The organism is Rhodococcus ruitaii (assembly GCF_055230935.1).
In genome coordinates, this window is the sequence record NZ_JBUYWC010000004.1 from 286,511 (window position 1) to 453,660 (window position 167,150).

Annotated in this window: 141 protein-coding genes and 6 pseudogenes (1 of these 147 cut by a window edge); 58 read left to right on the forward strand and 89 right to left on the reverse strand. The window is 65.3% G+C overall.

All coding sequences use genetic code 11. The features are described 5' to 3' along the window. From ACZI8W_RS07180 to ACZI8W_RS07215, 8 genes are all read right to left on the reverse strand, one after another. Positions 1–245, reverse strand: the beginning of a protein-coding gene (locus tag ACZI8W_RS07180; protein ID WP_463367797.1) for an FAD binding domain-containing protein. The gene continues 610 nt to the left of window position 1, outside the view; the window shows 245 of its 855 coding nt (coding positions 1–245); the start codon lies at positions 243–245; its stop codon lies off the left edge, out of view. Further along, entirely contained in the window at positions 242–2,635 is a 2,394-nt protein-coding gene (locus ACZI8W_RS07185) for a xanthine dehydrogenase family protein molybdopterin-binding subunit (protein ID WP_463367798.1), read from the reverse strand. The genes ACZI8W_RS07180 and ACZI8W_RS07185 overlap by 4 nt, the downstream gene beginning before the upstream one ends. After that, positions 2,632–3,117: a (2Fe-2S)-binding protein gene (locus ACZI8W_RS07190; RefSeq protein ID WP_463367799.1), complete on the reverse strand. Its 486-nt coding sequence runs from the start codon at positions 3,115–3,117 to the stop codon at positions 2,632–2,634. Before ACZI8W_RS07190 ends, ACZI8W_RS07185 begins: the two co-directional genes overlap by 4 nt. A gap of 141 nt (positions 3,118–3,258) precedes the next feature. Then, positions 3,259–4,401 carry an XdhC family protein gene (locus ACZI8W_RS07195; RefSeq protein ID WP_463367800.1) on the reverse strand — a complete coding sequence of 381 codons (1,143 nt, stop codon included), beginning with the start codon at positions 4,399–4,401 and terminating at the stop codon, positions 3,259–3,261. Then, positions 4,394–5,497: a vWA domain-containing protein gene (locus ACZI8W_RS07200; RefSeq protein WP_463367801.1), complete on the reverse strand. Its 1,104-nt coding sequence runs from the start codon at positions 5,495–5,497 to the stop codon at positions 4,394–4,396. Before ACZI8W_RS07200 ends, ACZI8W_RS07195 begins: the two co-directional genes overlap by 8 nt. Before the next feature lie 5 nt (positions 5,498–5,502). Next, positions 5,503–6,393 carry an AAA family ATPase gene (locus tag ACZI8W_RS07205; protein WP_463367802.1) on the reverse strand — a complete coding sequence of 297 codons (891 nt, stop codon included), beginning with the start codon at positions 6,391–6,393 and terminating at the stop codon, positions 5,503–5,505. Positions 6,394–6,517: 124 nt separating this feature from the next. Continuing rightward, positions 6,518–7,291 carry a thioesterase family protein gene (locus ACZI8W_RS07210; RefSeq protein WP_463367939.1) on the reverse strand — a complete coding sequence of 258 codons (774 nt, stop codon included), beginning with the start codon at positions 7,289–7,291 and terminating at the stop codon, positions 6,518–6,520. A gap of 22 nt (positions 7,292–7,313) precedes the next feature. Then, positions 7,314–7,931, reverse strand: coding sequence for an SACE_7040 family transcriptional regulator (locus tag ACZI8W_RS07215; protein WP_463367803.1), 618 nt, complete (start codon positions 7,929–7,931; stop codon positions 7,314–7,316). Between the two features lie 101 nt (positions 7,932–8,032). Between ACZI8W_RS07215 and ACZI8W_RS07220 the strand changes: the two genes are divergently transcribed. From ACZI8W_RS07220 to ACZI8W_RS07240, 5 genes are read left to right on the forward strand one after another with little or no spacing between them, the layout of a single operon-like run. Continuing rightward, complete coding sequence (locus ACZI8W_RS07220) at positions 8,033–9,619, forward strand: carboxyl transferase domain-containing protein (protein WP_463367804.1); 1,587 nt, start codon at positions 8,033–8,035, stop codon at positions 9,617–9,619. Between the two features lie 5 nt (positions 9,620–9,624). Beyond that, entirely contained in the window at positions 9,625–11,631 is a 2,007-nt protein-coding gene (locus ACZI8W_RS07225) for an acetyl/propionyl/methylcrotonyl-CoA carboxylase subunit alpha (protein WP_463367805.1), read from the forward strand. Next, positions 11,628–12,800, forward strand: coding sequence for an acyl-CoA dehydrogenase family protein (locus tag ACZI8W_RS07230; protein WP_463367806.1), 1,173 nt, complete (start codon positions 11,628–11,630; stop codon positions 12,798–12,800). Before ACZI8W_RS07225 ends, ACZI8W_RS07230 begins: the two co-directional genes overlap by 4 nt. After that, complete coding sequence (locus ACZI8W_RS07235; RefSeq protein ID WP_169688945.1) at positions 12,797–13,279, forward strand: MaoC/PaaZ C-terminal domain-containing protein; 483 nt, start codon at positions 12,797–12,799, stop codon at positions 13,277–13,279. The genes ACZI8W_RS07230 and ACZI8W_RS07235 overlap by 4 nt, the downstream gene beginning before the upstream one ends. Further along, positions 13,276–14,097 carry an HpcH/HpaI aldolase/citrate lyase family protein gene (locus ACZI8W_RS07240; protein ID WP_463367807.1) on the forward strand — a complete coding sequence of 274 codons (822 nt, stop codon included), beginning with the start codon at positions 13,276–13,278 and terminating at the stop codon, positions 14,095–14,097. Before ACZI8W_RS07235 ends, ACZI8W_RS07240 begins: the two co-directional genes overlap by 4 nt. A gap of 62 nt (positions 14,098–14,159) precedes the next feature. Here the strand turns inward: ACZI8W_RS07240 and ACZI8W_RS07245 are convergent, their stop codons facing one another. Beyond that, positions 14,160–14,942 carry an IclR family transcriptional regulator gene (locus tag ACZI8W_RS07245; protein WP_463367808.1) on the reverse strand — a complete coding sequence of 261 codons (783 nt, stop codon included), beginning with the start codon at positions 14,940–14,942 and terminating at the stop codon, positions 14,160–14,162. A gap of 201 nt (positions 14,943–15,143) precedes the next feature. On the opposite strand from ACZI8W_RS07245, the gene ACZI8W_RS07250 reads away from it, so the two are divergent. Together ACZI8W_RS07250 and ACZI8W_RS07255 are read left to right on the forward strand one after the other, a co-directional pair. Beyond that, a complete protein-coding gene (locus tag ACZI8W_RS07250) occupies positions 15,144–15,905 on the forward strand; it encodes a CoA transferase subunit A (protein WP_463367809.1) in 762 nt (253 codons plus the stop codon). Between the two features lie 2 nt (positions 15,906–15,907). Beyond that, positions 15,908–16,564, forward strand: coding sequence for a CoA transferase subunit B (locus ACZI8W_RS07255; protein ID WP_463367810.1), 657 nt, complete (start codon positions 15,908–15,910; stop codon positions 16,562–16,564). A 32-nt stretch (positions 16,565–16,596) separates the two neighbouring features. Here ACZI8W_RS07255 and ACZI8W_RS07260 read toward each other — a convergent pair whose 3' ends face one another. Further along, positions 16,597–17,094, reverse strand: coding sequence for a DnaJ family domain-containing protein (locus ACZI8W_RS07260; RefSeq protein ID WP_463367811.1), 498 nt, complete (start codon positions 17,092–17,094; stop codon positions 16,597–16,599). Positions 17,095–17,235: 141 nt separating this feature from the next. Here ACZI8W_RS07260 and ACZI8W_RS07265 point away from each other — a divergent pair, with 141 nt between their 5' ends. Together ACZI8W_RS07265 and ACZI8W_RS07270 are read left to right on the forward strand one after the other, a co-directional pair. After that, positions 17,236–17,433, forward strand: coding sequence for an antitoxin Phd (locus tag ACZI8W_RS07265; protein WP_463367812.1), 198 nt, complete (start codon positions 17,236–17,238; stop codon positions 17,431–17,433). After that, a pseudogene (locus ACZI8W_RS07270) lies at positions 17,430–17,856 on the forward strand (type II toxin-antitoxin system death-on-curing family toxin). Before ACZI8W_RS07265 ends, ACZI8W_RS07270 begins: the two are co-directional and overlap by 4 nt. A 22-nt stretch (positions 17,857–17,878) precedes the next feature. On the opposite strand, the gene ACZI8W_RS07275 reads toward ACZI8W_RS07270, so the two are convergent. From ACZI8W_RS07275 to ACZI8W_RS07305, 7 genes are all read right to left on the reverse strand, one after another. Next, the gene (locus tag ACZI8W_RS07275; RefSeq protein WP_463367813.1) at positions 17,879–18,265 is read right to left on the reverse strand and encodes a VOC family protein; all 387 of its coding nucleotides are present in this window, start codon (positions 18,263–18,265) and stop codon (positions 17,879–17,881) included. A gap of 142 nt (positions 18,266–18,407) precedes the next feature. Next, positions 18,408–18,884 (reverse strand): bacterioferritin, encoded by a 477-nt coding sequence (gene bfr / locus ACZI8W_RS07280; protein WP_054718582.1) that lies wholly within the window; start codon positions 18,882–18,884, stop codon positions 18,408–18,410. Between the two features lie 49 nt (positions 18,885–18,933). Further along, on the reverse strand, positions 18,934–19,131 hold the full coding sequence (locus ACZI8W_RS07285) for a (2Fe-2S)-binding protein (RefSeq protein ID WP_463367814.1): 198 nt from the start codon (positions 19,129–19,131) through the stop codon (positions 18,934–18,936). 147 nt (positions 19,132–19,278) lie between these two features. Next, the gene (locus tag ACZI8W_RS07290) at positions 19,279–20,028 is read right to left on the reverse strand and encodes an AIM24 family protein (protein WP_463367815.1); all 750 of its coding nucleotides are present in this window, start codon (positions 20,026–20,028) and stop codon (positions 19,279–19,281) included. Further along, positions 20,025–20,726 (reverse strand): AIM24 family protein, encoded by a 702-nt coding sequence (locus ACZI8W_RS07295; protein ID WP_463367816.1) that lies wholly within the window; start codon positions 20,724–20,726, stop codon positions 20,025–20,027. Before ACZI8W_RS07295 ends, ACZI8W_RS07290 begins: the two co-directional genes overlap by 4 nt. A gap of 10 nt (positions 20,727–20,736) precedes the next feature. Next, positions 20,737–21,357 carry an AIM24 family protein gene (locus ACZI8W_RS07300; RefSeq protein WP_463367817.1) on the reverse strand — a complete coding sequence of 207 codons (621 nt, stop codon included), beginning with the start codon at positions 21,355–21,357 and terminating at the stop codon, positions 20,737–20,739. 69 nt (positions 21,358–21,426) lie between these two features. Further along, entirely contained in the window at positions 21,427–21,879 is a 453-nt protein-coding gene (locus tag ACZI8W_RS07305; RefSeq protein ID WP_463367818.1) for an Lrp/AsnC family transcriptional regulator, read from the reverse strand. A gap of 123 nt (positions 21,880–22,002) precedes the next feature. Between ACZI8W_RS07305 and ACZI8W_RS07310 the strand changes: the two genes are divergently transcribed. Next, positions 22,003–22,620, forward strand: coding sequence for a LysE family translocator (locus ACZI8W_RS07310; RefSeq protein WP_463367819.1), 618 nt, complete (start codon positions 22,003–22,005; stop codon positions 22,618–22,620). An 82-nt stretch (positions 22,621–22,702) separates the two neighbouring features. Here the strand turns inward: ACZI8W_RS07310 and ACZI8W_RS07315 are convergent, their stop codons facing one another. Both ACZI8W_RS07315 and ACZI8W_RS07320 read right to left on the reverse strand, forming a co-directional pair. After that, the gene (locus ACZI8W_RS07315; RefSeq protein WP_463367940.1) at positions 22,703–23,665 is read right to left on the reverse strand and encodes a zinc-binding dehydrogenase; all 963 of its coding nucleotides are present in this window, start codon (positions 23,663–23,665) and stop codon (positions 22,703–22,705) included. Then, positions 23,662–24,282, reverse strand: coding sequence for a TetR/AcrR family transcriptional regulator (locus tag ACZI8W_RS07320; RefSeq protein WP_463367820.1), 621 nt, complete (start codon positions 24,280–24,282; stop codon positions 23,662–23,664). Before ACZI8W_RS07320 ends, ACZI8W_RS07315 begins: the two co-directional genes overlap by 4 nt. A gap of 163 nt (positions 24,283–24,445) precedes the next feature. Between ACZI8W_RS07320 and ACZI8W_RS07325 the strand changes: the two genes are divergently transcribed. Continuing rightward, positions 24,446–25,294 (forward strand): SDR family oxidoreductase, encoded by an 849-nt coding sequence (locus ACZI8W_RS07325; RefSeq protein ID WP_463367821.1) that lies wholly within the window; start codon positions 24,446–24,448, stop codon positions 25,292–25,294. 120 nt (positions 25,295–25,414) lie between these two features. On the opposite strand, the gene ACZI8W_RS07330 is transcribed toward ACZI8W_RS07325, so the two are convergent. Both ACZI8W_RS07330 and ACZI8W_RS07335 read right to left on the reverse strand, forming a co-directional pair. Next, positions 25,415–26,608: an acyl-CoA dehydrogenase family protein gene (locus ACZI8W_RS07330; protein ID WP_463367822.1), complete on the reverse strand. Its 1,194-nt coding sequence runs from the start codon at positions 26,606–26,608 to the stop codon at positions 25,415–25,417. Then, a complete protein-coding gene (locus ACZI8W_RS07335; RefSeq protein WP_463367823.1) occupies positions 26,605–27,849 on the reverse strand; it encodes a CoA transferase in 1,245 nt (414 codons plus the stop codon). Before ACZI8W_RS07335 ends, ACZI8W_RS07330 begins: the two co-directional genes overlap by 4 nt. A gap of 244 nt (positions 27,850–28,093) precedes the next feature. On the opposite strand from ACZI8W_RS07335, the pseudogene ACZI8W_RS07340 reads away from it, so the two are divergent. Together ACZI8W_RS07340 and ACZI8W_RS07345 are read left to right on the forward strand one after the other, a co-directional pair. Further along, a pseudogene (locus tag ACZI8W_RS07340) lies at positions 28,094–28,893 on the forward strand (MFS transporter); the annotation flags it as partial. A 124-nt stretch (positions 28,894–29,017) separates the two neighbouring features. Continuing rightward, positions 29,018–29,365 (forward strand): annotated as a pseudogene (locus ACZI8W_RS07345) (AMP-binding protein); the annotation flags it as partial. Between the two features lie 88 nt (positions 29,366–29,453). Here the strand turns inward: ACZI8W_RS07345 and ACZI8W_RS07350 are convergent. Next, positions 29,454–30,635 (reverse strand): acyl-CoA dehydrogenase family protein, encoded by a 1,182-nt coding sequence (locus ACZI8W_RS07350; protein ID WP_463367824.1) that lies wholly within the window; start codon positions 30,633–30,635, stop codon positions 29,454–29,456. A 167-nt stretch (positions 30,636–30,802) separates the two neighbouring features. Here ACZI8W_RS07350 and fabG point away from each other — a divergent pair, with 167 nt between their 5' ends. The 3 genes from fabG (at position 30,803) to ACZI8W_RS07365 (ending at position 34,613) form a co-directional block, all read left to right on the forward strand. Continuing rightward, positions 30,803–31,543: a 3-oxoacyl-ACP reductase FabG gene (gene fabG, locus ACZI8W_RS07355; RefSeq protein ID WP_463367825.1), complete on the forward strand. Its 741-nt coding sequence runs from the start codon at positions 30,803–30,805 to the stop codon at positions 31,541–31,543. A 34-nt stretch (positions 31,544–31,577) separates the two neighbouring features. After that, entirely contained in the window at positions 31,578–32,789 is a 1,212-nt protein-coding gene (locus tag ACZI8W_RS07360; RefSeq protein WP_463367826.1) for an acetyl-CoA C-acetyltransferase, read from the forward strand. A gap of 198 nt (positions 32,790–32,987) precedes the next feature. Then, positions 32,988–34,613 (forward strand): acyl-CoA synthetase, encoded by a 1,626-nt coding sequence (locus tag ACZI8W_RS07365; protein WP_463367827.1) that lies wholly within the window; start codon positions 32,988–32,990, stop codon positions 34,611–34,613. Positions 34,614–34,726: 113 nt separating this feature from the next. Here the strand turns inward: ACZI8W_RS07365 and ACZI8W_RS07370 are convergent, their stop codons facing one another. The 13 genes from ACZI8W_RS07370 to ACZI8W_RS07430 all read right to left on the reverse strand — a co-directional run bounded on the left by ACZI8W_RS07370 (position 34,727) and on the right by ACZI8W_RS07430 (position 70,891). After that, positions 34,727–35,833, reverse strand: coding sequence for a class I SAM-dependent methyltransferase (locus tag ACZI8W_RS07370; RefSeq protein WP_463367828.1), 1,107 nt, complete (start codon positions 35,831–35,833; stop codon positions 34,727–34,729). Between the two features lie 92 nt (positions 35,834–35,925). Beyond that, a complete protein-coding gene (locus tag ACZI8W_RS07375) occupies positions 35,926–36,810 on the reverse strand; it encodes a LysR family transcriptional regulator (RefSeq protein WP_463367829.1) in 885 nt (294 codons plus the stop codon). Between the two features lie 3 nt (positions 36,811–36,813). Further along, entirely contained in the window at positions 36,814–37,683 is an 870-nt protein-coding gene (locus ACZI8W_RS07380; protein WP_463367830.1) for a LysR family transcriptional regulator, read from the reverse strand. Positions 37,684–37,745: 62 nt separating this feature from the next. Continuing rightward, entirely contained in the window at positions 37,746–38,726 is a 981-nt protein-coding gene (locus ACZI8W_RS07385; protein ID WP_463367831.1) for an ABC transporter substrate-binding protein, read from the reverse strand. A 95-nt stretch (positions 38,727–38,821) separates the two neighbouring features. Further along, complete coding sequence (locus ACZI8W_RS07390) at positions 38,822–41,920, reverse strand: type I polyketide synthase (protein ID WP_463367832.1); 3,099 nt, start codon at positions 41,918–41,920, stop codon at positions 38,822–38,824. Further along, positions 41,907–43,598, reverse strand: coding sequence for a condensation domain-containing protein (locus tag ACZI8W_RS07395; protein ID WP_463367833.1), 1,692 nt, complete (start codon positions 43,596–43,598; stop codon positions 41,907–41,909). Before ACZI8W_RS07395 ends, ACZI8W_RS07390 begins: the two co-directional genes overlap by 14 nt. Continuing rightward, positions 43,595–47,971, reverse strand: coding sequence for a non-ribosomal peptide synthetase (locus ACZI8W_RS07400; RefSeq protein ID WP_463367834.1), 4,377 nt, complete (start codon positions 47,969–47,971; stop codon positions 43,595–43,597). Before ACZI8W_RS07400 ends, ACZI8W_RS07395 begins: the two co-directional genes overlap by 4 nt. Further along, positions 47,968–53,292 carry an SDR family NAD(P)-dependent oxidoreductase gene (locus tag ACZI8W_RS07405; protein ID WP_463367835.1) on the reverse strand — a complete coding sequence of 1,775 codons (5,325 nt, stop codon included), beginning with the start codon at positions 53,290–53,292 and terminating at the stop codon, positions 47,968–47,970. The genes ACZI8W_RS07400 and ACZI8W_RS07405 overlap by 4 nt, the downstream gene beginning before the upstream one ends. Then, positions 53,289–57,785 (reverse strand): type I polyketide synthase, encoded by a 4,497-nt coding sequence (locus tag ACZI8W_RS07410; RefSeq protein WP_463367836.1) that lies wholly within the window; start codon positions 57,783–57,785, stop codon positions 53,289–53,291. The genes ACZI8W_RS07405 and ACZI8W_RS07410 overlap by 4 nt, the downstream gene beginning before the upstream one ends. Next, positions 57,782–61,156, reverse strand: a complete 3,375-nt coding sequence (locus tag ACZI8W_RS07415) for a non-ribosomal peptide synthetase (RefSeq protein WP_463367837.1) — start codon at positions 61,154–61,156, stop codon at positions 57,782–57,784. The genes ACZI8W_RS07410 and ACZI8W_RS07415 overlap by 4 nt, the downstream gene beginning before the upstream one ends. A gap of 2 nt (positions 61,157–61,158) precedes the next feature. Next, a complete protein-coding gene (locus tag ACZI8W_RS07420; protein ID WP_463367838.1) occupies positions 61,159–68,880 on the reverse strand; it encodes an amino acid adenylation domain-containing protein in 7,722 nt (2,573 codons plus the stop codon). After that, entirely contained in the window at positions 68,877–69,647 is a 771-nt protein-coding gene (locus tag ACZI8W_RS07425) for a thioesterase II family protein (protein WP_463367839.1), read from the reverse strand. The genes ACZI8W_RS07420 and ACZI8W_RS07425 overlap by 4 nt, the downstream gene beginning before the upstream one ends. Positions 69,648–69,673: 26 nt before the next feature. Continuing rightward, positions 69,674–70,891 carry an MFS transporter gene (locus tag ACZI8W_RS07430; protein WP_463367840.1) on the reverse strand — a complete coding sequence of 406 codons (1,218 nt, stop codon included), beginning with the start codon at positions 70,889–70,891 and terminating at the stop codon, positions 69,674–69,676. 261 nt (positions 70,892–71,152) lie between these two features. Between ACZI8W_RS07430 and ACZI8W_RS07435 the strand changes: the two genes are divergently transcribed. Next, complete coding sequence (locus ACZI8W_RS07435; protein WP_463367841.1) at positions 71,153–74,665, forward strand: ABC transporter ATP-binding protein; 3,513 nt, start codon at positions 71,153–71,155, stop codon at positions 74,663–74,665. Between the two features lie 87 nt (positions 74,666–74,752). On the opposite strand, the gene ACZI8W_RS07440 is transcribed toward ACZI8W_RS07435, so the two are convergent. From ACZI8W_RS07440 to ACZI8W_RS07450, 3 genes are read right to left on the reverse strand one after another with little or no spacing between them, the layout of a single operon-like run. After that, complete coding sequence (locus tag ACZI8W_RS07440; RefSeq protein WP_463367842.1) at positions 74,753–75,514, reverse strand: crotonase/enoyl-CoA hydratase family protein; 762 nt, start codon at positions 75,512–75,514, stop codon at positions 74,753–74,755. A 16-nt stretch (positions 75,515–75,530) separates the two neighbouring features. Then, the gene (locus ACZI8W_RS07445; protein ID WP_463367843.1) at positions 75,531–76,589 is read right to left on the reverse strand and encodes an MBL fold metallo-hydrolase; all 1,059 of its coding nucleotides are present in this window, start codon (positions 76,587–76,589) and stop codon (positions 75,531–75,533) included. Beyond that, positions 76,586–78,145, reverse strand: a complete 1,560-nt coding sequence (locus ACZI8W_RS07450; protein WP_463367844.1) for a long-chain-fatty-acid--CoA ligase — start codon at positions 78,143–78,145, stop codon at positions 76,586–76,588. Before ACZI8W_RS07450 ends, ACZI8W_RS07445 begins: the two co-directional genes overlap by 4 nt. 262 nt (positions 78,146–78,407) lie before the next feature. Here ACZI8W_RS07450 and ACZI8W_RS07455 point away from each other — a divergent pair, with 262 nt between their 5' ends. The 4 genes from ACZI8W_RS07455 (at position 78,408) to ACZI8W_RS07470 (ending at position 80,471) form a co-directional block, all read left to right on the forward strand. Then, positions 78,408–78,692 carry an IclR family transcriptional regulator domain-containing protein gene (locus ACZI8W_RS07455; RefSeq protein ID WP_463367845.1) on the forward strand — a complete coding sequence of 95 codons (285 nt, stop codon included), beginning with the start codon at positions 78,408–78,410 and terminating at the stop codon, positions 78,690–78,692. Positions 78,693–78,725: 33 nt separating this feature from the next. Then, positions 78,726–78,953 carry a hypothetical protein gene (locus tag ACZI8W_RS07460; RefSeq protein WP_463367846.1) on the forward strand — a complete coding sequence of 76 codons (228 nt, stop codon included), beginning with the start codon at positions 78,726–78,728 and terminating at the stop codon, positions 78,951–78,953. 205 nt (positions 78,954–79,158) lie between these two features. Then, positions 79,159–79,767: a helix-turn-helix domain-containing protein gene (locus ACZI8W_RS07465; RefSeq protein ID WP_463367847.1), complete on the forward strand. Its 609-nt coding sequence runs from the start codon at positions 79,159–79,161 to the stop codon at positions 79,765–79,767. Continuing rightward, on the forward strand, positions 79,767–80,471 hold the full coding sequence (locus ACZI8W_RS07470) for an RES family NAD+ phosphorylase (RefSeq protein WP_463367848.1): 705 nt from the start codon (positions 79,767–79,769) through the stop codon (positions 80,469–80,471). Before ACZI8W_RS07465 ends, ACZI8W_RS07470 begins: the two co-directional genes overlap by 1 nt. A 214-nt stretch (positions 80,472–80,685) precedes the next feature. Here the strand turns inward: ACZI8W_RS07470 and ACZI8W_RS07475 are convergent. Then, positions 80,686–80,802 (reverse strand): annotated as a pseudogene (locus ACZI8W_RS07475) (phosphatidylserine/phosphatidylglycerophosphate/cardiolipin synthase family protein); the annotation flags it as partial. 13 nt (positions 80,803–80,815) lie between these two features. On the opposite strand from ACZI8W_RS07475, the gene ACZI8W_RS07480 reads away from it, so the two are divergent. The 8 genes and pseudogenes from ACZI8W_RS07480 (at position 80,816) to ACZI8W_RS07515 (ending at position 86,032) form a co-directional block, all read left to right on the forward strand. Further along, a complete protein-coding gene (locus ACZI8W_RS07480) occupies positions 80,816–81,004 on the forward strand; it encodes a hypothetical protein (protein ID WP_463367849.1) in 189 nt (62 codons plus the stop codon). Positions 81,005–81,143: 139 nt separating this feature from the next. Continuing rightward, on the forward strand, positions 81,144–81,524 hold the full coding sequence (locus tag ACZI8W_RS07485; protein WP_463367948.1) for an HAD family hydrolase: 381 nt from the start codon (positions 81,144–81,146) through the stop codon (positions 81,522–81,524). Beyond that, entirely contained in the window at positions 81,431–81,790 is a 360-nt protein-coding gene (locus ACZI8W_RS07490; protein ID WP_463367850.1) for an HAD-IA family hydrolase, read from the forward strand. The genes ACZI8W_RS07485 and ACZI8W_RS07490 overlap by 94 nt, the downstream gene beginning before the upstream one ends. Positions 81,791–81,897: 107 nt before the next feature. Continuing rightward, a pseudogene (locus ACZI8W_RS07495) lies at positions 81,898–82,349 on the forward strand (SOS response-associated peptidase family protein); the annotation flags it as partial. A 17-nt stretch (positions 82,350–82,366) separates the two neighbouring features. Further along, positions 82,367–83,017: a hypothetical protein gene (locus ACZI8W_RS07500; protein ID WP_463367851.1), complete on the forward strand. Its 651-nt coding sequence runs from the start codon at positions 82,367–82,369 to the stop codon at positions 83,015–83,017. Between the two features lie 4 nt (positions 83,018–83,021). After that, a complete protein-coding gene (locus ACZI8W_RS07505; protein ID WP_463367852.1) occupies positions 83,022–83,711 on the forward strand; it encodes a hypothetical protein in 690 nt (229 codons plus the stop codon). 711 nt (positions 83,712–84,422) lie between these two features. Beyond that, on the forward strand, positions 84,423–85,415 hold the full coding sequence (locus tag ACZI8W_RS07510) for an alpha/beta hydrolase (protein WP_463367853.1): 993 nt from the start codon (positions 84,423–84,425) through the stop codon (positions 85,413–85,415). 23 nt (positions 85,416–85,438) lie between these two features. After that, the gene (locus ACZI8W_RS07515; protein ID WP_463367854.1) at positions 85,439–86,032 is read left to right on the forward strand and encodes a DUF732 domain-containing protein; all 594 of its coding nucleotides are present in this window, start codon (positions 85,439–85,441) and stop codon (positions 86,030–86,032) included. Between the two features lie 143 nt (positions 86,033–86,175). On the opposite strand, the gene ACZI8W_RS07520 is transcribed toward ACZI8W_RS07515, so the two are convergent. The 3 genes from ACZI8W_RS07520 to ACZI8W_RS07530 form a co-directional block, all read right to left on the reverse strand. Further along, positions 86,176–87,309 (reverse strand): MBL fold metallo-hydrolase, encoded by a 1,134-nt coding sequence (locus ACZI8W_RS07520; RefSeq protein ID WP_463367855.1) that lies wholly within the window; start codon positions 87,307–87,309, stop codon positions 86,176–86,178. Between the two features lie 122 nt (positions 87,310–87,431). Next, positions 87,432–88,289: an SDR family oxidoreductase gene (locus ACZI8W_RS07525; RefSeq protein ID WP_463367856.1), complete on the reverse strand. Its 858-nt coding sequence runs from the start codon at positions 88,287–88,289 to the stop codon at positions 87,432–87,434. A gap of 103 nt (positions 88,290–88,392) precedes the next feature. Continuing rightward, entirely contained in the window at positions 88,393–89,049 is a 657-nt protein-coding gene (locus tag ACZI8W_RS07530; RefSeq protein WP_463367857.1) for a TetR/AcrR family transcriptional regulator, read from the reverse strand. 110 nt (positions 89,050–89,159) lie between these two features. Between ACZI8W_RS07530 and ACZI8W_RS07535 the strand changes: the two genes are divergently transcribed. Further along, positions 89,160–90,164, forward strand: coding sequence for an alpha/beta hydrolase (locus tag ACZI8W_RS07535; RefSeq protein ID WP_463367858.1), 1,005 nt, complete (start codon positions 89,160–89,162; stop codon positions 90,162–90,164). Between the two features lie 18 nt (positions 90,165–90,182). Here ACZI8W_RS07535 and ACZI8W_RS07540 read toward each other — a convergent pair whose 3' ends face one another. The 7 genes from ACZI8W_RS07540 to ACZI8W_RS07570 are packed head-to-tail and all read right to left on the reverse strand — an operon-like array spanning position 90,183 to position 98,602. Then, the gene (locus ACZI8W_RS07540; protein ID WP_463367859.1) at positions 90,183–91,700 is read right to left on the reverse strand and encodes a TerD family protein; all 1,518 of its coding nucleotides are present in this window, start codon (positions 91,698–91,700) and stop codon (positions 90,183–90,185) included. Beyond that, complete coding sequence (locus ACZI8W_RS07545; RefSeq protein WP_463367860.1) at positions 91,697–92,998, reverse strand: TerD family protein; 1,302 nt, start codon at positions 92,996–92,998, stop codon at positions 91,697–91,699. The genes ACZI8W_RS07540 and ACZI8W_RS07545 overlap by 4 nt, the downstream gene beginning before the upstream one ends. 52 nt (positions 92,999–93,050) lie before the next feature. After that, entirely contained in the window at positions 93,051–93,848 is a 798-nt protein-coding gene (locus ACZI8W_RS07550) for an HAD family hydrolase (RefSeq protein ID WP_463367941.1), read from the reverse strand. 35 nt (positions 93,849–93,883) lie between these two features. Next, positions 93,884–94,990 (reverse strand): cysteine protease StiP family protein, encoded by a 1,107-nt coding sequence (locus ACZI8W_RS07555; protein ID WP_463367861.1) that lies wholly within the window; start codon positions 94,988–94,990, stop codon positions 93,884–93,886. Then, complete coding sequence (locus tag ACZI8W_RS07560; RefSeq protein WP_463367862.1) at positions 94,987–96,276, reverse strand: phosphoribosyltransferase family protein; 1,290 nt, start codon at positions 96,274–96,276, stop codon at positions 94,987–94,989. The genes ACZI8W_RS07555 and ACZI8W_RS07560 overlap by 4 nt, the downstream gene beginning before the upstream one ends. Positions 96,277–96,293: 17 nt before the next feature. Continuing rightward, positions 96,294–97,484: an HpcH/HpaI aldolase/citrate lyase family protein gene (locus tag ACZI8W_RS07565; RefSeq protein WP_463367863.1), complete on the reverse strand. Its 1,191-nt coding sequence runs from the start codon at positions 97,482–97,484 to the stop codon at positions 96,294–96,296. Beyond that, positions 97,481–98,602 (reverse strand): hypothetical protein, encoded by a 1,122-nt coding sequence (locus tag ACZI8W_RS07570; RefSeq protein ID WP_463367942.1) that lies wholly within the window; start codon positions 98,600–98,602, stop codon positions 97,481–97,483. Before ACZI8W_RS07570 ends, ACZI8W_RS07565 begins: the two co-directional genes overlap by 4 nt. Before the next feature lie 240 nt (positions 98,603–98,842). Between ACZI8W_RS07570 and ACZI8W_RS07575 the strand changes: the two genes are divergently transcribed. The 4 genes from ACZI8W_RS07575 to ACZI8W_RS07590 all read left to right on the forward strand — a co-directional run bounded on the left by ACZI8W_RS07575 (position 98,843) and on the right by ACZI8W_RS07590 (position 102,313). Then, the gene (locus tag ACZI8W_RS07575) at positions 98,843–99,418 is read left to right on the forward strand and encodes a TerD family protein (protein ID WP_463367864.1); all 576 of its coding nucleotides are present in this window, start codon (positions 98,843–98,845) and stop codon (positions 99,416–99,418) included. A 117-nt stretch (positions 99,419–99,535) separates the two neighbouring features. Continuing rightward, entirely contained in the window at positions 99,536–100,621 is a 1,086-nt protein-coding gene (locus ACZI8W_RS07580; RefSeq protein ID WP_463367865.1) for a DUF475 domain-containing protein, read from the forward strand. Between the two features lie 90 nt (positions 100,622–100,711). After that, positions 100,712–101,371: a TerD family protein gene (locus ACZI8W_RS07585; protein ID WP_463367866.1), complete on the forward strand. Its 660-nt coding sequence runs from the start codon at positions 100,712–100,714 to the stop codon at positions 101,369–101,371. A 213-nt stretch (positions 101,372–101,584) separates the two neighbouring features. Next, positions 101,585–102,313: a PIG-L deacetylase family protein gene (locus ACZI8W_RS07590; RefSeq protein ID WP_463367867.1), complete on the forward strand. Its 729-nt coding sequence runs from the start codon at positions 101,585–101,587 to the stop codon at positions 102,311–102,313. 68 nt (positions 102,314–102,381) lie between these two features. Here the strand turns inward: ACZI8W_RS07590 and ACZI8W_RS07595 are convergent, their stop codons facing one another. Continuing rightward, positions 102,382–102,720, reverse strand: a complete 339-nt coding sequence (locus ACZI8W_RS07595; RefSeq protein WP_463367868.1) for an ArsR/SmtB family transcription factor — start codon at positions 102,718–102,720, stop codon at positions 102,382–102,384. After that, complete coding sequence (locus ACZI8W_RS07600; RefSeq protein WP_463367869.1) at positions 102,698–103,165, reverse strand: SRPBCC domain-containing protein; 468 nt, start codon at positions 103,163–103,165, stop codon at positions 102,698–102,700. The genes ACZI8W_RS07595 and ACZI8W_RS07600 overlap by 23 nt, the downstream gene beginning before the upstream one ends. 151 nt (positions 103,166–103,316) lie before the next feature. Between ACZI8W_RS07600 and ACZI8W_RS07605 the strand changes: the two genes are divergently transcribed. After that, complete coding sequence (locus ACZI8W_RS07605) at positions 103,317–103,499, forward strand: hypothetical protein (RefSeq protein WP_463367943.1); 183 nt, start codon at positions 103,317–103,319, stop codon at positions 103,497–103,499. Between the two features lie 59 nt (positions 103,500–103,558). Next, on the forward strand, positions 103,559–104,089 hold the full coding sequence (locus ACZI8W_RS07610; RefSeq protein WP_463367870.1) for a DinB family protein: 531 nt from the start codon (positions 103,559–103,561) through the stop codon (positions 104,087–104,089). 66 nt (positions 104,090–104,155) lie between these two features. Here the strand turns inward: ACZI8W_RS07610 and ACZI8W_RS07615 are convergent, their stop codons facing one another. The 4 genes from ACZI8W_RS07615 to hisD all read right to left on the reverse strand — a co-directional run bounded on the left by ACZI8W_RS07615 (position 104,156) and on the right by hisD (position 108,363). Continuing rightward, positions 104,156–105,070, reverse strand: a complete 915-nt coding sequence (locus ACZI8W_RS07615; protein ID WP_463367871.1) for an arginase family protein — start codon at positions 105,068–105,070, stop codon at positions 104,156–104,158. 133 nt (positions 105,071–105,203) lie between these two features. Further along, positions 105,204–105,524, reverse strand: a complete 321-nt coding sequence (locus ACZI8W_RS07620) for a GYD domain-containing protein (protein ID WP_463367872.1) — start codon at positions 105,522–105,524, stop codon at positions 105,204–105,206. 122 nt (positions 105,525–105,646) lie between these two features. Further along, positions 105,647–107,041 carry an aspartate ammonia-lyase gene (locus ACZI8W_RS07625; RefSeq protein ID WP_463367873.1) on the reverse strand — a complete coding sequence of 465 codons (1,395 nt, stop codon included), beginning with the start codon at positions 107,039–107,041 and terminating at the stop codon, positions 105,647–105,649. After that, positions 107,038–108,363: a histidinol dehydrogenase gene (gene hisD / locus ACZI8W_RS07630; protein WP_463367874.1), complete on the reverse strand. Its 1,326-nt coding sequence runs from the start codon at positions 108,361–108,363 to the stop codon at positions 107,038–107,040. Before hisD ends, ACZI8W_RS07625 begins: the two co-directional genes overlap by 4 nt. Before the next feature lie 124 nt (positions 108,364–108,487). On the opposite strand from hisD, the gene ACZI8W_RS07635 reads away from it, so the two are divergent. Beyond that, positions 108,488–110,023: a PucR family transcriptional regulator gene (locus tag ACZI8W_RS07635; protein WP_463367875.1), complete on the forward strand. Its 1,536-nt coding sequence runs from the start codon at positions 108,488–108,490 to the stop codon at positions 110,021–110,023. Between the two features lie 234 nt (positions 110,024–110,257). Then, positions 110,258–111,538 carry an MFS transporter gene (locus ACZI8W_RS07640; protein WP_463367876.1) on the forward strand — a complete coding sequence of 427 codons (1,281 nt, stop codon included), beginning with the start codon at positions 110,258–110,260 and terminating at the stop codon, positions 111,536–111,538. 74 nt (positions 111,539–111,612) lie between these two features. Here the strand turns inward: ACZI8W_RS07640 and ACZI8W_RS07645 are convergent, their stop codons facing one another. Then, positions 111,613–112,671 (reverse strand): LacI family DNA-binding transcriptional regulator, encoded by a 1,059-nt coding sequence (locus ACZI8W_RS07645; protein WP_463367877.1) that lies wholly within the window; start codon positions 112,669–112,671, stop codon positions 111,613–111,615. Between the two features lie 153 nt (positions 112,672–112,824). Here ACZI8W_RS07645 and ACZI8W_RS07650 point away from each other — a divergent pair, with 153 nt between their 5' ends. The 3 genes from ACZI8W_RS07650 to ACZI8W_RS07660 all read left to right on the forward strand — a co-directional run bounded on the left by ACZI8W_RS07650 (position 112,825) and on the right by ACZI8W_RS07660 (position 117,198). Next, positions 112,825–113,490: a ThuA domain-containing protein gene (locus tag ACZI8W_RS07650; RefSeq protein ID WP_463367878.1), complete on the forward strand. Its 666-nt coding sequence runs from the start codon at positions 112,825–112,827 to the stop codon at positions 113,488–113,490. A 26-nt stretch (positions 113,491–113,516) separates the two neighbouring features. Beyond that, positions 113,517–115,133, forward strand: coding sequence for a GMC oxidoreductase (locus ACZI8W_RS07655; RefSeq protein ID WP_463367879.1), 1,617 nt, complete (start codon positions 113,517–113,519; stop codon positions 115,131–115,133). Positions 115,134–115,410: 277 nt separating this feature from the next. Next, on the forward strand, positions 115,411–117,198 hold the full coding sequence (locus tag ACZI8W_RS07660; RefSeq protein WP_463367880.1) for a thiamine pyrophosphate-binding protein: 1,788 nt from the start codon (positions 115,411–115,413) through the stop codon (positions 117,196–117,198). A 73-nt stretch (positions 117,199–117,271) separates the two neighbouring features. On the opposite strand, the gene ACZI8W_RS07665 is transcribed toward ACZI8W_RS07660, so the two are convergent. Continuing rightward, positions 117,272–117,859: an HdeD family acid-resistance protein gene (locus ACZI8W_RS07665; RefSeq protein ID WP_463367881.1), complete on the reverse strand. Its 588-nt coding sequence runs from the start codon at positions 117,857–117,859 to the stop codon at positions 117,272–117,274. A 121-nt stretch (positions 117,860–117,980) separates the two neighbouring features. On the opposite strand from ACZI8W_RS07665, the pseudogene ACZI8W_RS07670 reads away from it, so the two are divergent. Further along, positions 117,981–118,069 (forward strand): annotated as a pseudogene (locus ACZI8W_RS07670) (DUF72 domain-containing protein); the annotation flags it as partial. Positions 118,070–118,125: 56 nt separating this feature from the next. After that, positions 118,126–118,599, forward strand: a complete 474-nt coding sequence (locus ACZI8W_RS07675) for a hypothetical protein (RefSeq protein ID WP_463367882.1) — start codon at positions 118,126–118,128, stop codon at positions 118,597–118,599. Between the two features lie 96 nt (positions 118,600–118,695). On the opposite strand, the gene ACZI8W_RS07680 is transcribed toward ACZI8W_RS07675, so the two are convergent. Beyond that, positions 118,696–119,208, reverse strand: a complete 513-nt coding sequence (locus ACZI8W_RS07680; protein WP_463367883.1) for a MarR family winged helix-turn-helix transcriptional regulator — start codon at positions 119,206–119,208, stop codon at positions 118,696–118,698. Between the two features lie 70 nt (positions 119,209–119,278). Between ACZI8W_RS07680 and ACZI8W_RS07685 the strand changes: the two genes are divergently transcribed. Continuing rightward, positions 119,279–120,769, forward strand: coding sequence for an FUSC family protein (locus tag ACZI8W_RS07685; protein WP_463367884.1), 1,491 nt, complete (start codon positions 119,279–119,281; stop codon positions 120,767–120,769). Here ACZI8W_RS07685 and ACZI8W_RS07690 read toward each other — a convergent pair. The 3 genes from ACZI8W_RS07690 to ACZI8W_RS07700 form a co-directional block, all read right to left on the reverse strand. Then, positions 120,708–121,109, reverse strand: a complete 402-nt coding sequence (locus ACZI8W_RS07690; RefSeq protein ID WP_463367885.1) for a histone-like nucleoid-structuring protein Lsr2 — start codon at positions 121,107–121,109, stop codon at positions 120,708–120,710. The two genes, ACZI8W_RS07685 and ACZI8W_RS07690, sit on opposite strands and share 62 nt — an antisense overlap. Before the next feature lie 34 nt (positions 121,110–121,143). Further along, positions 121,144–122,232, reverse strand: a complete 1,089-nt coding sequence (locus ACZI8W_RS07695) for a nucleoside hydrolase (RefSeq protein ID WP_463367886.1) — start codon at positions 122,230–122,232, stop codon at positions 121,144–121,146. Positions 122,233–122,395: 163 nt separating this feature from the next. Further along, positions 122,396–123,598, reverse strand: coding sequence for a CaiB/BaiF CoA transferase family protein (locus ACZI8W_RS07700; protein WP_463367887.1), 1,203 nt, complete (start codon positions 123,596–123,598; stop codon positions 122,396–122,398). Positions 123,599–123,945: 347 nt separating this feature from the next. Between ACZI8W_RS07700 and ACZI8W_RS07705 the strand changes: the two genes are divergently transcribed. Next, positions 123,946–124,647 carry a helix-turn-helix domain-containing protein gene (locus tag ACZI8W_RS07705; RefSeq protein WP_463367944.1) on the forward strand — a complete coding sequence of 234 codons (702 nt, stop codon included), beginning with the start codon at positions 123,946–123,948 and terminating at the stop codon, positions 124,645–124,647. An 89-nt stretch (positions 124,648–124,736) separates the two neighbouring features. Here ACZI8W_RS07705 and ACZI8W_RS07710 read toward each other — a convergent pair whose 3' ends face one another. The 8 genes from ACZI8W_RS07710 to ACZI8W_RS07745 form a co-directional block, all read right to left on the reverse strand. Then, complete coding sequence (locus ACZI8W_RS07710; RefSeq protein WP_463367888.1) at positions 124,737–126,020, reverse strand: TRAP transporter large permease; 1,284 nt, start codon at positions 126,018–126,020, stop codon at positions 124,737–124,739. Position 126,021: 1 nt separating this feature from the next. Beyond that, on the reverse strand, positions 126,022–126,666 hold the full coding sequence (locus ACZI8W_RS07715; RefSeq protein ID WP_463367889.1) for a TRAP transporter small permease: 645 nt from the start codon (positions 126,664–126,666) through the stop codon (positions 126,022–126,024). Continuing rightward, positions 126,663–127,721: a TRAP transporter substrate-binding protein DctP gene (gene dctP, locus ACZI8W_RS07720; protein ID WP_463367890.1), complete on the reverse strand. Its 1,059-nt coding sequence runs from the start codon at positions 127,719–127,721 to the stop codon at positions 126,663–126,665. The genes ACZI8W_RS07715 and dctP overlap by 4 nt, the downstream gene beginning before the upstream one ends. 347 nt (positions 127,722–128,068) lie before the next feature. Further along, the gene (locus ACZI8W_RS07725; RefSeq protein WP_463367891.1) at positions 128,069–128,833 is read right to left on the reverse strand and encodes an enoyl-CoA hydratase/isomerase family protein; all 765 of its coding nucleotides are present in this window, start codon (positions 128,831–128,833) and stop codon (positions 128,069–128,071) included. 87 nt (positions 128,834–128,920) lie between these two features. Beyond that, positions 128,921–129,700, reverse strand: coding sequence for an enoyl-CoA hydratase/isomerase family protein (locus ACZI8W_RS07730; protein ID WP_463367892.1), 780 nt, complete (start codon positions 129,698–129,700; stop codon positions 128,921–128,923). 103 nt (positions 129,701–129,803) lie between these two features. Further along, entirely contained in the window at positions 129,804–130,832 is a 1,029-nt protein-coding gene (locus ACZI8W_RS07735; protein WP_463367893.1) for an acyl-CoA dehydrogenase family protein, read from the reverse strand. Then, the gene (locus ACZI8W_RS07740; RefSeq protein WP_463367894.1) at positions 130,832–131,983 is read right to left on the reverse strand and encodes an acyl-CoA dehydrogenase family protein; all 1,152 of its coding nucleotides are present in this window, start codon (positions 131,981–131,983) and stop codon (positions 130,832–130,834) included. Before ACZI8W_RS07740 ends, ACZI8W_RS07735 begins: the two co-directional genes overlap by 1 nt. 12 nt (positions 131,984–131,995) lie before the next feature. Then, positions 131,996–133,219: a CaiB/BaiF CoA transferase family protein gene (locus tag ACZI8W_RS07745; RefSeq protein ID WP_463367895.1), complete on the reverse strand. Its 1,224-nt coding sequence runs from the start codon at positions 133,217–133,219 to the stop codon at positions 131,996–131,998. A 167-nt stretch (positions 133,220–133,386) separates the two neighbouring features. Here ACZI8W_RS07745 and ACZI8W_RS07750 point away from each other — a divergent pair, with 167 nt between their 5' ends. Continuing rightward, complete coding sequence (locus ACZI8W_RS07750) at positions 133,387–134,010, forward strand: DJ-1/PfpI family protein (RefSeq protein WP_463367896.1); 624 nt, start codon at positions 133,387–133,389, stop codon at positions 134,008–134,010. A gap of 40 nt (positions 134,011–134,050) precedes the next feature. Here ACZI8W_RS07750 and ACZI8W_RS07755 read toward each other — a convergent pair whose 3' ends face one another. After that, on the reverse strand, positions 134,051–134,809 hold the full coding sequence (locus ACZI8W_RS07755) for a M50 family metallopeptidase (RefSeq protein WP_463367897.1): 759 nt from the start codon (positions 134,807–134,809) through the stop codon (positions 134,051–134,053). Between the two features lie 58 nt (positions 134,810–134,867). Between ACZI8W_RS07755 and ACZI8W_RS07760 the strand changes: the two genes are divergently transcribed. Together ACZI8W_RS07760 and ACZI8W_RS07765 are read left to right on the forward strand one after the other, a co-directional pair. Then, positions 134,868–135,566 (forward strand): AzlC family ABC transporter permease, encoded by a 699-nt coding sequence (locus ACZI8W_RS07760; protein ID WP_463367898.1) that lies wholly within the window; start codon positions 134,868–134,870, stop codon positions 135,564–135,566. Then, entirely contained in the window at positions 135,559–135,888 is a 330-nt protein-coding gene (locus ACZI8W_RS07765; protein WP_463367899.1) for a branched-chain amino acid transporter permease, read from the forward strand. The genes ACZI8W_RS07760 and ACZI8W_RS07765 overlap by 8 nt, the downstream gene beginning before the upstream one ends. On the opposite strand, the gene ACZI8W_RS07770 is transcribed toward ACZI8W_RS07765, so the two are convergent. Then, complete coding sequence (locus tag ACZI8W_RS07770) at positions 135,858–137,096, reverse strand: glycosyltransferase family 87 protein (protein ID WP_463367900.1); 1,239 nt, start codon at positions 137,094–137,096, stop codon at positions 135,858–135,860. The genes ACZI8W_RS07765 and ACZI8W_RS07770 overlap by 31 nt on opposite strands. A 263-nt stretch (positions 137,097–137,359) precedes the next feature. After that, a complete protein-coding gene (locus ACZI8W_RS07775) occupies positions 137,360–138,577 on the reverse strand; it encodes a sigma-54-dependent transcriptional regulator family protein (protein ID WP_463367945.1) in 1,218 nt (405 codons plus the stop codon). Positions 138,578–138,790: 213 nt separating this feature from the next. On the opposite strand from ACZI8W_RS07775, the gene ACZI8W_RS07780 reads away from it, so the two are divergent. Both ACZI8W_RS07780 and ACZI8W_RS07785 read left to right on the forward strand, forming a co-directional pair. After that, entirely contained in the window at positions 138,791–140,611 is a 1,821-nt protein-coding gene (locus ACZI8W_RS07780; RefSeq protein WP_463367901.1) for an NAD(P)/FAD-dependent oxidoreductase, read from the forward strand. Between the two features lie 37 nt (positions 140,612–140,648). Next, complete coding sequence (locus tag ACZI8W_RS07785) at positions 140,649–140,822, forward strand: hypothetical protein (protein WP_463367902.1); 174 nt, start codon at positions 140,649–140,651, stop codon at positions 140,820–140,822. 239 nt (positions 140,823–141,061) lie between these two features. Here the strand turns inward: ACZI8W_RS07785 and ACZI8W_RS07790 are convergent, their stop codons facing one another. Together ACZI8W_RS07790 and aztD are read right to left on the reverse strand one after the other, a co-directional pair. Beyond that, complete coding sequence (locus tag ACZI8W_RS07790; RefSeq protein WP_463367903.1) at positions 141,062–141,436, reverse strand: hypothetical protein; 375 nt, start codon at positions 141,434–141,436, stop codon at positions 141,062–141,064. 169 nt (positions 141,437–141,605) lie between these two features. Further along, a complete protein-coding gene (aztD, locus tag ACZI8W_RS07795) occupies positions 141,606–142,829 on the reverse strand; it encodes a zinc metallochaperone AztD (RefSeq protein WP_463367904.1) in 1,224 nt (407 codons plus the stop codon). A 126-nt stretch (positions 142,830–142,955) separates the two neighbouring features. On the opposite strand from aztD, the gene ACZI8W_RS07800 reads away from it, so the two are divergent. Beyond that, entirely contained in the window at positions 142,956–144,143 is a 1,188-nt protein-coding gene (locus ACZI8W_RS07800; protein ID WP_463367905.1) for an AAA family ATPase, read from the forward strand. Here the strand turns inward: ACZI8W_RS07800 and ACZI8W_RS07805 are convergent. Continuing rightward, complete coding sequence (locus ACZI8W_RS07805) at positions 144,097–144,681, reverse strand: sigma-70 family RNA polymerase sigma factor (protein ID WP_463367906.1); 585 nt, start codon at positions 144,679–144,681, stop codon at positions 144,097–144,099. The genes ACZI8W_RS07800 and ACZI8W_RS07805 overlap by 47 nt on opposite strands. Before the next feature lie 81 nt (positions 144,682–144,762). Next, entirely contained in the window at positions 144,763–145,440 is a 678-nt protein-coding gene (locus tag ACZI8W_RS07810) for a nitroreductase (RefSeq protein ID WP_463367907.1), read from the reverse strand. Positions 145,441–145,613: 173 nt separating this feature from the next. Here ACZI8W_RS07810 and ACZI8W_RS07815 point away from each other — a divergent pair, with 173 nt between their 5' ends. Continuing rightward, entirely contained in the window at positions 145,614–145,883 is a 270-nt protein-coding gene (locus ACZI8W_RS07815) for an arylamine N-acetyltransferase family protein (RefSeq protein ID WP_463367908.1), read from the forward strand. 10 nt (positions 145,884–145,893) lie between these two features. Here the strand turns inward: ACZI8W_RS07815 and ACZI8W_RS07820 are convergent, their stop codons facing one another. Continuing rightward, entirely contained in the window at positions 145,894–146,901 is a 1,008-nt protein-coding gene (locus ACZI8W_RS07820; RefSeq protein ID WP_463367909.1) for an NAD(P)H-dependent glycerol-3-phosphate dehydrogenase, read from the reverse strand. Between the two features lie 184 nt (positions 146,902–147,085). Here ACZI8W_RS07820 and ACZI8W_RS07825 point away from each other — a divergent pair, with 184 nt between their 5' ends. Continuing rightward, positions 147,086–147,811 carry a hypothetical protein gene (locus ACZI8W_RS07825; protein ID WP_463367910.1) on the forward strand — a complete coding sequence of 242 codons (726 nt, stop codon included), beginning with the start codon at positions 147,086–147,088 and terminating at the stop codon, positions 147,809–147,811. A 132-nt stretch (positions 147,812–147,943) separates the two neighbouring features. On the opposite strand, the gene ACZI8W_RS07830 is transcribed toward ACZI8W_RS07825, so the two are convergent. The 10 genes from ACZI8W_RS07830 to ACZI8W_RS07875 form a co-directional block, all read right to left on the reverse strand. Then, positions 147,944–149,206 (reverse strand): benzoate/H(+) symporter BenE family transporter, encoded by a 1,263-nt coding sequence (locus ACZI8W_RS07830; RefSeq protein ID WP_463367911.1) that lies wholly within the window; start codon positions 149,204–149,206, stop codon positions 147,944–147,946. A gap of 15 nt (positions 149,207–149,221) precedes the next feature. Further along, complete coding sequence (locus ACZI8W_RS07835; RefSeq protein WP_463367946.1) at positions 149,222–151,909, reverse strand: helix-turn-helix transcriptional regulator; 2,688 nt, start codon at positions 151,907–151,909, stop codon at positions 149,222–149,224. Between the two features lie 11 nt (positions 151,910–151,920). Continuing rightward, a complete protein-coding gene (locus ACZI8W_RS07840) occupies positions 151,921–153,264 on the reverse strand; it encodes an MFS transporter (RefSeq protein ID WP_463367912.1) in 1,344 nt (447 codons plus the stop codon). A 99-nt stretch (positions 153,265–153,363) separates the two neighbouring features. After that, the gene (locus ACZI8W_RS07845; RefSeq protein WP_463367913.1) at positions 153,364–154,161 is read right to left on the reverse strand and encodes a 1,6-dihydroxycyclohexa-2,4-diene-1-carboxylate dehydrogenase; all 798 of its coding nucleotides are present in this window, start codon (positions 154,159–154,161) and stop codon (positions 153,364–153,366) included. Continuing rightward, positions 154,158–155,777 carry a benzoate 1,2-dioxygenase electron transfer component BenC gene (gene benC / locus ACZI8W_RS07850; RefSeq protein ID WP_463367914.1) on the reverse strand — a complete coding sequence of 540 codons (1,620 nt, stop codon included), beginning with the start codon at positions 155,775–155,777 and terminating at the stop codon, positions 154,158–154,160. Before benC ends, ACZI8W_RS07845 begins: the two co-directional genes overlap by 4 nt. A gap of 29 nt (positions 155,778–155,806) precedes the next feature. Next, on the reverse strand, positions 155,807–156,310 hold the full coding sequence (benB, locus tag ACZI8W_RS07855) for a benzoate 1,2-dioxygenase small subunit (RefSeq protein ID WP_463367915.1): 504 nt from the start codon (positions 156,308–156,310) through the stop codon (positions 155,807–155,809). 14 nt (positions 156,311–156,324) lie between these two features. After that, positions 156,325–157,707, reverse strand: a complete 1,383-nt coding sequence (gene benA, locus ACZI8W_RS07860; protein ID WP_463367916.1) for a benzoate 1,2-dioxygenase large subunit — start codon at positions 157,705–157,707, stop codon at positions 156,325–156,327. 248 nt (positions 157,708–157,955) lie between these two features. Beyond that, complete coding sequence (locus ACZI8W_RS07865) at positions 157,956–158,267, reverse strand: ferredoxin reductase domain-containing protein (protein ID WP_463367917.1); 312 nt, start codon at positions 158,265–158,267, stop codon at positions 157,956–157,958. 381 nt (positions 158,268–158,648) lie between these two features. Beyond that, the gene (locus ACZI8W_RS07870; RefSeq protein ID WP_463367918.1) at positions 158,649–160,265 is read right to left on the reverse strand and encodes a 4-hydroxyphenylacetate 3-hydroxylase family protein; all 1,617 of its coding nucleotides are present in this window, start codon (positions 160,263–160,265) and stop codon (positions 158,649–158,651) included. 49 nt (positions 160,266–160,314) lie between these two features. Next, a complete protein-coding gene (locus tag ACZI8W_RS07875; RefSeq protein WP_463367919.1) occupies positions 160,315–160,878 on the reverse strand; it encodes a flavin reductase family protein in 564 nt (187 codons plus the stop codon). Positions 160,879–161,076: 198 nt separating this feature from the next. Here ACZI8W_RS07875 and ACZI8W_RS07880 point away from each other — a divergent pair, with 198 nt between their 5' ends. Beyond that, positions 161,077–162,012, forward strand: coding sequence for an AraC family transcriptional regulator (locus ACZI8W_RS07880; protein WP_463367920.1), 936 nt, complete (start codon positions 161,077–161,079; stop codon positions 162,010–162,012). Positions 162,013–162,052: 40 nt separating this feature from the next. On the opposite strand, the gene ACZI8W_RS07885 is transcribed toward ACZI8W_RS07880, so the two are convergent. Continuing rightward, on the reverse strand, positions 162,053–162,850 hold the full coding sequence (locus tag ACZI8W_RS07885) for an IclR family transcriptional regulator domain-containing protein (RefSeq protein WP_463367921.1): 798 nt from the start codon (positions 162,848–162,850) through the stop codon (positions 162,053–162,055). 191 nt (positions 162,851–163,041) lie between these two features. Here ACZI8W_RS07885 and catA point away from each other — a divergent pair, with 191 nt between their 5' ends. From catA to catC, 3 genes are all read left to right on the forward strand, one after another. After that, positions 163,042–163,893, forward strand: a complete 852-nt coding sequence (gene catA / locus ACZI8W_RS07890; protein ID WP_463367922.1) for a catechol 1,2-dioxygenase — start codon at positions 163,042–163,044, stop codon at positions 163,891–163,893. A gap of 111 nt (positions 163,894–164,004) precedes the next feature. Further along, the gene (locus ACZI8W_RS07895) at positions 164,005–165,132 is read left to right on the forward strand and encodes a muconate/chloromuconate family cycloisomerase (protein ID WP_463367923.1); all 1,128 of its coding nucleotides are present in this window, start codon (positions 164,005–164,007) and stop codon (positions 165,130–165,132) included. A 42-nt stretch (positions 165,133–165,174) separates the two neighbouring features. Continuing rightward, entirely contained in the window at positions 165,175–165,456 is a 282-nt protein-coding gene (gene catC, locus ACZI8W_RS07900) for a muconolactone Delta-isomerase (RefSeq protein WP_463367924.1), read from the forward strand. Between the two features lie 364 nt (positions 165,457–165,820). On the opposite strand, the gene ACZI8W_RS07905 is transcribed toward catC, so the two are convergent. Then, positions 165,821–166,771: a LysR family transcriptional regulator gene (locus ACZI8W_RS07905; protein WP_463367925.1), complete on the reverse strand. Its 951-nt coding sequence runs from the start codon at positions 166,769–166,771 to the stop codon at positions 165,821–165,823. 126 nt (positions 166,772–166,897) lie between these two features. Between ACZI8W_RS07905 and ACZI8W_RS07910 the strand changes: the two genes are divergently transcribed. After that, positions 166,898–167,150, forward strand: a 253-nt coding sequence (locus tag ACZI8W_RS07910) for a PHP domain-containing protein (RefSeq protein WP_463367926.1), incomplete at its 3' end; no start/stop codon positions are given.

Genomic DNA, 167,150 nt, shown 5'->3' on the forward strand with positions numbered 1-167,150 from the left:
AGCACCTCGTAGTGCGTGGTGGTTGCCCCGATCACCAGTGTGTCGCCGTCTTCGCGGATACCGCGCAGGTCAGGAACCCGACCGAGATCGACGACGGTGGTCGGGGCCGCCATGCGGAGCCGAAGCACCGGCATCAGGCTCTGCCCTCCCGCCAGCACCTTGGCGTCCTCACCGGCGTTGTTCAGCGCGGTGACGGCCTCGTCGAGTGTGGTCGGGGCGGCGTACTCGAATTCGGCGGGGATCATCGGTTTTCCTCCTGGGCGGAACGGATCGCGTGCCAGACCCGCATGGGTGTGCACGGCATGTCGATGGCCCGGACTCCGAGCGGACGGAGCGCATCGAGCACGGAGTTGACCACGGCGGGTGTCGAGGCAATCGTTCCGGCCTCGCCGACCCCCTTGACTCCGAGGGGATTCCCGGGGGCCGGGGTTTCGGTGCGATCGGTGGTGAAGTGCGGTAGGTCCACCGCCGTCGGCAGCAGATATTCGGCGAACGAGCCGCTGAGCAGTGTTCCGGTTTCGTCGTGGACGGCCTCCTCGTACAGTGCCTGAGCGATGCCCTGCGCCAGACCGCCATGTACTTGACCCTCCACGATCAGTGGATTCACCACGTGCCCGATGTCATCGACGCACACGTACTTGCGGATGCGCACGTACCCCGTCTCGGTATCGACCTCGACGGCGCACAGGTGCGTACCATGCGGGTACGAGAAATTGTCGGGGTCGTACGTCGCCTCGGAATCGAGATTCGGTTCGACTCCGTCGGGCAGGTCGTGGGCGGCGAACACCGCGAGCGCGACGTCGGTGAGCGCAACCGCCTTCTCGGTACCCTTCACCGTGAATCGGCCTGCGGCGAACTTGAGATCGTCCTCGGAACATTCCATCAGGTGGGCCGCGATCGGCCGGGCCTTTGCCACCACCTTCTCGGCGGCCTTGACCACGGCGATGCCACCGACTGCCAGCGAACGCGACCCGTACGTGTCGAGTCCGCGGGGCGACGATTGAGTATCTCCATGCAGGATTTCGATGTCGTCGAACGGAATTCCCAGCTGGTCGGCGACGATCTGACTCCACGCCGTCTCGTGCCCTTGGCCGTGCGCCGACGACCCGGTGACCACTTCGACCTTGCCGGTCGGCAGCATGCGGACGGACGCGTGTTCCCAACCGCCTGCCCCGTACGACAACGACCCGAGCACTCGCGACGGGGCGAGACCGCACATTTCGGTGAACGTCGAGACCCCGATGCCGAGTTGCACGGGATCCTTCGCTTCGCGCCGCTGCGCCTGCTCACGACGCAGGCCGTCGTAATCGAACAGTTCGAGGGCCTTCGCGGTGGCCGCTTCGTAATTGCCCGAGTCGTATGTCAGCCCCGCCACCGAAGCGAACGGGAACTCCTCGTGCTTGATCCAGTTCTTCTCACGGACTTCGATCGGATCCATGGACAGCTCGGCAGCGAGTTCGTCCATCATGCGTTCGATCGCGAATGTCGCCTCGGGACGTCCGGCCCCGCGGTATGCGTCGGTAGGCACCTTGTTGGTGAACACGTTGGTGCAGGTGAAGTGGTAGGAGTCGAACTTGTAGATGCCGCTGAACATGAACGCCCCGAGGATCGGCACCCCGGGAGTGACGAGACGCAGGTAAGCGCCCATGTCGGCGAGCAGTTCGACCTTGAACCCGGTGACAGTGCCGTCGCGCCGGGCCGCGAGCGTGAGCTTCTGGATCTGGTCGCGCCCGTGATGCGCGGCGACCATCGATTCACTGCGGGACTCGGTGTACTTGACGGGCTTGTGGAGCCGGCGTGCGATGAGCAGCGTGAGAACTTCCTCCGGCGTCACCTGCAGTTTGCCGCCGAACCCGCCACCGACGTCGGGCGCGATCACCCGCAGCTTGTGCTCGGGGATGCCGAGCGACATCGCCAGCATCAGCTTCAGGACATGCGGCACCTGGGTGGCCGACCACATGGTGATCTGGGTGGCGGTCGGATCGACCACCACCGACCGGGGTTCCATGAAGGCGGGTATCAGGCGTTGCTGGCGGAAGGTGCGTTCGATGAGCACTTCCGCATCGCGAATCGCGTCCTCGACATTACCTCCGCTACCGGCCTCGGCGGAGTCGAATGTCCAGGTGGCGCTGCGGTTGGAGCCGAGATCGGGATGGACCAGTTCGGTGTCGGCGGCGGCGTCGGCGAGGTCGAGGACCACCGGCAGATCCTCGTAGTCGACGTCGATGACGTCGAGCGCGTCGTGCGCCTCGTAGGCGGTGCGGGCTACCACGACAGCAACCGCCTCACCGGCGAAGTTGACCGTGTCGACGGCCAGTGACGGGGCGGGCGGAGCTTTCTGGTCTTCGGTGATCGGCCACGCGCACGGGAGGCTTCCCTGCTCGTCTGCGAGGTCGGCGCCGGTGTACACGGCAATGACACCCGGGAGCTTCTTCGCTTCGTCCACGTCGATGCCCGTGATGCGGGCGTGCGAGAAGGGGCTGCGCAGGATCGCGGTGTGCAGCATGCCGGGGAGCACGATGTTGTCGGTCCACCGGGTCCGGCCGGTGATGAGGTGTTCGTCCTCCTTGCGGCGGCGCGACTGCCCGATCTCGAGGTCGTTCGAGCTGGCGGTGCGTGATTCGGTGGTGGTCATCGCGCTTCCTCCGCTCGGGTTCCCTGCATGCGCCGGGCCGCGTCCTGTGCGGCAGCGACGATGTTCTGATACCCCGTGCAGCGACAGAGATTCCCTTCGAGCCCGTGGCGAACCTGCTCTTCGTCGGGGTCGGGGTTCTCGTTCAACAGATCGACGGTCGCCATGATCATGCCGGGTGTGCAGTAGCCGCACTGCAAGGCGTGGGTCTCGCGGAATGCCTCCTGGACGGGGTGTAGCGCGCCGTCCTTGGAGAGCCCCTCGACCGTCGTGACGGCCCTGTCGTCGGCCTGCACAGCGAGCACCGAGCAGGATTTGACGCTCTTGCCGTCCAGCAGGACGGTGCACGCTCCGCAGTTGCTGGTGTCGCACCCGACGACGGTGCCCACTTTCCCGAGTCGTTCCCTCAGGTAGTGGACGAGAAGGAGTCGGGGTTCGACGTCGTCGGTGTAGACCGCTCCGTCGACCGTGACAACGATGCGCATCGGACCTCCCAGTGCTTCGCACAGTCCCGTGTGGGCGCCTCAGTGATATGGATCACTTTCAGCTTCCTGCATTCCATGCGTAGAAAGGAGGTGATTGACGGAATCTCTCGGCCACATCGGCGCCCAGTACTACTGATCTGCTCAGCGGGGCGGGTGCGGCGACAACTCCTCGTGTGTGTGGATCGGACCCTGCCGGTCCGCGAGACGTTGTCCGCCCCCGCCCCAGCGTGCCGCGATGATCTCGGCGCCGATCGACACCGCGGTCTCCTCGGGGGTGCGGGCACCGAGGTCGAGTCCGATCGGTGAGCTCAGCTTCGCGAGTTCGCCCTCGGTCATGCCGATTTCGCGCAGGCGGGCAAGCCGGTCGTCGTGCGTGCGGCGCGAGCCCATCGCTCCCACATAGGCGACCTCGATCCGCAACGCCACCTCGAGGAGCGGCACGTCGAACTTGGGGTCGTGGGTGAGCACCGCGATCACCGTGCGTCGGTCGACCCGGCCGGCCTCGTGCTCGGCGGCGAGGTAGCGGTGCGGCCAGTCGACGACCACGTCGTCGGCTCCCGGGAATCGTGCCGGGGTCGCGAACACAGCGCGGGCGTCGCACACCGTCACCCGGTAGCCGAGGAACGCACCGAGCGTGGCCATCGCGGCCGCGAAATCGATCGCGCCGAACACCAGGAGACGCGGTCGCGGCTGGAATGCGTTGATGAACACCGACATGCCCTCGCCGCGGCGCTGACCGTCCGGTCCGTAGTGCAGGGTTCCCGAGCGGCCCACGTCGAGCAGCCCGCGGGCGTCGTCGGTGACCGCGTCCGTCATGCGGGTGGAGGGAAGCGCGCCGTCGGTCCGGTCGGGCCACACCGCCATGCGTCGTCCGACCACTGTGGGATCAGGATGTTCGGTGACCGTGGCAACCGCGACGGGTTCACCTGCGTGAACCGAGTCGATGACGTCACCGAGCGCGGTGAACTCAGCGGGGGCGATGCGTTCGACGAAGACATCGATGATGCCGCCGCACGTCAGGCCGACCGCGAATGCGTCGTCGTCGGAAACCCCGTACCGCTGCAGGACTGCGTTGCCGTCGGCGATGACCTCCTGGCCCAGTTCGTAGACCGCACCCTCGACGCATCCGCCGGACACACTGCCGGTGACGGTGCCGTCGCCGGCGACGAGCATCGAGGCGCCCGCTTCGCGTGGCGCAGACCGGAATGTCGAGACGACGGTGCCCAGCGCGACGGTCTCACCGGCACGGTACCGGCGTTCGAGTTCGTCGAGAACATCACGCACGGTGGACCTCCTTCAACAGTTCTTCCAACGTCGCCAGGCTGTGCCCGGCGAGCAACCGGTCCAGATACGGGAACGCCGCCGCGATCCCGGACTGGATGGGTTGGTAGCCGTCGGCACCAGCGTGGGGGTTGACCCACAGTACGGCGTGGGCGAGCCTGCGCAACTGTGCCATCTGTTCGGCCAGCAGCGATGTGTCGCCGCGTTCCCAGCCGTCCGAGAAGATGACGACCACGGCGCCGCGGGCGACCCCCCGCCGACCCCAGCGGTCGAGGAAGGCACGCAAGGTGTCGCCGAGACGGGTACCACCGGCCCAGTCGGGGACGGTGTTCGATGCCGCGGCGAGCGCGTGTTCGGGGTCGCGGGCGCGCAGAGCACGCGACAGGCGGGTCATCCGTGTGCCCAGGGAGAACACTTCGGTGCCCGCCGGGTTGCTGCGGGTGACGACGTGCGCGAAGCGCAGCAGTGCGTCGGCGTAGGGGCTCATGGACCCGGACACGTCGATGAGCAGCACCACTCGACGTGGACGGGTGGTGCGACGGTGCCGTGCCGGCCGGACAGTTTCGCCCCCCGCCGCGAGCATGGCACGCAGGGTGCGTCGCGGGTCGACGGTGCCGCGTCGTGACGGGCGAAGTCGTGCCGCGGGTCGCCTCGGTGGCCAGGGTTTCAGCAGCGTGAGCATTTCGTCGAGGTGGGCACGTTCGGCGGGAGTCAGTTCGGCGATGTCGCGGTGCCGCAAGATCTCGGTGTCGTCGGCCGCGACCTGGAGTCGCGGCGAGTCGTCGCCTCCGGTGTCGGATCCGGTCGGCGAGGTGAGCGCGGCGACCGTCGCGGTGCGTTGCTGCTGTCTTGTGGTGCGGCCGACTGCAGGTAGTTCGCCGCCGAACCAGGCTTCGAACGCGAGGTCGTAGCGGGGAATGTCGTCGGGGTCGCGGCAGAGGGTTGCCCGGCCCGCCCAATACACCTGCGTGGGGTCGCTCGTGTCCACTTCGCGGAGGGCTCGGACGTAGGTGTGGGTGGAGTCGAGCGCTACCGGAAGCCCCGCGTCGGCGAGGGCCCGCGCGAACCCTGCGATGCCGACGAGTGTCCCGTCACTCATGTACCTCAGCCTGCCAGCAGTCGGTCCAGACCGGCACGTGCCACGCGCTCGAGGTCTTCGCGGTACTTGAGGACGGCGCCGAGTGTCGCGGCTGCGGTCGCGGCATCGAGCACCGTGCGGTCGAGTTCGAGCAGCGCTCTGGCCCAATCGAGTGATTCGGCGACACCCGGAGGTTTGAGCAGGTCCGCGTCGCGGAGAGCGTGGACGGCGCGGGCGATCTGTTCGGCGAGCGCAGCATCGATGCCGGGGAGTCGGCGGCGCAGGATCGCGATCTCCCGGTCGAGTCCGGGGTGTTCGACCCAGTGGTAGAGGCAGCGTCGTTTGAGGGCGTCGTGCACTTCGCGGGTGCGGTTGGATGTGAGGATGACCAGGGGCGGAGTACTCGCCCGGATCTCCCCGAGTTCGGGGATGGTCACGGAATGCTCGTCGAGAATCTGCAGCAGGAACGCCTCGAACTCGTCGTCGGCGCGGTCGATCTCGTCGACGAGCAGCACACACGGGGCGTCGGTCAGTGCCTGCAGCAGCGGTCGGGTGAGCAGGAATCGTTCGGTGTAGAGGGAACGTTCGGCGGTATCGGCGTCGAAACTGCCCTCGCTCGCGGCTTCGAGGGTGCGCAGGTGCAGCAGCTGACGGGGAAAATCCCAGTCGTAGAGCGCTTGCGACGCGTCGATGCCCTCGTGGCACTGGAGCCTGATCAACGGCAGATCCAATGCTTCGGCGAGCGCGACGGCCAGCGATGTCTTTCCCGTGCCGGGCTCCCCCTCGCAGAACAGAGGCCGGTCCATGCGCAGCGCGAGGAACGCTGCCATCGCGATGCCCTCGTCGGCGAGGTACCCGGTCGATTCGAGTGATCGTGCCAGGTCTTGCGGGGATCGCACGTGCACTGCCGCTGCCATGCGCCGAGCTTAGGCCGTGATCGGGGCGTTGTACCCGCGACGGCACCTGACAACCGCGAACACGGCAGACAGATACACGCTGTCGACCCGGTGAATTTGTCCGCGGAGCGCGCGTACGCCGTTGTCAGGTTCCGGGACGCACCGTGAGGATCTGCGACATCGTGCCGGCCGGGCCGTGTAGGTCGTGTAGGACGCTGCTGGTCAGGCCGATGCCGTCGGATCCGAACGACACCGTAGTGTCGAAGCCGACCCAGTCGCCGCGGGGCTGTCTGAACAGGTGTGCGGTGAGATCGAGATTGGGGAAGGCGACGGTCTTCGGGTCGGCGCGCACGGTCATGCCGTTGGAGATGTCGAAGAGCCGGACGGCGTGGGCCAGGTCGCTGATCTTCTCGTCGGCGAGTAGCGGAATCGGGGAGCGTACCCAGAACGAGGCCCGTCCCGGCTCGAGCTGGTCGCGCCGAATCTCGGCGGATTCGATGAAACCGCCCGGCCACACCTCGGAGGCGTCCCAGGGCTTCATCTCGTCCGGCGGTGCGATCCGGGGTAGCGCTGTGCCGTCGAGTGCGTCGGTGGCGCCCGGAGTCATGAGCCACGCCCGCAGTCGCACGGCGGCACGCCCGCCGTGGCTGAGCACTGCTTCGACGAGTTCGATGGTGCGACCGGGACGCAGAACCGTCACCTCGACCTCCATGTCGCCGATGGGCAGGACCCCGAGGATGTCGTAGGACAGCCGACCGATCACCAGGCCATCGCCTCGCCGCGTGTCGCGGTCGCATTCGACGACGTGCGCGAGCAGCCCGAATGCGGGTGCGATGTGCTGTTCTTCGACGTTCCACGCGCCACCTACATGCTCGGTCGCGCGGAACGAGTTCGGTCCGGTCCGTTCGAAGTACGCCATTGCCATGTTGCCTCCTCCTGTCCTACTCGGCGTGTGCGGAATCGAGTGCTGCAAGGGCCATGCGCCGCAGCACGGTGCGGGTGCTGCCCGGTGAGCGAGGATCGGCGCTGTGTGGTGTGGAGTTGATGAGCCCGAACGTCGCGTGCGCCATGGTGCGGGCGTCGGATTCGGCCAGTGCCGGATTGACGCGGCACAGCACACCCACCCAGATCTCGACGTAGCGGCGCTGCAGTGTGCGGACCTGGCGGCGTCCCTCTTCGGTGAGTGAGTGCAGTTCGCGATCCTGGACACGGATGAGGTCTTGTTCCCCGAGTGCGAAGTCGAGGTGGAAGTCGACGAGGCCTTCGAGTGTGTCGTGGGGGTCGGAGGTGTTCTTCTCGACCGCGGTGCCGCCGGCGAACAGGCGTCGGCTGATGTCGACGAGGATCTCGGCCAGCAGTGCGTCCTTGTTGGGGAAGTGCCGGTAGACGGCGGGCCCGCTGATGCCGACGGCGGCACCGAGGTCTTCGAGGCGTACACCGGTGAAGCCGCGCTCGGCGATCAGCCTTGCTGCGGCCACCAGGAGCTGTCGCCGCCGCTCGGCTTTGGCCTGCGACCGCGGCGTGAGTGTAGCCGGATCCGCTTGGGCGGCCTGGTTCATGGCGCAACTCCACTCGTCTTGGTCTGGACAACTCGGTTAATCGTAACTAACCTAGAATCTCAGTTAATGGTGATTAGGTCAATCTACCGAGGACGGTGACCGTGACAACCGCTCACGCTCTCTCGAAAACCAGCCGTGACCAGCACGAACAATTGGTCGGAGACCTCCGGGAGAAGCTTGCTGCCGCATCTCTCGGAGGAAGTGAAAAATCCCGCGAACGACACGTCGCACGAGGCAAACTCCTCCCCCGCGACCGCGTCGACGAACTTCTCGACACCGGAAGCCCGTTCCTCGAGCTGTCCCCGCTCGCCGCGAACGGCATGTACGACGACGAGTGCCCCGGCGCCGGCGTCATCACCGGTATCGGCCGTGTCGCCGGTCGCGAGTGCGTGATCGTCGCGAACGACGCCACCGTCAAGGGCGGTACCTACTACCCGATCACCGTCAAGAAGCATCTGCGCGCGCAGGAAGTCGCGCTGCAGAACAAGCTGCCGTGCATCTACCTCGTCGACTCCGGAGGCGCATTCCTTCCGCGGCAGGACGAGGTCTTCCCCGACCGCGAACACTTCGGCCGCATCTTCTACAACCAGGCGACGATGAGCGCGCAGGGGATCCCGCAGATCGCTGCCGTGCTCGGCTCGTGCACCGCCGGCGGCGCCTACGTGCCCGCGATGAGCGACGAGGCCGTGATCGTCCGCAACCAGGGGACCATCTTCCTCGGCGGACCACCCCTGGTGAAGGCCGCGACCGGCGAGGTCGTTACCGCCGAAGAGCTCGGGGGCGGCGATCTGCATTCGAAGGTCTCCGGCGTCACCGACCACCTCGCCGAAGACGACCGCGACGCCCTGCGCATCGTGCGCAACATCATCTCGACCCTCGGACCGCGTACCCCGCGCCCGTGGGAGATCGCACCGACCGTCGAACCCGACGCCGACCCCGCCGAGCTCTACGACGTCGTCCCCACCGATTCGCGCACTCCGTACGACGTGCGGGAGGTCATCTCGCGGGTGGTCGACGGCTCCTCGTTCCACGAGTTCAAGGCCGAATACGGCAAGACTCTGGTCACCGGGTTCGCGCGCATCCACGGCCATCCCGTCGGCATCGTCGCCAACAACGGTGTGCTGTTCGGTGAATCCGCGCTCAAGGGAGCGCATTTCATCGAACTGTGCGACAAACGTTCCATCCCGCTGCTGTTCCTGCAGAACATCTCCGGGTTCATGGTCGGCCGCGACTACGAGGCCGGCGGTATCGCCAAGCACGGCGCGAAGATGGTCACCGCCGTCGCCTGCGCGCGCGTCCCGAAGCTCACCGTCGTCGTCGGCGGCTCGTACGGCGCCGGCAACTACTCGATGTGCGGGCGCGCGTATTCGCCGCGCTTCCTGTGGATGTGGCCCAATGCCCGCATCTCGGTGATGGGCGGCGAGCAGGCCGCATCCGTCCTCGCGACGGTACGGTCGGATCAACTCGACGCCTCCGGTAAACCGTGGTCGGCCGAAGACGAAGAAGCGTTCAAGGCCCCGATCCGCGAGCAGTACGAAGACCAGGGCAACCCCTACTACTCCACCGCGCGGTTGTGGGACGACGGCATCATCGACCCCGCCGACACCAGAAAAGTTCTCGGACTGGCACTCTCGACGTGCGCGAACGCGCCGCTCGAGCCGGTCTCCTACGGCGTCTTCCGGATGTGAGCGAGATGAGTGACAACAAACGCATCGATACAGTACTGGTAGCCAACCGCGGAGAGATCGCCGTCCGCGTCATCCGCACCCTGCGGTCGATGGGTATCCGCTCCGTCGCGGTATTCAGTGAGGCCGACCGCGACGCCCGGCACGTGCGCGAAGCCGACACCGCCGTGCTTCTCGGCCCCGCCGCGGCCCGCGAAAGCTACCTCGTGATCGACAAGGTCATCGCCGCGGCAATCTCGACCGGCGCGCAGGGCATCCATCCCGGTTACGGATTCCTGTCGGAGAACTCGGCTTTCGCGGCCGCGTGCGCCACGGCCGGTATCGCGTTCCTCGGCCCGTCCGCGCATGCGATCGAGACCATGGGCGACAAGATCACCGCGAAGGCCGCGGTCTCGGAGTTCGATGTTCCCGTCGTTCCGGGGATCTCGCGACCGGGCCTGACCGACGACGAGTTGATCGCCGGGGCGGCCGAAGTCGGCTATCCGGTGTTGGTCAAGCCGTCCGCCGGTGGTGGCGGCAAGGGCATGCGGCTGGTGCACGATCCCGCAGATCTGCCCGACGCTCTGGTCTCGGCCCGTCGTGAGGCCGCGTCGTCGTTCGGTGACGACACCCTGTTTCTCGAACGGTTCGTGTTGCGACCGCGCCACATCGAGGTGCAGGTCCTCGCCGACACCCACGGCAACGTCGTCCACCTCGGCGAACGTGAATGCAGTCTGCAGCGTCGCCACCAGAAAGTCATCGAGGAAGCGCCGTCGCCGCTGCTCGATGCGGCCACCCGCGCCCGTATCGGCGCCGCGGCCTGCAACACCGCGCGCAGCGTCGACTACACCGGCGCCGGCACCGTCGAGTTCATCGTCTCCGCCGACGCCCCGGATGAGTTCTTCTTCATGGAGATGAACACCCGACTGCAGGTGGAGCATCCCGTCACCGAGATGGTCACCGGCCTCGACCTCGTCGAATGGCAGGTGCGGATCGCCGCGGGCGAACCGCTCGGTTTCACCCAGGACGACATCACGTTGACCGGCCACGCCATCGAGGCTCGCGTGTACGCCGAAGATCCCGGTCGCGGGTTCCTGCCCACCGGCGGCACCGTCGCCGATGTGGTCGAAGCGAGCGGCACCGGGGTCCGTGTCGACTCCGGTCTGCAGCCGGGCACCGTGGTCGGCAGTGACTACGACCCGATGCTCGCGAAGGTCATCGCGCACGCCGACGACCGGGCCGGCGCACTGCGGCGCCTCGACCGCGCGCTCGCCGACACCGCAGTGCTCGGTGTGGTCACCAACATCGACTTCGCGCGGTTCCTGATCGCTGATCCCGAGGTGGTGGCCGGTGCGCTCGACACCGGTCTGCTCGATCGGCGCGTCGGTGACTACACCGCACCGCAGACGTCCGACGCCGCGCTCGTCGCGGCGGCGGTGCTGCGTTGGCTGCAGCATTGGCCCGACGATACGTCCGATCCGTGGGATGTTCCCGATGGATGGCGTGTGGGTCCGCACCTGCCGACCAGCTACCGGCTCGCGTCGGGTGACCGCACCGCACACGTGCGTCTCGTCGGCACTCCCGATTCCGGCACCGTCAATGTCGAAGACGGCAGAGAGTATTCGCTGTCCGCTGCCCTGGGCGGCTCGGTTCTCGCGGTGGTGCTCGACGGTCGTCGTCACGTGTTCCGCGTTGCGGAGGCCGATGAGGTGATCTGGCTTGCCGACGGACACGGGAGTGTCGCGGTGCGGGAGGTCCGCGAGGCCAGCGTGCGCGGTGGCGACATCCACACCGGCGACGCCGACATCACCAGCCCGATGCCGGGTGCCGTCATCGCCGTCTCCGTCGAGTCGGGCACCGAGGTCACTGCGGGCCAGACGATCGCGATCGTCGAAGCCATGAAGATGGAACACGCGCTGACCGCCCCGATCGACGGCGTCGTCGAACTGTTCGCTTCCGCAGGTGAACAGGTCAAGGTCGATCACCTGCTCGCACGCATCACTCCGCACGCCGACACGAAAGAAGAAGTGGCATGACCGAGGCACCGTCGTACCTGGCCACCGGCCAACTCCCCGACGAATACGAACAGCTGAAGAAGTCCGTCGCCGACTTCGCGCGCACCGTCGTCGCGCCGGTCGCGGCCAAACACGACGCCGAGCATTCGTTTCCCTACGAAGTGGTGCAGGGAATGGCGGAGATGGGTCTGTTCGGCTTGCCCTTTCCCGAGGAGTACGGCGGAATGGGCGGCGACTATTTCGCCCTCTGCCTCGCGCTCGAGGAACTCGGCAAGGTCGACCAGTCGGTCGCCATCACCCTCGAAGCCGGAGTGTCGCTGGGAGCGATGCCGGTCTACCGCTTCGGCACCGACGAACAGAAACAGGAGTGGCTGCCGCAGCTCACCAGCGGTCGTAACCTCGCGGCGTTCGGCCTGACCGAGCCCGGTGCCGGTAGCGACGCGGGCGGCACCAAGACCACCGCGAAGCTCGAGGACGGGCAGTGGGTGATCAACGGCAACAAGCAGTTCATCACCAACTCGGGCACCGACATCACCTCTCTCGTCACGGTCACCGCCGTCACCGGGGTCGATACGAACGGAAAGAAGGAGATCTCGACGATCCTCGTTCCTTCCGACACCCCCGGCTTCGTCGCCGAGCCCGCCTACAACAAGGTCGGCTGGAACGCCTCCGACACCCATCCGCTGACCTTCGCTGACGTGCGCGTTCCCGAAGCGAACCTTCTCGGGCAGCGCGGACGCGGATACGCGAACTTCCTGCGGATCCTCGACGAGGGACGCATCGCGATCGCGGCACTGTCGGTCGGCGCCGCGCAGGGTTGCGTCGACGAATCGATCAAGTACGCCAAGGAACGCGAAGCGTTCGGTACCGCGATCGGCAACAACCAGGCCATCGCATTCAAGATCGCGCGGATGGAAGCGCGTGCCCATACCGCTCGCACCGCCTACTACGACGCCGCGGCAGCCATGCTCGCCGGGAAACCGTTCAAGAAGCAGGCCTCGATCGCGAAGCTCGTGGCCTCCGAAGCAGCCATGGACAACGCACGCGACGCCACCCAGATCCACGGCGGCTACGGGTTCATGAACGAATACGCCGTCGCGCGGCACTACCGAGACAGCAAGATCCTGGAGATCGGTGAGGGCACCACCGAAGTCCAGCTCATGCTCATCGCACGGGGGTTGGGACTGTGAGCGAGACCGAAAAACGAATTACTCAGCGTGGGCTGTGGTTCGAAGAATACGAGCTCGGCGCGATCTACGAGCACCGGCCCGGCCGTACCATCACCGAGGCCGACAACACGCTGTTCACGACGCAGACGATGAACACCCAGGCTCTGCACCTCGACGCCGCGTACGCGGCCGGGACGAGCTTCGGTGAGCGACTGGTGAACTCGATGTTCACCCTGTCCACGATGATCGGGCTGTCCGTCGCGCAGCTCACGCAGGGCACGATCGTCGCGAATCTCGGATTCTCCGAAGTGTCGTTCCCGAAGCCGCTGTTCCACGGCGACACCCTCTACGTCGAAACGAAGATCCTCGACAAGCGCGAATCGAAGAGCCGGCCCGGCGAGGGTATCGTCACGCTCGAGCACACAGGGCGTAACCAGCACGGCGACGTCGTCGGCATCGCGGTCCGCAAAACCCTCGTACAGAAGAGGCCGACCTCATGACATGGCAATTGCCCGGTCCTGCATGGCTGTTCGTCCCAGCAGACCGTCCCGAACGCTACGCCAAAGCGGCCGATCGCTCCGACGTCGTCATCATCGACCTCGAGGACGCGGTATCGGCCGACGACAAGCAGACGGCACGCGACGCACTCGTCGCGACCCCACTGGATCCGGAACGCACCGTCGTGCGAGTCAATCCGGTGGGCACCGCCGATCACGATCTCGACCTCGAAGCGCTGCGCCGTACCTCCTATACCCGTGTGATGCTCCCGAAATGTGAAAGCGCCGACGAGGTGCGCTCACTTGAGCTGCTCGAGGTGGTCGCTCTGATCGAGTCGCCGCTGGGGGTGCTCGCCGTCGAGGAGATCGCGAAGGCGGACAACACGATCGGTGTCATGTGGGGCGCCGAGGACCTGGTCGCGGGTCTCGGCGGCAACTCGAGCAGACGCGCCGACGGCACCTACCGGGCTGTCGCGCAGCATGCGCGGTCGGTGTCGCTGCTCGCCGCGAAAGGCCATGCCTGCTGGGCTCTGGACTCGGTGTACCTCGACATCAAGGACACCGACGGGCTGTACGACGAGTGCCTCGACACGGTTGCCGTGGGTTTCGATATCAAGGTCGCGATTCACCCCGCCCAGATCGAGGTGATCCGCCGAGCGTTCGCACCTACGGAAGAGGAAGCCGACTGGGCGCGGCGCGTGCTTGCCGCTGCGCAAACACAGCGGGGCGTCTTCGATTTCGAGGGCAAGATGGTCGACGGGCCGATTCTGAAGCACGCCGAGCGACTGCTTCAGCGAGCCGAGGCGGGCGCGAAGCCCTGATTGTCGCGTACCGAGGGGGAGGTTATGGGTGAGAACGCTGCCGATCACGCACATAACCTCCCTCAATTTCTCGATTGGGGGCGTCGCCGTAGAAGCTGTGTGAGTCGGTGTGCGTGGTCCAGGAGTGACTCGCCGAGCTCGTCGCGGCGGTTGTCGCGGAAGCGGCTTTCGACGCCGGTGATGCTGAGCGCCCACGTCGGGGCGTCGCGTTGATCGAACACCGCCGCGCCCATGCCCCAGCTGCCTTCGACGATGAGGGCGGGATTGACGGAGAATCCGGCCAGGCGGGTGGCGGCGATACGTTCTTCGATGTCGGAGCGCGCGTGGTCGAGTCCCCACTCGGCCACCAGATCGGTCCTCGACAGATACTCGTCGACGTCTCGATCGGGTAGGTGCGAAAGAATCGCGAGTCCGGCCGACGCCACCCCCAGGGGAAACCGGATGCCGATGTGCAGCACATGGGAGCGCAATGGGAAGCTTCCTTCCTCGACGGCCAGGCATACCGTCTCATCGCCGCGCCGAGCGGACAGATACGCGCTCTCGCCGGTGTCGCGCGCGAGGTCGCGCAGGATGTTCCCGGCGAGTTCGGTGATGTCGTATCGAGTTGCGGCGAGCGAACCAAGCAGGTAGAGCTCGGGCCCCAAGGTCCATCTTCCGGTGTCACGATGCCGGTCGACGAGACCTTCGTCGGCGAGCGTGGACAGCAGCCGGTGGACTGTGGGACGGGCCAGGTCGGTCTCGCGCGCAAGCTCGGACGTCGATGCCCCGCGGGGTTCGTGCGCGGAAACGGCCCGCAGTAGCTCGGCAACCCTGCCTACCAGCTGTCCCTGTGCACTCGACGCCATGGTTCGACGATACGTCCACTGAGTGAACGCGTGTGCGGTGTGTGTTCGTTCAGCGACCAATCTTCTCCTACGTTCTGCCGCATCCTTGAAATATGACTACCCGGCCTATTAATTGGGATAGAGAAATGTGACGTGTTCACCCAGCGGACGCATCCCCCTGCACAGGGCGATGCGACCCACGGACCGGAGAGGTATTGGACTTTGGCTTCCAAGGTATTCGAGACGCCCCAGGCGGCCGTTGCGGACATTCCGTCGGGTGCGTTGCTCGCCGTCGGCGGATTCGGCTTGTGCGGCATCCCCGACGAGTTGATCGCTGCGATCGCCGCGGGCAACGCCACCGGCTTCGAGGTGTTCTCCAACAACTGCGGTGTCGACGGGCACGGACTGGGGATCCTGCTCGGTGAGAAGCGGATCAGCAGGGTCACCGCGTCGTACGTCGGTGAGAACAAGGAATTTGCACGTCAGTATCTTTCCGGCGAACTCGAGGTGGAGCTGACGCCGCAGGGCACCCTCGCGGAGAAGCTTCGCGCCGGCGGCGCGGGTATTCCGGCGTTCTTCACGCCCGCCGGGGTCGGTACCCCGATTTCCGAGGGTGGACTGCCGTGGCGCTACGCCGCCGATGGTTCGGTCGAGATCGCGTCTCCGGCGAAGGAGATCCGTGAGTTCCGCGGTAAGCGGTATGTGCTCGAGGAGTCGATCAACGCCGACTATTCGCTGGTGCACGCGCTCAAGGGCGACACCGAGGGCAATCTGGTGTTCAACAGGGCCGCGATGAACTTCAACCCGCTTGCAGCGATGGCAGGCAAGGTCTGCATCGTGCAGGTCGAGGAACTCGTCGAGCCCGGCGAGATCGACCCGGCCCAGGTGCACCTGCCCGGCGTCTTCGTGGATCGCATCGTGCACACCGGGGTACAGGACAAGCAGATCGAGAAGCGCACCGTCAGCGCTGCGAAGGGAGCCTGAGCATGAGCACGAGTGTGGACACCGCCGAAGTTGTCGGCTGGTCGCGTACCGAGATGGCTGCCCGTGCGGCGCAGGAGCTGTCGCCCGGGGAGTACGTGAACCTCGGGATCGGTTTGCCGACTCTCATTCCGAACTACCTGCCCGAGGGCGTGCGGGTGACGTTGCACAGCGAGAACGGGATCCTGGGTACCGGACGGTATCCGACGGAGGAGGAGATCGATCCGGATCTGATCAATGCGGGCAAGGAAACCGTGACGGTCAATCCTGGTGCGGCGTTCTTCGATTCGGCGTTGAGCTTCGGAATGATCCGCGGCGGCCACATCGATACTGCGGTGCTCGGTGGCATGGAAGTCTCCCAGACCGGCGATCTCGCGAACTGGATGGTTCCGGGCAAGATGGTCAAGGGTATGGGCGGTGCGATGGATCTCGTGCACGGTGCCCGGAAGGTGATCGTGTTGATGGAGCACACCGACAAGTCGGGTAATCCGAAGATCGTGGAGAAGTGTTCGCTTCCGCTGACCGGTGAGGGTGTGGTGCAGCGCATCGTCACCAACCTCGCCGTTGTCGATGTCACCGACGGCGGTCTGAAACTCGTCGAGACCGCGCCGGGTGTGACCGAAGAGCAGGTCCGGCAGGCAACCGGAGCCCCCCTGGCATAGTGCAGCAAGCTGCCCGTGCGTGGTTCTGGTAGCTATCGCGACCAGAACCACGCACGGGCACTCTTGCTGCGCTTTCGGGTGTGTTGCCGCGCCGGTGGTGTGGCCAGTGCGTCCTTTGCCAGAGTGCGCCGTCGCTCTCGCTCGATCCGCCAGGTTTCGAGCACGTCGTCGACGTCGACCTTGTGCAGCGGAACGGGCAGCCGGTCCGGTGAGAGCATGCACGCGGCGATACGGCGATTCAGATCGGCAACGACCTGCCGCACGTCCTTCTCTGTCGGTATCGTCCGCACCGACTCGGGTAGCCGCTCGATCTCCTTGCGCAACTGCAGTTCCGGTGGTAGCAATGCCTCCCCCGACAGACCCTCGCGCTCGAGATAGGTCTTGAGCCACCACATCTCGTCGTTCCCGTGGTTCGGGATGGGTTTGCCTGCGCCGGGAAGATTGTCGAAGTCACCACGGTCCTGCGCGACGCGGATCTGTCGTTCGATCCACGTCTCGAAACTCACGTCCGGACGCTTACGCTCAGTCACGTTCACCAGGGTGCCACTGCGAGCGGTCCGATGCGAGGGCACCTCGTCCGCGGTTAGTGGCGAACTATGAGGATCTACGCAAGGCCGCCGAGGGAAAGAACGGCCCACTCGAGCTTGTACCTGTTAGGTACCGTGGGTCTTGTGCCCGCCCTCGACATCACCTTCACCGACGACGAGATGGACGCAGTCCGCGAAGCCGCCGCCAGCGCCAACACCACCCTCGAGGCGTACGTCCACGACCTGATCATCGACGCGACCAACGGGCACCGTCGCCGTGTCCTCGACGCTGCCGCGCTCGTCGCCGAGCGCTCCGCTGAACTGAACCGTCGGCTCGCGTGAGCGAATACCTCAACCGCGAGGATGTTCTCGCGGCCGGGGGGTCGCCGTGGGCCAGATTCTCGAGGTGGGGGACTACGGGCTTCTGGATGCCGCGATCGCGCGCCCCCAGGCCACTGTGTTCGGTGTCGATGCCTACCCTGACCTGTTTGCCAAGGCCGCGGCGCTGATGCGTCCCTTGCCCGCAACCACGCCCTCATCGACGGGAACAAGCGCACCGCGTGGGCCGCAGCCTGGACGTTCCTGACCATCAACGGGGTACGTCCCGCGCTCGACTATGACGTCGATGCCGCCGAGCAGTTCGTCTACGACGTCGCCAATGGAGTCGTCGCCGACGTTTCCGACATCGCCGCAGGTCTGCGCGCATTCAAGGAGAATCACCGATGCTCGACTGGATCACCGTCACCCCTGATCACCGCGGTCTGACGCGAGTGCTTTCGGTCCGCGGTCAGGACATCGCGGCCTTCGCTTCGTCGCTCAGCTCGACGAGTTGTACGTAGTTGCCGTCGGGGTCGATCGCGGTCGCGAACATGCTGCCGTCGCGGTCCTCGAGCGGCGAATGCCACCTCGTGCCGAGTTCGTCGAGTCGTGCAGCGATGTCGCGCGCACCGGTCACTTCGAGGTTGATGATCAGTCGTCCGGGCTCGGGATTGTGCGCGCCGATATCGGCGCGACGATCGAGCATGATGTAGAAGCCGTCGAAATCGAGGACGTCGTACCCGGGCTCGCCGGGGGTGCGCTCGGACTTCACCGAGAATGCGTTGACGTACCAGTCGCGTAGGCGTTCGGGGTTTGCGCTCGACAGAAGCATGCTGCCGAGGGAGGGGGCGGCCATGAGGTCTCCTTCCGGTGTGGGCGCGGCGGTGTGCCGTGCCTATCCGCCAAGAACAGACCGCCGGATCATCCGGAACTCATCGCAGACACAGGTGAGGGCGACCCCGATGGGATCGCCCTCACCTGTTCTTGCCGCTACGCCCTCATTCTTCCGGAGTCACATGCTTGGCCAGGTAGAGCGGCTCACCGAGCTGCTCCAGCAGGTCGAGCTGGGTTTCCAGATAGTCGATGTGCTCTTCTTCGTCGGCGAGGATCGCCTCGAAGATGTTCGCCGACGTGATGTCGCTGACCGAACGCATGTACTCGGATCCTTTGCGGAGCCGATCACGTGCCTCGACCTCGACGATCAGATCCGATTCGAGCATCTCCTTGACGGTCTGACCCAGTCGCAGCGACCCGAGCCGCTGATAGTTGGGGAGTCCGTCGAGGTACAGGATCCTGTCGGTGAGCTTCTCTGCGTGCCGCATCTCGTCGAACGACTCGGCGCGCGTGTGCGAGGCGAGTTTCGTCCAGCCGCGATCTTCCTGCATCTTCGAGTGCAGAAAATACTGGTTGATCGCGGTGAGCTCGGCGGTGAGCTGCTCGTTGAGTAGTTCGATTACCTTCTTGTCGCCCTTCATGGCACCTCCCGGGGTGAACCATCGGGTTTCACCGCCGGGCAGGGGCTGGCTACACGGCGGTCTCGAGTTCGATGATCTCACTCTGAGAGCGCGCGTGCCGGATGATCGCCGAGATGTTACGGACGCAGTTGCCGCAATCGGTGCCTGCGCGGCACGCCGCACTCACTTCGCGGGTGCAGCGCGCACCTGCGGCAACCTCCGCCTCGATGTGATGATGCGTGAGTGCGTGGCAACTGCAGACGATCATGAGCCACCATTCCTGGACCGACGATTCAAACTAAGGTTGCCCAAACCTTACATCCGGTTAGGCTACCCTAGTGTGTGATCGTAATCACAGTTCGATGGGGACTTCTCCGTGCTGTGCCCAGTCTTGACTCAGGGAGTGTTAGCGCTGTTACTGCTGTTGAAGCTGCTGCGACACCACCTGGTTGATGCGCTGCAACCCACTCGCCGACAGCCCGGGAAGCTGTCCCTCGATGGAGCGCACGATCGACGAATCGTGGATCACCTTCTCACTCGACTGGATCAGGACGGTGCCCGCGCCCGTGAAATCGAACTGGCGTTCCTCCCCCGACTGCACACCGAATCGTCGCGCCCCGGCTGCCAGATGGCTGGTGATCCACGACTCGTCGAAGTGGTGGCTCGGAGAAGGGCAGTCGGCCCAGCCGACGAGAGCTTCCGGATCAACCCGAAGCGGCGGCTCGGCGAACATCACCGGCCCGTTCGATGACGCCAGGAACTTGCCGGTGCCGATCAACGTGAGGAACCCGGGCACAATCGACTGATTCAACGACAGCCCCGGCTCGAACGCGAGCAGATTCGCCTGCCGGATCGTGAGGTTGCCGTCGTCGAGATCGTACGAATTGATGTCGTATCCACGGTCGCCGAGGATCAGCTTCCCGTGGCCGCTTGCCACCACGTAATCACCCAGGTGCATCGGCGCCGAGAACTTCCGCGCCACCGTCTGCAACAGCTGTCCGCTCAGATCGTGCGTGAGGGCGTTGAACTGCATCTGCCCGTAGTACGCAATCATCGCACCCTTCGACAGGAACCAGGGCGCCTGCAGGTCGATGCTGAACGCGTAATTGTTGCCGGGAACGTTGTCGCTGCCCACCAGGTGCGACGGATTCAGGATGGTGCTCACAACTTCTCCTCCGATGCCTGCACGTAGACGATGCCCTGGCCGGTGCACTCGAGTTGCATCGACTCACCGCCGGTCCGGCCGACGTTGCGCCAACTCGTCGAGGATTTGAGTTCGGTACGCACGGGGCCGTAGGAGGCGACGAATGCCTGCGGGTCGACGACCACCGGAGCCGGGCCGCCCACCTGCAACTCGAGGACCCCGCCGTGCGCGAGCAGCACTGCCGCACCATAGCCGGACAACTGTGTGGTGAACATGCCCTGGCCCGTCACCACACCGGTCGCGGCGCCGCGTAACGCGCCGAACAGCCCGCCGCCACCGCCTCCAGACGGCGTTGCATTGGCCGATACCACGGAGCTCTGCAGGCCGGCGGTGTGGGCGAGCAGCCGTGACGCTTCCACTCGGAGCTCCCCTCCGGCCGACATGTCGACGATGTGGGTCTCGATGCCTTTGAAGCCGTAGTGAACGGTGCCCTTGCCCTGCGCGACCATTGTTGCTTCGTGTTCGCCCTGCATCATCCGGCCGGCCATCCCGGCGATGCCGCCGAGTCCCGGTGCGCCGCCGACACCCCCCGGAGTGCCGTGCGGAGCGAACTGCACGTCACCGGTGTAGAAGAGCATTGCGCCACGTCGCGCGATGACAGGTCCCGACTGAATCAGGTCGACCCGCACAACCTTGTTGTTGATCTTGGTGAACGCCATGTCCTGCTCCTTACCGTTCCGCCGGCTGAATGGACACGACGCCGGTGCCTTCCCATCTGAGGGAGAACGCTTCGCCGCTGCCCTGGCCGATCGCCGACCGCCACGACACATCGGTGACGAAGGATTGCGTCAGCATCCCTTTCGCGCACACGAACGCGTCGGGGTCGACGACGAGCGGGTATTGCGGCGACACCTCGAGATGAATGAGCGGGCCGCCCGACGAGAGCAGGGCCACCTGCCCGGATCCCGACACCGTGGTCGTGAACAGGCCCTGCCCGCTCATTCCGCCGCGTACCCCGGCGAATGTGACGTTGGTGCTGAGGTTCCCGTTCAGTGCAAGCAGTTGCTCGGACTCGACCTGCAAGGTCTCGTTGTTCAACTCGAGTACCGTCGTGTTCTGTGCTTGATGCGCGAGATACACGACACCGGAGCCCGTGCATTCCATGAGTGACAGGCCTTCGCCTGCCGCGCGCTGGCGCAGCCCCGCGAGCACACCGTCGCCGCCGCCGAACCCCGCAGATTTGAAGGTGATCTGCCCTTCGTACGCCACCATCGACCCCGACAACGCGCGGATGGTTGAGTTGTTCAACTGGGCTTCGATCACCCGTTTCGATTTCTCGAGCAGTCGCATGGCGCGAAGAGTAGCGGCCCTCGATGACCGTGTCCTTTCGGGTCCCCCACCGCTCGACGACGGAACCGTTCACAGAGGCAGGGGTCGATTCTCCACGACACGTTTCATGACGAGCGTCGAGCTCAATCGTTGGACGCCGGGGAGCGCAGAGAGCTGTTCGTCGTAGAGCGCCTGGTAGGCCGACAGGTCGCGGGTGAGGACGCGTAGGAGGTAGTCCGGGTCGCCGAACAAGCGTTGCGCCTGAATCACGTTGGGAATCGTCGCCACGGCCGTCTCGAATGCGTCGAGAGTGATGCGTTCCGCAGTGTGCATCGTGACGAACACCAGCGATTCGAAGGTGAGGCCGAGAGCATATGCGTCGAGCTGTGCGTGGTATCCGCTGATCGCTCCGTCGCGTTCCAGTGCGCGTAGGCGACGGTGGCAGGGCGAGATGCTCAGACGCACTCGGTCAGCGAGCTCGGTAATGGTGAGTCGACCGTCTTTCTGAAGCTCCGCAAGAATTTCCCTGTCGATTGCGTCCATATCGAAGATCTTCCCCCAAAGTGCGCCTCGCGGGGAAGTACTTGCAAACACATTCCGCGGAGGAGTTCCTAATCTTTCCCTGGGGCTCGTCGCCGGGTCCGATTCATGGAAACGAGGTGACCAATGGCTACCGGTGTCGTGGCTGCGTTCTGGATGGTGTCCGTACTGTTCGTGCTCACGCCGGGCGCGGACTGGGCTTACGCGATCACCGCTGGACTGCGGTATCGGAGTGTCGTTCCTGCTGTCAGCGGGATGCTGCTCGGGCACCTCGCGATGACCGCGGTCGTCGCCGCCGGCGTCGCGGCTGTGCTCGCGCAGTCGCCGGTGTTGCTCGCGGTCCTGTCGATCGTCGGCGCTGCGTACCTGATGTGGCTCGGGGTGGGAATGCTCACGAGTCCGTCGACCCCGGTGGAAGGTGGGCTCGGTGGCACCGACTCGTGGACGCGGCAGACGATCAAAGGTGTGGGGGTCAGTGGCCTCAACCCGAAGGTGTTCCTGTTGCTCCTGGCGCTGCTTCCTCAGTTCACCGATCCGGCCGAACCGTGGCCGCTCGCCGCGCAGATCGCGATGCTCGGTGTGGTGCACGTGATCACGTGTGCTGTGGTGTACCTGGGTGTCGGAGCGGGGGCGAAGCGCGTGCTCCGCGCCCGCCCGGCGGTAGCAACGATTGTGAGCCGGGTGTCGGGCGCGGTGATGATCGTGCTGGGTACGGTGCTGGTGATGGATCAGGTGTTCCTCTAGTCGGTAAAACTTTGTGCCACAAATTTTTTCGTGACTTCAGGGTCTTGCGCGTGCCGTAGTTGTCGCAGACCGATCGGTACCTTCAGGGTGTCAGAACTGCGCGGAACCGGACTTCGCCGTCGAGCAGACGCTGCCGAGCGAATGCGGCATCGTCAAGGAGATACGTCTCCGTGACTGCCGTGACTTCGCCGGTAGCTGCGATCTCGAGCGCCTCATAGAGATGCTCAGGATTGTTGTGCTGGCTGCCAACTACGCGAAGTCGCTTCACGACAAGTTCGCCGACGTTCAGGGTGAGAGGTTCGGCACCCATACCCATTACGACCAATCGTCCCTCTGGTCTCAGCGCCTCGATTGCGTCGCTTTGGGTACGCATGTCATTGCTGGTCGCGAGTACGACGTCGGCCCCGCCCACGCTCGCGAGTTCTGCAGCATCGGAGAAGAACTCGTCAGCGCCGAGGCGGTGAGCAATGTCCTCCTTATCGGCCGATCCGGAGATCGCGAACGTTTGGAATCCCATAGCTTTGGCGTACTGAATCGCCAGATGCCCGAGCCCGCCGATTCCGACTACGGCGATGCGATCACCAGGTTGTGGATCAGCTGCCCGAAGTCCTGCATAGGCGGTATACCCGGCACACAGAATCGGCGCTGCGTGCTCGAAGGGCAGCGTGTCAGGCAGCAAGACGGTGGACTCTGCATCCGCGAGCAGGAACTCAGCGTGGCCGCCGGCGCGATGAATGCTTGTTCCGATTCTGTTGGTGCAGTACAGCGGTCGCTGGCGCCGACACCATTCGCAACGACCACACGCGGACTGCCATAGTGTCACGCCCACGCGATCTCCGACTTGCCGGTTTGTCACACCGTCGCCGAGTTCCACGACCTCGCCTGCGACTTCGTGGCCCGGTGTCCCTACTGCTTGGCTGAGATCGTTGCGACACACGCTGCTCGCGCGACTGCGAATTCGTACCTGGCCCGCGCCTGGTACAGGCATGGGAAGATCCTGAATCAACCAGGACCGCTTTGGTCCAGTCACCACTACTGCTCTCATCGCCACGCCCGTCTCGTTGTCGATACCGAGTTCTTCCGCTGCGGACGTGATGACAGGACAGCCAGCATGATCTCGGCCAACGCGCCGGTTGCTTCGGCGCGGCTGAGTAAGTCGTGATGAGCGTCGCGGGCGAGAGCCTCAGCAGAACCGACCAGCGCGCTGAGCACACCTCGCCCCGGAGTGCCTTCGAGGTTGATGAACGGAGAGAAGACCTGGTGGTACTCCTCGATGAAACGATTGCGCGACTCCTGCAGGAAATCTTTCGTCTCCTCGTAGGCCAACAGCGCCGCGCAGATCTCCTCGTATTCCGGTCCGGTCGAAAGCGCACAGTCCATGTACCCCGCGGCCGCGATTCTGGTGGTCTCCTCGAGTGAATCGCCGCCACTGGCGAGAGCGGCACGCATGCGCTCGATCTGTTGCTCATCGAAGTAGCGGAACAGACCAGCCAGTAGTCCGGCGCGAGTACCGAAGTGATCATAGGCGATCGGTTTACTGACGCCGGCGCTCTCGGCGAGTCGCGCCAGTGTCAGCGAATCGGTTCCATCGCTCTTGATGATCTCGTATGCGACATCGAGAAGCTGCGCCCTGCGGGCATTCTTAGGAAGCCGTCGTCCCATTTTCCGGTCCTCCGTCTCGCCGTACCCCTGCATCCTGAATCTACCGAGCGTAACCGCGTAGTCGGATCGTGGATGATCCGCGCGATCAAGCCGGCTGACGTGTGACCCCCTCGGCTCGATCAGCAAGGAAGCCTCGAACCACGCGGGATTCTTCGTCGAATAGTTGCCAGTTCGCATCATGCGACTTAAGCTACCATCCGTAAGTTACGGATGGAAGGTTAGGCTCGTGAACAGAACCAGCAGCGAAGTGCACAAGCAAAGCGTCGACCATGAGTGCCGGCGGGCCCTGATCATCGGTGGAACCCACGGAGTCGGGCTGGCGATCGCCGAACAGCTGGTGGCCAGCGGCGCTCGAGTTGTCGTCACCGGCCGCAACGCCGACAACGTGCAATCTGCGGCAGGGGTACTCGGCCAGAGGGGTACGGCGATAGTCAGCGACGTCACGGACAGGGACCACATCGATGAGCTGGCGGATCACGTGGGTGAAATGTTCGGTTCCTTGGATGCACTGTTCATCAATGTCGGTGTCGCGGAATTTCAGCCGTACACCGAGGTGACCGAAGCGTCGTGGGATCGGCATTTCGATGTCAACGCGAAGGGCTCCTTCTTCGTCTCCCAGCGATTGATCCCGCTGGTCAAGCCCGGCGGCGGGGTCGTGTTCACCACCGTTACCGCAGGTAGTGCGTCACGTGGCATGGCTGTTTACGCCGCTACCAAGGCCGCCGTTCGAGCCTTCGCTCACACCATGGCCGCCGAGTTGGTCACGCAGAACATCCGGGTGAACACGATCGCACCAGGATTCGTCGATACGCCGACCCTCGGTATCGCCAGCGCCACGCCCGAAGAACGGGCTGCGATCCGTCAGATCGGTGATCAGGTCACCCCGATGAAGCGACACGGCACGCCCGACGAGATTGCTCGAGCCGCGCTTTTCCTCGCTTTCGATGCCACCTTCACCACCGGAACCGAGCTCCAAGTTGATGGCGGAGTATCAGGAATTGAAGTGCCGTAGACCGGGACGACTTCCTTCGCGATGAAGGTGCGAACCGGTCTCCCGACGCTCGTTACCCCCGTTGAACATCGTATGCTGCAAAGCTATTCCTTCTGGTATGCGTGACAGCGGATTGCCGGACTACAGCGCGTACTCGCGGAGGATGCCCTTGCTGATAATCGTCTTCTGGATCTCGCTGGTGCCCTCACCGATGAGCAGGAACGGCGCCTCACGCATGAGCCGCTCGATCTCGTACTCCTTGGAGTAGCCGTAGCCACCGTGGATGCGGAAACTCGCCTGTGTCACCTCGGAGCAGTATTCGCTCGTCAGGTATTTGGCCATGCCGGCCGCGACGTCGTTGCGCTCACCCGAATCCTTCAGGCGTGCAGAGTTGACCATCATCAGGTGCGCGGCCTCGACCTTGGTCGCCATCTCGGCGAGGGAGAACGCGATCGCCTGATGCTGTGCGATCGGCTTGCCGAACGTGGTGCGCTGTTGCGAATACCGTGCTGCGAGCTCGAATGCGCGGATCGCGACACCGCACGCGCGGGCGGAGACATTGACGCGACCGACCTCGACGCCGTCCATCATCTGGAAGAAGCCACGACCGGGAGCGCCGCCGAGGATGGTGTCGGCGGAGGCGTGATAGTCGTCGAAGACCAGTTCGGTCGTGTCGATGCCCTTGTAGCCCATCTTGTCGATCTTGCCGGGGATGGTCAGCCCGGGTGCCACCTCGCCGAAGCCGGCAGGCTTCTCGACGAGGAACGTGGTGAGGTTCTGGTGTGGCTTGTCGGCTCCCTCTTCGGTACGGACGAGCGCGGCGACGAGGGTGGAGCTACCGCCGTTGGTCAGCCACATCTTCTGGCCGTTGAGGACGTAGTTGCCGTCGGCATCGAGCTTGGCCTTCATGCGGATCGCAGCGACGTCGGAGCCGAGTTCGGGCTCGGACATCGAGAACGCCCCGCGCACCTCGCCGGTCGCCATGCGAGGCAGGAAGTGCTGCTTCTGCGCCTCGGTTCCGTGCTGGCGGATCATGTACGCGACGATGAAGTGCGTGTTGATGACGCCGGAGACGCTCATCCAGCCCCGCGCGAGTTCCTCGACGCACAGGGCGTAGGTGAGCAGTGACTCGCCGAGTCCGCCGTACTCCTCGGGGATCATCAGACCGAACAGACCCATCTCGCGCATCTGATCGACGATCGCCTGCGGGTAGGTGTCGGAGTGCTCGAGTTCCTGTGCGCTCGGGATGATCTCACGGTCGACGAAGCGTCGCACGTTGTCAAGGATCTCGGTCTGGAACTCTGTCAGGCCGATCGTCTGGGCGAGGCGGGTCATGCGTTGTCCTTCTGTTTGGTGCGGACAGAGCCGGCGGCGGCGAGTGCGTCGATCTCGTCGTCGGTGAGGCCGAGATGTTCGGCGAGGATCCCGGCGGTGTCGTCGCCGTTGGCGGGGGCGATGCGCACGGGAGGGTGCTCACCGTCGAACGACATCGGTGTGCTCGGTGCGAGATGCGTGCCGATGCGCGGCTGGTCGATCTTCTGGAACATCGGATTGTTCGTCACGCGTGGGTCGGTGGCGAGTTCGGCGAACGTGCGGTAGCGCTCGTGCAGGATGGAGGTGCCGTCGAGCGCTGCCTCTGCCTCGGCAACGGTGTGTTCACGGAACCATTTGGCGACCAAGCCGTTCAGCACCTCGCGGTGTTCGAAACGGACACCTTCGTCGCGGAAGTCGACGCCGAGCGCGGCCTCGAGAGCAGCTGCGGCCGAGGTGGTTCCGGTGAGCTCGGTCAGGTCGCGGAAGTGTCGCGGGGTCAGGGCGACGATCATGATGCGAGCGCCGTCTGAGGTGGTGAAGTCGGAGCCGTAGGTGCCGTAGACGGCGTTGCCGAAGCGGCCGCGTCCGGGAAGGCCGAGCTGCGCTTCGGCAAGATAGCCGAGGTTGCCTGCGGTGGCGAAGGCGACATCCTCGAGCGGCAGCACGATCTTGGTTCCGGCGCCGGTGATCTCGCGTCGGTAGACAGCCGACGCGACCGAGAGTGCCGCGTAGAGGCCGCAAGAGACGTCCCATGCGGGGAGTACGTGGTTGACGGGGCCATCGAGATTCTCGGGTCCGGTCACCTGTGGGAATCCGGCGGCGGCGTTGACGGTGTAGTCGACGGCGCCGGTGCCGTCGGCCCGTCCGAGGACCTGGACGTGGATCAGATCGGGCCGGATCGCGGCGAGTTCGTCGTAGTCGAGCCAGTCGCGTCCGGCCGCGTTGGTGACGAGTACACCGGCGTCGATGATGAGATCTCGAATGATATTGCGTGCCTGAGTGTCACGGAAGTCGGCGGCGAATGATCGTTTGCCTTTGTTCAGGCCGGCCCAGTAGATGGACTCGTCGTCTTCGGTCAGGGGCCATCGGTGGTAGTCGGCTGCTCCGCCGATCGGGTCTACGCGGATGACGTCGGCGCCGAGGTGCGCCAGCGTCATGCCGCACAGGGGCGCGGCGACGAAACTCGACACTTCGACTACGCGCACACCCGCAAGTGGGGCGGTGGACGAGGGCAACTGGTCTGTGGAGGCGGTGGAGTTCATGGCGTCACTGTCCTCGTCCGTCACGTGTGTTCGGGCACGCGTGACCCGAATCGGTTCCCAGCCAGCATGCAACAGGTTTCCGGGGTAGACCAGCGCCGATCGGCTATCGGTCGGTTAGCGCAGATCAATATCCCGCCTCGGTTGTGACGGGTCATAGGTTCTGATGATCGTTCGGATCGCGTAGAACTCTTTGTGTTCGGTGAGCTCCGTCACGTTGAATGAAGTCCAACGTCAGGCGTGATAATCCGCACTCGGCATCATCGCTCAGCCGCTTGCTCGCGAGTTCGGCATGGACGCCTCGCAGATCGGCCTGGTCGGCTCGCTGTTCTTCGTGACCTTCACGGTCGGCGGCTTCCTCGCCAGACCGCTCGAGAAGAAGCTGACCCTCGAGTGGGCGCTGCTCGCGCTCGCACCGATCCTGGCCTTCATCACCGTCGAGTACGGCTAGCGGATGGCCATCGTTGCGCTGTCAGTTCTCGGCCTCGTGTGGATCGTCTTCTGGGTTCCCTCTTCAAGGAAGGCCCCTACACCACCAAAACGGTCAAGAGCGCCGATACCGCGGTGGCGTCCGTGCCGACCGAACCGTCCGTGCGGTGGCGCAAGATCTTCCTCACTCGCACCTTCGTGACCTGCGTAATTCTGATTGTGGTCGTCTACGGGCTCACCACCGTAGTGCTCACCTGATTGCCGTCCTACTTCGAAGTGGGCCTCGGCTACAGCGCTCTGCAGGCCGGTTCGATGTTCGCCCTGCCGTCCATCGTCGTGCTCTTCCTGATGATCTCGTCGGGCACCGTCACCGGCCGCATGCGTGGATGCGGCCATACCTCCCGCGTGGTCCGCATCATTGTTCCCGCCGTCGGTGTGCTCATCTGCGGCACGATTCTGGTCTTCCTGCCGTCGATCGGCACCCCGGCCCTCGCGGTTGCGGTCGTCTCCATCGGCTACGGCTTCGGTGCCATCGCCGCGGTGCTTGTGCTGGTGTTCGCCAATCCCGAACGCGACCGCAAGATCATCCGGGGCGAGGTGCTGGCGAAGTCGGCATAGTCGCAGTTTGCCGGTGTCCATTCCACCGGATTGCAGACCAGACCGATTTGTTCGCTGTCACAAAAGGACCGATCCACATGCGCGATGCCGTGATCGTGGATGCCGTCCGTACTCCATCGGATGCCTGGGCAACTGCGCCGATTTTCACATCGCCTACTACGGCGCATTGCGTGCCGGTGCCACGTTGACCCTCGTCAATCCGCTTCAGCCAGGGCGGGGTCTGCGACGCCAGATCGAGGAGACGGGAGCTGTCGCTGCCGTCACGGCACCCGCGCTGCTGGCGCGTCACTCCATCGAGTTCGAGCCCGCGCAGGTGCGCGGCGACGACGTCGCGCATATCGCGTACACCGGTGGTACCACCGGGGTGTCGAAGGGCGTGCGTGTGCTGCATCGCAATGTTGTCGGCAATGTGACGCAGCTGTGCGGATGGCGTGCCGGACACCAGACCGTAGTGAAGGGCACCGATCTGCGCGCCGCGTATTTCATGGAATCATAGTTCCGCGCGCGAAGGAGGCAGCCACACCCCGTCGACGGGATGTGGCTGCCCCTGTGTGAAGCGGTTACGGCGAGCGCTGGGCCTGTTTGACGAGTCCGCCGCCGATGATCAGGCGCTGGATCTCGCTGGTGCCCTCGTACAGCCGCAGCAGCCGCACGTCGCGGTAGATGCGCTCGACCGGAACCTCACGCATGTAACCGGTACCGCCGTGGATCTGCACCGCGAGATCGGCGACCTTGCCGACCATCTCGGTGCAGTACAACTTCGCGACCGACGGAGCGATTCGGCGGTCGGTTTCCTCGACCCACGCGCGCGCGGCGTCGCGCACCAGGGCGCGGCCGGCCATGACACCGGTCTGCTGGTCGGCGAGCATCGCCTGCACGAGCTGGAAGTTGCCGATCGGGTTGCCGCCCTGCGTGGCGGTGGCGGCGTATTCGACGGACTCGTCGAGGGCCCGTTGTGCCTGGCCGACCGACAGCGCGGCGATGTGCACGCGACCGCGCGCGAGGGAGACCATCGCAGCCTTGTATCCGACGTCTTCGCTGCCGCCGACGAGCGCGGAGTTCGGCACGCGGACATCGTCCAAATGCACATCCGCGGTCCAGGCGCCTTCCTGGCCCATCTTGGCGTCCTTGTTTCCGACCTGCACGCCGTCGGTGTCGGCGGGGACGAGGAACACCGCGATGCCGGTTCCGTTCTCGTCGGCCGGGCGGGTGCGGGCGAACACGATGAACAGATCGGCGAGCGGCGCGTTGGTGATGAAGCGCTTCGCGCCGGTGATGATCCAGTCGTCGCCGTCGCGGATGGCCTTGGTGCGCAGGCCCGACGGGTTGGAGCCGGCGCCGGGCTCGGTGAGTGCGAATGAGGCGACGACGTCGCCCGAGGCGATACCTTCGAGCCACTGCTTTTTCTGCTCGTCCGTCCCGAAATTGACGATGACCTGGCCGGCAATACCGTTGTTGGTGCCGAACATCGACCGCAATGCCAGAGTGGTGTAGCCGAGTTCCATTGCGAGTTCGGCGTCCTGCTGGAGGTTCAGGCCGAGACCGCCCCACGCCTGCGGGACGGCGTAGCCGAACAGACCCATGTTCTTGGCAGCCTGACGGATGTCGTCGGGAATCGCGTTGGTGTCGGCGATCTCCTGCTCGCGGGGGAGCACGACGTTGCGCACGAACGCGCGGGTCTGGGCGAGGATCTCGCGGAAGTCGTCTTCGTCGACCTCGGGGGTCGGAGTCGCAAGTGTCATGGCTACCACTTTCGAGGCACACTCGGACCCTGTCCAATACGAATGGCGCCATTCCCGTATAGGCAGTCTCGATGGATTCGGGAAGGTATTTCGTGCGGTCACGCGGATATATTCGGGGGCATCGACCCGTTCCGGGGACAACTCAGTTCCCCTCGAAAGGATTCCAGATGTCGCTTTTGGAGAACCGTACCGCCGTGATCACAGGTGGCGCCCAGGGTATCGGCTTCGCGATCGCCCAGAACTTCGTCGATGCCGGTGCTCGCGTCGTCATCGGCGACCTCGACCTCGACGCCGCTACCGCAGCAGCGGAGAAACTCGGCGGTCGAGACGTCGCGCGTGCGGTGAAGGCGGACGTCGTCGAATCCGCAGACTGGAACACCCTCCTTGCAGAGGCGGTCGACGGCTTCGGTTCTCTCGACGTCGTGGTCAACAACGCCGGTATCACCCGCGACGCGACGATGCGCACGATGACCGAGGAAGATTTCGATCTCGTCATCTCGGTGCATCTCAAGGGCACGTGGCACGGCACCCGTAAGGCTGCCGCGATCATGCGTGATGCCAAGCGCGGCGCGATCGTCAACATCTCGTCGCTGTCCGGCAAGGTGGGCATGGTCGGCCAGACCAACTACTCCGCCGCGAAGGCCGGCATCGTCGGTCTCACCAAAGCCGCCGCGAAGGAAATGGCGCACCACGGTGTGCGTGTCAACGCCATCGCGCCCGGCCTGATCCGTTCGGCGATGACCGAGGCCATGCCGCAGAAAGCGTGGGACCAGAAGATGGCGGAGATCCCGATGGGCCGTCCGGGCGAGGTCGACGAAATCGCTTCGGTGGCACTGTTCCTCGCCTCCGACATGTCGTCCTATATGACAGGCACGGTTCTCGAGGTCACCGGCGGCCGCTTCATGTGACGGTTCCCGCCACTCTCATTCCAGAAAGGTCATCATGCGCGAAGTTGTCATCTGCGAGCCGGTCCGTACCCCCATCGGCCGCTACGGCGGGATGTTCCAGTCCCTGACCGCGGTCGATCTCGGTGTCACGGCTCTGAAGGGTCTGCTCGAGCGGACGGGTGTGTCTCCCGACGAGGTCGGCGACGTCATCCTCGGCCACTGCAACGCCAACAGTGAGGCCCCGGCCATCGGTCGTGTCGTCGCTCTCGACGCGGGTCTTCCGGTCAGCGTGCCCGGCATGCACATCGACCGTCGCTGCGGCTCCGGACTGCAGGCTGTGATCCAGGCCGCGCTTCAGGTCGGCACCGGTGACAACGAGCTGGTCGTGGCCGGTGGCGCCGAGTCGATGAGCAACGCGGCGTTCTACTCGACGGACATCCGCTGGGGCGGTGCACGCACCGGTGTGCAGATGCACGACGGTCTCGTCCGGGCGCGCTCGACCGCGGGCGGCAAGCACTACCCCGTCCCCGGCGGCATGATCGAGACCGCCGAGAACCTGCGCGCCGAGTACGGCATCACCCGTCAGGAGCAGGATGAGCTCGCCGCGGAGTCGCACCGCCGCGCGGTGGCCGCTCAGCAGGCCGGCATCCTCGCCGAGGAGATCATCCCGGTCACCGTGCCCTCGCGTAAGGGCGACCAGATCATCGACACCGACGAGCATCCCCGAGCCGACACCACCGTCGAGACTCTCTCGGCGCTGCGTCCGATCATGGGCAAGCAGGATCCGGACGCCACCGTCACTGCCGGCAACGCCAGCGGGCAGAACGATGCCGCGTCGATGGCGATCGTGACAACCCCGGAGAAGGCTGCGGAGCTGGGCCTGACCCCGCTCGTGCGTCTGGTGTGCTGGGGTGTGGCCGGTGTCGCGCCCAAGGTCATGGGTATCGGCCCCGTTCCCGCCACGGAGATCGCTCTTGCCAAGGCCGGTATCGGCCTCGCCGACGTCGACGTCATCGAACTCAACGAGGCGTTCGCGGCGCAGGCGTTGGCAGTGACCCGCGAGTGGAAGTTCGGTGCCGCAGACTTCGAGCGCACCAACATCCACGGCTCCGGAATTTCGCTCGGACATCCGGTCGGCGCGACCGGCGGCCGCATGCTCGCGACACTCGCCCGCGAACTACACCGTCGTGAGGGCCGCTACGGACTCGAGACCATGTGCATCGGCGGCGGCCAGGGCCTCGCGGCGCTGTTCGAACGCGTGTCCTGATCCGACTGCGCACTGAGTGGCGCCGACGACGGTCGGCGGGCGTCTGCCCGCCGACCGTTCCATGTTTCCGCTGGTCGGACACCCCCGTTGAAGCCAGAACTGATATGTGTTCTACTTTTTATCCAGAGTGGCGTACGGCACATTTCGGACAGGGGTGTGAGCGGCGCCGTCGCAGGACTGATCGGAAGGAACCGTCCCATGTCTCTGAATCTGGCCGACCTCACCGAAGCCGTGGTCGACGCGATTCCCGATCGCACAGCCCTCGTCTGCGGCGAGCGATCACACACCTACGCGCAGTACGACGCCGCCGCCAACCGGATCGGGCATCACCTCGCCGCCGCAGGTGTCGAACCTGGAAACCATGTCGGGCTGCACATGCGGAACAGCCTCGAATACCTCGACACTATGCTCGGCGCCCTGAAAGTCAGGGCCGTTCCGATCAATATCAACTTCCGCTACGTAGGTGCCGAACTCGAGTACCTCTACAACAATGCCGAACTCGTCGCGCTCATCGTGGACGCAGACCTGACCGACGTCGTCGCCGAGGTCCTGCCCAAGTGCCCGAATCTGCGTCACATCGTGGTCGTCGGCGATGCCCCCACACCGGCGCTCGACGACGCGGCTGCGCGTGCCGAGATCACCGTCGTGCGGTACGACGACGCCGTCGCGGGCGCGTCAGACAAGCGGGACTTCCCGCCGCGCAGCAACGACGACCTCTACATCATCTACACGGGCGGCACCACCGGCATGCCCAAGGGCGTGATGTGGCGACACGAGGATTTCTACTTCGCAGCGCTCGGCGGTGGCAACGCGTACGGCGACCCGCACGACAGCCCCGAGTCGCTCGCCGCCGCGGCTGCGGCCAATGAACACCCGTTGACGTATGTCGTCACCGCTCCGCTCATGCACGGTGCTGCCATGTACGCCGTGTTCATGGGGCTGTTCATGGGCTTCCCGCAGGTGATCATGCGGAACTTCGAACCCGCGGAGGCGCTCCGCCAGATCGACGAGCACAAGGCCGCCGTGCTCATGGTCGTCGGAGATGCGATCAGCCGGCCCATCGCCGATGTCCTCGCGGAGCGTCGCGACGAGTTCGACCTCAGCTCGCTGATCGTCATCGGTTCGGGGGGTGCGTTGTGGTCGGTCAGTGTGCGCAACCGCTTGAAGGAACTGCTCCCCAACGTCATGTTGCTCAACTCCTTCGGCTCGTCCGAATCGGGAGCCAATGGCGCTCTCACTCCCGGCGAGGACGGGAAGCAGCGCCTCCCGGCCTCCCCGAAGGTGCGCGTCGTCGACACCGACTACACGACGATCGAGCCGGGGTCCGACGTCATCGGCTACCTTGCGCGGGTCGGTCACGTACCGGTCGGCTACTACAACGACCCCGAGAAGACCGCTGCCACCTTCCCCGTCGTGGACGGAACGCGAATGTCTCTGCTCGGTGACCTCGCCACGGTGGAGGCCGACGGCTCGATCGTCGTGCTCGGACGAGGCTCGGCCTGTATCAACAGCGGCGGCGAGAAGATCTACGCCGAAGAGGTCGAAGAAGCCGTCAAGGGGCACCCCGCTGTGGAGGATGCGCTCGTCACCGGCGTGCCGGATCCACGTCTGGGGGAGACGGTCTCCGTGGTCGTGCAGTTGCGCGCAGGTGCACCGGAGCCGACGCAAGAGGAACTCGCCGAGCACTGCCGGACCGTCATCGCCGGGTACAAGGTGCCCCGGCACGTGGTAGTCGTCCCGGAGATCCTGCGCTCCCCCGCGGGCAAAGCCGACTACCGCTGGGCGAAATCGACACTCGAGCAGTCGGTCGGCGCGACCGCCTGACCAGGAATCGAATCGTCGTCCGGGGGCCTCGGTATGTGCAGGGAAGCGCACACACCGAGGCCCCCGGATCCACGACACACGCTGCGCCGGTGTCGAGAGGATGCTGCGACGGATCACCCGTTCGACAGTCGGTAGAACCGGAAGAAACTGAAGTCCTCGATCGGGAGGACGTCCATCCGGGTGAAGCCCGCCTCCTGCGCGTACTTCCGCAGAGTTGCGGGGCGCATGACAGTGCCCGTCCCCACGCTCGGCTGATGACTCATCCCGTCGGGGAGGCAGACCGTCAGACTGTATCCGTACATGAGCCGTTCGACGTCGTCGCCCGGCGCGGTGAACTCCTCCCCGACGGCCTCATCCATCACGACCACCGCGCCACCCGGCACGAGTGCGCGACGTGCTGCCGCGAGCACCTGTACCGGCTGCGGCATGTCGTGGATGCACTCGAATGCGAACACCATTCGGAAAGACGACTCGGGCAGGCCGGATGCGTCCGCTTCGGTGATCGTGATCCTTTGTGCTACATCGGGTTCAGACGACACATTCGAGCGAGCGAGTTCGACCGTGTCGGTGTCGATGTCGAATCCGTGCAACGTAGCGTTCGGATAAGCCCGAGCAAGGGCGATAGTGGACCATCCACCGCCGCAACCGATATCGGCGATCGCAGCGCCCGGGGTCTGGAGCAGTCCGTCGACCTCCGGCACCGATTGCAGGGCCCCGGGCAGCGCCAACTCGAACCACGGGCGGTTCACGTCGGACTGCGACTCGCGTGCATCTCTACCGTAGCGCGCCCAACCGACGCCACCGCCCGTGCGGTACGCCTCGAGCAGGGCTGGGATCTGCATGGCGCCGCTGGTGAGGAGGCGCGGCAGCGGAGTCAGATACGCCAGACTGCGCTCATCGGTGAGTACTTCCGCTCCGGCGGGCGACAGTGTGAAATGCGGGGGTTCGTCGTGGTCGACGCAGAGCAGCCCGGTTACTGCCTGCTGTTCGAGCCACTCGCGCGCATACCGCGGGTGGGTTCCGGTGCGGGCGGCGAGTTCGTCGGCCGTGGCCGGGCCGTCGGACGCGAGACTGCGGTACCAGCCGAGTCGGTCGCCGAGAAAGATGGCGAACACGTCGATCGCGCCGAGGGCGGCGTCGATGATGCGCTGTGCGTAGGTGTCGATCGCGTCAATGTCGGCGACAGGAGGAGACGATTGTTCAGGGGTGGATGTGGACATGATTGTCATCTCGGTCCAGGAGAGGGAATGGTACCTACCATCGTGATCCCCGACCCGGCCGGTGTCACCGATCGTTCGTCGTTCGAATCATCTCAGGGCTGATCGGTCGAAGACTTCACGAGGTCGACGAATGCGCGACCGGCCTTCGACAGCGTCGCGGGGTCGTACGCAAGGGCAACCGTGCGGGTGAAGGTTGGCTCGCACGGTCGCACCACGGCGATGTCGCGGACCGATTCCGCGATCGAACGCTCCAGCAGCGACCCGCCGAGCCCTGCCAACACCATCGGGGGTCGTGCTTCCCGGTGATCGGTGACCGCGGCGATGCGCGGCGCGGCATCGTTCCGGTTCATCTCGCGGTCCATCGCGTCGCTCAGGATGCCACCTCCGCGCGGCACAAACACCATGGGGATCGGGGGCAGCGAGGACAGGGCTACCGGTCCGGGTGGGAGTTCGGTTCCCGGCGGATACGCAAGCCAGTATTCCTGCTCGTCCAGTTCGATCACCTCGAGTCCGAAGCCGTTCTCGAGCGGTAGGTGCGCGACCACGAACTCGCAGTGCCCGTCGCGGATCACCGATGCAGAGTCACCCTCGTTGCGGAGATCGCCGAAGCGCACCGTCGCTTTGGGGTGGGTGCGCCGGAACCGAGCCACCAGATCGATGATCGGGCCGGTGGCGAGGGCGGGGAACACCATCAGGTCGAGACGGCCGGTGACCTCGGCGGAATGCGAGGTCAACAGCTCCTCCACCCCCGCGACGTCACGCAGAATCTGGCGGCTCGGTCCGATGAGGGTGTGTCCGGCAGCGGTGAGAACCATGCCGCGGCCGATGCGGTGGAACAGCTGCACGCTCAGCTCGCGTTCCAGGCTGCGCAGCGCCTGTGACACCGTCGGCTGCGCGACTCCGAGCGCGGCGGCTGCGCCGTTGATGCCATCGTTCTCGACGACCGCAAGGAAGTATTCGATCTGGCGGAATTCCATCGTCTACGCTCCCGGTTTCGTGCCGGTTGCGGCCGCGATGAAGGCAGCCGCTGCCGGTGACGGTTCCCCGGCTCGCAGGACGAGTCCGACGGGACGGTGCAGCGGCGGGTCGAGCCGCAGGACGGTGGCGCCGGGTATCTGCTTCTCGGCGACCTGCCGGGGCATCACGGTTGCTCCGGTACCACGCATCACGAACTCCCAGATGGCGGTGGGGTGAGCGCAGTCGACGACGACGTTGTCGAAGCCCAGCAGCTCCCCGGATTTCGCAGCGTCGGCGGGTGATCCCAGGTCGATGACCAGGGGAACCGTGCGGACGACCTCGCGCGGGACCGGGTCGGGAAGCTCGGCCGCGAGGTCGGGATGCAGGGCGAGGACCATCTCCTGTTCGAGGAGGGGAACGGTGATCATGCCGGCATGCTCGGCCGACAGGTCGGTCAGTCCGATCTCGGCCTCGCCGCGTCGGAGTGCGGAGTGCACACCGGCCGGGCCGTCGGAGTCGGAGATCGCCACCATGACGCCGGGATGACGGTCCCGGAACCGTCGGACGAGTTCGACGACGGGATGGATGGAGAACGCGGAGTAGGTCACGATCTGGATGCGACCGGTTTCGAGCTCGCGGACCGCGGCGACCTTGCTCTTCGCGCGTTCGACGTCGGCGAGAATACGACGTGCCGCGACTTCGAGGGTGCGGCCGTCCTCGGTCAAGGTGAGGCGCCGGCCGGTCCGGTCGAAGAGGGTGGTGCCCAACCGGCGCTCGAAGTTCCGAATGGCCTGCGACAGTGATGGCTGTGAAATATACAGAGCCTGGGATGCTTTCGTGATTCCACCGTGGTCGATGACGGCCACGAAGTAAGTCACGAGATGCAGGTCCACGCGTTCATCCTAGGTGGCCGAGCGCTCGACGGCGCCACTTGGGGCTCGGCACTCACGAGTGCTCATCGGGCTGCCACCGTCTCGAGCTTCGGCTGCAGCTGATCGGCGACCCACGGCACCGCCAGCACCGTCGGCGAACGTAGGGCCATGGCGACCGTCATGTCCGTCACCCAGGTGCGTCCGTCGACGACGGCCGACACCGCCGAGAAGGTAGGCGACCCGAGGAGCTGAGAGCTCGCCTCGTCCGATCCGGCCGCGACGATCACGAGATCCGCGTCGAGCACCCCGTAATTCTCCTCGGAGACCACCGCAGTCCCCGGATTCTGGACGTTGTCTTCGAGCGCAAGTACCTCCGGGGAGATCTCCATGCCGTAGCGGGCGAAGAACTGGGACATCGGGTCGCCCGCATTGTTGATCACATTGACCAGTCCCGGTGCCGGAGCAGCGAGGAACAGCCAGGTCTTCCCGTCCAGGCCGTCCGGAGCGCCGGAGGCGGATTCGACGGATGCAACGAGTTCGTCGCCCGCCTCTTCTTCGCCGAGGATCGTTGCGACGTCTTGGGTGACGGTCTGCCAGGAATCGCCGAACGCGGTCTCGTGGAACGGGATCACGGGGACCACGTCACCGAGTTCGTCGTAGATCGCCTCCGCGTTGCCGGCCTCCTGCGCGAGCACAAGGTCGGGGTCGAGCGCGAGGATTTGCTCGTAGTCGTATCCGCCGACCTGATCCATCTGCAGCAGCGTGGTCGATGCCGGATCCAGCAGGCCCTCCTGCCACGGTGAGATTCCGCTGGCGCTGACGGGGCTGGCGGCCGCTCCCACCAGCGTGCCTCCCAACGCCAGTGCAGCGTCGGTCGCGGTGACCCCCAACGCGACGATCCTCTGGGGCTCGGACTCGACAACCGTCTCACCGAACGCGTGTGTCACGGTGATGGATTCGGTGACGGTACCCGCCTCCTCGTTTTCCCCGGATTCTTGCGAGCATCCCACAAGAAGTGCTGCTGTTCCGATGAGACCGACCATGCCGGTGATTCGCCGTTTCATACGTTTCTCCTGAATTCGCACTGCACGAGGCCGATAGCGCGTGTACGCCATCGGAAAATGTGGATCAATCATTCCCTGGTCGGTTCACGCTCGCTTCACGCCGGATCCGCGAGCGCGGAGAGCATCTGCGCGACTTCTTCTTCGCTCAGGTTCTCCACGGCATCGGTAAGTAACACAGTGAGGCGGTCGGCGATCCCGCTCGGCGTCGCCGGCGACGCCATGACATCCGCCAACGTGACCGTCACCGGATAGGTCTCGGAGAGTCGTGCCGCGGCAGTCGTTGCCGTCACCGAGTCGCCGCCGAATGCGAACAGGTCGTCGTGAGCACCGAGACGTTCGAGACCCAGTGCTTCCGCGACGGTCTCTGCGATGGTGCTCTCGAGGCCGCTTCGGGGTGCCACGAACTCCGTTCCCGTCTCCGGGCGCTCCGCGCGAGCGAGAGTGACCGGTCCGGTGGTGGATGCCGTCGGCATGTGGTTCGACCGCCCGATTCGATGCCGCTGCCGCTCGAACGGGTACGTGGGTAGCGGCACCCGACGTCCGGAACCCGCGAAGCTCGGGTGATCCGGTTGCGCGCCCGCGCACCACAGACGTCCAGCAAGGTCTGCGCCGGCCGTGCCTGCAGGCCACGTCGACTCGGGTCTGCCGATCGTTGCCACGACATCGGTATCGACACCGCATGACCTGACGAGGGAACCGAGAGCGGTTCCCGGCCCGACTTCCACCCACACGGCATCCGGATGGGCTCGGTCGACCACCCCGACCGAGTCCGCGAACCGCACCGGGGTCCGCAGTTGGGAGCTCCAGGTGCCGGCGTCCATCGCGGTGGCCGTGTCGAGCATCGTGGCAGTCGACGTACGGATCATCGGGAACCGTGGTGCGCGCAATCCGAGGGTCCGGATCACGTCGTCGAACGGGCTCACCACCTCGTCGACCAGCGGCGAGTGGAAGGCCCGGTCTGTCGGGAGCAGCGTGACGCTCCGGTTGTCGTCCCGCAGACGCTCGACGACCGTCGCGATGTCGCTCGGCGTTCCGCTCACCACCACCTGACGTGGACCGTTGACTGCGGCGACGCACGCGCCGGTCTCGGAGAGCGCGGATCGGACGGCGTCCTCGGGGCACCGGACGACGGCTGTAGCCCCCGACGTGGTCGAGGCCATGAGCCTGCCGCGTGCGGCGACGGCGGTGACCGCGTCGTCGAGCTCGAAGATCCCCGCCGTCACGGCAGCTGCGAATTCGCCGATCGAGTGCCCGAGCAGCACCGTCGGGGTGATGCCCAGATCCCGCAGTGCCATGACGGTGGCGTACTCGACGGTGAACAGTGCGGGCTGGGTCAGGTTCGTGCGCGCAAGTTGTCGGGTGAGATCGCCCGTTTTGTCAGCGTCGTCGCTGTCGGTTGTGTCGACGGTGAGGAACTGCCGCAGGTCGATGCCGATCAGCGGTGCGAACTTCTCGGCGCAGCGATCGACCGCGGCGGCGTATGCGGGGACGTCCCGATACAGTTCCGAGCCCATTCCCGGGAACTGGCTGCCCTGCCCCGGGAAGACGAAGACCACGTCTTCACCTCCTGCCGCGCGCACTGCCGGTCTCGACAACGACGCCCGCACGGAATCGGCTGCTTGTGCACCGGCTGAGACGATCACGTGACGTCGGAAAGCGAGTTCGGCCCTGCCGAGCTTCAGCGTGGTGGCGGCGTCCGCGAGGTCGATGTGGGTTCCGTCGAACGCGTCTGCGAGCCGATTCGTGAGCGTGTTCAACGCGGTCGGCGTCGCAGCGGACAACGGCAGCGCACACTGTTCCGGGGCGGCCCTTCGACGACTGGGGGGAGTGGCGGGGGGTTCCTCGACGACGACGTGCGCGTTCGTGCCACCGATACTGAACGCGCTGATGCCGGCACGCCGGGGGCGTCCGGGCGTGCGTGGCCAGGAAGTAGCGGTGTCGTTGACCCGGCACACCGACGACTCGAAGTCGATCGCCGGATCCGCTTCACGGAAATCGGGGACCGGTGGGAGTGTCTCGTGCTTCAGCGCGAGCAGTACCTTGATCAGGGCGCTGACTCCCGCAGCGGTGTCGGTGTGGCCGATCACCGGTTTGAGTGCACCGAGCAGGCAGGATGCCGGTGCTGCGCCGCCGAGTGCTTCCTCGAGTGCCTCCACCTCGATGGCGTCCCCGACCCTGGTCGCCGTCCCGTGCGTTTCGACATACGAGATGGTGCTCGGGTCGACCTCTCCCACCGCGAGCGCCTCGGCGATCACTGCGGCCTGTCCTCGGGGGCTGGGTGCGGTGAACCCGACCTTGTCGGCGCCGTCGTTGTTGACGGCGCTGCCCTTGATCACCGCATGGATCGTATCGCCGTCCTCGCGCGCGTCGGTATACCGTTTGAGCAGCACCGCTGCCACAGCATCTCCGGTCACCGTGCCTTGCGCGTCGGCAGAGAACGGGCGGCACCGCCCGTCCGGAGAGACGATCCCGCCGGGCTGGTACCAGTACCCCCCGTGCTCCGGGAAGAACACTGTGGCGCCCCCTGCGAGAGCGAGGTCGCACTCGCCACTCACGAGGCTCTGCACGCCGAGATGCACCGCGACGAGGGACGTCGCGCATCCGGAGAGCACCGTCAGTGCAGGTCCGGTAAGCCCGAGACGGTAGGCGACGCGAGGAGCGATGAAGTCTCGCTCGTTGCCGACGACCCGGGCGAAATGCAGTGCCGGATCCGTGGGGTCGAGCGCCGGGATCACCTCCGAATGCAGATAGGTGTCCGGGCCCCCTCCCGCGAAAACACCTGCTGCACCGTCGAAACGGTGAGGATCGTAGCCTGCGTGCTCGAAGGTCTCCCACGCTGTTTCGAGGAAGAGGCGTTGTTGTGGATCGCACGCGGCGGCATCGCGAGCCGAGAATCCGAAGAATTGGGCGTCGAACAGGTCGGGATCCGGCAGGGACGGGCGCCGTCGTACCAGTGCCGGGTCGGACAGCCGATCCGCGGGAATGCCGGCGGCGAGTAATTCGTCATCCGTCGCGATGTGGTGCAGTTCCTCGCCTGCGAGTAGTGCGGGCCACAATGATTCGGCAGTCAGTCCGCCGGGGAACCGCCCGGCGAATCCGATCACCGCGATGTCGGTATCTGTGGTATCGGTATCTGCGATGTCGGAATCGGGGAGTGCAGAGGTGTCGTCGGGGAGGGAGTCAGGAGCGTGCATGATGTCCTTTCACGGGGTGAGCCCCTGCCGGCGGCACGGTCGTGAGGCGGGCCGCTTCGAGAGCCAGTTCCGCGACGGTGTCGATGTGGGGTGTGCGGGTACGCAGCAGTGCACCCAGTTTCTCGATCGTTCCGCTACCGAGCACGTCCCTGCGCCGCACGTCGGTTCCGGGAAGCGCGGTGGCGATCTCGGTAGCGACGGTGCCCGCACGTTCGAGGCCGACACCGAGATCGGTGATGACGTCGTCGATACCGAGGGGGAAGAATCCGGTGACCGATTCGATGCACTCGACGAGAACGGTATCGAGGGCAGTGACAGGACGGACGCACGGCCGCCAGACCGCATGTGCGGTGGCCGACGATGCCGGCCGGTCCCACAGGGCCGCCCCGTCGAGGGTACGTCGGGCGGTGTCGACCAGCTCGTCCACCAGGGTCCGGGCGTCGTCGTGACCGAATAGGTCGTCGACGGTGTCGACGTCGAGCCGCACACCACCGTCGTCATCGAACAGGCGTACGTCCATATAGATCTGTGCCGTCTGCGATGACGTGTAGCGCGGCCCTCCCAGGCCCGGGGCGGCCGGCAGCGGGAGACCGAGTGTGCTGGTGAAGACCACGGGCAGCAGCGCGCGTCCACCGGCACCGTGCATCTTCGCCAGCTCGGCAACGAGTTCCGGCCCTGCTCCGGGGTGATTCGCGACGGAGCGCCACAGAGTGTGTTGCAATGTACCCGCGCGGTCGTGGAATGACCCTGCCGACCAGTCGATTCCGACGGGGACGAACGTCGAGAACGGACCCATCACCCGATGCAGGTCGGGGTACAGCGGAACGCGCCTCGTGCACGGAACCGTGATGGTGAATCGGTTTCCACAGGTTCGGGCCGCCAAGACCTCCGACAGGATCGCTCCCCAGAGCGCGGTCGGGGTCAGTCTGTGGCGGCGCGCCGTGGTTTTCATCGCCTCCCACATGGTCGCGTCGATGTGCCGACTGCGGGTGTGGAACCGGGGTGGTCCCACGTCCGACGGTCGTGTGCGGAGCGGAAAGCGCGGGGGTGGAGGAAGCGTCGGCAGTTCATCCGCCCAGAACGCGACCGCCTTCGCGCGGTCCGTCTTCCATCGCTCGTCGAGCGCGTGACTCGTCTCCAGGACGCCGGGAGTGGGTGCGGGAATCTCCTCGGTAGCATCGATGTCCTCGGGAGCATCGTGGGCCCGGACGATCGCGCGCTGGAGCAGGAGCACACTCTGGAGATCCAGTGTCAGTCCGTCGACGTCGAGGCACATCAAGGATTCGGTCTCGCGGAACTGGATGAGAGTGATGCCGAACGGGGGCGCTGCATCTGCCGGGCGGACGAGGTGGGAGAACTCGCGGCGCACTTCGTCGACCACCTGTGCGACGTCGTCTGCCGGAAGATCTCGGGTATCGACGACCCGAAGGGGAACCGATCCCGGATCGGCGGTGATGTGCTGGGTTCCGCGGCGGGTGTCGATCACCAGCCGCAACGCGTCGTGTCGGGTGATCACCAGTGCCAGCGCCCTACGCAGTCGATCGGCGTCGAAATGTCCGTCGAACTCAGCATAGGTGTGCGTGCTGACGCCCCCGAGCTCGAAGGACGCGTCACGACCGGCCAGCAGTGCTCGCTGCACGGCCGTCAACGGGCGGGATGCTGTTGTATCCGTGGTCATCTGTGTCCTTCCTCGGATGTTCCGGCCGAGGCGAGCCGGCCGCGCAGCTCGGTGTCGTCGAGATCGTCGATCTCGAGCCACACCGACGCGACCGTGTCGAGGAGTGCGGCGTCGCCGCAGCGATCGGTAGCGAGACGTGCGAGTGCCGCGATTCTGGGATGTGTGAACATGTCCCGCAACGAAATATCGACGCCGGGAAGTTCGGCCCGGATGCGTGCCGAGAGCCGGGCGGCGACGAGCGAGTCGCCGCCGAGCCGGAAGAAGTCGGCGTCGCGTCCGGCAGGTTCCGGAAGCGAGAGCGCCCGTGTCCACTGCCGCGCCAGCGCCGTCTCGAGCTGGCCACGAGCCGGCTCCGATTGTTCGTCCGTCGCGATCTCGGGCGTTGCCAGGGCAGACCTGTCGAGCTTTCCGTTCGCGTTGAGTGGCAGCGCGTCCAGTTCGATCACCACCGAGGGGATCATGTGGGACGGGCACCGACCCCGCACCGCATCGAGGATCTCCTCGGAATCGACACTGAAACCGGGCTGAGCCACGACGTATGCGGCCAATGCGCGGTATCCGGGCCGGTCGGCATACGGGATGCCGGTGACCACGCATGCCGACACAGATCGGTGCTCGAGCAGAGCAGCTTCAACCTCCCCGGCTTCGATGCGGTGCCCGCGGACCTTGATCTGGAAATCCGACCGGCCCACGAACTCGATCAATCCGTCGGAGCGGAAGCTGCCGAGATCCCCTGTCCGATAGAGATGTTCTCCGGTATCCGGATGGCGGATGAAAGACTGTTCGGTGCGGGCAGGGTCTTCCCAATAGCCTCGGGCGAGTGACACACCGGAGCAGTACATTTCGCCAACAGCGTGATCGGGGCGGTCTCTCATGCGTTCGTCCAGCACGCGATAACGGGTATTGCGAATCGCCCTGCCGTACGGAATGGTCGCCGCCTCGGTGTCCGAGCGAGAGATCCGATGCCAGATGTTCCAGACCGTCGTCTCGGTCGGTCCGCCGATGCTGCGCACGTGGACACTCGGCGACACGTCGAGGAGTCTCCGCGCCATGGGCGGATGCACCCGGTCGCCGCCGAGGATCACGGTGCGCAAGGATGCGAGATCCTCCGGCGCGGCCTGTTCGAGCAACATCTCCATCATGGTCGGTACCGACACCCACCCGGTGACGCGGTGTCGGCGGACCGCCGTCGCCCACGCGTGGGCATCGCGACGGTCGGCGGTGTCGGGCAGTACGAGGGTGGCGCCACTGCCGAGCACACCGAATAGGTCGAACACCGACATATCGTGGTGCAGAGCGCTTACCGCGAGGAAGCGGTGACCGGGACCGGTGCCGAAAATCTCGATCGTCGCCTCCACACAATTGACGACACTGCGATGCGAGACCATCACACCTTTCGGAACGCCGGTCGACCCCGAGGTGAACAGCACGTACGCCAGCAGGTCCCCGTTCACCGGCAGCGGGAGGAACCGCGCGGTATCCAACTCGGCCGAGGTGTCGTCACCGAGGACGATCGCCGTACGGCCGGTGAGCCAGGACGCGCCGACATGGTGCCGGTCGACGAGTACCACTTGGGCATCGAGGTGATCGAGAATTGCGGTGATACGCGAAACCGGGGCGTGGGAGTCGAGAGGCACGTACGCGCCGGACGCGGCGAGGACCCCGAACACCGCCGCGATCCGGTCCGCACCGGGATCGGCGATCACCGCGACCGGAAAATCCGGACCCACACCGTGACCGCGCAGAACCGCACCGTAACTCAGAGCCGCGTCGGCGAGATCGCCATAGGAGACGACCCCATCCGCGGTGATCAGCGCGGGATCGTGCGGGCACCGTCTCGCGTACTCGAAGAATCGCTCGTGGGCAGCACGGTCGGGTACCGACATCGCCGGGCCACCTGCGGCGTCGTGCCTCGCGATCTGCTGGGCGGGACGGGCATCGAACGCGGCCGCACTCCACGCGGCAGGGTCGGTCAGTCCCCTGAGTTGCCGCTCGAACGCGGCCGCCATCGCGTCCATCGTCCCGTCGGGGAACAGGCCCTCGAGGCTGTCCCAGTTCACCAGCAGCGCCCCGTCGCGTTGTTCGAGGATCAGATCGATCCACACCTGCGGTGTCTGCGCCACCCTGAACACGCGCTCGAGTGAATCGTCGAGCAGCCGGGACGGGTCTCCCGCCAATGCCGTCGTGGACGTGAACACGTACGGCATCGTCGCCCGCCCGAAACCTCCGCGTCGCCGGACGAGTTCGCGGAGCACCTCGACCCCTGTGACGTGCGGGTGGTCGAGGTCGCTCCAGATCTGCCGTTGAACTCGGGAGGCGAACGCCTCGAATGGTTCTCGGCGTGACGCATCCACCTCGACCAGGATCAGGGACGCGAACTCGCCGACGGCACGGCCGATGTCCGGGTGTAGTGGAAGGCGGTTGAAACACGGCACGTTGATCGCGAATCGCGACGTCGTGCTCCACGCCGCCAGGGCCTCCGCGTAACACGCCGCGGCGACACCCGACGACGTCACGCCGCGCTCCGCGGCGAGCGCGCACACACGGGTCCAGACCTCGGCTTCCACCACTGACGGCCGTGGAACGAATCTCGGTGACGTCAGATTCTCCGGGGCGACGGCGAGCGGAAGTTCCGGCGGGCCCGAGAACCGATCGAGCCGATCCCACCAGTAGCGTCGGCTCTTCTCGTGTTCAGGAGTCCCGACGGCTCGGCGTTCGGCAAGGACGTAGTCGCGGAAGGTGAGATCGAGTGATGGCAGGTGCCGATCGGGATCCTCGTAGAAGTGTCCGAGTTCGCTGTACAGGATCCCGGTTCCGGCAAGATCGGCGACGAGCCCGTCCAGACCGATGCACACCCGGTGATGTCCGCCGGGGAGCCGGACCACGACAACGTCGTACAGCGGCGGGTCGGTCAGATCGGCCACCCGATGCGACAGGCGTTCGCGGATCGCCTCGAGTGCGTGCTGAATCCGGTCCGCGGGCAGATCGCGCAGGTCCTCCACCGTGACCGGTGGCCGAGACGAAGCGGGTACGACTCGCTGGGTCAGTGCATCCGGATCGATCGTCAGCCGCAGTGCGTCGTGGCGATCGACCAGCCGCTCCCACGCGCGAGCGAACCGCCCGACGTCGAACGGTGCCGCGGCTCCGGCTCGCTCGACGGTGTCGAACTCCATGTAGGTGTGGCACGCGATACTGCCCGACGAGAAGTGGTCGGCGCGGCCGATCACATACGCCTGCTGCTGATCGGTGAGCGGGAACGGCTCGAATCGTTCGCGAGGCTCCGGGGTGACCACCGGCAGCGAGCTACCGGACGGGCGCGTGGCCGTCCGGGTCGCGAGATCATCTGCGACTGTGGCGAAGTCCGACTCTGTGAACAGCGACAGGGCGTGCGCGAGATCGAGGTCGACACCCAGCTCGTCGCGGATCCTGCCGGTGACCCGCATCGCGCTCAGTGAGTCGCCGCCCAGACCGAAGAACGTGTCGTGGTCGGCAACCATCGCTGCCCGCAGTTCGTCCCGCCAGATGCGGGAGAGAAGGTTCCGGCGACCGAGCACGGTGGAGCCTCGGATGTGCAGCCGCCAGGCACTCGGCTCGTGTCCCGGAGTGAGCTGCGCTCGCACCGCTTCGGTGAGGTCGGCGATATCTGCTTCGTGGTCGCCGAACGCCACATCGACCGACGCACCGGTATCCGAGACTTGTACGACGATGCTCTCGACGGCGCCACCACACTCAGCAGCAACGATCTCGTCGATGAGGGCCGGCGAGATCCGGTGGCCCGCGACACGAACTTCATCGTGTACCGGGAGAGCCAGTGGTACCAGAGGATCACTGTCCGTTCCCGACTCCACGATCCGGTGGACGGCGGCAACGAGCCGGTCTGCGGTGTCGGGAGCGCACGCCGGGACGGCGACCCACCAACGAAGACGCACAGACATCGGTGCGACCTCCGCGACACAGTGCACCGCGGAAGGGCCAGGGAGCGTGTCGATGTCTGCGAGCGTGATCAGAACGGCCCCGGCCGACGCGTCGGCGTCGGTGCGACCGACGACGGCGTGCAGCACCCGGCTCTCGGTGGGATGCGCGTCCGGCAGCGTCAGTGAGGTGGTTCTCCCGGCTGCGGTGACGGCAACGGTGAAGGGCGGTGGCCCGACTGCGGCGGCGAGAGCACCCGCTGCGAGCCATACCGCGACATCGGTGTCGTCGGAGTCCGGAATGTGGTGTCGAACGCGGGACCGGAGAGCTGCAAGGGTGGCCCCGGCGAGCACCGCATCCGCGCACACTCGGTGCGGCACCGTGCCCGCGGGGAACCGGCGCGGCGGAGGTGTAAGCGGATCTACATCGAGGGGTGTTCGGGTGCACTGTGTTGCGGTCATGATGTCCTTCGGCGACGGCGGGCGGCCGCACGCTCCCGGCCGCGGCGTGCGGCCGGAGTGTCGGGTCGGGCGGGTGCCGTCTCGCGTTCGTTCCGGGCGAGGTGCGACGCGAGGGTTGCAATGGTGTGGTGGCGGAACAGATCGGTCAACGCGAGTTCGCGTTCGAGTCGACGCTGCAACCTGTCGTGCACCCGGCTCAGGTGCAGCGAGGCACCGCCCAGATCGAAGAAGCTGGTGTTGCGGTCGACCTCATCGAGGCCGAGGACGGCGCACCATTGCTCGGCGACGAGTGCCTCGAGGGGGCCGCGCAATGATCCCGTACTCGCGGTGTCGTCCGCTTCGTCGGGAGGCGTGCCGGTACAGACGAAGAGGATGGTGTTGCCGAAGGCGTCGACCGGTCCGGTGACAGGGCCTGCCCCGGATGTGCCCGACACCGACAGCGTCCGAACCGGTCCGGTGGATGTCACACAGCGTGAGCGGACGAACGGTGCGGAGCGGTCGACACCCGCGAACAGGTGTTGCTCGGGGGAGGCCAGGACGAGCGGCCACATGCGGGCCGCGAGATCGGGTGGGAGTACCGCAGTCCCTTTCGCAGCTGTGCGATCGATCTGCGTGAAATCCCGGCTGGCACCGGTCGATTCCCACATGCTCCATGCGACAGACCGGCACGCGACGGTCGAGTGCTCCGCCGCCCACGCGGCGAGACCGTCGAGGAAGGAGTTGGCGGCCGAGTAGGCGGCGGCGTGCGGGGCGCCGAGATACCCGCTGACCGACGAGCACAACAGCAGGTGGCTCCCGGGCCGCTGCGCGAGCACGTCGTGCACGACACCTGCCCCCACTATCTTCGCGCGTGCGACCGCGGACAAGGCGTCGTCGTCGAGAGCGGCGAACGGCCCATCGACGAACCGGCCCGCCAGGTGTACTGCACCCGATACGTACTTGCCCGCATGACGTTCGAAGGCGTGGACGGCATCGCGGATCGCGCTCGGGTCGGTGACATCGGCGGTCGCGATCCGGACGCGCTGTTCACCGAACTCGGCGACCAGGCGGGCCACCTCGGACGCTCGTTCCGGCGTAAGCGACGGGTCGGTCGAACCGATCAGCAGGACCGAGCATCCTCGCTCGCCGAGCAGATGCTCGGCGAGAGTGATCCCGAGTGCTCCGGTCCCGCCGGTCAGAACCACGGCGTCGCCTCGATCGGGCCACTCGCAGGAACTCGCCGTACGCGGAAGGGAATCCAGTCGACGCACCCACCGCGACTCGGCGGCGAGCGCGACCTCGTCGTCGTGCCCGTACAGCAGTTCGGCGGCGAGGTCGTCGACCGTGGTACCCGGTCCTGCGTCGATCGAGCGGGTGCGGAGCCCGAGGGACTCCGCTGCGACGCTGCGTAACAGGCCTCCCAGAACCTGCCCGGGAAGGTGTGTGGGGCCCTCATTCTCCGGGGCGTGCAGTCCGGAGGTGAGTACCGCCAACGTGCGCTCGGTGTCGGGTTCGTCGAGGATGCGGACCAAGTTGCGGTAGGCGCCGACGACCGCGACGGAGATCTCGGCGGCCTCGGTCGCCGACTTCCGCGTTTCACCGGTCTCGTCGACGAGCACCACGAGGTCGGGACGATCGATCATCGCGTCGGCGAGTCCGTTGATGTCGGTGAGTGTCCGAACCTCGACGCTGTGGCGCTCGAGTCGCTCGGCGATCCCGGAGACGCTTCCGAGTGACGGCGTGGCGAGCAGGACCCGACGCACGCGTGACGTGCTCGCGCGACGTGTTCTCCGAAGCCAGCGTGGTACGGCGAACAGATCGGGCACAGTCGTCGGCTCGGCTCCGCGGGGGAAGAAGAGATCCGCATGCAGTGTTCGCGCGCGGTACGCGGCCTGGAGAACATTCCGCTGGATCTTCCCGATGCCGGTACGCGGCAGCGAGTCCCACTCGGCGAAACCGACAATGGGGGCATGCCCGGTGACCGACCGGGTGGCCGCGCGCACCCGAGACGCGAGCGCGGCTCGGTCCGCGGCGGCGATACCGGCGGCCGGAACGGTGATCACTACCACGTGTTCGCTGCCGGTCGCTGCATCGGGGACGGCGATCGCCGCAGTCGACGAGTCGCGTACTGCGCACCCTCGTTCGACCGCTTGCTCGATGTCTTCGCACGCGAAGTTCCTGCCGTTGACGATCACGACGTCCTTGACCCGGCCGGTCAGGGTGAGTCGCCCGTCGTCGAGGACGGCGAGATCGCCGGTGTCGAACCAGCCGTCGTCGGTCATGGCTTCGGCCGTCCGTACGGGATCGTTCCAGTAACCGGGGGTCACTGCGTCCCCGTACACCTGCAGCCGACCGATGACGCCTTCGTCCACCACGGCACATGTCTCGTCGACGATGCGGACGGAGAATCCGGGGTAGGGTCTGCCCACATCCACCGGTCCACCGCCCGCACGCAGGTGTTCGATAGTGCACCTGTCGGAATCGGTTTCACCGGAGCATGTTTCGGACATGCCCCAGCTCGGTCGAACCGCATCGGGTCGCAACCCGAGTGGGACGAGGGCCTCGAGGAACGCTGACACGGTCGCGCGGCGCACCGCCTCACCACCGTTGAGAATGTGATGGACCTGCGCCAGCGTCACCTTCCGGCCCGCGAGGCGTGGTGCTGCGTCGGCGACCAGGCCGAATGCGAAGTTCGGTGCCCACGTGTTGGACACGTCGTACTCACCGAGGAGATCGATCCAACGCAGAGGGTCTGCGAGGATCCACGTCGTCGCCACCTGAAGTTGTTCGGCACCGAGGACGACATCGCGCATGTGGTACATCACCACACCGCCGACGTGGTCGAGCGGCATCCAGTTGAGCGACACGTCGTCGGGCCCCACCCCGCACATCGCCGCCGCGCCGGCCGAGCGGGTGAGGATCATCCGGTGGGTCACCCGTACCGCCTTGGATGTTCCGGTCGATCCCGAGGTCAGCAACAACAGGACAGTGTCGTCCAGACGAGCGTCGGGCAGCGTCGGCTCCCCGCCGAGGGAATCGCTCGTCGCGGATGCCGTGGGTTCGGCGAGTTCGGCGAAACCGATGATGTCTGCGCCCGCCGACACGAGGCTCTCGTGCAGGCTCGTTTCGGCGACGATCAGAGGTTCACCGAGCGTGGTTCGTACCGAGGCGAGCCGTTCCCTCAGCTCGTCGGGTCTGGCCGGCGGCACCCACGGCACCGCGACCACTCCCGCGAGAACACAACCCCACAGCACCGGCAGAAACTCGCGGTTGCTCCGGAAGGCAACGAGTACCGGCGTGTCCGCCGACTGCACCCGTGCGCGCAGCGACGCGGCGACGCGATGCGCCGAAGCCTCGAGCTCCCGGTAGCCGACCCGCTCACGGCGTCCAGACTCGGAGATGACGACAATGCCGTGGTCTGTGCGGGCGGCACTGCGTAGGGCCTCGGCCATCGATGCGTGTGGCAGAGCGGGGGTAGGCCCACCGTCGCATTGTGCGGGAACACCGGACCTCGTGAGCCGAACGGGATGGTGGGCCGTGTGGGCGATGATGCTGGAGGGGACGGGCGGGATGTCGACGGTGCCGGCTTCCGGCTCGGGGATATCTGTGACCGCGACGTTGACGCGGGCGTCGTGGCGGCGCAGGTCGAGCTGCCAGCGCTCGGCTGCGCCGGCGTCGATGACGGGGGCGGCAGAGAAGGCGGCGACATCCACGGAGCCGTCGGTGCGGCGCGGAATAGAACCGATCAGAACGACTCCGTCGATCCGATGACCCGTGTTTCGTGCGGCAGCGACGATGCGCTCTTCCGTCACCGGGGCTTCTGCGGACACGTACGCGACCGCGCGATCCGTGCCATCGGTTGCGGTCTGGCGCAGGACGACGGAATCTGCGATCCCCGGTAGCGCGCGGAGGGCGCCTTCGACTGCGTCTCGTTCTGCGTTCGGACGATCCGCGGCCCCCACCGGCAGGGCGACGGTCGCGGTCGACGCGCAGACCGGTTGCTCCGGTGCCGCGCAGGTGTGCCGCAACAGCTCGCAGAACGCTGCGACCAGTGCCGTTGCGGTCTCGTCGTCGAACAACGACGTCCGGTGGACGAGCATCCCCCGAAGGCACGGCTCGTCCCAGAGGTTCATCTCGAGGTCGTAGCGGGTCCAGGACGTGCGTACCTCGTAGGGGGTACTGCGGGTTCCTGCGAGATAGAGGGCGACATCGCTGGTGTTCTGGCCGGTGAACAGCACGTCGAACAGAGGCGTGCGACCGGGCGATCGGGCGGGGGCCACCGCGGCCACGATGTCGTCGAGCGGTGCGTCCTGCATGTCGAGCGTGTCGGTGGTGCGCGCAGCGACGTGCCGCACGAGATCGGTGAACGGGGCGACGCTCTGTACGCCGAGCCGCAGCGGGAGCGTATTGACGAACAATCCGACCATGTCCTGCGTATCGGCATGTGTCCGGCCCGCAACCGGCAGGCCCAACACCAGGTCGTCGGTGCCGCTCCAGTGGCCGAGCAGGGCTGCGAACGCTCCGAGTGCGACGGAGACCGGGGTTGTACCGCACCGGCGTGCCACCGAACGTACGAGATCCGAGGATTCGGCATCGAGCGAGAACTCGTGACGGCCTGCCTCCGGGTGAACGGCAGTGGTTCGTACGCGATCGAGTGGAAGGTCCGATCCGGTGAGCGGCGGGTTCGTCAGCACCTCTCGCCACCGGTCGAGCAGCCGCGCACAATGTTGCTGCCGATCCGATTCGGCCCACCATTCACACACATCCCCGTACTCGATCTCGGGAACCGTCCATTGCGGTGCGCGTCCGGCGCATCGCTGCGCATACGCGTCGGCAATATCGCGACACAACAGCTCCAACGACCACCCGTCGACGACGATGTGGTGAAACGTCACGAGCAGGACATGATCGGAGGGGGCCGCGGAGAACAGGACGGTGCGCATCAACGGACCGTCGGTGAGGTCGAACGGTGCGGTCGCCGCGTCCGCGACCGCCCGGTCGAATTCGTCCGAGCCGGTGTCCCGCACCAGTTTCCGATCCAACGGTACGTTGCCGTGTGCAGCGACGAGTTGGTGGAGTTCGTCGTCGATCGCGCGGAAGGTGGTCCGCAGGACCTCGTGCCTGGCTACCACGTCGCCGATCGCGGTCTCGAGGGCGACGTCGTCCACTCGCCCTTCGATCCGGGCGGCGAGGAAGACGTTGTAGAGCGGGGAGACCGGATCGCTGCGGTGGGCGAACCACATCCGGTCCTGGGCGGGCGAGGTTCGATAGAGGGTCACCCGCCGGGCACCGGCGCCAAGGGCTCCGGTATCAGGGGTGGAGACATCGGGGGTGGGGTTCATGGGAGGGTCTCCTCGGTCATGATGAGTGAACCGTCGCCGTCGAGCACGGCGGTGCGTCCCCGACGGCGGAGAGGCGAGGCATCGGTCGTAGCGGATGGAAGGGACCGGTCGAGTTGTTCGACGAAGACGGCCACTGCGGCCACGGTGGGACGATCGAAGATCGTGCGGGCCGGCATCTCCACGGAGAAATCGCGCCGCAGGGCATTGAGAATTCGCATCGCGAGGAGCGATTCACCGCCGAGTTCGAAGAAATCGTCGTCGACACCCACACGGTCGAGGCCGAGAGCTTCCGCCCATCGGGTCGCAACGAGTTCCTCCACGTTGCCACTGGGTTCGCGATAGGGCGTTGTCAGGGCTGGGCGTCCGTCCAGCGTCGATAGTTCGCGTCGCAAGGAGGAACTCGAGACGGGCGGATCGGCGGGCGCGGTCGGGAACGCGGTGGGTGCTGTGGCAGCAGTGAGTTCAGTGACAGCAGTGAGTTCAGTGACAGCAGGCGTCTCGGTAAGGGTAAGAGGGACGGTCACTCCCGGTGCTCTGATGCACTCGACCCGGGCCCCGGTTGCCCGCAGTGTCGCGAGCCGCTGCTCGGCAGGTTCGGCACCGCGCCGTCCCACGATCAGCGAGTGAGTTCCGCCCGCGCCGTCGGGATTCGCGACCGTTGTCAGAGTGCATCCGGCACGGACCAACTCGGATTCCCACACCTCGGGCGCCACGATCGGCAAGCGGTCGCGTAGAGCGTCGGTGTGGTGCCACATTCCCTCGAACAATCCAGCGGTGAGAATTCCGTGTCGCGGCAGCCGGGCAAGTTCGAGCACGATGGCCGTACCACCCGGGGCGAGCAGGGAGACCGCGTGATCGACAGCTGCGGGCAGGTTCTCGACGGCATGCAGCACGTTGAACGCCACCACTACGTCGACACTGCCTGGATCGAATCCTTGTGCCGCCGGGTCGAGCCCTGCATCGAGAACATCGAATCGTAGGAAGTCCAGGCCGCGTCGGCCGGCTTCCTCACGGGCGTCGAGTACGAGTGACCGTCCGATGTCGGTGACGAAGTACTCGATGCCCTCGCGTCCGCGGAGCGCGTCGGCGATCGGCCAGGTGACGAACCCTCGACCCGCACCGAGTTCGAGGATGCGCAGCGGCCGACCCTCGGCCGCTGCGGCGATCCGCACTATCGCCTCGACGACCGCGTCGCGGGATGGGGCGAGCAGGGTGTCTGCTCGGGCATCCTCCGCGGCGTGATGCACTGCGGATGCCTCGGATGCGAACATCGCTTCGACGCCCGACTCGCGTCCCCCGACGACCGCCACGAGATGATTCGCACAGTGCGTGATCGAATCGAGTTCTGCGGCAAGATCGGGTCTTTCGTTGATAACTCGTTGGCGAAGTGCCATCGGATCATTGCCCGCGTCGTTGTCGAGCACGCATCGGTCGGTCGACCCCGTCGCGAGCCCGCTCGCAATCAACAGCTCGACCAGTTCGGCGACGAGACGATCGTACGGGCGCCGCACAGTGAGCGAACGCAGGAGTTCGGGCGTGCAGAGAGTGTCCCCGGGTGCGATACCGATGCCCGTGCTACCGAATGCGCGTAGGACGGACAAAGCAGCGAACCGATCGAGCAGGGCCACACCCAGGCTGTCGGGATCGGGTGGGCTCGGTGTACCGGCGTCGGAGACCACGAGTTCGGCCGGCGCGGGTGCCGGCGGCGCCGCAGCGAGAATGGTGCCCGGGTGCCCGAGCAGGAGGTATCGGCCGGGACGAGCAAGCGCCCGTGCGGTCTCGAATCGGGCGCCGAGACCGTCCGGGACGAGGTGACCGAGTGGTGGATCTCCGTCGAATCGGGTTGTGGAGGGAGTGATCCAGTGTCGTGTCCGTTCGAATGGATACACCGGCAATGGTTCTCGTCGACGCTCGCGGTCTCGATGGACGGCAAGCAGATCGACCTCGCCGCCGTGGACCCATAGGTGCCCGAGTGCTCCGGCGAGTATCTCGGTGTCGTGCCGCGTGTCGTCGGAGGTCCGCATCGTGTGGGTGGCGTCGGCTCCGATCGTGCGTGCGGCCGTTGTGAGGCCACGACCGGGCCCCACCTCGAGCAGCAGGGGGTCGCTGAATTCCTTCGCGACCAGGCGCACCGACTCGGCGAACTGTACCGGTCGGCGTGTCTGCTCGACCCAGTAGTCGGTTGTCGTGGCGGTCGCATCGTCGAGGACGACGGCGTGCGCCGCGCCGATGAGTGGGATCGTCGGCGGATGGAACTCGAGTCGGCGCAGCACGTCGCGGTACTCGTCGAGTACCGGATCGAGCAGCCGCGAGTGGACCGCTGTGGAGACCCGCAGTGCCCGCACAGGGACACCGACCGCGTCGAGGTGGTCGGTGAGTGCGGAGATCGCATCGGTAGGTCCGGAAAACAGGCAGGACTCGGACGAGTTGACTGCGGCGAGATCGATGTCGGGATATGCGGTGAGCACGTCGGTGAGGGACGCGGCATCTGCGGCGACCACGACCGACGAGCCACCCGCGCGAGTCAGGAGTGAGCCGCGGGCGATGACCGCGGTGAGAGCGTCTTCGAGAGTCAGCACGCTCGCGGTCACTGCCGCGGAGTACTCACCCAGGCTGTGCCCGAGAACCGCGCAGGGTGTGATCCCCCACGACATCAGGAGGGAGGCGAGCGCACATTCGACTGCGATGACGGCGCAGAATCCAGCTCCCGTCACCGCAGTGGGGTCCGCCGGATCCACTCCGCTGAGGACGGCCTCGAGATCGATACCTGCTGTGGCGCAGTGTCGGACAGCACGGTCAATGGTGGAATCGAACACGGGGTGCCACCGCCGTAGATCTGCCGCGAGGCCCGGATAGTGGCTTCCCCCGCCGGGGAACAGCCACGCGACCGGGCGGGAACCGGATGCTGCCGAGCCGGTCTCGCCGGCACCGGCCACCAATCGAGCTGCGAGATCGTCGAGATCTGCTGCCGCGAGTGCCCACCGGTGGGGATGTTCGGGGCGTCCGGTCTGCAACGTGAAGGCGATGTCGGCGAGGCGCGGCCGGTCGGGGGCGGGAGCACTCTTTCGCACGTGATCGGCGAGATCCGACACAGCTCTGTCGAGTGCCCCCGGGCTGGTGGCGGAGAGCACGACCACCGACGGCTCGTCGGGTCCGGGCGGAGCCGCCACGGCTGGTGGCTCCGTGACGATCACGTGGGCGTTGGTGCCTCCGATGCCGAAGGCGCTGACGCCCGCACGGCGAACTCCGGGGTGGTTCCATTCGGTGGTGCGCTCTACAATACGGAACGGCGAACCGTCCAGTCCCAAATCAGGGTTGGGTGTGCGGAAATGTATCGATGCGGGAATCGTAGCGCGCTCGACACACAGGACGGCCTTGATCAGGCCGATCACCCCTGCGGCGGTGTCGGTGTGGCCCAGGTTGGACTTGACGGAGCCCACCAGGCACGGATGCTCCCGAGGCGAGGAACCGAACACCCGCTTCAACGAGGCGATCTCGATGGGATCACCGACCGGGGTGCCGGTGCCGTGTGCTTCGACGTAGCCGATGTCGGAGGCTTCGACACCGGCCGAGGCGAGGGCGTCGGCGATCACCTCGGCCTGCCCTTCGACGCTCGGCGCAGTGAATCCCACCTTGCGGTTGCCGTCGTTGTTGACGGCGCTGCCCGAGATCACCGCGCGGATCCGGTCACCATCACGGAGCGCGTCCGACAGCCGCTTGAGCACCACGACCGCGGCTCCGTCGCCGCCCGCCATCCCGGCGGCGTCGGCATCGAACGGCCGGCACCGGCCATCAGGAGACAACAGTCCTCCGGGTTCGTAGCGATACCCGACTCCCGGAGTGGGGTTCAGCGTGACACCACCCGCGAGAGCCAGGTCGCTGCGCAAGGTCAGCAGGTCCTGGCACGCGGTATGGACCGCCACCAGGGACGACGAGCACGCGGTCTGCACGGCGAGTGCGGGACCGGTCAACCCCAGTAGATATGCCACACGAGTGGGCAGCGAGCTGACCAGATTCGAGATGGCCGCAGAGAACATCTCGACGGATTCGGGTCCGTCACGCAATGTGGGCAACACCTGGCGCATCAGATAGTCGCCCTGCCCGGACGCTGCGTAGACCCCGATCCGGCCTGTCCATCGTCGGGGGTCGTAGCCTGCGGAATCCAGCGCATGACGGCACAGTTCGACGAAGACCCGCTGCTGCGGATCGATCAGTGCGGCCTGCGTGGCCGGAATGCCGAAGTGTGCGGCATCGAAGCGGTCGATTCCCTCGACGACCGCTTCCCTGAGAACCTGATCGGGGTCGGCGTTGCCGGTGCCCTCGGACGCGGGAATCTCGCTGGTGAGGTCCTGTCCTTCGAGCAGGGCCTCCCAGAGTGCTTCGACGTCGGTGGCTCCGGGGAAGCGCCCTTCCATTGCGATGACCGCTATGTCCAAATCCGGGTCGTATGCCTCGCCCGGTTCTGGTGCCGGATCGGCGATGGCTTCGGTCACGGTGTCGTCCTTCCTCGTGCCCGGCCTGCGCGTGTCCGCAGCAGCGCCTTTCGTCGTTCGGTGTGGGGATGGTGGTCGGCAGGGGTGTCCGCGACGCCGCCGCGGGCGAGGTGATCCGCGATCGTGCGGATCGTCGGGTGGGCATACAGATCGGTGATCGGCACATCACGACCCAGTCGCTCGGAGAGCCGGGTTCGGACCTGTGCGAGCAGCAGTGAGTGACCGCCGAGATCGAAGAAGTTGTCATCCGGTCCGATTGCGTCGGTACCCAGCACCTCATGCCAGATCGTGGCCATCTCACGTTGAGAGGCGTCGGTGATCCGAACCGTAGTTGCGGCGGACAGGCGTCGCCCGCGCACCGATCCGATGCGCGCGCGGTCGAGCTTCCCATTGGAGGTCAACGGCAGATCGTCGTGGCGGTAGAACACCGACGGAACCATTTGTGCCGGAAGGAAACGCGCGCAGTGCTGACGCAGGTCCGGCACATCCGGGTCTGGGCCGTCCAGGCGCACCACGTGCGCCTCGAGCCGATCTCCGTCGGCGGTCACGGCGGCCAGATCCACGTCGATGTGTGCCACGAGCACGGCTTCGACCTCGGCGGGCTCGACGCGGTGGCCTCGCACCTCGAGTTGGGTGTCGGCACGGCCACGGTATTCGAGTGTGCCGTCGGTGCGGCGGAGCACGAGATCGCCGGAGCGGTAGAACCGGACGTCGCGGGCCGCACCGTGGCCCTGTACGAACCGTTCGGCGGTGCGCACCGGATCGGCGAAATATCCGGTGGCCACGCCGGACCCACCGACCCACAACTCTCCGACCACGCCGTCGGGTACCGGCCGGCCGACGGGGTCGGTGACGACGAGTGCGAGGTCGGGCAGCGGATCGCCGAGGGGACTGCCCGGTTCGTCGGTGGCGTCATCCACCGTGAGCCGCCGGTGCGTGACGTGCACAGTGGTCTCGGTGATGCCGTACATGTTCACCAGTTCCGGCGACGCGTCACCGTAGCGATCGAACCAGGTGCTCAGCCTCGACGGGAACAATGCTTCACCGCCGAACACTATGCGGCGCAGCGGAAGTGGACACTGATCTGCTGTGGCGACGGCCGCGAACGGAAAGAAGGCAGAGGGAGTCGTGCTCAGTATGGTCACCTGTTCGCGACACACGAGCTTCAGCAACGCCTCGGGGGTGCGAGTGGTGTCGCGGTCGGCGATCACCAGACGGCCACCGTGCAGGAGAGCGCCCCACATCTCCCACACGGAGAAGTCGAATGCACTCGAATGGATCATCGTCCACACGTCGGTCTCGTCGCTGGGCAGGATCTCGTCGGTGCTGCCGAACAGCCGGGTGACGTTGCTGTGCGACACGACGACGCCCTTGGGTGTTCCGGTGGACCCGGAGGTGTACAGCACATAGGCGGCATCGCCCGGGGCGACGGTGACGTCGAGAGCCTGACCGTCCTGTTCGTTTCTGCCGCTCGCATCGACCCTGGTCACGTCGATGCTGGTCACGTCGATGCTGGTCACGTCGATGTAAGGGACGCCATCGGGTAGCTCGTCGGTACCCTCGGGACCGCACACGAGGAGCGACGCCGCGCTGTCGTGCACGATCTGCCCGATTCTCTCCCGTGGATATGCCGGATCCACAGGAACATAGGCCGCTCCCGTCCGTGTCACCGCGACGAGTGCTGCCACGAGCGCGGGCCCGGGTGGGAGCGCAACGAGAACTCGATCTCCGGGGCGCACGCCGCCGTGCACGAATATTCGCGCGAGCGCCGCGGACCACACGTCGAGTCGGCCGTAGGTCACCGCCTCGTCACCGTGGGTCACCGCGATGCGGTCACGGTGCTCGGCGACGGCGCGTGCGAATACGGCAGGGAGGGTCGACTCGGGATACGTCGAATGCTTCGCAGCACGTTCCCAGACCGAATTCACCTGTTCGTCGTCTGCAAGAGGCAGGGTGGCGATCGGGCTGGCCGGCTCGGTGGAGACGATCTGCACGACCCGCGCTACGACATCGAGCAGTCCCCGCACAGCGTCGGGCTCGAACAATGCCCGACGATAGAGCGCTACGAGCTCTGTCTGCTCGGACCGCCGGGACAAGGCGACAGTGAGGTCGAACTGCGAGGTTCCGTTGTGGATCGGTATCTCGGTGGCAACGAGCCCGGAAGGAGAGACCGCGTCGAAGACACCGGCCTGGTCCAGGAACATCACGTCGAAAAGCGGAGTGCGGCCGACGGATCTGGGTGGCCGGAGGTCGGCCACCACCTGATCGAACGGAGTTTCCTGGTGGGCGTATGCGGCCACCGCCACCTCGCGGACGTGGTCCACGAGCGAGTCGAAGGTCATACCATCGGTGATGGTGAACCGCAGTGCCAGGGTGTTCTGGAAATTGCCGGCCATCGAGGCCGTCTCGTCATCGCGCAGGACGGCGGGTGTCCCGACGGTGAGGTCGGTCGACCCGGTGATCCGATGCAGCGCGGCGACGAAGACCGCGAGCACCGTCATGAACGGCGTGGCACCGTGTGTGCGTCCGAACTGGACGAGGCGCTCCGTTGCCGACCGATCCACCAGAACCGAGGTGTCGGCACCGTCGTCTCCGGTCTGTTCACCGCGAGAACGGTCGACGGGCAACGGCAGCGGTGGGGGTGGTGGTGTGAGGACCGACCGCCAATATCCGAGATCGGTGTGCACGCGTTCGTCGGTCAGCCTGCTGCGCTGCCACACGGCGAAATCCGCGTAGTGGTGTGGATGCGGATCAGGAAGCTCCGCACCGTTCACACGGCTGTCGTAATGCCGGAAAAGGGGCGGGAACAGCACCGCCCAGGTGCCGTCGTCGGCGGCGATGTGGTGGACAACTGCGATGAGCACCGACTCCGCGGGTCCGAGATGCACGACGGATACCCGAATCGGGGGTTCGCTGTGCAGGTCGAACGGTATGCGAGCCGCGTCCTTCGCCCATGCGCGTGCGGAGGCGAGCCGATCGGGCCCGTCTGTGCTCAGGTGGACTTGCTGAATCGGCACTGCGAGGTTCTCTCGGATGCATTGTACCGGGCGTCCGCCGCGGTCTTCGTAGACTGTGCGCAGGATCGACTGTTCGGCGACGACGTGTGCCAGAGCGGTGGTGAGCGCCTCGATGTCCAGAACTCCGGCGAGGTGGACGGCGCAAGTGAGATTGTGAACGGCGTCGTCGGGATGCAGGCTCCGGTGGAACCACACGCGTTCCTGTGCCGGAGAGAGCGGTGCCTCCTCGGTCTGCGCGACCGCGACAGGCCGCGATTCCTGTACTGCCGGAGCGATTCCTCGCTCGGCGAGCATGCGCTGCAACAATTGCCGTCGCAGAGTGTCCGGGTCGTCCCCGAATACTGGTCCGGGCATGGTCATCTCCGATCTCGCGGCGGCAGAACGCCGGTGTCGATCAATTGGTCGAAGTAGCGGTCGAGGAGTGTCGCGTCGATCTCGGGGCATTCGATACCCGACCCCGCCAGGTCGGCATCGAGATTGCGGCGGTCGACGGTGTATCCGTCGAGTGTGGGAAGGTCGGCCGACGCGCTGCGCATCGCGGAGGACGAGCGCACGGCACCGCCCGCGCCGTCTCGGGCCGCATGCAGGGTGACTCGGTCGGACCACTCGTCGACGGTCGATTCATCCAGCGGGTAACCGCGCTCGCGTAGTCGATCACCGAACACCTTCAGCGGTACAGGATTCGGATGGACGACATGGTAGGTACGTCCGGTGCCGGTCACACGCGGTAGGAGGGCGACCACGACCTGGGCAACGTAGTCTGCGGGCACGAGATCGGTGTCGTTAGCGCCGTCCGCATCGTCGAGCGCATCGGCCATTGCACCGACTTCCACCGAGGCACGGAGGAATGTCACCAGCGCGTCGTTCGGATTGCACTCGCCCGTTGTCGTCGGGCCCCAGACCCGGGACAGGCGGTACATGTTCACAGGAATCCCACGTTCGCGAGCCGACAGCGCGAGACGTTCCGCGACCCATTTGCTTGTCACGTAGCCGGTGGGCAGTACCGCGTCGGCCGGGATCGGCGCATCCTCAGTGAGTACATCGGCATCTGCGGCCATACCCAGAACGACCGATGTTGTCGATATATGATGCACCGCAGCCCCTCCCGCGACCGCGGCCAGGCGTAAGACCTCTGTGGTCCCGACGACGTTCGTCGCACGCATCTGCCGGTACGAGGCGAGGAGATTCACGTCGGCGCCACAATGCACGACGGCATCGATCCGTTCCGCTACGCCACCGAAGCGTTGCTCGTCCCAACCGAACCGCTCGAGACCCAGGTCTCCGGCGTAGGCGTGGATGCGGGCGGTGTCGGTTTCACGGAGGAGACCCCGTTCGGCGAGCGTCGCGTGCATCCGTCGTTCCGCTGCCGAGTCGTCACGGGCACGGACCAATACATGGACGTTCGCGATGGTGCTGTCGAGGAGTTCACGCAGGATATGTGCGCCCGCGAAACCTGTGGCTCCGGTGAGGAATACGTCGTGCAGATCCGAGGAGCGTGTGGTGCGCCGGTGACCGCCGGGCACCGGGACGACGTCGGTGCCGAGTACCGCATCCGCCTCGATGTCGGCGGCGTCCACCACCGGCGCTGTGCCCCGTATCGCCAGGGCCAGACGTCCGATCGTCGGATGCTCGAACACGTCCTGCACATTGACCCGGTGCCCGCGATCGCGCAGCCGGAACGCCACCTCCGCGGCGCGCAGCGAATGACCACCGAGCTCGAAGAAGTCTGCTTCCTGTGAAGCAATCGCACACCCGAGCACGTCTTCCCACACCGTGCGCACGTCGTGTTCGACGCCTCCCCCGTCGATCACGACACGTTCGGGTGCGGACGAGCGGTCTCGACGGGTCCACACCTCTGTGGGCACTGCTGTACCGAACCGGTCGGTCATCGCGACGTGCGTGAGTGCACGTGCGATCCGGGGTGCGTCGGCGGGGTCGTCGACGATCACGCACACGGCGGCAGGGCCGGCGAAGGAGCCCGGGGACGAGGCTGATGCGGTGGCCTGCGACCGCAGCTCCGCGCGGTCGATCTTGCCGTTGACGTTGAGCGGCAGCGAGCTCACAGCGTAGACGCGATCCGGGACCATCGCGGTCGGCAGCTTCCGGGCGAGCCGGCTCCTGAGCTCGGCGGGGTCGGTCGACGTCACTGCGAACGCAACGAGTTCCGGTCGGCCGGAACGATCGGCTACCGCCACGACCGCGGCCGTGGCGACTTCGGGGTCGGCGGTGAGCGCGTCCTCGACTTCGGCCGGCTCGACTCGCGTACCGCGAATCTGTATCTGGGTGTCGGAGCGGCCCAGGAACACGAACTCGTCGTTGCTGCGCCGCACCAGGTCCCCGGTGCGGTACATCCGCGAACCGGGAGGCCCGAACGGGCATGCGATGAAACGTTCCGCGGTCGTCGCCGGCGCCCCGTGATAGCCCAGGGCAACCGATGGGCCGGCGACGTAGAGTTCGCCGTCGGTGTTGTCGGGCACCGACTGCAAGCGTTCGTCGAGAACATCGACGCCGAGTCCCACGGTCGGCGCGCCGATGGACGGGTTCCCGCGTCCGTCGAGCGGTCGGCTCATCGTGGTCATCACCGTGGCCTCGGACGGCCCGTACGCATTGAAGATCCGGCGCACAGCGCCCCAGCGTGCTGCGACCGCGGGCGGAAGGGCCTCACCTGCCAGGACCACGGTGGTCGCGGGCGGGACACCGTCCTCGGGCATCACGGCCAGAGCCGAGGGAGGCAGCGTGATGTGGCTGATCCTCTTGTCGGCGAGTGTCGCGGCGAGTTCGGGACCGGGCCGCAGTGCGTTCGGATTCGTGACGACGAGGGTGCCGCCGCTCAGGATGGACATGGCCAGTTCGAAGATCAGCGCATCGAAGCCGACCGCCGCGAACTGCAGAACCCGGATATCGGAAGGATCGTCACCGAAACGATCGGCCAGGGTTTCCCGGACCAGGATTACGCCGTGGTGTGCGAGCAGCACCTGCTTGGGCCTACCCGTGGAGCCGGAGGTGAACACCGAATAGGCGGGTAGGTCGGCGGTCAGAGCGCATCCGCGCTCGTCGTCACCGACACGTTCGGTCGAGGTTGCCGCGCGTTCGCCGGCCACTGCCGCGTCGTCCAGGACGAGCAGGGGGCCGTCGTAGAGCAGTTCCTCGTTCCGGTGTGAGGTGACCAGTAGAGCGGGGCGCGCCCGATCGAGGAGCTCGGAGCGACGATCGACCGGCAGCGCCGGATCGACCACGAGGTGGGCGGCACCGGTCTTCGCTACGGCGAGGAGAGTGACGACGAGATCGGCGCTCCGCGGCAGCGAGACCGCCACGATCCTTCCTGCCCGCGCGCCGCGTACGAGCAACATACGGGCGAGGGCGTTCGCTTCGGCGTCGAGGCGGATGTAGCTGCGTGCGCCCGTGTCGTCCTCGAGTGCCGTCCGGGTGGGGACAGCATCGGCAACGTCCTCGAACATCCGGGCCATCGGCCGAGATCCGGGTATTCGGTCGTGACCCGCCGCGGTGGATGTTCCTGCGGATGCGACGGAGGGCTTGTGGGCGGTGAGTGCGGCGCGGTCGATCTTGCCGTTGGGGGTGATCGGCAGAGTATCGGTCAGGACGAACGCCGACGGCACCATGTACCCGGGCAGTGTGGCAGTGATGTGACCGCGCAACTCCGGTACGACCAGCCCGGCATAGTGGGCCCGACCGGGGTCGTCCGAACGCCACTCGGGTACATGCGGTTCGGGTGGAAGGGGTCCGGGTCGGCGGACGTCGACGGCGGCGTCGTGGGCGACGATGTCGAGCGTGCCGGGCGCGACTCCGGGAAAGAACCGCGCGACCCGACCCGTCGACACGATCCGATCGCTCAGCTGCGCTCGGGTGGGGGCGTCTGCGACCACGGTGATCTCCCGCACCGCATCCGCGACAGATGCGCCGTTGCGATCGGAATCCACGGCGGCACGGATCCGGTGTGCCAGCGCATCGGGGACGGATCGCAGCGCGACCGGGCCGGCCTGCGCTATCGCGGTCTCCAATGCGCCGGGGAGCTCGAGTCGGGCCGACCAGGTCACCTCGTGTGTGATGGGTACGTACTCGTCATCGAGGGTGTGCAGCACGACGTCGTACCGTCCAGCAGTCCCGGGCCGATCGGTCGGATCGAGCGTGATCTCCGCGTGGGACAGCGTGGGATTCTTGTCCACCAATCGATCCCACAGTGACGGTGCCACCGTGAGTTCCTGTGCCGGATACCCCGATGCGGGTGCCGCAGAGAGCACGTCTGCGGTCGCTGCGTCCGCGTCGGCTCGCAGGAGAGACCGCGCAGCGGCGGTGTCCGCGGCTCCGCGGGGGTCGAGGACTCCGCTCAGCGCGATCCGGCCACCCGCAACCAGGCAGCGGGCAGCGGCATCGATGAACGCTGTCAGGGTCGTGATGTCGGGCATCAGTCCGACGACGCGGTCGCCCCGTACGAGATCGACGTCGCGAGCGCTGCGCAGGTGATCGAACATCCCGTTGTCGATGCGAACCGAGCGGAGTTGGTCGACGGCGCTGGTGCGTGACGAGATAAGCTGCAGCGAAAGCGAATCGGATGCTCCGGCGGTCTCATCTCCGTCGCCGAGGCCCGTCAGTGCGGACAGATGCTGCTCGGCGCGGGCGGCTGCGTCTGCGGTCGGCACGACGAAGGCGGTCAGCGATGTGGTGCTGCCGAGGCCCGATGCGGCGGTCACGACGGCACGTGCCACCGCAGGGTGCTGTTCGAGGATCTGCTCGATCTCGCCCGGTTCGAGCCGGTATCCGCGGATCTTGATCTGGTTGTCGACTCGGCCGAGGCACACCAATCGGCCATCGGGGGTCAATCGGGCGCGGTCCCCTGTCCGGTACATCCGCTCGTTCGGGACCCACGGACACGCGATGAACCGTGCCGCGGTCTCGGCGGGACGATCGAGATATCCGGACGCGAGTCCCGCACCGAACAGATACAGTTCGCCGTCGCGCCCCTCTGCGACAGGTTGACATGCGTCGTCGAGGATGATCGATCCCGTACCGGGGAGCGGGGTGCCGATCGGAACGAGGTCTGCGTCGGCGTCGAGTGGCGCGCAGGTGGACCACACCGTTGTCTCGGTGGGACCGTACAGGTTGAAGGCTGTCGCTTCACCCCCCGCGAGATCCCGAGCGACGGACAGCGGTACCGGTTCGGCCCCGACCAGGCGGCGCACGTGTGGTGGAACGCGGCCGGTATCGAGCAGTGCGCGCCACAGTGTCGGTGTCGCCTGCACTGCGGTGACGCGATCGCGAACGAGGAGGTCCACGAATTCGTCGGGGGACCGGGAGATTTCCGGTGGTGCGACGACGACACATGCGCCGGTGGTCAACGGTAGGAACAACTCCGGCACCGACATGTCGAAACTCGGGGTCGTGATCCAGGTCATCGCGTCGTCCGGGCCGAGGGGAACGACCGTGGCCAGTGCGGATAGCAAGGTCGACAGGCTTCGATGCGTGACGATCACGCCCTTGGGATGTCCTGTCGATCCGGACGTGAAGAGCACGTATGCGGGAGAGTCCGGGAAGACCGATGCCGGCGGAATCTCGTCGACGTCGGAGACGGCCGTGTGCGGGATCTCGTCGAGAGTCAGCACCGGTTCCGGCCGGTCCGCGAGCGACGGTGCCATTGCCCTGCTCGACACGATCATCGCGGGTCGGAACCCGCCGAGCACATGGGCGCGTCGGGTCGGTGGATGAGCAGCATCGAGGCACGTGTACACCCCGCCGAGCGAGACGATGGCGAGCAACGTCGCGATCACCTCGGCGGTGTGGGGGAGCAGAACCGCAACGTGCGACCCCGATTCGATCCCGTTGTTCTGGAGGGCAGTTCGGATCGACGCGGTTCGGCCGACCAGATCGCGGTAGGTCCACGTGGTGTCCCCGTCTCGGAGGGCGGGGGCGCTGGGATCGATGCGGGCTCGGCCGCACACGATATCGGGGAGCGCGACCCAGGGTTCCAGGGCTACGTCGCTGTGGAGCAGCGCACCGCCGACGTCCGCGTGTGCCGCAGTAGTGCCGTCGTCGGACAGATCCGGGCCGGAGCGGACTCGCACGTCGAGTCCGTCCCCGTACTGTGCCAGCGTTGTCCGCCAGCGTGCGAGGGTCTCGTCGTCGACGATCGGGGGTTGCGTGCCGAGCGCCGGCGCTGCGATCACCACGCCTCGGGCGCTGTCGCCCAGCGGCTCGAGTACGGGCAGGAGAGCAGCGGTCAGGGAGCCGCGATCGTGCCCTGCAGACGGAGTCGCGGCGACAATCAGGGACGGTGTACCCGAATCCGAGACAACCGGCCACAACTCGACCCTCTCGGCGACCGGTGCGAGGGCAACACGGATCTCACGAAGGTCCACGCTTGCACCGTCGACGTCAGCGGTGCCGGGCCGTGTCTCGGGGCGGACCGTGCCGTCTGCGAGCAGCCGTCCGTGGCCGCCGAGTCGTTGTGCGTCGTCGCCGAGACGGTGGCCGAGCACGGAACGAACGGGAACGCGGAAGAGCTCTCCGGCCACACCGACGGGACACACCATGCCCGTCGGTTCGGCGACGACGAGTCGGAAATCCGCGGTGACGCAGACATGTTCGTCGGCGATCGCAGGCGGTCGCGACACGGGGTCGGTGAGGTCCCGGATGCGGTCGAGGTCGACGTCGTCGATGATGACGAGTTCGGACAGTGGGGTTCCGGGATTGCGCACGGCATTCGTGAGGAGGTTCGACAGGTGTCGCGCGATATCGACCGCGGCGGAACGGTCGAGAATCGATCCGTCCGCGACCAGGGTCACGGCGCCCTGATCCACGCCGCCTACCCAGTGGACGACGAGGTCGAATTGGGCGGGAGATGTCCCCAGCTCGACGGGATGCGCCGTCACGTCGCCGAATCGCACCGAGTGAGGCGTCTTCTGGCGTACGAGGTACACGTTGCACAGGGGCGTGCGAACTCCGTCGCGGGCCGGTGCCACCGCTGCGACGACCGACTCGAAAGGCAGATCGGAGTGGCGGAGTGCGTCGGTGTGGGCGCGGGTCGTGGCTGCGACGTGGTCGATGAACGAGCTGTCCGGGGTGATGTCGGGGCGTACGAGCACGGTGTTGACGAAGTACCCGACCACGTGTTCGTAGGCGGACCCACCGCGCCCGTCCACTGCGGTGCCGACGGTGACGCTGTCGGGACTGCCGTAGCGGCACAGCAACGCCTGTAGTGCCGCCATGACCACGGTGAACGGGGTGGTGTGCGCGGAACGCGCGAATTCTTCGACGAGATCCGCGGTGCCTGAAGGCAGGTCCCACGTCACGGCATGCGATCCCCCGACCTTCTGGGGATCGATATTTCCGGTGTCGGGAAGTGGGGTTGCGCCGGAGTGGATCGGGGTCAGGTGATCCTGCCACCATCGGCGTTGGCGCGCTTCCAGCCCGGAGGACAATCGCTGGCTCAGCTCTCGACTGAAATCGGTGAATGTCAGTGCAGGTGCCACCGGAACGCTGCCGGACTGTGCCGTCAGATAGGTGTAGTGTTGCGCGATCTCGTTCAGGAGGATGCCGAACGATCTGCCGTCGCCCACCACGTGGTGCACCACCAGGGACAGCACGTGCGTGGAGTCGGGGAGCCGCCACAGACCGACTCGGACCAGGGGGCCTGCCTCGAGATCGAACGGTGTGAGTGCGTGTGTCGTTACGAATCCGAGATCCTCGGTGTCGGCGTCCGCGCAGGTCCACGGAAGCGTGACGTGGTCGTGGACCACCTGGTGGAGGTGTCCGTCGAGGACGCTGAACGACGTGCGTAGAGCCGGATGACGTTCGACGAGTGCCTGCACGCACGCGCGCAATGCGCCGACGTCCAGCGGACCGTCCAGCCGCAGCGTCATCGTCATGTTGTAGCGGGGTGACTCGTCCAGTTGCTCGACGAACCACAGGGCCTCCTGCGCACCGGATGCGGGTACCGGCCCGGTGATCGGAATGTGTCGAGGTCCGTCGGTTCGGGCCGTGGGAACAGGTGTGGACGAGGAGAGCAACCGGGCGAGCAGTGCCTGCCGGTCGGCCCTGGCGGATGTCACAGCATCGTTCGTCATGAATCTGCCCCGCTGGGGCTCATGGCGCGGTCGAGTGCCGTGTGGAAGGCACCGGCGTTCTCGGCGGGGAAGAAGTGTCCGCCCGGTAACACCTCGGATCGGTATCGTCCCCGGGTCATCTTCTGCCACGCACGGACGGCGGCGGGGGTGACCGTGGGATCCTCGGCGCCGGCGAAGGTCGTGATGTCGGCGGCGAGCAACGGAGCGGATTCGAGGCGGTGGGTTTCCACCAATCGGTAGTCGTCGCGGATCGGTCCGAGGAGCATCGCACGGATCTCCGCGTCGTCCAGCAGTCCCGCGGGAGTGGCGCCGAGGTCCTCGATGGTCCGAACCAGTTCGTCATCCGACGACCGGTGGACGGTGGACGACGGTGGTTGCGGACCTCGGCCGGACAGGACGACGTGATGTGGTGCGGATGCCGGACGCCCGTCGCTCTCGAGCCGCCGCGCGACTTCGAAGGCGACCAGCGCGCCCATGCTGTGTCCGAACAGGATCGGAGCGTCCACCTCGGTGTCCGAGATCTCACGGGCGATCGAATTGGCAAGTGCAATGAGAGAATCCGGCGGTGAATCGTCGAGTCGGTCTTCCCTGCCCGGGTACTGGACAACGATGACGTCCACATCCGCAGCGATCCCGCTCGCGAGTCGCCGGTAGTACGATGCCCCGCCACCCGCGTGCGGCAGCATCACCAGCCGGTGCTTGGCGGAGGATGCGCTGCGGACCGTCCGGAGTGATGGTGACGTGGTGTTTCCGACGTTGTGCAACATGTGACTGATCCTTGGAAGGTGAGTGGTCATGGGATCTCGGATGGCACGGCCGCAAGCACGGGGGTGATTCCTCTGCCGACCACCACGACACCGATGGCAGCGAGCAGTGCGGCGAAGACCGTGACGGGAACGAACCCTGCTGAACCGGCGGCGGCGATACCGAGTCCGCCGGCAACTGCCATCGCGATTCCCGAGACGGTCGTGAAGAGTGTGAAGTCGGTTCCGGCGGACTCGTGCCGCGCCAGGTCCATCGAGATCGTGTAGACGATCGCGCCCGATGCGGCGAAGCCGATGTTCGACAATGCCACGATGAGAATCACTGCGGCGCGGCCGTCGGATCCGAGCGCGAGCGCGACCGTGCCCAGGCAGGCCGCCACCTGGGTCAGGCCCAGCGCGACCAGCGACAGTCGACGTCCGAGCCGACGGATGAACATTCCCGCGGCGACACCCGACACGATGCCGAAGGCGCTGCCGGCGATCACGACGACGGTGCCGATCTCGGATTCGGACCACCCGGCATCGACGAGCATCGGGCGTACCAGGTTGTAGGAGATCGTCCCGCCTGCTGTGTACACGGGTAACAGGAACAATGCCCACCGGGTGACCCCTGGGCGTGTGAAGAACTGTGTGATCGTCTTGCGGGTGACGCGGGGTCGTGGCTGTGCTGCGGTGGTCGCCTTCTCGTTCCAGGCCAGGACGAACGGCAACGGAAGGGCACTCCACGCGGCGAGAACAAGGGCTGCGGCGGCCCAGCCCGCAGCGCCGTACACGAGAAGAACGAGCCCGCCGCCGACGATCTGGGCGACGCAGCTGCCAGCGGATTGGAAGCCGTTGCCGAGCCCGCGGTCGGACAGCGTGAGCAGTCGCGTCGTGGCGGCGTCGGCGGCAACGTCCTGGGTACCGGCCACGATGAACAACGCGGCGAAGACGACCAGTGCGAGGGAGAAATTCTCCGCGGGGTCGAGGAGGGCGAGCGATGCGGTGCCGACGGCGAGCAGTGATTGTGTCGCGAGCAGCCAGCCGCGGTAGTGACCCAACCGTGACGAGCCGTATCGGTCGATGAGTGGCGCCCAGAGAAATTTGAGAACGAGGAGAGTCGCGAGCCCGGTCGCAGCGCCGATGGTCGCTAGGGAGACACCGTTTGCCTGCGCGATGGTGAGGAATGCGTAGGTGAACATGCCCAGCGAAAGGTTCTGTGTGCAGTACAGCAGCGCGACGAGCGTCAGGCGCTGCGATCTGGACATTGGTGCCGAAGGCGGGTCCGAGGCGGGGTCGGTGACAGGAAGAGGTGAGGTGGACATCGGTCTCCGGGCGTCAGAACGCAATGCGAACGTCGGTGGCAATTACGGGGAATCGACGTGGATTCCCATTTGAGGTGAGCCTAAGCTATCTTATTGATCATGAACAGTCGTACGACAGTCGAGCCGCCGCTCGAATCCGGACGGCGCGGGCCTACGGTGTCCGAAATTCTTTTACGCCGAAGGGTTTCGCTGATCGTCAGCGCGGTGGCCGCCATTCTGGGTGCGCTCGCGGGCCTTGTTCCCTTCGTGGTGGTCTACCTGGTTGCAGTTGATCTTTTCGTCTCCGAGACGCCGCGCACCGACCGCATCACGAGCCTGGTGGTCCTGGCTGCAGTGGGAGTGGCCGCGAAAGTTGTTCTGCGGGCGATCGCGAATTGGTTGTCGCATGTGACCGCGTACCGTGCGCTGGCCGACCTGCGGCTCGAACTCGCCGACCGAATCGATCGGATGCCATTGGCAAGAGCTAGATCCCGAAGTGCTGGTGAACTCAAGAAGGTTGTACAGGACGATGTCGAGCAGCTCGAGCTCGGCTTGTCGCACGCGATCCCGGACATTGCATCTTCCGTCGCCGTTCCCCTCGCCACGTTGGGCGTGATGTTCTGGATCGACTGGCGAATGGGCCTCGCGGCGATCGCGATCGTGGTGTGTGTCGTCGCGTGTATTGCCTGGGCTGTGGGACGCAGCGCCGATCTCGCTCCCCGTGAATCCGAGATCGGCACCGCCCTGAATGTATCGGTTGTCTCATTTGTCCGAGGGATCCGGGTGATCCGCGGGTTCGTCCGTCCCGCGAGTTCGTTCGTCGATGTCGAGCGGGCGGTGGCCGACAGCGAGGCGATCGAGAACCTCAAGACGTCCCGGGGCCGGGTCGGTGCGGTCTCGGCGACCGCGTTCGCGTCGGTCAGCGTGCTGTTCCTGCTTCCGCTCGGGCTCTATTTCGTGCACACCGGGTCGCTCGACGTCGCCGAACTCGTGTTCTTCCTGCTGGTCGGTGTGGGATTCGCGCAGCCTTTGATGAGCCTGACGCTCAGTGTGGCCGTCCTGCAGTACCAGGTGGAAGCAGGACTGAAGAACATCGGAGCGATTCTCGCGGAGGAGGATCTGCCACGAGCCACGGATCCGCGCTCCCCGGACGGAAGCCGGATCGAACTCGTCGACGTCCGCTTCGCATACGGTGACAACACGGTTCTCGACGGGATCGATCTCACGATCGACCCCGGAACTTCGGTCGCACTTGTGGGTGGCAGCGGTGCCGGTAAGACGACGCTCCTGCGGTTGCTGGCCCGTTTCGCCGACGTGACCGGTGGGGCAGTCCGTCTCGGTGGTGTCGACCTGAGAGATATCGACCCGATCGAATTGGCCGGACTCGTGGCATTCGTCCAGCAGGACGACTACGTCTTCGACGACACCGTGACCGAGAACATCCGATTGGCCAGGCCGGGTGCCACCGACGACGAAGTGCGTGAGGCTGCCCGACGCGCACGCGTCACGGAGTTTCTTCCCGACCTCGACGACGGCTGGGACACGCGTCTCGGCGCCGGTGGAGGCCGGCTTTCCGGTGGTCAGCGGCAACGTATTTCGATCGCCCGCGCATTTCTGAAGGACGCTCCGGTGGTCCTTCTCGACGAGGCCACCGCGTTCCTCGATGCGGAGAACGAACAGGCCGTCGTCTGTGCTCTGGCGGACCTCGCCGAAGGTCGTACAGTCGTCACCGTCGCGCACCGCCTCGGGTCGATCACCGGATACGACCGCATCCTCCTGCTCGACGCGGGGCGCATCGCGGCAGCCGGCACGCACACGGAACTGCTTGCTTCGAGCGAGGACTACCTGTCGCTGTGGGAGGACTATCGCGCCGTCGATGGATGGCGGCTGGAGCCGGCCGGCAATGCAACCGACGCGACGACACCTTCGTCCCGATCTGCCGTGCCGGCTGCTGATGCAGAGGAGGCGGGCTCCAGCGGTATGGACCGCACTCCCGCTGTCGCGGATCTTGCGTCGAAAGGTCCGGTGACGCAATGGTTCGCAATGCTCGGCCAGCACCGCTCGACCTTCTTCCGTCAGGGTCTCTGGCGGGTGCTTCTCGAAGGTGCGCTCACGACCGCCCCGATGCTCGTGGTGTTCATCGCGTTGTTCACCGCGCTCGACGGACCGGTGGAGGCCTCCGACGTCCTCACCCTCAGCGGTGCACTGTTCGTTCTGTTCGTCGCACGCGTGGTCATCGGTGTGGATGTCGCCCGGGTCTGGTGGCCGGTGACCCAGCGCGCAATCGCCGACTTGCGGCGATCGGTCCTGCACCGGCTGCGTCGCGTGCCGCTCGGGGCCTTCGACCGCATGGATGCGGGCCGTACCTCGACCCTGGTCGTCTCCGATCTCGCCCTCGTCGATTTCGTCAACCTGCCGGGCAAACTTGTGGTCGCCGTCGTGCAACCGGTGCTCGCAACGATCGTGCTTGCCATTCTCGACTGGAGACTCGCCGTGGCCGCACTGATCGGGGTCCCGGTGTTCCTCGGGCTACTCGTGGTCGCAGACCGGGCTCAGACGGCAATCAGCACCGACGTCACCGATGCCCGCCGGGAGGCAAACACCGCACTGCTCGAATTCGTGCGCGGCGCTGCGGTCCTTCGCGCGTTCCCCGACGCACCCCAGGCCATCCGTTACCGCACCGCAGTCGAGCGACTACGTCGTTCGAGCGTAGGAATGGCCGTGCGAACCAGCCCGCTGACCGCGGTGGCGACAGTGGTGCTCGAACTCGGCTTCGTCGCCCTCCTGTGGCTCGGGAGTACCTTGTTCCTCGGTGGTGACGTTGCCGCGACGACGCTGTTGCTCTTCCTGGTGATCGCCCTTAACCTGTACCGGCCGCTGCAGGAACTCCTGGAGCTGAGTACGTACCGGCACCAGCAGGACCGCATCGCCGAGCAGCTCGGTGGTGTGTGGGACATCGACGAACTTCCCGAACCCACCGATCCGGCGCTCATGTCCGGCACCGACGTCGAATTCCGCGACGTGCGATTCTCCTACAACCACGACGAAGCTCTGACAGGTGTGTCGTTTCGGGCCGAATCCGGGAAGGTCACCGCTCTGGTCGGGCCGTCCGGCGCAGGCAAGTCCACGGTCGCGGACCTCGTCGCGCGGTTCTGGGACGTCGATTCGGGTTCGATCCGCATCGGCGGAGCTGATCTGCGTGAGGTGACCGAGGACGATCTACGTCGCACCGTGACGACCGTGTACCAAGACGTCTATCTGTTCCCCGACACCATCCGGTCCAACCTCACGATCGGGGCGCCCGGCGCGACGGACGAGCAAGTGTGGGCGGCTCTCGAATCCGCGCAGGCCGCCGACTTCGTCCGAGTACTACCCGACGGGTTGGACGCGGTGCTGGCGGAAGCCGGCGACGATCTGTCCGGCGGGCAGCGGCAACGGCTCTCGATTGCTCGCGCGCTCCTGCGTGATCCCGATGTCCTCTTGCTCGACGAAGCAGTCGCCTCGATCGACCCGGCCACCGAACGTCGTATCCAGCTCGCGTTGTCGCACCTCGTTGCGGGACGCACGGTGCTTGTCGTCGCGCATCGGCTCGACACCATTCGCGGCGCCGACCGCATCGTCGTTCTCGACAACGGTGGCGTCGATGGAGTGGGCACGCACGACGAACTACTCGAGTCGAGCGCGGTGTATCGGCGTCTGTGGGATGCCCACGAGGTCGCCCACGCGATCACCGGCTGATGAACGACGGTGTCCACCGGCTGAGGTGAACGACGGTGTCCACCGGCTGAGGTGAACGACGGTGGACACCGTTGTGTTCGGAGTCGGTTACGCACCGGTCCAGAGGGGAGGCCGCTTCTCAGCGAATGCCTTGGCGCCCTCCTGAGCGTCGTTCGACGCGAACACCGGGTCGATGAACTTGCGCTGCGCGACGAACGCGTCGGGGTCGGTGTACTTCGCGGACATCGCCACGACCTGCTTGGTGGCCTTCACCGCGAGCGGTCCGTTGGCAGCGACGCGTGCAGCGAGTTCCTTCGCGACGGTCAATGCTTCGCCGGGTTCGGTGACCCGGTTGACGAGACCGTGCTGGAAGGCGACCTCGGCGGTGAGGGGGTCGCCGGTGATGGCCATCTCCATTGCCAGCGGGTACGGGAGGATCTTCGGCAGCCGCAGCAGACCGCCGGCTGCAGCAGCGAGGCCACGCTTGACCTCGGGAATTCCGAACTTCGCTTCGCGCGACGCGACGATCAGGTCGGCGGACAGTGCGAGTTCGCAACCGCCGGCGAGTGCCCAGCCCTCGACCGCGGCGATCAGCGGCTTCGTGGGCGGAGCTTCGGTGATGCCGCCGAACCCGCGACCAGGGATCGACGGGCGCTCACCGCGCGAGAACGCCTTGAGATCCATGCCGGCGCAGAAAGTTCCACCGGCACCGGTGAGGATGCCGATGGTCAGGTCGGGGCGTGCCTCGAATTCGTCCATCGCGGCGGCGAGGGCCTCGGATACCTCGAGCGTGACGGCGTTCTTGGCCTCGGGGCGATTGAGAGTGAAGACGGCAATGCCGTCGGCGAACTCGGTGAGAACAACACTCATATCAGCTTTTCCTTCGTTACTGGTCGGCGACGGGTGTGGCGAGACTCCAACGGGAAGGAGTCCCTCCATCAGAGAGAATGACATTTCGGTCGGCCAGAACGATGAGGTGGGCCTGCGTCTCGCGGACGGCGAGGCGGAGCAGCCTCGGGTCCATTGCGTGGATCGGCCGCGACCACGTGATGCGTGTGGTGAGCTCCCACGCTGTCGACTCGGGGTGTACGTCGATGGCACAGCGGATCTCTTCGAGGCGGTCGTCGTGGTGTGCCATCAGTTCTCGTGCCCGGTCGGTGACGCCTCGGAATCGGTACTCGTGTGCGGGGAGCACCTCGCAGTCCGGCAGCGCGGTGGTCGCATGAAGCGACAACAGATAGCGATGCAGCGGGGAGTCGAGTTCACCCGGGCCCGACGAGATGTTGGGGCTGATGCGCGGGAGCATGTGGTCGCCGCTGAACAGCAGGTCGTTGTCGCGGTCGACGAACGCGAGATGGCCCGGTGTGTGCCCGGGGGTCCACACCGCTTCGATGTTCCATCCGGGCAGATCGAGGCGGTCGCCGCCCTCGAGGACGACGTCGGCGGAGGTGCCGGGAGGGAAGCGGACGAGGTCGAAGCGGGGTGCCTCGACGACCTCGGGCGGCGCGCCGAGGCCTGTCAGATCCACCCGCCACGCCTCGACGTCGGCTGCGGCGTCCGCCGGGGTGAAATGCCCGAGCGCGGTCGCCTCGGCGACGTGCATTGCGATCGCGGCGCCCGTGGTCTCCCGCAGCCGCGGGACAAGACCGAAGTGGTCGGGGTGCAGATGGGTGATGGCCGCGTACCGCACATCGGTGATGTCGTGGCTCGTCGACGAGATCCCGTCGACGAGCGCCTGCCAGGACTCCTCGGTGTCCATGCCGGGATCGATCAGCGCCAGCCCGGTGTCCAGAGCGAGCGCGTAGCAGAGCACGTAGCGCAGGGGGACGTGCGGCATCGGGACGGGAATCGACCACAGCCCGGGCCGGACCTCCTCGACGGGAGGTAGTCGGTTCGCTGCCCATGCTTCTCGCTGGACGATGCCGATGTCTTCGGTGATGATCATGGTGTCGAGTCCTCCCGATGCCCGAGGGTGTCCCGCAGGGTGCGCTTCAGGATCTTGCCGCTCGCGTTGCGTGGCAGTTCCGCGACGATGTGGATGCGTTGCGGCTTCTTGTACGATGCGAGCCGCTCGGTGGTGAACGCGACGAGTTCGCGTTCCGTCGGCGCTTCGACGCCGTCGACGAGGCGTACGACGGCGGTGACCGCCTCACCCCAGCGTTCGTCGGGCAGACCGACCACGGCGACCTCCGCGACGGCGGGGTGTTCGGCGAGTGCGGCCTCGACCTCGACGGGGTACACGTTCTCCCCGCCGGTGATGATCATGTCTTTCACGCGGTCGGTGACGAACAGGTAGCCGTTCTCGTCGATGTGCCCGGCGTCGCCGGTGCGCAGAAATCCGTCGTCGGTGTACAACGCGGCAGTCTCTGCGTCGCGTTGCCAGTACCCCGTGACGTTGTTGCGCGACCGCGACACGATTTCGCCTGTCTCACCTTGCGGCAGTACCTCTCCGGTGACGATGTTGCGGATCTGCACCTCGGTACCCGGAAGTGGTGTCCCCGCAGACCGCAGCAGATGGGTCCGCGGCCCACGCGGGTCATGGTCGTCGGCACGCAGAGCGGTGAGTGCCCCCATCGTCTCGGTCATTCCGTAGCGCTGCACGAGCCTGCAATGGAAGGTCTCCATGGTCTGCTCGAGCAGCGCCGGAGTGATCGGGGAAGCTCCGTAGGCGATGATTTCGAGACTGGACAGGTCGTACTCGTCGAGGTCGGGGAGTTCGAGGAGCATCCCGATCGCGGAGGGCACGAGGAAGGCGTGGGTGACTCCGTACTCGGCGATGGCCGCGGCCACCTGTGCGGGGCGCATCTCGCCGAGCAGGATCACATGCAGCCCGGCCGACAGGGACGTACCGAGCCATCCGCTGCCGGCGATGTGGAACAGGGGCAGCGCATCCAGCGACACCGACTCGTTCCCGAACTCGTAGAGCTCGAGGACTTCGGGGGTGGTGTAGATGTTGCGATGAACAGCCACAACACCTTTCGGCTTGCCGGTGGTGCCGGAGGTGTAGAGCTGGAGGAGTGCGGTCTCGGGGTCGTCCCCCAGGCCCGGATCGGTGTCGGTGCCCGAGGCGACGAGCTGACCCCATGTAGTGGCGCCGTCCGGAGGCGAATCACCGACGACGATGATGCGCACCTCCGGTAGTGCTGCCGCTACAGCCCGAGCGGCGTCGGCGAAGTCCGCCTCGACGATGAGCACGCCGATCTGTGCGTCCGTTGCGATCCATACGATCTCGTCAGGGGTGAGTCGCCAGTTGATGGGGGTGAAGACGAGCCCGGCCTTCGTGCAACCGACGAGTGCTGCCGCGCCGGGCAGACCCATTCGGAGTAGCGCGCCGATCCGACCAGACGGCGGCGCCAGTGCGGCCAGCGCCGTGGCCACTTTGTTGGTGTACGAGTCGAACTCCGCGTAGGTGAGGGTCGTGCCTTCTGCCGTGACGGCAGGTGCCGAGGGCTGGGAGGTCGCCAGCTGCCGGATGCGGTTGGGAAGGTGCAGTTTGCTCACGAGGCACTCCTGATCGACGTCTGTCCGCGCGGACTACCGGTCCGGGGAATCCCAGTCGATCACGGGTGTGACGACGGCGACAAAGTCCTGCGGCCGCATCCAGCGATAGGGCAAACCTATGAGCGTCGGTCGGTGGTGGGGGTACCGATGACAGACGCGACGAGGCTGTGCACAGCGTGGGCGAGCCGTTCGGTCTGACCCGGACGTGTTGCAGGAGCACATCGGGGTTGAGGACGCCGACGAGCGAATTGGACCACCGGTCATGTTATCGGGTGAGACCGGTGGACGAATCGACCGTCGATGCGTTCCGCGGAAACTCGAGCAAACCCGCCGATGCGGATGGTCCCAGGACGCACGAGAATTCGACCCGTCGAGCTGCTGCTGCGGTGCCGCGATCTCCGACCACACCGGCCAGCCCATCGCCGCGATCAGCGTCGCCGGTGTAGCCGAGCGCATGGAAGGCGTCCTCCCGGACGTCGGACCCCTCGTCAAGAGCACCGCCACGTCCATCTCCGCTGCCCTCGGCTACGTCCCCGCGTGCACGTAGTCCTCGCGTACACGTAACGCTCGTAGGTATGAGGTGGCGGATCAGCTGTTACATCGAAAACGAGCTGGCCGCCGAGCCGGACCACGTGCGGTCGACGAGGTGTTCGGCGCCGAGCCGTTGCCTGATCGGGCGCCTGCGTTGCGGGAGTTCACTGCGGCGACGATCAATGCCGTGGTCGCCGCCGCGCCGGGAAGGTGGCTCACCTACACGGTCTATGACCGTGACAAGCGCAAGGCGGCCGGTGTCGCCCGCCGTGACTGACGCATCGGGGAAGCCGGCGTCGCTGCCCGTGACCTGCGCATCGGAAGTAGGACTGGGCGGTCGTGCGGATCCGCATCCGGTGTGCAGTGCACAACGATGGGGACATGAGCGCAGGTCACACTCCTGTGATGACCCCCGCGAGAGCCAGTGCCGCGTATCCTGCGTATCCCGCGTATCCTGGTGGCGGGATCAGGAGGTGAGTTCCGTGACGACACGACCAGAGGGGATGTCGACAGAGGCGCAGGCGCGGGTGTCGAAGACCCTCGACGAGTTGGCCACCGAGTTCGAAACGTTGCTCGGCAAGGATGCTCCGGCGTTGCGTGCGATCCGGCACCTGGCCGCCAGCTTTCCGACCTCGAGAGCTGATGCCGCGACCGAGGTCGGCGGTGTCGAGGACGGCTGGGGGCAGGTTATGTCTGCTGAGGAGGCCGCCGAGCTCGAACAGGCCAACCTGCAGTTGCAGGTCGAGCAGCGGCGCGAGCAGTTGACTGTGTCGTTCTCTCGGGCGCAGGCGGCGGATGTGCTGGGGATTTCTCCGCAGACGGTGTCGGAGTGGGTTGCCCAGCATCGCCTCGTCGGGTTGAAGGACGGGCGTGAGTGGCGGTTCCCGGCGTGGCAGTTCACCCCGGACAATGCGGAGCCGATGCTGCCGGATCTGAGCCGGCTCGTCGATGCCTTCCCTGGTGGGGTGGTGAGCTTGTCGCGGTGGATGAGCCGGCCGAACGACAACTTCGGCGGTCGCACGCCCGCGCAGGAGATGGTCCGCGACAGTGACCACGTGTTCGCGATCGTTGAAACGTTGGCAGCCGCCTGATGGCCAAGCCTCTCGAGGCACCGGGGCGGCCGTTGCCCGCTGCAGATCATCGGTGGGCATGGACGCCGGCCGACGGCGCGGCAGCGCCGTGGTACCGGATCTACCACCACGATCAGTTCACCCCGAACGGGTCGACGTTCCGGCTGTTCGGGCCGCTCGCCCGGTTCGATCACCACACCCCGTCTTTCGCGGCGCCGGCGGTCGACGCGGATGGGCGGTCGGTGATCTACCTGGCGGTCGATCTCGCAACGTCCGCGTGTGAGGTGTTCGGCGAAGCTGGGGTCGCGCCGCTGTGCTCGAACTGGCGCGTTGCCCGGTTGCGTCCGCTGCGCGAGATCGACACCTACAACCTGGACCGGCCGGGTGCGGCGATGGCGATCGGTGCGTTGCCCGCGCTCGCGTCCGGCAACGAGAATCGCGTGCTGACTCAGCAGTGGGCCCGCGCGATATATGAGGATCAGCCTGCCGCGGCGAAGGTCGAGGGCATTCACTACCGGGCTGCGTACCACGGCGGTCGGGCGTTGGCGCTGTGGGACTGCCCGGATGCTGTCGAGGTGGTCACCGATCGGCGTGGGCTGCCGCTGGATCTTCCGCTTGATCATGGTCGGGGGCGCCGGTTGCTTCTGAAGGCATTGCAGGGGACCGGTATTCCGGTCACGCCGGTCCCGGATGCGGACTGCGTCAAGTGCCGTAATTCGTTGTAGGATGGAACATTACGAGTTAATGTGATGTGCGCAGTGGCTGGCACAGTCATCATCCCTATGGGGGACGTGTCATTACCACTGTTCACACGGTTTTCGGTCGCACTCCACTGGCAGGGTCAGTCCCGGTCAGCGCCATCCCTATAACCCCTATGGGGGCTATGGGCCTGTCGCTGCGATGTGTCCTCTGCCCGGAGGTGATGGCCGCCGCCGCTGGTCACAGCTTCCACAGGCGCAGCAGCGCCGCGCGCAGACCCGGGGAGATGACGCGATGGTCATGGTGCAGGCGCGGGTTGGGGTGACCTTCCTCGGCGAGGATGCGTGCGGCGTCGGCTGAGGTAGCCCGGATGCAGATAGACAGTATGGAAGCGCGGTACGGTCACCGTTGGTGGACGGTGACCGAACTGGCAGGCACCGGTGAGACTGTGCGGCCGAAGGGGATGGCGGATTTGCTGCCCGACGTTCTCGATGGCGACGGCAGAAGTAGTGTGGCTGTGCATCTGGGTGACTTCAACGAGGACACCGATCCCGGATAGCACCGGCTGGCGCCGATTCACTCCATCGGCTTCTGGATCGACAGCCGCAAGGCTGTCCCGCCATCTTGCCACTGGGTCGGGGAGGTATCGCAGTGATGAGGACGGTGATAGTGCCGTCGACGACGGTTACCATCCTCGAGTGCGAGCCGTACTGTTCGATGTTGATGGCGTCCTGATCGATTCCTATGGCGGCTACCGGCAGGTGTGGTATCGCTGGTGCGCTATGCGCTCGGTTCCCTTCGAAGCTGTCTGGTCAGCAACTCATGGGCGACGGCCTGTCGAAACGATCGCCGAAGTCGCGCCGCATCTCGACCCGGTCCATGAATATGCGGTGCTCAGGCAACTGATGCACAACATCGGGGATCAGTTCCCCGCATTTCCTGCCGCCGCCCCGCTGCTTGCTTCATTGCCGCAGGAGCGTTGGGGGTGGTCACGAGCGGACGGCGGGCAACAGTACTGTCGCGGTTCAGGGCAGCAAGGATTCCTGAACCTGTGGTCCTCGTCGATGGAACGGAGGTGACCGCGGGAAAGCCCTGTCTGGAAGGGTATTTGCGTGCGGCAGAGCTTCTTGGTGTCGTGCCTGCTGATGTGCTGGTTGTCGAGGACGCTCCGGCGGGGGTCGCTGCCGGTCGGTCGGCCGGGATGCGGGTGCTCGCGATCGGCAGTACACACACGTTCACTGATTTGGCCTTGGCGGATGACAAGGCCGAATCATTGGTGGCCGCATCGGGGTTCATTCGTGAGTGGCTCCATGTCGTAGCCCGCGCTGCAGACCACGTAACATGAGTCCGCGATTTCCCCTGCACGTTCGGGCACTCTGCCTTGGTAGTCCGCGCAACCCGGCGGGGACGTGTCATCAGTGCAGCTCAGGGTCTTATTTCCGTCCCGGATTACCGGACGCGTCGGTGGCCGCGGCGCGCCGACGCTGCGTGGTGCCGGCTGATGGTTACTTCGAGTGGATGAAGGGCGAGGACGGCAAGATCCCGTGCTTCCTGCACGGTGACGGGCCGGTGTCGATGGCCGGCCTGTACGAGTTGTGCCGAATCTGGATCTGCCCGAAGATGATCCGGATCGGTGGTTGTGGACGTGCACTGTGCTCACGCGGCCGGCGACCGACGCGGCCGCCCGGATCCATGACCGGTCGCCGGTGATCCTGCCGGATACCTTCGTCGGGCCGTGACTCGACGCTTCGCTGACCGATCGCGACGATGTGGACGCGTTGCTGAACTCGGTTCCGACGCGTCGCACTGTTGAGCCGGCGGGACGCCGGGTGTGGCGGGCCTCGAACCGAGAGGGGGCTGTCCACCGAAATGTACGTGGAGTACGATTGTATATACGCACTTGACGTATCGGAGGTGTGGGATGCCCGAGAATCGAACACGGCGGAAAGTGATCAAGGCGCCGACCTCGAAAAGCGGGGGTGCATCGCGCGTGGTCGCGGGACGGGGCCACCGGTTCAGTGGCGCGCACGCGGGCGAGAGCCGTGGCGTGGACGTGGCCGGCGGGTTCGTGGAGTACGTGACCCGGAATGCGCCGCGACAGGAGTGGGCGCTGATCGCGAAGCTGCTTCTCGATGAGGCGTTCGCCGAACCGGCGGCCCGAGCCGAGGACCGGACGGCGGCGGCCGAGCGGCGGCAGTCGTTGCTCGACAAGGTGGACACCCTCAAGGCAGGGGAGGCCAGCCGGGTGCTGGCACCGCGGGCGGGAGAATCGCGGACCCTGGTGAAAAAGTTACGTGACGAGGGCGTGTTGCTCGGCCTACCGCTGGGGCGCCGCCCCGACTATCACTACCCAGCGTTCCAGTTCGACACGGTGCACCACCGGGTGTGGCCGGTCGTGGCGTACGCCAACAGCAGGCTGGGGGCCGCCGAGGACCCGTGGGGGGTCACATCCTGGTGGCGCACCCCGTCCGACATCCTCGACGGCCGCACCCCGTTGCAGGAACTCGAGGACGGCGATCTGACCGAGGTCGCCGTCGACAACATGATCAGCATGGCCGAGCGGGGAATGTAGGGGAGTGGGGGCCTACAACGGCAATCCGGCGAACACCGACACCATCGCGGCGGGAACACCGGTATGGCGGGTGCACTGGACGTCGTCGGCATATCCTCCGAACGCCTTCAACCGCAGCAACATCGCGCCCTGGGTTGATGCACGCACCCTCGACGTCCGCACGACGGTCATCCCGACACAGGGGCGTTTCGAGCCGGTTCACGACCCGGCCGTGTGCCCGGGTGGTTCCGCGCTGGGCGGTTACCTGTATCTCGGATTGTCCGTGGGTGCGGTGGTCGCCGAAGGCGTCCTGCGTGGTCAGGACATCCCACCGGACTTGATCATCCGAAAGCGGCTCATGGCCGGCAAGTCCTTGACGCAACTCGTGCTGGACGACGACCTCGACATCGCAGTGCTGGACGGGCAGCGGAACCTGATCCGGCTCGGCCAGGATGCCTCCCTGACGGCGTGCACCTGGCGGGACTACGGGCAGACTCGTCGAACCGCGACCGATATTCTGACCAACACCCCCGCGGCGCAGGGGCTTCGATATGAGTGTCGGCACGGACGAAACGAACTCGCGCTCATGCTGATCGACGGACGAACGGTGCCGGCTCTGACGGTGGTGCGCTCGGCACCGCTCGACGCCGATGGATGGGCACGCGAGGCGATGGCCGTTTCGCTGCTCGATGACTTCGATCTGACGGTGGGATGAACGGCAGTGCTGCGGTCGCATGTGAGGTGCGGACCTCACATGGAGTGGCGACGATCGGGCCTGGTCGCGATGACGTTTGTTGTTTGGTGCAGGTCTCGTCGACAGCCGAGGTTCATGATCGGGAGGGAGCTGTTCCCCACGTCGGGTCTGCTGGCCGTGTTCTGGCTCTTTTGTCAGGCAGCGGCCGGCCACGAAGTTCGTCGAAGGAGCGGCCGGGTTCATCGAAGTGTCGGGTCGGCCCCGGTGAATCTCGACGCTGTGGGGCTGATGAACGAAGTGGTCAAGGCGGTGGAGAACATCTCCAGGATCCGGCGGATCGTCGGCTCGCCGTCATGGAGGCGGGCAGCGCATCCGGAAAGCTGGTGGTCATCCCCTGAGCTGACTCCGTCGCAGAAATGTCGACGAGAGCACTGGTCTGCGATCGGGATGCTCCTCGCGCTTCCCGGCCTCGCATCGACAGGTTTTCGGCGCCGGGCGCATGCTTCGGCTCGATCTAGCACAATATTTCATGAAACCGGCTGTGACCTGGAAACTCTCATGAAATTCTCATAATTCGTGAGTCGAGATATTGGCCACATGATGCCTTCGCTAACGACCTGGCTTCGCGCTTCGATAACACCCGAGATCGTTTGATTTTCTGAATCGCACCGACGCTGACGGCGAATGTTGTCCGGCGCGGCGCGGTGAGTTGTGGGCAAGGGAGTAGTCTCGATGCAGATCGCCCGAGAGCGAAAGAATGGGCACCGGAACCCGGTCGCGGCCGTTCTGGTGATGGCCGTGCTGATGGTGAGTTCCCTGTTCGCCGTTCCGGCGGCGTCGGCCGACGTCGGAACGTCCCGGACGGTGAGCCACCGGGGATACGATGAGCTCTGGGTGCCATCGTCGATGGGCAACATCAAGGTGCAGGTACAGTGGGCAGCACGTGGTGGCAGCGCATCGTTGTATCTGTTGGACGGGTTGCGTGCCCGTGACGACCGCAACGCATGGAGTTTCGAAACCAACGCGATGGAACAGTTTGCTCTCGACAACATCACCCTGGTGATGCCGGTCGGGGGCGAGTCGAGCTTCTACACCGATTGGTACTTTCCGAGCAATTTCAACATGCAACCGTTCACCTATCGGTGGGAAACCTTTCTGACCCGCGAATTGCCCGATTATCTAGCCGGTTTCGGTGTCGACAGGACGAACACCGGCATTCTGGGGATCTCGATGGGTGGCACGGCAGCGATGACACTGGCCGCATATCATCGTGATCAGTTCCGCTTCGCGGGTTCACTGTCCGGGTATCTCAATACCACCGCCCCCGGGATGCGGGAGGCCATCCGACTTGCCATGCTCGATGCCGGGGGGTACAACGCCGACTCGATGTGGGGATTCCCCTGGGATCCGGCATGGCTGCGTAACGACCCGTTCGTGTCCGCCCCGCAGCTGGCCGGCATGTCGCTCTATGTCTCAGCGGGAAACGGGATTCCCGGGGTGTACGACCGTCCGTCGGATGCGATCGGATACTGGAACACTGCGATGGGTATGGGGCTGGAGTTTCTCTCGATGCTCACGACCCGCGCATTCGAGGTTCGTCTCGCCACTCTCGGTCAGGCTGCGGAGTTCAGGTTCCACGGAACGGGAACCCATTCGTGGCCGTACTGGTCGGCAGAGCTGTGGCAGGCGCGACCGCAAATCCTCGGAGCCCTCAACGCACGGTGACCGTACCGAACCGGAGGAGGCGTATGTCGAATCAGCGATGCCACCGTTTTCCGTTGTCTCCCACTGGAGCTGTTGGCCTGCTTGCGGTAGCGAGTGCTGCGCTCGTCGCGTGTTCCGGTGACCCGGCAGCAACCGATGCATCGCCCGACACGGCCACGTCGCGTGCCCCGATCACGTCGTCGGCCACCGACACGGTGACGGCCACGCCGCCGCCAGAAGTGTCTCCTCCGGAAGCGAACGCAACACCGTCTTCGTCGACTCCTCCAGTAGCAGAATCGATCCCGGATAGCCTGTCACCGCACAGCCCGGTGGAGACCAGCGCGCCGTTTCCGAGTGATCCTCCTGCGGCCACTGCTTCGCGAGCGCAGCTGTTTCTGGACGCATTGAGAAATGAGGGAATCGTGCCGCCGGCCGACGGCACGATGGCACTCTCGACGGCTGACTACATCTGTGCGGCAACCGGGCTGGGCAGTACCCCCGAGGAGACGCTGACATTCGTGACCGCTGCCGTCGGTATCGAGGCGAGCGCAGCGGATCAGCATCTGGATGTAACGCAGGCGGGAGGCATCGCGCAGACCTATATCCGCATCGCCGAGGCCGTGTATTGCACCGTTTAGCAACAGGTGTCAAACCTTCATCGGAGATTCCGCCCGATCGTCGAGCGTGCTCGCACACCAGCCGGTGCGCGAGCACGCGTCGCGAACAATGTGCGGGTCATGGATCGGATCGAATCGGCGAACCTGCTCGAGCGTGAACCCGGCTACGGCGTGGCCCGATCCGGACCGACGATGGTGCCGTAATCGAGTCCACCGTGGGTGTGGGTCGGTACAACGGGCCACTGACGCTTCCACGCGGCGCATTCCGACGACGGGATGATCTGGAGCCACCGCGGGTCGCGCGGCGACCTCGAGGCCATCGTCTTTTCCTTGACCATCGAGTCGTACTGATCGAGGGAGTCTTCGAGAGTATTGCCGTTGAGCACGACCTCACGGCCGTAGAACGCGGCCTGTTGCTTGACTCCGGGGATCTTCGACAGCTCGGGCTGCCAGCTGTCGGCCGCCATGCCGTTCTCCGACGAGACCCACACCCCGTCCGGGGTGTTGACCACCAGCGAGTGATTTCCGTCGGTGTGCCCCGGGGTCCACAACAGGCTGACGCCGACACCGAGTTCGACGTCCCCGTCGAAGACCTCGAGGCGATCCTGCGGCACGCCGTTCATCCCGCCGTCGACGTACCAGGCCCACTGCATCGGGTGCATGGATTCGAAGGTGCCGAGTTCGCGGCGATGCACGAGCAGTTTTGCATTGGGGAACAGTGGCTTTCGCGGTTCACGTTCACCCTCGATGGGTTCGGTGCTGCCCATGATCATCCGCACGTCCTGCACGTGCAGGTGGTCGAAGCTGACGTAGTCGACGTCGTCGTTCGTCAATCCGAGACTCGGCAGGACCGCATCGGGATCGTTGTAGTACTTGACGAAGACCTTCTCGGCGTAGAGCTTCTGGGAGAACTGCTGCAGCTTGTGGTAGAAGGGAGCCTCGGCCGAGCCTGCCGCGACGGTGGGCTCCCAGACGAGCGTCTTGAGTTTGCCGTCGAACCCCTCGAACTGGATCACGAACATCCGGTTGATGATCGAGATCATCGGGTTCACGTTCAGTGAGTAGCCCTGGAATGCGAATCGGGCGGGATAAGGCGCGGCGGCGATGTCGATGCTCTTGATCGCGGTGACCTGCCCCTGGCTGAGGAACCGCTCCCGATAGCGGGCGGCCGCGTCGCGAACGGCCTCGAGCCTGTCGCCGCGAGGCCAGATGTCGTGGACGCCGTCGAATTCGGGAATGGGCCGCACCGAGCCTGAGGTACCGCTGTCCTGATGAGGATCGTTGAGTTCGGTTGTCATCTGATGTTCGGCGCGGATACGCCCTCATTCACGAGGGAGAGACAGGCGCCGTTCTCCTTCCGATAGATGGGTAGCGTCACGAGAGCGTGCCGAGTCGAGCGACGGTGTCGGTGGACGGGAGGTCACGAAGAGGTTCCCGGATTGTCGCCATGGGTGAGCGCTGCGCCCTCGTACTTCTCACGTGCGGAACGGTTGTCGCCGAGTGTGACGACTTGATCCGGCACCATGCGGCGGTACAACGCGACCCGTAGCGGGTCGGGCAGGGCGGCGATCACGCGAGCAAGCGGGCTGACGAACCCCGGGACGGACACCTCGAATCGTGGTCGTGCGATCACGCGCGACACCGCCTTGGCGACGTCGTCGGGGGTCAGCATGTTGACCGATCCCGACGAGGTTCCGGCAGCGAGTTCGGTATCCACCACGGTCGGCATCACGACCGAGAGATCGACACCGCTGCCGCGCAATTCGGTGCGGACCGCGCTCAGATAGCCGAGTACCCCGTGCTTGGTGGCGGCGTAGGTGGCCTCGCCCGCCGGTGCCAGCCGCGAGGCGGCCGACGCAACTGTCACGATATGACCGCGTCCGCGGGCGCGCATCCGCGGCGCGGTCAGACGTACCCCGCGGATGACGCCGTGGAGGTTCACCTCGAGTTGGCGACGGGTGGCCTTCTCGGGCTCCTCGTCGAAGCGCCCGACCCACATCACACCGGCATTGTTGACGAGGACATCGATCGGGCCCCACTTCGCTTCGACGGCGTCGAGGAAGCGGGTGAACGAGGCGGTGTCGGTGACGTCGAGCGCAAATCCGGCGGCCTCACCGGGGAGCTCCGCGGCAGCCGCGGACGCCTGCTGTGCGTCGAGGTCGCCGATTGCAACCCGAGCGCCTTCCGTTGCGAGGTGACGGGCGATGGACAGACCGATTCCGCGCGCGGCGCCGGTCACCGCGATCACGCGCGTTACCGGTCGGTTCTTTGAGGGCACAGGGCCTCCTCGGGTGGCAGTCGCAACGATATGTGACATGTCGGCGTGTCACATTGTGTGTCGAGTATGACACAGCTCAGGGGCTGTGTGAACCTTCGTGCGGCTACTTCGGCAGGTCGGGCGTGACGAGACCTGTCAGTGCGGAGACGAAGAGTGTCGTGCACACGTCGACCAGCACCTCCGGCTCCTGACGTCGTCCGGTCATCATCCAGTCCACGAGCAAGTTGTTGACTGCTCCGGAGAGGGCGATCGCGGTCAGTTTCGTGGGTTCGGCAGCAGAGTCGAACCCGGACTGCGTCGACCACACCGAGCTGGTCAGATCCGCGAATCCGCGCAGCACGCCGTGCCGCAGCTCCTCGAGTTCGGGGGAGACGCCGACAATCTCGATGAGCACGACGCGCGCGCGGCGCGGGTCATCGGTCAGATAGCCCACGAACGCCGTCAGGCCAGATCGAATCCTGGTCTCGATGCCGTCGTTCGCGGCGGTGATCGCACTCGTCGTTGCGGCCTGCAGCTCGGCTACGAGCATCCCGTAGACACCGGCCAGGGCCGCCTGTCGGTCCTGGAACGACTCGTAGAAGTACCGCTCGGTGAGTGCCGCCGTGCTGCAGATCTGTTTGACCGAGGTCGTCGCATACCCGCGCGTGCCGAACAGCTCCAGGGCCGCTTCGAGGATCGCTGCTCGACGAGCTTGCGCGCGCTCGTCGGCGTCCAATCCGGAATAGCGGCGTCCGGTGCTTCGTTTTCGTGCAGATGCCATTGTTCGGCTCGGTCCCTTCGACGATTGTTCCGTGACATACTGTGCCAGTCCTTGATCTGACACACATCAGTGTCAGATCGTGTCCGGCCAGTTGACCCGAGGGAGCCGCCGTGGCCACCGACACCGCACCCGGCAGTCCGGGCCACCGTGCCCCGCTGCAGGTGGAACCGATCCTGCACGACGACGCGAGCCTGCGGGCGGGCCTCGTCTACGTCCTCGCGCGGGGGGTCGGCAAGCAGTGCTATCGGACCTGGCCTCTCGGCGATACCGGCATCAGCGCGCTGGCCACGATCGACTCGGCGATAGGCCGACTTCCGGTGCTGCGCGACGTCGAACACTCGGTCACCGAGTTGGGAGCGGTGCCGACCGAGTGTTACCTGCCGCACACCTCGTCCACCGACGAACTGGCCGGAGCGAGCGTGCTGTACCTGCACGGCGGCGGATTCACATTCTGCGGTGCCGGCACCCACCGCAGGGTGGCCAGCAGGATTGCGCAGGTCCTGTCGGTTCCGGTGTACTCCCCGATCTACCGGAAGCTTCCGCACGCCGGGGTGGGTTCCGCGGTGCACGACGCCTGCACGGCGTATCGGCATCTCCTGGAGATCTGCCCCGACCCGACCAAGGTCGTCGTTGCTGGAGATTCGTCGGGCGGATACCTTGCCGCCAAGATATGCGAATTGGCGGACCTCGACGAAGTGCAGCCCCCCGCTGCGTACGTCGGCTTCTCGCCGCACCTGAATCTCGATGCAGATCTGCGCGATCACGACCTCATTCGGCGCGATGCGCTCATGCCGGTGTCGGCCTATCGGCGGGTCAAGCGGAAGTGGACCCGCGGACCGGTCGAACTGCGCGGGCAACGTTCGATCCTGGGTGTCGACCCCGCGGTGTTCCCTCCCGCCTTCCTCACCGCGGGCGCGGCAGAGATGTTCGAGCACGACATCCTCGACCTCACCGATCGGCTGGGTAATGTCGGTGGCACCGTCGAAACGCACGTGTGGCGACGTCAAGTACACGCCTTCCCCGTACTCGACGGCCTGCTTCCCGAAAGCCTCGAAACAATCCGATTGACCGCAGAGTTCCTGCGCAAGAAGGCTTTCGGGAACTCCGTTCACTGACGGCGTACGGAGTCCGCGTCAGACGGCCCCGAGGGTGGCGATCACACGCTGCAGCAGGACGGCGTCGGCGGGAAGCTCGTCAGGAGTGAAGGTCCAGTCGTTCCGCGTCCACGGGTCGGCGAAATGCCCCGCGTCCGTCGTGGGTAGATGCTGGGATTGCTCGAACAGAATCTGCAGGGCCGGATCATCGATCACTGTGTCGGCGGCGCCGGCGATCACGATCGAGATGTGCTGCGCACCGGGTAGTTGGGTGAGCCTGACGACGTGGACGAGGTCGTCGCCACTGAAACCGTGCGGAATGCCGGCGAGCACGAGGACACGTGGTTCCAGGTGTGCCGTCGCAGGGTCGGCGGACATCGCGAGGGTTGCCAGGTCGGCGCTGTCGGCCAGACCCTTCAGTTTGGCTGCCACGCCACCGATGTCGAGCACCGGCGGTCCGGCGAGCAAGGGCCCGGTCAATTCCCGAAGTTCGACGAGCGCTCCCCCGGGATCGACGATGTCGATACGTGCACCGGGCTGTGCAGCGAGCAGACGCAATGCGAGTGCGGTGACGACGTGCTGTGCCGCCGAGGCGTCACCATCGATCCACAGTGGCCGCCGCATCGGTAGCGGCACGCACAGTGGCACGCGGAGCGTCGCGCGCGGGGAGCAGAGATCGCCCACCCGAATTCCGTCGCTCGGCGAGCAGGATCCACTCCAGGAGGCGGACGTCCACGTGGCCAACGATGCGGGCAACAGGCTGTCGATGGTGTTCAGCTCGTCGGTGAGTCGCGACGTATCCTCCCGATAGCGTTGCTCCGCAGCAGAGTTGAGTTCTTCGCATCGTCGGTGCGCATGCGCGCGTGCGGCATCGGCCGCAGGGCCGGTGCGGGTCGCCGGATCGGCCACGGCGGCGGAGAGTTCGTCGTCGAGGCGGCGCTGCGCGTACTCGCGGGCAGACACGTAGGCCGCGGTTGCGCGCGCGGCGTCCTCGAAGATCTTCCACAGCCACTCGAACGACGGTGTGACGTCACCCGGGGCCGGGGCCCAAGGCTGAGATTGCGGCGGTTGCGCGGCCGGCACGGGAGCGTCGTCGACTTCGACGCCGTGCGCAGTGAACATCTCGCCGAGGCCGCCCGCATAGCCCTGGCCGAGGGCTCGAAGTTTCCAGCCGCCGTTGTGCGGGTAGAGCTCCCAGCACAACAGGGCGGTTTCGGTGCCGGACGGATCCAACTCGAACGACGCGAGGGGAGCACCGGAAAAATCTGCCAGCGACGTGACAACAGCAGCGTCGGGATCCGTACTCGCCGCACACAGCACACGAGCACCCGCACGCAGCGCACCCAACTCGACGACGATCGCGTCCCCATCGAGTCGAATGCCCTGCGTTCGGGGCTGGTTGTAGAACACCACGTCATCCGACGATGCGACCTGTAGACGGTCGTCGACCACGAACGCGCACAGGTCGACCGGAACGGTGGCGGAGACCGAGAAACGAACAGTCCGGGCCGTCAACGGAGCGTTCTGCCCCGGAGTGAACACTCCGTTCACGGTCACGACACCAGGAAGCGGCCGAGCTGCGGTGCAGCCTCACCCGGATGCTTCGCCTGGATGCCTTCACCGATGGCCTGCAGCTTCCACTCGCTGCCCTGGCGGTACACCTTCGCCATGACCATGCCTGTGAAGGGCATACCACCCTGCAACGTGTAGCGGGCGAGCTCGTCGTTGGTGGTGCCGTCGACGAGGCGGCAGAACGCGTTCTGCACCTGCTCGAACGTGTGGCCCTTGTACGACGTGACGATGAACATCACCGTGTTGATGTGCGGGGGGACCCGGGTGAGGTCCACCAGGATCACCTCGTCGTCGCCGGCGCCTTCCCCGGTCAGGTTGTCGCCCTGATGCTGGATCGAGCCGTCCTTCGCCGTGAGCTGCCCGTAGTAGACGACATCGATGATGTTCTGATCGGCGAACATCACTGCTGTCGCATCGAGGTCGATGTTCGGAGCGCGGTTGCCGAACAGCCCACGCTTCTCGATGGGATCCCAGCCGAGACCCATCCGCAGGAAGGTGAGCGCGACGCCGCCGTCCTTGCGGAGCGTGACCTTCTGGCCCTTGACGAGACTCACCGGACGACTCTTCGTCAGGCTCACCTCGGGCGGACCCCCAGGGGCCGGAGGTGCCTGGTTGTACTGCGCCTGCGCGGGCGCCTGGTTGTACTGCGCTTGGTTGAACGGCTGTGTGGGTGGCGCCTGGTTGAACGGCTGCGCGGGCGGCGGCGGGGCAACGGGCCGAGCGGGGGCCGGCGGTGCGGCAGGTGCAGCCGGTGCGGCAGGAGCAGCCGGTGCAGGCGCATCGTCGACGGAGACGCCGTGGTCGGTCACCAGCGCCGCGAACCCGCCGGCGTATCCCTGCCCAACGGCGCGGACCTTCCAAGCGCCCTGGCGACGGTACAGCTCGAGGGCGATCACAATGGATTCGCTGCTCAGACCCTCGATCCGGTATTCGTACAGCACGGTGCCGTTCGTGTCGGACACCCGCGCTGTGGGCGGAGCGAAGCGCCCGAAATTGCTCGACGCATCGTCGAGGGTGATCACCGCGCGAACCTGCTCGATGTCGGCCGGCACCGCACCGAGCGACACTGCCAGAGATGCGGCCTGTCCGGGCGCGCCCGGCACGAGGTTCACACCGGGGCCCGCGGGCTGGTTGAAGAACACGAAATCAGCGTCGGACCGGACCTTGCCATCGGCTGTGACCAGCAACGCAGAGAGGTCTGCCGGCGTCGTCAGTTCCAGGGAAACGACGACGTCGTGTGCGCTGAGGGGGCCGTTCTGGCCTTTGGCGAGCGAGCTGGACAAATCGAAGTCCTCACTGTGTCTGCGGTAGATGGACGGTCGGTCGGTGTCAACTCTACGAAGCGACCGGCACGCCGGCCGACCGGGTGAACCAGTCGAGGATTTCCTCACCGGCGGTGATCCCCTCGTGCTCGGTGATCGTGAGGGTCGGATGCTGCCAGTTCAGGGATTCGAGCTCGCCGTGTCGCGGGCGGATCGCCGCATCGGCGGCGGCAAGCATCTCGGCATCGAGAGCGCCGTCGCCGGCCGCCAGCACTGCCGAGTCGGGAGCGAGCAGCCCCGCCTCGGTCAATCGTCGGCGCACCTCAGCGACCGCGCGACTCTTGCACACCGGATTGGGCATGGTGTAGATCTTGCGGCCCTGTTGCGAGACGTTCCAGCCGTGCTCGGTGCACCACACGCTCCAGTGGTCCAGGAAATCGTCAGGTTGGGCGTCGGTGTCGACGACGAGATAGCAGAACAACTCCTCGGCGATCCGGAACTTCGACACCCACTCGGATGAGATGCGACGTTGCAGCTCGGTGGTGACCTCGCCGAGGTATGCGGACGACGACCGCACCATGGCGTCGATGCTGCGACGCCAACTCACATCGGCTCGGCCCTCGACGAGAATCGCTCCCCCGTTGCTGGTGATGGCGTAGGGCCACGGCCCGCCGGGGAGGTCGATCCGGTGGAACTGTTCGGGTGTGCGGGTGGTGGTCGGTACCACGGGATGCGACGCGGCGAGATCGCGGAGCCTGGTGGCGGCGCCCTCGGACACGTACGACAGCGGGGCCCCCTCGTAGTACTCGACACACAGCAACCCGCCCTCTGCGAATCGTCTCTCGCCCATCGCGCCGCGCGAGTAGATCATCGTGCGGTCGAGATCGGTCGCGATGAGTGCGGGAGTCACGGCAGGTCCTTGATCAGGCCCATGCACGAATAGGCGAGTTCGGGTACTTCCTCGACAGGAACATCGCGAGCCGCAGCGAGCATCCTGATGTGAGCGTGTTCGTCGGCGTGGCTGTCGCGCACGAGCACCTTCCACGGTACCCGGCGCAGCAGCACCCGGGTGGTTTCGCCTACGCCGGGCTTGACGAAGTTGACGCTCGAGATACCGAACTGGGTACGGATCCGTTCGACGGATTCCCAACCTGCCCAGGTGGGTTCGCGGTCGGAGTCGAGAATCATCCGGGCCTGTGCGACGGCGGCTCCGCGATCGTCGAACTCGGCGGCCACGGTGTCGAGAAGGATTCCGGAGACGTCGTCGTCAGCGAGTTCGGCGTAGAACTTGGCACCGTGGAACTCGCCCGGTGCGATGAAATCGTCGTTGAGTACGGTGCGCGACACGAGCCCGGATACGGTCGAGTTCAGGCAGGCCGATGCGATGAGGAAATCGTCACGGGTACCGAACGTGCGTACGCAGTGCCCCGGGTCGGCGAGTACCGCAAGATCACTCGACAGGGTGTGTCCACCGGAGGCGCTGTACTCGGCGAGCGCTGCGGCAAGTTCCCGCGCGATGGCGCCCTTGCCGGTCCAGCCGTCGACGAACACCACAGATTTCGGATGGTGATGCGCCGCTATGTAATCGAGGGCAGTCCTGTCGATTCCGCGTCCGCGGACGATCGAGACCGCGTAGTGCGGGAGATCGAGACCGTGGTGCTGGTTGGCCCAGCGTCGGATCAGGATTCCGATCGGAGTGCCGGCTCGGGCGAGCGACACGAGCGTGAGATCGGTGCCGCGTTCGGCGATCAGTAGTTCGGTGACGGTGCCGACGGCCTGCGCGAGACGGGGCGCGGTAGCGGCGAGGGCCTTGTCGAACAGTTCCCGGTAGGCGGCGTCGGGTTGGTACTCGACGGGGAGCGATTCGGCGTAGTGCGCGAGACCGGCCTGGATCCGGGCTTCGCGTTCGGCGATGCCACCCTCGAGGTCGAGGTGCGAGAGATCTTTGAGGAGCCAGCGCACTTCGTCGGCTCCGTACGACCCGAAATCGGGTCCGGTCAACGGTGTGGTCACGTGTTCTCCTTTCTGGTGCGGCCTGCCCTGGCTTCCCGCAATGTCAGCGGGTCCGTGGAGGGCACGACGGCGACCAACACGTCTTCACCCGCGGCCGTGAGCACGTCGAGGAGGCCGCCGGGTGCGCGCAAGCGGTCGGTATCGGCCGGGCCGTCGATCACCAGGATCAGTTCGGAACGTGAGTGGGCGCCGGGCCACCGCGCGTTGTACAGGAACCGAGGCGCCTCGGGCTCGAGGTTTTCCGAGATGTATTCCGGTGCAGAAAAAGTGAATCCGCGTCGAAGAGGGTAGCCGGGGACATCGAGGACATACGCCGGCGACCGGGTCGTCGTCTGGAACCTCGCAGGTGTTCCGCGCGCGGCGAGCGCATCTGCGAGCCGTAGCGGCAGGTACATCAACTCTTCGTGCCCGATCACGATCGCCGGTCGCGCAGCATCGCGTGCGTCTGCAAGTGTGTCGGTGGCGGCCTCGACGGCGGCGTCGAAGCTCGCGCCGTCGGAGTCCAGTACCCCGTGGCGGCCGCCGTCGGGAACGTGATTCGGCCACGGCAGTGTCACGAAGCGGTGTTCTCCCCGTTGCGGAGCAATCGGATTCAGTTCCGGATCCGGGAGCGTCGTCACTCGCGCAGTCAGCCCGTCGGGAATCTCCGCGTGTCCAGCGGCAAGGCTCACGTGATCGATGCGGGTACCGAGCTCGGCGGCGGCAGCGGTGGTGAGCCCTCGGTGCTCATCCGAGCGCATATCGACGAGCGACGCCACGACGTAACGTGTCCGTGGTTGCTGCCGGTGCAGTGCCCGGATCGCGTCGAGCGCGGTGGCGCCGGTGGAGATCTCGTCGTCGACGAGCACCAGCGGTGCCGGGTTCGCGAAGAGCTCGGGCGACGTGGGCTGTAGCAGATGTGACGTCGCGTGCGAGTGGCCTTCCTCGAATCCGGCGAAGACGTCGGCACCCGGAACGTGGCGACGCGTGGAGTGCAGATAGCATGCGGCTCCGATGGTGTCGGCGACGCAGTGTCCGAGACCCGTTGCGGTTTCAGCGAATCCGAGGACAACCGCGTCGCCGGCATCCGGTCCGAGCGCCTCTGCGGCAAGCCGACCCAGCCGTCGACCCGCAGCCAGCACCGTCGTGGGATCGGTGGGAAGGTGCTTGCCGAGCACGGTCGAGACCAGCAGGTGCGCGCGTCGCGGATTCCGGCGCAGGCCCGGTTCGATCAGCTCGGGCACGGTGTACCCCGTCGACGTAGTGCCGTGGTGCAACACCAGCCCGAATTCCTCTGTTGCCCACATGGGTTGAAGTGTGTTGGTCACCGGTCCACCAGTGCTGTCAGCAGGTCCACGAACGTGACCCCCTTCTTGGTGATGCCGAACACCGACGCGCGCAGCACAGTCTGCTGTGCCCAGGTGCGGTGCGGTCGTCGTTCGTTCATCTTGTTGCCGTACCCCGACGCGCGCACCCCGCCGGTATTCGCGTCGAGAATGTCGAGGGCGTCGTGATACTCCTCGTGGGTCACCGCGGACAGTGCATGCACTGCGGCGACGTGCGACGGATGGATGACGGTCTTGCCCTGGATACCGTTGGCGCGGTCGAGTGCGATCTCGCGAAGCAGCCCGTCCAGGTCGCGGCTGACGAGTTGCTGCCGGAACAGCACGGCGTCCTGCTCTTCGAACGGGGTGGCGCGCAGCATCGGGCGGAACATGCGTTCGTGGTCGGCGAAGTACTCCCAGACCGGGCCGGTGATGACGAATCCGGTGCCGTCGGTGCGGCCCAGATAGTTGACGATGGCGGCGATCACGTCGACAACGACGCGCACGTCGTAGATGGTCAGATCGCGGTCGCGCCGGATGCCGAAGGTCGCGCACATGTCGGTCGCGCCGACGCGCACCGCCAGCACCTGGGTCCGGTACTCGGCGAGCAGCTGCGAGATGGCGCGCAGTTCGTCGTCGCGAGTCTCGCGGTGCACGACCGAGGAGGATTCGATGACCGGCATCGCGTACAGATGCTTGCCGAGCTGTTCGGATGCGCAGGTCACTGCATCGAGGAATTCGCGGCCACTGGCGGAGGTGAACTTGGGTAGCACGAATCCGGCGAAAACTCGCACGCCGTCACCGAGGGTGGCGGCGATGCGGTCGATACCGGCGGGTGTGCGGACGCGGACGAACAGGAGCATCGGGGCGTCTCCCCGGGCGGCGAGCTCGCCGAGCGTGGCGACGGCGTTGCTCATACCCCGCTCGACTTCGTCGTCGGCGACGGCGTCTTCGAGGTCGAGGACCATCGACGTGACGCCTTCGTCGGCTCGGCGCAGGATCGTCGAGGTCAGGTCGTCGCGTGTCGCGGGCACGTACAGCGTCGCACCCAGTGCGACCGCGAGACGGGCGCGGTCGTCGCCGTCACCGAACGGCTGCGGTACCTGGAAGAACAACCTGTCGAGGGTTGCTCCATCCAGATGACGGAAATGGCGCATCGTCTGCGCCGCGGTGAAGGTTGCCCCCGTCATTGCCTGTCGGCCCGTCCTCTCAGTCGATCCACCACTCCGGCGATGAAATCCGATACCGCGTCGAGATCGCGGACGTAGGCCCAATAGTCCGGATGGACTCCGGTGAGCGCGTCGACGGCTCTGTCGATTCGGTTCAATTGGGCATCGAGAACCGACCCCCACTCTTCTGTCAGGTCGCGTTGTACGGCGAGAAGCTGCGCATCGCGCAGCCGGAACCGGACTTCGTCGACCTTGGCCTCCGGATTCTTCCGGACCGCACGCAATGTCGCCAGTCGGCCGGTCACCGCATCGACCAGTTGCTCGGCGGCAGCAAGATCGACGCGCACCTCGTTCGCGAGATCGAGTGCGAGCTCGGGCCGGGCATCGTCCACTGCCCTGCGTGCGTCGTCGAGGTGCGTGCCCGCGTGCTCGAGGAGCGTCTCGGCTTGCTGCTCGTTACCCGACAGATCGGCCGAGCTCGCGGCGTTGAACTCACGAAGCAACGACGAAAACGCAGGTGGCAGGCCCTCGATTCGGGTACGAACCGCGTTCATCCGGGTCGTGACCGACGCCACAGTGTTGCGCGCTTCACTCTGCCGTCCGGGTGCGTCGGTCAGGGCCTGCCGTAGAGCTTTCGTTGCTTCCTCGACCTCGTGAGCTCTCGTGCGCAGGGCGCCGGTGCCGGCAGCGGAGTCCAGGGAGCGCAGCGCAGCCTCGAGCGATTCGGCGGCGGTGCGGATCGATCGATAGTGCGCGAACTGTGCTCGCTCAGGGGCCAGTAGAGATTCGAAAGCGACCTGAGCTTCGGCCCGAACCCGATGTGCGAGTTGAGGAACTGTCTGCGCGAGTGCAGCCATGTGTTCGAGATGTCCGCGGTTGTTCTCGTAGAATTCATCGAGAATTCTTGTTGCGTCACCTATCTGACGAATGGCGTGGTCGTAGTCGGCAACGGGCGCCAAATCCTGCTCGGGCTCGGTGCGTGCGAGTCGCAGATACCCTTCGGCCGCGAGATAGCAGGTCTGCCGGATCGGCTCCCACTGCCGGAGTAGGTTTCGTTCGGGCGCGAGCTCGTGTGATTCGGCAACGCCCGCCTCGGCGACCGATTGACGTCGATCCATGTCGAGGAATGCGGCCACCATCGCGTCATGGGCACGACGAGCCGCGGGGTCTTCGGAGTGCTCGCCGCCGAAGAGGCGGCGCGTCCATCGGCTCGCCACAAGACCGAATGGTACTGGTCGCGCGGTCGCGGACACCGTGGGCCGCGGACACTGGGCATAGTGGGCAGGAGCGTACTTCATTCCCACCTATTACTGTGGTGTGACACGCGCTGAATCGGACGTACCTTCCGGTGCGTCGACGACCGATCGAAAGGACCCCGCATGGGCGTCAGCTTGACCAAGGGCGGCAACGTCTCCCTCACGAAGGAAGCACCGAACCTGACGGCAGTCGCTGTCGGCCTCGGCTGGGACGTGCGCACCACCACCGGCACCGACTTCGACCTCGACGCCAGCGCAATCGCCACGGGCGCCGACAAGAAGGTCGTCTCCGACCAGCACTTCATCTTCTTCAACAACATGAAGTCGCCCGACGGCGCTATCGAGCACACCGGCGACAACCGCACCGGTGAAGGCGACGGCGACGACGAGGTCATCAACGTCGACCTGGCTGCTGTTCCGGCGAACATCGAGTCCATCTTCTTCCCGGTGTCGATCTACGACGGCGACGCACGCAGCCAGTCGTTCGGGCAGGTTCGCAACGCTTACATCCGCGTCGTCGACCGCGCCAACGGCAACGAGCTGGCTCGCTACGACCTCAGTGAGGACGCCTCCACCGAGACCGCGATGGTGTTCGGCGAGCTCTACCGCAACGGCGCCGAGTGGAAGTTCCGCGCGATCGGCCAGGGCTACGCCTCGGGTCTGTCGGGCATCGCCCGCGACTACGGCGTCAACGTCTAAGTATCCTCCGGATCGGATCCGGTCCCGGGCCGTGGAGCCGGGGGCCGGATCCGCATCTGTCGTATTGCAGTAACCACCCTGCAAAGCCCTGACTTCGAAAAAGAAAGGCCACGCTTCGTGGTTCTGCGAATATTCGGTGCGTCATTCGCCGTCACCGTAGCGGCGCTGGTCGTCGCGTTCCTCTACGGCGGTCCCCAAGCTCTTTTCCTCTGCGTGATCCTCGGCATCCTCGAGGTATCGCTCTCGTTCGACAACGCGGTCATCAACGCGACCGTGCTGCGGCGGATGAGCGAGTTCTGGCAGAAGATCTTCCTCACCATCGGTATCCTCATCGCCGTCTTCGGCATGCGCCTGGTGTTCCCCTTGCTCATCGTCTGGGTCGCATCAGGTCTCGGTCCGGTCGCCGCGCTCGATCTGGCGCTCAATCCTCCACCCGACGGCGCGCCGTACTTCGCGAACGGTGATCCCAGCTACGAAACACTGATCACCGACGCGCATCCGCAGATCGCGGCGTTCGGTGGAATGTTCCTGCTGATGCTGTTCCTGCACTTCATTTTGGAAGACCGTGAGATCAAGTGGCTGCAGTGGATCGAACGCCCGCTGGCGAAGGCAGGCAAACTCGATCAGCTCGAGGTCGTCATCGCGACGGGTCTGCTCCTCGTCACCGCCACGGTGATTGCACCGGACGACGCAGTCTCGACGGTGATGATCGCCGGTGCACTCGGCATGATCACGTACATCGCCGTCAACGGTCTCGGCGAGATGTTCCACATCCCCGAGGAAGGTGAGGAGCCGACCGGTGGGCCGAGCGGCCTGGCGAAAGCCACGGGTAAGGCAGGTTTCTTCCTGTTCCTCTACCTCGAGGTCCTCGACGCCTCGTTCTCGTTCGACGGTGTCATCGGCGCATTCGCGATCACGTCCGACCCGATCATCATCGCGCTGGGTCTCGGCTTCATCGGTGCCATGTTCGTCCGTTCGATAACCATCTTCCTGGTTCGGAAGGGCACGCTCAACGAGTACGTCTACCTCGAGCATGGCGCCCACTGGGCGATCGGTGCACTCGCACTGATCCTGCTGTACTCGATCGGCACGCACGTTCCCGAGCTCATCACCGGAATGGTCGGCATCGTCCTGATCGGTGCGGCGTTCGGATCGAGCATCTACCGCAACCGCAAGGAAGCCAAGGCGGAAGTAGCAGCCTGATCGAGCTCGACCGATGGGAGCCTTCGACCTGTTCTCGGGCAGGAGGCTCCCATCTCCATATCCCGGCATCACGTCACGAAAGGCACGTACATGGCCATCGACTACAACAAGAAGCCCGAGCAGGGATCCGGGGGAGTCAACCTCAGCAAGATCAACCTCACCAAGGAATCTCCCACCGTCAGCCTCAGCAAAGGCGGCGCAGGTCAGGGCATGACCCGGGTCAATCTCAACTGGTCGCGCGGTGAACAGAAGAAGGGATTCCTCGCCAAACTCACCGGAGCCGCCGGCGGAGTCGACCTGGACCTCGGCTGCCTGTACGAGCTGACCGACGGCTCGAAGGGTGTCATCCAGGCGCTCGGGAACAGCTTCGGGTCGTTGAATACGCCGCCGTACATTCACCTCGACGGCGACGACCGCACCGGTTCCGCTCAGGGTGGCGAGAACATGCACATCAACCTCGAACGCCCCGAGCTGTTCAAGCGGGTGCTGATCTTCGCCATGATCTACGAGGGTGCCGCCAACTGGGCTGCCGTCGACGGTGTCGTCACCCTCACCCAGCCGTCGGGACCGGAAATCGAGGTGCGCCTCGATTCGCCGAACAACGGCGCCCGCATCTGCGCTATCGCGATGCTGCAGAGCACCGGGCAGGGTGTGACCGTCCAGCGTCTCGTCGAGTACGTCAACGGCAGCCAGTCCGACCTCGACCGCCAGTACGGATGGGGTATGCAGTGGCAGGCGGGTCGCAAGTAGGTGCGTTGACCCGTTCTCCCGCCCATGGTGGGTGAGTACCCGGTCTGACGAGTGCTTGTGCCCGAAATGATGGTTGGTGTATCGAAATATCGGCCGCCAACCATCATTTCGGACACCAACGGTCGCGTCACGGAGCGTAAAGCGCGGGTCGCACGGAACACCGGAGGATCGACGGACGCCTCCAGTACTTCGGGAGGGCGGTAGGTTGGCGGTATGACCGATATGACCCTGGAGTTGTTCGACGGCGCCGACATCCGTCGCGTCCTGTGTGTCGTCGCGCATCCTGACGATATGGAGTACGGCGCGTCCGCAGCTGTCGCCGAGTGGACAGCGCACGGTGTAGAAGTTGCATACCTGTTGCTGACGGCTGGGGAAGCGGGGATTCGGGATCGTGATCCGGCAGAGGTCGGGCCGCTTCGGGCAGAAGAACAGCGGCGATCCTGCGCACTCGTGGGTGTAACGGACCTGAGCATCCTCGATCTACCCGACGGGTTGCTGCAAGCAGACGTCGACACCCGCCGTCACATCGCTCGCCGGATCCGCCAGTTCCGCCCGGATGCGGTCATGTGCACAACCTGGGACCTCGAAGTGCCGTGGGGTCTCAACCACGCGGATCATCGCGCAACCGGGCTCGCGACGGTCGACGCGATCCGCGACGCCGACAATCCCTGGCTCTACCGAGAATTGTTCACCGACGAGGGCCTCGAGGCATGGTCGACTCGGTGGTTGTTCGTCACGGGCGCGGTCGATACACATGCGATCGCGCTGCGCGCCGAGTCGGTGGAGAAGGGCATCGCCTCATTGGAGGCACACGAGGTCTACTTGGCGGCGCTACCCGACCACATCCCTCCGCGTGAAATGATCACCCAGATCACCACGGACGCCGGCTCCGCCGCGGGGGTGCCCTGGGCGCTCGGTGTGCGCGCGATCCCCATGGGATAGTGCGAAACTTGTGGGAGAGTGAGTTGTTCGATGCCGGCAAGTTCCGGCTCGTCACGTTGCTGCTGAGTTCAGCGAGGGTATTCCGCGGCCCTCTTGATAGCGTCGAGCCTGCGGTCCCAACCTGAGCCCACGGCGTCCAATGTCCGGCCCACCGCGCTCAATCGTGAACCGGCGGCAGCGAACCGGAGTTCACGACCGATGCGTTCGGATGTGACGAGTCCACATTCCTGCAGTACCGCCAGGTGTTTGGCAATGGCCTGGCGCGACACCGTGAACTCGGATGCGAGGCCCGACGCCGAAGCGGGCGATCGTCCGAGGCGTTGAAGGATCTGCCACCGCGTGTCGTCGGCAAGGGCAGCGAACACGCGTGTGGTATCGGACGTCTCATTGGGCTCGCTGTGCGGCAACTGTTTCTCCCTTCTCGAGGTGAACCCTGGCGAGATCCAGCTCGATGGTCCAGCCTTCGGTATTCTCCTCGTACTTGGCACGACGCTCGGCGGCATCACCTGGGAGCGACTCGAATCCGGTTTCCGTCACATGTAGGACAGTCGAAGTGTCGGAGACGGCCTGGATCCGGAACTCGACGAGGGTGGACGGGCTGTCGGGGTCTGTGTGGTCGGACAGCCAGCGGAATGCCGCGTAGTCGGGTTCGTCCAGGGTGACGGTGCGGAATGCGAAGGCGCCGTGGATCGGGTCGTGGACGACAGTGAGTTCGCCGTTCCGTTCGAGTCGGTGTTCGGTGATTTCGCTCTCGTTGATGTACCACCCGGGTTCCGAGACAAGTTCCCACACTCGTGCCGCCGGGGCATTGATGGTGATCTGTCGGTTGATGCGGTCGAGTTCGACGGCCATGGTTCCTCCTCGCTAGGTGCAACTCTAGGGTTGCATCCCAGCGTCCTCGCTGCAACCCCAAGGTTGCATGACGCAGATTCTGATTGTGTGGCCGAGGTGGTTCGGGTCAACCGGTGATGTCGCCGGGGTGGGTATGCGGGAAGATGGGGGCATGCTCGAAACACCCGTGATCATCGGCATCGGCTCGATCTGCGTTGGATTCGTGTTCTTTCTCGCCGCCGCAAGTGGAGCGAGAGCCAAGTGGGACAGGAAACTGACGATCACGCTGTTCGTCGTCGCGATCGTATTCATGACGATTGTCCCGGTGATCGGCGCGGTGGGTTTCGCGGCCTGATTTCGGCACTGTATTAATTGCGGACCGAAGGTGTCCTCAATCGCTTATACCTTGAGCACATGACCGAAAACATGACCGTCGAAGCCACCGACATTCTGGCCATGCTCGCGGAACAACGAGACATGCTTCTCATCACCGTGCGCGAACTCGACGACGCGGGCGCTCGCGCCCGAAGCACCGCCAGCGACCTCACCCTGGGCGGACTCATCAAGCACGTATCGGCCACCGAGAGCGGCTGGATCGACAGGATTCGTGAACTGGACGAGAACGCCGTCTTCGACATGGACTCGGCGATGGTGTCGTATTACATGAGCGACGACGACACCCTCACCGGCTTGCTCGACGAGTACGCGAAGGTGGCAGCTGCGACCGAGGCTTTCGTCGCGGGCCTCGACCTCGACCTGCAGGTTCCGCTCCCGACCGCACCGTGGGCGCCGGAGCGGGAATGGTGGAGTGCGCGAAAGGTGTTGCTGCACATTATCCGCGAAACTGCTCACCACAGCGGGCATGCCGACATCATCCGAGAGGCGCTGGATGGTGCGAACACCACCATGCAACGAGGCGCCGACGCCGGCATGACCTTCGACTGATCGCCGATTCGCCTCGGCGCGGGTAGCGCACCGGCGGGGTCCTCGGTTCCAGAAGACAGCCCGACGTCAGCTCTCCGGCGTTGCGATCAGCGGAAAGTCGTCGACAATTCGTTGGAGGCGCATCACCTGACGGGGAATGAACTCCGCGATCGTGGTGCCGACGACGTCTGCAGCGTTGCTGATGTCGTTGGCGATGCGGCTGATCTCGGTGCTCGTGAGCCCGCCCGGCTCGATCCCGAGACCCAGGACGACTTCGTTGCTGTCGACGGCATCGACGTCGAAGTGGATGGCGACGTGTGAGCAGCCGGTAGCGGCGAGCCAGTCGAGCAGAGGCGCGCTGGTTGTGCGGAGGTCGTCCGGACCGAAGGTTCGGATTCCCCATGCGGCCACGTTCGGGAAGTCGTCGTCGGTCCAGGAGTGCAGGCCTACCAGGGCTGCTCGGTCGGGGGAGACGGTCGCAGAGAGTAGATTCTGGATATCGGGGTCGCCGTGCCCGGTGACATTGGCCAAGGCCATTGCGTGATAGCCGGGATACTCGCTCTCAGGAGTGCCGATATCGGGGTGTGAGTCGATCCAGATCACCGCGAGGTCGTGTCCGTAGCGGTTGGCGAGCTCAGTGAATGGTGCCACGCTCACTGAGCACTCGCCTCCCAGGGTCGTGATACGTGCTGGATTGTGTCGGCGGATCGAATCCAGCGCGTCCCTGAGCTGTCTGAGGACGATTTCTTTGGCTTCGACCCCGTCTTGCTCATCCAGACCTCTGTCCGACATCGTGACCGGCACTGTCACCGCCGGTCCGTTATGAGGTGGGAGAACCGCTTCGAGGACTGCCGTGCCCACCGCATACCCGCGACGGGCGACATCGAGGGGGAACTCAGGCGCGAACGATTGGACACTGGAGATGCCGGCACCCTGCCATTGAGGCCACACGACGCGGAGATGATCGGCGTCGCCGACCGGTGACGCGTTGGAGAGGCCCATAGCGCGGCTCCTTGTTCGTGATTAGGATTTTCTGCTCAGACGCTACCTGCCGGTATGAGAAGGCAGCTGAGCCTGAAGGCTGGTGCGGACGGGGACCGGCATGACAGCCACGAGCGCCTGCTGGTCCCTCGACTCAGCTACCGGGCGCTCGGTAGGAGGCGTCCCGCCGAGCGGCTTCGTCGACCTGTTCCGGGGTGAGCAGCGCGATCGGCCTCGATCGCGCGGCACCCGACGCGATGGTGCGGAGTTCGAGGGTGGCGGCGGCGATCTCGTCGGGCACCTCACCGAGCACATACAGGTCGTGCCCGCCCAGGGCGAAGTGCACGGACTCGACGGTACCGCCGACGCTTTCGACCATCGCGACGATCGCGTCCCGACGGGCACTGCCGCCGTCGCTCAGGAGTCCTTTCGCGCCCTCTGCGGTGTAGGTGACCTGCCACAGGTATTTCGGCATGGTTCCTGCTTTCCTCGACCGGCGTTGTTGTCGCCTTCCATGGTCGGACACCGAGGGCAAGACAGGCGGTGCTTTCGGTCAAACGTATCGAACTCGGCATCGAGCGGCCGGGTCGATGTAGCTCAGCGTGTTACGGACCGTGTGAGCCGGTTTGGATTCAGCACATCGTCGAGTTCGTCGCGGCTCAGGAGGCCACGCTCGAGGACGAGGGCTGCCACGCTCCGCCCCGATTCGAGTGCCTCTGCCGCGACCGACGTGGCGGCCGCGTAGCCGATGTAGGGGTTCAGTGCGGTCACCACACCGATGGACGACTCCACCGTTGCCCGCAGGTGCTCGACATTGGCGCCGATGCCTACGACACAGCGCTCACGAAGAACCGTGCAGCCTCGGGTTAGGAGTTCGATCGTTTCGAACAGGCTGTGCGCGATGATCGGCTCGAAGGCGTTGAGCTGGAGCTGACCGCCCTCTGCAGCCATGGTCACTGTCAGGTCGTTCCCGATGGCGCGGAACGCGATCTGGTTGACGACCTCAGGGATCACCGGGTTCACCTTGCCGGGCATGATCGACGAACCTGCCTGTACCGACGGAAGCGTGATCTCACCGAATCCAGCACGGGGACCCGACGAGAGCAGTCGGAGATCATTGCAGATCTTCGACAGTTTGACCGCGGTACGTTTGAGGACACCCGACAATTGCACGAACGCGCCCACATCCTGGGTGGCCTCGACGAGGTCCGGCGAGGTGATCACGTCGAGACCACTGATCGAGGCAAGATGATCGCGCACGAGCGCTGCGTACTCGGGGTGGGTGTTGAGTCCGGTCCCGATCGCTGTGCCACCCAGGTTGATCTCCGCGATCAACAGGCCGGCTTCACTCAATCGTTGTGCGTCCTCACCCAGCATCAACGCGAACGCCCCGACTTCCTGTCCGAGAGTCATCGGGACAGCGTCCTGCAGCTGGGTCCGGCCGATCTTCAAGATGCCGGCGAACTCGGCGGATTTGAGCGCGAAGGCTTCGGCGAGGTCGGTCACCGCCGCCCGCAGCCGCACCAACGCCACCTGCAGGCCGATCTTGATCGCGGTCGGGTACACGTCGTTCGTGCTCTGGCCGAGGTTGACGTGCTCGAGCGGATGAAGATGATCGTATTCGCCTCGGGAGTGGCCCAGCAGTTCCAGTGCCCGATTCGCGATCACCTCGTTCGCGTTCATGTTCGTCGACGTGCCGGCGCCGCCCTGGATGACATCCACGACGAAGTGATCGTGTAATCCGCCGATGCGGATCTCCTCACACGCGGTACCGATGACTCGGCCCAACTCCGGATCGAGTAGATCGAGATCGGTGTTCGCTTGTGCTGCAGCCTGCTTGACCATAGCCAGGGCATCGACGAGGTCGGTGTGATGGGACAGAGGAATTCCGGTGATCGGGAAGTTCTCGACCGCTCGCAAGGTATGGACGCCATAGTAGGCGTCACCGGGAACCTCCCGATCACCCAGGAGATCGTGCTCGATACGGGTCATCGGTCCGATGCCACCCGGGTCGGAATGTCGCCCCACGGTAGCGGCGCGCCACTGAACTTGGCTGCGCGAAGATCACCCGACCGGGCATGTCCTTCGAAGCGCTCCAGCCGCGCCACCCGGCCGCAGATCTCGCCCAGCTGCGCGCTGGTCTCCGGGTTGCGAACCTCCTGGTAGGTGAGGGTCTTCAGGAATTTTCCCACCCAGAGTCCGCCGGTGTACCGACCGGCGCCGAGGGTCGGAAGTACATGGTTGGTTCCGATCAACTTGTCGCCGTAGGGAACGCAGGTTCCTTCTCCGAGGAACAGGGCGCCGTAGTTGCGCATTGCGGTGAGTGCTTTGCGTGGCTCCTCGGTGAGGATCTGCACGTGTTCGGACGCGAAGCTGTCGGCGAGTCGGTACGCCTCGGCGACGGTGTCGACGACGTGCACCTCACCGTGATCACGCCAGGCTGGGCCGGCGATCGCGTTTGTCACGAGCCCGGGTAGCAGCGCGTCGATGTGGTCGAGGGCTGCCTGCCCCACGGCCTCGGAAGTGGTGATCAGTATGCACGGTGAATCCGGACCGTGCTCGGCCTGACTCAGCAGGTCGACCGCGATGGTGAACGGGTCGGCGTGATCGTCCGCCACGATCAGCGTTTCGGTCGGCCCGGCAAACAGATCGATACCCACTTCGCCGAACAGTTGCCGTTTGGCTTCGGCCACGTACGCGTTGCCGGGGCCGGTCAGGATGGAGACGGGATCGATCGTCTCGGTGCCGAGGGCGAGCGCTGCGATCGCCTGGACGCCGCCCAATACGAAGATCTCGTCGGCGCCGGCCAGGTGCATCGCAGCGACGCTGATCGGAGGTGCCTCACCGGCATTCGGTGGTGTCGTCGCGGCGACACGCTCGACTCCGGCTACCTTCGCGGTCAGGACGGTCATGTGCGCCGAAGCGGTCAGCGGGTACCGTCCGCCGGGAACGTACGCCGCTGCAGCGTCGATCGGCACATTGCGGTGCCCGAGGAAGACACCCGGGAGGGTTTCGATCTCAATGTCGTGGATCGAGTCCCGCTGAGCCTGAGCGAAGTTGCGGATCTGGCGCTGCGCGAATCTCAGATCGTCGAGGACGGTGTCCGGCACGGAGGAGACGATCGAACGGACCTGGTCCTTCGTGAGCCGGAACGACTCCGGCGACCAGTTGTCGAACTTCTCGGAGTATTTTCGAACGGCGGACTCGCCATTCGCGCGGATATCGTCGATCACGTTCGCCACCGTGTCCACGACTGCGGGGTTGCCGGATCGCTGCGCCGGTTTCCCGGTCGCCGCCTTGAGTACGAATGCCATGAGTGCTCCCTTGAGGCCTGGGCGATGATGCTGCAATCAAGCATCGCGACGCCGGAGCCCCGACAACAGAAGCAACTCGGGAACAGTTTGCCGAGATGACTACACATTGTGTGTATCGTGGGGTGTGGTCTTCACAGTCGCCGACGCACTCGAAATCGACCTCCTGAAGAGGGCGGGTGCCAGAGTTCTGACCGGCGCCGACAACCTCGACAGTGAGGTGCGCTGGGTCCATTCGTCCGAGATATCCGATATCGCGCGCTTTCTTCGCGGTGGCGAAATGCTGCTGACCGCGGGACTCGGAATGGGACGAACCGCCGCTCTGCAACAGGTCTTCGTTCGTGCCGTGGCCCGGGCGGGTGCGGCAGCGCTCGTCATCGAGGAATCCGGCCGGATGTTCGATCGCGTGCCGGACGCTGTCGTCACGGAAGGAAGTGCATGCGGTCTGCCGGTCGTGGCACTGGCTCAGGAGGTGCCGTTCGCAGGTGTGTCGGCCCGAGTCCACGAGATCCTGACGGATATCCGTCTCCGTGCATTGACTCGGGAGCGGGAGATCGAGTCGACCTTCTCGGATCTCCTGCTGACGGGAGCGGACGCGTTGTCCATCGTGCAAACTCTCTCGCGGCTGACGGAAAAGCCGGTGATCCTGGAAAACATCGTGCACCGGGTGACTGCAGTCGCCGGTGAATTCGACAGTGTGGTCTTCGAGGAGTGGGAAGGCCACGCGCGCAGCCTCCACAACGACGACGATCAGGACTGCGTCCGGCGCACCGTTCTGATGCGCGGGCAACCCTGGGGCTGGATTCACGTCCTCGGCATCAGCAACGGAGATCGCGACGCAATCGTGTTCGCGGCGGAGCGTGCAGCAGCGGCAGTTGCGATCTCACTGCTGAGCGACCGCAGCCGTGAGGCGCGAGACGACCAACGCAGCACCTCGCTTATCACGCGATTGCTTCTGGGTGACCTCGCCGGCGTCGAATTCGTCGAGCAGGCCGCGCGGCTCGGGTACCAGCTCGGTTCGAGCCGCTACGTCGTCGCAGTGGCGAACAAGGCGCGTCGTGACGACACCGCACCGTCGCGTCCACACCGCCATGACGATGCCGCGGTGATCAGTGCCGACATGGGTGACTACATCGTTGTGGTCGCGTCGGAGCGTACGAAGCGCAGCGCCCTGCTCGGTGTCCTCGGTACCGGACACCACGGGGTCGGTATCAGCCGCGCTGTGTCTGCGCAGGCTCTCCCGGTGGCGGTCACCCAGGCGAACAGCGCAGCGGCGGTGGCTCGGACGCTGAGCGGCTCGCCCGTGTTGCACTTCGACGAATTGGGCATCGAACGACTGTTGGTGACGCTTGCGCAGGGCCCCGAACTGGCCGCCTATGTCGAAGATGAGATCGGACCGCTTCTCGCGAAGGATGCGAAGTCGTCCGCGCCGCTTCTTCCGACGTTGCGGACCTTTCTGGAAGTCGACGGCCGCAAGACCGAGGCGGCGGAGGCATTGTTCATTCAGCGCAGAACTCTGTACAACCGGCTCGACCGGATCTCGTCGATCCTCGGTAAGTCGCTCGATGACGCCCCCACTCGGCAGAGCCTGCTGGTGGCAGTGAAGGGGCTGGATCTGCTCGAAGGTTCTTCGGTCATCGCACGTCATATTCGCCGGAAATAGAAGAATTCGTCGGTAGCCGAGACCTGCAAGTACACGATACGTGCAGGACAGCCGGCGAAGCTGCACAGTCTGTCACTTCAGTGTCGAGCGCGAGGTTCGTAATGTGATGCACACGACTTCAGCGTCCGTGTGACGTTCACGCAACATTCACGCACGTGACGGCTTCCGGGCCGCGCTCTCCACCGCGCATCACCGAGCCCAAGCCCAGTGCATTACCCGAGGACACGACAGACTATGGCAACACATGAACCCGCGACCGTCCGTCCGGCTGATCATCTTCGGGTGAGGAAGGCGCGTATCGCCACATTCTTCGCCTTCTTCCAACTCGGCGCCGTCATGCTGATGTGGTCGACGAGCACATCGTCGCTGCGCGTCAGCAACGGGTGGGAAGGCGCAGCAGGCGACACCGAGTTCGGGATTCTCGCACTCGCGATCGGTATCGGCGCATCGGTGGGATGCTTCGCTATCGGTCCGCTGCTCGACCGGTACGGACCTCGGAGGACAGCCACACCGACCTTGATCCTCTATCCGCTTTGCTACCTTCCTCTCGCCTTCATGGACGGACTCGTCGGTGCTGTGTTCATCGGAGTGCTGATCGGGTTGCTGCGTGGTGCCGCCGACACCGCCTTCAACGTGCACGGGGTACAGGTCGAGCGGTACTACGGTCGCCCGATCATGTCTGCATTCCACGCGGCCTATCCCGCGGGAGGATTCATCCTGGGTCTCGTCGGCAGCGCATTTGCCCGCCAGTTCACGGACAGTCCGGCTGTCGCCTACCTGACGTTGGGGGGGACGATGGCTGTGCTCGGGCTCGTATTCGGTCGGTGGCTGCTCAACAAGGACGAATTGCTCCCTGCAGACAAGGAAGACACGTCCTGCGTGGGCTCGACGGGGAAGCGCCACGCCACCACAGCGACACTGCTGATCATGATCGGTTTCGGTGTCCTACTGCTCGCGTCGATGCTCAGCGAGAACGCGATCCTGGACTGGGGGCAGGAATACGTTCGGCGCGCGGTGGGAACGTCGGCTGGTCTTGCGGCAACCGCTGTCACCGTCTACTCGGGTGCTCAGTTCGTCGGTCGACTCTTCGGCGACAAGTTGGCCGAACGGTTCGGTGCCCGGTTCATCGTGGCAGCCAGCGGCATCATCGGCTCGATCGGAGCGATGGTCGCAGTTTTCGCAGGTTCGGCCGCAGTCGCGCTCGTCGGGTTCGGCCTTCTCGGACTCGGCCTGGCCTCCATGGCCCCTCTGATGCTGTCTGCCGCGGGGCGTCGTGATCCGGAGAATGCCGGACGCAATATCGGACTCGTCAACGCGATCGGATACCTCGGAATGCTTGTCGGTCCCGCATCGGTCACCCTCATCGTCGACCGGGTGGGTATCGGGTGGATGCCGGTGCTGCCGGCAGTGTTGCTCGTCCTCATCGCGGCCGGAGGTCCCGTGCTGATGCGGTTGGTTCCTCGGTACCACGAGCCCACCCTGAACTCTCCGCGACAGAGCGTTTCGGCTGGCTGATCCGGAAAGGCAAGAACGGCACTGCGGCCGGACTCGTGACGAGTCCGGCCGCAGTGCACTTCTCCGGATAGGTGTCATTCACGTGGTGGTGCTGTGCTGTTGCGAACCACGAAGGACGTTCGGAACAGTGAACGTTGTCGGGTTCCTCCGGAGATACGATCGAGCAGGATACTTGCTGCGGCACGTCCCTTCTCGACGATCGGCTGCGCCACGGTGGTCAACCCCACCAGTGCTGCGGCGGGGGAATCGTCAAATCCCACAACTGAAATATCTTGTGGAGCAGTCAATCCCCGCTCTCGAAGTGCGTGGAGTGCGCCCAATGCATGTACGTCCGACATTGCAACCACCGCGGTGAGTTCGGCGGCGTCCAGAAGGAGGTGTGCCGCCGCGGTTCCGGAAGTTTCGTCGACATCGCCCGCGACGGCCACCACCACGTCGGACGTCGACAGGCCGTAGTCTTCGGCGGCACCGAGATATCCCGCGAGGCGCTCTCGGGCGTTGTGTTCGGTGACGCTGCGGAGGTCTTTCGCAGTCGCCAACCCGCATACCGAACCGGCGGTGAGTCTGTCGACAATGATTCCGATTCGTCGGTGCCCCAAGGACAACAGGTGGGTCATTGCCGTCCGGGCACCGTTCTGATCGTCGATCGCCACGTACGGCAACCCCGAGCCTCTCGGGGAGTCCACGACTACGGCTGGGATGCGCCGGGCCATCACCGCTTCCACGAGTGGATGTGCTTCGGGGACATTGTGTATCACGACGCCGTCGACCAATCCGCGCAATACGAGAGAGTTCACCGGCCGGCCGGTGGCTCCTTCTCGGGATGCCGGGAAAAGGGTGAGGGCGATGTCCGCATCGTTCCCGATCTCGGCGATGCCCTTCATCAGCAGGGTTACCGAGGGATCCTCCAGTGCATGCACGGGGGAATCCGCGACCACGACGCCGACCGCACCGATGCGTCCTGAGCGCAAGCTGCTGCCGGCCACCTGCGGACCGGCATATCCGAGCTGATTTGCCACGGAATAGATATGGACGCGTTGCGAATCCGATACTTTCGGTGAATTGCTGTACGCATACGACACAGATGCGACCGATACCCCCGCCGCCTTGGCGACGTCTTTCATCGTGACCACGTCCGGCTCCTTCCGCGTACTCGTCGACGAGAGCCGCGCCCACGATCGTAAGGGTGCAGCATGTCGATGAGTCTCACCGACCTTGACGTCCCCGAGTGTGGTGATACGATTCACCTTAGAAGGTTAATCGTTTCACTTCGCGGAGGAGAAGGCATGGCGAACGTTCTGTACCTCTACGGTGGCTGGCCCGGCCACTTTCCCTACGACATCGCCGCCTGGTCGCGCGAATTGTTCGACGAACTCGGCTTCGATGTGGAGGAGTCCCAGGACATCTTCACTCTCGACCGTGATCTGAGCGGATATGACCTCATCGTATTCGGCTGGAACAATGCGCTGACTACCGAAGATCTCAGCGATTCGCAGGAGAAGAACCTGCTCGACGCCGTCGCTGCGGGCACCGGGGTGGCGGCGTGGCACGGCGCCGGTGCGGCGTTTCGCGCGAGCCTGAAATACCATTTCCTTCTCGGTGGCGACTTCATCGAGCATCCCGGTGGGGAGGCATACCCTCAGCCGTATCGCGTCACCATCACCGACAGGGACCACGAGGTCGCAGCAGAGGTCGAGGACTTCGACGTGGCATCCGAGCAGTACTACATGCACGTCGACCCGAACAATCACGTACTCGCCGAGACGGAGTTCACCGGCGAGCACCTTCCGTGGCTCGACGGCCTGCGCAGTCCGGTGGCGTGGGTGCGTAACTGGGGTTCCGGCAGGGTCTTCTACCACTCCATCGGGCACACGCCCGCCGACCTGGCGAACCCCAGCATCCGCCGACTCACCAAGCAGGGTCTTCGTTACGCGGTCCGTTCGGCCGACTGACGTCGCATCGAGACAGGAGCACAGACATGGCACAGCGCAACGGGTTGCGGTTCGGCACACGGGTGTACGGCCACGACACGATCGACCCCTACCAGCCCCTGCGCCAGGGTGCCGTGGTGGAGATCGGCGACGCCGACACCATCACCGCAGATGTCGTCGTCGTCGGATCCGGCATGGGAGGATCGACACTCGCCTGGGCGCTGCGCGACAGTGGCCTGGACGTCCTGGTGGTCGAGCGGGGCGGCTTCCTGCCTCGCGAAGTGCAGAATTCGCAGGCCGCGGAGATGTTCCTCGCCGGCCGGTACAAGACCGCGGAGCCCTGGTACGACGGGAGCACCGGAAAGACGTTCCAACCCGGTGTCTACTACTGGGTCGGCGGCAACACGAAATTCTACGGCGCGAGCCTGCCTCGGTTCCGCGAGTCCGACTTCGAGCAGACGCAGCACTACGACGGCATCTCGCCCCGGTGGCCGTTCCGCTATTCCGATCTCGAGCCCTTCTACGGGGAAGCCGAGCGCATCTACCAGGTGCACGGCAGCGTGGACGAAGACCCTACGGAGCCGCCGCACTCCACCCCGTATCCATCGCCCCCGCTGCCGCACGAACCGACCATCGAACGCTTCGCGGCATCGCTCCGCAAACAAGGTCTGCATCCATTCCACACACCCAACGGAATGAACCTGACGACCCAGGAACAGCGCCGCCAGTCGACAGCGTCGGACGGCACCCCGTCCCAGACCGACCACAAGAGCGAAGCCGAGAACCGAACCCTCCGGCCTGCGCTGGAATCCGAGAACGTGCGTCTACTGACCCAGGCGAAGGTGACTCGTCTGATCACCGATCCGGGCGGAGCGCGGATCACCGCAGCAGAGGCGGACTACCGCGGTCGTACGATTCGGATCGTCGCGAATCAGTTCGTCGTCTCTGCCGGTGCCGTGAACACCGCGGCCCTGCTTCTGCGCTCTGCATCCGACAAGAGCCCCACGGGACTCGGCAACTCGTCGGGTCTGCTCGGGCGCAACTACATGGTCCACAACAGCACGTTCTTCGTCGGCGTCGATCCCCGCCGGAAGAATACGACCGCGTGGCAGAAGACTCTCGGGGTCAACGACTGGTACGAGACCGGACCGGAGAACGAGTATCCGCTCGGCAACCTCCAGATGCTCGGCAAGTTGCAGGCCGTACACGCAAAGGGAGTGCGCTCATGGGCACCGTTGTGGGCGCTGGAGATTTTCACCGATCGCAGTCTCGACATCTACTTGACGACAGAGGACCTTCCCGCTTTCACCAACAGGGTTCGGGTCGACGGCGAGAAGATCATCGTCGACTGGACACCCAACAACGTCGAGCCGCACAGTGAACTGGTGCGACGGGTGTCGTCGGCCGTGAGGAAAGCGGGCTATCCGATCATCCTCACCGAACGGATGGGAATCGCCACGAACTCCCACATGTGTGGCACGGCTGTGGCCGGCAGTGATCCGGCGGCGAGTGTTCTCGATCCGTTCTGCCGAAGCCACGACATCGGCAACCTCTGGGTTGTCGACGGATCGTTCTTCCCGTCGTCCGCGGCTCTCAACCCGGCGTTGACCATCGCCGCAAACGCGTTGCGAGTGGCGCCCGAGATAATGAAATCCGCACGGTAACAGTTCTCCCCGAATCGAACGACGGCCGAGGCGACCCGAGCGGACATCGTGATGCGGTACGTGTGGCGAACGCGACGGGAAGGGAAGCGGGCTGATTACGCACACCTTGAACCTTCAGCTGGGGGAGTGCACGGGGAACAATTATCTGTGACGGCGGTCATGACCTGTGGATTCGGAAGATGACCGGGGTGCTCCGGAGTGAAGTCGGATGATCGCCGCGCACGTCGCAACCGTGCCGTCCGCTGACGGCACGGACAAACCATCGAAAGGGAATGCAATGCCAAGGCTCAACGGCGGGCAGGTCATCGGCAGGATCCTGAAGCAATACGGTGTGCCCTATGTGGCCGGCATCCCCGGCCACGGAATATGGGGCCTGATGGACGCCTTCAACGAGGACGAGTCGAAGATCCCCTTCATCCAGACCTATCACGAGCAGAGTGCTGTACACCTGGCCGACGGGTTCTACCGCGTGTCCGGACAGCCGATGGCTGCCGTGACCTCGATCGGTGCCGGTGCATCGAACACGGTGCTCGGTCTTGCCACCGCGTACAGCGACTCGACCAGTGTCCTGGTCATCACCGGTGGGCCACCGCGACATATGCGTGGCCGGGGAGTCCTGCAGGAACTCGATCGGCAGAAGGACAACGGTTTTCCGCAAGTCGCAGAGGCGGTCTCGAAGCGGAGCTGGGTTGCCAACAGCATCGAGGACCTCCCGTTCATCATGCACCGCGCATTCAGTGCGATGCTGACGGGACGACGCGGCCCCGCGCACATCGAGGTGCCGTGGGACCTGCACGCGGAAACCGCCGAGGTATCTTTCCACGACCTCGAACGACGTCTCCCGGTCGGCCTCCAGTATCCGGATCCGGAGGCGGTCAGCAGGGCGTCCACTCTCCTCTCCGGATCGGAACGGCCGGTGATCATCGTCGGCGGTGGTGTCATCAGTGCGAATGCGACGGACGAGGTTCTCGCGCTTGCCGAGGCGCAGAACATCCCGGTTGCCACCACCTGGAACGGCAAGAGCGCCTTCCCGGAAGACCACCCGCTCTTTGTCGGCAGTGTCGGCCAGACGGGGACGATTCACGGCAACTACCTCGCAGCGAACGCGGACGTGGTCATTTCCATCGGTTGTCGCTTCACCGACTGGTCCGCTTCCAGCTACAGCCGAGGAAAGTCATTCTCCTTCCCGCCCGCCAAGCTCATCCATATCGACATCGATCCCCACGAGATCGGCAAGATCTATCCGGCCGAGGTCGGTATCGCCGCAGACGCAAAGCCCACTGTGGCCGCGATCGTGGACAGCCTGCCGTCCATCACTCCCGCTCGCTCCGAGTACATTGCGGAGATCGTCGAACGCAAGGCCGAATGGGAGGAAGCACTGTCCGCCCGGCGTGATTCGGACCGGTTCCCGCTCACACTGCAACGGCCGCTCGGGGCCCTCCGCAACGTCATGGATCGCGACGGAATTGTCCTCGCCGGATCCGGCAACACCCAAGGTGCGGTGAAGCAGACTTTCCCGGTCTACGAGCCCCGCACACATCTGACCACCGGTGGTTTCTCGGCGATGGGCTGGCCTGTCCCGGCAGCACTCGGTGCGAAGTTGGCCGCACCCGATCGTCAGGTCGCCTGCATTACCGGTGACGGCGACTTCCTGATGACGGCCCAGGAGATCGGCGTGGCCGTCCAGCACGACATCCCCGTCGTGTTCGTGGTGCAGGACAATTCCGGCTACATCTCGATTCGTGGCGGGCAACGCAATGCGACGGATCGGATCATCGGTACCGAGTTCAACCGGCCCGATGGCTCGCCCTACAGCCCGAGCTTCAAGGATCTCGGCAAGTCGTTCGGGCTCGAGTCGTTCCGAGTCGATTCTCCCGCCGACCTGGAGCCCACCTTCAAGCGCGCATTCGATGCCAAGGCCCCGGTGCTGGTCGAGGTTCCGACAGATCGCGAGCTTGCGAGCCCGTTCGTGCCGGGTTGGCTGGACTTCCCACCGCTCCCGCACGTCACCGACGAGCGTCAGGACGAGTATCGCGAGGCGCGTGCCAACGAGCAGCATCAGTGATCGGGGCGCCGCCGCAGGACCGATGTCCTGCGGCGGTGTACTTCGTTGCGAGGGACTGTGCAGGTCCGACTGCTCACATGATGCCGGCCTTCTTCGCCGCGCCACGCACCTGGAACGACACGATGATCAGCAGGACACCGAACAGGATCGCGTAGATGCCGAGCAGGACGATCAGGCCGAGGATGCCCGAGCCGGGGAAGATCAGCAGGATTACACCGAAGACGACCGCGATGACCCCCGCCACCAGCGACCACACCCACCCCGAATCCGGAACCTTGCGGAAACGCAGGGCACCGACGACACCGATGATGCCGAACAGGATGGCGTAGAACGCGATCAGGTACAGCAGCACCAGTGCGGTGATCCCGGGCCAGAAGAGTGCGACCAGGCCGGCAAGCACGGAGACGATACCCATCGCCAGCCACAGCCCCCAGCCGTCCATGCGTGCGCGATCTCGTATGGAATGCCAGACGAGCACGGCACCGTCGACGATGGCGTACACCGCGAACACGATGACGAGTGCCCACACCGTGATTCCGGGCCACAACAGGGCGATGATGCCGAAGAGGACTGCGAGGATGCCGCGGATCAGCACCACCCACCAGACTGTCTTGAACAACGAGCGGAACGGGTCGACCGAGGGCTCCCGATTCGCGGACATAGCGGCTCCTTGCGTATGACTTCGCGATCTTGACGGCATTCACAGGATAGGACCGGTTACGTTGATTCGCGCGGGAATCAATGTCACTCGCCCGTAGGTGGGTGAGTCGTACGCTCGGAACGTGGCATCGGCACGGATCGGTATCTCCGGTTGGCGGTATCCAGGTTGGCGGGGCGAGACTTCTATCCGAAAGGCCTCGCACAGCGTCGCTTGTGACTGCTGTACCGAGAACTACTGCTGTACCGAGAACTACGAGGGAGCCTTCCGTGTGGCCCGAACACTGGCCGACGATCACCCGACAGATCGCCACCCACACCGACACCGCGTTGTCGGCGGTCCGAAGCGAGACAGTGCCGGCGTTCGACGAAGCACTCGCGGAGCTGAACAGTCTGCCGTATGAGCAGGTCACCGCGGTGCACGCGGGCATGGTGCGCGAGTTGCTCGAGGAATTACACCCCGAGGGATTGACGGGTGAAGATGTGCAGAGCGTGCTCGAGAACACCCTTCGGGACGGGATGCGCTGGTTGCCGTCGCTGCAGCCCGACGCAGTGGTCGCCGTGCTCACCGGCACTCTGGGAGTGCACGATGACGAGGCTCCGAAGGCGCGACCGGGCGACTACTCGACCGCGGGAGTGCTGGTGCTGGCCGAGCTGCTTGCTGCGCGCAAAGCCGCTCCCGGTCCGTATCTGCGACGTGCTGTCGCCGAGATCGAGCGGGCAGAAACGGTCGAGATGCCCTGAGGCAGCGTACTGAACTTCCCTCGACTCCTGCGGTTTTCCTCGGATCGACGACCCACGGAAACCCGTAGAGGTGGGGGAAACCCACCGTGACCGTCGTCAGTGCAGTGTCTGGTCTTCGACGTTGCGGGCGATGCGTTGGAGTAGTCCGGTGAGGACGTCGAGTTCGTCGTCGCTGAGTCCGTCGAGCATCTGCTTTTCGCTTTCGAGGCGCCGCGGCAGTTCTCTCTCGACGAGTTCGCGCCCCGCGATGGTGAGGGAGAGCAGCACCACGCGTCCGTCACGTTCGAGACGCTGACGTTCGACAAGGCCGATCTTCACGAGCCGCTCGGTGTGCTTGGTGGTCGAGGCGCCGGAGGTGCCGGTGACGGAGGTGACTTCGCTCGCGCGCAGCGGGTAGTCGCTGCGCGCGAGGGCGCTGAGCACCTCGAACTCGGTGCGGCCGACGCCACTGGACTCGAGTTCCCGGTCGAGCCGGTTCAGGGCGAGCGAGCCGATGCGGGTGATGCGACCGATTACATCGATGGGGCGAACATCGAGTTCGGGGAAGCGCGTCGCCCATGCGTGACGGATGTGTTCGACGTAGTCGGAGCGCGCGGGGGGCGTGGACATGTGTGCATTCTAACGGCCAGAGGTCAACTACTTAATAGATAATTTACCTGCAAAGTAATAGCATCGAAGGATGCTTCGACCGCGCCGACCTGCCGACCACAACCGCCTGCGTTCCTCGGGCAGCGCGTTGGCGCACTCGCTGTCGGCCGCCGCGTGGCGCGACTCCCTCGAGATGCGTCGGGCCGAGCCCACCATTGCGGTGGCGCTTCGGGTTGGACTGGCAACCCTGATCGCGCTGGTCGGAGGCGGCCTCCTCGGCTACCCGGAGGCCGCGGGATTCGTCGCTCTCGGCGCGTTGTCGTCAGCGTTCCTGCGCTACGAGCCGTTCTCGTGGCGTGCGACGAAGCTGGCGTGTATCGGGCTCGGTGTGACTGCATTCGCGGCGTTCGGCGCCCTACTCGGTGCCGTCGGGGTGACGACGTGGCTGCAGATCTTCCTGCTCTCCATCGGGGCCGGGATGTCGTTCTGGCTGTTCACCGCTTTCGAGATCACCGGGCCGGGCCCCGTCATTCTTGTTTTTGCCGCCGCCGGTGCGGCCGGCTTCGCCGACAGCGCGGCCGACGTGGGTCTCGTCGCCGCGTCCGCCTTCATCGGATCTGTCATCGGCTGGAGCGTTGCGATGCTTCCCGTGCTGTCTCATCCACAGAGTCCGGCGCGCATCGCAGTTGCCCGCGCACTGGCCTCCGTCGCTGCGGTCGAATCGCACGGCGCTGGGGGCGTGGCTACTGCCCGGCAGAACATCACCCGTGCTCGCGAGGTCATCGCACTCGGTGGGGATCGCCGGATGCGGCATCACAGCCACGAACTCGTCGCGCTGCTCGATGCTGCGGAGAAGGTCGTCGACGGTGGTGCGCACGATACGGTTCGTGCGCACCGTACCGACTTTCTGCGCTTCGAAGCGGAACTGCGTAAGGTGCGGCGCGACATCGATATTCCCCGATCCGAAGCATTGCCCGATGCCACTCGGAGTGTGGGGGTGGCCGACAGGTACTTCGGCTTCGTCGGTGACGGTGTGCAACGGTTGGCCGACCACAGCATCGTGATCGGCGTCGCACGGGTTGTGGTGGCATCGCTGCTTGCGGGGTGGATTGCGGCGGCACTCGGTATGGCGCATCCGCTCTGGGCCACGATGGGGGCGGTGGCGACGCTACAGGGTGCGAACTACCGGCATACTGTTCAGCGCGCGATTCAGCGTCTGATCGGCAATGCGCTCGGGGCGGTGCTCGCGGCAGTACTGCTGGTCCTCGACCCTGGCTATTGGCCGCTGGTCGTCGCGATCGTAGTGTTGCAGATCGCCACGGAAATGGTCGTCACTCGCAATTATGCTGTCGCGTCTGTCTTCGTTACCGCCATGGCATTGATGCTCACGGGGCTCGGTAGCAGTATCGGGCCGGATGTGGCGGCCAGTCGTGTCGTCGACACTCTCATCGGTGTGGTGGTCGGTGTGGTCGTTGCCGCGCTGAGCATTCAGCGCGGCGACCGCGCTCACCTGATCGAGGTCACGCGTGAGCTGCCTCGAAACTCTCGAGAATGTGCGACGGAATGCGTCCGCGCGAGCTGACGTCGAATCCTTGTCCTCGCGCCCAGTGGCGAACCGCAGCGAGCTGCTCTGGTGAACGACCGGGAATTACCTTGCGGTTGCGGGTCTTTCGCGTCCGAACCGGAACGGGGGTGACCGTATGTGCTGTCGGGGGGATGCTCGGCAGCTTCGGTGTCCGGTTGCGCTTCGATTCGTCCAGCCACGGCTGCAGGACCGCCCAGAACTTGTCCGCGTTGGAGGGGCGAAGATCGATCTCGTACTCGATATCGTCGACGGTGATCCTGAACGATTGCGCCAGGCCGTCGGTGATCGGCTCACCGTCGATGTCGTCGTAGTACTCGACACGCACCTGCTGTGCCACGCTGTCTCCTTGTCCCCGAACTTTCAACCAGAGGCTAGTTGTTACTGGAGGGTAGCTTCAAATTCCGGGCGAATGCACCAACCCGGAGCGTGAAGTGCTCGAAAAATACTTCAGGATGGGTTGCGGTGACGATAGCGGCATTCGGTTCACGCCGCCAGATCCCAGTCCAGTCTGCGATCGTGGTACCTCGCGTGAGCCGCCCCTCGAGTTCGACGTCCACCGTCGCGGGCGTCGTCGTGTACGGAACGGTGTTCAGCGCCACGGCCGCCGCGAACGGGTCGTGGACGTGAGCGAGATAACCGAGGTTCTGCTCGCGGTGGAACTCCATGTAGAAGCGCAATGCATCCGACAACGCTCGCACCACCTGATTCGACGCGCGCGACCTCTTCCCGAGTGGGTCGTCCGGCGACAACGATTCGGCGGGAGTACTTTCGGCGACCTCCGCGATGCGGTCCACGTGCACGGGTCGCATCTCGATGCTCTCGGTGGTGTCCAGCGGGCACACGATCGGATGCCGCAGAGCGGGCAGACCGGAGAACGCGTCGAACACCTCACGCGCGGCCTCCGGATCGACCGCCACATTCCACTCGGACGTCGGCGTCGTGTTGCCGGGATGGTTGAAACAGCCGCCCATGATCACCAGGCGCCGTAACCGCTGCGGCAGCTCCGGATCCATCCTCACAGCCAGCGCAAGATTCGTCATCGGCCCGGTGACCAGCCCCGTCAACTCGCCCGGGTGCTCGCGGGTGAGCTCGACCCATGCCTCGGCCGCGGAGCGAGACGACGGCGCCCTCGACGCCGCCGGAAACTCGGCATACCCGACCCCCAGCGGTCCGTGGGTGTCCTCGGTGGTCATCAGTGGTGCGACGAGTGGGACTTTCGCCCCGACCGCGACCTCTATGTCGGTGCGGCCGCACATATCCAGCACCGCAAGGGTATTCGTGCTCACCTGATCGGCAGGTACATTGCCGGCCGTGCACAACACAGCGGCGATGTCGGCTTCTGGACTCGCGAGCAGATACAGCAGCGCGAGTGCATCGTCGATGCCGGTGTCCACGTCGACGACGAGTCGAGTCGCGGTGTTCGGGAGGTCGGGGGCGCCCACGCACACATCTTGCGACATCGATTCGCGCCGCGCACCGCGGGGTCCCACTCGACCGCAGAACCTCCGACCGGGAACGCTTATGCCCGGTTGCTCAGACCCGAGGAGGCGACGATGTCGGACGCTCGATGTCGGAGGTCGTATGAAGAGCCGCTGCCGTAGCAGCCGCAGTCACGGGGGTACGTCATTCAGCGCTGTCGGTCGTCGACTGTCGTTGTGCTGCGAGGGTAGCTTCGGTCGCGGTCCGCAACTCGGTGAGGATGTCGTCGGTGGCGTTGCCCAGTTCGGGAGCGACCGTCAGGTCGGCGATCGGTGAATCGCTCAGATGGAGTGCGCATCCGGGGACGGGAACCGAACCCCTCACCGGGTGGTCGACATAGCGGATCATGCCGCGTTCGATGAGCTGCGGGTCAGTGTCGACCTCCCGCAGTGACTTGACAGGAGCGCAGGGGACTCCTGCTGCAGAGAGGGCGGCGATCAACTCGTCGCGTGGCTGGGTCCTGCTCCAATCCGAGATGAGCCCGTCGACTTCGTCGACGTGGCGGACCCGCTCCTTCTCGGTCGCGAATCGTGGATCGGAGTGGAGCTCGGGGCGTCCGATGGTGTCGATGACGCCGTGCCAATGGCGTTCAACCATGCAGATCAGCGCGATCCAGCCGTCCGCCGCAGGGTAGACGTTGTAGGGGACGATACCGAGCCCGGAATGCCGGTTCCCGGTGCGTTCAGGGGTACTGCGATCAGGGAAGTTGTGGAGTGCACCGAGTCCGGATGCCAGCATCGGGTAGATGGTGTCGTGCATCGACACTTCCACGCCCTGTCCGCGTCCGGTGTGTTCGCGCTGGTAGAGAGCCGAGACGATAGCTGCGTACAGATGGATGCCGCCGGAGAAGTCGACGAAGGCCAGACCGGATTTCGTAGGTGGCCCGTCCGGGCTTCCGGTGCTCGAGATACTGCCGGACATGGCCTGCACGGTGATGTCCATTGCCGACATGTGGGCGTACGGCCCGGTGGAGCCGTATCCCTTACCGGAGGCGGTGATCAGTCTCGGATTCAGTTGTCGAAGCATCTCCAGATTCAGGTTCAGGCGGTCCATTGCCCCGGGCGCGTAGTTCTCGATGAGGACGTCCGCGGTGCGCACCAGATCGAGCAGGGCAGCATGTCCTTGCTCTGATTTGAGATCGAGCACGACGCTGCGCTTGTTCGAGTTCAGCATGAGGAACTCGTGCGACTCCGTCTCTTGCTTGGATCGGAACCGGAGCGTCTCGCCCTGCGGAGGCTCGATCTTGAGGACGTCAGCGCCGAGTTGCGCCAGTAACAGACCGCAGTAGGGGCCGTTGTAGATCTGGCCGAGTTCCAGGACTCGGATACCGTCGAATGCTGGGGGCATTGCGTGCTCCTTCGGTTACCAGGTGCCGGACCTGCACCGGTGAATCTGCAGTAGATGACTTGCGCGCCAGTGATGCGCTGAATCGAATCGTGGCTGGAGCCGCGTTGCCCATCGGGGAAGCGACTATGACCAAGCTACGCTGTTACGTAATATCATATTACAGTATGGTATTACGTGTTTGTCGATGGGATTGGTAGGGTGTGGCCATGGTGGACGCGACTTCGCGATCTGCTGAGATAGCAGATGCTGCAACATCTTCCGAGACCGATTCTGCTGTCGGCCGAGTGGATGAGTCCGGGATCGAACCGAAGCGCCGCGGCAAGTCGCTCGATCGGCCGCGCCACCGCATGGTCGACCGAGTCGCATCGATCATGGAAACCGTCGCCAGATCGGGCAATGGTCTCACCCTCACCGAACTGGCCAAGGCGCTCGGGGCTCCGGTCAGTTCTACGCAGGGGCTCGTCAACGGGTTGGTGGCCGTCGGCTACCTCGACGAGCGCGAGCGCGTCTACACCCTCGGTGTCGCTCCCTACATGCTCAACGTCCTCGCCGGCAGGCCACCGGTCGCCGGCGTGACGCACGATCAGCTTCAAGCGGTGTATGCCGAGGCCGGCGTGACAACCGTGTTGTCGGCTGCAGTGGGGGATCATCTCATCTACGTCGATCATGTCTCCTCCGATCCGCGGTATTCGTACTTTGCCGAGAAACATCTCCGGCGCTCCCTGTTGCGTACATCCGCCGGTTGGCTGCACCTGGCCGACCGGGAGCAGCGAGACATCTGGGCATACCTGAACTCGCAGGCCATCGAGGACGGGCAGGTTGTCGATTCCTTCCTGGCACGCCTGACCGAACTGCGCGAGACCGCAGTCTGTGTCAGTCCCGCGGTCGCCGACGACGACGATGTCGACGGTGTGTCGGTTGCCCTACGCGAAGCCGGTCGTACAATCGCAGTCCTCGGTGTGGTGGGCATGAGGGCAGACATCGCCGACCGCCGTGACGCGCTGTTGGAAGTGTGCCTTCGCCACGCCGAAAGCTGGGGAATGCGCTGATCCGCGTCGCTGGAGACGCCCGTTCCTGTGTGAACGAGCGTCTCCAGCGTTTCGCTGAGGTCGCGACGGATAGCCCATCCGCGGCATCGCTACATGGAATTCGGGAGCCACATCACGATGGACGGCACGAACAGGAACAGCATCGCTACGACGAGCATGGCGACGACGTAGGGCGCAGCGCCACGGAACACATCTTCGATGCGTTGGCCGGCGGACTTCGCCACGACGAACACGTTGAGGCCCATCGGCGGGGTGACCAAGCCGATCTCTGCGAGCAACACGATGTAGATGCCGAACCATATGGGGTCGTACCCCAGTTCCACAGCGAGTGGCAGTACCACCGGCACGGTGAGGGCGATGATCGCGATCTGGTCCATGAAGAAGCCCAGCACCACGTAGATCACCGTGAGGAAAAGCATGATGACCAAGGGCGGGAACGCCAATCCACCCACCCAGTCGACGATCGTCGGGGTCACGCGAGTCTCGGTGAGGGCGTGTCCGAACACATGCGCGCCGATGAGGATTGCGAAGATCATGGCGGTCGTCTTGGTAGTTTCCACCAAGGTCCGTCCGAGACCCGGGAGCGAGAACCTGCCCTTGGCGACGACGAGTATCAATGCTGCCACACACCCGAGTGCCGCTGCTTCGGTCGCCGTGGCGAGGCCCGTGTAGATGGACCCCACGACAGCGATGAAGACGATGGCCAGAGGTGAGGCGGTACGCAGAGCCCGCCCCTTGTCTGCCCAGGACGCTTTCATTCCGCCTGGAACCTGTTGCGGGTTACGAAGCATCGAGATGTACAAAGTGGCGACCATCGACAATGCGATGATAATGCCGGGAATCGCTCCGGCAATCAGCTGATCACCGACGCTGGTTTCTGCCGTGATGGCATAGAACACCAGGATGATCGAGGGCGGAATCATCGCGGCCAACGTGCCGACCACTGCGACCACGCCGCCGGCCATCCTCGGGTTGTAGCCTTCGTCGATCATCTTGACCGTCGAGGTCTGGGCGAGTGTCGCCGCGGCTGCGGTGGATGAGCCGGAGACCGAAGAGAAGGCGGTGCCGGCAAAGATGGACGCCACTGCCGTTCCGCCGCGAATGCGACCGACTATTGCGCGGGTTGCGCCGAACAAGGAGTCCATCAGGCCGGACAGCATGATGAGGTGCGCCATGAGGATGAACAGGGGCACAGCAGAGAGCGAATAACTCATCACCGACGACGCCGGTACGGTCTGCATGACGCCGTCGACGACATGCGGTCCACCGATCAGCGCAAGGCCGACGATACCTGCGCCGAGAATCGCGAACGAGACCGGAACGCGGAAGAGAATCAGCACCAGCAAGAGCAGCACGATTGCGGCAGCGATCATGTCAGTGTCCTTCCGCCGTGTGGCCGGCTTCGTAGTCGGTGCTGACTATTCGTAGCGGCGTGATCAGTTCTCGATACAGGTCGATCGCCACGACCACGAAGCCGAGAGAAGCAGCCACCGGGATGATCGACTTCCACCACCAGGAGGGCAGCGAGAGTTCCGCCATGCCCGGAGGCGGCCGCTGGCCGGTCGCATACGCGAAGTGCGCTGCCCGGGTTCCCGAGTAGATCAGCAGCGCCAGTGATATCAGAACGATCACGTAGGCGAGGATCAGCAACAGCTTTCGCGCTGGGGTGGGAAGCCTTTCGAAGATTGTTACGACCGCGATATGGGCGCCGGAGCGGTAGGCGGTGACCGTCCCGAAGAAGGCGATCGTCATCATGAGGTATTGCTCGACCACGCCGACGTTCCATCCCAGCGGGGATCCGAAGCCGACGCGGGCGACCACCTCGATCGTCGTCAAGGTTGCGATGATGACGATCGCTAATCCGGAGAGGACACCACAGAACCCGGAAATCGCGTTCTGCACTCGGTCGAGTTGTGGATGGTCCTCGGTGATGTGCCCGAACAGAGTGTGCTTCGCAGGTGTTTGGCCCTGTTGGTAAACGATTGCCTCAGCAGGCAATTCGTGTGTCACATCTTTCATCGGGTGTCACCCGCCCTCTGCTCTGCGGCGGCCTCGAAGGCCGCTATCGTCTCGTTCAGCACCTGCTGGGCAGGAAGTCCAATACTTTCGAGGTCGCTGACCCAACTGATGCGTACCTCCTCGGCGATCGCATCCCACGCGGGGCGGGTCTCTTCGGTGACCGGGTCCATCTGGACGCCTGCATCCCGCATCGTCTCGAGCGACTCCACGACGGTGCGGTTGATTTCCAGGCATGCCGCTTCCTGGGCGCGATCGGAGGCCATCGTCAGCACGTCCTGCTGTTCGGGGCTGAGTTCCTGCCACACGTGGTGAGAGATCGAGTAGGTGGCGGTGAACGAACCCAGGTGGGCGCCCTCGGTGGAGTAGTGCAGTACTTCTTCGAGCTTGTACGGAGTCATGCTCAGCGGGCTGGCGAGCGTCCCCTCGACCGTGCCGCGTGAGATCGCCTCGTAGAGGTCGCCGAGGGGCATCGACACCCCGGCTGCGCCGGCGGCGTCGACGATGCGGTCGGCGACGCCTCCGGTGGAGCGCATGATCCGTCCTTCGAGGTCGGCAGCGCTGCGAATCGGGAAGTTGCCGCTCATTGCCTCGTACCCCGGAATGACCGCCACCCACAACGGGTGTACGTCGTTCTTCTCCAGTTCTGTCTCGAACAACGTTGTTCCGGGCTGCATCAGTGCGCGCATGGCGTCACCGCCTACGCACGCATCCTCCGTGAGCCCCGGCAGATCGCCGACATTGGACAGCGGCAATAGAGTTCCGACGTAGGCCGGGGACACTGCGGCGATCTGTGTGACCCCAGTGCGCAGTAGGGCCGGCATGTCGCTTTGCTTTCCGAGTTGGCCGGAGGCGAAGTACTCGAGTTCCAATCCTGCGGCCGGGCCCTCGTTGTGGAGCGTCTCCAGGAACACCTTGGTGCCACTGCGGCCGAGGGGGTGGGTGGACGTGAAGCTGTCGGCCATCCTCAGCACGACGTTTCCATCGTCATCGTGAGGCACTCCCGGTGCGCCGCAGGCGGTGAGTGCAAAGGCGCTCACAACTGCGGCGGACACCATCTGCAGAATTGGTCCCCCGCGTCGACAGCGGGTGCGGCCACGGGTACCTCGGCGCGGCGACGTGCTGCGCGAAGGGCTTGACGAGATCATGAATCATCCCTGTCCACGGAATAGGATATTGATATACGTAACTTCCTAGAAGTTACCGTGTGATAGGTATCACTGTCAATGTCGTGCCGGCGCTGTTGCCACGCCATGTGTGGCCGTTCGTGTGGAAGCGCCTGTGAATCCGTCCGGAGGGGACGCTCCCACTGTTACTGCACAAGCAATGAGAAGCGGGCGCGACATGTGGTGACGAAACCGTATTACGTTGCAAGACAACCGAATCGAGATCGACATGTCGCCGGTCATCGACCACGGAACTGTGGGGATCGGCGGTCGACAAAGGCGGCAATCGCTTCCTTGGCATCGTCGGTGCCCAGCAAGCGCAACTGCCTTGCCTTTTCCATCTCCAGTGCGTCGGTCAGCGAGGCCGGAGGCGCGACCATGGCAGATTTGCTCGCGGCGATGGCGAGGGGGGCGTTCTGCAGCCAGGCTTCCATCCGCGTTACGGCAGCGGCTTCGACGTCTCCGTCATCGGCCAGCTCGTCAACCATTCCCCATTCCCATGCGGTGCCGGCATCGAGGGGCGCCGCGCCGATGAGCAGGCGGTTCGCTCGCGCTGCACCGATCCGTCGCGGCAGCGACCAGGTGAGCCCGGCGTCAGCGGAGAGGCCCACTCTGCTGAACGGAGTACCCAGCTTTGCTCCCTGTCCGCAGACCACGTGGTCGCAGGCGAGAGCCAGCCCGAGTCCGGAGCCGGCCGCACCCCCTTCCAACGCCGCGATGACGGGGCGTCGATTCGTGGCGATCGAGTGAATGATTGCGGCTAGATGATCGAATCGGGCTGGGTCCGCATTCATGCCCGCGGGGTCGCGCAGGTCGCCACCACTACAGAAATAGGATCCTGCCCCGGTCAGGACGATCCCGGCCACGTCGTCCGTGGTGCTCTCGAGTCTCGAGCGCAGTTGCTCGCGCATTGCCAGGCTGAGGGCATTACGCCGATCGGGGTTGTTGAGTGTCAGTATCAGGATTTGCCCGTACTGCCGGGCGAGCACGAGGTCGTCGAACATGGTCACATCCTTCGATGCATAGCCCGTCACGCCATACTGCATCCGCAGTCGGGTGTCCTACTGTATAGCGAAATGCTGTGCCACGTATCAATATCCGACGAACTCAGGCGATCTCTTCTCCCGGAATGCTGCGATGGCCTCCGCAGAGTCTTGTGTGGATTGAACGACGGCCTGCTCGGCGGCAACCATCGATAGTGAGGTCGCGAAATCGACGCGCTCGCCGTTGCGAACCAAACGCTTGATTGCGCGGATCGCGACGGGCGGGCCCGCGGCCAACTTCCGGCACAGGTCGTCGGCCGCCGAGGCAAGGTCTTCCGGTGCGTGGACCGACAATGCCAATCCGAGTCTCAACGCCTCGTCGGCATCGACGAACCTTCCGGTCCACAGCAGTTCGAGTGCTCGGGCTTGCCCGACGATCCGTGGTAGCAGGTGTGCGCCTCCGTCACCGGGAATGAGCCCGACGCGGATGTAGCCTTCGGAGAAGCGTGCGCGGGTCGAGATCAGTCGGATATCGCACGCCAATGCCATGTCCATACCGGCACCGACGGCGACGCCGTCCACCGCGGCGATCAGTGGCTTGTCGAGGTCGAGGGCGGCGGACGCCACTCGGTGCACTCTGTTCTGCAGTACTTCCTGACGCGCAAGGGTAGTGGTGATGTCGGCGAAGTCATCGAGGTCGACGCCCGAGCAGAAAGAGCCGCCAGTGCCGGTGACGAGCACGACACGCACGTCAGAATCGATACGGGCCGAGCGCAGCGCCTCGGCCCACTGGTCGAGCATGTCGAGCGTGAAGGCGTTCTTGCGGTGCGGTCGGTTCAGGTGAATGGTGCCGATACCGTCCTTGACGGTGTAATCGAGGTCAGCCATGAGGATTCCATTTCGGGCGTCGGGTGATTTTCGGGAGCCGGGTGGTTCAGGAATAGCGTTGGCGTGTACGGTCAAACAGAGAACATCGGGTGTACCGGCCTTGTCATGCGGTGATGAGGGCCCACAGGCCGTCGCGGCCGGCGGCAAGGGCGGCGGTGGTGAGAACCTCGTCCCAGTGTCGGATCGAGCCGTACTCCGAGCGCCATGCGAGTGCGGGCTGAGTGAACTCGTGCAGCCGGTGCTCCATGGTGGTTCCGATCGCGCCGTGTACCTGGTGGGCATTGCGCACGACAACAGAAGCGGCGTGCCCGGCGCAGGACCGGGCAACGGCAACGAAGAACTCGAGATTCGCTCCGGCCCAGTCGGTCCGAACGGCTTCGGCGAGCGCAGCCTCGGTCGCGGCGCGCGCAAGCGAGGCTTCGGCGGCAATGTCCGCGACGAGGTACTGGACGGCCTGGAACTTCGCGAGCGGACGACCGAACTGTATTCGTTCGGTCGTGTGCGCGATCGACATCTCGACGATGCTGTCGAGTGCCGCACACACCTGCACGGCTCGCACGAGGGCGCCGCGCATCCGCAACTGGACGATGACGGCATCGTCGAGGGCGGTACCGGAGAGGACCGAGACAGGTGAGATGACGGTGTCGCGTGGTTCGCCTGCGCGATTGGCGCCGGCCGTGACCTCGAGCGCGTCGGTCGGGACGTCGGCGACCCGATGGGTGTCCCCGTCGTGCCACACCAGCGTGATTCGCTCGGACTGGGCTGCCCACGGTACGCCGTGTGCGGTGCCAACGGTGTCGAGGACGGCGACGGTCCGGCGGGCGTCGTTACCTCGTAGCCCGGATGCCTCCAGGAGCCAACCGGCGAGCAGATCGTGTTCGGCCAGGGGAATGCGAACACCGTGGCGGACAGCGGCACCGATCAGTTCGGCGGCCTCGAACCAGCCTGCGCCGCTCCCGCCGTGCTGTTCGGAGCCGGTGAGGCGGGCGAGACCCAGCTCGGTGAGCCGAGCCCACAGGCCGGCATCCCAGCTCGCGACCTCGGTCCCAGGCTCGTGCTGTTCGCGGTGGGTGGCGAAGACCGCGGACATCATCTCGACCAGATCGCGGTCGACGGGCGTCGGTGTGGACATCAGCGCATCCCCAATCCCCGCGCGATCACGCCGCGCAGAACTTCGTTGGTTCCGCCGCGGAGTGTGAATCCGGGGCGTTGAGCGACGGCGAGGTCGATCTGCGAGAGATAGTCGGCACGGTCGGGTGTGTACTCACCGGCGAGCAGATCGGCGAAATCGGCGATGTCGCCCTCTGTGGAGGTGCCCAGGACCTTGACGACGGCCGCGGCGGTGTCGGCGGGTTCATGGCGTTCGAGTGCCCCGGCGACGGCTGTCGACATCTGGTGCAGCCCGGCAATGCGTGCCACGTATCGCCCCAGGTCACCGTTGCGGGGCACGGACCGATCGCGCATCAGTTCGGCGGTGTCGGCCAGGAGAGGGAATGTCGACAGGAAGCGTTCCGGGCCACTGCGTTCGAAGGCCAACTCGGAGGTGACCTGCTGCCAGCCGTTCCCGATGGTGCCGAAGACCATGTCGTCTGCGACGAACACATCGTCGAGGATGACCTCGTTGAAATGGTGCCGGCCGTTCATCGAGACGATCGGACGGATGTCGACGCCGGGCCCGCGTAGGTCGACGATGAACTGGCTCAGTCCGCCGTGTCGGTGCGCCGGATCGCGGGGTGTGGTCCGGGCGAGGCAGATGAACGCGTGTGCACGATGTGCTCCCGAGGTCCACACTTTCGTGCCGGTGATGGACCAGCCGCCGTCGACCCTGGTGGCCTTCATGCGCACACTTGCGAGGTCGGAACCCGAATCGGGTTCGCTCATTCCGATCGCGAAATAGCATTCGCCCTTCGCGATGGCCGGAAGATAAGCCTGTTTCTGGAGTTCGGTGCCGAACTTCAGTAGCGACGGCACGATCTGGCGGTCGGCGATCCAGTGCGCAGCCACCGGGGCTCCGGCGGCGAGGAGCTCTTCGGTCACGACGAACCGTTCCTGATGCGAGCGGCCGTGGCCCCCGTACTCGATGGGCATCGTCATTCCGAGCCAGCCGCGGGCGGCGAGAGCGCGCGTGAAATCTTCGTCCCACCCGGTGAGCCAGCAGTCGACGGAGCGGACGATCCGGCCGGCGGAGAGCTCTTCGGCGAGGAAGGCACGTACCTCGCCGCGCAGGACGTCGAGTGCGTGTGGATCGGAAGAGACCGGCGGTACCAATCTGAGGTCGGTCATCATTCTCTCCAATCAGGCCGGGGTCGTATCGGCGACAGCGGTCTTGACAACAGCGGACTCGGCCAGGGTGTGGATTCGGTTGTCGGAGTAGCCGAGTTCTTCGAGCACGGCTGCGGTGTCCTCCCCGAGGTGTGGGGCGTGGCGGGTGAACGAGACCGGGGTGCGCGACATGGTGAACGGTGTCCGTGTTGCGTAATAGTGGCCCTCGGTCGGATGGGTGCGCTCGGTGATCAACCCCTGCTCGAGGACATACTCGTCCTCGTGTGCGTGCGCGAGGTCCAGGAGATCCGATGCGGGAATTCCATGTGCTTCGCACAGTGTGAGCCATTCGCCGGTGGTCCGGGTCGGGGCAACCTCCCTGATGGCAGACAGAAGTTCTCCCATGTGACGATGACGGTCGTTCACGGTGGCATACCGAGGGTTTCCGGCCATGTCGTCGTGACCGGCTTGGGTGAAGAAGTCGATCCAGTTCTGCGTCGAGTACGGCATGATGCAGATCCAGCCGTCCGCGGTCCGGTGCGGCGTCCGTTCCGGGGTGAGGACGCGGCCCCAACCGAAGTCGCCTTCCGCAGGGGCGAAGGTGTGCCCGCCGAAGTGCTCGACCAGGTTGAATCCGATCATGGAGTCGACCATCGGCACATCGATCTCCTGGCCTAGCCCGGTGCCCTTCTTCTCGATCGCCGCAGCGAGAATCGCGATCACGATGTAGAGGCCGACAACCTTGTCTGCAATCACGTACGGAGCGAATCGTGGTGCGCCGTCGACGAGTTCGGAAAGCTTGGCTGCGCCGGATGCGGCCTGCACGATGTCGTCGTAGGCCGGATAGTCGCGATGTGCGGTGTCCGATCCGTAAGCCTGTGCGGTGCACAAGATCAGGCCGGGATTGAGCCGGGACAAGCGGTCGTAGGTGATTCCGAGTTTGTCACGTGATCGCGGCCGCAGATTCGTGACGAGCACGTCGGCGGTGCGAACCAGATCGTCGAGGACCTCACGGCCTTCCGTTGTCGCGAGGTCGACCGCAATGCTGCGCTTGTTCCGTTGGAGGTTCATCGTCAGCGCGCTCATGCCGTTGTGGCGTTGTGCGCCGACGCCTCGGCTCATGTCACCTTCGAGGTTTTCTACCTTGATGACGTCGGCGCCCAGGTCAGCCAAGGTGGCGGTGGCGAAAGGCCCCATGATCACCGTTGTCAGATCTACGATGCGAAGTCCGTTGAGAGCGCCCGGTGTGCAGTGCATCGGCTACCTCTTCTCGCTGTGAGTTGTGGCTCTGCTATCACTATGGCAGCCAGAGGCAATATTACGCAATAAGCCATTGAACTATGGATATACGTATAATATGAAGGACGCGAGTGCTGCTGCACGTGGCGCACTACGAACCGTGCTGATTGTGCGAGACTCTCCAGGTGGCTCAGGCAGCGACACTCACGACAGCGATCGTATTGTTCGACGGATTCGAACTGCTCGACGTCTTCGGTCCCGTCGCGCTGCTCAGCCGGTTCACCGACAACATCGAGGTCACGCTCCTCGGCCCGCGCGAGGGCGTTGTACGCAGCAGTCAAGGAACCGATGTCATCGCAACCGTGAGCTACCGGGAGGCTCGGGTATCCGACATCGTGATGGTGCCAGGTGGCATGGGCACACGGCACCTTACCCAGGACGCCGAATTCCTCGCGTGGCTGCGTGACTGGGCCGCGAAGGCGCAACTGATCACGTCGGTATGTACCGGATCGGCAGTCTTGGCCGCTGCCGGACTACTGGACGGATACCGAGCTACATCGAACAAGCTCGCCTTCCAGTGGGTCGCAGGTCATGGGCGGAATGTCGACTGGGCACCACACGCACGATGGGTCCACGATCGTGATCGGTGGACCTCGTCGGGCGTTGCCGCCGGCATCGACATGACCGGGGCGCTTCTCTCCCACCTGTTCGGCCCGGAACGGAGCAAACGGGCGGCTGACGAGATCGAGCTCGAACTTCACACCGACCCCGAGTGGGACCCCTTCGCTGTCACGTACGGACTCGAATAGACCAGGCCCGCTACCCGGGGCCAACTGCGGGTCGGGATCTTCACGGCAGGTGCGTCACCACGACACGTGCCGTCCCGTACACCGCGGTCCCCGCCGTGATCACGCCGAACAGGACGATCCACACCCCCGCAGGAACTCTTGTCAGCCACCTCAGCTGGTCGGCGTCCGAACCCTGGCCGCGGCCACGCATGTGGGTGCGGGCCAGTTCGAACACCGGACGTGTCGCGCCGAGCAGCAGCACCCAGGTGATCAGGTACGCCGCGGCATATCGCACGACCGGATCACCGAAATAGGCCGCGGCACCCACGAGTGCACCCGCGATCACGACCGTGACGAATCCGTACAGGTTCCGGATGAGTAGGAGCAGCACCGCCAACGCCGCGAGAATCGACCACAACACCGCCGCCGGTCGGTTCAGGGTCAGTAATGTGGCTGCGGCGAACCCGAGCACCGCCGGGCCTGTGTACCCGGCGAACGCCGTCGCGACCATACCGGGGCCGCGTGGATTGCCGGACGACACCGTGACCCCCGACGTGTCGCTGTGCAATCGGATGCCCGACAGCTTGCGTCCCACCAATGCCGCGACGAGCGCATGCGAACCCTCGTGCGCCTGCGTGATCACATGTCGGGTCTTCAGCCACAGCGGCCGCACGGTCACGAGGATCAGCGCAATCGCCGCTGTGATCATCACCAGGGCCGTCGACGCGGGTGCGTCGACGGCCGAGACGGCCTGCCACGCGGAGTCCAGCACATTCGTGAACGACGCTGCGTTCGTGGAGGAGTCGGGGCTCGACGTCACTGGTCACCTTTCGTCGGGTACAGGCGAGGCACGACACGTCGCAGGCCCCGATAGCCTCATGAGCATGCCTGATGGTCGTGCCCTCGCAGTCCGAGCGGGTATTGCGGACTCGTGGGCCGTCGGACTCGGACTGATCCCGCTCGGCCTCGCGTTCGGCGTAGTACTCACTCAGGGCGGATTCGAGTGGTGGTGGGCGCCGGTCTTCTCGATCGTGATCTACGCCGGATCGATGGAGTTTCTGGCGATCGGTCTCGTCAGCGCGGTGACACCGTTCGCGTCGATCGCCGCGGCGACGCTGCTCGTGAACTTCCGGCACGTGTTCTACGGACTGTCGTTTCCCTTGCACTCGATCCGCAGCAGAATCGGCCGCCTCTACGGCGTCTACGCGCTCACCGACGAGTCCTACGCGATCGTCGCCCCGAAGGCCGGTCAGGAGCTGTCCGGTACCCGTGTGCTGACGGTGCAGGTGTTGTGCCAGGCCATGTGGGTGGTGTCGGGCACCGTCGGCGCACTCGTCGGTGCGGTGCTGCCCGCCGGTCTCACGGGCCTCGAGTTCGCGCTCACCGCACTGTTCACGGTGCTCGCGATCGACGCGTTCCGTGTCAACCGCGACGTGCCCGCTGCGGTGCTCGCGGTGGTGTGCGGGCTCGTGGCGATGTTGATCGCGAAGGAACAGATGCTCGTCGTCGGGCTCGGGTTGTTCGTCGCGTGCCTGCTTGCGCGGTTCGTCTATCGGAACAGGGCTGCCAGTGCCTGAATCGGTCCCCGGTGCCGGATACGTGCTCGGAGCTCTGCTGGTGATGTTCGTCGTGACGGTCGCGCTGCGCGCCGCGCCGTTTCTGGCGCTGTCTGCGCTGAAGCACTCGGCCGTCATCGACTTCCTGGGCCGGACGATGCCGGTCGGAGTCATGATCATCCTCGTCATGTACACGCTGCGCGACGTGGGTGCGGCGACGTGGCTACCTGCGACGATCGGGTTGGCCGGCACGATCGCGATGCACCTGTGGCGGCGCAACGCGGCGCTGAGCACCGTGGCGGGAACCGGTCTCTACTTGGCGGCGTCGGCCTTCTGGGGCTGAGCGTCCGCTGTCGAGGTGGTGACCGGCGGGATCGGGGTCATGGCCTCTCCCCGACGGCTGCGCGCCGCGAAGACCCCGGCGACGAACACGACGACCGCGATGATGGCCTGTGAGTTACCGAGCGTCTCCAGCACGAACTGTTCCACCCAGCCGCGCGACGACGCATCGGTGAGCAGCTTGTTGGGCCCGAACAGGAAGATCAACGTCGCGGGCAGGAGCACCGGCCACCAGTGGCGGTAGCGCGGGGCGACGAGCAGCGGCACGAGGAACAGCGAGTACACCCAGTGGTGGGTGACGGCGATCGGTGCGACGAGGAGCGTCGCGAGACCCACCAGCGCGAGAGCGGGTACGGTTTCGCCGGCGCGGAGGAAGCGGTGCGCTGCCCACGCGGTTGCGGCGACGACGAGCGCGGCACCGACGATCCAGAGGATCTTGCTGGTGCCCTCGGACAAGTCGAACCGAGCGAGCAGGCCGGTGAGCCCCTGGTTGCGGAAGTACTCCTGGTCGCCGGCGCGGTCGGTCGCGAAGAATTCGTCGGTCCAGAAGTAGATCGAGGAGTCGGGCCGCAGCCAGTAGCCGAATGCGGCGGTCGCGAAGAACGCCCCGAACGCGCGGGCCACGGAGGGAATGTCTTTCCGGAGCAGGAGCAGGAGCCCGAACGCTGCCGGTGTCACCTTGATTGCCGCGGCCACCGCGATGCCGACGCCGCGGAAACGCGAGGGGATCACACCGAGGACGTCGGCGACGACGAGCGCCATGAGGATGATGTTGATCTGACCGAACGCGAAGTTCGACCGGAACGGCTCGAGCAGCAGCACCACACCCAGGGATGCGGATGCGACGAGACTCGCCCGGGTGACGTCGAGGCGCTGGTAGACCACCTTGAGGATCCACCAGGTGAGCGCAATGAGCCCGGCCGTCCACAGCACCTGCAGTGTCGTGCTGCCGATCAGTGCCATCGGCGCGAACAGGAACGCGGCGAACGGCGGATAGATGAATCGGAAGCCCGAGTGGCTGTAGAAGCCCTCCGTGTACAGGGGGGTGTGATTGAGGAAGGCGTGCCCGGCGTCGCGGAAAACGTCGAGATCCATGAGGTATTCGGTGAATGCGTCCTGGATGTACCCCGCCACCGCGTACGCCGTGATCAGGAGTCCGATGGCGATCAGTGCGGAGTGCACGGGCCTTGTGCGGACTTCGGACAACAGCACGGGGTAGACCTCCGGGGGACGACGATGTTTCGGGATCCCGTCGGGGCGACCCCGTTGGTCACGTTACACAAATGTTGTACGGCGCAGCGCGGTCCAGGTCCGTTCTTCCGCATAGAATGGTCGTTTCATCCCATTTAAGGGTTTTTCACTTCACAGTCCCCGGATATCCGGGGTATTTCACTCTCTCGAGTTTCTGGTAGATGCCGGTAGAAAGCGGAAGGCAGGCACTTGTCCCATGATTATTTCGATCTATTGGTCTATCGCTAGACTGCTGAATACTTCTCTGAGATCGCAGCCCGAACGCCGAGCCCCGCGCAGCGCAGCACGAACGCGCACTCGCTGAGGCGTTCGGCGCCACCGAGATCCAGCGACAACTCCACCGATTCGGCAAGTCGATACGGCCGGCTCTCGACGACCGAGCCCAACGCGCGACGCAACCGCGACACCTCCGCGCGCACGGCGACGGCATGCTCGGCGTCGCCGAAGAGCGTGTGACTCAACTCCGTCACCGACATCCCGATGCGCCCGTGCATGTGCAACAGCAGCAGGATCTCGGCGTGTCGAACCGTCACTGCGCTGCGCCACTGGTGGCCGGTGCCCGTGACCTCGATTGTCGGCGACGACGACAACTGCAACGTCATGCGGATCATCGCCACGGATTCGGACGGCCGGATCATCCAGCCGTGCGGCAACTGTTCCGGCACGCACAGCCCCAGTCCGGGAATCGTCAGGGCACGATCGGCGCGGGGGGCTCCGACGCGACGGGTTGCGGCGACACCGGACGCGTGCGCGACCCAGCCGTGGTCGTCGACCAGCAGAACCGGTCCGCTGACCGAGGCGAGCAGTGGTGCGGCATCGTTGCGCAGCCGGTCGAGGCGTTGCTCGTGCTGCCGCCACAGCTGCGACTCGGCGAGGCGCACCGCGGTGTCGACCAGCGCCCCGATTGCGGGATGCAGCGTCATCGCCGGGCCGCTGACGTCGACTATGCCCAGCAGATCGCCGCTGATCGGGTCGTGGATGGGCGCGGCCGTGCAGTACCAGGGGTGTTGTGACTGCTCGAAATGTTCGCCGGAGAACAATTGCACCGGTGCGGTCTCGGCCAGTGCGGTACCGATTGCGTTCGTGCCCACCGTCATTTCCGTCCAGACGGACCCGACGCAGAACCCCAGCGTATCGGCCCGCGACCGCATACGCGCCGAACCGTTACGCCACAGGATGACGCCGTCCGCGTCTGTTACGACGAGCAGCATCTGGGATGCATCGGCGACCGGCGAGATCACTTGTTCGAGGTCGCCGATGATCGCGGAGAGCGGCGACGACCGGCGACGTTGTTCGGTCACCTCGAGCGAGTATGGAACTCGCGCGTTGCTGCCCACCGGGTCGAGGCCGGTGCGTAGCACTCGGGACCAGGACCTCGCGACGACGCTGCGCGGTTGCATCGTCGGCGTACCACCACCGATGACCGTGTCGTGCATTCGCATCAGATCGCGGGCATATCGGGACAAATCGGTGCCGGGTGTGATCGCGCTGAACGTACTCCTGTCCTTCCGCGCCACTGTCCCTCCGTCTTCCTGCCGGTCTTCGCAGCATAGGTCCACACTGTGCTGCGCGCCACACGCAACGTGATGCAACGCTTGCTGTGCCGCCGTATCGGGAGTGTGCTGGATCACATCGACGACCGGAAAGGATCGGCCATGACCGACATTCTCGAGCACTCCTCCGATCACGTGACCGACACACAGCAGCGGGTGGACGCGTGGCTGCGAGATTTCGAGGCGGCGCTCGCTGCGCGTGACGTAGAGGCGGCTGCAGGCATGTTCGCCACCGACAGTTTTTGGCGCGATCTCGTCTCCTTCACCTGGAACCTCAAGACCGTCGAGGGGCGCGACGGTGTCGCGGGCATGCTGCGTGAGCGTCTCGACGGCATCGATCCGAGTGGCTTCCGCACCACGGACGCCCCCACCGAAGACGACGGTGTGGTCAGTGCCTGGATCGCGTTCGAGACCGCCGTCGGTCGTGGTGAGGGCCACCTGCGCCTGAACGACGAAGGCGCATGGACTCTGCTCACCACGTTGCAGGAACTGAAGGGGCATGAGGAAGGGAAGAAGGAGAATCGTCCACGCGGCACGAGGCACGGTGCCGACAAACACCGGGTCACCTGGTCGGAGCAGCGTGACGCGGAAGAGACGGAACTCGGCTACAGCAGGCAGCCCTACGTCGTCATCGTCGGTGGCGGGCAGGGTGGCATCGCGCTCGGTGCACGCATGCGGCAACTCGGGATCCCCGCGCTGGTTCTCGACAGCCACGATCGTCCCGGCGACCAGTGGCGTGGACGGTACAAGTCGCTGTGCCTGCACGATCCGGTCTGGTACGACCACCTCCCGTATCTGCCGTTTCCGGAGAACTGGCCGGTGTTCGCGCCGAAAGACAAGATCGGCGACTGGCTCGAGATGTACACCCGCGTCATGGAGGTTCCGTACTGGTCGAAGACGCTGTGCACGTCGGCGTCCTACGATGACGCGACGGGGGAGTGGGCCGTCCACGTGGAACGCGACGGTGACCCCCTCGTGCTGCGTCCGAAGCAGCTGGTGATCGCGACGGGTATGTCGGGCAAACCCAACATGCCGAGCTTCCCGGGTATGGACGTGTTCCAGGGCGAGCAGCATCACTCGAGCGCACACCCCGGGCCGGACGCCTACGCAGGTAAGAAGGTCGTGGTGATCGGAGCGAACAACTCTGCGCACGACATCTGTGGTGCGTTGTGGGAGGTCGGCGCCGACGTGACGATGGTGCAGCGCTCGTCGACGCATATCGTCAAGTCCGATTCACTCATGGATCTCGGTCTCGGCGACCTCTATTCCGAGCGGGCACTCGCGAACGGCATGACCACCCACAAGGCGGATCTCACGTTCGCGTCGCTGCCATACCGCATCATGCACGAGTTCCAGATCCCGATCTATCAGAAGATCGCCGAACGCGATGCCGAATTCTACGAGCGCCTGGAGAAGGCCGGATTCCTCCACGACTTCGGTGACGACGGGTCGGGACTGTTCATGAAGTACCTGCGTCGTGCCTCCGGCTACTACATCGACGTCGGCGCCTCCGAGCTTGTCGCGAACGGTGACGTCAAGCTCGCCCACGGCAACGTGCGTGAACTGACCGAACACTCCGTGATCCTCGACGACGGTACCGAACTCGATGCCGACCTTGTCGTGTATGCGACGGGGTACGGCTCGATGAACGGCTGGGTCGCCGACCTGATCGGGCAGGACGTGGCCGACAAGGTCGGAAAGTGCTGGGGCCTGGGCTCGGACACTACCAAGGACCCCGGTCCGTGGGAGGGTGAGCAGCGCAACATGTGGAAGCCGACGCAGCAGGATGGACTGTGGTTCCACGGCGGCAACCTGCACCAGTCTCGGCATTACTCGCTCTATCTCGCGCTGCAACTGAAGGCGCGTTACGAGGGCATCCCCACACCCGTGTACGGCCTGCAGGAAGTTCATCACCTGAGCTGACAACTGGAAGCCACACAGCCGCGCAGTGCGTGGACAGATGCCGTCTGTCGGCGGTGTGGATCTGCCCGCGCGCCGCGCGGTTATCGGCGCCGTACTTTCCTCGGCCGTCGAACTCCCCGACGACACCGACGTCCTTCCAGTAGAAGTCGGGCCGAGCGACGAATGCTCCGGAATCGGTGCGCAGTTCGTACTGCAGCTCCGGGGCGGGTAGCCCGGCGGCGGCGATTCGCAGGCGGCTCAGCGATTCACCGGGACTCTCGCTCCGTCCGTCGAGGAACCCCACAATTCGACGCGCCGCCGCGATGCCCGTCCTCGTGCGGGCAGTGCTCACGGCGTCGGGTAAGAGCGGTAGCGCGTCGGGATACATCCGCAGCGCCGAGTCTCCGGCGACCACCGCATGATCGGTCGGCAGCGTTCGAGCCAGATCGACGACGGTCCGCGCGACGGATGTCACCGGCACCCCGGACACAGTGCCGACTTCGCCGGACGGGAGGTCGTGTGGACGTGCAGGGTGTCGAGGCGTCGACCACCCGACGCACGGTTGCGACTGATATGGATGCGGGAGAGGTCGACGTCCCAGAGCGCCACACCGTGCAGTACCGCAGCCGAGACATGGCTGACAGCGGCGCCGTCGCTCAGTTTCCCACGAAGACCCAGCACCCGAACGCGATGCAGGGCCATGGGGCCGAGATCTGTCGTGCCGTCGATGTAGATACCCCGCGCGACACGCCGCAACGTCCCGATGCGCAGTGCCTGACGGATCTCGTCGACGGTCGTTCCGGAAGCCAGGAGCTCGGAGCGGATCAGCAGTTTCGGTTCGTCCATGGTTGGCAGCGTCGCAGTCCCGTGCGGCGACTTCTGGTGGTTTCGTGCCCGGGTGACAGTTCTGTGGATGAAGTGCGCGCCTGTGGACAACCTGCATCCGCGCATGACGGTGGCATGAACACCGGGTCGACGCGGTGTGTGTGCCTTCGTCCCGCGCGGTTGCGGTGGATCAGGTGGTGCTGATCTCGTTCGGGGTGCGCGGCAGAGTCGCTGTGCGGACTTCTCCCGACTCGAGGTCGACGGCGTGCAACGAATCCGTGGCAGGGTCCGTCACATACGCGGTGTGGTCCAGCACCTCGAGCGCCGGTCGCGGAGACTGCCATTCGTCGGGTTCACTCCACGGATCGAGGACGTCGATGCGGTTGACGACGTCGCCGCTTTCCGGGTCGATTACGTGCAGCGCACCATCTGTGCCGAGCACCAGAGCCTCACCGTACGGTCCCCGCCCCAGCGACCGAAATGTGTAACTCGTTCCCAGATCGACGAGTTGCATCTGTGCGGTGCGGGTATCGACGAGGGCGACACGTTCGGGGCGTTCGAGTTCGGCATCGGGGTCGGTCTTGTAGTCGCCCAGGACGATCGGGGATTCGTCGGATCCGGCCTGGTTCCCGAGCCGTCCGTACGCGTCGGGGGCGGTGACCTTCGTGAAGGTGCCGTCGCGGAAGATCACCATGCCGTCCTCGCATCCGAACACGACCGAGTCGGCTGCGACGGCTTCGCCGTGCACCCCGGGGCACTCGTCGGTTCGCGCGGCTTCATTGCGATCGACATCGAGAAGAACGACGCTACTGCGACTTTCACTGTCTCCATCGGTGACGAGGAGCGATCCGTCTTCCAGGGGCACAGCCACGCCGTGGTGGGCGTCGGACGTCGTGTAGGTGTCGGTCGCGGGAAGTGGGCCGGTGGGGTCGAGCTCCTCGGGGTCGAGCAGCGACACCTGGCCGGTGCCGTCGTCGAACAGTGCGGTGGTGCCCGCGTGCACGACGACATGCCCGGGTTTGTCGGCGGAATACACGAGGTCGGTGAGGGCGGGTGTGCCCGCGTAGTGGTGGCTGTGGTCGCCGTGAGCGTCGCTCCAGCTGCCGGTGTCGAGTGCACGGAAGCCGCCGGTGGTGGAGACGAGCACGTGGCGGTCGTCGCCTGCAGGACTGAGTCGGTTGAATCCCTCGAGGGGCAGGTCGGTGAGGACGTCGAGTTCGGTCGCGTCGACCACGAGCAGGCCGCCGTCATACGTGAGAGTCAGCCGCGGCTCGGGGGAGGTGACTTCGGCTGCTCTCGGCGTGCTGCTCGGTGCGGCCTCCGCGCTGTCGTCGGATGGCGAGGAGCACCCGGCGACCAGTGCGGCCGCGAGCGCTGCAGACAGCGCGAGGCCGCCGTGATGGAACGGTTTCATGGTGGGACATTCAGCCAGTAATGAAAACGAATGTCAAAGTAGATAATGCGTACGTGTGCATTCATCTCTCTACGACACGCGCTAGAGAATCTCAGAAACTACTGACGTCGTGGCTACCATCGACCGATGGACCCGGTCCGCAACCCGTACGCTCCCGGCGCGGGACAGCGCCCACCCGCACTCGCCGGCCGCGAACGGCAACTCGAGGCTTTCGACGTGGTGCTCGAACGCATCGCGCGGGAGCGGCCTGAACGCAGTGTCGTGCTCACCGGCCTCCGCGGCGTCGGCAAGACGGTGCTGCTCAACCAACTGCGCTCACTCGCGATCGCCAAGAGTTGGGGCACCGGGAAGATCGAGGCCCGCCCCGACCAGGGGCTGCGTCGCCCCCTGTCGTCCGCGCTCCACATGGCGGTTCGCGAGATCGCGGCGGGGCATCCCGACCCCGAATCCGTCGACCATTTACTCGGTGTGCTCAAATCGTTCGCGCTGCGCGCCACTGCAGACAAGGGCATGCGCGAACGTTGGCAACCCGGCATCGACGCTCCCGCGGTCAAAGGTCGCGCCGATTCCGGCGACATCGAGATCGACCTCGTCGAACTGCTCGTCGATGCTGCCGGCCTCGCGCGCGACGTCGGTGTGGGAATCGCCCTGTTCATCGACGAGATGCAGGATCTCGGGCCCGACGACGTCTCCGCGATCTGCGGGGCATGCCATGAGCTGAGTCAGGATGCAGCGCCGCTCATCGTGGTCGGTGCGGGACTGCCGCACCTCCCTGCCGTGCTGTCGGCGTCGAAGTCGTACTCCGAGCGCCTGTTCACCTATCACCGCATCGACCGTCTCGACCGTGAGGCGGCAGACTACGCGCTGATCGCGCCCGCGGAACTCGAAGACGTCGAGTTCACCCCGGAAGCGCTCGACGTGCTGTACGACATGGCCGAAGGATACCCGTATTTCGTGCAGGCATACGGGAAGGCCACATGGGATGTCGCTGCGGCCAGCCCGATCACTCCCGACGACGTACGAGTCGGGTCCCCCGACGCAGAAGCGGAACTCGCCGTCGGATTCTTCGGCTCCCGCTACGAGCGGGCAACGCCCGCCGAACGCGAATACATGCGCGCAATGGCGGAACTCTCCGGCGACGACGGACCCGTGCCCACCTCGAAGATCGCGGTGGAGCTCGGACGTAAACCGGCGTCGCTGTCGCCGGCCCGCGACGGACTCATCAAGAAGGGGCTGATCTACTCCGCCGAGCGCGGATTCATCGGCTTCACCGTGCCCCACTTCGGAAAGTACCTTCGTGCTCAAACAGACTGAGCTGCGCGCGTAGTCGCGTCAACGCGCGGTGCTGGGCCACTCGCACGGCGCCGGGTGTGGTGCCCAGCACGAGTGCGGTGCGTTCGGCACTGTAGCCGCGGAAAACTCGCAGAATCACGATCTGGCGCTGTTGCTCCGGAAGCATGTCGACGAAACGACGTGCAGCGGCGGCGAGTTCGCTGTCGAGTACATCCTCGTCAGGTGCAGGTTGGGCCACTTCGTGGACAGCCGCCGCCGGGCGGGTGGCACTGCGCCGGGCGTCGACGACCTTGTTCGCTGCGATGGCGAAGGCGAACCGCAACACCGACCCGCCTCGATCGTCGTATCGGGGGAGTGCACGGACCAGCGCCAGGCAGGTCTCCTGCGCGACGTCTTCGACGGGTGTGTGTGCCCGGGTCTGCTCATCCATGCGGGCAGTGCAGAACTGCAGGACGTGCGGGCGTACACAACTCACCACGGTACCGACGGCGTGCGGCTCGCCGGCGACGGCGCGCGGCACCCAGTGGCGGAGCAGGAGTTCGGTGTTCTTGTCGGCCACGGCGGTGGTCCTCTCGGGTGGTGTGGATGTTCCACTACCTTCCGCCGCGGCGCGGCCGCGCAATACCGACCCTCGGGTGGGTTATTCGTCCACCCACACCACGGTGTCCTCGAGCGATGCCCGGTCGGTTCGGCAGGTGTTGGCCGGATGCGCGTCGTCGGCGTATCCGAACGCGATCGCACAGACGGCGTCGCGGTCGTCGCCGATGTTCAGTTCGCGGCGCAATGCTGACCCGGCCATGGGCACGGCGGCCTGCGGAACGGCAGCAATGCCGAGGGATTCGGCGGCGAGCAGCAGGGTCGAGACGTAGCCACCGCAGTCGACCGCGCCGTACACGCCGAGCGCCTTGTCGGTGGTGATGATCGCGACGTGGGGTGCGCCGAAGAACCGGTAGTTTGCGAGCATCTGCTCGGTGCGGCGTGCGTAGTCGTCGCGGGCGATGCCGAGCGCGTTGTACAGCGCGTATCCGGCGCCGCGGCGGCGTTCGGCGTACTCGCCCCGGTATTCGGTCGGTCCAGGGATGTCGGGGTCGAGCTGACCCGACGCTGCCTGGGCGTACAGGGCTTCACGGAGGCGCTCGATGGCATCTCCGCTGATCAGGTGCACGCGCCACGGTTGGGAGTTGCACCACGACGCGGTGCGCTGTCCCATCTTCAGCATGCGTTCGATGTCCTCGCGCGGAACCATCTTGTCGAGGAAGCCGCGGCAGCTGTAGCGGGAGTCGAGGAGAGTCGACAACATCTCTGCGTTGCTGGTCATGCCGACCACGATGGCACAAGCGAAGAGTTAGCGATCGTTCAGGGTTGATGTCCCCTGATGACCACCTGGCGCATTACTCTTTCTATAGCTGTCTAACCGCCAGCCGAGAGATGGGGATATTTCGATATCCGCGACCCACTTTGTCGTGGTCGTGCGAGACTGCACGAGTTCTCATGCAGGCGCGACAGGCCTACTTCGTCACGTCGAGGGAAGAGAATTCGCCGTTCGTGAATCACCTCATGGTGATGCGACACATGCCGCACGCTCATGTGACTCTCACCGAAGGTGCGCGCACTGTCCGCGCATCCGGCCGTGCGACCGAACACACGGAACTGTCGGTCGCCGAAGTCGTCGATGCCGTCCGAGAACTCGGAATCATGCTGGACGTAGCGGAGGCAGACGCATTGACTGCCGTCGTGACACGGCTACGGAATGGTGTGTGACGCGGACGAGTCACACGATGTCATCCTCGTTCCCGGGCGCGATCCGACGCAGCCCCCGATACGCCTCTGCTGGTGAATGCCGGCCCGCGACGACCGCCTCGACCTCGGCTGCGATGGGCATCTCGATGTCGTACTCGCGCGCCAGTTCCATCACAGTGGGGGCAGTTTTCACCCCCTCCGCCACCTGCCCGAGCTTGCCGAGCGCCTCGTCGAGCGACAGGCCCTGTGCAAGAGCTTCACCCACGCGCCGGTTCCGCGACGCCGGGCTCATGCACGTGGCGATCAGATCACCCATACCTGTCAGACCCGCGAATGTACGCGGGTTCGCGCCCATCGCCTCCCCGAGCCGGGTCATCTCGGCGAGACCGCGGGCCAACACCATCGCGCGGGTGTTGTCACCCACTCGCAATCCTTCGGCCATCCCCGCGGCAATCGCGATGATGTTCTTCAGCACACCGCCGAGTTCGCAACCGAGCACATCGGTATTTCGGTACACGCGAAACACTTTCGACGCGAATAGCGGCTGCAACGCAGTTGCCACCGAATCGGCCTGCATCGCCACCACTGTCGCCGCGGCCATACCGTCGGCGATCTCAATGGCGATGTTCGGCCCCGACAGGAGACCCACGGGATGCCCGGGCAGGCATTCCGATACCACCTGGCTCGGTCGCAGCCGGGTGCCCGGTTCGAGTCCTTTCGCGAGCGACAGCAACGGCACCCAGGCCCGTACTTCGTCGGCGATCGGTTCGAGAGTGGCGCGCACAGCATGCGACGGCACACCCACCACCATCACGTCGGCCTCGTGCGCCGCCTCGACGAGATCCGACGTCGCACGCAGGCCCTCCGGCAGTGCGCGGTCGCCGAGGTAGCGACTGTTGCGGTGGGTTTCGTTGATCTCGGCCGCCGTGTCGGGGTTGCGCGCCCACAACAGGGTCGGGGTGTTGCGTGCGGCGAGTCCCGCGACCGTGGTGCCCCACGATCCCGAGCCGAGAACGACGACGCGAACCGGACGTGCCATCGGAATCCTTCCGTCGGTGGTGTTCGAAGAACCAGACTGTCAGGCGCTGCGCGGTCGCGCGTGCTGTTTGCCCGACTTCATGCCTGTATCACGATCGTTATCTCTCCAGTTTGCGCCGCATTTCGAGCGCCATTCCACGCGCTCCGACGGTAACAGCGGATCTTCGTTGCTCGACGTAGCGAATATGGCTACAGCACAACGTGAACGAATCCCGACCCGGATCGCGCTCGGTGCGGGCGCCATCGCGATGTCTGCCGTCCTCGGTGCGGCACCTGCGAATGCACAGGAACCGCCCGTGCACGACGGCGGTCCGGGAACGATTCCCGCCGAGTCCATGCCCGACGCACTCCTCGGCTACGCCGGATTTCTCACGCCCCGGATGCACAGTGAACTCGTGGGCATACCGACCCGATACGGCAGCCTGTGCGCGCCGCAGGAGGTGTATGCGCAGTACGGCGACCCGGTCGGTCACCGCGCCCGGACCTACGTCGTCGACGGTTTCGCTGCGCACGATCTGACCGGCCCGGCCGGCACCGCGGGCGCGGAAGTGTTCGAATATGCCACGCCCGAGGCCGCAGATGCTGCATTCGAGACCGTGAAGGACCTGACCTACGGGTGCGACGTGCCCGTCGACGGTCTGGTGGTTCCGTCCGTGTCGCCGAACAACACACTGTGGGGTTCTCCCGCGGAGCCCACCGACGGTGACGCCTTCTCGGTCCATTCGGGCAACTACCTCGCGCACGGTGGATCCGACAGTTACACGACCGCGCGATACGACCGGTACATCGTCGTCGGCGGGTACCACACGCCGCCGGATCCTGATGCGCCGTTCATCGAGCCGGCGCAGGGCGTCGCCGTGGCAGATCGCGCGGTCCACGCCACACGGAACTCAGTGTTGGGACTCTCGTGAGTTCACCGGCCGAGTAGTTCGGACACCGTCACGAAGTGGTAACCCTCGGCACGGAGCCCGTCGACGATCCCTGGGATCGCCTCGTGGTGCGTGCCCGCGAGGTCATGCGGGCATGGTGCCAGGGCGGTGTGCCTAATCGCCGTGAGGATCCGTCCAATCGTGGCGTTCGAGCAGCCACGACACCGCGACACCGCCGACGATCCCCCAGAACGCCGCACCGATACCCCAGAACATCACGTCGGATGCGGTGACGATGAACGCGATCAGTGCCCCCATCGTGTAGCGGCGACCGAACCCGGCGACGAACGCGCCCTGCAGGGCCTTGAGCATCGCGAGACCACCGAGCACTGCGACGAATGATGCGGGTGCCGCAATCATCCACCGCACGAACAGCGGTGCGAACAGGCCGAAGACGATCGCCAGCCCGCCGCACGTCAGCGCCGCGGTGTACTGCCGTGACCGCGTGCCCGAGGCGGTCAACAGCGCGTTGGTCGGTCCGGTCAGGCACGTCGACACCGCTCCGACGCACGCCGCGGGGAACGACCACAGACCACACACGATCGTGGAGACGTTGATGGGCGGGTTGTGTCCGGCGGATCGCAACACGGCGACGCCCTGCCCGTTCTGCACGACGATGACGGTGATCGCGAGGGGAATCACCAGTTCGACGATCGCCGACCACGTGAAGGTCGGCGCCGTGAACACCGGGGCAGCAAGAATGCTCCCGTTGCCTGGTTCGGGCTCGAAGCGGCCCGAGAGCGCGACGGCGGCGGCGCCGACGAGCAGAGCACCCAGGATCGGCGGCATCCAGCGACCGAGCTTTCCCGCAGCGCTGAGCAGCAGGAACACCACGATCATCGGCACCGCGATCGCGAAGTCGGAGCCGAGCGCTTTCACCAGGTTTGTGCCGAACGACAGGAACACACCCGCGACCATCGCCATGACGATGGGCATGGGTAGCGCCTCCATGACGCGGCGGACGAGGCCGGTCACTCCCAACACGGTGACCAGCGCGGCCGTGACGAAGAAGGCCCCGAGCACCTCCGCCCAGCTCAGGTGGGTGAGAGAACTGCCGACGAGGATCGTGCCGGGGATGGTCCAGAAGAAGCCCAGCGGCTGACGGTAGGCGAGGCTCATCGCGATCGTGAGGATGCCGTTGAGAACGAAGGCCCCGGCGATCCACGACGCCAGCTCCGCCTGCGACAGTCCGCCGGCGGCGCCGGCGGCGAGGATCACCGCAACGGGACCGGTGCACGAGAAGATCAGCCCGACGAGTCCGTTCGACGCGTACCCCGGTCCGAAGTCACGCAACACCTCCGCGGGTCTGATCCATGGCCGGGAGGGTCGCTCGAACAAGTCGGTGTCGGGGGGTGTGGCGTCGTCGATGGCTGTCATCGGGCTACGTCTTCCTTACTGTTCTCGGCGGAAATGTGCCGCGAGTTCGCTGCGTGAGCGGATGCCGAACTTTGCGTAGACGCGGGTCAGGTGGTACTGGACCGTTTTGACCGAGAGGAATAGCTCCGCGGCCACTTCCTTGTTGGTGTGCCCCGCGGCAACCAGGGTTGCGACCGCGCGTTCCTGCGGTGTCAACGCCGACACGTCGGTGCGGTTCCGAGTGCTCACGGCGTCACCGGATTTCAACCCACCCGCTTTGAGCTCGCGGTCGCAGCGCGCGACGATCGAGCCCGCGCCGAGTACGGCATACAGCTCCCGCGCAGTGCGGATCACGCTGTCGGCATCACGCCGCCGTCCGGCGCGGCGCAACGTCTGTCCGTACGCGAAATTGATGCGTGCGCGATCGTACGGCAATGGCAGGGTGGAGATTTCGGACAGTGCCCTCTCGAAGGAGTCGCGGGCCGAATCGATGTCGCCGCGCGCACCGTGAATACGTCCGCGCACGTATCCGAGTCGCGCTTTCGCGGAACGGTGACCTCGCTCGGCGGCGCGTTCTTCGTGAGGGCGTAGGAAGGCGTCGGCGTCGTCGACTCGACCGGTCATCACCAGCGCGTTGCCGTAGAGGTCGGGCCAGGGCCAGAAACCGGGTTCGTCGAGGGCTTCTCGGTGCCGCAGGGTCACGAGGGGATCGAGTTGGCGGAGTACTCCGTCGTAATCTGCTGCTACTTCTGCGCACTGGGCTGCGGAGATGCAGGAGGGGACGAGCATGAGCGTGTAGTCGTTGCTGCCGGCGCGGCCGTGTCGCAGGTGTTCGCGCGCAGCATCCCAATTGCCGCGCAGTGCATGCACCTGAGCGCCCGTCCAATGGACGAGTGGCCGCAGCAGATCCAGACCGGTCGAATCGAGTTGTGCAGCTGCCCGATCCACGGTGCGCAGGGCCTCGTTCCACGCCCCCAGGGTGAACTGTGTGCGGGCGAGCCACGCTTGCGCCCACAGGGAGATCCGGAGAGAGCCACCGCGGAACGTGGTGGGTTCGGAGGCCTCCAGTTCGGTACGGGCACGGTCGGGCGCATCCAACGCCAACGCGAGCCAGCCTTCTGCCATGCGGATGCGCTGGCTCTGTGCCCCGAGGCGGACGTGGTCGGCAAGGCCGGCGTACGAAGCGCGGGCATCGTCGATGCGTCCGGTCATGCCCAAACCGAGACCTCGGATGGCGTTGGACTCCACGACGGCCGGTGCATCACCCGGAACCAGCGACGAAGCGCGATCGGCCCAGGCCACGAGTTCGTCGCCGCGCATCCTGGCCAGTGAGTGCAGGACCATCCGCTGGCAGATCATCGCCGCTAGCTCGGGGTCGGTCGCCGATTCGTCGACCATGGCCCAGGCTTCCGACAGCAGATAGTGCGCTTCGGCGACGCGACCTCGCTGGATGGCGAGGTAGCCGAGGACCGCGTTGCGCATCGGGCCGCCGGGAGTGCTTTCGATTTCGGGAACGAAGGTCTGAGCCTGGGGGAGGTCGGCGGCGCCGGTGAGTGCGTCGACCCCGCGGATCAAACGCTGTGTGCGGAGGTCTCGTTCGGGGGTGATGCGGCCCGCCGTGATGAGCGCCTCGGCGGCCTGCGCCCACGCGCCGTCCGCAGCGCGTTGTCGAGCGAACCGATCGAGCCGGTCTGCGAGTGCGTCGTCGGCGGCGGGCGTAGCCGACACCAGATGGAACAGGGCGTCGCCCTCGTCGTCGACGAGTGTAGCCGCATGCGCATGCAGTTCACGCCACCGCGCCGGCCCGATCTCGTCGGTGACGGCGGCGCTGGTCATCGGGTCGGGGAACAGCAGCGTGACGATGCCCTGTCGCTCCCGCATCGTCAGCAGACCGGCGGTGTGTGCTTCGTCGAGCAACGGTGTGGGGTCGTCGACCTCGGCGAGTGCAGCAGCCGGAGCGAGCGACGATCCGGTGCCCAGGATCGCCGCCGCTTCGATCAGGGCGCGTGTCTCGGGTGAGCATGCGGTGAGGGCACGTCGTACCGTCGCGGCGTGTTGCGCAGGTGCGGGGAACCGTGCCTGCCACCGATGCCATTGGGCGTGCGGGATCTCGTCGAGGAGCTGCAACACCGGCCGGGGACTCCCGAGGGTGTGCTCGTGCAGGCGTCGAGCCGTCCAGGGCGACAGGTCCACGCCCGCGCGGAGAAGCGCGAGCTGGGCGACGTCGCCGGAGGTGAGGGCGCGGACACGGACGGTGTCGGCCCGATGCGACGACAGGATTCGTGCGGTGGTGTCGTCGATGCCGTCGGGAAGGACGTCGGGGACCACCCACAGCATCAGGATCGGGCGCTGGTGCGCGTGGCGGATCATCGACGAAAGCGCCTGCAGGGATTCGATATCGGACCAGTGCGCGTCATCGACCACGAGGATCGTGGTGTCGTGGATCGTGTCCAGGTACGCATGGGCCGCATCGATGGGGTCGGCCTCGGGTGCCGGGGCGTGTGTCAACTGTTCGAGCACCGCCCACGGATGGTTCGACTCCCACGGTGCCCCGGAAGCAGTCTGTGCGTGTATATCACGGTGCCTACTCGTGAAAGACCGTACGAGAGCGCTTTTCCCGATGCCGGGTGGACCCTCGACGAGGGCGAGCACGGGAGCTCCCGCACGCGCCCCGCCGAGGAGTCGGTCGAGCTGCGAAAGCTCGGTTTCACGTCCAACCAACATCGAAGTGTCCGTCACGCACCCACGGTAGTCCCGGTCGAGGTGCCGGGAACGTCGATCCGCGTGTTGTGCTGCCGTGGTCGGGGAACGAAGAAGGTGACGAGGCCACCGGCGAGCGCGATCACCGCGAAGATGTAGAAGTTCACGTTGTTCGCGAAGCCGGCGCCGATCAACAGGCCACCGATGAGCGGGCCGAAGATCCCACCGAGTCGACCGAATCCGGCACACCATGCAACACCGGCTGCGCGAGCGGGGGTGTCGTAGTAGTTGGAGACGAATCCGTAGACGAGCACCTGCGTGCCGATCGTGCCGACACCGGCGATCGCGACGGCGCTGAGGAGCACTGGCAGCGGGAACCCGAGCGTGAGTATCACCAGGGCGACGGCAGCGAGGAAGAAGGTGGTCACGATGACGGCCTGCGGACCGCGGCCGTCAGCGATCTTCGATGCGATGATGCCGCCGATGATCGCACCGCCGTTGAGGACGAGCAGGAATGCGAGCGAGCCGTCGGCGTTGTAGCCGGCATCGGCCATGATCTTCGGCAGCCACGTGTTCAGGCCGTAGGTCAGGAGTAGTCCGGCGAAGCTCATCATGCCCAGCAGACCGGTGCCGAGCGCATACTTCCTGGTGGCGAGTGCAGCGAATCCGATCTTCTCGGAGGGGGCGGTGGGTGTGGCGGTCGGCATCGGGAAACCGAACTTGTCGCAGATGGCGTTCGCTTTGCCGGTGTGGCCGCGGGATACCAGCCAGGCCGGGGATTCCGGGAGTTTGGCCAGCGCGACGGGCAGCAGGATGACCAGTGGCAGGGCGCCGATGAGGAACAGGCCGCGCCACCCGATGGCGTCACGCAGCAGGATCGCGAGGAGTGAGGCGAGCACACCGCCGGCGGGGACACCGCTGTAGACGATGGCGTTGAACAAGTTGCGCTTGCCGGGAGGGGCGAACTCCGCCACCACGGCGCCCGCGGTGGCGACCAGCCCGCCGACACCGATGCCGGTGAAGAACCGGAGACCACCGAACATCGCGATGCTCGTGGAGAAGGCGGCAGCGCCCATACCGACCGAGAACCACACGATGTTGATGAGCATCATCTTGCGCCGGCCGACGCGGTCGCCGAACGCGCCGGTGACCAGGGCACCGACCATGACGCCGATCAAGGCGTAGGAGCCGAGTGCACCGGCCTGTTGCGCGGAGATCTCGCCGAGCTGGGTGGGGTCGGCCATGAGTGTCGGGACGACCGTCCCGTATACGACGAGGTCGTATCCGTCGAAGATGATCGCGAGGGTGGCGAGAGTGACGATCCAGATGACGCTCCGCTTGTGCTGTGGACTGGCCCAGGTCTGTGTGGTTCGGGTCATGACAGGCTCCGATGTGTGTGGGGTAACACAATTGGGTTCGCGCAAAAAGGGGCCTCACCAGCGGGAAAGGTCCTCTGGCGAGGCCCGGCGACAGGTTGGTCAGCCCTGGTCGCCGCCGGCGACGGGCAGTACCGAGCCGGTGATGTACGAGGCCTCGTCGGAGGCCAGGAAGGTGACCGCTGCGGCCTGCTCGTCGAGCGTGCCGTACCGCTTGAGTAACGAGGAATCGACAGTTTGGTCCACGATCTGCTGATACCAGGCCTTTTCCCGGTCGGAGTGCGGTGCCGGACCCCGCGCGACCCGTCGCTCCGGCGCGACGGTGCCGCCCGGCGCGGTCGCGACCACGCGTACCCCGTACTGCGACAGTTCGAGCGCGAGCGCCGAGGTGATGGCATTGACGCCGCCCTTCGCCGCTGCATACGGCACACGGTTGACGCCGTGGGTCGCCACGGACGACACGTTGACGATCGTCCCGGACTGCTGATCGATCAGATAGGGCGCTGCCGCGCGGCACGACCACAGGGTGGGGAACAGCGACCGGCGGATTTCCTTCTCGATCTCGTCGGGCGCGTAGTGCTCGTACGGCTTGGCCCAGATCGTTCCGCCGACCACATTGATGAGCACGTCGAGTCGCCCGGCCGCCTGCACCGCGACCGCGAGTGCCTCCTCGGCGCCCTCGAAGGTCTCGAGGTCGGCGGTCACCGAATGTGCCTTGCCGCCGTCGGCGCGCAGGGACTCGGCGACTTCGTGGACGAGTTCGGCGCGGTCGACGAGGACGACCTCCCCGCCTTCGGCCGCGACGCGTGTCGCGACCGCGAGACCGATGCCTTGTGCGGCACCGGTGACCGTCAGGCATTTGCCGTCGAATCGGCCGGGGAAGATCGTCGTCTCGCTCATCGCGCACCTGCTGTCGCGCCTTCGGCGATCGCCCGCCGCATGGTCTCCTTGGCGTGGCCGGAGTGGGCGATGATCAGCTCGCGGGCAGCAGCCTTGTCGCCCTTCTCGTAGGCCTCGACGAGCTGCATGTGCTCGTCCACGATGTGCCCTTCGATCCAGTGTGCGTCGCGGAGGATCCGGTACATCAGCTGCGTCACTTCGAGGCGGTTGTATGCCTCGAGCAGTACCGGGTTGGTGCAGCAACGGAACAGGAACTCGTGGAACGCGGCGGTGGTGTCGGTGAATGCCGCGGCGTCCGTGAAGTGGTCGCCCTCGACGGACGCGCCGGATGCCTCCGCGAGAATCCGGAACTCGATGAGCTGCTCCGGAGTGAGCCGGCCGATGGTGAGTTCGAGGACACCGAGTTCGAGCGCCATGCGGGCGTCGAACTGCTCGTCGGACTCGGCGACGGGCGGGTGCTCCTCACCGATCTCGTAGTTGCCCGGCGATGCGGGGGTCTCGAGTGCGACGGGCCGTCCCGTTTCCACGGCCGCTTTCTCGGCGGCGGCCTTCTCCGCGTCGGTGGGTGCCGGGGTGGTCGCGCCGCCCGGGGTGGCGGAGGTGTTGAACTTCTCGAAGTAGAAGTTGGCTGGAGTGATGTTGTGCTCCGACAGGTGGTTACGCACTGCTTCCACCATCGGGGGCGGGCCGCAGAGGTAGATGTCGACGTCGCCGTCACCCAGATGCTGCGGCTCGAACAGGCCGGTCACGTAGCCCTTGTTCGGGGCCGACGACTCCTTGTCGGCGACGCAGTAGTCGAACGTGAAGTTCGGCAGCGACTCTGTGTATGCCCGGAGCTTCTCGAGTTCGACGAGGTCGTGGTCGAACGTGACACCGTAGATGAGGTGCACCGGATGGTCGGTGTCCTCGCTCTGGATCTTCGACAGGATCGACAGCAGCGGCGCGAGTCCGGTTCCGCCGGCCAGCAGCAGCGACGGGCGCTTGCGCTCGCGGAGGAAGAAACTGCCGAAGGGCCCGGTGAATTCGAGGGTGTCGCCGACCTGCGCGCGGTCGCGCAGGTATTCCGACATCAGGCCACCTTCGGTGATCTTCACCAGGAACGCCAGGGCGTTGTCGTGCGGTCCGGTGCTGAACGAGTACGACCGCGTCGCCTGCTTGCCGGTGCCGTCATCGCTACCGGGAGCCCCGATGTTGACGTACTGCCCGGGAAGGAACACCAGATCGTCCCGGTTGTCGATCTCCACGGTGAACCCGACGACGCTCTCGGAGAAGCGGTTGAGTTCGGTGATCGTCGCTGTGTACGAGGCGGCCGCTGTCTTCGCGACATCCGAGGTGCTGGCGATCTGCACCACCAGATCCGACTCCGGCATCATCTGGCACGGCAGACAGTAGCCCTGTTCGGCTTCCTCGTCGGTCAGTGCATCCTCGATGTAATCGCCGCCGTCATAGGTGCCCGACTCGCAGAATGCCTTACAGGTGCCGCACGCGCCGTCACGGCAGTCGAGCGGAATGTTGATGCGCGCCTTGTACGATGCATCTGCGACGGTCTCGTTCGGCTTGACCTTGATGAAGCGGGTGACCCCGTCCTCGAAGCTCAATGCCACCTGGTGCGTCATGTGCTCGAGCCTCCTTTCGCGATCGGGGACTAGACGACGTAGACGTCGACGATGTGGTGGATGTAGTCGTTCTTCAGGACGATCTTCTTCTTCGTGATCACCGGCTGATCACCCGAGACATCGAGCGTGATGAACGTCGTGCCGAAGTACGTGTCCGTCGTGTTGTAGCGGAAGTACAGCGAGAACCAATTGTGGCGCAGGTCGATCTCGGTGCCGCGGCGCTCGAGGATCTCGACGTTGGTGATGTTGTGTCCGGTACGCGGTTCGGGCAACGACGTCGCGGACGAGCGGTCGGTGCGGATGCGGAACACGCGGTCCTCGAGTCCGCCGCGGTTCGGGTAGTAGATCAGCGAGATCTCGGACTGCGGATCTTCGGTGGTCTTCCCGTTGTCGTCCCACGCCGGCATCCAGTACTCGGCCTCGGAGTGGTAGCACTCGAGCCACTGCTCGAAGTCGCGGTCGTCGAGGAGACGCGCTTCTCGGTAGAGGAACTGTTCGATGTCGGTCTGTGTCAACTCTGTTGCGGTAGTCATGATGTCGATTCCTCTCAGAGCGCGGTGGGATCGCCGGCGGCGGCTGCTGCGGCTTCGGCGTCGATGGCCTTGCGCATCGTGTCGAGCCAGTAGCCGTGCTGGATCGGGTAGAGGCCCTCGTCTTCGGTCTTCACCCCGCTGGACAGGATGTTGTTCATTCCGAGATCCTTGGCGACCTGATCCGGACCGTTGAGGACGTGGGTGGCGCCGCGGCTCATGTCATTCCACGGGGCGGCAGTCGCGAGGTAGGTCTTCTGGCAGGACCGGAACTCTTCGAGGTCGTCGGGGGTGGCCATGCCGGTGGCGTTGAAGAAGTCCTCGTACTGGCGGATGCGGCCCGCGCGCGACTCGGCGCTCTCACCCTTGGGTGCGATGCAATAGATAGTCACCTCGGTCTTGTCCACCGAGATCGGGCGGAAGTGCCGGATCTGCGACGAGAACTGGTCCATGATGTACACGTTCGGGTACAGGCACAGGTTGCGCGACGCACCGACCATGAACTCGGCTTTCTTTTCACCGAATTCCTTGGCGAGCTCGTCCTTGTGCGGGTACAGCGGGCGGTCTTCCGGGTTTCCCCACCACATCCACAGCAGCAGATGGCCGTGCTCGAACGAGTGGTAGCCGCCGCCCTGCTTGCCCCAGGTACCGGCATCCATGGCCTTGGTCTCGTTGGCAGACTCACCGGCGGTACGACGCGCGGTGGTGGCCGCGTAGTTCCAGTGCGTAGCCGAGACGTGATAGCCGTCGGCGCCGTTCTCCGCCTGGAGTTTCCAGTTTCCGTCGAATGTGTAGGTGGATGAACCGCGTAGCACCTCGAGGCCCTCGGGGGACTGATCGACGAGCATGTCGAGGATCGTGGTGGAGTCGCCGAGGTGCTCGGGGAGCGGCTTGACGTCGGGGTTGAGCGAGCCGAACAGGAAGCCGCGGTAGCTCTCGAACCGGGCGACTTTCGTCAGATCGTGACTGCCGTCGGTATTGAACTGCTCCGGGTAGCCGGCGTCGCGAGGATCCTTGACCTTCAGCAGTTTTCCGTTGTTGCGGAACGTCCAGCCGTGGAACGGGCACGTGAAGGTGGTGCGGTTGTCGGTCTTGCGTCGGCACAGCATCGCACCGCGGTGGCTACACGCGTTGATCAGGGCGTGCAGTTCGCCCTCCTTGTCGCGGCTGATGACGATGGGCTGACGGCCGATGTTGGTGGTGAAGTAGTCGCCGACATTGGGGATCTGGCTTTCGTGCGCGAGGTACACCCAGTTGCCCTCGAAGATGTACTTCATCTCGAGCTCGAAGATCTCCTCGTCGGTGAAGACATCGCGGCGGATCTGGTGCCGTCCGGTGTCGGGATCTTCGACGAGCGCTCCGTCGAGGTGGGTGCGTACGTGTTCCACGATGTCGGTCATGGGTCCTCCAATGTCAGCGTCGTTCCCGGGACGTACAGGGCTGATGTCCGATTCCGGCTCGTATGTAGCTGTCGTGCGGGACTCTGTGGACTGGCTGGTCCTGCGGCTCGAACGGGCTGTGTCCGGTGTTGCTACTACCCTGGCATCCTGTGTTCACGGTCACACCGGGTAAATGCCTAGTGATACCTAGGACCCGAGGCTCGGGGGACGAAGTGCTCTGGACATTCGGCCATTGGATGAGCGGGACCCTACCCGCCGGCGGTGAACTTCTCCGACCCGCAGATGTAGCCCGCGAACTCCTTCGCCGAGGCGACGTCCTCCATGAAGGTATCGGTGACGTAGCCCTCGCGATCGCCACCGTTCTCACGGCTCACGCACGTGACGCATCGGAAGCCGGAATTCCTGCTCTCGAGTTCACGGAAGTAGTCGGCGTCGTACACGTCGGCGCAGGTGCGCACGCCGTGGTACAGCAAGATTTCCCGATCCGGGTCCAGCGCGAGCGCATGACGGACGATGCCCTCGAGGATGTTGCGGCATTGAATGCGGAGCTTCAGCGACAAGAGAATTGGACAGATGCACACCGTTTGGCGGTGTGCATCTGTCCAATAGGCGTGTATCTCCGCTACCCGACCCACATGACCGGGGTCGGACGGTCGAAAGACAACTCGGGATAGTCGTCGTCGGCCACCGCTGTCCGTAGCCGCCGCTCGACGAAGTCGTGGTCGTGCGCACGCATGTACTCGATGCACGACACCGTGTAGCCGAGGGAATCGGTGCGATCGGTGCCGGCGGCGGAACAGGTTGGGGAATCCGTGCGCTGTCACGGAGGGGGGATCGATACCGCCCGTTTCGCGACCTTGCAGGTGGATCTTCCCGTCGTCGTCGATCACGAACTTCGTCCGGGCGATGACGTCGTCCGCCCGCGCTCGGTGGTAGGAGTGTTACTTCTCGTAGAAGGCGCTCACGTCGGCGTTGCCGATGAGGTCGGGCACCGTCCAGCCGTCGAGGTCGTACTCGCTCATGAACTGCTCAGCGAATCCCTTCATGGAGGCCACATCACCGCGGGTCTCGGCGGCGAACAGCAGTTCGGCCTTGACGTTCTCGTGGTTGCCGGCGTAGTTCCGCTCGTACAGCTCGTGGCGGCCACCGAACTCGGATCCGATCGAATCCCACAGTGCCTTCATGACCTTGACACGGTCGACGGCCTGGATGCCGTCGGATCCGCGAACGTACTTGTCCAGGTAAGGGCGCACGTCGGGGTTCTTGAAGTCGGCGGCGGACGACGGCAGGTAGATCAGGCCCGAGGCGACGTCCTGCTCGATGATCTCCTTGATGCGAGGGTAACCCTGCATCGCGAACATCCGGTACGTCAGGCCGTATTCGAGCTTCGGGATGACGGTGTCGCCGATCCACGGTTCGGGATTGTTGACCATGGAGTCGGTCAGCGACCAGAACAGGTTGCGCCAGCCGATGACCTCACCGACGCGGGTCTGCACTCCTCGGAATCCGCCGGCACCGGTGGCGTCGAGGGCCTTCATGAGCAGGCCTGCGATGAAGTCGAGCTTCACCGCGAGGCGGGTGCAGCCCTGCAGCGTGAAGCGCTGGAGGAAACCGGAGCCCGGCAGGAACTGGTTGATCTTCTCGACGTCCCCGTACATGAAGACGTTCTCCCACGGGACGAGAACCTTGTCGAAGATGAAGATGGCGTCGTTCTCGTCCATGCGGCTCGACAGCGGGTAGTCGAACGGAGAGCCGACAATGTTGGCGTTCTCCGAGTAGGAGGCGCGGGAGATCAGCTTGATGCCGGGTGCGTCCATCGGCACCGTGCAGATCAGCGCGAATTCCTTCTTCTTGATCGGCAGGCCGTAGTGGGCGATGAAGTTGTAGTTCGTGATCGCGGAGCCGGTCGCGACGACCTTCGCGCCGGACACGATGAGGCCGGCGTCGGTCTCCTTCTCGACCTTCATGAACACGTCGCCGACCTGGTCGGGAGGCAGTTGACGATCCACCGGCGGGTTGATGATCGCGTGGTTCCAGTACAGGACTTTCTCCTGCGATTCCTTGTACCAGCGCTTCGCGTTGTCCTGGAACGGCGAGTAGAACTCGTCGTTGGCGCCGAGGGTGCCGAGGAAGGATGCCTTGTAGTCGGGGCTGCGGCCCATCCAGCCGTAGGTCATGCGTGCCCAGGTCGCGATCGCATCGCGGTCCTTGACCAGGTCTTCCGATGATTTCGGTGTGCGGAAGAACGGCATCGTGACGCCGCCGTTGCCGGTGTCGGTGGGGGTCGTGAGCTTGTCGACATGCTCACCGGTGTGCAGTGCGTCGTAGAGTCGCGCGGTCATGCGAATCGAGTTTCGGAATGCCGGGTGATTGGTGAAGTCCTTCACCCGCTCACCGTGCAGGTATATCTCGCGGCCGTCGTCGATCGAGGCGATGTACTCGTCGCCGGTCATCGGGCGCGACGCGAAATTCTTCTGCGTGTTCGCCTCGCAGTCGGCGGCCACGTTGACCTTGGAACGGTCGAGGGTGTCGGCGGGGCGCGGTTCGGTGATGGTCACGGAAATTCTCCTAGTCCAGTGGGGCAGGGATTCGCTGTGTCAGGCGGTGTCAGACCGGGGATGCGGCCAGGTGAAGCGGGGTGAACTTGGTTTGGGCGTCGAACCATCCGCTGTGCGGATCGTCCATCGATCCGTTCCATGCGGCGGACGCGCTGGGAGTGCCGAGGTCGTGGAAGGTGCTGCGGAAGAAGAGAAGAGGATCGACTTCGCGGCTGGAGGCATCGACGATCTCGCCGATGTAGATTACGTGGTCGCCGCCGTCGTACTCGCGCCAAGGGATGCACGAGATCGTTGCGGCGGTGCCAGCGAGGACCGGGGCGGTGGGGCCGTCCTCCCATATCGGTTCGGGCGACTGCGGTCTGCCTGCGAAGTGCATCGCAGTGTCGACCTGGTCGGCAGCGAGGACGTTCACGGCGAACGGCGCCCCCGACAGAAATCCGCAGGCCTTCGATGTGCGGGCCAAGGTGACCTGGCACAGTCGCGGTTCGAGCGAGACTGCCGTGAAGGCGGTGACGGTGGCGCCGTGCGGTTCGCCGTCCCGGTTGGCGCAGGTGATGACCGTGACGCCACTTGCAAACTGTCCGAAGATGTTTCGCAGGTCTCGCTGTTCCATGTCTGCGTCCTCCCTGTCCGGTTCGATCTGGTGTGACGCAGACCATATGGTCACCGGGAGGGATTCGCGATCCGGTGAGCGCGGTCACTATCCGTCAAGCGCGGCGGGTAGGTATAAAGTCCTTGTTTGCCAGGGAGCATGTCCCTGATCACACTGAAATCAAGGTCCCCGATATCCGAAAACGAGGGTGGATCACAGATGGCAGAGGATTCGACTCGACACCCGTCCGACTGGGACGAGGTGGAAGAGGTTGTGTCGCATGCGTATTTCTCGCATGACCTCACGCCCCTCGAAAAGGTCGAACCCCGCCTCGAGCTGCGCACATTGCCTTTGGGTCCGATCCGGTTGGCCCGGATCGGCTGGGGCGCCGAGGCGTCGGTGCACAGCTCGCACCCGGGCGCCTATGCCGTGAATATTCCCTTGTCGGGCACGATCGAGTCGATCGCCAGTGGTGTCGAGACCGCGTCCGGGGTGGGGCAGGCAACCGTGTTCGAGCCGGACATCGACGCGAGGATCCGTCGGTGGAGCGGCGACTGCGAGATCGTCGGGGTCAAGCTCGAGCGCGACTACCTGCACCGGGAGATGGCCCGCATTCTCGGGCGCCCCGACCTGCGCCTTCCCTCTCAGGTCGATCTTTCGACCGACGCAGGGCAGAGCTGGATGGCATTGCTGCGTTCGGTCATCGAGCAGCTCAAGGCCGATGAATCCCTCTGGCGTAACCCACTGGTCGCCGATCAGCTCTCCGGTGCTCTGACATCGTCGTTCATTCTCGCGGTGATGCCCGACGACGCCGATCCGACGGGTGGAGCGCGACCGCGGATCATCAAGCGGGTCCTCGACCGAGTGCACGACGATCCGTCTTTGCCCTGGACGTCGGCGGACATGGCCGAGGTCGCCGGGGTGAGCGTGCGTCGTCTGCAGGAGGGCTTCCGGGAGTACCTCGGTGTCTGCCCTCGCGACTACCTACTCGATTTGCGGTTGTCGCGCATCCACGAGGAGCTCTCGGCCGAATCCGATAGCAATCTGTCGGTGACGAATGTGGCGTTGAAATGGGGAATCACGCACACCGGGCGGTTCTCGGCGGCATACAAACGCAAGTACGGAGTAGTGCCCTCCGCGACGCTGCGCTCCTGAAACGATAGGCGTCTGATCCGGATTCGGTATCGGTACTCGTTCAGCGGTGGCGGTAGCCGAGTTCTGCGCTCAATGTCTCAGCGCAGTCCACCACGCGTTTGGCGCACAGATCCCGGAACGAATCGAGGGTGTGCCGTCCCGTCGACGTCGAACACGCAAGCACGCCCACCGCATGGCCGGCGGGATCGAACACAGGTGCTGCGATCGAGATCAACCCTTCTTCGAGCTCGGCGGATGCCATGGCATACCCCTGGCTGTGCACCTCTGCAAGCTCGGCGCGGAATGCCTCGGCGTTGTCGATGGTGGTGGGGGTGAGTTTCTCGAACCGGGTCTCCGCGATCACGGCGTCGACCTGATCGCGAGGTGACCAGGCGAGCAGGGCGCGACCCATCGAGGTCGCGTACGCAGGTACCCGGGTGCCGACCGAGACGTTGATGCTCATGATCCGTCGCACCGGTACGCGGGCCGCGTACACGACTTCGGTCCCGTCGAGGACACCGAGCGACGCCGATTCGTGGGTGTGGTCGGCGATCTCCACCAATTTCGGCAGAGCGGAATCCACAAGAGTGTGTGAGGCCGTGTAGTGCTGCCCTATGCTCAGGACGCGCGGCGTCAATGACCAGCGCGTTCCCGTCGAAGTGACGTAGCCGAGCCGCTGGAGTGTCAGCAGGATTCGACGCACCGCCGGACGCGACAGATCGGTCTTGTTCGCAACTTCGGCCAACGTCGGTTTCGGGTCCTTGTCGTCGAAGGCCTGCAATACCGCAAAACCGCGCTCGATGCTCTGAACGAAGTCGCGGTCGTTACTCCGGTTGTTGCCTAGGTCGGTGCTCGGCATTACATCTCCTACCAGCGGGACTTGTCGATGTTGCCGCATCCGGTGTTGACAAGCGATGTGACAACACGCACAGTATGTGGTGTACGCATCGCGGTTCGCAAGTACGCATAGCGTACTCGGTAAGTCCACAGCCCCCGGACGGACCGGACCAGTGCTTTCCATGCCGTTCTCAGCCCCGACGAGGAGAGTCCATGACCACCACCGAGAACCCCACCGCTCACGGTTCCGGCAATGCCGCCACCGACAAGTTCAAGTCCGCGCGGGCTACGTCCGACACGTCCGTCGAGCGCGCCGCCGAGATCTACAAGGACGTGCTCGCGGCTCTTGCCGGCGTCGTTCACAAGCACGAGGTGACATACGACGAGTACCGGGTGCTCAAGCAGTGGATGATCGACGTCGGCGAGTACGGCGAGTGGCCGCTGTGGCTGGATGTCTTCCTCGAGCACGAGATCGAGGAGGTGCACTACAACCGCAAGCACTTCACCGGCACCAAGGGATCCATCGAAGGCCCCTACTACGTGCCGAACGCCCCGAAGCTGCCGTCGAAGTGCACCATGCCGATGCGCGAGAAGGACAAGGTTGCGCCTCCGCTGATCTTCAAGGGCAAGGTGACCGACCTCGAAGGCAACGGCATCCCCGGCGCCACCGTCGAACTGTGGCATGCGGACGAGGACGGCTTCTACTCGCAGTTCGCCCCCGGTATCCCCGAGTGGAACCTGCGCGGCACCATCGAGGTCGACGAGGACGGTAATTACGAGATCACCACCCTCAAGCCGGCCCCGTACCAGATCCCGAACGACGGGCCTACCGGCTGGTTCATCAAGTCCTACGGTGGCCACCCGTGGCGTCCAGCCCACCTGCACCTGCTGGTGTCGGCCCCGGGCAAGCGTGCCGTCACCACGCAGCTCTACTTCCAGGGCGGTGAGTGGGTCGACAATGACGTCGCGACCGCAACCAAGCCGGAGCTGATCCTGGATCCGCAGGCGAACGCCGAAGGCATTGCCGAGGTGACGTACAACTTCGCGCTCGATCCCGAAGCGTGATCCACATCTGACCTCGAATGCCGGTGTCCCACAGGGGCACCGGCATTCTCCGCGAGAGCCTCTGCGCCGTATCTACCGTCACACCCAGAACTGATTGTGAGCTGACCGAAGATGTCCGACCCCGACCTGGCGATCGTCTCCGTCGAATCGACGATCGTCGATGTACCCCTGATTCGTCCGCACAAGTTCGCGACCATGACATCGGAAGCGCAGCCGATCCTGTTCGTCGCTGTCACCACCGCCGGTGGCGTTACCGGCTACGGCGAAGGCGTCGTGCCCGGAGGCCCGTGGTGGGGAGGCGAATCCGTCGAGACGATGAAGCAGATCGTCGATCGTTACATCGGTCCGTACATCATCGGTCGCGGCGTCGACGGGATCAGCGGCGTCATGCTCGACATCGAACGGATCGTGGCGAACGCACGTTTCGCGAAGGCTGCGGTCGACGTGGCCATGCACGACGCGTGGGGTCGCAGCCTCGGCATCCCGGTCGCGTCGCTGCTCGGAGGTGCGTTCCGCACCGGAGTCGACGTGCGCTGGGCGCTCGGCGCGGCACCTCTCGAGGAGATCGTCGACGAGGTCACGCACAAGATGGAGCAGCGCCTCAACTTCTCCTTCAAACTCAAGATGGGTGCTCTCGACCCCGTCGTCGACACCGAGCGTGTCGTGAAGATCGTGGAAGCGTTCGACGGCAAGGTCGGCTTCAGCATCGACGTCAACGCCCGCTGGGATCGTTTCACCGCGCTGCGCCACGTTCCGCAACTCGTCGACGGCGGTGTCGAGCTCATCGAGCAGCCCACCCCGGCCGACCAGCTCGATGTGCTTGCCGAGATCAACCGCCGTGTCTCCGCGCCGGTCATGGCCGATGAATCCGTCCAGACCCCGCACGACGCATACGAGGTCGCCAAGCTCGCCGCAGCCGACGTCATCGCCCTCAAGACCACCAAATGCGGTGGCCTGCAGCGGAGCAAGGAGGTCGTCGCCGTTGCGAAGGCTGCCGGACTGCGTTGCCACGGCGCGACGTCCATCGAAGGCCCCATCGGAACTGCCGCGTCCATTCATTTCGCGTGTTCCGAGCCGGGCATCAACTACGGGACAGAGCTGTTCGGCCCGCAGCTGTTCGCGGTCGAGCTGCTGCAGACGCCGCTCCAGTACTCCGCAGGGCAAGTACACCTGCCGGAGGGGCCCGGTCTGGGCGTCGAACTCGACATGGATGTCGTGAAGAAGTACGCCCGCGACTGACGTCGCACCTCGCTTTCAAGCTACTTCCGAAGGAGAAAACCCATGGCACTGTTCCACGTTCGAATGGATGTCAACATTCCGCAGGACCTCGACCCGACGGTGCGCGCCGAGACGATCGCGAAGGAGAAGGCCTACAGCCAGGAACTCCAGCGTGCCGGTAAGTGGCCCGAGATCTGGCGCATCGTCGGAAAGTACAGCAACATCTCCATCTTCGACGTGGACTCGGCCGACGAGCTGCACGAGATCCTGTTCAACTTGCCGCTGTTCCCGTACATGAACATCGAGGTCATGGCGCTGACGAAGCACGGGTCGGACGTCAAGTAGAAGCTCGCCGCTGATTCGTTGCGAAACCTGTTCGGTTGTGCAGTTGTTGACGGTTTCAGTGAAGAAACACGTCGACAACTGCACCACCGATTTGCTGGCAGTGAGGTCGCCCCCGGTGGTGGACACTTGACTGAGCCGACCGCGTTCGAGGGATGGCGATAGGAGGAAAGAGGAGCTTCTCCAGGCGATCGCAGCACTTTCGGTGGCGGCGACTATCGATTTTCGGACATACAGTCGTTACGCCCAGTCCACTGGCGCGGGTGGCAGTCAAGGATCTAACATCTTCAGTCGATGGAGATACCTTGTAATGCAACATTTTTTGGTGGGTGTCGGCCAGTGGGGGCACCTGCGAGGTGCGCGGCGGTCATCGAGTAAGCACTGCACGATCTGGCTCTGGTACCCACACGTCGCTAACTGCGTTGCTGTTGTAGCTGCCAGTGACGAAGTCGTACAGAGAGTTGAGTTGTGGATGGCCAGAGACCTTCTCCTGCCACAGCAGCGACATGGGGTAGGCGGGTGTGGGGTCGATGATGGGGACGCGGCGGATGTTCGGGTGCCACGGTGTCGTGGTTCCTTCACCACCGAAGGTGACCAGCGTCGTCGAGTCGGCGATGCGATCGAGAATGTTCGTGAACCCGATGCCGCCACGGTGTCGCTCGGTATCGATGGTGATGCCGCAGCTGTCGCTGAGCCGACGGTAGAAGTCCCCGACTTCGGAGTCGAAACCGGCACCGGGCACCCACGCAGTGAGGCCATCGAGATCGTCGAATTCGACCTGGTCGCGGCTCGCGAGTGGATGGCCATTGCTGACAAGTAGATGCAGGGCGTCGAGGTAGGCGGGCACTGCGGTGACGTGAGCCGGCAAGGGACGGGTGCCCCAGTGCTCGCGGGCGAAGGCGATGTCGACCCGACCGTCGATCACGGCGTCCCGTGATGTCATCGATGGGTTCATCATGATCAGTTCGATCTCCGCTTCCGGGGACTTCTCGAGGTAGAACCGCATCAGATTCGCATCGGCGATCTGGGCGCCGTGCACCGCGACGCGAAGTACCTGCGAATCGAGCACCGCAGCCACTGCAGCGTCGGCCGTGGCGAGGACCGAGCGCGCGTGCGGAAGGAACCGGGCGCCGTGGACCGTCAATGCGACGCTGCCGGCTCGTCGCACGAACAGTCGGGTGCCGAGTTGCCCCTCGAGCTTGGCGATTCGCTTGGACACCGCCTGCTGGCTGATGCCCAGCACCGAGGCGGCCCGGCTGAACTGACCTTCGTCGCTGATGGCAATCATTGCTCGCACTGCGGACAGATCGAGATCCAAGACAGCTACCTGCTCCCACATCCATTAGTTGTTTCCCGGGGTCGTGCCGGTTGTTCGACACGTAGTCACTCTAACTGGTCATATACCTGACATGGTGTCGCAATCCGGAGTGCAAGTGAACAACCAATGCGTGTTCCGGGCTTCGGGTGGGTGGCCATCGTGAGTCGCTCGTCGTTCGTTCATCTGCACAACCACACCGAGTACTCGATGCTCGACGGCGCGGCCAAACTCGGCCCGCTGTTCGCCGAGGCACAACGGCTCGAGATGACGGCGGTCGGCATGACCGACCACGGCAACATGTACGGCGCCAGCGAGTTCTACAACTCCGCGACGAAGGCCGGGATCAAACCGATCATCGGGATCGAGGCCTACGTCGCAC

What these genes read in the sequence shown, in the direction of transcription:
- ACZI8W_RS07185 (WP_463367798.1), bottom strand. Translation starts at nt 2,635, where the DNA reads ATGACCACCACCGAATCACGCACCGCCAGCTCGAACGACCTCGAGATC.
- ACZI8W_RS07190 (WP_463367799.1), bottom strand. Translation starts at nt 3,117, where the DNA reads ATGCGCATCGTTGTCACGGTCGACGGAGCGGTCTACACCGACGACGTC.
- ACZI8W_RS07200 (WP_463367801.1), bottom strand. Translation starts at nt 5,497, where the DNA reads ATGAGTGACGGGACACTCGTCGGCATCGCAGGGTTCGCGCGGGCCCTC.
- ACZI8W_RS07205 (WP_463367802.1), bottom strand. Translation starts at nt 6,393, where the DNA reads ATGGCAGCGGCAGTGCACGTGCGATCCCCGCAAGACCTGGCACGATCA.
- ACZI8W_RS07210 (WP_463367939.1), bottom strand. Translation starts at nt 7,291, where the DNA reads ATGGCGTACTTCGAACGGACCGGACCGAACTCGTTCCGCGCGACCGAG.
- ACZI8W_RS07215 (WP_463367803.1), bottom strand. Translation starts at nt 7,931, where the DNA reads ATGAACCAGGCCGCCCAAGCGGATCCGGCTACACTCACGCCGCGGTCG.
- ACZI8W_RS07225 (WP_463367805.1), top strand. Translation starts at nt 9,625, where the DNA reads ATGAGTGACAACAAACGCATCGATACAGTACTGGTAGCCAACCGCGGA.
- ACZI8W_RS07230 (WP_463367806.1), top strand. Translation starts at nt 11,628, where the DNA reads ATGACCGAGGCACCGTCGTACCTGGCCACCGGCCAACTCCCCGACGAA.
- ACZI8W_RS07240 (WP_463367807.1), top strand. Translation starts at nt 13,276, where the DNA reads ATGACATGGCAATTGCCCGGTCCTGCATGGCTGTTCGTCCCAGCAGAC.
- ACZI8W_RS07245 (WP_463367808.1), bottom strand. Translation starts at nt 14,942, where the DNA reads ATGGCGTCGAGTGCACAGGGACAGCTGGTAGGCAGGGTTGCCGAGCTA.
- ACZI8W_RS07255 (WP_463367810.1), top strand. Translation starts at nt 15,908, where the DNA reads ATGAGCACGAGTGTGGACACCGCCGAAGTTGTCGGCTGGTCGCGTACC.
- ACZI8W_RS07275 (WP_463367813.1), bottom strand. Translation starts at nt 18,265, where the DNA reads ATGGCCGCCCCCTCCCTCGGCAGCATGCTTCTGTCGAGCGCAAACCCC.
- bfr (WP_054718582.1), bottom strand. Translation starts at nt 18,884, where the DNA reads ATGAAGGGCGACAAGAAGGTAATCGAACTACTCAACGAGCAGCTCACC.
- ACZI8W_RS07285 (WP_463367814.1), bottom strand. Translation starts at nt 19,131, where the DNA reads ATGATCGTCTGCAGTTGCCACGCACTCACGCATCATCACATCGAGGCG.
- ACZI8W_RS07295 (WP_463367816.1), bottom strand. Translation starts at nt 20,726, where the DNA reads ATGGCGTTCACCAAGATCAACAACAAGGTTGTGCGGGTCGACCTGATT.
- ACZI8W_RS07300 (WP_463367817.1), bottom strand. Translation starts at nt 21,357, where the DNA reads ATGCGACTGCTCGAGAAATCGAAACGGGTGATCGAAGCCCAGTTGAAC.
- ACZI8W_RS07305 (WP_463367818.1), bottom strand. Translation starts at nt 21,879, where the DNA reads ATGGACGCAATCGACAGGGAAATTCTTGCGGAGCTTCAGAAAGACGGT.
- ACZI8W_RS07310 (WP_463367819.1), top strand. Translation starts at nt 22,003, where the DNA reads ATGGCTACCGGTGTCGTGGCTGCGTTCTGGATGGTGTCCGTACTGTTC.
- ACZI8W_RS07315 (WP_463367940.1), bottom strand. Translation starts at nt 23,665, where the DNA reads ATGAGAGCAGTAGTGGTGACTGGACCAAAGCGGTCCTGGTTGATTCAG.
- ACZI8W_RS07320 (WP_463367820.1), bottom strand. Translation starts at nt 24,282, where the DNA reads ATGGGACGACGGCTTCCTAAGAATGCCCGCAGGGCGCAGCTTCTCGAT.
- ACZI8W_RS07330 (WP_463367822.1), bottom strand. Translation starts at nt 26,608, where the DNA reads ATGACCCGCCTCGCCCAGACGATCGGCCTGACAGAGTTCCAGACCGAG.
- ACZI8W_RS07335 (WP_463367823.1), bottom strand. Translation starts at nt 27,849, where the DNA reads ATGAACTCCACCGCCTCCACAGACCAGTTGCCCTCGTCCACCGCCCCA.
- ACZI8W_RS07350 (WP_463367824.1), bottom strand. Translation starts at nt 30,635, where the DNA reads ATGACACTTGCGACTCCGACCCCCGAGGTCGACGAAGACGACTTCCGC.
- fabG (WP_463367825.1), top strand. Translation starts at nt 30,803, where the DNA reads ATGTCGCTTTTGGAGAACCGTACCGCCGTGATCACAGGTGGCGCCCAG.
- ACZI8W_RS07360 (WP_463367826.1), top strand. Translation starts at nt 31,578, where the DNA reads ATGCGCGAAGTTGTCATCTGCGAGCCGGTCCGTACCCCCATCGGCCGC.
- ACZI8W_RS07365 (WP_463367827.1), top strand. Translation starts at nt 32,988, where the DNA reads ATGTCTCTGAATCTGGCCGACCTCACCGAAGCCGTGGTCGACGCGATT.
- ACZI8W_RS07370 (WP_463367828.1), bottom strand. Translation starts at nt 35,833, where the DNA reads ATGTCCACATCCACCCCTGAACAATCGTCTCCTCCTGTCGCCGACATT.
- ACZI8W_RS07375 (WP_463367829.1), bottom strand. Translation starts at nt 36,810, where the DNA reads ATGGAATTCCGCCAGATCGAATACTTCCTTGCGGTCGTCGAGAACGAT.
- ACZI8W_RS07385 (WP_463367831.1), bottom strand. Translation starts at nt 38,726, where the DNA reads ATGAAACGGCGAATCACCGGCATGGTCGGTCTCATCGGAACAGCAGCA.
- ACZI8W_RS07390 (WP_463367832.1), bottom strand. Translation starts at nt 41,920, where the DNA reads ATGCACGCTCCTGACTCCCTCCCCGACGACACCTCTGCACTCCCCGAT.
- ACZI8W_RS07395 (WP_463367833.1), bottom strand. Translation starts at nt 43,598, where the DNA reads ATGACCACGGATACAACAGCATCCCGCCCGTTGACGGCCGTGCAGCGA.
- ACZI8W_RS07400 (WP_463367834.1), bottom strand. Translation starts at nt 47,971, where the DNA reads ATGACCGCAACACAGTGCACCCGAACACCCCTCGATGTAGATCCGCTT.
- ACZI8W_RS07405 (WP_463367835.1), bottom strand. Translation starts at nt 53,292, where the DNA reads ATGAACCCCACCCCCGATGTCTCCACCCCTGATACCGGAGCCCTTGGC.
- ACZI8W_RS07415 (WP_463367837.1), bottom strand. Translation starts at nt 61,156, where the DNA reads ATGCCCGGACCAGTATTCGGGGACGACCCGGACACTCTGCGACGGCAA.
- ACZI8W_RS07420 (WP_463367838.1), bottom strand. Translation starts at nt 68,880, where the DNA reads ATGACGAACGATGCTGTGACATCCGCCAGGGCCGACCGGCAGGCACTG.
- ACZI8W_RS07425 (WP_463367839.1), bottom strand. Translation starts at nt 69,647, where the DNA reads ATGTTGCACAACGTCGGAAACACCACGTCACCATCACTCCGGACGGTC.
- ACZI8W_RS07430 (WP_463367840.1), bottom strand. Translation starts at nt 70,891, where the DNA reads ATGTCCAGATCGCAGCGCCTGACGCTCGTCGCGCTGCTGTACTGCACA.
- ACZI8W_RS07440 (WP_463367842.1), bottom strand. Translation starts at nt 75,514, where the DNA reads ATGAGTGTTGTTCTCACCGAGTTCGCCGACGGCATTGCCGTCTTCACT.
- ACZI8W_RS07445 (WP_463367843.1), bottom strand. Translation starts at nt 76,589, where the DNA reads ATGATCATCACCGAAGACATCGGCATCGTCCAGCGAGAAGCATGGGCA.
- ACZI8W_RS07455 (WP_463367845.1), top strand. Translation starts at nt 78,408, where the DNA reads ATGTTATCGGGTGAGACCGGTGGACGAATCGACCGTCGATGCGTTCCG.
- ACZI8W_RS07470 (WP_463367848.1), top strand. Translation starts at nt 79,767, where the DNA reads ATGGCCAAGCCTCTCGAGGCACCGGGGCGGCCGTTGCCCGCTGCAGAT.
- ACZI8W_RS07480 (WP_463367849.1), top strand. Translation starts at nt 80,816, where the DNA reads ATGCAGATAGACAGTATGGAAGCGCGGTACGGTCACCGTTGGTGGACG.
- ACZI8W_RS07500 (WP_463367851.1), top strand. Translation starts at nt 82,367, where the DNA reads ATGCCCGAGAATCGAACACGGCGGAAAGTGATCAAGGCGCCGACCTCG.
- ACZI8W_RS07510 (WP_463367853.1), top strand. Translation starts at nt 84,423, where the DNA reads ATGCAGATCGCCCGAGAGCGAAAGAATGGGCACCGGAACCCGGTCGCG.
- ACZI8W_RS07515 (WP_463367854.1), top strand. Translation starts at nt 85,439, where the DNA reads ATGTCGAATCAGCGATGCCACCGTTTTCCGTTGTCTCCCACTGGAGCT.
- ACZI8W_RS07520 (WP_463367855.1), bottom strand. Translation starts at nt 87,309, where the DNA reads ATGACAACCGAACTCAACGATCCTCATCAGGACAGCGGTACCTCAGGC.
- ACZI8W_RS07530 (WP_463367857.1), bottom strand. Translation starts at nt 89,049, where the DNA reads ATGGCATCTGCACGAAAACGAAGCACCGGACGCCGCTATTCCGGATTG.
- ACZI8W_RS07550 (WP_463367941.1), bottom strand. Translation starts at nt 93,848, where the DNA reads ATGATCTACTCGCGCGGCGCGATGGGCGAGAGACGATTCGCAGAGGGC.
- ACZI8W_RS07560 (WP_463367862.1), bottom strand. Translation starts at nt 96,276, where the DNA reads ATGTGGGCAACAGAGGAATTCGGGCTGGTGTTGCACCACGGCACTACG.
- ACZI8W_RS07565 (WP_463367863.1), bottom strand. Translation starts at nt 97,484, where the DNA reads ATGACGGGGGCAACCTTCACCGCGGCGCAGACGATGCGCCATTTCCGT.
- ACZI8W_RS07570 (WP_463367942.1), bottom strand. Translation starts at nt 98,602, where the DNA reads ATGGTGGCCGCATTCCTCGACATGGATCGACGTCAATCGGTCGCCGAG.
- ACZI8W_RS07575 (WP_463367864.1), top strand. Translation starts at nt 98,843, where the DNA reads ATGGGCGTCAGCTTGACCAAGGGCGGCAACGTCTCCCTCACGAAGGAA.
- ACZI8W_RS07585 (WP_463367866.1), top strand. Translation starts at nt 100,712, where the DNA reads ATGGCCATCGACTACAACAAGAAGCCCGAGCAGGGATCCGGGGGAGTC.
- ACZI8W_RS07590 (WP_463367867.1), top strand. Translation starts at nt 101,585, where the DNA reads ATGACCGATATGACCCTGGAGTTGTTCGACGGCGCCGACATCCGTCGC.
- ACZI8W_RS07600 (WP_463367869.1), bottom strand. Translation starts at nt 103,165, where the DNA reads ATGGCCGTCGAACTCGACCGCATCAACCGACAGATCACCATCAATGCC.
- ACZI8W_RS07605 (WP_463367943.1), top strand. Translation starts at nt 103,317, where the DNA reads ATGCTCGAAACACCCGTGATCATCGGCATCGGCTCGATCTGCGTTGGA.
- ACZI8W_RS07610 (WP_463367870.1), top strand. Translation starts at nt 103,559, where the DNA reads ATGACCGAAAACATGACCGTCGAAGCCACCGACATTCTGGCCATGCTC.
- ACZI8W_RS07615 (WP_463367871.1), bottom strand. Translation starts at nt 105,070, where the DNA reads ATGGGCCTCTCCAACGCGTCACCGGTCGGCGACGCCGATCATCTCCGC.
- ACZI8W_RS07620 (WP_463367872.1), bottom strand. Translation starts at nt 105,524, where the DNA reads ATGCCGAAATACCTGTGGCAGGTCACCTACACCGCAGAGGGCGCGAAA.
- ACZI8W_RS07625 (WP_463367873.1), bottom strand. Translation starts at nt 107,041, where the DNA reads ATGACCCGTATCGAGCACGATCTCCTGGGTGATCGGGAGGTTCCCGGT.
- hisD (WP_463367874.1), bottom strand. Translation starts at nt 108,363, where the DNA reads ATGGCATTCGTACTCAAGGCGGCGACCGGGAAACCGGCGCAGCGATCC.
- ACZI8W_RS07640 (WP_463367876.1), top strand. Translation starts at nt 110,258, where the DNA reads ATGGCAACACATGAACCCGCGACCGTCCGTCCGGCTGATCATCTTCGG.
- ACZI8W_RS07650 (WP_463367878.1), top strand. Translation starts at nt 112,825, where the DNA reads ATGGCGAACGTTCTGTACCTCTACGGTGGCTGGCCCGGCCACTTTCCC.
- ACZI8W_RS07655 (WP_463367879.1), top strand. Translation starts at nt 113,517, where the DNA reads ATGGCACAGCGCAACGGGTTGCGGTTCGGCACACGGGTGTACGGCCAC.
- ACZI8W_RS07660 (WP_463367880.1), top strand. Translation starts at nt 115,411, where the DNA reads ATGCCAAGGCTCAACGGCGGGCAGGTCATCGGCAGGATCCTGAAGCAA.
- ACZI8W_RS07665 (WP_463367881.1), bottom strand. Translation starts at nt 117,859, where the DNA reads ATGTCCGCGAATCGGGAGCCCTCGGTCGACCCGTTCCGCTCGTTGTTC.
- ACZI8W_RS07680 (WP_463367883.1), bottom strand. Translation starts at nt 119,208, where the DNA reads ATGTCCACGCCCCCCGCGCGCTCCGACTACGTCGAACACATCCGTCAC.
- ACZI8W_RS07685 (WP_463367884.1), top strand. Translation starts at nt 119,279, where the DNA reads ATGCTTCGACCGCGCCGACCTGCCGACCACAACCGCCTGCGTTCCTCG.
- ACZI8W_RS07695 (WP_463367886.1), bottom strand. Translation starts at nt 122,232, where the DNA reads ATGTCGCAAGATGTGTGCGTGGGCGCCCCCGACCTCCCGAACACCGCG.
- ACZI8W_RS07700 (WP_463367887.1), bottom strand. Translation starts at nt 123,598, where the DNA reads ATGCCCCCAGCATTCGACGGTATCCGAGTCCTGGAACTCGGCCAGATC.
- ACZI8W_RS07705 (WP_463367944.1), top strand. Translation starts at nt 123,946, where the DNA reads ATGGTCGACCGAGTCGCATCGATCATGGAAACCGTCGCCAGATCGGGC.
- ACZI8W_RS07710 (WP_463367888.1), bottom strand. Translation starts at nt 126,020, where the DNA reads ATGATCGCTGCCGCAATCGTGCTGCTCTTGCTGGTGCTGATTCTCTTC.
- ACZI8W_RS07715 (WP_463367889.1), bottom strand. Translation starts at nt 126,666, where the DNA reads ATGAAAGATGTGACACACGAATTGCCTGCTGAGGCAATCGTTTACCAA.
- dctP (WP_463367890.1), bottom strand. Translation starts at nt 127,721, where the DNA reads ATGGTGTCCGCCGCAGTTGTGAGCGCCTTTGCACTCACCGCCTGCGGC.
- ACZI8W_RS07725 (WP_463367891.1), bottom strand. Translation starts at nt 128,833, where the DNA reads ATGTTCGACGACCTCGTGCTCGCCCGGCAGTACGGGCAAATCCTGATA.
- ACZI8W_RS07730 (WP_463367892.1), bottom strand. Translation starts at nt 129,700, where the DNA reads ATGGCTGACCTCGATTACACCGTCAAGGACGGTATCGGCACCATTCAC.
- ACZI8W_RS07735 (WP_463367893.1), bottom strand. Translation starts at nt 130,832, where the DNA reads ATGTCCACACCGACGCCCGTCGACCGCGATCTGGTCGAGATGATGTCC.
- ACZI8W_RS07740 (WP_463367894.1), bottom strand. Translation starts at nt 131,983, where the DNA reads ATGACCGACCTCAGATTGGTACCGCCGGTCTCTTCCGATCCACACGCA.
- ACZI8W_RS07745 (WP_463367895.1), bottom strand. Translation starts at nt 133,219, where the DNA reads ATGCACTGCACACCGGGCGCTCTCAACGGACTTCGCATCGTAGATCTG.
- ACZI8W_RS07760 (WP_463367898.1), top strand. Translation starts at nt 134,868, where the DNA reads ATGAGCATGCCTGATGGTCGTGCCCTCGCAGTCCGAGCGGGTATTGCG.
- ACZI8W_RS07775 (WP_463367945.1), bottom strand. Translation starts at nt 138,577, where the DNA reads ATGCGAATGCACGACACGGTCATCGGTGGTGGTACGCCGACGATGCAA.
- ACZI8W_RS07780 (WP_463367901.1), top strand. Translation starts at nt 138,791, where the DNA reads ATGACCGACATTCTCGAGCACTCCTCCGATCACGTGACCGACACACAG.
- ACZI8W_RS07785 (WP_463367902.1), top strand. Translation starts at nt 140,649, where the DNA reads ATGCCGTCTGTCGGCGGTGTGGATCTGCCCGCGCGCCGCGCGGTTATC.
- ACZI8W_RS07790 (WP_463367903.1), bottom strand. Translation starts at nt 141,436, where the DNA reads ATGGACGAACCGAAACTGCTGATCCGCTCCGAGCTCCTGGCTTCCGGA.
- aztD (WP_463367904.1), bottom strand. Translation starts at nt 142,829, where the DNA reads ATGAAACCGTTCCATCACGGCGGCCTCGCGCTGTCTGCAGCGCTCGCG.
- ACZI8W_RS07800 (WP_463367905.1), top strand. Translation starts at nt 142,956, where the DNA reads ATGGACCCGGTCCGCAACCCGTACGCTCCCGGCGCGGGACAGCGCCCA.
- ACZI8W_RS07810 (WP_463367907.1), bottom strand. Translation starts at nt 145,440, where the DNA reads ATGACCAGCAACGCAGAGATGTTGTCGACTCTCCTCGACTCCCGCTAC.
- ACZI8W_RS07815 (WP_463367908.1), top strand. Translation starts at nt 145,614, where the DNA reads ATGCAGGCGCGACAGGCCTACTTCGTCACGTCGAGGGAAGAGAATTCG.
- ACZI8W_RS07820 (WP_463367909.1), bottom strand. Translation starts at nt 146,901, where the DNA reads ATGGCACGTCCGGTTCGCGTCGTCGTTCTCGGCTCGGGATCGTGGGGC.
- ACZI8W_RS07825 (WP_463367910.1), top strand. Translation starts at nt 147,086, where the DNA reads ATGGCTACAGCACAACGTGAACGAATCCCGACCCGGATCGCGCTCGGT.
- ACZI8W_RS07830 (WP_463367911.1), bottom strand. Translation starts at nt 149,206, where the DNA reads ATGACAGCCATCGACGACGCCACACCCCCCGACACCGACTTGTTCGAG.
- ACZI8W_RS07835 (WP_463367946.1), bottom strand. Translation starts at nt 151,909, where the DNA reads ATGTTGGTTGGACGTGAAACCGAGCTTTCGCAGCTCGACCGACTCCTC.
- ACZI8W_RS07840 (WP_463367912.1), bottom strand. Translation starts at nt 153,264, where the DNA reads ATGACCCGAACCACACAGACCTGGGCCAGTCCACAGCACAAGCGGAGC.
- ACZI8W_RS07845 (WP_463367913.1), bottom strand. Translation starts at nt 154,161, where the DNA reads ATGAGCGAGACGACGATCTTCCCCGGCCGATTCGACGGCAAATGCCTG.
- benC (WP_463367914.1), bottom strand. Translation starts at nt 155,777, where the DNA reads ATGACGCACCAGGTGGCATTGAGCTTCGAGGACGGGGTCACCCGCTTC.
- benB (WP_463367915.1), bottom strand. Translation starts at nt 156,310, where the DNA reads ATGACTACCGCAACAGAGTTGACACAGACCGACATCGAACAGTTCCTC.
- benA (WP_463367916.1), bottom strand. Translation starts at nt 157,707, where the DNA reads ATGACCGACATCGTGGAACACGTACGCACCCACCTCGACGGAGCGCTC.
- ACZI8W_RS07875 (WP_463367919.1), bottom strand. Translation starts at nt 160,878, where the DNA reads ATGGAACAGCGAGACCTGCGAAACATCTTCGGACAGTTTGCAAGTGGC.
- ACZI8W_RS07880 (WP_463367920.1), top strand. Translation starts at nt 161,077, where the DNA reads ATGGCAGAGGATTCGACTCGACACCCGTCCGACTGGGACGAGGTGGAA.
- ACZI8W_RS07885 (WP_463367921.1), bottom strand. Translation starts at nt 162,850, where the DNA reads ATGCCGAGCACCGACCTAGGCAACAACCGGAGTAACGACCGCGACTTC.
- catA (WP_463367922.1), top strand. Translation starts at nt 163,042, where the DNA reads ATGACCACCACCGAGAACCCCACCGCTCACGGTTCCGGCAATGCCGCC.
- ACZI8W_RS07895 (WP_463367923.1), top strand. Translation starts at nt 164,005, where the DNA reads ATGTCCGACCCCGACCTGGCGATCGTCTCCGTCGAATCGACGATCGTC.
- catC (WP_463367924.1), top strand. Translation starts at nt 165,175, where the DNA reads ATGGCACTGTTCCACGTTCGAATGGATGTCAACATTCCGCAGGACCTC.